Raw genomic sequence first — 230,686 nt, 5'->3', positions numbered from 1 at the left:
GGTCAGCGGCATGCCCGCCTCGTCGCGGCGGCCGGTGCCGGATGCGCGGGGCCGGTGACGGGGCTGGGCGTCGAGCGGCTCGCGGACGGGAAGGTACGCGCCCTGGTCGAGCGCGACGGCGGGCATCGCACCCCTGTCGGGCGGCTCGGCGACGGCGAGTTGAGGTATCTGGCACTGGCCCTGGTGCTGCTCACCGGCCCCGGGGTGCTGGCCATGGAGGCAGCGGGGGAGGTGCCGTCCGCCATGCAGACCCTCACCGTGCTGGCCGACGGACTCGACCGGGACCTGGACGGACGTCAGCTGCGCCGGCTGCTGGCCCTGGCGGCGTCGATCGGAGCCGCCGGGCATCTCCGGCTGGTGGGCACGATCACGGAGGCGGCCGCCTCCGAGGCCCGCGGGACGGCCGGTGTGACGGTGGTAGACCTGGACCCGTGACAGAACTTGATGTGCAGGCATTGCAGCGACGGCTCGCCGAGTTCGCGGCCGAACGGGACTGGGAGCAGTACCACAACCCGAAGAATCTGGCGGTGGCGCTGAGCGTCGAGGCGTCCGAACTGGTCGAGATCTTCCAGTGGTTGACGCCCGAGCAGTCGGCACGGGTGATGGAGAAGCCCGAGACGGCGCATCGGGTGGCGGACGAAGTCGCGGACGTGCTCGCGTATCTGCTGCAGTTCTGCGAGGTGCTGGGGATCGATGCGCTGGCGGCGCTGGCGGAGAAAATCGATCGGAACGAGGCGCGTTTTCCGGTTCCGGAGCAGCCCGATCCCCAAGATCGTCACTCTTCGGAGTAATCGACTTATCCACAATCGGCTTCCTGTCCACAGATTTCCGAAATCCCCTGGCCTTTCGGTGCCGCGCCCCTCACTGTGGGTAATGGATGAGGTGAGCGGGTTTTCGTACGGACGGGGGCACTGCATGGAAGCGGAGCGGCTCATAGGGGTAAGTCGGCGAACTCTGGCGCAGAGCCGGGGCACGCCGTCCATCATGGCGGAGGCCTGGCAGGCCCAGGCGCTGGCCCAGGCGATCGGGGACCGGCTGGCGGCGAGCGGGCCGAAGGAGCTGCGCGGTGAGGCGCGAGGGCTCAGTGAGATCGGGGGGAGGGGCAGCGGGGCGCCGGATCATCCGGTGGTGCGGACCGGTGTGGCACGGGCTGCCCAGCTCTCCGAGGTCGCCGATCCGCGCGCGACTTTGACCGGTCTCGGCGCGCTGCTCGGGGAAGTGGGGATGGCTCTCGTCGCGGTGGCCTGCGACACCGACGAGGAGGGTCTCTACTGGCAGTGCATAGAGGCGATCGACGCCGCGGACGAGTCGCTGGACCGGGTGCACGGGATGCTCCGGCGCCTCGCGGAGCAGGACCGGGAGCGGCAGCACGATCTGGAGCGGGGGAGAGGGCGGGACGGTCCGCGCGGCGCGGTCCGCGGACCGGCAGGCTCGGCGGCGGGCCAGCCGTGACCACCCTCACGGGCACGCCTGGCCGTAGCTGACCGACCGTGCCCGGATCCGCCGCCGGGCCGCACACGCACCGGGAGGAGGGACGAGCGGCGTTCGGAGGTGCAGGATGGATCCATGGATCTTCGAATCTTCACGGAGCCCCAGCAAGGGGCGAGCTACGACACTCTGCTCACTGTCGCCAAGGCTGCCGAGGACCTCGGCTTCAATGCCTTCTACCGTTCCGACCATTACCTCCACATGGGCGCGGGCAACGGGCTGCCCGGCCCGACCGACGCCTGGATCACCCTGGCCGGGCTGGCACGCGAGACCAAGCGGATCCGGCTCGGCACGCTGATGACCGCGGGGACCTTCCGGCTTCCCGGTGTCCTCGCGATCCAGGTCGCCCAGGTCGACCAGATGTCCGGGGGCCGGGTCGAACTCGGCCTGGGCGCGGGCTGGTTCGAGGAGGAGCACAAGGCGTACGGCATCCCGTTCCCCAAGGAGAAGTTCGGCCGACTGGAGGAGCAGCTGGCGATCGTCACCGGACTCTGGGCGACCGGGGTCGGTGAGAAGTTCAACTACGACGGCACCTACTACCAGCTCACCGACTCGCCCGCGCTGCCCAAGCCGGCCCAGGCCAAGGTGCCGATCCTGATCGGCGGTCACGGTGCGACGCGTACACCGCGGCTCGCCGCCCTGTACGCGGACGAGTTCAACATTCCGTTCGCCTCGCTGGAGGACAGTGAGAAGCAGTTCGGACGGGTCAGGGAAGCTGCGACGGCGGCCGGGCGCGGCGCGGACGACCTGGTGTACTCCAACGCCCTGGTGGTCTGTGTCGGCAAGGACGACGCCGAGGTGGCCCGCCGGGCGTCGGTGATCGGCCGCGATGTGGAGGAGCTGAAGGCGAACGGACTGGCGGGCTCGCCCGCCGAAGTGGTCGACAAGATCGGCCGGTACGGCGAGATCGGGTCGTCGCGGATCTACCTCCAGGTCCTCGACCTGGACGATCTGGAGCATCTGGAGCTGATCTCCGCGCAGGTCCAGCCCCAGCTGAACTGAGCCGCCCCCGACGGTGGTGGACACCGGACCGCGTGGACAGCACCGACGTGGACACCGGACCGGTGAACAGGAGCAGGTGAACACGAGTCGCTGAGAGGAGCGCCTGTGCAACCCGACCGCCCGCTGGCCACGGCGCTCGCCGAGTCCACGGTCCTGCTCGACGGAGGCCTCTCCAACCAGTTGGAGGCGCAGGGCTGCGATCTGTCCGACGAGCTGTGGTCGGCCCGGCTGCTGCTCGACGAGGACCGGCAGATCGAGGCCGCGCACCGGGCCTATGTGCGGGCGGGTGCGCAGGTGCTCATCACCTCGGGCTATCAGGCGACGTTCGAGGGGTTCGCGCGGCGGGGGATCGGCCGGGACCGGGCGGCGGAGCTCTTCGCCCGCAGCGTGGAGCTGGCCCGGCGGGCCGGTGGCGCGACGGACCGGGAGATCTGGGTCGCCGCCTCGGTCGGTCCGTACGGGGCGATGCTCGCGGACGGCAGTGAGTACCGCGGCCGGTACGGCCTCTCGGTCCGGGAGCTGGAGCGCTTCCACCGGCCCCGGATCGAGGCGCTGGCCGCCGCCGGACCCGATGCGCTGGCACTGGAGACGGTGCCGGACGTCGACGAGGCGGAGGCATTGCTGGGGGCGGTGGAGGGGTGCGGGCTGCCCGTCTGGCTCTCCTACAGCGTGGCGGGGGACCGGACCCGGGCCGGGCAGCCGCTGGACACGGCCTTCGCGCTCGCCACCGGGTACGAGCGCGTGGTGGCTGTGGGAGTGAACTGCTGCGATCCGGCCGATGCCGACCGTGCGGTGGAGACGGCGGCGGAGGTGACCGGGAAGCCGGTCGTCGTGTACCCGAACAGTGGTGAGCGGTGGGACGCCGAGGGCCGGGCGTGGACCGGTGGTGCCACCTTCGACCCGGGCCGGGTGCGGGGCTGGCAGGCCGCCGGCGCCCGGCTGGTCGGCGGCTGCTGCCGGGTCGGCCCCGGCCCGATCGCCGAACTGGCCGAGCTGCTGGAGGCGGAACGGACGGGACGGACAGGACGGTCCGGAGGGACAGCAGGCGAGGGAGGAACACCGGAACCGTAGACATCAACAAAATGCCTGGTGGGGGACGAGTGGACCGGACCATACTCGGACGTGTGTTCCTGACAATCAGTACGACCGGCACGCCGGAGCGACCCGCCACCGACCTAGGCTTTCTGCTGCACAAGCACCCCGAGAAGGCGCAGCAGTTCTCCACGTCCCACGGCACCGCGCACGTCTTCTACCCCGAGGCATCGGCCGAGCGCTGCACGGCCGCGCTGTTGCTGGAGGTGGATCCGGTGGCGCTGGTGCGGCGCGGCAAGGGAAAGGGCCGGGGCGGCGCCCCCGACGCGGCGCTCGCGCAGTACGTGAACGACCGCCCGTACGCGGCGTCCTCGCTGCTCTCCGTCGCGATGAGCGCTGTCTTCAAGTCCGCTCTGAACGGTGTGTGCCGGGCCCGGCCCGAGCGCGCGGCGGACCCCATGCCGCTGAGGATCGAGGTGCCCGTGCTCCCGGCGCGCGGCGGGCCCGAGCTCGTCTCGAAGCTCTTCGGTCCGCTCGGCTGGTCGAGCGTGGACGCCGTGGCCGTACCGCTGGACGAGCAGTTCCCGGAGTGGGGCGACTCTCGGTACGTACGGCTCGTGCTGGAGGGCGAGTTGCGGCTCGCCGACGCGCTGCGGCAGCTGTACGTCCTGCTGCCCGTGCTCGACGACGCCAAGCACTACTGGGTCGCGCCCGACGAGGTGGACAAGCTGCTGCGGGCCGGTGACGGCTGGCTGGCCGACCACCCCGAGCAGAAGCTGATCACCAGCCGGTATCTGTCCCGGCGCTGGGGGCTGACCCGGCAGGCGATGGAACGGCTGGAGCTGGTGCGCCTCGCCGAGCTGGACGACCTGGCGGTGGAGAGCGTCGACAACGCCGTGGACGAGACGACGGACACCGAGGAGAAGCCGGTGCCGCTCGCCGAGCAGCGGCGCACGGCGATCCTGGAGGCGCTCCGTGCCGCCGGGGCGAGCCGGGTGCTCGACCTGGGCTGCGGACAGGGCCAGTTGGTCCAGGCGCTGCTGAGGGACGTGCGCTTCACGGAGATCGTCGGCGTCGATGTCTCGATGCGCGCTCTCACCATCGCCTCGCGCCGTCTCAAGCTCGACCGGATGGGGGAGCGACAGGCCGGACGCGTCACACTGCGGCAGGGCTCGCTCACGTACACCGACAAGCGGCTGGCCGGCTACGACGCGGCGGTACTCAGCGAGGTCATAGAGCACCTCGACCTGCCGAGGCTGCCGGCGCTGGAGTACGCGGTGTTCGGTTCGGCCCGGCCGCAGACGGTGGTCGTGACGACACCGAACGTCGAGTACAACGTCCGCTGGGAGAGCCTCCCGGCCGGGCATGTGCGCCACGGCGACCACCGCTTCGAGTGGACCAGGGCGGAGTTCCGGAGCTGGGCCCGGGAAGTGGCGCAGCGGCACGGATACGGAGTCGACTTCGTGCCGGTCGGGCCGGACGACCCCGAGGTGGGGCCGCCCACGCAGCTGGCGGTCTTCACGAAGACCGCCGAGGACGACACCAAGAAGAAGGAGGCGAAGGCAGCATGACCGACAACGACACGGGCGACCACACCGAGAAGAGCACAGGCACGCACCGCACGCTGCCGGTGACCGACCTCTCCCTCGTCGTTCTCGTCGGGGCCAGTGGCTCCGGCAAGTCCACCTTCGCGCACAGGCACTTCAAGCCCACCGAGATCATCTCCTCGGACTTCTGCCGTGGCCTCGTCGCCGACGACGAGAACGACCAGAGCGCCAGCGGGGACGCCTTCGACGTGCTGCACTACATCGCGGGCAAGCGGCTCGCCGCCGGGCGGCTGACCGTCGTCGACGCCACCAACGTCCAGGCCGAGAGCCGCAAGCAGCTGGTGCAGCTGGCCCGCAGCCACGACGTGCTGCCGATCGCGATCGTTCTCGACCTGCCCGAAGAGGTCTGCCAGGCGCGCAACGCAGCCCGCCCCGACCGGGCCGGAATGCCCCGCCATGTCGTCCAGCGCCACCGCCGCGAGCTGCGCCGATCGCTGCGCGGCCTGGAGCGCGAGGGCTTCCGCAAGGTGCACGTCCTGCACACCGAGGAGGAGGCCGAGCACGCCGAAGTGGTGCTCGAGCGCCGCTACAACGACCTTCGTCATCTCACCGGACCGTTCGACATCATCGGTGACATCCACGGCTGCAGCTCCGAGCTGGAGTCCCTGCTCGGCAAGCTCGGTTACGTCGACGGCGCGCACCCCGAGGGGCGTACCGCGGTCTTCGTCGGCGACCTCGTCGACCGCGGTCCCGACAGCCCCGGTGTGCTGCGCCGCGTCATGTCCATGGTGTCCGCGGGCGACGCCCTGTGCGTGCCGGGGAACCACGAGAACAAGCTCGGGCGCTACCTCAAGTGCCGCAAGGTCCAGCACACCCATGGACTCGCCGAGACCATCGAGCAGTTGGACCGGGAGGACGCGCAGGACCCGGCCTTCCGCGAGCAGGTGCGGGAGTTCATCGACGGGCTGGTCAGCCACTACGTACTGGACGGCGGGAAGCTGGTCGTCTGCCACGCCGGGCTGCCCGAGAAGTACCACGGGCGCACCTCCGGACGGGTCCGCTCGCACGCGCTGTACGGTGACACCACCGGTGAGACCGACGAGTTCGGCCTGCCCGTGCGCTATCCGTGGGCGGAGGACTACCGCGGCCGCGCAGCCGTGGTCTATGGCCACACCCCCGTGCCCAGCACCTCCTGGGTCAACAACACCCTCTGCCTGGACACCGGTGCGGTCTTCGGCGGGAAGATGACCGCGCTGCGCTGGCCCGAGCGCGAACTCGTCGACGTACCGGCCGAGAAGGTCTGGTACGAGCCCACCAAGCCGCTGACCACCGAGGCACCCGGGGGCCGGGAGGGCCGCCCGCTGGACCTCGCCGATGTGCAGGGCCGCCGGATCGTGGAGACCCGGTACCTGGGCCGGATCTCGGTGCGTGAGGAGAACGCCGCGGCGGCGCTCGAAGTCATGAGCCGGTTCGCCGTCGACCCGCGGCTGCTCGGCTACCTGCCGCCGACCATGGCGCCGACCGCCACGTCCCACGAGGAAGGGTTCCTGGAGCACCCGGCCGAGGCGTTCGCCCAGTACCGGGCGGACGGTGTCGCCACCGTCGTGTGCGAGGAGAAGCACATGGGCTCGCGCGCGGTGGCCCTGGTCTGCCGCGACGCGGAAGCGGCCCGGGAGCGGTTCGGGGTCGAGGGTCCGACCGGGGCGCTGCACACCCGTACCGGACGGCCGTTCCTGGACGACCTGGCCCTGACCGAGGTCATCCTCGGCAGGCTGCGCACGGCCGTCACCGCCGCCGGACTCTGGGACGAGTGGGACACCGACTGGGTGCTGCTCGACGCCGAGTTGAGGCCCTGGTCCCTCAAGGCCGGAGGCCTGCTCCGCTCGCAGTACGCGGCGGTCGGCGCCGCGTCCGGTGCCGTCCTCCCCGGGGCCAACGCGGCGCTGGCGGCAGCGGCGGCCCGCGGTGTCGACGTCACCGACCTGGCTGCGCGTCAGCAGGACCGGACGGCCGACGCGGCGGCGTTCACCGACGCATACCGGCGCTACTGCTGGTCCACCGAGGGCCTCGACGGCGTGCGGATCGCCCCGTTCCAGATCCTCGCCGTGCGGGGCCGCTCGCTGGCCTCCGTACCGCATGACGAGCAGCTTGCCTGGCTCGACCGACTGGTGGAGCACGACCCCACCGGCCTTCTCCAGGTCACCCGGCGGCTCGTCGTCGACACCGGCGACGAGGCATCGGTCCGGGCCGGCGTCGACTGGTGGCTGGAGATGACCGGTCGCGGCGGTGAGGGCATGGTCGTAAAGCCGCTCGGGGCGCTCGTCCGGGACGAAAAGGGCAGGCTGGTCCAGCCGGGCATCAAGGTGCGCGGCCGGGAGTACCTGCGGATCATCTACGGCCCCGAGTACACGCGTCCGGAGAATCTGGAGCGGCTGCGCTCCCGATTCCTCGGCCATAAGCGGTCGTTGGCGCTCCGTGAGTACGCCCTGGGGCTGGAGGCGCTGGACCGGCTCGCCGACGGGGAGCCGCTGTGGCGGGTCCACGAGGCGGTGTTCGCGGTGCTCGCCCTGGAGTCGGAGCCCGTCGACCCGCGGCTCTGATCCCGAAGACGCAGAGGTAGGTGGCGATTCGCCGGGTGAACGGCGCTCCGCGCGGTGAGGATGGTGACATGGGATTCCATGTCGACTCCGAGGCCGGGCGGCTGCGCCGCGTCATACTGCACCGCCCCGATCTCGAACTGAAGCGGCTCACCCCCAGCAACAAGGACGCGCTCCTCTTCGACGACGTGCTGTGGGTGCGCCGCGCCCGGCAGGAGCACGACGGCTTCGCGGACGTCCTGCGCGACCGCGGAGTGGAGGTGCATCTCTTCGGCGATCTGCTCCGTGAGGCCCTGGACATTCCGGTGGCCAAACGGCTGGTGCTCGACCGGGTCTTCGACGAGAAGGAGTACGGTCCGCTCGCCACCGAACATCTGCGGGCCGCCTTCGAGGAGCTGTCCATCGATGAACTGGCGGAGGCGCTGGTCGGCGGGATGACGAAACGGGAGTTCCTGGAGCGGCACAGCGAGCCGACCTCCGTCCGCTTCCACGTCATGGAACTGGACGACTTCCTGCTCGGTCCGCTGCCCAACCACCTGTTCACCCGGGACACCTCGGCCTGGATCTACGACGGGGTGTCCATCAACGCGATGCGCTGGCCGGCCCGGCAGCGCGAGACGGTCCACTTCGAGGCGATCTACCGCCATCACCCCCTCTTCACCGGCGCCGAGGCCGGGGCCTTCCACCACTGGTCGGAGGGTCAGGACGACTATCCGTCGACCATCGAGGGCGGCGACGTCCTGGTCATCGGCCAGGGTGCCGTCCTCATCGGGATGAGTGAGCGCACCACCCCGCAGGCGGTCGAGATGCTGGCGCGCGGGCTGTTCGACGCCGGTTCCGCCCGGACGATCGTGGCGCTCGACATGCCCAAACGCCGGGCGTTCATGCACCTCGACACGGTGATGACGATGGTCGACGGCGATACGTTCACCCAGTACGCGGGGCTCGGCATGCTCCGCTCGTACACCATCGAGCCCGGCGGCGGACCGCGAGATCTGAAGGTCACCGACCATCCACCGGAGCACATGCACCGGGCCATCGCGGCGGCGCTCGGCCTGGACTCGATCCGGGTGCTCACGGCCACCCAGGACGTGCACGCGGCGGAGCGTGAGCAGTGGGACGACGGCTGCAATGTGCTGGCCGTCGAGCCGGGAGTCGTCATCGCGTACGAGCGCAACGCCACCACGAACACGTATCTGCGCAAGGAAGGCATCGAGGTCATAGAGATCCGCGGCAGCGAACTGGGCCGGGGTCGGGGCGGCCCCCGCTGTATGAGCTGCCCGGTGGTGCGTGACCCCGTGTAGCCGGGGGCGCGGCACCGTACGGAGACGCGGGGGCGTACAGATGCGTGCGCGGGGGCCGTACAGATGCATGGTGGATCGCGCGGACACGTAGCACGGGGGCTGTATAGCGATGCGTTGTTTCGTATAGACTTCCAGGACTTGTACGCGCGACCCTCGCCCGACCCAGGAGCAGCCACCATGGCGATAGACCTCGCAGGCCGCCACTTCCTCAAGGAGCTGGACTTCACGGCCGACGAGTTCCGCGGCCTGATCGACCTGGCCGCCGAGCTCAAGGCGGCCAAGAAGTCGGGCACCGAGGTGCAGCGGCTGCGCGGCCGGAACATCGCGCTGATCTTCGAGAAGACCTCGACCCGCACTCGCTGCGCCTTCGAGGTCGCCGCCGCCGACCAGGGTGCCTCCACGACCTATCTCGACCCCACGGGCTCCCAGATGGGCCACAAGGAGTCGGCGAAGGACACGGCCCGCGTACTCGGCCGGATGTTCGACGGCATCGAGTACCGCGGTGACAGTCAGGCGACCGTCGAGGAGCTGGCGGCGTACGGCGGGGTGCCCGTCTTCAACGGGCTCACCGACGACTGGCACCCGACCCAGATGCTCGCCGACGTCCTCACGATGACCGAGCACAGCGACAAGCCGCTGGAGCGGATCGCCTTCGCCTACCTCGGCGACGCCCGTTTCAACATGGGTAACTCGTACCTGGTCACGGGCGCGCTGCTGGGCATGGACGTCCGGATCGTCGCCCCGAAGGCCTACTGGCCGGCCGAGGAGATCGTCGCGCAGGCCCGCCGGCTCGCCGAGTCCAGCGGCGCGACCGTCACTCTCACCGAGGGCATCGCCGAAGGTGTCCGGGGCGCCGACTTCGTCGCCACCGACGTCTGGGTCTCCATGGGTGAGCCCAAGGAGGTCTGGGACGAGCGCATCGCGGCCCTTGCGCCGTACGCCGTCACCATGGATGTCCTGAAGGCCACGGGCAACGCCGACGTGAGGTTCCTGCACTGCCTCCCGGCCTTCCACGACCTCGGGACCAAGGTCGGCCGCGAGATCCACGAAAGCCACGGTCTGACCGAGCTGGAAGTCACCGACGAGGTGTTCGAGTCCGCGCACTCGGTCGTCTTCGACGAGGCCGAGAACCGGATGCACACGATCAAAGCCGTCCTGGTGGCGACCCTGGCCGGTGCCTGACGCGGCACGGCCGGGGTCGCCGAGTAACGCATGATCATGCGCCCGATTGGGTGAACATGCGAAGAAGTGGCTATCATGGTTCTACTTGGTGGGGTTCGAGCTCGCACGCTCGAGCCCCATTTTCGTGCCGTCCCCCTCGCAGGACCAGAGGCCCGGAGCTCCCCCACCCCGCTCCGTCCGCACGAGCCCCCCACATGCGCCACCAGAGAAGAGATCGTCCCGTGAGTCCGCTCCGCCCGCCGAGCCTGTCCCCCCGGCCCGGCCTGCGTATCAAGAGCCCCGACCAGCTGGTCGCCGAATCCGGCGCCGATCTGGAGGGGCACGGCCTCAAGCGCACCATGGGACTGTTCCAGCTCGTGTGCTTCGGCGTGGGAGCCATCGTCGGCACCGGCATCTTCGTCGGCCTCTCCGACACCGTCGCCGAGACCGGCCCCGCGGTCGTCCTCTCCTTCGTCCTCGCCGCGATCACCTGCATCTTCACCGCGTTCTCCTTCGCCGAGCTGGGCGGCGCGATCCCGGTCTCCGGCAGCTCGTACTCCTTCGCCTACGCCACTCTCGGCGAGCGCATCGCGTTCCTCGTCGGCTGGTGTCTGCTGCTGGAGTACGGCGTCTCGGTCTCCGCGGTCGCGGTCGGCTGGAGCCAGTACGTCAACGAGATGCTGAACAGCCTCGTCGGCTGGCACCTGCCCGACGCCCTGTCCGCCGGGCCCGGCGACGGCGGCGTGATCAACCTCCCCGCCATCGTGGTGATCATGATGGCGGCCACCCTGCTGGTCCGTGGCATCCGGGAGAGCGCCGGCGCCACGGCCGCTATGGCGGTCCTCAAGATCGGCATTCTGATCGCCTTCTGCGCCATCGCGTTCACCGCGTTCGAGGCCGGTCATCTCACGCCGTTCGCCACGCACGGCCCGGCCGGGGTCACCGCCGGCGCCTCGCTGGCGTTCTTCTCGTACATCGGCTTCGACGCGATCACCACCGCGGGCGAAGAGGTCAAGAACCCCCGGCGGAACATCCCGATCGCGATCCTGATCTGCATCGGGGTCGCCACCCTGCTCTACTGCGCGGTCGCCCTCACGGCCATCGGCGCACTCGGCGCGGACGCCGTCTCCGACAAGCCGGCCGCCCTCTCGCTGATCGTCGACCAGGTCACCGGCTCGACCGTCGGCGGCGGCATCATCGCGTTCGGCGCGGTCGTCGCCATCGCGTCGGTCGTGCTCGCGGTGATGTACGGGCAGACCCGCATCCTGATGTCGATGTCCCGCGACGGATTGGTCCCGCGGGTCTTCGAACGTGTCTCGCCGCGGACCGCGACGCCGGTCGCCAACACCTGGATCGTGGCAGCCGTCTTCGCCGTGCCGGCGGCCTTCGCGTCCCTCGACGTGGTGGTGAATCTGACGACCATCGGCACACTCGGCATCATGGTGGCGGTCAATGTCGCGGTGATCGCGTTGCGGCGCGGCAACCCGGGGCTGAAGCGCTCCTTCCGGGTGCCGCTCTACCCGGTCAGCCCGATCCTGGGCGTCATCTTCTGCCTGTATCTGATGTACGGGACGGGCTGGGCGACCTGGGTGCAGTTCGCGGTGTTCCTGGCGGCCGGCGCGGCGGTGTACGCCGGCTACAGCCGGAGCCGGTCGCGGCTGGCCGGCGCGGCTCAGGACTGAGAGGCGTCGAGGAAGCGCCTGGAGGCACCCGGGGGGCAATGCCGGGGAAGCGCCCACCGGCGCCGGGGTACCGGAGTAGCGCCGAGGGTTTCCCGGGTGTGCCGGGGAAACGGGGCGTGCACCGGCCGGCGCTGAAGGTCGGTGAGGAGCGCCGGGAAGCGCTTCTCACCGGCGGTGCTGGTGCGGCAGCGTGAACCACACGGCCTTGCCGTGCTCCGTCGTGCGATGACCGCAGGACGAGCTGAGCGTGCGGATCAGGAGCAGGCCGCGTCCGTGCTCCTGCCAGGGGTCCGGCTCGCTGCCGGGCCGGGGTCGGGAGAGGTCGCCCGGCGGGGCCGGGTCGTGGTCGTGGACCTCCACCTGGCAGGCGGTCTCCAGAAGCTCCACCACCAGTTCGACGGGCTCGTCGCCGTCGGTGTGCTTCACGGCGTTGGCGACCAGTTCCGCGGTGAGGAGCTCGGCCGTGTCGGTGGTGTCGGCCGGTGTGTCGATGTCCGCCAGCGCCGTACGGATCAAGGTGCGGGCGATCGGCACTGCGGCCGTGGAGTGCGGCAGCGCGATACGCCAGGAGGCGGGCATCGGTCCATCGGGCGGCAAGGCGGGGTTCCGTTCCGGAGGCACGGCTGTCCCGAGCTCGAGTTTCTGGAGCTCAAGACTTCTTCCTTTCAACCTTACGAAGCGCAACGACACAGACAAGGGGACTGCGGTCGGCCGGAAAGGGACGTTCGCCACATATTCCGGTCGACGTCTATCGCGTACTCGTGACGGCAGTCACGTAAGAGTGATAACTTCGAGAGCAGGTAGCAGCCCGACGGCTGAAGGGGACCACCCTCCATGAGCCCGTTTCCCAGCTCCGCCCGCCGTACCGATGACTGGAGCCATCTGCGGCTGACGACGGACGACGGCGTCGCCACCGTCACCCTGGCCCGCCCCGAGAAGCTCAACGCGCTGACCTTCGGCGCCTACGCCGATCTGCGCGACCTCCTTGCCGAGCTGTCCCGCGAACGCTCCGTGCGCGCTCTCGTGCTGGCCGGTGAGGGGCGCGGCTTCTGCTCCGGCGGTGATGTCGACGAGATCATCGGTGCCACGCTCGCGATGGACACCGCGCAGTTGCTCGACTTCAACCGGATGACGGGGCAGGTCGTGCGGGCGCTGCGCGAGTGCCCCTTCCCCGTCATCGCCGCGGTGCACGGCGTCGCGGCGGGCGCCGGTGCGGTCCTCGCGCTGGCCGCCGACTTCCGTGTCGCCGACCCGTCCGCCCGGTTCGCCTTCCTGTTCACCCGGGTCGGGCTCTCCGGCGGCGACATGGGAGCGGCCTATCTGCTGCCGCGCGTCGTCGGCCTGGGACACGCCACCCGGCTGCTGATGCTCGGCGAGCCGGTCCGCGCCCCCGAGGCCGAACGGATCGGGCTGATCAGCGAGCTGGCCGAGGAGGGACAGGCCGACGCCCGGGCCGCGGAGCTCGCCCGCCGCCTCGCCGAAGGCCCCGCCCTCGCCCTCGCCCAGACCAAGGCGCTGCTCACCGCCGAACTCGACATGCCGCTCGCCGCCGCCGTGGAGATGGACGCCGCCACCCAGGCCCTGCTGATGCACGGCGACGACTACGCCGAGTTCCACGCCGCGTTCACGGAGAAGCGCCCGCCGAAATGGCAAGGCAGGTAGCGCCATGGCTTCCGACACGAGGCGGATCGCGGTCATCGGCGGCGGCCCCGGCGGGCTGTACGCCGCGGCCCTCCTCAAGCGCCTCGACCCCGAGCGCTCCGTCACCGTCTGGGAGCGCAACGCCCCCGACGACACATTCGGTTTCGGCGTCGTCCTCTCGGACGAGACGCTCGGCGGCATCGAACACGCCGACCCCGTGGTGTACCGGGCGCTCCAGGCCGAATTCGTACGGTGGGACGACATCGACATCATCCACCGCGGCCGGACCCAGACGTCCGGCGGCCACGGCTTCGCGGCACTGGGCCGCCGCCGGCTCCTGGAGATCCTGCACCAGCGCTGTGCGTCCCTCGGGGTACGGCTCCGCTTCCGCGCCGAGGCCCCGTCCGTCACCGAGCTCGCGGCGACGCACGACCTGGTGATCGCGGCCGACGGGGTGCACAGCACCACCCGTGAGACGTACGCCGATACCTTCCGGCCCACCGTCACCACCCACCGCAACCGCTACATCTGGCTCGCCGCGGACTTCGCGTTCGACGCCTTCCGCTTCGAGATCGCCGAGACCGAGCACGGCGTGATGCAGCTGCACGCCTACCCCTTCTCGGCCGATGCCTCCACCGCCATCGTCGAGATGCGCGAGGATGTCTGGCGCGCGGCCGGCTTCGACGCCATGGACACCGCGGCATCGACGGAGCGCTGCGGCAAGATCTTCGCCGACGCCCTCGGCAGCCGCCCGCTGCGGTCCAACAACTCCTCCTGGCTCACGTTCCGTACCGTCGTCAACGCCCACTGGTCGCACGGCAACACGGTTCTCATCGGTGACGCGGCCCACACCGCCCACTTCTCCATCGGCTCCGGCACCAAGCTCGCCGTCGAGGACGCCCTGGCACTCGCCGCCTGCATCGAGGAGCAGCCGGACCTGCCCGCGGCCCTCGCCGCGTACGAGGCCGAGCGGCGGCCCGTCGTCGCCTCCACCCAGCGTGCCGCCGCAGCGAGCCTGCGCTGGTTCGAGGAGCTGGCCACGTACGTCGACCAGGCGCCCCGCCAGTTCGCGTTCAACCTGCTGACCCGCAGCCGCCGCGTCACCCACGACAACCTGCGGCTGCGCGACGCCGGCTTCACCGCTGCCGTCGAGGAGGAGTTCGGCTGCGCCCCCGGCACCCCGCCGATGTTCACCCCCCTGCGGCTGCGCGGCCTGGAGCTCCGCAACCGCGTCGTCGTCTCCCCGATGGACATGTACTCGGCCGTCGACGGCGTCCCCGGTGACCTCCACCTCGTCCACCTGGGCGCCCGCGCCCTCGGCGGCGCCGGGCTCGTCATGACAGAGATGGTGTGCGTCAGCGCCGAGGGCCGGATCACCCCCGGGTGCACCGGCCTCTACACCCCCGAACAGGCCGCCGCCTGGACCCGGATCACCGACTTCGTCCATACCTCCGCCCCCGGCACGGCGATCGGCATCCAGCTCGGCCACTCCGGTCGCAAGGGCTCCACCAAGCTGATGTGGGAGGGCATCGACCAGCCCCTCGACGAGGGCAACTGGCCGCTGTCCGCCGCCTCCCCGGTCCCGTACCGGGACGGCGTCAACCAGGTCCCGCACGCGCTGGACCGGGCCGGGCTCGACGTGATCCGCAACCAGTTCGCCGCAGCGGCCCGGCACGCCGCCACCTGCGACTTCGACCTGCTCGAACTCCACTGCGCCCACGGCTATCTGCTCTCCGGGTTCCTCTCCCCGCTCACCAACCGCCGCACCGACATCTACGGCGGACCGCTGTCGAACCGACTCCGCTTCCCCCTCGAAGTCTTCGACGCGGTCCGCGCCCGGTGGCCCGACGACCGGCCCATGACCGTCCGCATCTCCGCCACGGACTGGGTCGACGGCGGCACGACGGCCGAGGACGCCGTCGAGATCGCCCGCGCGTTCGTCGCGCACGGCGCCGACGCCATCGACGTCTCCACCGGCCAGGTCGTCCCGGACGAGGACCCCGAGTACGGCCGCTCGTACCAGACCCCGTTCGCCGACCGGATCCGTAACACCCTGGTCGTGCCCGTCATCGCGGTCGGTGCGATCTCCTCCTGGGACGACGTCAACTCACTTCTGCTGGCAGGCCGTGCCGACCTGTGCGCCCTGGCCCGCCCGCATCTGTACGACCCGCACTGGACCCTGCACGCGGCGGCCGAGCAGGGCTACGACGGGTCGGGCGCGCCCTGGCCGCTTCCGTATCGCGCGGGCAGCCGCACACCGCCGACCGGCCGCACGGACGCGCCGAAGCCACGGCTCACCCTGGGGTGAGCGCCCCGGCCGTCGAGCAGTCGTGGCAGCGGCAGGCGGTGGGGTGGGGCACACCGGCCCAGCGGGTACCGCGGCACTCGGCTGCCAGTGCCTCGAGCCGGGCGGCAGCCTCCTCCGCGTCCTCCCGGCAGCCCCAGGACCGGCCCACAGGGGACTCCGCGTCGCGCCGTAGCACCGCAGGACTGTGGACCCGCGTGGCCCGGAAGGTGTGCAGGTGACGTGTGGCCATGTCGAGGGTGATGTAGCGGCAGGTGTGCCGCCCGCGCCCCACGGTCGTCAGCACCTCGTGGTCGCCGGGGCGGGAGCCGATCACGTACACCTTGGCGCCTGCCCGGTACGACTTGGTGCCCGGACGCAGCTCCTGCCCTCCCACCCCGTACCGGCGCCACCGCACCATGTTCGCGGCGATGAGCCACAACGGTTCGAGCGGTGCCCCGTCGCCCGTCATCCCCGGGCCTCCCGGCTGATCAGCAGCCGGTCGGACAGGGCCTCGTAGCCGATGCGCCGGTACACACCGTTGCTCGTCGGGTTCGCGAGATCCGTGAACAGCAGCACCTCCTGCGCGCCCGCCTCCCGCGCCGCCCGGCTGACCTCGGCCGTCACCGCCGCCGCGTACCCGTGGCCCCGGTGCTCCGGCGGTGTGTACACGGCCGTCACCCGCACCGCGCCGGCGACCCGCGGGGAGACACCCGCCATCGACACCGGGACCCCGACGGTCTCCCAGAGCGTCAGATCGCCGGACGCCGTCCGCTCGTCGACCATCCGCTCGGCGTGGGTGTCCGGCTGGCCGACGTCCGCGGCGAACGCGCGATGCCAGGCCACCAGCAGGGCCCGGTCGGTGATGGTCGCGGACCTGGCCCGGCCCGGCGGCGCGGGAGATGGCGGAATCAACTCGCCCAGCCGGTACAGCCGTTGCTCCCCCTCGACGCGGTGGCCGGGCCACCCCGCGGCCAGCGCCTCAGCCGTGGTCCGGTCCGCGTTGACGGCGGTCAGGGGGAACTCGGCGGCCAGCGGACCGAGCGCCTCAGGGGCGACGACGCCGAGCAGCGGCGGGTACGGCGGGGTCTGGACCAGGGTCCCCGCCACCTCGCCGTCCGGCCCGCGCCACCAGCCCAGCACCGGGGCGGCGTCTCCGTACGCATGGGGGCCGCTGTTCCGCAGGGTCGCGGTGATGGTCAGTACGAGGGTGTTCTCGGCGGGCCGGGTGGCCAGCCAGGCACCGGCCGCGTCAAGGAACAGATCGACGTCGTCAGTGAAGGTCCAGGTCATGGTCCATGATGACCAGTCGGGACCGGGCCGTGCACACGCTTTACGAGCCGCTCGGCCCGCCGCGGACGAACTCCGCCCCCGCATCCCGCAACCGGGCGTGCAGCAGCCCGAACACCTCCGCCGCCCGGCCCCCGGGCCAGTCCTTCGGCAGCAGCTCCTCCGGCAGCCCCGGATCGGCGTACGGCAGCCGCCGCCAGGAGTCCAGGGCGGTCAGATAGTCCCGGTAGGCGGCTTCCGCGTCCGGCTCGCCGGTGCGCGACTCCCAGGCCCGCAGCACCGGTTCGTGCTGGGCCAGGAAGTCCAGGTGGAGCCGGGCGATGGCGTCCAGGTCCCACCAGCGCGCCACCGACTCCCGCGTCGCGGCGAAGCCGAGGTGTTCCCCGCGGAACAGGTCCACGTACGGGGCGAGTTCCAGCCGCTCCAGGGTGTGCCGGGTCTCGTCGTACAGTGCGGCGGGTGCGATCCAGACCCCTGGCGCGGCGGTGCCGAAGCCCAGCCGGGAGAGCCGGGAGCGCAGCAGGTGCCGCTTGTGCCGTTCCGCTTCCGGTACGGAGAAGACGGCGAGCACCCAGCCGTCCCGCAGCGGTGGTGACGGATGTGCGTAGATCCGCCGGTCGCCGTCGTCCAGCAGCTGGCGCGCGTCCTGCGACAGGGCGTATCCGGCCGCGCCGCTCGCGGTCCGCGCCGGTGCGAGCAGCCCGCGCCGCTTCAGCCGGGAGACGGAGGAGCGCACCGACGGGGCGTCGACGCCGACGGCGTTCAGCAACCGGATCAGCTCGGCCACCGGCAGCGGTGTGTTGCCGGTGGTGCGACCGTACGCACCGTAGAGGGTGACGATCAGGGATCGGGGGGTGTGCAGGTCGGCCACGTGATCACTCTAGGGCCTGGCTCCGGTCCGCCTCGCTACGCAGCCGGAACCGCTGCAGTTTGCCCGTGGCGGTCCGGGGGAGGGCGGGCAGGAACTCGATGACGCGCGGGCACTTGTGCGGCGCCAGTTCGCCCTTCATGTACGTGCGCAGGTCGTCGGCCGACGGCGCGGCGCCCTCGCGAGGCACCACGTACGCCACCACGACCTGGCCGCGCAGCTCGTCCGGCCGGCCGACCACCGCCACCTCCGCGACCTGGGGATGGCGCAGCAGGGCGTCCTCGACCTCAGGGCCCGCGATGTTGTAGCCGGAGGAGATGATCATGTCGTCGGCGCGTGCGACGTAGTGGAAGTAGCCGTCGCTGTCGCGCGTGTACGTGTCGCCGGTGAGGTTCCAGCCGTGCTGCACGTACTCCGTCTGCCGTGCGTCGCCGAGATAGCGGCACCCTGTCGGGCCGCGTACGGCGAGCAGCCCCGGCTCCCCGTCGGGCACCGCGCGGCCGTCCCGGTCCAGCACGCGCGCCTGCCAGCCGGGCACCGCAACGCCCGTGGTGCCGGGGCGGATCGCGTCGTCGGCGGCGGAGATGAAGATGTGCAGCAGTTCGGTGGCGCCTATGCCGTTGATGATGCGCAGACCGGTCCGCTCGTACCAGGAGTGCCAGGTCGCCGCGGGCAGGTTCTCGCCCGCCGAGACGCAGCGGCGCAGCGCGGACAGATCGTGCTCGCCGAGATGGTCGAGCATCACGCGATACGCGGTCGGGGCGGTGAACAGGACCGAGACGCGGTGGGTGGCCAGCGCGGGCAGCAGCTGCCGCGGACCGGCCTGTTCCAGCAGCAGCGCCGAACCGCCGGCCCGCAGCGGGAAGACCACCAGGCCGCCGAGCCCGAAGGTGAAGCCGAGCGGCGGACTGCCCGCGAACACGTCCTCGGGGCCCGGCCGCAGGACGTGGCGTGAGAAGGTGTCGGCGATGGCCAGCAGATCGCGGTGGAAATGCATACAGCCCTTGGGACGCCCGGTGGTTCCCGAGGTGAACGCGATCAGCGCGACATCGTCCGCGGCGGTGTCCACGGCCCGGTACGGACCCGGCCGGTGCTCGGCCAGCCGCAGCAGATCGTCAGCCTCGTCCCCTCCGTACGCAGTGATCTGCAACCCCGGCACCTGAGCCTTCACCAGATCGTCGACCGACCGGACATCGCACAGCGCATGGCCGACCCGGGCGATCGAACAGATGGTGGCGAGCTCCTGGGACCGCTGCTGCGCCAGGACGGTCACGGCGATCGCGCCCGCCTTCAGGACGGCGAGCCAGCAGGCGGCCAAATGGGGGGTGGTGGGGCCGCGCAGCAGGACCCGGTTGCCGGGGACGACCCCCAGATCGGAGGTCAGGACATGGGCGATCCGGTCGACCCGGTCCTGGAGCTCCCCGTAGCTCCACGTCGGGCCGTCGGGGGTACGGAAGGCGGGACGGTCGGGTCCGAGACGGGCGACGGTGGTGTCGAGGAGTTCGGCGGCGCAGTTCAGCCGGTCCGGATAGTCCAGCTCGGGGAGACCGAAGACCAGTTCCGGCCACTGGTCCTGGGGTGGCAGATGCTCTCTGGCAAAGCTGTCGATGTGCGCTGAGGTCTTCGGGTCCATAACGGATCGCCCCCTTGTCGCCCTTGGAGCGTATCGTTTGAATGACGGTAGTCAATACTTCGCGATACGATCCAGGAGAGGCGCCGGTATGTTGGCATTCTCGCTCGATCCGTCACAGACCGCCTGGTGCGAGGAGCTGCGCGCCCTCGCCGAGCAGCAGTTGCGCCCCCTCGCCGAGAAGGGCGAACCGGGCCACGTCAACCGTCCACTCGTCGCCGCCCTCGGCGAACTGGGCCTGCTCGACCGGCTGTTCTCCTCCGGGGCCCTCGACCTCTGTCTGCTGCGCGAGTCCCTGGCCCGCGGCTGCACGGAGGCCGAGACCGCACTGGCCCTCCAAGGACTCGGCTCGTACCCGTTGGTCCAGGCGGGTACCCCGGCCCACCGTGAACGCTGGCTCCCCGATGTCCGCGCGGGCCGCGCGGTCGCCGCCTTCGCGCTCAGCGAGCCCGGCGCCGGCTCCGACGCGGCGGCTCTCGCCCTCGGTGCGGCGCACACCCCGGGCGGCTGGCGGCTGACCGGCGAGAAATGCTGGATCTCCAACGCCCCCGAGGCCGACTTCTACACGGTCTTCGCCCGTACGACGCCCGGCGCCGGAGCCCGCGGCGTCACCGCGTTCCTGGTCCCCGCCGACCGCCCGGGGCTGGCCGGCGCAGCGCTCGACATGCTCTCCCCGCACCCCATCGGGGCGCTCACCTTCGACGGGGTGCCGGTCACCCCGGACGACGTACTGGGCGAACCCGACCGCGGCTTCCGGGTGGCCATGAACACCCTCAACCTGTTCCGGCCCAGCGTCGGCGCCTTCGCCGTCGGCATGGCCCGCGCCGCCCTCGACGCGACCCTGGACCACACCGCGGAGCGCACCGCGTTCGGCGGCCCGCTCAAGGATCTGCAGGCCGTCTCGCACCAGGTCGCCGAAATGGCCACCCGCACCGAGGCCGCCCGGCTCCTGGTGTACGCGGCCGCGGCGGCGTACGACGCGGGGGAACCGGGGGTACCGCGCAGAGCGGCGATGGCGAAGCTGTACGCCACGGAGGCGGCGCAGTACGTCGTCGACGCCGCCGTCCAGTTGCACGGCGCCCGCGCGCTGCGCCGCGGTCATCTGCTCGAGCACCTCTACCGGGAGGTGCGCGCCCCGCGGATCTACGAGGGCGCCAGCGAGGTCCAGCGCACGATCATCGCCAAGGAGCTGTACGCGACGGCGGCGCAGCAGGAGCCGTCCGGGAATCAGGAGCCGTCCGCATGAGCCCGATCCACCGAATCAATCCCGCCGAGCTGTCCCCGCCCACCGGCTTCTCGCACGCCGTCACGGCCACCGGCGGTCAACTGGTCTTCCTGGCCGGGCAGACCGCCCTCGACCGGAACGGCAAGGTCGTCGGCGACACGCTGCCCGAACAGTTCACGACGGCCCTCACCAATCTCCTCGTCGCACTGCGTGCGGCCGGTGGCTCCCCGGCCGATCTGGCCCGGGTCACCGTCTATGCCACCGATGTCGCCGACTACCGAGCCCATGCCTCCGAACTCGGCCGGATCTGGCGGCGGTTGGCGGGCCGCGACTACCCGGCGATGGCGGTCGTCGGGGCGGCCCGGCTCTGGGACGAACAGGCGCTCGTCGAGCTCGACGGGATCGCCGTACTGCCGTGAGGAGACCGGACGGGCGTGATCCCGCCGGACATACCGGTGCGTCGGTGATCGGGGTGAGCCACGCCCCGGCGATCTTGCCGGTGGCGCCCCTCACCGTCCCCGGCGCCTCGGGCTGACGCCTCACCGTCACCCGCCAGTTGGCGAACCCCGTGCACTCGGGACGTGACGGTCGCCGTCAGCCGCGTCCGCAGCGGTGTCCTGCAACTGCGCGGCGCGCCGTACGGGTGATAGGAGGTGGGGGATATATCTGTATTCAGTGCCCTATGCCCGTGATGCTTCGCCCAAGCCCCGGACGCCCCCCGCGGGCAGGCGCGGGACGCCCACCGGGGCCGTATGACAGCGCTCATCGTCTGCCACTTCGTCCTCGCCGCGTGCGCGGCCCCGCTGGTACGGCGCCTCGGCAGCCGCGCGTTCGTCGTGCTCGCGCTGCCGCCCACGGCCGCCACGGTCTGGGCGGCCACGCAGTGGAACACCGCGGCGTCCGGCGGATCCGTGACCTGGTCGTGGCCGTGGATGCCGGCGTACGACGTCTTCGCCGAACTGCGCCTCGACGCGCTCGCCGAACTCATGGTGCTGCTCGCCGCCGGTATCGGCGCGCTCGTCCTGCTCTACTGCGCCTCGTACTTCTCCGACGACGCCCCCGGACTGGCCGGCTTCGCCGGGAACCTGCTGGCCTTCGCGGGCGCCATGCTCGGCCTGGTCCTCGCCGACGACCTGATCACGCTCTATCTCTTCTGGGAACTGACCACGGTCTTCTCCTACCTGCTGATCGGGTACAGCAGCGAACAGAAGCACAGCCGGCGCTCCGCGCTCCAGGCGCTCACCGTGACCACGCTCGGTGGCCTCGCGATGCTCGTCGGTTTCCTGATCCTCGGTCAGGCGGCGGGCACGTACCGGATCTCCGCGATCGTCGCCGACCCGCCGGCCACGAGCCTCGCCATCTCGGTGGCCGTGGTGCTGATCCTGTGCGGAGCGCTGTCCAAGTCGGCGATCTGGCCGTTCAGCCTCTGGCTGCCGAACGCCATGGCCGCCCCCACCCCCGTCAGCGCCTATCTGCACGCCGCGGCCATGGTCAAGGCCGGTGTCTACCTGGTGGCCCGGCTCGCGCCCGGCTTCGCAGACGTCCCCGTCTGGCGGCCCGTCGTCCTGGTCCTCGGCGGAGCGACCATGCTGCTCGGCGGCTGGCGGGCGCTGCGGCTGAACGACCTGAAGCTCGTCCTCGCCTACGGCACCGTCAGCCAGCTCGGCTTCCTCACCCTGCTCGCCGGTATCGGCAACCGTGACGCCGCTCTCGCGGCCGCGGTCATGATCCTGAGTCACGCCCTCTTCAAGGCGCCGCTGTTCCTCGTCACCGGCATCGTCGACCATGCGGCAGGCACCCGCGATCTGCGCAGACTGTCGGGCGTCGGCCGGGCGCTGCCGTACGTCTGCGCGGTCGCCGTGCTCGCCGCCGCGTCCATGGCCGCACTGCCCCCGCTGCTCGGATTCGCCGCGAAGGAGGCCGCGTTCGAGGCGCTGCTGCACGGCGACGCCGCGGACCGCTGGGTGCTCGCCGTCACCGTGGCGGGCTCGACGCTGACCGTCGCCTACGCCGTGCGGTTCGTCTGGGGCGCGTTCTGCCGTAAACCCGGCGTCGCGGATACCCCGGTGCACCGCGTCGGCTGGGCGTTCCTCGGCCCGCCCGCCCTGCTGGCGCTCTGCGGCCTGGTGCTCGGGCCGGGCGTCGGCCTGGTCCAGCGGCTGCTCAGCACGTACGCCGACGAGTTCCCCGTGCCCGGTCATCCGTACCACCTGGCGCTCTGGCACGGATTCGGCACCGCCTTGCTGCTCTCGACCGTCGCCACGGTCGGGGGTGTGGTGCTCTTCGCCGGGCGCACCACCGTGACCCGGCTCTCGCGGCGGATCGCCTGGCCGACCGCCGACCGGGTCTTCGGCCGTCTGCTGCTGGGTCTGGAGCGCACTTCGCTGGAGATCACCGGTTTCGTCCAGCGCGGCTCGCTCTCCGGCTACCTCGCCACCACTCTGCTCGTCATGCTCGCCGGCCAGCTCGCCGTGCTGGTGGTGGACCGGCCGTGGCACGGGGCGTCGGCGCCGCGGCTCTGGGACGCTCCGCTGCAGGGCGCCGTGGCCGCCCTGACCTGCGCGGCCGCGCTTCTCTGTCTCACCGTCAGCCGTCGGATGAAGGCGGTGGTCCTGGCAGGACTGACGGGGTACGGGACCGGGTTGCTCTTCGTCGTCCAGGGCGGCCCCGATCTGGCGCTCACCCAGTTCTGCGTCGAGACGGTGTCCATGGTCGTGTTCGTGCTGGTGCTGCGGCGGATGCCGGTGCACTTCCAGGAGTCGGTCAGTACGCGGCGGCGCGCGGTGCGCATTCCTGTGGCGCTGGCCGCGGCCGCCACCCTGAGCGTGGTGGTGTGGGTCGCTGCGGCCGCACGTACCGCCGACCCCGCCGGGGCCGCCATGGTCGAGGAGACCGCGCACCACGGGCTCAAGGACGTCGTCGCCACCATCCTGGTCGACCTGCGGGCCTGGGACACGATGGGGGAGTCCGCCGTGCTCGCCGCCGCGGCGATCGGCGTGACCAGCCTGATCTATCTGCACCGCCGTGCGGACGGATCCGGGCTCCGCGAGGAGGTCCCCGGGCGTACGGCCTGGTCGCTGACGGAGCGTGGACTGACCGGCCTGCCGCACGGCGACGAGGGCGCGCCCGAGCGGAGCTGGCTCGCGGCCGGCGCCACGCTCGCACCCGAACACCGGTCGGTCGTCTTCGAGGTCGTGGCCCGGCTGCTGTTCCATCCGATCCTGGTGCTCTCCGTCTATCTGCTGTTCTGCGCCGAGAACATGCCGGGCGGCGGGTTCGTCGCCGGACTCGTCGCCGGTGTCGGGCTGATCACCCGCTATCTGGCGGGCGGTCGCTTCGAACTCGCCGAAGCCGCACCACTGCAGCCGGGGCTCTTCACCGGCCTCGGGCTGTTCCTCTCCACCGGAGTGGCGCTGCTCGGCCTCGCCGACGGAACCGTGCTGCACGCCTGGACGTATCACGGTCGGCTGCCCGTGTTCGGCCCGTACCACCTGGGCACGCCGGTCCTCTTCGACTTCGGTGTGTACCTGCTGGTACTGGGTGTGGTGCTGGACATCGTGCGCGCGCTGGGAGCCAGGATCGACCGCCAGATCGAGCGGGCCGCGATGGAGAAGGCCGCGGCGGAGGAAACGGCGCCCAGGAGGGAAGCGGGACCGGGACCCGAGCCCGGTCCGGAATCAGGACCGGGTACGGCACCCGAGGCCGGAGGCGCCCCCGGATGACGGTCAGCGCCTCGCTTCTGGCCACGGCCGCCGTGCTCTGTGCCGTCGGCGGCATCCTCATGCTCACCCGCCCTCTCACCCGCATCCTGCTCGGCGCGGTGATCGCGGGCAACGGCATCAACCTGCTCGTCCTGTCCGCCACCGGATCGGCGGGCAGGGCGCCCCTCCTGTACGGCGTCCCGCTGTGGCAGGTCACCGACCCGCTGCCGCAGGCCATCGCTCTGACCGCGATCGTCATCACGCTCGCCACCACGGCGTTCCTCCTCGCGATGGCGTACCGCAGCCACCAGTTGACCGGCACCGACGAGGTCCACGACGACCTGGAGGACCGGCGTATCGCGCTGCGCGCCGAGGTGCTGGGAGAGCGGGACGAACTGCGCGAGCAGTACCGGTCCGCGTCCGGACGCACAGCGGAGGAACGCGCCCGGTACCGGGAGGAACGCAAACGCCTGCGGGCCCGGCTCCGCGCCGACCGCGCCCTGCAGGCCCGCGGCCGGGACGCCACCGGAGACCTCTGGCACGACGTGCTGGGCGCCGACCCGCAGGACTACGCCGAAGCCCGTACCGAAGACCCCGCCACAGACGCGAACCGAGGAGACACCGGGTGAACGCACTCGTTCCGCTGCCGGTGCTGCTGCCGCTCTGCGCCACCGGCCTGAGCCTCGCCTTCGGCACCCGGCTCAAACAGTTCCAGCGCTTCATCAGCGTCGCCGTGCTCAGCGCCGTGCTCGCACTCTCCGTCGCCCTGATGATCGCCGCCGACTTCCGCGGCCCCCTCTCCGTCCACCTCGGCGACTTCGCCCCGCCGGTCGGCATCACCCTGGTCGCGGACCGGCTGTCCGGGCTGATGCTGACCGTCTCCTCGGCCGTCACCCTCTGCGTGCTGGTCTACTCCCTCGGCCAGGGCATGGCCGACCGCGACGAGGAGACGCCCGTGGCGGTCTTCCACCCCGCGTATCTGATCCTGGTCGCCGGGGTCTCCTGCACGTTCCTCGCCGGTGACCTCGTCAACCTCTACGTCGGCTTCGAGATCATGCTGGTGGCGAGCTTCGTGCTGCTCACCCTCGGCGGCACCGGCCCCCGGGTGCGGGCCGGCTCCACATACGTGATCATCTCGCTCTTCTCGTCGATGCTGTTCCTCACCGCGATCGCCATGACGTACGCGGCCGCCGGCACCGCCAACCTCGCCCAGCTGGCCCAGCGGCTGGGCGAACTCCCGCTCGGCGTACAGACCCTGATCCAGGCCATGCTGCTGACCGTCTTCGCCATCAAGGCCGCCGTGTTCCCGCTCGCCGCCTGGCTCCCCGACTCGTACCCCACCGCACCCGCCCCCGTCACCGCGGTCTTCGCCGGCCTGCTCACCAAGGTCGGCGTCTACTGCATGCTCCGTACGGAGACCCTGCTCTTCCCCGGCAACCGGCTCGGCGACCTGCTGATGGCGGCGGCGCTGGCCTCGATGGTGATCGGCATCCTCGGAGCCGTCGCCCAGACCGACCTGAAGCGGCTGCTCTCCTTCATCCTCATCAGCCACATCGGCTACATGGTCTTCGGTATCGGACTCGCCACCCGTGAGGCGTACGGCGGTGCGATCGTCTACGTCGCCCATCACATCACCGTCCAGACGACGCTGTTCCTCGTGGCCGGACTGATCGAGCGCCGCACCGGCACCACCGAACTCACCCGGATCGGCGGACTGGCCAGGGCCGCCCCGGTGCTCGCCGCCCTCTTCTTCGTGCCCGCCATGAACCTCGCCGGGATCCCGCCGCTGTCCGGCTTCATCGGCAAGCTGGGCCTCATGCGGGCGGGTGTCGCGGACGGCGGCGTCTGGGCCTGGATCCTCGTCGCCGGCTCGGTGGCGACCAGCCTGCTGACGCTGTACGTGATGGCCAAGGTCTGGAACCTGGCGTTCTGGCGGGCCGCTCCACCCGGGCAGGCCGCGGACGGCACCGTCCTGGAGTCCGACGACGAGAACGGCGGTGACGAGGACGCCGACGAGGGACCGGACCGCATGCCCGGCACCGGCGACGAACCGGTCCTCCACCGGCACCAGCCCGCCGGGCTCGCGGTCGCGGCGACCCTCCACGGCCATGCCGTCACCACCACGACGAAGCTGCCGACGCTCATGACCGTAGCCACCGCGGCAGCCGTCGCCCTCGGACTCTCCTTCACCGTGCTCGCCGGACCCCTGACCTCGTACACCGACCGCACGGCCGCCGAACTCCTCGCGCGCTCCCCCTACATCGAGGCGGTGCTCGGCCGGTGAAACGCTGGATCACCCTGTCCTACCGGAACGCGGAACTGCCGCCCTTCAGCTGCGAATTCGCCGGCCGCCGACGGCGCGTCCTCGACCTTCCGCTGATCGCCTGGCTCACCGTCATCTGGGTGCTGCTCTGGTCGAGTCTGAGCTGGGCCAATGTGGTGACCGGCGTCGTCGTAGCAGTGGCGGTCTGTCTGGCCTTCCCGCTGCCCCGCGTCGATCTCGGGCTCCGGCTCCACCCGTGGGGCATCGTGCTGCTCGCCGGCTATCTGCTCTACGACATGTACACCTCGGGCGTGAAGGTCACCCGGCAGATCTTCGTCGACCATCCGCACCGGGCCGCCGTCATCGCCGTACCGCTGCGCTGCCGCTCCGACCTGATGCTCGCGGCGACCGCCGTCGCCGTGTCGAACGTGCCCGGCGGGTCCGTCGTCGAGGTACGCCGTGCCACGGCCACCGTCTTCGTCCACGTGCTCGACGCGGACCGGCCCGCCGTGCTCGACGCGGCCCGGCGGTCCGTCTGGCGGCTGGAGGAACTGACGGTACGGGCCTTCGGAACCCCTGACGAGATCGTCCGGGTGGCCGGACCACCACCGTCGACGCCGCGGACGGACGGGTCGGGGGCCGCCTCATGAGTGCCCCGGAGACCGTCGACCGGGTCCTGCTCACCGCCGCCGTGGTGGTGCTCGTCATTGCCGGGGCGGGGCTGCTCGGCCGCATCTGGCGCGGGCCGTCGATGCTGGACCGGGCGATCTCGCTGGATGTGTGTGCCGCCCTCATCATCGCGGGCCTCGGCGCCAAGTCCGCCGTCGCCCGCGACCCGTTCTATTTCCCGATCATGCTGGTGCTGGCCTTTCTCGGCTTCACCGGCTCGGTCGGCATCGCCCGCTTCATCGCCGTGCGCGACCGGCCGAGGAAAGCCGTACGCGAACGGCCGAGGACCGAGGAGGAACCGGAGTGAAGGTCTGGCTCCAGATCGTCGACACGACCGGTGCGGTACTGGTCTTCATGGGCGCGGCCATCTGCCTGCTCGGGGTGATCGGCATGCTGCGGCTGCCGGACGTCCTGTCGCGCAGCCACGCCGCGACGAAGCCGCAGAGCCTCGGCCTGCTGCTGGTCCTCGCCGGAGTCGCGCTGCGGCTGCGCAGCGGCATGGACCTTGCCACGCTCGCGCTGATCGGGTTCTTCCAGCTGATGACCGGACCGGTCGCCGCGCATCTGGTCGCGCGATCGGCGTACCGGACCGGTCAGATCGACCACGGCGAGCTGCTTTTCGACGAACTGGACGCACAGCTGACCGAAGAGCGCTGAACCCGGGGCAGTCGACAGCAGCGGCCGGACCCACCGACGAGGCGAGCCGGACAGCACAGGTGTAAGCAGGAGATATGCGCGTCCGGCACGGTGCCACCCGTTTCACCTCTCTGTGGCGCCCGGTCCACGGACTGCTCATCGTGCCGCTCGCGATCATCGCGACGACCGCGCTGATCGACATCAACACCCCGGAGACCATCCACCTCGGTCCGTTCCTCATCGCGGCGCCCGCGCTCACCGCCGTGTTCGCCGGCCCCGGACTGACGGCGGCCGTCGGGGCACTGGCCGTCGTGGCACAGATCGTCATCGCCGCACTGCACGGCGGCGTCTCCACACCGAACCACGAGGCGCAGATCGCCGCCGTCCTGGTGATCTCCGTGTTCCTCGTGGTGTTCCGCCGATTGCTCGACCGGTACGAGCGACAGCTGGGCCGGGTGCGCTCGGTGGCCGTCGTCGCGCAGCAGGGACTGCTCCGCCCGCTGCCCCGCCGGATCGGCCCGCTCGGCATCGCGTCCGTGTACATCGCGGCCGAGGCGGGGGCCCAGATCGGCGGGGACCTGTACGCGGTGGTACCCGCCCCGGGCGTGACCCGCATGGTGGTCGGCGACGTCCGCGGCAGCGGTCTCCCGGCTTTCGGGCACGCCGCGGTGGTGCTGGGGGCGTTCCGTGGGTCGGCGTACCGGAACCTTTCGCTGCCCGGCGTCGTGTCACACATCGCCAACGCCTCGTACTGGAACATGGCACAGATCGCCGAGGCCGAACCGGACTGCAACGAGTCCTTCGTGACCGCGCTGGTGCTCGACGTCCGCGACGACGATCACAGCCTTCAGCTGGTGAACTGCGGGCATCCCCCGCCGATGCTCCTGCGGGCCGGACACGTACGGACACTGGAGGTCAGCGACCCCGCGCTCCCGCTGGGGCTCGGCGCCCCCTCGGAGAGCGAGTACCAGGTCGAGACATTCGACTTCGGACCCGGCGACCTCCTGCTCCTCTACACCGACGGAGTCATCGAGGCACGCGACCGCAAGGGCACCTTCTACCCGCTCGCCGACCGGCTCGGCGCCTGGACGGGGACCGGCCCCGAGTCCCTCGTACGCCACCTGCACGACGACCTGTTGCGCCACGTCGGTGGGCGCCTGAGCGACGACGCCGTCATGATCGCGGTCAAGAAGGCGTCCGGCGTCAGGGGAGCCGCAGCGAGTAGGTGATCCGCTCCAGGTGGTAGTAGTCGGCGACACAAAGGGCCGGCCAGACCCGTCGCCCGTGCTGACGGAACGGTTCCACCATTCCGGCGACCGACACGGGCGTGTACGGGAGAACCCGGTCACCGGCCGCCACCCGGGCCCGCATCCATCGGTCCTGCTGGTCCCACTTCACAGCCCGGACGCGCATGTCCGCTTCGAGCCGCCACAGTGGGACGGCGAGCGCGAGGCATACGGCGACGCACACTGCCGCACCGGCCGCCTGCACCGCACCGGTGTGCCGTGTCCGCCGCCCCAGGGCAAGTCCCAGCAGCGCACCGGCACCGACGAGTACCGCGATGTACAGCAGGAGGTAGTCGTTCCAGATCCGCGTGGAGGTTGTCACGCTCTCCCCGAAGACGGGATACGCGACGAGCGTGCAGAGGTACCCGGAGAGGAGAAAAGCAAGAACGGCCACGCAGGCCGTCCGCCACAGACGCACCGGCGACACCACCCGCCGCCCCTCCGCCCCCCTGATCAGGAGCCCCAGCAGTAGCCCGGCCGCGACCGCGCCCAGATAGGCCCACGTCGTGAGGACCGTTCCCAGAATGTGCCCGAAGCCGCGCAGGGACCCGAGGAGTGAGTCGGGTGCGAGGAAGGACACCCCGTCCGTGCCGAATCGCCCCCGCCGGATCCGGGCACCCGGCGATGTGTAGAGCACGAGCGTCCCGGTCACCGTCCCCGCCATCCCCGTCACGCACCAGCTCCGTGCATGGCCACGGCGTTGCCCCGCGATGACCAGCAGAACGGCCGAGAGGACGACGAGGACGACGACGGACGTCTCCTCCGAGAGCGTCCCGATGCAGAGACCGGCCACGAATACCGCGGCCAGCGCGCACCGCCGCCCCCGACGGGACCGGGCCCGGAGCAGCGGCAAGGCCGCGGCACAGGCGAGCACCGGCGCAATGGTGTGCGAGACGGAAGCGGCGGGCCAGTAGAACGTCTTGTACGTATTGGGCGTCGCGAACAGAAAGACGGCCGTCACCATCGAGGCCACGAGCAACGGGACGCCACGCGGCGCCGTGAGACCGGCCCTGCGCAGCGCCGATACGGTCACCGCCCACAGGACCCCCAGCATGACGCCGCCGCTGACCAGCGCGAACCACTGGTGTCCCGCGACACCGAACTTGGCGTACGCCCAGACCAGTACGGCATTCGCGACCCGGCCGTTGTCCCCGAGATAGAACTTGCCGACCATCCCGGAGAGGCCTTCGTCGCGCACGACGGGCAGGAAACACCACTCGTCGCCCCCGGGCCGGACCCACCTCCCGAACCACGCCGCCGCTCCGAGGAGCCCGAGCGGCAGAAGACAGAGCACCGCCGGCAAGCGAACGGTCCGGGGCCGTACGGCTTCCGGGCTCGCCGTCCCACCGGTGACGGGCCGTTCCCTTTCGCGTGACCGCAGCCCGGTCGGAGCCGGGCCGGCGGCCGTCATCGCGATTCCCTTGCCGTGATCATTACCGTCATCTGATACGGCGAGGCGGCCTGCCCGGGCCCCGTACACACCATTCGGGCCCAGCTCCATGCGAATGGCGGACGTCCGTGCACGCCGGTCCCCGGCACCGGCCACGGGCCTGTGAAGGGAGCGACTTCCCGTGGCTCACTCCCCTTCTGCGGGGACCGCCGGTCGCTGTGCATAGCGGTTGCGCATGGCCTCGCCGGCCGCGGGGCCCGCTGTGAAGACGTAGTCGTCGCTGTCGTCAAGTCGGCGGCCGGTCCTGGCGTCGACGACCACGGGCTCGACCTGCTCGCCGCTGTGCGCGTCGACGAGGACCATGCTGCGCTGCTCCGGCGCGAGGCGGGAGTTCCCCCACGCGGCCAGGGCGACGATCACCGGGCGCAGAGAGCGCCCCAGCCCGGTCAGCACGTACTCGTGGCGGACCGGGTTGGTCCTGTAGGGCCGACGCTCCAGCAGCCCCTCGGCGACAAGGCTCTTGAGGCGGGTGGTGAGCATGCTGGACGAGATGCCCAGGTTCTCCTGGAACTGGTCGAAGCGGGTGTAGCCGTCGAAGGCGTCATGGAGGATCAGCAGCGTCCACCATTCGCCGACGTGCTGCACCGTCGTGGACAGGGGGCACTCCCGGTCCTCCAGCCTGATCCGGCTCGCCAAGGCGACCATCCCCTCAGTTACTGCTAAAGTCGAAGTTAATAGCTTCTATTTTAGCAGTAACCGAGGGGGCGTCCGTGTACACGCACTTCGCCTTCTCGCTTCCGGCCGCGCCGAGCACGTCAGCGACGGCGGCGCCACCCCCATCGTCTGAAACCCTCACCACTCGGAGAACTGCCATGCAGGACAACCGGCCCCGCGCCATCGCCCCGGAGGCGCTGCCCGGGGTGATCACCCGCTATCTGAAGGCCCACCGCGTCCACGACACCGCCACCGCGGTCACCGCGTTCACCGGCGACGCCACAGTGATCGACGACGGCAAGACCTACGAGGGCATCGGTGAGATCGAGCGGTGGCTGGGTCGAGCCGCCACGGAGTTCACGTACACCACCGAACTCACCGGTGCTCAGCAGACCGATGCGACCCGTTACGTCGCCACGCACCACCTGGAAGGCAACTTTCCTGGCGGCACCGTTGATCTGCGCTATCGGTTCACACTCCGCGGTGACCTCATCGAGGGCCTCGTCATCGAACCCTGACCCCGCTCCCGCGCTCCTGTCATCCCTTGCGTGATGTGTTTCGCCGGCCTTGGTGCGCGTTCCTGAGCCCCGCCGGTCGCCCGGATCTCAGGCGGCCCGAGGGCAAGCGGCAGAGCCGGCTCCATCCCCGCTCGCGCGGCGAGCGGGGATGGAGCCGGCTCAGGGGGTCGTTCCGTCGCGGCCCGGAGTCCGCTACTCGATGACGAGCTCGACGGGGATGTTGCCGCGGGTCGCGTTGGAGTAGGGGCAGACCTGGTGGGCCTGCTCGACCAGCTTGCGGCCGGTGGTCTCGTCGACGGTCTCGGGCAGCTCCACGCGCAGCGTGACCGCGAGGGCGAAACCCTCACCCTGCTTGCCGATGCCGACCTCACCGGTCACGGCGGCGTCGCTGACGTCGACCTTGGCCTGACGCCCGACGAGTGCCAGGGCGCTGGCGAAGCAGGCGGCGTAACCGGCGGCGAACAGCTGCTCGGGGTTCGTGCCCTGGCCGCTGCCGCCCATCTCCACCGGGATGGCCAGCTCCAGATCCAGCTTGCCGTCGGAGGTGACAGCGCGGCCCTCGCGGCCGTGGGTGGCAGTGGCGACGGCGGTGTAGAGCGCTTCCATGGAAACCATTCCTCTCGAAATTCATGTCCCGGCGGGGCTGTCCGCCGCTCAACTCCAGGAAAGCACACAACTGAGTTGTGCACAACTCAATGGCATGCGGGGCTATGCTGGATTCATGACCTCCTCGCCCAGTCCGAGCCGCGAAGCCCAGTCCGAGGCCGACTACCTCCGCCTCGACCAGCAGATCTGCTTTTCCTTGAACGCAGCCTCGCGTGCCTTCGGCAGCGTGTACCGCGTGCTCCTCAAGGACCTCGGACTGACCTATCCCCAGTACCTGGTGATGCTGGCGCTGTGGGAGCACGGCGAGCTGCCGGTGAAGAAGCTGGGGGAGTACCTGCGACTCGACTCCGGCACGCTGTCGCCGCTGCTGAAGCGCTTGGAGACGGCGGGCCTGGTACGGCGCGAGCGCAGCACCCTGGACGAGCGCTCGGTGCACATCCATCTCACGGACGAGGGTATGGCTCTGCGCGAGCGGGCGCTGGTCGTGCCGCGCCGGATCGCCGCGGCGACCGGCTTCGACCTTGACGAGATCACCGAGCTGCAGGGCCGCCTCAACCGGCTCACGGCAGCGCTGAACGCGGCGGCACTGGACGAGGACCTGAGCTGCGCCGGCGGGGAGTTCGAGAAGTAGCCCCACCAGCCGGCTGCGAGCTGTCTTGGGATGGAACACCCGGCCGAGGGCGAAGGCGCGCCGCCCGTCCGCCGCGCCCGGGCCCGGGCGAGCGCGAGGTCGGGATCGGGGTCGGGGGTGGACGGCAACCTCGGCGAACTGGGCGCCGAAGGCCTTCATCCCGTAGTTGTCGGTCCGGGCCAGGGAGACCCGGCGCCGAAGCCGTCCCGGACGGGCGACCGGAGGAGGCTCATCACGACAAGGGTGATCAGCCGGCCGATGTGACCGGGGCGGCGTTCGGCAAGTGGCACTGCCCCGAACGTGCGGGGCCCGGCCGGCACCGGCTCGAAGGGTCGTCCGCGCGAGCCGGTGCGGACGCGCGGCAACGGCTCAGGACCGGCCCGTACGGCGGCGCAGAGTCCGGAAGGCGGCCACGACGAGCAGCGCCGCCAGCGCGACCACGAGCGTGCTCTCGGCCAGCTGGTAGGGCCAGTAGTCGCCCGTCTGGAGGGAGTTGACCAGGAAGGAGTCGGTCGGCAGCAGGTCGTAGAACTGGAGACCGAGCACGCCACCCCGGTGCATGCCGTCGACCCTGGGGAAGGCCGGGAAGTCGAGCAGCAGCGCGGCGCGGGAGCGCACCAGCACGGCTGTCAGCAGCCAGGTCAGGGCGGGCGCGGCGACGAAGGCCGGCCACATGCGACGCAGGGCGGTGCCGGTCAGCGCGCCGGCCGCGACGCCGAGCAGCACATAGGCCACGGTGACGGGACCGATCGTGAAGTACGCGGTCTGCCGCTCGATACCGTAGGTGAGCAGGTTGAGGTCGAAGGCGTGCACGACGGTGAACCGGTACAGCACCACCAGGGGCACCAGCAGCACGGCGAAGAGCACCGCCAGGCCCGTCCAGCGAGCGGCGAACCAGCGCCGGGCGGAGACCGACTGCGCGAGGGTGAGTGCGAAGCGGCGCGTCCCCCACTCCCCGCCGGTCAGCAGTCCGGTGATCGCCGCGGCGATCAGGGCCGGCATGAACGCGATGCGCTCTCCGTCCGTGAGCAGTTGCGTGGTCTTGTTGTGGGCGTCGTCCGGGTAGCGTCCGAAGTGGTAGGCGTAGCCGCCGACGTGGTCGCGCAGGGCGACGGCGTCCGCCCATCCCCGGTAGTGGACGATCAGCAGGGCGCCGACGGCCAGCGTGAACAGGAAGAGCACGAGGGCGAGGGGTGTCAGCTGTCGCACGACGATCCGTGCGAGCGGCCGATGATCACCGGCCGAGCGGGTCTTCGGCGAGGTCGTGGTGTCGGCGGTGGCGTTCATGCGGCGGATTCCTTGGCGTGCGGCACGGGGGAGAGGACGAGGTCGGAGACTCCTGGGGCGGCGAGGCCGGCGAGTACCAGCTCCTCCAGGGACGGACTGCGGACCTCCCAGTCGTCGGGTGTGGGGGCGGTCGTGCGGATCAGCGCGCTGGTGCCTCGTCCGGCCGGACGGGACTCGAGGACCGTGTGGCCGACGAGCCGGTCGGCACCGCCGGAGAAGGTGACCACGGCATGGTGGGCCAGGAGTTCCTCGATGTCGCCGCAGAGGCGAGCCCGGCCCTGGTCGAGCACCAGCAGGTGGTCGCAGACGTCGGAAAGCTCCGAGATGATGTGCGAGGACATGATCACGGTGCTGCCGGTGTCGGTGACATGGGCCATGAGCAGGCCCATCACCTCCTGACGGGAACGCACGTCCAGATCCGCCATCGGCTCGTCCAGCAGCAGCAGGTCGGCGCGTTTGCCGAGGGCCAGGGCGAGTGCGACACGGGTGCGTTGACCGCCGGACAGGTCGCCTATGCGCTCGCGCCTGTGGAAGCGCGGCAGGTCGGCGGCCCGCTCCGCCAGTTCCGCGTCCCAGTTGCCCTGGTTGGCCCGGGCCCCGTAGCGGAGTGTCTCGGCCACCGTGAGCCGAGGGAAGAGCGGGCGGTCCTGGGCCATGTAGGCGACCCGCGGATGACCGGCCCTGGCCGGTTCCCCGAACACCTCGACCGTTCCGCCGGTGGGCTGCTCCATGCCCACCGCCATCTCCAGCAGCGTGGACTTCCCCGCGCCGTTGGCTCCGACCAGTGCGCAGACCACGCCCGCGGGGATGGCGAAGGTGCAGTCGTCGAGGGCCGCCGGACCTCTGCGCCGATACCTCTTGGTGGCGGCCCGTGCAGTGAGAGCCGCATCAGAGCTGCTGGTGCTGGGTGGCATCGGTTTCCTTCGGTGGATAGAGGTCTTCGAGTACGGCGGTGAAGAGCGCGACCACGTCGTCGCGTTCGAGTCCGGCGGCACGGGCGCGTGCGGCCACTTCCGCGAATTCGGCTCGCCAGGGCGAGTCGGCGGAGGAGCTGCCGAGCGTGCCCACCACGAACGTCCCGTGCCTGCGTCGGGTCTCGACCAGGCCCTGGTGTTCCAGCTCGCGGTACGCCTTGAGCACGGTGTTGGGATTGAGCGCCGTCGCTTCCACCACCGCTCGGGCAGTGGGCAGGCGGTCGCCCGGCTCCAGCAGCCCGAGGCGAAGGGCCTGCTGTACCTGATGGACGATCTGGAGGTAGCTGGCGACCCCGCTCCGCCGGTCCATCCGGAAGGAGAACACCATGGCCGACCCCCATTGCTTCAATGAACTAATGGAATAATGCATTGGTGCCTCGATCACGTCAAACGCCTTGCCCAGGGCCGGCTTTACGGTGGGCGTTCTTCCCCGGTGCCGTGTGCGGGGCGGTTGGATGTGCGGTGACGTCCGTTCCGACCGCTGGAGGTGCGGTGGCCGTGCCTGTCCGTGTGCGCAGACTGACCGACGAGGAGGGGCAGCGGCAGCAGCGGATCGTGCGCCGGGGCAGCATCAGCTCGGTGCGATACCGGCGCGCGACGATGCTGCTCGCCTCGGTCGGCGGGAACCGCGTCCTGGTGATCGCCCAACTGGTGCAGGCCGACGAGGACACCGTCCGCGATGGGATCCACAGGTTCAACGAGATCGGCCTGGCCTGCCTGGACCCTCGATGGGCGGCTGGACGTCTCCGAGCAGTTCGTCCCCAGACCGCACAGATGAGTGGAGCATGACAGTGGCGAAGGATGCAAAGGATGCATCTGTGCGGCGGCTGATCGACCGGGCGAAGGACGGCACCATCCCGCCGCAGGAGGTGAAGCAGATCGCCCAATCCGTCACCGAGCGCCCGGCCGGCAGCGAGCTCTACCCGCGGCTGTACGCGGTGGCCCGAGCGGGCGGCCCGGCATACGAGCCGCTGATCGCCACGTATCTGATCCACCCCGAGGATCCCATGGTCTCGGCGCTCGCCGTGCAGGTGCTCACGGCGCACTGGAGAGTGGGAGCGAAGTACAGGAAGCAGATCCTCGAGTTGCTGGGATCCCCCGAGTGGGACCTGCATGACGACGTGTTCATGGCCGCGGTCTCGGGAGCGGGGGAGATCCTGCGCCACGGGTTCGACGCCGAACTCCTCAGCGCCCTGCTGAAGCTCGCCGAGGAAGGCCGCGCTGAGTACAACGACGATCTCATGCAGGGTTTCGCAGTGGAGGCGATCGCCCGCGCGCTGGGCGCCGGCTACGCCGAGTTGACGAGACTGCCCGAGGGAGTCACCCGTGCGGAGTGGTCGCAGGGCGTGCTGAGGGCCGCGCGTGAGCGACTGCACGAGGCGGCACGTCAGCCCTGAATCCGCTGACACGCGAGCAGGCGGGTCAAGGCCGATGGTGGGCCATCAGCTCGGGAATCACCCGGTACTGCGTAGGCTTGCCCGCCTCCGACCTGGGAAACGCGCCCCTGGAGGCGTACCGCGGTGGCTTCGTCCGGGCCTCTGCTGACCGCTGTTCACCGTCCTGGCTTGCACGTAGTGGCTCGCCCACCCTGCGTGGTCGGCTGCGAGCTCGGCGGACCGGCCGCGCCCGGTACGGCCGCAGAGCCCCGGTACGGCAGAAGGGCCCCGGTACGGCAGAAGGGCCCCGGACCGTGCGTCGCGGTCCGGGGCCCTGCCCCCTGCGGTGCCGCCCCGCGGCGGCGGTGCGTCAGCTCTGTGCGGTGTCGTCGCCCGTCTGCCCGGCGCCCTCGGCTGCGCCCGCCTTCTCGCGCATCTTGCGTACCAGGTCCGCCTTCCGGTCGGCGGCACCCTTGCGGTCGAGGTTGCGGTGCGGACCATTGTTCTGCCGTTCGGCGCGGGACAGCCTCTTGCGCTGGCCCCCGCCCATTCCCACGGGGTTGTTGATGTTCTTGCTCACGGTCATGGGTTCTCCCGGAATGATGTGAAGTGATCTACGGATTCATCGGTGGGGGACGGGCGCGGCGACGTCGAGGGACGTCAGCAGGGGCCCATCACGCTCTCACTCGTAAATCGGCGGCTGGAAGAACATGTCAAAGACGTTACCCGGTTCCGTCGGCCCCGCACACCAAGCCTTTCGCCGTCCCGGCCTCGGCCGGGCTTTCGGCGAGCGCCCGGGGGCAGCCGTTTCCTTCCGGGAATCCCAGCACCACCAGCACTCGCACGGCGATGTGGTGGCTGACCTGCAGTGCCGTCGACGCGGGTGACCGGACAGGTGCACACCTCGCCGCGTGTCAGCGGCGGCTGCTCCGGCGCCTGCCGCGAATGAGGCGCTGGGCTACGAGGTGCCCCGACCCGGCGCCGAGGCCCGGGCCGGGGTGGGTCGAGGCGCCGATGTGCCACAAGCCGGGTACAGGTGTGGCGTGCCGGGCCGCGCCCGGTAGGGGCGCCACAGCAGGGCCTGGTCGAGTTCGGCCGAGCCGCCCACATGCCGGCGCACACGGGGCGAGCGTGGTTCACCGCCCAGGATGCCGCCCAGTGCGTCGGCATTGTCGAGGAACCTCTGCAGCAGGGTGAGGTAGGCGGTTCGGTCCTCGGAGTGGCCGAACATCTCGGCGGTGGCCGCGGGGTCGCGGTGGGCGAGGACCACGCGCCCTTCGTCGGTGACGGTGCCCGTGATCAGTCCGTCGGTGTTGCGATACTCCAAACCGTGCCGGTGCAGGTCCGCACCGAGGGCGGCGTAGGCCCCGCCGGACACGAACAGCGGGTGCCACGAGGAGTACGTGTCGTGCAGGTAGCCAGGCAGAGTCCGCTCCTCGGTGGCGATGAAGCCGCCCAGCCGGTCGCTTCCTTCGATGAGGGCCACCGACCAGCCGCCCCTGGCCAGCTGGGCAGCGGCGACCAAGCCGTTCACGCCGGACCCGATCACGACCGCGTCGAAGGTAGGTGTCATCAGCACTCCTCTGACGTGAGGGGTGGGGTGCCACGGCTCCGCCGGAGCGAGCCACCTCCAGCGAGGACGAGGGCGCGGCCCTCGCCAATCCAGCCTTCCCCTCAGGAGCCGGGCTGTCCAACGCTTGCAGGCGCCGCCCCGGGCCCTGAGCATCGCGCCTTCGGCCACGGCGATCCGGGCTTCACCGTGCGGACCTATACCCACCTCGTGCCGAACACCAGGCGTGAGCGAGGCGGGCCGTCGACAGCGTCTTCCGCGAGGGCGGAGACACCGACGACGGCCCACAGACGGCCCAGGAGGAAGGAAAGGCATCCTGACCTGCGGCTGAATCAGATGTCGCGGAAGATCTCGATCTGTGCGCCCACCGAGTTGAGGCGCTCCGCCAGTTCCTCGTAACCGCGGTTGATCACGTACACGTTGCGCAGTACGGAGGTCCCCTCGGCGGCCATCATCGCGAGCAGCACCACCACGGCCGGCCGCAGCGCCGGCGGGCATATCATCTCGGCCGCGCGCCAGCGGGTCGGGCCCTCCACCAGGACCCGGTGCGGGTCGAGGAGCTGGAGCCGGCCGCCCAGTCGGTTGAGGTCCGTCAGATAGATGGCGCGGTTGTCGTAGACCCAGTCGTGTATGAGGGTCTTGCCGTGCGCCGAGGCGGCGATGGCCGCGAAGAACGGCACGTTGTCGATGTTGAGACCGGGGAACGGCATCGGGTGGATCTTGTCGATCGGGGCCTCCAGCTTGGAGGGCCGGACGGTCAGATCGACCAGCCGGGTACGGCCGTTGTCCGCCGCGTACTCCGTCGTGCGGTCGCAGTCGACACCCATCTCCTCCATCACCGCGAGCTCGATCTCCAGGAACTCGATCGGTACCCGGCGGATCGTCAGCTCGGACTCCGTCACCACGGCGGCGGCGAGCAGACTCATCGCCTCGACCGGGTCCTCGGAGGGGGAGTAGTCGACATCCACGTCTATGTTCGCCACACCGTGCACCGTCAGCGTCGTCGTACCGATGCCGTCGATGCGTATGCCCAGCGCCTCCAGGAAGAAGCACAGGTCCTGGACCATGTAGTTGGACGACGCGTTACGGATGACGGTCGTGCCGTCGTGACGGGCGGCCGCCAGCAGCGCGTTCTCCGTCACGGTGTCGCCGCGCTCGGTCAGCACGATGGGGCGTTCGGGGGTGACCGAGTGGTCGATCTGGGCGTGGTACAGGCCCTCGGTCGCGGCGATCTCCAGGCCGAACCGGCGCAGCGCGATCATGTGCGGCTCGATGGTCCGGGTGCCGAGGTCGCAGCCGCCCGCGTACGGGAGCTTGAACTGGTCCATGCGGTGCAGCAGCGGGCCGAGGAACATGATGATGGACCGGGTGCGGCGGGCCGCGTCCGCGTCGATGGCATCCATGTCGAGCCGGGCCGGCGGGACGATCTCCAGGTCGGTCCCGTCGTTGATCCACCGGGTCCGCACACCTATGGAGTTCAGAACTTCGAGGAGACGGTAGACCTCCTCGATGCGGGCGACGCGGCGCAGGACCGTACGTCCCTTGTTGAGCAGCGAGCCGCAGAGCAGCGCCACGCACGCGTTCTTGCTGGTCTTGACGTCGATCGAGCCGGAGAGCCGGCGCCCGCCGACCACCCGCAGGTGCATCGGTCCGGCATAGCCGAGCGACACGATCTCACTGTCGAGTGCTTCACCGATACGGGCGATCATCTCAAGGCTGATGTTCTGATTGCCGCGCTCGATGCGGTTGACGGCGCTCTGGCTGGTGCCGAGCGCCTCGGCGAGTTGGCTCTGTGTCCAGCCCCGGTGCTGACGGGCGTCACGTATGAGCTTGCCGATGCGTGCGAGGTAGTCGTCTGACATGGCGCCAGGTTATCTCAGATATGAGATGAGGACTCGGTGGGGCTGTGGTGTTCGGGTGACGGATGGGGCGACACGGCGACGGGCGTGGGGTTGATGCGGGGACGGAGTGATAGGGGCCGCGCGGTGCGGTGGCGTGACGGAGGCGCCCGATACGCGTGCGCCACCGCTCCCATCGTCCGCGCGGTGCGACGGTCGGGCATGCCGTGCGCGTCCATGCGGGTGGTCCGATGCGTGGGGCCGTCCCGTGTGAGTGTCAGGGGTGCACGGGGGTGCCAGGGCTGCATGGGGGTGCGGTTCAGGGTGTACCGCAGGATGCGCCGGGCTGCGCGGCGGGGGCCCGGCCGACAATTCCTGGGCGCTGTCGGGCGCTGTCGGGGCCGGTGCGGGCGTTGGTTCGTCGGGGAGGTTCCTCGGTCGCATGAGATGGACGGTGCTGCACGGGCAGCCGGGCATGACCCTTCAGCGGTGATGTACTAGAGTTATCTCGACATCGAGATATCTGCCGAAGGCGCACCGCAGCCGCCGTACGGTAAGGGTTACCTAACTAAGCCTTACCTTAGCGGATGGTCGAGAAGCCGTAGGCGGCACCACGCGGCGCCCGCCGTTATGAGGCGCGGTGCGGTGGTACGCGCACATTGATGAAGGAGACTGTCGTGTCGGCGAACAGCTTCGACGCCCGCAGCACGCTGCGCGTGGGCGACGAGTCGTACGAGATCTTCAGGCTGGACAAGGTCGAGGGCTCCGCGCGCCTCCCTTACAGCCTGAAGGTGCTGCTGGAGAACCTGCTCCGCACCGAGGACGGCGCGAACATCACCGCCGACCACATCCGGGCGCTCGGTGGCTGGGACTCCCAGGCCCAGCCCAGCCAGGAGATCCAGTTCACGCCGGCCCGCGTGATCATGCAGGACTTCACCGGCGTTCCGTGTGTCGTGGACCTCGCCACCATGCGTGAGGCCGTGAAGGAGCTCGGCGGCGACCCGGCGAAGATCAACCCGCTCGCGCCGGCCGAGCTGGTCATCGACCACTCCGTCATCGCGGACAAGTTCGGCACCAACGACGCGTTCGCGCAGAACGTCGAGCTGGAGTACGGCCGCAACAAGGAGCGCTACCAGTTCCTGCGCTGGGGCCAGACCGCCTTCGACGAGTTCAAGGTCGTCCCCCCGGGCACCGGCATCGTCCACCAGGTCAACATCGAGCACCTCGCCCGTACGGTCATGGTCCGTAACGGCCAGGCGTACCCCGACACCCTCGTCGGCACCGACTCGCACACCACCATGGTCAACGGCCTCGGCGTGCTGGGCTGGGGCGTCGGCGGCATCGAGGCCGAGGCCGCGATGCTCGGACAGCCCGTCTCCATGCTCATCCCGCGCGTCGTCGGCTTCAAGCTGACCGGCGAGCTGAAGCCCGGCACCACCGCCACCGACCTCGTGCTGACCATCACGGAGATGCTCCGCAAGCACGGCGTCGTCGGCAAGTTCGTCGAGTTCTACGGTGAGGGCGTCGCCGCCACCTCCCTCGCGAACCGCGCCACCATCGGCAACATGTCGCCGGAGTTCGGCTCCACCGCCGCGATCTTCCCGATCGACGACGAGACGCTGAAGTACCTGCGTCTGACCGGCCGTGACGAGCAGCAGGTCGCGCTCGTCGAGGCGTACGCCAAGGAGCAGGGTCTCTGGCTGGACCCGGCCGCCGAGCCGGACTTCTCCGAGAAGCTGGAGCTCGACCTCTCCACGGTCGTCCCCTCCATCGCTGGCCCGAAGCGTCCGCAGGACCGCATCGTCCTGGCCGACGCCAAGGAGCAGTTCGCGCAGGACGTCCGCAACTACGTCTCCGAGGACGAGGAGTCGGGCAAGGAGTCCTTCCCGGCTTCCGACGCCCCGGCCTCCGCCAACGGTGTGCCGTCGCGTCCGACCACGGTCACGGCCCCGGACGGGACGACGTACGAGATCGACCACGGCGCCGTCACCGTCGCCGCGATCACCTCCTGCACCAACACCTCGAACCCGTACGTCATGGTCGCCGCGGCGCTCGTGGCCAAGAAGGCGGTCGAGAAGGGCCTGACCCGCAAGCCGTGGGTCAAGACCACCCTCGCCCCGGGCTCCAAGGTCGTCACCGACTACTTCGACAAGGCGGGCCTGACCCCGTACCTCGACAAGGTCGGCTTCAACCTCGTCGGCTACGGCTGCACCACCTGCATCGGCAACTCCGGCCCGCTGCCGGAGGAGGTCTCCAAGGCGGTCAACGAGCACGACCTGGCTGTGACCTCGGTGCTCTCCGGCAACCGTAACTTCGAGGGCCGGATCAACCCCGACGTCAAGATGAACTACCTGGCGTCCCCGCCGCTGGTCGTCGCGTACGCCATCGCCGGTTCGATGAAGGTCGACATCACCAAGGACGCCCTGGGCATCGACCAGGACGGCAAGCCGGTCTACCTCGCGGACATCTGGCCCTCCGAGGCCGAGGTCAACGACGTCGTCGCCAACTCCATCGGCGAGGACATGTTCAACAAGTCCTACCAGGACGTCTTCGCCGGTGACGCCCAGTGGCAGGCGCTGTCGATCCCGACCGGCAACACCTTCGAGTGGGACCCGCAGTCCACCTACGTACGGAAGCCCCCGTACTTCGAGGGCATGACGATGGAGACGACCCCGGTCGCCGACATCGCCGGCGCCCGCGTGCTCGCCAAGCTGGGCGACTCGGTCACCACCGACCACATCTCCCCGGCCGGTGCGATCAAGGCCGACACCCCGGCCGGCACGTACCTGACGGAGCACGGCGTCGAGCGCCGCGACTTCAACTCGTACGGCTCGCGCCGTGGTAACCACGAGGTCATGATTCGCGGCACCTTCGCGAACATCCGCCTGCGCAACCAGATCGCTCCGGGCACCGAGGGTGGCTTCACCCGCGACTTCACCCAGGCCGACGCACCGGTGTCGTTCATCTACGACGCCTCGCAGAACTACCAGGTCGCCGGCACCCCGCTGGTCATCCTGGCCGGCAAGGAGTACGGCTCCGGCTCGTCCCGCGACTGGGCCGCCAAGGGCACCGCGCTCCTCGGCGTCAAGGCCGTCATCGCCGAGTCGTACGAGCGCATCCACCGCTCGAACCTCATCGGCATGGGCGTCCTCCCGCTCCAGTTCCCGGAGGGCGCGACCGCCGAGGCCCTCGGACTCACCGGCGAGGAGACCTTCTCCTTCACCGGCGTGACCGAGCTGAACAACGGCACGACGCCGCGCACGGTGAAGGTCTCGACCGACACCGGTGTGGAGTTCGACGCGGTCGTCCGCATCGACACCCCCGGTGAGGCGGACTACTACCGCAACGGCGGCATCATGCAGTACGTGCTCCGCAGCCTGATCCGCAAGTAGGCGGTCCGGTAGGTCGCGAAGGGCCGCACCCCCCGCCGGGGGTGCGGCCCTTCGGCGTGCCCGGGGCGACCGCGAGCGACGACGCGCCCGGACAGCCCGTGCGGATCGGCGCGAGGACCGGCCCGGCCTCCGGCGCGTCGAGGCCGACCGGGCTGCATCGGGACACAAACATGCCCGGGTGCGGATCCGACGGATCCGCACCCGGGCATGGCGGGGCAAGGGGCCGGGGGTCCGGGGCTCGCCGGCGGCGGACCATGGCCCCCGTGGGCTCAGCGGACGCCGAGCAGGTGTTCCATGGCGAGCTGGTCGAGGGCTTCGAAGGCCATCGAGCGTTCGGCGGCGGTGGTGACGTCGAACTCCTCGAACGCGGTGGTGTCGGCGAGGAGGCTCTTGAGGCCGTCCTCGGCGGTGGGCTGTGCGAGTTCGTCGAGGCGGGAGGCGGCCAGTGCCTCCTGGACGGCGGGGTCGGCGCGGAACGCGAGGGCGCGCTCCTTGAGGATGAGGTAGTTGCGCATGCAGTTCTTCGCGGACTCCCATACGCCGTCGATGCCGTCGGTGCGCACCGGCTTGAAGTCGAAGTGGCGCGGGCCGTCGTAGTCGGAGGTCTCGAGGAGGTCGACGAGCCAGAAGGCCTGGCGCAGGTCGCCGGCGCCGAAGCGGAGGTCCTGGTCGTACTTGATGCCGGACTGGCCGTTGAGGTCGATGTGGTAGAGCTTGCCGGCCCACAGGGCCTGCGCGATGCCGTGCGGGAAGTTCAGCCCGGCCATCTGCTCGTGGCCGACCTCGGGGTTGACGCCGTACATCTGCGGGCGTTCCAGGCGCTCGATGAACGCGAGGGCGTGGCCGACGGTGGGCAGCAGGATGTCACCGCGCGGCTCGTTCGGCTTGGGCTCGATCGCGAACCGCAGGTCGTAGCCCTGCTCGACGACGTACTCACCGAGCAGGTCGAAGGCCTCCTTCATCCGGTCCAGCGCGACCCGTACGTCCTTGGCGCCGCCGGACTCCGCGCCCTCGCGGCCGCCCCAGGCCACGTACGTGGTGGCGCCGAGCTCGACGGCGAGGTCGATGTTGCGGATGACCTTGCGCAGCGCGTAGCGGCGCACGTCGCGGTCGTTGGAGGTGAAGCCGCCGTCCTTGAACACCGGGTGGGTGAACAGGTTCGTCGTCGCCATCGGGACCTTGAGACCGGTGCGGTCCAGGGCGTCCTTGAACCGGGTGATGATCGCGGCCCGCTCGCTGTCCGAGGAGCCGAACGGGATCAGGTCGTCGTCGTGGAAGGTCACACCGTGCGCACCGAGCTCCGCGAGCCGCTCGACGGACTCGACCGGGTCGAGCGCGGGACGGGTGGCGTCACCGAAGGGGTCGTTGCCGCGCCAGCCGACGGTCCAGAGACCGAAGGTGAACTTGTCCGCGGAGGTGGGAGTGAAGCGGTCCGACATGAATCTGCCTCTTGTCGACAAGGGACCGGACGGCTGCACCGCCGACCGACCGATTTGTTTACTGACAGTACTAATACTGCATCGCGGCGCTCGTCGCCAGCCCGTCTCCGTGACACATCAGTCACATAGGGGCAACGTGGCGGCCTCATCCTGTTCCTGGGGGCACCTAAACAGGGCAAACCGACGTACTGCTCCGTTCATGTCCTGATAATTCCGCCAGATTTGTTTTGCGTATGACCAAAATCAAGATGCACGGCCGACGAGGCCTCCTGGAACCACTGACGGGACCATGAAGTCCACCGGCGGCTTCCGGTGGACGCGGCAGGGTGCGCCACGTCGCCACCGAAACGGGTCGCACACCCGTCCGAGAGCTCCAACTGGCTTGACGCTGCGCGTACATGGGTAGGCGCTGTGCGCCCGGGAACCCGCATCGGACGGTCTATCGTGGGCGACATGTCCGCGCCTGAACTCATCCGCATCGTGTCCCGAGACTCGCCCATGGCTCTTGCCCAGGTGGGGCGCGTCCGTGCCGAGCTGGCCGCCCTCCATCCCGGCACCGCCACCGAAGTCGTGGCCGTCAAGACCACCGGTGACAAGTGGATGGGTGATCTCGCCCAGGTCGAAGGGAAGGGCGCGTTCACCAAGGAGGTCGACGCCGCCCTCCTCTCGGGCCAGGCGGACCTGGCAGTGCACTGCGTCAAGGACATCCCGGCCGACCGGCCGCTGCCCGCCGGAACCACCTTCGCGGCCTTCCTCCGCCGGGACGACATCCGCGACGCCCTCGTACACCCCGGAGGTCTCACCCTCGACCGGCTCCCCGACGGAGCCAGGATCGGCACCTCCTCCGTACGGCGCAGCGCCCAGCTCGCCGCCTCCCATCCGCACCTCCAGTGCGTGCCGATGCGGGGCAACGCCAACCGCCGACTGGACAAGCTCGCCGCAGGAGAAGCGGACGCGCTGCTTCTGGCCGTCGCCGGACTGGAACGCATCGACCGCACGGATGTGATCACCGAAGTCCTCCCGGTCGAGGTGATGTGCCCGCCGATCGGAGCCGGGATCCTCGCCCTCCAGTGCCGTGAGGGCGACAGGGAGCTGATCGACGCGATCAGCCTCCTCGGCGACCCCGCCACCCACCGCGAGGCCACCGCCGAGCGCATGTTCCTGCACGTGCTGCAGGGCCACTGCAACAGCCCCATCGCCGGATACGCCCGCACCGACGGCAGCGGCGAACTGTCGCTACGGGCGAAGGTGTTCACGCCCGACGGGAAGGTGGTCCTCAACGCCCACGAGTGGGCGGGTCGCCTGGACCCGGCCACACTCGGCACGTCCGTCGCCGTCGCCCTGCTGCGCCAGGGCGCCCGCGAACTCATCGACGGAATCCCGCACTGAACCGGCCCGGCGCACCATCCGGGGCCCCCTGAGTCGGCTGCCCCGGGCCGAGGAGCTGTTCGATCAGGTCCGTGAAGGCACGATGCAGACCCGATCGTCGGCGATGTCCTTGCCGGAGGCGTACGGGTCGACGACAGGCCACGGCCGGTCGGCCCGCGCCGCCTCCCTGGAGAAGTACGGGTGGACGAAGCCGTCGGCCGTGCGGCAGTCATGGTTGGCGAGCAGTCGCCGGTACTCGACCGGAACCAGTTTTCCCGGTGCCGCTCGCTCGTCGAGGTCCAGGACCAGTTGCCGTCGCACGACTGTGCGCGCCACCTCCTCCGTACCCTTCCACGGCCCGGGTTCGGCACCCGGGGCCGCACGTCGCAGCGCGTACACGAAGGTGTAGTCGGCTCGGACACGCAACCGCCCCGGCTCGCCACCTGCCTCGAAGACCATGCGGCCGTGCACTCTGATGCCGTCCTCGGCCACCCGGAGCTCTGTCGGATCGAAGCGGGTGAACAGCTCGGTGGGATCACCGCCCTGCGTACCCGGTTTGCGTAGATGGCGGATCAGACGGGCGCGGGAGGAGTCCTGCGCGTCAAGCATGTTCAGGGCCTTGGTGGGCCACTCGCCGTGAAGCACGGCCGGATCCAGATTGGTCGCGATCAAGAAGTCCTTGGTCCGGTTCAGCGCGTCGAAGACCCGCTCCTCCGGTATCCCGTTCACGGCCTTGACATCCGGCACCTGGATACCGGTGTCGTCGGGCGCCCAGCCGTCGGCGTGCGAACCCCGAAACGGCAGATTGGTCGTTGCCGGCCATGTGTCGGGCCACAAGCGCTCAGGCCTCGTGCCGGCGGCGAACGGCTCGTCGGCAGGCCGCTCCCCGGACGTGCTGTTGATCAGCCACACTGCGAATCCGACCAGCACCGCGGCCGCCGCGCCTCCGGCCAGCCCCCGCTTGAGCCGGCGCCGGGACCGGTCCCTCCGCAACGTCTCCTCCCGGCCCGCGTCCTCGCGCTCCGCGCGCAGCCGCGCGACATAGTCCACCGGATCCGGCATGCCCGCCCCATTCTCGTCTCACTGTCGTAGACATCTGACGAGCCAAGCCCCTGTAGCACAAGGCATCCCATCACACGTGATGATCACGTAATCAGCACACGGCGGGACTCCGGGCCGCCGCGCCGCGAAATGACCCACCCGCCCCCCTTTGCACGGGGCCCGGAATGCGATCGTGGGTCAGGGAGTTTCGAAGCTACGCAGCAGGCGGCGCGAACAGCGCGGCGAACAGAGAGCGGACGGCACCCATGGGCGAGTTGATTCTGATCCGGCACGGCGAGACCGAGTGGTCCCGGTCCGGGCGGCACACGAGCCATACCGACCTCCCGCTGACCGCCCTCGGCGAGCGGCAGGCCCGTGCTCTCGTGCCGCTGATCGCCGACCGGAAGATCGGGCTCACCCTGGTGAGCCCGGCCCTGCGGGCCCGGCTCACCGCCGAACTTGCCGGGCTCACCTCGCCCCGTATCACCCCTGACCTGCGTGAATGGGACTACGGCGGCTATGAGGGTGTGACCACCGTCGAGATCCACCGCACCCGGCCGTCCTGGAACCTGTGGACCGACGGGGTCGCGCCGGGCTCGGAGGACCATCCCGGGGAGACGCCGGCTCAGGTGGGGGAGCGGGCCGACCGCGTGCTCGCCGAGATCCGGACGGCCGCCGAATCACTGGGGGACGCGGACATCGCCCTCGTTGCACACTCCCACTTCCTTCGCGTGCTCACCGCTCGCTATCTCGGGCTGACGACGTCCGGCGGCACACTGTTCCAGCTCGCCACGGGGGCCGTCTCCCGGCTCGGCACCGAGCACGGGAATCCGGTCATCACAGCCTGGAACCTGGCCCTTCCCGAGAGTCTCCTCCAAGCGGCAGCGCCGGATCCGGTGCAGTCGCCGGAGTGAGACGGGGCCGGTAGGCGCCGTTCCTGACGGCGGGGCGCAGTCGCGCACACCACGCCGCGAACGAATCCGTCCGCACCGTGGAATGAACGAACGGCCGGTACCTCACCCGAGGTACCGGCCGTTCACAGGAGCGCAGAGGTCAGGAGATCAGCTCCACCTCCGCCAGCGTTCCCTCACCATCGGGCACGAGGCGGTAGTGCTCGTACGTTCCCGTCCTGCTCACCGAGAAGACCCGCGTCTGCTTGTCCCACGCGAACGACTGCGCGGACCGCTTGTCCAGGTCCTTCCAGGTCGTGCTGTCCGACGAGCCCTGCAGGACCCAGCCCTTCGGGGCCTTCGTCGCATCGCCCGATGTCAGCGTGTACTGGACCGCCTTCGTCGATGCGGGCACCGGCAGCTCCACCGGACCGCTCACGGTCGCCGTCGTGGCCGACGTGTTGTCGTACAGAGCACCCTCGCCCTTCAGTACGTCCTTCTTCGGCGACGGCACCTGGTCGTCCTTGGTAATCGACGTCGGGGCAGCGTCCTTGCCCGTCCCCCACGCCGACGGCTTGGCGCCCATGTCGAACTCCAGGACACCGCCCTTGGCGAGCAGGTCGTGCGGCAGCGACGTGGACGTCCACTTCTTGCCGTTGACCTTCAGGCCCTGCACATAGATGTTCTTCGCGCTGTTCTTCGGAGCCTTGACGACCAGGTCGTGGCCGTTCTCCAGGTGGACGGTCGTCTTCGTGAAGAGCGGCGAGCCGATCGCGTACTCGCCACTGCCCATCACCAGCGGGTAGAAGCCGAGCGAGGAGAAGAGGTACCAGGCCGACTGCTCGCCGTTGTCCTCGTCACCGTGGTAGCCCTGGCCGATCTCGCTGCCGGTGTAGAGACGGCTGAGGACCTCGCGGACCTTCTCCTGCGTCTTCCAGGGCTGCGACGCCGCGTCGTACATGTACGTGACGTGGTGCGCGACCTGGTTGCTGTGGCCGTACATGCCCATCCGTACGTCACGCGCCTCCGTCATCTCGTGGATGACACCGCCGTACGAGCCGACGAACTCCGGGCCCGCCGTCTCGGGAGTGGAGAAGTACGTGTCGAGCTTCTTGGCCAGGCCGTCGCGGCCGCCGTACAGGTTCGCCAGGCCGCGGCTGTCCTGCGGGGCCGTGAACGCGTAGCCCCAGCCGTTCGTCTCCGTGTAGTCGTAGCCCCAGATGCGCGGGTCGTACTTGTCGGAGGCGACCCGCCAGTCACCCTTGGCGTCCTTGCCCTGGAAGAAGCCCGCCTTGGAGTCGAACAGCTCGACGTAGTTGCGGGCCCGGTTCAGGAAGTACTCCGACTCCTCCTTGTACCGCTCCTTCTTCGTCTTCTTGTAGAGCGCCTGGCCCATCTGCGCGAGGCCGTAGTCGTTGAGGTAGCCCTCCAGCGACCAGGACAGACCCTCGTGCGTCGACGTGTTCGCGTAACCCGCGAACGGGGACGTCTCCATGCCCTTGCGGCCGACACCCGACGACGGCGGAACCACCGTGGCGTTCTTCAGCGCCGCCTCGTAGGCCGCCTCGCCGTCGAACTTCACGCCCTTGACGTAGGCGTCCGCGAACGCGACGTCCGACGAGGTGCCGGTCATCAGGTCGGCATAGCCGGGGGAGGACCAGCGGGAGATCCAGCCGCCGTCCTTGTACTGCTGGACGAAGCCGTCGACCATCTCGCCGGCCTTCTTCGGCGTGAGGAACGAGTACGCGGGCCAGGTCGTCCGGTACGTGTCCCAGAAGCCGTTGTTGACGTACACCTTGCCGTCGACGATCTTCGCACCCGTGTGGGTGGGGGTGTCGGAGCCGATCTGCGGCGAGAACGGGCTGGCGTACTTGTCCTTGCCGCCGACCTGCTCGAAGCCCGAGTTCGGGTAGAGATACAGGCGGTACATGCTGGAGTAGAGACTCGTCAGCTGGTCGGCGTCGGCGCCCTCGACCTCCACCTTGCCCAGGATGTCGTCCCAGGCGTGCTGCGCCTGGTCCTCGACGCGGCCGAAGGAACGGGACGCGGGGATCTCCGCGGCGAGGTTCTGCTTCGCCTGGTCGATGCTGATCAGCGAGGTGGCCAGACGGAGGTTGACCGTACGGTCCTTGCCGGCGTCGAAGCGGAGGTAGCCCGTCACGTCGTCACCGCCGCCGCCCTTGAGCTTGCCGCTCGCGGTGACCGGTGCGTCGAAGACGCCGTAGACGAAGAGCCGGGTGGCACCGGTGGAGAGGCCGCTCTTCACGTCGGAGAAGCCGGTGAAGGAGCTGGTCCCGGGGTCGAGGGTGAGCCCGCCGTCGTTGGAGATGTTGTCGAAGACGACGGAGGCGTCGTCACCGGGGTAGGTGAACCGCATCCGCGCCGCGTGGTCGGTCGGCGTCATCTCGGCCTTGAGGCCGTTCTCGAACGTCACACCGTAGTAGTGCGGCTTCGCCGTCTCGTTCTCGTGCTTGAACGGCAGCGCGCGCGCCGTGCGGGAGGCGTCCGGCTCGTCCTTGGCCACCGACGGCATCAGCTGGAACGTCTGCCGGTCGCCCATCCAGGGGCTCGGCTCATGGCTCGCGCTGAACGCCTGGAGCGTAGGCAGGTTGTCGTCGTTGTTGGCACGCTGGTAGTCGTACAGCCAGCTCGTCGAGCCTGCGTTGGTGACCGGCGTCCAGAAGTTGAAGCCGTTCGGGACCGCGGTGGCGGGGAAGTTGTTGCCGCGCGAGAAGCCGCCGCTGGAGTTGGTGCCGCGGACCGTCGACGCGTAGTCGGACAGGTGCGCCCGGCGCTTCTCCGGGGCCTTCGGGGCAAGCTTGATGTCGTCGAGCCAGCCCTGGAACTTCGCCGGGCCCTTGGGGGAGTCGTACGCCACCAGGATCCGGTCGACGGTCTTGCCCGCCGCGACCGTGCCGATGCGCGAGGCGACCTTGTTCCACTGGTTGACGTACAGCCGCTTGGCGTCGGCCTGGCCCTGCGGGGTCAGCAGACCGCCGTGGCTGTCGGTGGCGCCCAGGTCGCTCAGATACGTACCGTCGGTGAAGGCCAGGTCGACCGAGACATGGGTGGCGGGGTACGAGAGGTCTGTCTCGCCCATCTGCGGGTAGACGAGGTAGGAGAGCTCGGTGTCCCGGGTGACGGCCGTGTCGACGTCGAAGATCTTGTTGTACGAGTACGCGTGGCCGTCCGGCTTGTGCGTACCCGCGTACCGCAGGGCCTTCTTACCGGTGAAGCCCGCGCCGGCCTTGGCGGTGGGCGAGCCGGACGGTCCGCGGTCGATCTGGCTGCGCATCTCCTCGGGGGCGGGGGTGCTGGTGTCGCCGTCGGAGAACTGGACGTCGGCGAGCTGGGTCGCGTCCGATGCCCCGTTGTTCTTGGTGACGTTCAGGCGGTAGTGCTGGTAGGCCGTGTCGCTCGAGAAGTCGTACGACTTCGTCTGGAAGCGCTCGGAGAAGGACTGCCCGGTCCGGGAGTCGAGGTCCTTCCAGGTCTTGCCGTCGGCGGAGCCCTGAAGGGTCCAGTCCTTCGGGTCGCGCTCGTCGTGGTCATTAGCCGAAGTGAGCGCGTATGTCACGACCTTGACCGGTTCGACGAGGTCGAACTCGATCCAGCCGGTGGGCTCGAAGGTCAGCCACTTCGAGGAGGACTCCCCGTCGACGAGGTTCTCCTTGACCTCGCCACCGCCGGTGTTCTCACCGCTGGCGCGCAGATCCGTCACCTTGTCGGTGACATTGCCCGGTATTCCGGCGGAGAAGCCGCCGTCGATACCCGATGCCCGCTTCTTCCCGTCCGGGCCCTCTTCCACGGTATTGCGCCAGTCCGGCTGCTTTTCGTTCGCTTCGAACGATGAGCTGAATGTCTGGTCGCCCGTGGGCTTTTCACCCTTTTCGGCAAACCTCGCCGACTGTGCGGCGGCCGTGGTGGGGGCAGTCACCACCAGGACCAGTGAAGCCGCGATGAGTGCGGCCGTGCGGTTTTGTCTCTTACGAGAACCATGTCGGGGCTGCATGCCGAGCCATTCCTCCCGAGGAAGCGCACTGGACAACGTTGTCAGGGCGATGTGCAGGATCCAGTAGGGAGGCAAGTGGCGTGATGTGTCAAGGGTGTTGGACGAGGGCGCGCGGGTGAATCGACCGGATTGCGGAAATCGTTACACCCGGACGAGGGTGTGCGGTGCCCATGTATCCGCGAGGTCTCAACTCGGGAAAGACTGCCGCTCAAACCTGCATTCGATCTTGCTCAGTTGGCTGCAAGTGGACTATACCTGTCGGCGTCTGCCCCGCCGTTTTCTACGCGGACGCGGACAAGGGGGCCGGGGGGAACGGCCGGGGGGCGCCATCGCTGCATCCATCGGTTCGATCTCCGGAATCCCCCGCAGCATCTGGCTAGCCTGCAAATCAGCACGACCCAAGCGCAACTGACCGCGGTGGCGGGGCCCTTCGCCTGAGGCGAATTTCGACGGGCGACCGGTACACACCGCCTGAGTCCTGGAGAAGGCGAGGACTTGAGCATGGGATCCACCTCCGCCCACAAGAATGAGGGCCTTGGCCGTCGCGACGTGATCAAGCGGTCTGCCGCACTCGGTCTGATCACCGTTCCGACAATGAGCTTCCTGTCGGCGTGTGCGAGTAGCGACAGCGGCACTGACGACTCGGTCAAGAAGGGCAAGACGAGCGCCAAGAACCCGCTCGGCGTCAACGAGACCGCTGCCCTCGATGTCGTCATCTTCGATGGCGGTTTCGGTCAGCAGTACGCGATCGACGCGGAGAAGAAGTACAACGCGGCCTTCCCGAAGGCTCCGAAGGTCAAGCACACCGCGACCCAGAAGATCCAGTCGCAGCTGCAGCCGCGCTTCAACGGTGGCACCCCGCCGGACCTGATCGACAACTCGGGCGCCGAGCAGATGGACATGGGTGTCCTCGTCGGCAAGAAGCAGCTGCTCGACCTGACGCCGCTGATGGACGCCCCGTCCATCGACGACCCGAGCAAGAAGGTCCGCGACACGCTGCGCCCGGGTGTCCTGGAGATGGGCCAGTTCGACGGCGACCCGGTCTGGATCATGTACTACGCGTACACGGTCTACGGCGTCTGGTACTCGCAGACCGCGCTCGAGAACCTCGACGCGCAGTACCCCGAGAACTGGGACGACATGCTCGCCCTCTGCGCGAAGGCGAAGAAGAAGGGCATCGCCGGCTGGACGTACGCCGGTAAGTACCCCTACTACCTGCCGTTCTCGCTCTACCCGTTCATCGGCAAGATCGGCGGCCGGGAGGTTCTCGACAAGATCGACAACCTGGAGCCGAACGCCTGGAAGGACCCCGCGGTCAAGGCGGCGTTCGAGGCGTACTACGAGCTGTACAAGAAGGGGTACGTCCTCAAGGGCACCCCGGGTATGACGCACATCCAGTCGCAGACCGCGTGGACCAAGGGCAAGGCGCTCTTCATCCCGAACGGTTCGTGGGTGGAGAACGAGGCGGCGCCGACCACGCCCAAGGACTTCAAGATGATGGTCTCGGCGCCGTCCAGCCTGGACTCGTCGGACAAGATGCCGTTCGGCACCATCTGGGCCTCCGGCGGCGAGCCCTTCGTCGTCCCGGCCAAGGCGAAGAACCCCGAGGGCGGCATGGAGCAGCTGCGCATCATGCTCTCCGAGGAGTCCTCGAAGAACTTCACCAAGCAGGTCAAGTCCCTCAGCGCCTTCAACGGTGGCACCGACGGTCTGACTCTGTCCACGGCTATGCAGGCCGGCGTCGACGCGCTGAAGAAGGCCGGCGACAACGTGGTGAACCCGCGTCTGCAGGACTGGTACGTGAAGCTCCAGAAGGAGCAGATCGGCGTCGCCGGCATCGGCGAGATGATGGCGGGCCGCGCGACCCCGGCGGAAGCCATCAAGAAGATCCAGGCCTTCGCGGACGCGGCGGCCAAGGATCAGTCCATCAAGCACTACAAGCACCAGTGAGCAACCGTCACCAGCGGCGGCACCCGCGGAAAGATCGGGGTCGGTAAACGATGCAGCACGGCAAGTACCGCTTCATTGTGGGGTTCTTGATCGCCCCACTGGCGTTGTACGCGGTCTTCGTCATTTGGCCGTTCATCCAGTCCATCTACTATTCGTTCACGGACTGGACGGGTCTGAGCCCGGACTTCAAGATGGTCGGCTTCGACAACTACACCAGGATGCTGAAGGACGACATCTTCTGGAAGTCGTTGCAGCACAGCGTGTTGCTTGTGCTGCTGCTGCCGCTGGTGACGCTGGGCCTCGCGCTTTTCTTCGCCTTCATGCTCAATGTCGGCGGCCGTCGGCGTAAGAACGCCACGGTCGCCGGCGTGCGGGGCTCGGGCTTCTACAAGATCGCTTATTTCTTCCCGCAGGTGCTTTCGATCGTGATCGTCGCCCTGCTCTTCCAATTCGCGTTCAACCCCAGCGACGGGATGCTGAACTCGACCCTGAAGGGGATCGGTCTCGGCTCCGTCCAGCCGGACTGGCTGGGCGATCCGAGCCTCGCGCTCATCTGCGTCATGTCGGTGCTGATCTGGTCGACGGTCGGATTCTTCGTCGTCCTCTTCTCCGCCGGCATGGCATCCATCCCGAAGGACTTCTACGAGGCGGCGCTCCTCGACGGCGCCAACCGCATCACGACGTTCTTCCGGATCACCCTGCCGCTGCTCTGGGACACGGTGCAGTCGGGCTGGGTCTACATGGGAATCCTGGCGCTCGGCGTGGAGGCGTTCACTGCCGTACAGGTCATGACCGTGGGTCCCGGTGGTCCCGACTACTCGACCACGGTTCTGCCGCTGTACGTGTACCAGACGGCCTTCCGTGACGGCCAGGCTGGATACGCAACGACGATCGGTGTCGGACTGCTCATCGTCACCATGGCCTTCGCGGCCATCGTGATGCGACTGGGCCGGCGCGAGCGGCTGGAGTTCTGATGAAGACCACTGACACCCCTCCCGCGCCTGCGGCGGACCGTGTGCCCGTGTCCACGGTGACCGTGCCCGGCAGCAAGAAGGAGAAGAGCAGTGAGGGCTCCGTCCTCAATGTCTTCTCGCACGGCGTGCTGATCATCTGGGCGATCCTGGTCGTCATGCCGCTCCTCTGGGCGGTGATGGCGTCCTTCAAGACGGACGACTCGATCCTGTCGACGCCGTGGGCACTGCCCGACAAGCTTCACTTCGAGAACTGGTCGCGCGCCTGGAGCCAGGCGCACATGAGCGACTACTTCTTCAACACGATCGTCGTGGTGGGCGGTTCGCTCATCGGCACGCTGCTGCTCGGTTCCATGGCGGCGTACGTACTGGCGCGGTTCGACTTCCCGGGGAACCGTTTCCTGTACTTCCTGTTCATCGGTGGGATGAGCTTCCCGATCATCCTGGCGCTGGTCCCGTTGTTCTTCGTGATGAACAACATGGGCCTGCTGAACACGGTGCACGGACTGATCCTGGTCTATATCGCGTACTCGCTGCCGTTCACCGTCTTCTTCCTCACCTCGTTCTTCCGGACGCTGCCGACCTCGGTGGCGGAAGCGGCGATGCTCGACGGGGCCTCGCACACCCGGACGTTCTTCCAGGTGATGCTGCCGATGGCGAAGCCCGGCCTGATCAGCGTCGGCATCTTCAACTTCCTGGGGCAGTGGAACCAGTACATGCTGCCGACGGTGCTGAACACCGAACCGGATCACCGGGTGCTCTCCCAGGGTTTGGTCGAACTGGCCACCAGTCAGGGGTACAAGGGTGACTGGTCCGGCCTCTTCGCCGGTCTGGTGATGGCGATGCTGCCGGTCCTTGCGGCCTACATCGTCTTCCAGCGTCAGGTCGTCGCGGGCCTGACCGCGGGAGCGGTGAAGTAGTCCCCCGCCCCCGTACGCGAACGAAACCGCCCGCCGGCCTTGTGCCGGCGGGCGGTTTCGTCTGTTTTCCGCGGTCGTCCGGTTCGTGGCGGCCCGCTCATCCGAGGCTCCCACTGCTCAAGGTCTTGACGGGGAGTGCCCCAAAACGTTCAGCTTAGAGTTCACATGTTGGAGAGAATGGCAGGAGTGAGAGAGTCGATGGAGACTCCGGGGTCGCAGACATCTCTGCATCGCGCCAACCTTGAGCGGGTCGTGCGTGCCGTGCGTATGGCGGGTTCGCTCACCCAGGCGGAGATCGCCAGAGGGACGGGCCTCTCCGCGGCCACGGTCTCCAATATCGTTCGCGAACTGAAGGACGGCGGCACCGTAGAGGTGACCCCCACCTCGGCGGGCGGCCGGCGGGCCCGCAGCGTCTCGCTCAGCGGTGACGCGGGCATCGTGATCGGGGTCGATTTCGGCCATACGCATCTGCGGGTGGCGGTCGGCAACCTCGCCCACCAGGTGCTTGCCGAGGAGTCCGAGCCGCTGGATGTCGACGCCTCGTCGGCGCAGGGCTTCGGACGGGCGGAACAGCTGGTCAAGCGGCTGATCGAGACGACCGGGATCAGTCCGGGCAAGGTGATCGGCGTGGGCCTCGGCGTTCCCGGCCCGATCGATGTGGAGTCCGGCACGCTGGGCTCCACGTCGATCCTGCCGGGCTGGACGGGCATCAACCCGAGCGAGGAGCTCGCCGCGCGGCTCGGCGTGCCGGTCTACGTCGACAACGACGCCAATCTGGGGGCGCTGGGCGAGCTCGTCTGGGGGAGCGGACGGGGCGTCAAGGATCTGGCGTACATCAAGGTCGCGAGCGGTGTCGGCGCCGGTCTGGTGATCGACGGGCACATCTACCGGGGGCCGGGCGGCACGGCAGGCGAGATCGGGCACATCACGCTCGACGAATCGGGCCCGGTGTGCCGCTGCGGCAACCGGGGCTGCCTGGAGACCTTCACGGCCGCGCGGTACGTCCTGCCCCTGCTCAGGCCCAGCCACGGGCCTGATCTCACGATGGAACGGGTGGTGCAGCTGGCCCGGGAGGGCGATCCGGGCTGCCGCCGGGTGATCGGGGACGTCGGACGGCACATCGGCAGCGGTGTCGCCAACCTGTGCAACCTGCTCAACCCGAGCCGAGTGGTCCTCGGCGGGTCCCTCGCCGAGGCCGGCGAGCTGGTGCTCGCACCGATCCGCGACTCGGTGTCGCGCTACGCCATTCCCAGTGCCGGAAGGCAGCTCTCGGTCCTTCCCGGAGCGCTGGGAGCCCGGGCGGAGGTGCTGGGTGCGCTGGCTCTCGTACTGAGCGAGATGGGCGATTCGACCCTTTTGGAGAGCACTCTCCCGACGGCCACCCCTGCCTTCACTTAGATAACGAATGGCACCGTTGTCATCTCGTTAAGGATTTACTCCTTGACGTCTGCTTCGCGGCCGAGTTGACTTCCAGCCACCTCGGCCGCAACGCTGCGGCCTCGTCAGGGAGGCACACCCGCAATGAACGCAATGACGCGACGCATCGTCATAGGCACGGCCGCAGTTTCGATGGCCGTCTCCCTCGCAGCCTGTGGCAAGGCGGGCGACGACAAGAAGGGCTCGGCGGACTCGGGCAGCAAGACCAAGATCGGTCTGCTGCTCCCGGAGAACAAGACCGCTCGCTACGAGACGCTGGACAAGCCGCTGTTCATCGAAGCGGTCAAGAAGGACTGCGCGGACTGCGAGGTTGTCTACAACAACGCGGGCGGTGATGTCGGCCAGCAGAAGCAGCAGTTCGAGCAGCAGATAGCCGACGGCATCAAGGTCATCGCGATCTCCTCGGTCGACGCCGAGAAGTCCGCCGCGTGGGTTGCCGACGCACACAAGAAGGGCGTCAAGGTCGTCGCGTACGACCGCGCCATCGTCGGTGCCGACGCCTACGTCAGCCACGACAACGAGAAGATCGGCAAGCTCCAGGGCCAGGCCGTCCTCGACGCCCTCGGCTCCAAGGCGGCCGGCTCCAACCTCGTCATGATCAACGGTGATGAGAAGGACCCGAACGCCGGCCTGTTCAAGAAGGGTGCTCACGAGGCCCTCGACGGCAAGATCAAGATTGCCTACGAGGCGTCCGGCGAGTGGGACCCGAAGATCGCCGGCGAGAAGATGACCGCCGCGATCTCCTCGGTCGGCAAGGGCAAGATCAACGCGGTCTACTCCGCCAACGACGGCATGGCGGGCGGCATCATCACGTCCCTGAGCAACGCCGGCATCAAGGACATCCCGGTGGGTGGCCAGGACGCCGAGCTCCCCGGTATCCAGCGGATCATCGCCGGTACGCAGACCTTCACGATCTACAAGTCGCCGAAGCAGCTCGCCCCGACGGCCGCCCAGTTCGCTGTCAACCTGCTCCAGGGCAAGGACATCGGCGCCTCGGGCAAGACGGACGGCGTTCCCTCCACGCTGCTCGAGCCGACCGTGGTGAACAAGGACAACATCGAGTCCACCGTGGTCAAGGACGGCATCTACCAGGCCTCCGCGATCTGCGTCAAGGACATCGCCGCCAAGTGCACCGCACTGGGCATCAAGTAGTCCCTCCTGGCGCCAGGGCCAGCAGGCCCTGGCGCGTCCGGGTTTGATCCCCGCCGCACGGCGGAGTCCGCCCACCCCATGACTGTCCGGCCCCGGCCGGCCCACACCCCGCTGTCGGCCGGGTGCCGGACATTCTTCCCCCAAGTACTTCCAGTACATCGACGCTGCCCCTCGTGGCGCGGCGTCTCCGCCGGTCAGGCGGCACATCCCCGCCGGTCAGGCGGCGAAGGAGATGGTTCACGTGTCACAGACGCCCGTGCTGGCGTTGCGTGGAGTCTTCAAGCGATTCGGAGCGGTCCAGGTCCTCTCCGGTGTCGATCTCGAAGTCCACGCCGGAGAAGTGGTCGCCCTGGTCGGCGACAACGGTGCAGGAAAGTCCACACTGGTCAAGACGATCGCCGGCGTGCACCCCATCGATGAGGGCGTCATCGAGTGGGAGGGCGCGAAGGTGGACATCAACCGTCCGCACGACGCCCAGAACCTCGGCGTCGCCACCGTGTACCAGGACCTTGCGCTCTGCGACAACCTGGATGTCGTCGCCAACCTCTTCCTCGGTCGCGAGATCAAGACGGGTGGCGTCCTCGACGAGGTCGCCATGGAGAAGCGGGCACAGGACCTCCTGTCCACGCTCTCCATCCGTATCCCCAGCGTCCGTATCCCGGTTGCCGCGCTCTCCGGCGGCCAGCGCCAGGTCGTGGCCATCGCCCGTGCCCTGGTCGGCAACCCCAAGATCGTGATCCTGGACGAGCCCACCGCGGCCCTCGGCGTCGAGCAGACCGCACAGGTCCTCGACCTGGTGGAGCGGCTGCGCGAGCAGAACCTCGGCGTCATCCTCATCAGCCACAACATGGCCGATGTGAAGGCTGTCGCCGACAAGGTCGCCGTGCTGCGACTCGGCCACAACAACGGCATCTTCCCTGTGGCGACGACCAGCCACGAAGAAATCATCGCCGCGATCACGGGCGCCACGGACAACGCCGTGACCCGTCGCTCGTCCCGCAGCGCGGAGGCATCCAAGTGAGCAAGATCAGCAAGACTTCGGCCGAGGTCCCGGCCCAGGCAAAGGCCACCGAGGCTCCCCCAGCAGCGGCCGGCGCAGTCAAGGTCGTCGACCCCCGCCTGCTCATCCGTGAGCAGGGCTTCAAGGGCTACTGGACCGAGTTCAAGCGCAAGGTGCGCTCGGGCGAGATCGGCTCGCTGCCTGTCGTGGTGGGCCTGATCGTCATCGGGATCGTCTTCCAGCTCGAGACCGGCAACTTCCTCACCTCGTACAACCTCGACCAGATCACGCTGTACGCCGCGGGCCCCGGCATCATGGCCGTGGGCATCGTCTTCGTACTGCTGCTCGGCGAGATCGACCTCGCGGTCGGTTCCGTCGCGGGTCTCGCGGGTTCGATGTGGGCCGTGCTCGGCACGGACATGCCCGACTCCCTCGCCATCGTGGTCGGCATCCTGACCGGCACGGTCATCGGCGCCTTCCACGGCATCGTCTTCGCCAAGATCGGCGTGCCCGCGTTCGTCGTGACGCTGGCAGGCTTCCTGGGCTGGGCCGGTCTGCAGACCTGGGTGATGGGCGACAAGTCCACCATCACCACCCCGCTCGGCAGCTTCGTCCGCGACCTGACCAGCTACTACTTCTCCGACGTCGCCGCCGCCTACGGTCTCGCCGTGGTCGTGATCGTCGCCTTCTACCTCGCGCAGCTGCGCGACTCGAGGCGCCGCAAGGCCGCAGAGCTGCCGCACCGCCCGCAGAGCGAGATCATCCTGCGCACCGCGCTGATCGCCGTCCTGTGCCTCCTCGCCGCGTACGCGTTCAACCAGGAGCAGGGCCTCCCGCTCTCCCTGGTGATCTTCCTCGCGATCCTGGTCATCACCGACTTCGTTCTGCGCCGCACCACCTACGGCCGTCAGATCTTCGCGGTCGGCGGTGGCATCGAGGCAGCGCGTCGTGCCGGTATCAACGTGTCCTGGATCCGCATCTCGGTGTTCATGATCTCCGGCACGCTCGGTGCGGTCGGCGGTCTCTTCCTGGCCTCCGCGACCGGCGGCGCCGACCGTTCGCTCGGTGGCGGCAACCAGCTCATGATGTGCATCGCCGCAGCCGTCATCGGCGGTACGTCCCTGTTCGGCGGACGCGGCAAGGTCTGGTCCGCACTGCTGGGCATCCTGGTCATCCAGTCGATCGTCCAGGGCCTCAACCAGATGAACCTGTCGTCGAACGCGATCCAGTACATGATCACCGGTGGCGTACTCCTCATCGCCGTGATCATCGACTCGGTCTCGCGCAAGACCCAGAAGACCGCGGGCCGCGCCTGACCGCGGATCCCGCGCCTGTGCCCGGCACCCTTCGTGGTGCCGGGCACCTGCGTGTTCGCATGTACGCACGCACCGATCCGCACCGGAAAGCACCGCCCGATGACCCAGGCCCCGGACGGAACATTAGACTCAGCGGATCGGCATGCTCGACCAGCTCAAACGCAAGGAGGCACGGGTGGCCCTGCTGACCCGCATCGGGGGACCGCGCGACCTGGACCGGCTCAGCCCTGAGCAGCTGGAACAGCTCGCCGAGGAGATCCGGACCTTTCTCGTCGACGCAGTCTCCAAGACCGGCGGCCACCTCGGCCCCAACCTGGGTGTGGTCGAGCTGACCATCGCCCTGCACCGAGTCTTCGATTCGCCGAAGGACAAGGTGCTCTTCGACACCGGCCACCAGAGCTACGTGCACAAGCTCCTCACCGGTCGCCAGGACTTCTCGAAGCTCAAGAGCAAGGGCGGCCTGTCCGGCTACCCCTCGCGCGCCGAGTCCGACCACGACATCATCGAGAACTCGCACGCCTCCACCGTCCTCGGCTGGGCCGACGGCCTCGCCAAGGCCAACGAGGTGCTGAAGAAGGACGACCATGTCGTCGCGGTCATCGGTGACGGCGCTCTCACCGGCGGTATGGCCTGGGAGGCGCTGAACAACATCGCCGCCGCCAAGGACCGCCCGCTCGTCATCGTCGTCAACGACAACGAGCGCTCCTACGCACCGACCATCGGCGGCCTCGCCAACCACCTCGCGACCCTGCGCACCACCGACGGCTACGAGCGCTTCCTGGCCCGCGGCAAGGACATCCTGGAGCGCACCCCCGTCGTCGGGAGGCCGCTCTACGAGACGCTGCACGGCGCCAAGAAGGGGCTGAAGGACTTCATCGCCCCGCAGGGCATGTTCGAGGACCTCGGCCTGAAGTACGTCGGCCCGATCGACGGCCACGACATCGAGGCTCTGGAGTCCGCGCTGCAGCGGGCCAAGCGCTTCGGCGGGCCGGTCATCGTGCACTGCCTCACCGAGAAGGGCCGCGGCTACACCCCCGCGCTCCTCGACGAGGCCGACCGCTTCCATGCCGTCGGCAAGATCCACCCCGACACCGGCCTCCCCGTCGCCACCTCCGGCCTCGACTGGACCTCGGTCTTCGGCGAGGAGATGGTCAAGCTCGGCAAGGAGCGCAAGGACATCGTCGCGATCACCGCGGCCATGCTCCAGCCGGTCGGCCTGACCCAGTTCGAGAAGGAATTCCCGGACCGGATCTACGACGTCGGTATCGCCGAGCAGCACGGCGCGGTCTCCGCGGCGGGCCTCGCCACCGGCGGACTGCACCCCGTCTTCGCGGTGTACGCCACGTTCCTCAACCGGGCCTTCGACCAGGTCCTGATGGATGTCGCCCTGCACAAGTGCGGTGTCACGTTCGTCCTGGACCGGGCGGGGATCACCGGCACCGACGGCGCCTCGCACAACGGCATGTGGGACATGTCGATCCTGCAGTGCGTGCCGGAGCTGCGGATCGCCGCGCCGCGCGACGCCGACCAGGTCCGCGCCCAACTGCGCGAGGCCGTCGAGGTCGACGACGCCCCGACCGTGGTCCGCTTCTCCAAGGGTGCGGTCGGCCCGTCCGTCAAGGCCGTCGGCAGGGTCGGTGGCATGGACGTGCTCCGCAGGGCCGACACCGCCCGCCCCGACGTCCTCCTGGTCTCCGTCGGCGCGCTCGCCCCGATGTGCCTGGAGATCGCCGATCTGCTGGACGCCCAGGGCATCACGACGACGGTCGTGGACCCGCGCTGGGTCAAGCCGGTCGACGAGGCCATGGCCCCGCTCGCCGAACAGCACCGTGTCGTCGTCACCGTCGAGGACAACAGCCGGGCCGGCGGTGTCGGCTCCGCCGTCGCCCAGGCGCTGCGCGACGAAGGAGTCGACGTACCGCTGCGCGACTTCGGTATCCCGCCGCGCTTCCTCGACCACGCCTCCCGCAAGGAGGTCATGGCGGAGATCGGCCTGACCGCGCCGGACATCGCCCGGCAGGTCACCGGTCTCGTCGCCAAGCTGGACGGCCGCTACGACAGCGACGCCGGCACGCCGTCCGTGATCGAGCCCGCCCGGGACTGACCCGAGCGACACGGCCCCGTGTCCGCACGGGGCCGAACGAGCGACGAGCTGTACGGCCGATGGGCCGGTCGGACCACCCTGTACGAGTGGTCCGACCGGCCCATTCGCGTGAAATCGCTCGACGTGGAGCGCCGCTCCGCCGGTGATGTCCCAATCATGGCGTTCACGACGAGTGCGTGGAGGTACGCCGGTGACTGCGCAGCAGGACACACCACCCACCAATGGCGGGCTGTTCCGGACCAAGACGGTGGAACAGTCCATCCGTGACACCGAGGAGCCGGAGCACGCTCTCAAGAAGTCCCTCTCCGCCCTGGACCTCACGGTCTTCGGAGTGGGCGTCATCATCGGCACCGGCATCTTCGTCCTCACCGGCAAAGTGGCGAAGGAATCGGCGGGGCCCGCCACCGCACTCGCCTTCGTGGCCGCCGCCATCGTCTGCGCCCTCGCCGCACTCTGTTACGCCGAGTTCGCCTCCACCGTCCCGGTCGCGGGGTCCGCGTACACCTTCGCGTACGCCTCGCTGGGTGAACTGATCGCCTGGATCATCGGCTGGGACCTCGTGCTGGAATTCGCCCTGGGCACGGCGGTGGTGGCCGTCGGCTGGTCCGGCTACGTCCGCTCGCTGATGGACAACGTGGGCTGGCACATGCCCGACGTGATCGCCGGGCCGGATGCGGGGACCGGATTCGGCTTCGACGTCCTGGCCTTCGTCCTGGTGCTCGTCCTGACCGTCATCCTGGTGCTCGGCATGAAGCTGTCCGCCCGGGTCACGACCGTCGTGGTCGCCATCAAGGTGGCGGTCGTCCTGATCGTGATCATCGCGGGGCTCTTCTTCATCAAGGCTGCCAACTACTCACCCTTCATCCCGCCCGCTGAGCCGCAGACGTCCAGCTCAGGGCTGAACGCGCCGCTGATCCAGCTGATGTTCGGCTACGCACCGACCAACTTCGGCGTCCTGGGCATCTTCACCGCCGCCTCCATCGTCTTCTTCGCCTTCATCGGCTTCGATGTCGTGGCCACCGCCGCCGAGGAGACCAAGCTCCCGCAGCGCGACATGCCGCGGGGCATCCTCGCCTCGCTCTTCATCTGCACGGTGCTCTACGTCGCCGTGTCGCTGGTGGTCACCGGCATGGAGCACTACACCGAACTGTCCGTGAGCGCCCCGCTGGCCGACGCCTTCAAGGCCGTCGGGCATCCCTTCTACGCGGGCGTGATCAGCTTCGGAGCCGCGGTCGGCCTCACGACGGTGTGCATGATCCTGCTGCTGGGCCAGACCCGGGTGTTCTTCGCGATGAGCCGTGACGGGCTGCTTCCGCGGTTCTTCTCCAAGACGCATCCGAAGTTCGGCACCCCGTACCGCCCGACCATCCTGCTCGGCGTGATCATCGCGATCGTGGCCGGCTTCACCAGCATCAACGAGCTGGCGACGCTGGTGAACATCGGCACGCTCTTCGCGTTCGTGGTGGTCGCCCTGGGCGTTCTCGTGCTGCGCCGCACCCGTCCTGATCTGCATCGCGCGTTCCGCACCCCGTGGGTGCCGCTGATCCCGGTCCTGTCCGTGGCCGCCTCGGTGTGGCTGATGCTCAACCTCCCGGCGGAGACGTGGCTCCGGTTCGCCATCTGGATGGCCATCGGGGCGATCATCTACTTCTCGTACGGGCGCCGGCACAGCCGTATCAACGACGCCGCCGGGCGGCCGTAGGTCAGTCCCTGTGCGGCGGCAGCGGCCGTACGGCACGGGGGCCGGTGCACTGCGCCCCGTACGCCTCGACCCGCTGCCGCAGCTCCCGGTCGGCTGTCACCACGACACAGTCGCGGCCCGTGGGCGGAGCCGCCTCGGCGGCGACGAGGTCGACGATCCGGTCGTCCCCACAGCCGGGCGCGGACTCCACCCGTACCCCCGGCACCGATGCGATGCCACGGGCGGCGCCCTCGACGACCAGCACCAGCTCGACGGGGCCGGGGTGTCCGGGCAGACCGGCCGCGGCGAACGGGACCAGGGAATCCCGCAGCCGTTCGGTCGCCCCGAGCCTGTCCCGCCACCAGCCGTCCGGCACCGACCCGACCACATTGGCCGCGTCCACGATCACCAGGGTCCGTTCGGTCAGCATCCCAAAAGGGTGTCACGCACCGGCCGCCGCACTGCTCGTCAGCCGCCGGTGGCGGGGGACTTCTTCGCCGACTCCGGGATCGTGCCGTCCTTACGGATCGCCTTCCAGAGGTCACCGGCCTGCGGCTGGGCCGCCACCACCCGGTTGGGGTCCTGCTTGTCGCACGCGACCGAAGTGTGATCGTTCAAGGAGACGGGTGGCGATTCCGTGTCGTTCGAACGGTGATTCTATGATGGGTTCTCCCGGCTTCCACATGTCGGCTACGCAACAGGCCGCACAACGGGAGCGGACAATCATGGGAAGGATGACCTCACGACATGCGAGTCAGGTCGGGACGTGCCGCCCAGGGGAGGGCTTCGGCAAAGGGAGCCCCTCGAATCGTCGACAGCGAGCAGCGAGAGGCGGAGGCCACGGTCGGCGGACGCTGGCTCGTTCGGGGTAAGGACGACAGGCTCACGGCCTATGCCCGCAATCGGGACGGGCTCCTGCGCTGGACCGAGGAGCGTCCGGGCGGCCCTCGGTGGCATGGTCCGGACTTCATACCGGTTCCGCACCTGACACATCTCAGCATTGCTCAGGGCGCGGACTCCTATGTGCACTTCGTCGGGCGCCGGTCGCGGCAGAAGGGCGACGGCTCGCCGACTGTCGACATCGTGCACGCCATCCAGTACCAGACCGGTCGCCCCCTCAGCCAGTGGCGGTCACTGGGCAACCCGTACAAGGACCCCGACAGGGCCGCGCGGATCGGTGCCCCGGTACCTGCGGTGGCCGGGTCCGGCGCGGCACACGTCTTCGTCCGGAACTCCGGCGGCGGCATCATGCTGCGCCGCGAGGGCAAGGGTGCCAAGTGGGAGGCGTGGACGGACCTGAAGGGCAGTCTGGCGCAGGACGCCATGGCCGCGTCGGTCGCCGAATCGGGGCGGATCGAGCTCCTGGTTCCTGGGAGCGGCCAGGCGATGAGGTGGACCCAGGCGGAGAGCGACGGTGCCTTCGAACAGGCACAGAGCATTCCTGTCGCGATCGCTCCAGGCGGCGTGGCCGCGCTGGAGACGGCACCGGGTCGGAACACCTTCTACTGGACCGACCCGACGACGGGCGGAATCGTCGCACACCGCTTGGGCGCCTGGGTCGTCCCGATCGGCGGCACTCCTGCCGAGGGACCGATCACCGTACTGCGCGCGATGCTGGACGGCTACGACTGCACGATCCTCGCGCACCGGGATCTTGACGGACACGTCATGCTCGCAGCCTGCGGAACGGAGAACGAGGGCGGTGGCCTCTGGTGGTCGCCGACGGGCGAACGGACCGCTGCGACACCGGCGTTGGCAATCGATGTGTACGGGCGAGTGGTCCTCGCCATGATCGGGGCGGACGGAGGGCTCTACGTGGCCCGGCAGAATCGCGAACCGGGTCTGGCGATGGATCCGGCCGAGCGGGTGTGAGCGCGCCGGAGACGGGCTCGGACGGCGCTTCGTAGGGGTCTGAGCCCGGAGCTTGCAGGGGCTCCGCCCCGAGCGAGCGGTCGGAGCACCACGTCGGTCATGGGCCCAGCGGGTGTCGTAGCCAGCGCGCCAGGCTCGTACGCTGCCCGGCACGGTCGGAGTGCGGGGTCCCCCTGATATCGGCCGGTCGGCCCTCGAACGCGTTCAGAACGAACCACTGGCGCGGGTCGTGCGCGTCACCGACGACAACAGGGGCGCACAGTAGGGCACTTGCTCGCTCACCCCCGGGCCTGTCGAATTTCCGCGCGAACCACGCAAAATGCCGGCTCGGGAGATCCGGACGAGCGCCTGCCCGAGGCCATGGCCACCGTCGGACGGCCGGGAGTCCCTCACCGATCCCAGGAATTCGCCCGGGATCGGTGAGGGACCTGCTGAGCGCGGAGGCGAACGCCTCAGGAAGCAGAACCGCCCGTCGCGGGGGACTTCTTCGCGGACTCCGGGATCGTGCCGTCCTTGCGGATCGCCTTCCAGAGGTCACCGGCCTGCGGCTGGGCCGCCACGACCCGGTTGGGGTCCTGCTCGTCGTACGCGACCGGAAGCATGATCGTTTCCATGGTGCTCGGATCCACGCCGTTCATCGACCGGGCGAACTCCGCGAGGGACTTGAGCGAGGCGAGCCCGGAGTCGGTGGTCAGCGACTTGGTGGCCGAGTTGGCGATCTTGTACGAGTTCGTCGGACTGCCCAGCAGATCCTGCGACTTGACCTCGCTCAGCAGCGCGAGGAGGAACTGCTGCTGGAGCCCGATCCGGCCCAGGTCGCTGCCGTCGCCGATGCCGTGCCGGGTACGGACGTACGCGAGGGACTGGGTGCCGTCGAGCTTGTGCGGGCCGGCTGTGAGGTCGAGACCGGACGACGTGTCCCGGATGTCCTGCGGGACATCGACCGTGACTCCGCCGATGGCGTCCACCAGGTCCTTGAACCCGGCGAAATTGATCTCCAGGTAGTGGTCGATCCGGACCCCGGACATCTTCTCGACGGTCTTGACCACGCAGGCGGGACCGATCTGCGAGTAGACGGAGTTGAACATCACGCGGTTCGCGGACGGCGTCGTCGAGCCGTCGGCCTTGGTGCACTCGGGCCGGGTGACGAGGGTGTCGCGCGGAATGGACACGGCGACGGCCTGCTGTCGGCCCTCAGGTATGTGCACCACCATCGCGGTGTCGGACCGGGCGCCGCTGACGCTGCCGCCGCCCCCCAGCTCCTTGTTCTCGGCCCCGGCCCGCGAGTCGGAGCCGAGCACCAGCAGATTCTGACCGCTGGTGGGCAGCTTCTCCGGACGGTCGTCCCCGAGCGCCTTGTTGATGTCGACGCCCTTGATGTTCCCGTCGAGGTGGTTGTACATCCACCAGGCGGTTCCGCCGGCAGCGACAAGGACGACAACCAGGGAGAGCACGATCCAGCGCCATACCCGGCGACGGCGTGCGGGCTTCTTGCGGCGACGTGTCGAAGGCTGCTCGGACCGTGGCACGTTGGAGGTTGCGACGGCTGGGCTCATTCTCTGGGTCCTCTCTCGATGCCGGGTTCGAACATGGGGAGGGCTCGAGTGGGGGGAGTTGGCCCGCCGGTGCGTAGATGATGTGGATGAACTATAGACATATTTTCGAACGGATCGTGAAGCCTTCGTGACCTTGGCGTGGATCGTGCGTCGACGGTGAATGTCATGACTTGTCGTGCGTTGTGACGCGAAAATCGCAAACAGTTCGCGCATTCAGCCTTGAGGCTCCGTCCGTGCTGCATGGGAGTGCGGGGTGCGGGGTGCGGACGTGCGGCGTGCGGCGTGCGGCGTGCGGAGGCCTGTCGTCGCTCGGATCGGGCAGCCGGCCGCTCGGTTCGGGCCGTCTCTGGTGATGGGTTGCCGGCCCTGACGCTGCGGCGGTGTGGTGATCGCCACATGATCGAAATTTGGCACAACCTTCCCAGCCCGCGAAGGATCCATGAAGAGCGATCGCATGCAAACGGAGCGCGGTTTGACGGTAGTTAACCGAATGTTTCGCTTCTGTCGCTCTCTGTTGTCGTTCCGGAACCGATTGCACCATCGTTTAAGGTTCATTTAAGCTGCCTCAGCGCCAGATGTGTGCAGCCAGTGAACAGACTGCGGACATTTTTCGCCCCCTACGATCGCGAGATCTGCTCAGGCCGTCGGGGCTGTGTTGGACGTCGTCCACGGCTGAGGGGTTATGAGGAAGAGGAAGCTGTCTCTGCGGGCTGTCCAAAAGCTCACGTGCAAGAAGCGTGACGCCTGGTGGACCGTGCTCCTGGTAGATCCGGTCGCCACGCGCGTGCTCATCCGGATCGCACGCTTCGGATTCATCACCCCCAACGGCGTGACCTGGGGCGCCCTGTTCGTAGGCCTTGGCTCGGCAGGGTTCTTCCTCCGCGGCGACACCCAGTCGTTGATCATCGGAGCCGGCCTCTACCACGTCAGCTTCATCCTCGACTGCATCGACGGAAAGCTGGCCCGCCTGAAGGGCAACGGCACTGTCTTCGGCGGCTGGCTCGACTACGTCTTCGACCGCATCCGGGTGCTCTTCTGCGCGCTCGCCCTGATGGGCGGCCAGTACCTCCGTACGGATAGCGCCTGGTACCTGATCGCGGCGCTTGTCGTGGTTTTCCTCGACATGCTCCGGTATGTCGACGCCCTGCAGATCTACAAGATGCGCATGTCGATGCGTACGAAGATCGAGAAGCTGAAGGACGCCCGGCACGCTGCCGAGGCCGCGCAGACCGCCGAGACGCCGGCCGAGGAGCCGAAGGTCGTCTTCATGGAGGACCTGCTGAGGGAGAACCCCGGCGTCGAGGCGGAGATCCTCAAGCAGCAGGCCGACAACGTCGTGGATCTGCATGCCCAGTTCCGCGACCGATTCCCCTGGTACACCCGGCTGCGTCAGGCCATGCTGCGCAGCCGTGTGCGGCCGCACCTCATCAGCGGCATCGAGTTCCAGATGTTCATCTTCATCATCGGCCCGCTGGTCGGACAGATCCTGTGGACCACTGCTGTCTCCGCGGTCCTGCTCGGTCTCTTCGAGCTGGTGATCATGTACAAGTTCTGGCTCTCCACCCGCGACTTCACCCGGGTGGTCGAGGAACTGGCCCCCGAGCCCGTCGTCGCCGGCGGAAGCGTCGCGGACCATCTGCACGCCGGTCGCCACCGCCGCGCCGGCCTCGACCAGACGTCCGTCGGAGGCATTCCGGTGGATCAGCGCTTCCCCGCCCCCGAACCGCACGAGGACCCCGGCTTCCAGCCGTACCCCGAACCCCGTTACGACGCCGGCTTCCTTTACGGCGGACACGACGGGAGCGCTCCCGCCCAGACGGGCTACGCCGGTGCGGCTCCGATCCTCCATGCACCGGTTGCACACACTGATGGGCGCTGGCCGGGGGCCGAGGAGCACCTGCGATGAGCACTCCGACGGACCCGGGGCAGTTCCGGATCTCGATAGTCATCGGCGCGTTCAACGCGAGTGCCACGCTCGGCCGGGCGCTGGAGTCCGCGGTACGCCAGACCCACCCCCACATCGAAGTGATCGTCGTCGACGACGCCTCCACGGACGGCACGCTCGCGGTCGCCCAGGAGTACGCCGCGCGCGACCCCCGGGTGCGCATCGTCGAGCGGCGGCGCAACAGCGGTGGTGTCGGCGCACCCCGGAACAACGGCATAGCCGTGGCCACCGGCCACTACCTGATGTTTCTCGACGCGGATGACGAACTGCCGCACAAGGCCTGCGAGTCACTCCTCGAGTCGGCACTCGCGACCGGCGCCGACATCACGGCGGGCCGCGCCCTGCGCGTCAACCTCGCCAAGGACGAGATCACGATCTGGCAGCCGCAGCTGTACGGCACGGACCGGACCGTCACGGGCGGTCTGCGGGCCATGCCCGAACTCTTCGAGGACCCGATCACCGCGGCCAAGCTCTACCGCCTCGACTTCCTCCTCGACCAGGGCATCCGCTTCCCCGAAGAGGTCTTCTTCGAGGACACCTACTTCTCGACCGTGGCCTGGTACTGCGCACGGTCCGTCACCCTGCTGGCCACTCCGGTCTACCGGTGGATCTGGGAACGGGAGACCGACGCCCCCTCCATCACCAACCGCCGGGGCGAGCTCCGCAGTATCCGCGACCGGGTACTGGTGCATCAGTACGCGGACGCCTTCCTCGTCCGCAACGGCGCCCAGGACCTCCTGGCGCACAAGGCGGCGAAGTTCCTCTCGCACGATTTGCGGCTGTACACGCCTGAGCTCCGGGCGGGCGACGAAGCGTTCCGCAAGGGGTTCGCCGCCCTCGTGGCACCGTATCTGCGCACCCTGCCGCTCGACGTCTACGACCTGTGCGGACCGCTGGAGCGGGTCCGTGCCTTCAGCCTCATGCATGGCCGGGTCGACCTCGCGCTGACCGTCTCCGACTACACCCAGCGCCGCAGTGTGCTCAGCTCCGACCTGGTGGAGCGCAACGGGAAGGTCTACTGGTCGGCTGCGCTGCTGGGCCGGCCGGACGCCGAGCGCTTCCTCGATGTCACCGACCTGGACCTCAGCGGCAACAGTCTGGCCGACTCCAGGCTGTTCAACCAGGCCACCCTGGTCGAGATCCAGGGCAGCACCCTCCACGTGACCGGCTATATCCGGAACCAGTTCGGTCGGGTGGGCCCGAAGGACAAGCTGGAGCTGACCGCGGTGCTGCGCCGCCGCAGCACCAAGGCGGACTACACCTTCGACGTCACGGGAATCGATGTCGACGAGGAGTTCATCCGGTACCACACCGCCGTGGATCTGGACTCCACATTGGGGGCCCCAGGCGCCGCCGGCAACTGGAATCTCTTCGTACAGATTCGGCACGGCGGTGAGCGCGCCACCACCACCGTGGGGGTGACCGGGCTCGACATCGAGCAGCAGCGCTACCGTGGCCGCGACGAGACGTTCGAGATGTACCGGACCATCAGCGGCAATCTCGCGCTGCGCCCGGAGACGGCGGCGAGCCAGACCACCGACCACCCGCGCGGCACCCCATGGCTGTGGTGGCAGGACAAGCCGGCTGCAGAGAGCACGTTCGAACGCGCGGAGGAGTACGCGGCCGCGCTTGTGGTGCACTGCCGCAACGACGAGTACAACCTGTACGAGTTCCTCAGTTCGCTGCTGGCACAGCGGGAGTTCGCGGCCACCCAGGTGATCTTCGTGGACGACGGTTCCACGGATGCCACCGCCGCCCAGCTCGCCGACTTTGCCGCGTTCCACGCGAATGTCGAGGTCGTCAGCCAGATAGCGTTGGGCGCACGCTCCAGTTTCGACAATGGGCTGCGCCATGTCCGGGCGCCGTACGTGACGTTCGCCCGCGCCCAGGACATCCTGGGCGAGAACTGCATGGGCCGTCTGGTCGCCGCCGCCCGTCGGGCCAAGGCCGACGTGGTTGTGGGGGACCGCGACAATTTCCCCGGGCCGCGCAGATACAGCGACGAACCCTGGAAGCGCTACTTCGAGAAGGGCGCCCCCCGGGCGGAGCGGCTCGACGACGCCCCCTACGTGATCTTCTCCAGTGAGCTCGGCGGCAAGCTGTTCAGGACCTCGCTGCTGCGCAGGCACGGGCTGCGCAGCGGCCAGGGCCCAGGCTTCGAGGGAGCGTGGCTCGCCGTGCCCGCGCTGCTGCACGCCCGCAGTGTGACCACCGCGCCGACGGCCGAGTTCTTCGAGCGCGACCCGGAGCGCCGGGACTCGCTCTTCGATCTCACGTGGAACGACCCGGTCAAGACCCAGGAGCTGATCCGGCTCTGCCGCCACATCATCCGGCTGACGGAGCGGCTGAACGTGCGCACCGGCCGGCTCGCGCTGCGCTTCGTGGTCCGCTCGATGCAGCCGCATCTGCGCAATATCCACCGGATCATGAGTCGCACCGAGATCGCCGGCATCTTTCCGGCCCTCTGCGACATCTACGCGCAGGTCCCGGACGATTTGATCCTCCAGTACGCGACGACCCCGATGGCTCGGCTGCAGCACCACGCCGTGCGGACCGGGGACTACGAGCTGTTCTGCGACCCGTATGCCAAGCCCGAATACCGGCCGGACCTGCTGATCGACAACGCGGGCATGCACCGCAGACTGCTCCAGGATCGGGTCGAGACCACACTGCTGCGGGTGGACCGTCAGAAGGCGGTGCTCGAAACCCTGGTCGTCGAGGGGGAGTATGTCCGCTTCGAAGGGCTGCTGGTCTTCGGCGGCGTCGACATCAGCCAGCTCTTCAGTAACCGGCTGGAGCTGGTGCTGAGCGATGGCACCGAAGAAGTTCCTCTCACGGTGGAACAGGTGTACCGGCGCGACCGCTGGCGGGCTCGCAAGGAGCAGGACTGGTTCGCGGGCTGGCGTGCTGTGTCCCGTCCTGGTGACCTGGCTCGTCTCTCGAACCGTGATCTGACGCTTCGGTTGCGTGTACACGAGGGCGAGCGACGCCATGACATCCAGGTCGAGGCCCGGCAGATGCTGCACCGGTTCAAGGGCGTGCACCGTTCCGGCCACGCCCGGATACGGTTGACCATCGCCCCCGACGAGACCGTGACGCTGCGCCGGGTCAGCGGTGTGCTCCGCAAGACTCGCTTCGCCCTGAGCCGCATGGGCGAGGAGCTGCGCAACTCCCTGCCCGGCCGGCAGGGCTGGCGTACCCGGCTGTTGTACTGGCTGATGTATCCGAAGCTGCACGGCAAGGACATCTGGATCATCGGCGAGCGTGAGGACACCGCGCAGGACAACTCGTACCACCTGTTCAAGTGGATCAGGGAGAACGAGCCCAAGCGCAGGGTGTACTACGCCATCAACGGCGACGCCCCGGACCGGGAGAAGATCGACCATCTGGGCCGGGTCGTCGACCGGCTCTCCTGGAAGTACCGGGCCTATCTGCTGCATGCCACCCGGCTCATCAACGCCTATGACCTGGAGGCATACCTCGGTTTCCCGGGTCTGTCCAAGCGGGCGTTCCTGCGCGGATACGGTGATCTGCTGCGTTACAAGCGGGTATTCCTGCAGCACGGCGTCGTCTACAACGACGTGGTGCAGTCCATCCACGCACAGGTCACCAACGTGGACATGGTGCTCACCACCGGACGTAGCGAGCGCGCGTACTACGCCGAGCACTGCGGCTACGGATACGACCGGGTGGCGGCCACCGGGCTGCCGCGATACGACGCTCTTACGCCGGTCCCCGGACCACGCAAGATCCTGGTCATGCCCACCTGGCGGCGCGACATCGTGGCCCCTTCGTACAACAAGGCGGCCAAGCCTGAGATCCCCTTCGCGGCCTCCGAGTACTACCGTTTCTTCTCCGCTCTGCTGCGTGACGAAAGGCTGCTGAAGGCTCTTCAGCACTATGGCGTCGAGCTGGAGTTCATGCCGCACTACGAGATCCGGCCGTACCTCAAGCACTTCCGGATCGACCACCCGTCCATCACGGTCTCGTCCACCGGCCGGGACGTGCAGCTGGCGATGCGCGAGTGTTCGATGCTCGTCACCGACTACTCGTCGGTGTTCTTCGATGTCGCTTACATGGGCAAGCCGATCGTCTACACGAACTTCGACGACGAGGCGTTCTACAGCAAGCACTACAAGCGCGGTTACTTCGACCTGGCACGGGACGGCTTCGGGCCGGCGTGCGGCAGGGTCGACCAGGCGGTGGACGAGATCATTGCCTCGATCACCCGCGACTTCCAGGTCGAGCCCCAGTACCGCCGCCGCGCGGAGGAGTTCTTCGTCCTGAGGGACACCAACAACTGTGAGCGGGCCTTTGACGTGATCGACTCCATGGACGCCGCCGCAGGCGGTGACCCGGGGCGCATGTCTGCCCCGCTGATCATGGGCCGGCCCACGGAGCACCAGAGGGAGGGTGTGTAGAGCATGCGGCATGTGAGGGTCTTTCTGGCGGGCGACTCCAGTGTGACCAGCCGCCCGCGCAGCATGGCGCCGATGACCGGCTGGGGCCAGGTGCTCCAGATCTTCATCCAGAACGCCGAGGTGGTGAACGCCGCCCGCGCGGGTGCGAGCTCGCGCAGCTTCGTGGAACGCGGTCGCCTCGACTGGATTCTGGAGAACATCGCCCCCGGTGATCTTCTGCTGGTCTCGTTCGGACTGATCGACATGAAGCCCGGTGACGGACGCTTCACGGAGCCGTTCGGCGACTACCAGTGGTACCTGCGCAAGTATGTGCTGGGCGCCCGGGCGCGAGGGGCGCATCCGGTGCTGGTGACCAGCCACGAACGCCGGGTCTTCGACGACCACGGGAACATGCGGCGTCCGCTCGGGCTCTACCCGACCGCCATGCGTGAACTCGCCGCGGGCATGTCCGTACCACTCATCGATCTCAACGAGTGGAGCGTCAACTGGTGGCGCCAGGCGGGTGCAGAGGGGACCAAGCAGCTGTTCCTGTACACGGAACCTGGCGAGGAACCCAACTTCCCCGAAGGCATCGCCGACAACACCCATCTCCGTGGTCACGGTGCCATGGAGTGCGCCCGGTTCGTGGCGAGCGAGATGTGTGCCAATGGCGTACTGACCCCCAACCACTTCAGGAACCTGGAAGCGAAGATCCCTGAGTCGGTCGTGGAGTTCCTCGACGACGACGTCTTCGAGAAGTTGACCAAATCCCGGGTGGGCGGTCGCGTCGCATCCGCAGAGATGAGTGAGGCGTTGCTGTGAACGACTGGTACCCGCTCGCTCGTGCCTGGGTGACGCATCCTCGGATGCCGCATGTCGGAGGCACTCTCGAACTGTTCGCCGATGTCGACCCGGCTCTGCCGGTCGCCCCCGGCCAGGAGATCGGCCTCGCCCTGTCCGTCCTGCCGGTCGGTGGCGCGTACCGCACCTACGGCTATCTGCTCGACGACATGTTGGGCGACCACGCAACGATGGTCCGCCACCAGGGCCTGAGCCATCTTACGAACGGGCGGTACGCCACGTACGCGAGTGGCACCGACCCGCGCACCGTGAACTGCCGGATCCGTATCAATGAGGACGCGGCCGAGGGGGCGGTCCTGCTGCCGCGGGTGATCATCGGCCTGATGACGGCCCAGGGCGACAAGCTCATACCCTCGACAGCGGTCTCGGACATCGGGTTCCGGGTACGCCGTCACTGGTTGCCCGGCCAGCACATGGCGCTGCGGCAGGGTGGCCGTGCGATGCTGCCGGCCGGCCACAGTCCGGCAGTTGGCCTGCGCTTCATCGGTGTCGGCATCGCCGGCCACGGACTGCTGACCTGTCGCGCCGACGGGGGCGTCACCTACGAGGCCGACCCGGAGCACCTGGGATACGACCGGTTCGAATTGTGCTACGAGGACGACCGAGGCCACCGGGTGTGGTCGGAAGTGACAGTGCATATCGGGGACTTCGGAGTGTCACCCGGGGCTGTAGCCGTTCAGCCGTGAAGCTGAACGGCTCTAATTTTCCGTTCAGTTCAGCGTCACGTGCCCGGCGGGCGCGGAGAAGAGGGAACCTCCGGTACTCATGGAGATATACACCTCGTAATCGCCCGGTGCCGCATTCTTCAGCGTGATGCCCTTGTATCCCGATGTGGCGAAGTAGGCGAAGTCATAGTTTCCGAAATCGCCGCGCCGGATGTGTCCGCGTACAGCCGCCGGCTTGCGTGACATGCCAAGCCGGAACGAATAGATGGCCCGCTCGCTGCGCAATACCAGGTAGTAGTTCGCGTGACCGTGTTCTGCCGCTTCAATTCCATGGATGAAGAACGTCCCCTCGACATGGAATGTGCGCTCCTTGAGCCAGGTGTTCTCCAGAGAGAAAGCCGTCTCCTGGGAGTGCTGGCCAAGGATGGGGCGCCGAAACAGTCGCACCCTTTTTGTGTCACCGATGAGCGATATCTCCGTCCCACCGAAAGGCCGTCGCAGATCGAAGGGGCGGCGCGCCGCCAGGGGAGTGCGCCGGTCTATTCCGTCGGTGGGGCTGGTCACTCGTACCGAGAGTTCATAAGAGCCGGCCGGGAGCTCATTCACCAGAATGCCCGAGGGATTCTCCGGTTCGAATCCACCGTTCGGATAGTCGCAGGCAAATCGATCGAAGTAGAGGCTGTAAAGATGTTTGGCCTCGGTGATCTTCAGCGGGAACTCCCAATGGCGGCCGCCGGTGCCCTCCGCGATCAGGCTCTTCGTCATGAATCCTTGTGGGTACGGAGATTCCCCGGCGATGAAGGCGTGCCCGGACACAAGGAGTCCTGCGCCGCGGATGTCCTGCTTGTTGAGCACTGCGATCAACTGGTCCGACTTGCGTAGCTCCGCCAGGTAGCCACTCCGTTCCACCTCGTTGACCTGTGGATTCCCGTTCTCCAGAAACCCGAGTCGCGGCTCTGCTCCCTCGGTGAGTGCAGCCAGGACGCCGGTGACGAGCGGCAGGTTGTATCCCGACACCTCCCCGTGTTGGCGCACCATCGATGAATTCGTGCGAATGAAATTGAAGTTGGCGCAGCCCCAGAACAGCTGGAGATGTGGATTGATCTCCTTCTCGTACTGTTCGTCCGCCTCGGAAGTGAACAGGTAGATGTTGTGCCCCTGTCCGCCGTACGCGTTGAGCAGGCTGGGGACGGCACTGTTCAGCGAGTCGACATTCTGCTCCGGCATCATGTCGCCGAGCATGTAACGACCCGTTTCCGCACGGTCGTACACGTAGTCCCCGATGAGGAACTGAGGCACGACCGTGACAATGTTTCTGTACCCGTACTTCAACCCGAAATAGAGGGCCGCACTTCCGCCCTTCGATACACCCAGCAGGCTGACTTGTTCGTGTGTCAGGCCGAGCCCCGACATTGTTCTCTCGATCAGTCCGGCGACCGAACTCTCGATTCCGAAATTCATGTCCCGGCACAGGTAGTAGCTGTAGTGCCCGTCGAAGTCGTCACGGATCCAGAGGATGTTGGCGCGCAGATCGTTGAGTGATTTTCCGGCGAAGTGATAGCCGTTGGGCGCCGCGAAGCCCGAAAAAATGACGATCAAATGGCGCGCGTCACCCTCTGCCGGGCGAAAGCGGTACTCCACGGGGAACGGGCCCGAAGTGTCCGTGGATGTCACCACGCTCCGTCGGTCGATTGCAGCAAGATTCGGCACGAGAGGAGGTAGTGCTGTGGTCATCGAGATACTCTTGCCTGCTCTGATGTGATTCCGGACACGGCTTCCCGCGGAAGTGTGTTCGAGTGTATCCGTCCACCGCTGTCTCAGTCGACCCTGAATTCAAGTCGGTCGGCGCTGCTCTGTCGATGCGCCGGTTGATAACATCCGCACCGTCATAACGAAGATTTCTTACGGTGAATCGCCGCGCACACGCAGGGACCCGGCCCCGCTCGCTGCCCGGAACCGAGGGGGCGTCATGAACGGACGGTGGTCCGTACGAGCCGCGGCACTGGCTATCGCGTCACTGCTGGTCGCATGCAGCGTCCAGTCGGGCTCCGATGCGGAAAGCAGTGACCGGGACGGAGACGTACCCGCGCATACCCCGTCCCCGTCCGCCACGGCCCCGTCCACCCAACCCCTGCCCGACGGCGTCTCGTTCACCCAGGCCATCCGGACGCTGAAAGACGGAAGTCCGGTACGGACGAGTGTGCTGACGGTGGCTCGGAGCGCACCCGTGGACCTTGAGGCGGTGCACGGCGGCTCGGTCGCGTCGACCGACACCGTCCGCGACCTCGCACGCCGAGCGGGTGCGGTCGCGGCTGTCAACGGCACGTTCTTCGACTCGGACGCCGAGCGCTACAAGGGCGATCCTCTCGGCCTCTACGTATCCCGCGGCACCCTGTTGAGCGAGGCCACGGGCGGCCGCACCGCGCTGATCCTTCCGGGCGCCGGAGGACGTCCCCGCATCACCGAGCTGCGCTCCGCCACCCGGGTCGCCTCCTCCGACGGCGCACGCGCCGTCGTGGACGGTATCGACCGGGTTCCGGGTCGGATCGTCGGCTGTGGGGGAGTGGGTGGCGACCGGCTTACCGACACCGGCGCGCCGACAACGGCATCGCTCCCGGGGCGGATCTGCGAGGACCCCGACGAGATCGTCGAATTCACCGCGGGGTGGGGGACGACGACACCGTACGCGGGCCCGGGCGGCGTCGAGGTGATCCTCGACGCGCGGTCGACGGTGACCGACGTACGCAGCCCCGCGGGGGGCGCCGTGCCGGATGGCGGACGGACGCTCGTGGGCACCGGCTCAGGGGCCGACTGGCTGCGCGCGCACGCACGGCCGGGGCGGACTCTCACCATGTCGTCCGTGCTGACCGATGTGCACGGAGTACGGGTCCGCGGGGACGGGGCGTCAGTCTTCGGGGCCGGCCCGGCGCTGGTCCGATCCGGCCGTGCCTGGATCAATGCCGCAGCAAACGGCGTCTCCGAAGGGGCTGTGCGCAGCCGCGCACCCCGCACGGTCGCCGGAGTCCGTGCGGATGGCACGCTGCTGCTCGTCGTGTTCGACGGGCGAAGGCCGGGCGTCAGCGAGGGTGTGACCCTGCCGGAGGCAGCGGGGGTGCTGCTTTCCCTCGGCGCGGTCGACGCGATGAATCTCGACGGGGGCGGCTCGAGCACGATGGTGGTCCGGGACCGGGTGCGCAACAGTCCTTCGGACCCGGGCCGTACCGACGACCGGCGTCAGCGGAAGGTGTCCAACGCCATCGCGGTCGTCCCCCGAAAGGGCCGCTGAGCATCGCGCCGCACGACGAACGGGCCGTACGGAGAGATCTCCGTACGGCCCGCTGTCGTCGTTCTCGACCGGTCGTTACGCCGGAACGCTCGCCACGCCCTGCGCCAGGAACTTCTTGCCGTTGACCCGCTCCGAGACGCCCTCACGGTCCAGGTACGGCGTGATGCCGCCCAGGTGGAAGGGCCAGCCCGCACCGGTGATCAGGCAGAGGTCGATGTCCTGGGCCTCGGCGACGACGCCCTCGTCCAGCATCAGACCGATCTCCTGCGCCACCGCGTCCAGGACGCGGTCGCGGACCTGCTCCTCGGACAGGACGACGTCGCCCTGCTTGAGGAGAGCCGCGACCTCCGGGTCGAGCTCCGGCTTGCCGGAGTCGTACACGTAGAAGCCGCGCTTGCCGGCCTTGACGACCGCCGCGAGGTTCTCGGAGACGGTGAAACGCTCCGGGAAGGCGCGGTTCAGGGTCTCGGAGACATGCAGGCCGATGGCCGGGCCGACCAGCTCGAGGAGGACCAGCGGGGACATCGGCAGACCGAGGGGCTCGATGGCCTTCTCGGCGACCTCGACCGGGGTGCCCTCGTCGATGACGTTCTGGATCTCGCCCATGAAGCGGGTGAGGATGCGGTTGACGACGAACGCCGGGGCGTCCTTCACCAGCACCGCGGTCTTCTTCAGCTTCCGCGCCACGCCGAACGCCGTGGCCAGCGAGGCGTCGTCGGTCTTCTCGCCGCGCACGATCTCCAGCAGCGGGAGGATCGCGACCGGGTTGAAGAAGTGGAAGCCGACGACCCGCTCGGGGTGCTGCAGCTTCGACGCCATCTCGGTGACCGAGAGGGACGAGGTGTTGGTGGCGAGGATCGCGTGCGCCGGGGCGACCGCCTCGACCTCCGCGAACACCTGCTGCTTGACGCCGATCTCCTCGAAGACGGCCTCGATGATGAAGTCGGCGTCGGAGAAGCCCTCGGCCTTGTCCAGCACACCGGAGACCAGAGCCTTGAGGCGGTTGGCCTTGTCCTGGTTGATCCGGCCCTTGCCCAGCAGCTTCTCGATCTCGGCGTGGACGTAGCCCACGCCCTTGTCGACGCGCTCCTGGTCGATGTCGGTCAGGACGACCGGCACCTCCAGGCGGCGCAGGAAGAGCAGCGCCAGCTGCGAGGCCATCAGACCGGCGCCGACGACGCCGACCTTGGTGACCGGGCGGGCCAGGCTCTTGTCCGGGGCACCGGCCGGGCGCTTGGCGCGCTTCTGGACCAGGTTGAAGGCGTAGATCCCGGAGCGCAGCTCGCCGCCCATGATCAGGTCCGCGAGGGCCTGGTCCTCGGCGTCGAAACCGGCGCTCAGGTCGCCGTCCTTCGCCGCGGCGATGATCTCCAGCGCGCGGTACGCGGCCGGGGCGGCGCCGTGCACCTTGGAGTCGGCGATGGCCTTGCCACGGGCGACGGCCTGGTCCCAGGCGTCACCGCGGTCGACGTCGGGGCGCTCCACCGTGACCGTGCCGTTCAGCACGTCGGCGGTCCAGATCAGCGACTGCTCCAGGAAGTCGGCGCCTTCGAAGAGGGCATCGGCGATCCCGAGCTCGAAGACCTGCTTGCCCTTGAGCTGACGGTTCTGGTTCAGCGAGTTCTCGATGATCACCGAGACCGCGCGGTCGGCGCCGATCAGGTTCGGCAGCAGGGCGCAGCCGCCCCAGCCCGGGACCAGACCGAGGAAGACCTCGGGCAGCGAGAACGCGGGCAGTGCCTTGGAGACGGTGCGGTACGAGCAGTGCAGACCGACCTCGACACCGCCGCCCATCGCCGCGCCGTTGTAGTACGCGAACGTCGGGACCGCGAGGCCGGAGAGGCGCCGGAAGACGTCGTGGCCGCCCTTGCCGATGGCGAGCGCGTCGTCGTGCTTCTTCAGCAGCTCGACGCCCTTGAGGTCGGCGCCGACGGCGAAGATGAACGGCTTGCCGGTGATGCCGATACCGGCGATCGCGCCCTCGGCGGCCTCCTTCTCGACCTGGTCGATGGCGGCGTTCAGGTTTGCCAGCGACTGCGGTCCGAAGGTGGTCGGCTTGGTGTGGTCCAGGCCGTTGTCCAGCGTGATGAGGGCGAACCTGCCCGCGCCCGCCGGCAGGTCGAGGTGGCGTACGTGCGCCTGCGTGACGACCTCGCCCGGGAACAGCTCGGCTGCGCCCTTCAGAAGCTCAGTGGTGGAGCTCATGCCTGACCCTCGCTTCGCTCGGCCCAGCATTCGCTCAGGCTGCAGCCCATCTCTGTTCGCTCGCTGCGCTCGCTCACGCGTTGCCTCCGTCGAAGTTCGGGTTCTCCCAGATGACCGTCGCGCCCATGCCGAAGCCGACGCACATGGTGGTCAGGCCGTAGCGCACCTGCGGCTGCTCCTCGAACTGACGGGCCAGCTGCGTCATCAGACGCACACCCGACGAGGCCAGCGGGTGACCGTACGCGATGGCGCCGCCGTACTGGTTGACGCGCGCGTCGTCGTCGGCGATGCCGTAGTGGTCGAGGAAGGCGAGCACCTGGACGGCGAACGCCTCGTTGATCTCGAACAGGCCGATGTCACCGATCGACAGACCGGCCTTGGCGAGGGCCTTCTCCGTCGCGGGGATCGGGCCGTAGCCCATGACCTCGGGCTCGACACCTGCGAAGGCGTACGAGACGAGGCGCATCTTCACCGGGAGGCCGAGCTCGCGCGCGACGTCCTCGGCGGCGAGCAGGGAGGCCGTGGCGCCGTCGTTGAGACCCGCGGCGTTACCGGCGGTGACGCGGCCGTGGGGGCGGAACGGGGTCTTCAGACCGGCAAGGGACTCCAGCGTGGTGCCCGGACGCATCGGCTCGTCGGCGGTGACCAGGCCCCAGCCCGTCTCGCCGGCCTCGGCGTTGGTGCGGCGCACGGAGACCGGCACCAGGTCCTGCTGGATCTTGCCGTTGGCGTACGCCTTGGCGGCCTTCTCCTGCGAGCGGACCGCGTACTCGTCGGCGCGGAGCTTGGTGATCTGCGGGTACCGGTCGTGCAGGTTCTCCGCGGTCATGCCCATGAACAGGGCGGACTCGTCGACCAGCTTCTCCGAGACGAAGCGCGGGTTCGGGTCCACGCCCTCGCCCATCGGGTGGCGGCCCATGTGCTCGACACCGCCGGCGACGACGACGTCGTACGCGCCGAAGGCGATGGAACCGGCCGTCGACGTGACGGCGGTCAGGGCGCCCGCACACATGCGGTCGATGGAGTAACCGGGGACGGACTGCGGCAGACCGGCCAGGATTCCGGCGGTCCGGCCCAGCGTCAGACCCTGGTCGCCGATCTGGGTGGTCGCGGCGATGGCGACCTCGTCGATACGGGCCGGGTCCAGGTCCGGGTTGCGGCGCAGCAGCTCCCGGATGGCCTTCACGACGAGATCGTCGGCGCGGGTCTCGTGGTAGATGCCCTTCGGGCCCGCTTTGCCGAACGGGGTGCGGACGCCGTCGACGAAGACGACGTCCCGGATGGTACGAGGCACGATGGCTCTCCTCCAGGGTGCGGGATGGCACTGCTGCGCGGCACGGCCGGAAGCGCGCCGCCACCATCATGCTACTTGCGGGTAACCAGACTGCCCACCCCCTACGGTGGGAGCGGCGAACGTCACACGCCGGGGCGGGGACAAGCTGGCGCGATTCCGATCGTCCCCGACCGCCCCGAGGGTGCGTTCCGACAGACGAAAACGCCCTCGGCCGGTCGGCCGGGGGCGTTTTCGTCGCACGAGGTCGTGGAGCGTCGTCCAGGCGAATTCGTGCGGAAAGGGGAGGTGTGAGAGGTCAGGCCGTCGCCGTCGTCAGGGCGCGCAGCAGGAGCGGCGCGACCTGTTCGATCTGCCAGCGCCGGGCCCCGTACGTGGTGAGTGCGTCCTCGACCGCGCTCGGCGTCGGGTTCTTCGGCGGCTCCCAGCAGACCCGGCGCACGGTGTCCGGCGTGATCAGGTTCTCCTGCGGCATGTGCAGCCGCTCGGCCAGCTCCGACACCGCGGCGCGGGCCGCCGAGAGCCGGGCCGCGGCCGCCGGGTCCTTGTCCGCCCAGGAGCGCGGCGGCGGCGGGCCCAGAAGGGGCTGGCCGGGCTGCGGGAGCTCGGACTCGGGGAGTGCCTTGGCCCGGTCGATGGCCGCCTGCCACTGCTCCAGCTGACGCCGGCCCATGCGGTGGCCGAAGCCCGGCAGGGCGGTCAGCGCCTGGGTGTTCGGCGGGAGGGAGAGGGCCGCCTCGATGATCGCGCCGTCCCCGAGGACCTTGCCGGGCGAGATGTCCCGGCGCTGCGCGACCTGGTCACGGGCGTTCCACAGCTCCCGTACGACCGCCATCTGACGACGGCGGCGCACCTTGTGCATACCGGACGTGCGGCGCCACGGGTCCTTGCGCGGGGGAGCGGGCGGTGCCGAGGCGATCGCGTCGAACTCCTCCTGCGCCCACTCCAGCTTGCCCTGCCGGTCGAGCTCCTCCTCCAGGGCGTTGCGCAGGTCGATCAGCAGCTCGACATCGAGTGCGGCGTAGCGCAGCCAGGGGTCGGGCAGCGGGCGGGTGGACCAGTCGACCGCGGAGTGCCCCTTCTCCAGTGCGTAGCCGAGCACGTTCTCGACGATCGCGCCGAGGCCGACCCGCGGGAAGCCCGCCAGCCGTCCGGCGAGCTCCGTGTCGAAGAGTTCGGTGGGAGACATCCCTATTTCGCGCAGGCAGGGCAGGTCCTGGGTCGCGGCGTGCAGGATCCACTCGCTGCCGCGCAGCGCCTCGCCGAGCGACGTCAGGTCGGGGCAGCCGACCGGGTCGATGAGGGCGCTGCCCGCGCCGTTGCGCCGCAGCTGTACGAGATAGGCGCGCTGGCCGTAGCGGTAGCCGGATGCACGCTCGGCATCGACGGCGACGGGGCCGGTGCCCGCGGCGAAAGCCGCGACCACCCGGGCGAGGGCGTCGTCGGAGGCCACCACCGGGGGAATGCCCTCGCGAGGTTCGAGCAAGGGGATCGGCGCCGGGGCGACGTCGTCCGGGGGAGCGCCCCCGGTGGTTCGCAGTGAAGTGTCTGCTGCGGTCTCTTGGGCGTCGGTCACGTGTCAAGGGTATCTGTGTATGCACGGCGCCCGTCGACGGAACGTTCCGTCGACGGGCGCCGATGAATGTAAACCAGCCGGTCCGCAACGTTCTGTCGGCGGGCCGGGGTGTGCGGATCAGTGGATGATGCCCGTGCGCAGGGCCACGGCGACCATTCCGGCGCGGTCTCCGGTGCCGAGCTTGCGGGCGATGCGGGCGAGGTGGCTCTTGACGGTGAGGGCGGACAGCCCCATGGAGACGCCGATGGCCTTGTTGGACTGCCCTTCGGCGACCAGCCGGAGGACCTCCACCTCGCGGCCGGACAGTTCGCGGTAGCCGCCCGGGTGGCTCGGGGTGCCGGGGGGCCGGCGGTGCATACGGGCGGCATTGGCGCCGATGGGAGCGACGCCGGGGCGGGTGGGGTGGCCGATATTGGTACGTGTGCCGGTGACGACATAGCCCTTCACGCCGCCCGCGAGGGCATTGCGTACGGCGCCGATGTCATCGGCGGCGGAGAGGGCGAGGCCGTTCGGCCAGCCGGCGGCTCGGGTTTCGGACAGCAGGGTCAGCCCGGAACCGTCGGGCAGATGGACGTCGGCAACACAGATGTCGCGCGGGTTGCCGACGCGGGGACGGGCCTCCGCGATGGACGACGCCTCGATGACGTCACGTACTCCGAGTGCCCACAGATGGCGGGTGACGGTGGAACGGACGCGCGGGTCGGCCACGACGACCATGGCCGTCGGCTTGTTCGGGCGGTAGGCGACCAGGCTTGCGGGCTGCTCGAGGAGAACGGACACCAGGCCTCCTGGGGAGTGGCGGGACGGGCCGGCTCGGGGATGAAGCCGGGGCGAACCGTGCTTGAAGGGTCATTGACCTCTTCGGCAGCAGACCCGTCCTCCTTTAGAGGAAGATCACGATTTAGTGAGTAACAATTCGGGCAAATCGGACGGGCGATCGATTGTACGAAAAGAATCTCGGTAGTCGAGTGAAGCGTGTGACGGATTGTTACCGATATGTTTCGGCCTGCACCAAAAGGTGTAGTGGCGGAACGGCCGGTTACGGGACCTGTGGGCCGCGCCGCTGAGGCAGCGTCACCACCGCCGCGTCGGCCGGACCCGACGGCGGCAGACCGGCGATCTGGCACAGCAGATCCCCCCACGCCACCAGATGTGCCGCCGTGTCCGGTGCTCCACCTCGCCCCTCGCGGGGGGTCCAGGACGCCCGGATCTCGATCTGCGTCGCCGGGCGCCGCTCGGACAGCGCACCGAAGTAGTGCGACCCCGCGCGGGTGACCGTGCCGCCCGCCTCCCCGTACGACAGACCGCGCGCCTCCAGCGCACCGGTCAGCCAGGACCAGCACACCTCCGGCAGCAGCGGGTCGGAAGCCATCTCCGGCTCCAGCTCGGCGCGGACCAGCGTCACCAGACGGAACGTGCCGTGCCACGCTTCGTGCCCGGCAGGATCGTGGAGCAGCACGAGGCGGCCGTCCGCGAGATCGTCCTCGCCGTCGACGACCGCCGCCTCCACGGCGTACGCGTACGGAGCGAGACGCTGAGGCGGCCGAGTCGGCTCCACTTCCAGCTCGGGGCGGAGCCGCGCCGAGCGCAACGCCTCCACCGCCGACCGGAACGCGGGCGGGACGGAACTGCCCTCCGCACTGTCCTTGCTGTCAGCGCCATCGGATTGTTCGGAAAATTGTCCCTGAGCCGGAGCCATGCGGGGAAGAGTAGGCGGAACCGGAGCCTCGTGCAGGGAGGGACACCCGGCGCGGACCCGGCTCCTTACCGCTTCGTGCGAAGATTCTGTGCGTGAGCTCCAACGATCGCCCCTCGGGCCAGCAGACGAAGACCTCCGCCACCCATGAGTCGGCGTTCCTGAAGGCGTGCCGCCGCGAGCCGGTGCCCCACACGCCGGTCTGGTTCATGCGTCAGGCAGGGCGGTCGCTGCCCGAATACCTGAAGGTGCGCGAGGGCATCGCCATGCTCGACTCCTGCATGATGCCGGAGCTGGTCACCGAGATCACGCTGCAGCCCGTCCGCCGCCACAAGGTCGACGCGGCGATCTACTTCAGCGACATCGTCGTCCCGCTCAAGGCCATCGGGATCGACCTCGACATCAAGCCCGGTGTCGGCCCGGTCATCGCCGACCCGATCCGGACCCGCGCCGATCTCGCCCGGCTGCGCGACCTCACGCCGGAGGACGTCCACTACGTCACCGAAGCCATCGGCATGCTCACCGCCGAGCTCGGCCCGACGCCGCTCATCGGATTCGCCGGAGCGCCGTTCACTCTCGCGAGCTACCTCGTGGAGGGCGGCCCGTCCCGCAACCACGAGCGCACCAAGGCCATGATGTACGGCGAGCCTGAGCTCTGGGCCGACCTCCTCGACCGGCTGGCGGAGATCACCGGCGCGTTCCTGAAGGTGCAGATCGAGGCGGGCGCCTCGGCCGTGCAGCTCTTCGACTCGTGGGTCGGTGCGCTCGCCCCCGCCGACTACCGCCGCTCCGTGATGCCCGCCTCCGCGAAGGTCTTCGACGCCGTCGCCCCGTACGGTGTCCCGCGCATCCACTTCGGTGTCGGCACCGGCGAACTGCTCGGGCTGATGGGCGAGGCGGGCGCGGATGTCGTCGGCGTCGACTGGCGGGTCCCGATGGACGAGGGCGCGCGCCGGGTCGGACCTGGCAAGGCACTTCAGGGCAACCTCGACCCGGCGGTGCTGTTCGCGCCGACGGCGACGGTGGAGGCGAAGGCACGCGAGGTGCTGGACGCGGCCGCCGGTCTGGAAGGCCATGTCTTCAACCTGGGCCACGGTGTGATGCCGACGACCGACCCGGACGCGCTGACGCGGCTCGTCGAGTACGTACACACGCAGACCGCTCGCTGAGGGCTGTCCCGTACGGTCCTTCCGTCGCCGGGCGCCCGTGCGGTCCGGGCTCAGCCCCCGGCGGCGTTCGGGGACCAGACGCAGTGACAGGCGCGGCACTCCAGCATGCCGTTCAGTCGGTTGCCGGAGCCGACGGTCCGTATCCGCAGGTCCCCGCAGTCCGGGCAGGTCCGCCCGGTCCGGTCGGACCTGCGGGGGCGCGGGCGCCAGTCCTGCAGGGCGATGCCGATGGCCAGCGCGCCGACCGCCACCACGGCCGACAGCAGGATCCCGGCCATGGACATGACGCCTCCCCGTTCTACGATCCGGGCATCGTAGAACGGGGAGGCGTGGGCGTTGCCACCGGTGCGGATGAACGTCAGGAGGTGCCCGCCCGCCGTACCGCCTGCACCGCCTTCCGCGCCGCCACCAGGACGGGGTCCCAGACCGGCGAGAACGGCGGGGCGTACCCGAGGTCGAGCGCCGTCAGCTGCTCCACCGTCATGCCCGCGGTGAGCGCGACCGCGGCGATGTCCACCCGCTTCGCCGCCCCGTCCCGTCCCACGATCTGCACCCCGAGCAGTCGGCCCGTGCGGTACTCCGCGAGCATCTTGACCGTCATCAGCTGGGCGCCCGGGTAGTAACCCGCCCGGCCCGTCGACTCGATCGTCGCCGTGACGAACCGCAGCCCCACCGCGTGGGCGTCCTTCTCGCGCAGCCCCGTGCGGGCGATCTCCAGATCGCAGACCTTGCTGACCGCGGTGCCCACCACCCCCGGGAACGTTCCGTAGCCGCCGCCGACATTGGCCCCGATGATCTGGCCGTGCTTGTTGGCATGGGTGCCCAGCGCGATATGCCGGGTGCGGCCCGCCACCAGGTCGAGGACCTCGACACAGTCGCCGCCTGCCCAGATGTTGTCGTGTCCGACGACCCGCATCGACAGATCGGTGAGCAGACCGCCGTGCGGGCCGACCGGCAGGCCTGCCGCGCGGGCGAGTGTCGTCTCCGGTTCGACACCGATGCCGAGCACCACCACATCCGCCGGGTGGCTCGCGTCGTCCGTGGCGACCGCGGTCACGCGGCCGTCCGCTCCGGTGAGGATCTTGGTGACCTCGGCCCGGTTCACCGTCGTGATGCCCAGCCCGTCCATCGCGTCGTGGACCAGGCGCCCCATGTCGGGGTCGAGCGTCGCCATGGGCTGCTCGCCGCGGTTGAGCACGGTCACCTGGAAGCCGTGCTTCAGCAGCGCCTCCGCCATCTCGACACCGATGTATCCGGCGCCGACGACGACCGCGCGCCGCCCCGGCGCCCGGTCCAGGGAGTTCAGCAGGGCCTGGCCGTCGTCCAGGGTCTGCACGCCGTGCACTCCCGCCGCGTCCATGCCGGGCAGTGCCGGACGCACCGGCCGGGCCCCCGTCGCGATCACCAGCTTGTCGAAGCCGGTCCAGTAGGTCTCCCCGCTCTCCCGGTCGAGCGCCCGGACCCGCTGCCCGGCGACATCGATCTCCGTCACCTCGGTGCGCATCCGCAGGTCGATGTCGCGGGCCCGGTGCTCCTCGGGCGAACGGGCGATGAGGTCGTCCCGTTCCGCCACGTCGCCGCTGACCCAGTACGGGATGCCGCAGGCGGAGTACGAGCTGAAGTGACCCCGCTCGAAGGCGACGATGCTCAGCTCCTCCGGTCCCTTGAGCCTGCGGGCCTGGGACGCGGCGGACATGCCGGCCGCGTCCCCACCGATGACCACCAGTCGCTCCGCTGTCATGCCGGGTCCCTTCGAGCGTCAACTCCGAAGGTCCACGCTACGACGCTCAAGGGGTGGTCGGAGCCTCCGGTGCTGCGGGAGCCTGCTCGTCCGGCTGGGACGCCTGAGGCTCCCGCGTCACCCGGCGTCGGGCGAGCCAGGTGCGCAGCAGCCGTCCGAGCAGCAGCAGCCCCGCCGCCGCGGCCAGGAACGGCGCCGCCGCACCCACGGCCATCGCGATCCACCGGACCGTCGTCACGAACGCGTGCCAGCCGCCGCCGAGCGCGTCCAGGAACCCCGGATCGTCGTCCTTGCTGTTCGACGCGGACTCCGGCTCGGAAAGGCTGAGCGTGATCGTCGCCAGGGTGGTGCGGTCCTTCAGTGACTCCTGCTGGGCGAGGAGCGACTCCAGCTCGGCCTGACGGTTGCTCAGTTCTCCTTCCAGAGTGACCACATCGGCGAGCTTGTCGGCCTGGTCCATCAGCTTCCGTACCCGGGTGACGCTCGCCCGCTGGGTGGCGATCCGGCTCTCCACGTCGACGACCTGATCGGTGACGTCCTTCGCCGTCGTCGTCCGGGACAGCAGCTTTCCGCCACCCGCCAGCTCCTGCAGCACGGCGTCGTACTCACCCTGCGGCACCCGCAGCACGATGTGCGACACCTCATGAGTGCCGTCGAGCCGGTCGGTGGACTCGCTCGACACCAGACCGCCGGCGCTCTCCACCGCCGCTCGGGCGGCCGCGACCGCCTTCGGCACACTCTTCACCTCCACGGAGAGCTCGGCCTTGCGGATGATTTGGGGGGTGGAGAGCGTGGAGGGCTTCTTCTTCGCCGCCGAGCCGTTCTCTGCGGACCCCTGGTCCGCAGCCCCGGCGGCGCCGCGTTCCGCGCGGGGGGCCGCGTACTTGGCGCTGTCTCCCGCCGCGCTCTTGTTGTCCGCGCTGTCACCCGCCCCGCAGCCGCTCAGCACGAGGAGCGCGGCGAGCGTCCCGGCGGCGAGGACCGTTCGCGAACGGTGGGTGGACGAGCGGTCCGGATGGCGTCCTGGCTGCATAACTGCTCCCCCTGGGCGGGTGGTTGATGGTGCCGGTTCGACGTTCGGGACCGGGGTTCGGGTTGCCCTCCACCGGTTTCGAAGCGGTCACGTTCGGGACTCGGAAGAGATTTGAGAGAGTGGAGGCATGCAGCGTTCTACAAACCGCGTGGACACAGGTACGGGTCATGTCGTCGTCATCGGCGGCGGCGTCGCCGGACTCGCAGCCGCCCACCGGCTCCTGGCCACGGGGCTGCGGGTCACCCTCCTGGAGGCGACCGACCGGCTCGGCGGCAAGCTCATGACCGGTGAGATCGCGGGCACCCAGGTCGATCTGGGTGCGGAGTCGATGCTGGCCAGACGGCCGGAGGCGGTCGACCTGGCGCGAGCCGTCGGGCTCGGCGACCGGTTGCAGCCGCCCGCCACGGCCACGGCGGCGGTCTGGACACGCGGTGAACTGCGGCCGATGCCCAAGGGCCATGTGATGGGCGTGCCGGGCGACCCGGCCGCGCTCGGCGGGGTGCTGTCGCCGGAGGGTCTCGCCCGCATCGCGCAGGAGCGGGACCTCACCCCGACCGCCGTCGGCGACGACGTCGCGGTCGGTGCGTACGTCGCCGACCGGCTGGGCCGCGAGGTCGTCGACCGGCTCGTGGAACCGCTGCTCGGCGGGGTGTACGCGGGCGACGCCTACCGGCTCTCGATGCGTGCCGCCGTACCGCAGCTCTTCGAGCTGGCCCGGGAGGGCGGCTCGCTGCTCGACGGCGTACAGCGCATCCAGCAGCAGGCGGCGGCCCGTCGGCAGACCGGGCCGGTCTTCCAGGGCATCGACGGAGGCATCGGCACCCTGCCGGACGCGGTCGCCGACGCCGTGCGCGCGGCGGGCGGCGAGATCCTCACCGCCACGCCCGTGCTGGGTCTGACCCGCACCACCGAGGGCTGGGACATCCGCACGGAAACGCGGGTGATCACCGCCGACGGCATCGTCCTCGCCACCCCCGCCTGGTCCGCTTCCACGCTGCTGGCCGCCGAGTCCCCGGCCGCCTCCGTCGAGCTGGCAGGCGTCGAGTACGCGTCGATGGCGCTGGTCACCCTGGCGTTCCGGCGCTCCGACGTGGCTGCCACGGGCGCCCTCGACGGGCGCTCCGGTTTCCTCGTACCGCCGGTCGACGGGCGCACCATCAAGGCCTCCACCTTCTCCACCCACAAGTGGCAGTGGGTCGCCGACGCCGCCCCCGACCTGTTCGTCCTGCGCACCTCCGTCGGCCGGTACGGCGAGGAGGACCATCTGCACCGCGAGGACACCGAACTCGTCGACGTCTCGCTGCGCGACCTCGCCGAGGCGACCGGACTTGCCGCGAAGCCGGTGGACACCGAGGTCACCCGGTGGATCGGCGGCCTGCCCCAGTACCCCGTCGGTCATCTGACGCGGGTCGCCCGGATCCGCGACGAGGTCGCCAAGCTGCCGGCGCTGCGGGTCTGCGGAGCGGTGTACGACGGCGTCGGCATCCCCGCCTGCATCGCCAGTGCCCACCGGGCCGCGGACGAGATCGCCGCCGATCTCACGGGAGAGATCATTGCCACTCCCACCCTGGTTCAGGGCACACGGAGCGAGGCGGGACAATAGCCGTATGAGTGCGCCTGAGAAGATCCCCAACGCCGGCAAGAAGGCCAAGGACCTCAACGAGGTCATCCGCTACACGCTGTGGTCCGTCTTCAAGCTTCGTGATGTGCTCCCCGCCGACCGCGCCGGTTACGCCGACGAGGTCCAGGAGCTGTTCGACCAGCTCGCAGCCAAGGACATCACCGTCCGCGGCACCTATGACGTATCCGGCCTGCGTGCCGACGCCGACGTCATGATCTGGTGGCACGCCGAGACGGCGGACGAGCTGCAGGAGGCGTACAACCTCTTCCGGCGCACCAAGCTGGGCCTGGCGCTGGAGCCGGTCTGGTCGAACATGGCGCTGCACCGCCCCGCCGAGTTCAACAAGTCGCACATCCCGGCGTTCCTGGCCGACGAGACGCCGCGCAACTACATCAGCGTCTACCCCTTCGTGCGCAGCTACGACTGGTACCTGCTGCCCGACGAGGACCGCCGCCGGATGCTCGCGGACCACGGCAAGATGGCCCGTGGCTACCCCGACGTCCGGGCCAACACCGTCGCCTCCTTCTCGCTCGGCGACTACGAGTGGATCCTCGCCTTCGAGGCCGACGAGCTCTACCGCATCGTCGACCTCATGCGTCACCTGCGGGCCTCCGAGGCGCGGATGCACGTCCGCGAGGAGGTCCCCTTCTACACGGGCCGCAGGCGGTCCGTCGCAGACCTGGTGGCCGGGCTCGCGTAGCGAGCGGGCTCCGACCACCCCAACCCGGAAGATCAGACGGCGGGCGCCGGCGCACGGCTGTGTGCTGCCCGCCGCTCCAGCGACACCGGGTTCGGCTCCGGGCACGCCGCAGGTTCCGACCTGCAGCGTTCCCGGGACGGGCGGGGGAGTGACACGTCCTTCCCCGCTCGTCTTCGGCCCCGCTCCGGCGCGGGCCGTCACCTGCTCCCGTGGGAGCACGGCAGGCCTGGCCTCTCGAAGGCCGGCTCACTCATCCGCCCGGCGCCGGCCCGGCGGGAGATCGATCCCTGTCGCGCGGTATTCAACGGCCCCGGTGCGACAGATGTGCCGGGTGGCCGCCGGTCGCGAGCGCGGCGCGCAGTGCCGGATCGTCGACGGCACGGACACCTCGCACGGCGACCGCCGCCAGGACGTCGTGATCGGCGCCGCCCGCCGGGGCGGCGACCGAGTCCAGCAGCCGCTGCCCGGTGGGCGAGGCCCAGGAGCTGTACGGATGGATCTCCATCCGTGCGATGGCCAGAGCGCCGAGCGTCAGGAGGAGCGGCAGCCCGAACCAGACGAGTTCGGCCGCCGTCGGACTGCCTAGCCCCCGCCCCTGTCCGGGAAGCAGCAGCGCGGCGCCTGTCATCACGGCAGCCAGCACGGCCGATCCGCGTACCGCGCGCACCGCCGACGCGATGTCGGTCCGGGCACCGCCGGGCAGGGCCAGCCCCGCCCGGACGAGGCGGTCGGCGAGGACGCGTACGGCTTCGGCGGCGGCGGTCGCCGAACGGATCGGAGGTATCGGCGACTGCCCCTCCGGGCCGATGGCACGGATCACCGTGCGCTCGACCTCGTCCCGGCCCTCGGGGTCGACGACAGTGGCCCAGCCGGTGTGGGCGAGCAGCAGTCGACGGCGCAGATGCATGGTGACGAGGGCGAGGTCCGCGACCCGGTGCGGGCCGCCCGTCAGGAACGCGGTCTCGTACAGGGTCAGTTCGACCTCTCCGGGGTCCCGCGCCCGGTCGACGGACGCGGCGGCCAGACAGAGCCGGAGACAGGAGAGAGCCGCAGCGCCCCATGCGACCAGCAGAAACAGAACCCAGAGCATGTCGGGATTTCTATGCGAGGCGGACGGCGGAGCGCCACGGCTTTCCAACATGCGGACGTGCAGCGAGGAGACCGAGGCGGCAGTGGTGGTCGCGGAGCGGCCCGTTCAGGAACTGCTGCCGCAGCTCGAACCACTGCTGCTGGAACAACTGGAGCTGGAACAACTGGAGCTGGAACAACTGCTGCTGGAGCAGCTGGAGCCGGAACTGCAACTGCTTCCCGAACTGCAGCTGCTCCCCGAACCACACGCTCCGCCGCCTGCGCCGCAACCGCTGCCTCCGCCGCCAGGGGTTCCGCTGGAACTTCCGCAGCCGGAGTCGGCCGGGCCCGAACCGGCGCACCACGCCGTCGCCATGAGGTAGTCCCCGCTGCCGGTGGAGGACGTGGAGGCGTGCGAGGGCGACATCGGCCGCCGCCCGGTGGTCGTCCGCATCCGTGCCGCCGTCACCAGCTGCGTCCGCAGTACGGGATCGGGCAACGCACGCAGCCCGAGCGTCGCCACCAGATGGGCCGGCTCAGCCGTGCCGACGTGGGCGGCGTGGTACTGCCGGGCCGCCTGCCTGCCCGCCCCGGTGATCCGGGCACGGGCGATGCCCGCGCAGACGAGTCCGATCGGGATGCCGACGAGCAGGGCGGGGAGCACCTTGACGACGAAGGGGACATGGAAGCCGGTCTGGTCGTCGTCCGTCACGAACTGAGCCACCGTCACCGCGAAGGACGCAGGAACGGCCAGCAGGCAGCCCAGACCCTGGAACAAGCCCCAGCGGCGCCACTTCCGGGTGGCCTCCGGCGCGGCCAGCAGACCGCGGGCCGCGAGTCCGTCGCCGACCTCCTGCACGGCCGGGTGCCGCATCGCCGTGTCCCGCAGGGTGTGCAGCGCGCCGCTGGGGGCGGCGGCGTGCGCCTGCAGTACGGCCCTCTCCACCGGGTCGTCGGCGATCGGCCGTGTGATGGCGACGATGCCGGGGCCGCCGACCACCAGGCGTCCGTCGGCCTGGAGCGTGGTGAGCGCGGTGTCCACGACCCTGCCGGGCCCTCCGTTCAGGAAGGCCACTTCGTAGAGGTCGTGCACAGGGCCACCCGGTCCGCGCCGGGCCTTCGAGAGCCCCACGATCAGGAGCGTGGAGGAGGCGACGACGCCGAGCGTCACGAGCAGAGCGACGACGTTCATTCCGGTCACCTTCCGCCGATCGCGGCGCGGGCGGCCCGTACCAGCCGGGTCGTGCGACGGGGCGGCCTGGCGGCCGCACGGTCCTGCCACCAGTGGGTCAGCCGGCGCCGGGCGATGTCGTCCGCGGGCCGGCCGGCGATCAGCAGCTGCTCGGCGAAGTCCAGCGCGTCGCGCCGGTATCCGGCGGACATGGGGCGCGTCCTCGCGTAGGAGAGGAAGGCCTCTCGGTAGCCGTCGCCGAGGATCCCGGGCAGCTCGGGCGCCACCTTGGCGACGACGTCGGCCCGCTTGGCGGCCAGGGCACGGCTCTGGACGCCCAGGCGACGGTGGTCGAAGCCTTCGGGCGCCGGGGTGCCGGCCACGAGGGCGGAGAGCAACGCGGTCTGGGCGACGGCGACGCGGTCGCGCGCTCCGTCGACGGCGACACCGGTTTCGGTGGCGCGGGTGCCGGTGGCGGTCGTGGTGGTGTCGTCCGCGGTCGTGGTGGTGTCATCCGCGGACCGGACCGGGGAGGCGGCCGGGGCGACGTCGCCGTGGCCGGACGCCTCCGTCTCGGACGTGGAGCGCGACCGGGCCTTCCCCGCCGCTTCCAACGTGGTGCGGACAGCGGTCAGTTCGCCCGCCAGTTCCTCCGCGGGCGGGAAGTCGTCGTCACGCTCGAGCAGAACACCGGGCGGCGCGATCCGGGCGCGGAGCTCGGCGAGTACGTCCAGGACGGGCCGGGTCACCGGGTGGGCGTGCGTGTCGTGCCAGACGCCGTCCTTCTCGATGCCGCCCGCCACATGTACGTACGCGATCGCCTCCACCGGCATTTCGTCGAGCGCCTTTGCGGGGTCCTCGCCACGGTTGACGTGGTTGGTGTGCAGGTTGGCGACATCGATCAGCAGCCGGACGCCGGTGCGCTCGACCAGTTCTGCCAGGAACTGGCCCTCTGTCAGCTCCTCGCCGGGCCAGGAGATCAGCGCCGCGATGTTCTCCAGCGCCAGCGGCACCGGCAGCGAGTCCTGGGCGATCCGCACGTTCTCGCACAGGACGTCCAGCGCTTCCCAGGTCCTCGGTACGGGCAGCAGGTGGCCCGCTTCGAGCCTCGGTGACGCGGTGCGCGGACCCCCGGCCCGCACGAACGCGATGTGCTCCGTGACCAGTGGCGTGCCCAGCAGCACGGCCCGGGCGGCGAGGTCGGCGAGTCGGGCGGGGTCGGGGCGGTCGGCGCCGCCGAGGCCCAGCGAGACGCCGTGCGGGACGACGGTCACGCCGCGCGTGCGGAGCCGTACCAGGGAGTCGGGCAGATGGTCGGTGCAGAGGTTCTCCGCGACCGCTTCCACCCAGTCGATCCCCGGCAGTGCTTCCACCGCGTCCGCGATCTCCGGCCGCCAGCCGATACCGATGCCCAGCTCCATGGTGTCCCCCTCCTCCACTCCGTGCAGGGGTAATGGCCCCGCAGGGCGGGGGCCAATCCGAAGAGGGGGACGTTCAGAGCAGGATTTGAGGTTCCGGCCCCGGGGAGGGCCGGATCAGGGCATCGGCATCGGCATGGTGGACGGACGCGAAGTGAACGACTGGTCCCCGGTCGGCTCCGCGGGCACCGGCTGGCCCGGCACCGTCCCACCGGTCGGTGCGGGCGGCCCGGTCGGACTGGCCGTCGCCGTGGCGGCCGCGTCGCGTGCGATCGCGTCGTAGTCGACGAAGCCGGTGCCCTCCAGCATGGTGATGTGGTCCAGCACGGTCTGGTTGGCGTCGGTGGCCAGCTGACGGATGAGCGAATTGCGGGTGGTGTTCCGGACCTGGCCGATCAGACCGAAGACCTTGCCGTGTGCGGCCCGCAGCAGATTGGCGAACTTGCGCTCGTAGTCCTCACCGCTCGCCGCAGTCAGCTCGCGCAGCCAGCCCTGCTGCTGCTCGGTCGGCTGGTTCGGCAGTTCCACCCCGAGCTTGGCGGCCACGTCCCGGGCCCGGCGGTCCAGATCCGTGTGCCCGACCACCAGATGGTCCCCGGCGGCCTTGACCGCCTCGCTGGGGGCACGCTCGATGGCCTGCTGCCCGGCGGGGAGCTCCCAGAGCCCGGCCAGGCGCACCTTCACCAGGAAGTCCCGGTCGGTCGCGGAGAGCGGACCCCACTGCGTGGCGACGGTGGACGCGTTGAGATTGGCCTGACCGGTGCCGGAACGGTCGGCATAGGACCAGACGGGATAGGCGAGCGCGCCGATCGTGGCGACAAGTGCCGCGATGATGAGTGCCGTTCCGTTGATGCGTCGCAACAAGGTTTCTCCCGGGCCGAGGTGTGACGGCGTCGAATCAACTGCCGGTTCCAACGACCGGCGCCTGACTGGTCGCTCAAGATACTGGTCAGTAGTGCCGGTCGGGCAGTATCGGGAGATACGCAGCGGCGCACCGGAGTGTTCAACGGCGCACGCCGGACGCCCGGCGACGCGGCGCCGGACGCTCAGCGACGCAGCGCTCGACGCTCAGCGACGCAGCGCTCGACGCTCAGCGACGCAGCGCCGGATGGTCGGCGACCACCGTGCAGGACCCAGGGGCGATCTCCGTGAAGCCGGCGTCGCGCACCACCGGAAGTCCGCTCACAGTGAGTTCCGCCCAGCGGGCGGCGTCCGGGGTGGCGACGGAGAGCGGGAACCCGGCCTCGCGCCAGGCCTTGCGCTCCGTCTCCGACAACTCCCACCAGGCGAGCTGTGCGCCGTGCCCGGCCTGGGCCATCTCCTTGCCCGCGGACATGCCGAGCTCCGGGTTCAGCCACAGCACCGGGCCGGACGGGTCGGGTGCGGCAGGCGGCTCGGGGTCGTCCAGATCCGTGCCGGACACCTGGAGCTTGGCCAGTTCCTTCGGCCAGCCGTCCAGCGGTACCGGCGGGAACACCCGCACCTCGGCGCTCTCGCCCGTGACCGTGATGCCGGGAAGGGCGGACGCCTTGCGCCACTCCGCGCCGCGCGCCCGGCGCACCACCTTGCGGATCCGGGCGTCCTGCCAGTCGTGGATGGCCTGCGCCCACTCGCCCTCACCGACGGACCGCTCGTCGGAGAGCATCACGAGGACCGCGCGGGCGGCGGTGCGCAGCGCGTCGGTGCGGGCCGGGGGGGCGGTCTTCTCGATGTGCACGACCAGCGGCAGCACGTACTGCGGGGCCTCGTCCCGGCTGTTCCGCTCGGACTGGAAGGGGGAGACGGACGTGGACGTGGCGCCCTGCCGGGCCGGGGAGTCCGGCTGGGACAGGGGAGGGGAGATGTCGTTGCTGCTCACTCGTCCAAGTCTGCCAGCCGTCCCCTCGCCCGGGTTTCCCGGCTCCTTGGCGGAATGAATCGCTCCGGGTGAGGATGCACCGCATGAAGAGCGATCTCTTTTCCAGCGAGAACATGGTCAAGCCGGCAACCGCCCCGGGAATGACCCTGCAGAACACCAAGTCCATCAAGTACGCCGTGAACGGCGAGATGCACGCACGGCAGGGATCGATGGTCGCCTTCCGCGGCGATCTGCAGTTCGAGCGCAAGGGGCAGGGCCTCGGCGGCATGCTCAAGCGCGCCGTCACCGGAGAGGGCCTGCCGCTGATGGCGGTCCGCGGTCAGGGCGAGGCGTGGTTCGCCCACGAGGCCGCCAACTGCTTCATCGTGGAGATGGAGCAGGGCGACGTGCTCACCATCAACGGTCGCAACGTCCTGTGTTTCGACGCCACGCTCTCGTACGAGATCAAGACGGTGAAGGGTGCCGGAATGACCGGCGGCGGAATCTTCAACAGCGTCTTCAGCGGTTACGGCAAGCTCGGCCTGATGTGTGAGGGGCATCCCATAGTGATCCCGGTCACGGCCCAGCAGCCGGTGTGCGTCGACACGGACGCCGTGGTCGGCTGGAGTAGTCAACTGGCCACGTCGCTGCACCGCTCGCAGAGCTTCGGCTCGATGATCCGCGGCGGCTCCGGGGAGGCCGTCCAACTGCGGCTGGACGGCGAGGGGTTCGTGATCGTACGGCCCAGTGAGCTCAAGCCCGAGAAGGCATCGGCCAACTGAACCTGACCGGGGTGGGCCGTCGCTACGGCCTCGGCGGACCGTGGGTGCTGCGCGGGGTCGACCTCGACCTGCCCGCGCACGCCCTGATCCGGATCGAGGGCGCCAACGGTTCGGGCAAATCAACCCTGCTGAGGCTGGTCACGGGGATCGATGCCCCGACCGAGGGGCGGATCACCGGCCGCAGGCCGCGTACGGCCTACGTACCCGAGCGCTTCCCGGCGGCGCTGCCCTTCACCGCGGCCGGGTACCTCGTCCACCTGGGCCGGATCCACGGCCTGCGCACCGCCGAGGCGACCGCACGGGCGCAGGCATGGCTGGCCCGGTTCGGGGCCGCCGACCACGCCCGTACACCGATGTCGGAACTCTCCAAGGGCACCAGCCAGAAGGTCGCCGTGGCCCAGGCACTCCTCGCCGAACCGGAACTCCTCGTCCTGGACGAGGCCTGGACCGGCCTGGACACGGCGGCCCGTGACGAGCTGGACCGCGCCGTCGCGGAACGGGTCACGGCCGGGGCCACCGTCGTCTTCGTCGACCACGATCCGCGCCGGCTGGCGGGCGTGATCGACACCACGCACCGGGTCGAGGGGCTCGGGCTCGTCCCCGTAGCGGCGCGGGAAGTGGCGTACGACACCGGGCCGCGGGTACGGATCGACGTCACCGGCGCGTCCGGGGCCATCCTTCCGACCGGGCTGCCGGGCGCCCCCGCGCAGGAACCCGGGCCCGACGGCACACTGCGGCTGACGGTCGCGGCCGTGCACTCGGACGCACTCCTGCGCGCCCTGCTGACGGCCCGCCCGCCGTGGCACATCCGGCAGCTGTCGGAATCGGCAGCACCGGAACCGACACCCCGAACCGAACCGTCCCGGACCCCATGACCGCGCTGATCCGCTACCAGGCCGCCCTGCTGCTGCGCTCCCAGCGCTGGCTCGCCCCCGTCCTGCTGTACGCGGTCTTCCTCGCCGTGGGAGTCCGGTCGGGGCAGCCCGTGCTCGACTCGCTCGGTTACGCCGCCGCCGCGCTCCTGCCCGTCACCGCCTGGCTCGTACAGCTCTGCGCCACCCAGGAACCGCCCGCCGCCCGGACCGTCGCCGCCGCCGTGACCGGGCAGCCGAAGGTCCATCTGGCATCGCTGCTCACCGCCACGGGCTGCGCCGGAGTGCTGGGTACGGCGGTCACCACGATCGTGCTGCTGATCAGCGATCCGTCCAATGCCGACCACACCGTCCGCGTTCCGCTGCTGCCCGCCGGAATCGCCGGGCTGCTCGCCGCCGCCTGCTGCGCGTTGCTCGGGGCGGCGGTCGGCGCGCTGTGCACACGCCCGGTACTGCACCGCCGCGGCTGGTCGATCGCGACCACCGCGCTCGCCGCCCTGCTGTCCCTGGTGACCAGCGGCTCGCCCGCGAGATACGCGGTCACGGGGCTGGTCACCGGATCGCTGACCGGGGCGGTCCACATCCCTGTCGTACCGCTGATCTGCGCCGCTGCCGTGGCCGCCGCGGTGGGGACGGTCGTCTGCCGGCTCACCTCGCTGCGCGGGTGACTACGGGACACCCCTTAGGCTCGTGAGCATGGACGAGTCGTACTGCGAGACGCCCGGCGCGAGGCCGGTGCCGGTGCCGGTAGCTTCCGGCGCAGCGGAATCGGGACCTCCGTACGCCGAGTGCGTGCTGTGCCGGGAGCCGACCGAGTATCCGGAGTCCGTCAAGGGGATCACACTCTGCCCGGTCTGCGAGTGGCAGGAGGCGCAGCGCACGGCCTGCTCGGGCTGACGAAGCACCGGACGCGCACGGAGGACGCCCGAGGCATCAGCTGCTGCCCTTCCTGGAGTTGATGTGGCCCCGGCCGCGTTCGTCGGCCCACGGCGGTTCCGACCACGGTGGTCACCTCGCCCGGCGGACCGGGCCTTGACCAACTGGTGGGTGCCACGGACCGATCCGGTACGGGGCGGCGGGCGGTGCCGCCGCCCCGTACCCGCTCAGCGCATCAGCGCCAAGGGCCCGTCACGGCGAACGTGGTCCCGGGCGTGTAGCAGTTGACGAACATCGTTCCGCCGTCCGGCGCGAACGTGACCCCGGCGAACTCGCCCCACTCGGGCTCCTGGGGCGTACCGATGTTCTGCCGGCCGCGCGCCATCGCGTACACCTCGCCGCTCCGCGTCACACCGAACACATGCTGGGCGCCGTTGCCGTCCTCGCACACCATCAGCCCGCCGTCGGACGACAGACAGATGTTGTCGGGGGACTCGCCGGGCAGCTGGACATCGGTACCCGGGCCGAAGACGACGACCAGGGTGAGGCGGCGGTGCTTCGGTTCGTACCGCCACACCTGGCCGAAGTGGTCGGCGGCCGACCCCGCCGCACTCTGCGCGAAGCTGGAGACGAAGTAGACCGACGAGCCGCCCCAGTAGCAGCCCTCCAGCTTCTGGGCGTGTGTGATGCCCTTCGGACCGAAGTCCTGCAGCCGGATGGGCGTCGCCGCGGCCTGTGGATCCGGTACGGGGACCCACTCGATCCGGTCGAAGCTCGCACCGGTCTCCTGGATGACGGAGAGGTCGGGGACGCCGGGCACCCGCATGGCCTGCAGCTCGCCGCCGGCCCGCAAGGAGCCCGTGCCGCCCAGTGGTTTCTCCGGCAGGAAGCGGTAGAAGAGCCCGAACGGCTTCTCGAACGCGTCCTCCGTCTCGTAGACGATCCCGTTGTTCGGGTCGATCGCGATCGCCTCGTGCTGGAACCGGCCCATCGCGGTGAGCGGCACGGCTCCGGTGCGGCGCGGGTCGGCGCCGTCCACCTCGAAGATGAAACCGTGGTCCTTGGTGTAGCCGTTCGTGCCGGCCCGGTCCTCGGTCTCCTCGCAGGTGAGCCAGGTGTCCCAAGGGGTGCGGCCGCCCGCGCAGTTCACCGCGGTGCCGGCGATGGCCACGCGTTCGCCGAGGACGGCGCCGCGGCTGTCGAGCTCCAGTGCCGTGCAGCCGCCCTTGCCCATCGGGTCGTAGGTGAGGCCGTCGACGGCCGGGACCGCGATCTTCGCGGTGACCCGGTTCTCGTGGTTGCGGACGAGGTGGACGCGGCCCCGGCGGCCGGCGAAGGCGGCCATGCCGTCGTGGTTGCTGGGCACCTGGCCCTCGCCGGAGCGGAGCCGGTCGCCCTCCCGGGACAGCACCCGGTAGCGGAACCCCTTCGGTAGATCGAGCAGGCCGTCCGGGTCGGGGACCAGCGGCCCGTAGCCGCTGTGGCCACGGGCGGCGGCGGTGCCCGCGAAGAGTTCGGAGAAGGCCCCGGCGAAGGCGATCGAGACAGCGGTCGCGCCGCTGCCGGCCAGAACCTGTCGTCGTGTTGCGAATCGTCGCGATGGTGCAGATGACATGAGGCAACTCCCTGCTGGCGGACAGGAGAAGTGACCCGCATGTGTGTACCACGCGTATCGCTGCGCGGGAACCATGCGGGTCACTGCGCCTGGTGGCGCGTCGCGGGTCTGCCGTGGCCCGTGGGATCAGACGAGCGAAGCGGTCAGCGTGATCGTCGTGCCCGTGAGTGCCTGGCTAACCGGGCAGTTCGCCTTGGCGTCCTCGGCCGCCTTGACGAAGCCCGCCTCGTCGAGACCGGGTACCTCGCCCTGCACGGTGAGGTGGATGCCGGTGATGCCGGTGCCGGGCTGGAAGGTGACCTCGGCCTGGGTGTTCAGCCGGGTCGGCGCGTTGCCGGCCGTGGTCAGGCCGTTGGACAGCGCCATCGAGAAGCAGCTGGAGTGCGCCGCCGCGATGAGCTCCTCCGGGCTGGTCTTGCCGTTCGCCTTTTCCGCGCGGGACGGCCATGACACCGCGTAGTCCCCGATGCCGGAGGAGTCGAAGGTGACGACGCCCTTGCCCTCGATCAGGTTGCCTTCCCAGACCGTGTGCGCCTGACGCGTGGTTGCCATGCTGGTTCCCTTCGGATGATGGAGTTACCGCATCCGAACCTACTGCGCCACCAGTCCCTTTGCGTCGCGCGCCAGCGCCGTCAGCCGGGAGATCGCCCGGAAGTACTTCTTCCGGTATCCCCCGTTCAACATCTCGTCACTGAACAGCCGGTCGAACGGCAGTCCGGAGGCGAGCACCGGTATCTCCCGGTCGTACAGCCGGTCTGCGAGCACCACGAGCCGCAGGGCCGTCGACTGGTCCGGCACCGGCTGCACGTCGGTGAGGCAGACCGCCCGGACGCCGTCCGTCAGCGCGCCGTACCGGCTCGGATGGACACGGGCCAGATGGTCGAGCAGCGACGGGAAGTCGTCCAGGCTCGCGCCCGCGGTGGCGTACGCCGCCCTGGTGACCTGCTCGTCGGAGTACGGGGCGGGGGCCTCGGGCAGCCCACGGTGCCGGTAGTCCTCGCCGTCGATCCGCAGCGGGCGGAAGTGCGAGGACAGGCCCTGGATCTCCCGCAGGAAGTCGGCGGCGGCGAAGCGCCCCTCGCCGAGCTTGCCGGGCAGCGTGTTGGAGGTGGCGGCCAGCGCGACCCCCGCCTCGACCAGCCTGCTGAGCAGCGACGACACGAGGACGGTGTCGCCCGGGTCGTCGAGTTCGAATTCGTCGATGCAGAGCAGCCGGTGCCCGCTGAGTGTCTGTACGGTCTGCTGGAAGCCCAGGGCGCCGACGAGATTTGTCAGCTCCACGAAGGTGCCGAACGCCTTGAGTGACGGGGCGGCCGGCGTGGCGTGCCAGAGCGAGGCCAGCAGGTGCGTCTTGCCGACGCCGTAGCCGCCGTCGAGATACACGCCGAGCGGTCCGGCCACCGGCGCCGGCTTCCTGCCGATGAACCGCCCACCCGTCGCCCGCCACCACCCCTCGACGGATGCGCTTCGCGCCCCACCCTTCTTGCCCGCACCTGTGGGGTGCGCACCGCCGAGCCCGGTCGCGAACCCGCTGAGGACCTTGACCGCCTCGACCTGACTGGGCTGGTCGGGGTCGGGGACGTACGTGTCGAAGCGCACCGTGTCGAAGCGCGGCGGCGGCACCATCTCGGCGACCAGACGGTCGGCAGGGACGTGCGGCTCAAGGGCGCACAGGGACAGCGGGGCCGTTTCGGCTATGGGACTCTGCCCAGGCACGGCGGGGGAGGACGACACAGCTGTCAAGCTTAAGCGCCGTGCGAGACTGCACGAATGCGACGCCTCTTCCCTGTGACCGACCAGACACCGGCTGCCGAAGTGGGGGAGTGGAGTCTGGACGAGCTGGCCGACGCCTATGCGTACCCCGAAGGGGACGGCCTGTGGCTGCGCGCCAACATGGTCTCCACACTCGACGGCGCCGCCCAGCACGACGGCCGCTCGCAGCCGATCTCCTGCGAGACGGACATGCGGATCTTCGGTACGTTGCGCGGGCTGGCGGATGTCGTCGTGGTGGGTGCGGAGACCGTACGCATGGAGGGTTACCGGCCGGCCCGGGCCCGGGAGGCCTTCGCCGCGCGGCGGACGGCGGCCGGGCAGGGACCCGCACCGGCGATCGCCGTGGTCAGCGGCAGCCTGGACCTGGACTTCTCGCTTCCGCTGTTCGTCTCGCCGCTCGTCCCGACCCTCGTGCTCACCGGCAACGGCGCGCCGCCGGCTCGGATCGAAGCGGCCCGGAAGGCGGGCGCCGAGGTGGTGACCGCGGGGGAGGGCTCCCGGGTGGACCCCGCCAGGGCCGTACGGGAACTCGCGGACCGCGGGCTCCACCGGCAGCTGGCGGAGGGCGGACCCCGGCTGCTCGGTCAGTTCATCGCTGCCGGGGTGCTGGACGAGCTGTGTCTGACCCTCTCGCCGATGCTGACCGCCGGGGACGCCCAGCGGATCGCGGGAGGTCCGGCGGTGGCGGTGCCGGAACGATTCACCCTGGCGTCGCTGTTGGAGGAGGCCGGGTTCCTCTTCACTCGGTACCGTCGGATCTGACAATCATCGGAGTGTCCCGTTCCGGTTAGCTTCCGGTGGGCACAATAGCTCTCGCAGTCCCCGTGCCCGCACGGGGAAGGACGGTTTCGGCAGCGGCCTGCGACGGTCGATGGAACAGAAGGGCGCCTGTGGTGTTCACCAGCGTTTTGATGATCGAGAAGCCCCTCACTTCCGAGGACGTCGAGTTCGTCACCACCCTCCACGGGGACGAGGGGACCTCGTTCGTCGTACTGATGCAGCCACGCGGTGACCAGGCGGACGTACTCCTGCGCGCCATCGACGACGTGGCGATCGGCGAGCTGAAGGAAGCGGCCCGCGAGCTCGGGGAGCCCGAGGGCAAGGACGCCAGGCAGTCCGCCGAGCTGGCCCTCGAGGTCTCGCTCGCCGCGCTGCGCAAGGCGGGCTCCGAAGCGGTCGGACAGGTGGTCGAGGACCACCCGCTGGACAAGCTGAAATCCGTGGTCGACGAGGCGGAGGCCGACGAGGTCATCGTGCTGACCGCCCCGCACTACGTGGAGGAGTTCTTCCACCGCGACTGGGCGTCCAGGGCCCGGCACAAGGTCGGCGTACCTGTGCTCAAACTCTTCGCGCACAGCGAATAGGCTGGGGGCGTCGCACCACAACTTTTGGGAGATACGCGCATGGCACCCGGTATTCCTGCCGCCATGGAACGACCGCACTTCATCGGCATCGGCGGCGCCGGAATGTCGGGCATCGCGAAGATCCTCGCCCGGCGTGGCGCGAAGGTCGCCGGCAGTGACGCCAAGGAGTCCGGTACGGCCGAGGCCCTGCGGGCACTGGGCGCGACCGTCCACATCGGGCACGCCGCCGGTCATCTGGCGGACGACGCGTCCTGCGTGGTCGTCTCCAGTGCCATCCGCGCCGACAACCCGGAGCTGCTGCGCGCCGCCGAGCTGTCGATCCCCGTCGTGCACCGATCGGACGCGCTCGCCTCACTGATGCAGGGCCTGCGCGCCATCGCCGTCGCCGGTACCCACGGCAAGACGACCACCACGTCGATGCTGGCCGTCGCCCTCTCCGAGCTGGGCCTCGACCCGTCGTACGCCATCGGCGGCGACCTGGCCGGCCCCGGCACCAACGCGACGCACGGCGAGGGCGACATCTTCGTCGCCGAGGCCGACGAGAGCGACCGCAGCTTCCAGAAGTACGACCCCGAGGTCGCGATCGTTCTCAACGTGGAGCTGGACCACCACGCGAATTACGCCTCGATGGACGAGATCTACGACTCCTTCGAGACGTTCGTCGGGAAGATCGTTCCCGGTGGCACCCTGGTCGTCTCCGCGGACCAGTCCGGCGCGGTCGAGCTGACGAGGCGCGTGCGCGACCTCTCCTCCCTGAACATCGTCACGTACGGCGAGTCCGAGACCGCCGACGTACGTGTCCACAAGATCACCCCGCGTGGTCTGACCAGCGAAGTCACGGTCGTCCTGAACGGCAAGTTCCTCACCTTCACGGTCTCCGTCCCGGGCAGCCACTATGCCCACAACGCGGTCGCCGCCCTGGCCGCCGGTGTCGCACTGGGCATCCCCGCCCACAACCTGGCCTCCGCGCTCGGCAAGTACACCGGGGTCAAGCGCCGCCTCCAGCTCAAGGGCGAGGCGGCGGGCGTCCAGGTCATCGACTCGTACGCGCACCACCCGACGGAGATGACCGCCGACCTCGAAGCGATGCGCGGCGCCGCTGCCGGCTCGCGCCTCCTCGTCGTCTTCCAGCCGCATCTCTTCTCCCGCACCCAGGAGCTCGGTACGGAGATGGGACAGGCGCTCGCCCTCGCCGACGCCTCCGTGGTCCTGGACATCTACCCGGCCCGTGAGGACCCGATCCCCGGCGTCACCAGCACCCTGATCATCGACGCCGCGAAGGCGGCCGGCGCCGACGTCACCGCCGTCCACGACAAGGCGGCGGTTCCCGAGGCCATCGCGGGAATGGCGAAGCCCGGCGACCTCGTTCTCACCATGGGGGCGGGCGACGTCACGGACCTCGGCCCGCAGATCCTGGACCACCTGTCGAGCTGAGGGAGCCACCGTGTCGTACGACATCGAGAAGCCGGACGAGGAATGGCGGGCGGAGCTGACGCCCGCGGAGTACGCGGTCCTGCGCCAGGCCGGCACCGAACCCGCCTTCGTCGGTGAGTACACCGACACCAAGACGGCCGGCGTCTACTCCTGCCGGGCCTGTGGCGCCGAGCTGTTCCGCTCGGACACGAAGTTCGAGTCGCACTGCGGCTGGCCGTCCTTCTACGACCCGAAGGACACGGACGCGGTCGAGCTGATCCAGGACCGCAGCCTCGGCATGGTCCGCACCGAGGTGCGGTGCGCGCGCTGCGGCTCGCACCTGGGGCATGTCTTCGAGGGCGAGGGGTACCCCACGCCGACCGACCAGCGGTACTGCATCAACTCGATCTCGCTGCGCCTGGCACCGGACGAGAGCTGACGCGACGCCCGGCTGCGGGGCGCATCCGCCCCCAGCCGGTCAGTCGTCCTCGGGGGTCTCGGGGCGCAGCAGCGGGTGGGCGACGCCGGGGAAGACCCGCGCCCTGACCACCGGCTCCGCCGCCCCGCCCTGAACCACTGTCTCGGCGACGCCCCAGGGGCGGCCGCGCAGGACGACGGTCAGCGTGTACGAGGACGAGCAGCCCAGGCAGTCGTACCGGTCCACCCACGTCTCCACGTCGGTGACGCTGCCGGGGTAGCGCGCCACGTGCCGCTGCCGGGCGTGGCAGCGCTCGCACGTCTCACCCGGCTCGCACGTCCCGCCGCAGGGGCACGGCACATCGAGCGAGTCCGCCGGGTGCCAGCGCTGAGTCAGGACGGCGTCACGGGTGGCGCCCATGTCCTTCATCGCCTTGAGATTGCGGGCGGCGACGTTGTACGACTCGCCGGTGGCGGCCATCCGGTCGCGGATGACGTCCTTGCGTCCGCGGTTCGTCGTCATGAGTGCCTCCTGGGTGTACGCAGCCCGCCAGGAGGCCCACGAAATCGTTCTCCTACGGTACCTGCCGCCCGCACCGCCGCGCCCCACCTGCCCCGGCTCCGGCGGAATGGAAGGCGGCGCGCCGTCATCGAGCCCATTCGGCTTGTTTCCCTCCCAGGTGCCGACCTTCCTGTGAAGCGGTCGTGAATTCAATCTTCATATTCCGCCGGTGAAATGCTCTGACCACGCCAAATCATCCGCAGTCGAATTCTCTGACAGTCATCGCCGGATGGCCTATTCACTCCCTTGACCTGCCCTTGGGGCGCGTAACAGACTCCCCTGAGGAACTCATGCATCAGGAGCCACCGGCGCATGCGCATGCAGATGGCCCTGCGAGACCGATATTGCACGGGGTGAACGACGGGGGAAACAAAAGGGGATCGTGTGTGCGGCTCGATGCCCGCGCGCACATTTCCTTCACTTCCTCGCGTCCTTGCTCGGTGCGCGAAGGGAATGGAGGGGGAATGCCGACGCACATGGGCTATCCCGGCGTTTACATCGAGGAACTTCCCAGCAGCATCCGCACCATCGCATCGGTCACCACTTCGGTGACCGCGTTCGTGGGGCACACCCGCCGGGGTCCGCTCAATCAGCCGGTGCGGGTCAGCAGCTTCGCGGACTTCGAGCGCCGCTTCGGCGGACTCACCTCGCAGAGCGCGGTCAGCTACGCGGTGCATCAGTTCTTCGGCAACGGCGGCACGGTCGCGGTCGTCGTGCGGGTGGCCAAGAGCGGAACCGGAGAGGAAGCCTGCGTCACCCTCCACTCCACCGAGGGACACAGCGAGTGCCCGGTGCTGGAGGTGCACGCCAAGGAACCCGGTGTCTGGGGCTCCGGCCTGCGGGTGGCCGTCGACCACGACACCCAGGATCCGGACAGGACGTTCAATCTCCAGATACTCGACGCGCGCGGCGGAGCCCGCGAGTCCTTCACCGGGCTCTCGATGGACGCCGGCCACGGCCGCTACGTCGAGACAGTCGTCGACGCGGGTTCCTCCCTCGTCCGGGTGAAGGTCCTCGACGAGGGCAGGCCCGACCCGTCCGGCACCGTATCCAAGCCCTTCGCGGCGGAACTGCCTGACCTGGGCGTGGAGCTGAAAGTCAAGTTCGGAGATGTGGAGCGGGAGTTCACGCTCCACGAACCCGACCGCGACGGTGAGCCGCCGAGCAACGTGACCGAGCTGGCACTGCTGCTGGAGCGCAAGCTGCGCGCACTGCCGGACGCTCCGGGGAAGCACGCCTTCGCGGGGGCCGAGGTCACCGCCTTCGGCCGGCGTCTCCAGGTCGTCGCCGGGTCCGTCGATCCGGACGACGTGGTGCGCTTCATCGGCGAGTGCGCCAACGACCTGGGCCTCGAAGCCTCGGTCAACCCGCCCGTCTTCCCCCTGCAGGGCGGCAAGGACGGTGACCCACCCGGGCCGCGCGACCTGATCGGCAGCGAGGTGCGCAAGACCGGCGTGCAGGCGCTGCGTGACGTGGACGACGTCAACCTGCTGGCCCTGCCGGAGCTTGCGGCGTACGGATCCACCGAGGACATGGTCACCGTGCTGTCCGCGGCCGAGCAGCTCTGTCAGGAGCGGCGGATCTTCCTGCTCGTCGACTCCCCCTCGACCTGGGGCAGTGTGGATGCCGCGCGGGCCGGGATCGGCGCCCTCGACGCCGTACGCAGCAATCACGCGGGGCTGTACTTCCCGCACCTGCAGTTCACCGACCCGCTGACCGGCCGGTTGCGTTCCTTCCCGGCGTCGGGTGCCGTCGCGGGTGTCATCGCCCGTACGGACGGCGAGCGTGGTGTGTGGAAGGCGGCGGCCGGGACCGAGGCACGGCTCGCCGGAGTGCGCTCGTTGACGGTCAAGCTGACCGACCGGGAGAACGGGCTGCTCAACCCGCTGGGCATCAACTGCCTGCGCACCTTCCCCGTGGTGGGCCCGCTGGTGTGGGGCGCACGCACGCTCGAGGGGGCCGACGCCCTCGACAGTGCGTGGAAATACGTGCCGGTGCGCCGACTCGCGCTGCATGTCGAGGAGAGCCTGCACCGCGGACTGCAGTGGGTCGTCTTCGAGCCCAACGAGGAGCAGCTCTGGCAGCAGATCCGGCTGAAGGCGTCGGCGTATCTCAACGACCTGTTCCGGCAGGGTGCGTTCAAGGGCGGGACTCCGCGCGAGGCGTACTTCGTCAAGTGCGACAAGGACACCACGACGGACGCCGATATCGACGCCGGTGTCGTCAACGTTGTCATCGGCATCGCACCGGTGAAGCCCGCGGAGTTCGTCATCGTGAAGATTCAGCAGATGGCCGGGCAGTTCGACCTCCCGTAACCAAGAAAAAGGAACACGAAGGAAACCGATGGCTGAGTTCCAGATAAACGCCCATCGCTTCGACCCCTACAAGAATTTCAAGTTCCTGGTCCTCTGGGACGGTCGAACGGTCGCGGGCATCAGCAAGATCAGTCCCCTGAAGCGCACCACCGAGGTGGTCAAGCACCGCCACGGCGGTGACCCGAGTTCACCGCGCAAGTCGCCGGGCCGTTCCGAGTTCGAGGGCGTCACGCTCGAACGCGGTGTCACCCACGACCCCGAATTCGACCGGTGGGCGAACAAGGTCTGGCAGGTCGGCGCCGGGCTCGGCTCGGAGGTGTCGCTCCGGGACTTCCGCAAGGACATCATCATCCAGGTCCTCAACGAGGCCGGGCAGGTGGCCGTCTCGCACAAGCTCTACCGGGCCTGGGTGAGCGAGTACCAGGTGCTCGGCGAGCTGGACGCCAACGCCAACGCCGTCGCCATCCAGAGCGTGAAGCTCGAATGCGAAGGCTGGGAGCGGGACTACGAGGTGGAGGAGCCGGTCGAGCCCTCGTTCACCCATCCCGCCTGAGCGACGTCTGTGCACCGGAGGAATGAGGGATGACGCCGACGGGACCGGCCGAGCTGCTCGCCACCTGGGAGGCCGGGCTTGCGCAGCACGACTCGGGAAGGTCCCTGCTGCTGCACCGGGCGGCCCGCCCGGGGGCCGGAACCGACGTGTTGCTGTCGATGCCGGTCGGCGAGCGGGAGGCGGATCTGTTCGCGCTGCGCCGGGCGCTGTTCGGCGAACGCATGCAGGTGCGGGTCGAGTGCGCGGAGTGCGGCGAGGCCATGGAGTTCGACCTCGACGCGACGCTGTTCGGCACCCGGACGCGGACACCGGGCGGCCCGCTGCGAGTGGAGGAGGACGGGTGGACGATCGAGTTCCGGCTGCCCACCGTCGCCGACCTCGCGGCGGCCGGCGCCGTGCCCGATCCGGACGAGGCACGTCGGCTGCTGATGGCGCGCTGCACCGTGTCGGCCGTACGGGACGGCGAGGCGGTGCCGCCGGAGCGGCTGGGCGCCCTGCTGCCCGAGCGGGTACAGCGACAGCTCGCGGAGACGGCGGCTTCGGTGGACCCGACGTCCGACGTGACGCTGAACGTCGCCTGCCCCGAGTGCGGTGAGGCCACCCCGGCCGAGCTGGACATCACCTCCTACCTGTGGACCGAACTGGACACCTGGGCGCGGGACTTGATGCTCGACGTCCACCTGCTCGCGACCGCCTACGGGTGGAGCGAGCCGGAGATCCTGGCGCTCAGCCCGCTGCGGCGTCGCTACTACCTGGAGCTGTGCGCAGATGCCTGACTACTTCGACCGGCTGCTCGCCCGGTACACACCGGTGCCCGCGGCGGGTGCCGGCGCGGCACGGGTCCGGCCGCGGCTGCCCGGCCCGTTCGAACGGGTCGAGGCGCTTCGGAGCGGGCCGCCGGAGCCGGACGAGCCGGCGGCGCTGATCCCGTCGGCGTCCCGGCCCGCCTTGGGACCGGCCGAGTCGGTACGGCACGAGCGCGAGGTACGGACGGATCGGGAGACCGTCGTACGGACCGAGGCGGCGGGCGTTCCGGGTGACCCCGAGCGGCGGGCGGCGCCGGCCGGGCCGGTCACCGGTCCGCTGCTGCGACCGGCCTCGGCGGCCGCGCCCTCGGCGACCCGCCCGGTCGCCTCGGATGCTCCGCGGGCGGCACGGCGGGGTGCCACCGCACCGGTGGCCGATGCGCCGCGGACGCCGGCCGCTGCCGCGCCGCGCGCGGCGGACAGGGCTGCCCCGGCCGCCTCCGCAGCTGCCCGGCCGCGCGGCGCCGATACAGCCGCGGCACGGGGTGCGGCACCGAGCGGAATCGGGCGGCGCCCGCCGCGGCCCGCCGAACGCGTCGTACACGTACAGATCGGCCGCCTGGAGGTGAGCGCGGCCCCACCGCCCGGCGCGAGCCGCCCCGCCGGCGGCGGACACCCCGACCGCACCGGACGGCGCGCGCCCGCGCTGACGCTGGACGACTACCTGTCACGCGGCGAGAGGAGGGACTGAGGTCATGAGCAACGCACTCGCCATCGCGACGGTCACTCAGGCACTGGCCCTGCTGATCGAGAACAACCTGAGCCCCGAGATGGACATCGCGGTCAAGGTCGAGACCCGTAAGCCACCGGCCGAGCCGCCGGTCGAGCCGACCATCAACGTCTTCCTCTACCAGGTCACTCCGAACCCCTCGATGCGCCACACCGACCTGCCGACGCGCGCATCGGACGGCACGCTGCTCAAGCGGCCCGTCGCCGCGCTGGATCTGCACTTTCTGATCAGTGCGTACGGGGAGGAGGCGGAGCTGGTCGGGCAGCGGCTGATCGGCTGTGTGGTGCGGACGCTGCACGAAATCCCGGTGATGCCGGCGGAGTTGATCGAACTCGCGGCGGAGCGGCCGTATCTCGCGGGCAGTGATCTGGTGGACTCGCCGCAGCGGCTGCGGTTCACGCCGACAGTGATGGACATCGACGAGACGTCGAAGCTGTGGGGGATGCTCCACCAGACCCCGTACGCCTTGTCGGTGGCGTACCAGGCGTCGCTGGTCCTGATCGAGGGCCGCGAGCGGCCGGTCCCGGCGAAGCAGGTGGACCGTCGGACGGTGACGGTGCTGCCGTTCGCAGCCCCCGGGGCACCGGTGCCGCCGGGGCGGCAGGAGTCCGCGGAACCCGAACCCGAGCCCGCGCCCGCGCCCGCGCCGGATGTGGCGCCGAAGGCGGTCGCCCCCGCGCGAAAGCGCGCCGCGGTGAAGACCGCGAAGGCTGCCGCGAAGCCCGTCACGAAACGGGCCGCGCCGGCTCGTGCCCGCAAGGGCACCGAAGCGGGCGCGGACGACAAGGAGAGCTGAGACACGGTGCGTGACACGGGGGTGGGTGAGGGTATGGGGACGTACGAGGCAACCGGTGCGTCGGCGAACGCCGGTGCGGACGGTCGGGCGCTGTTCGCGGCCGTACGGTCCGTGCTCACCCGCGTGGACGCCCACGCGGCCCGGGCGCAGCGCCGTCCCGGCTCCGGACAGGACGCCGCGGACCAGCCGCACGCGGGGGCCGCACCCACGGACGGTGCCGTTCCGGGCACCGGTGCGGACCACCCCTCCGCCAAGGGTGCGGCCGAGCCCGTCCGGCGAGACGTCGACGCGGGCGCCGCAGCGCACCCTCGGCAGAGTGAACTCACTGCCGGAGGCAGCACCCCCACCCCCTCGGCCGGAGGCGAACCGGCCGCCCCCGGTGTATGCGCGCCCGCCACGCTCGACGCGCTCGTCGCCTGTTTCGGGCTCAGCCCCTTCGAGCGCGACGTCGTCGTGCTCGCCGCCGCCGCCGAGCTCGACCCCACCACCGGTGGGCGGTGCGCCGCCGCCGGCGGGGACCCAGAGCGAACCCACCCCACGTTCTCGCTCGCCCTCGCGGCCTTCGACGGTGCGCACTGGAGCGCCCTCACCCCCGTCGCCCCCCTGCGCCGCTGGCGGCTCGTCGAGCTCGACGACGAGACCCGGCTGACCAGCTCACGGCTGCGCCTCGACGAGCGCATCCTGCACTTCCTCGTCGGCTCGGCCTATCTGGACACCCGGCTGCACGGACTGCTGCGCCGTGCGCCCGTTCCGGAGTCGTTGCCCGCCTCGTACGACCTGGCGGCGAGCCAGGTCGCCGCGGGCTGGGCGAGTGCCGGGCAGCACGCGCCGCTCCGGGTCGAGCTGGTCGGCGGCGATCTGCGGACCCGTACCGACATCGCGGCGGCGGCGGCAAGCCGTTCGGGGCTCGGTCTGTACACCATGGCCGCCGACGACATGCCCACCGATCCCGCCGAGCGGGACCGGCTGGCGCGGCTGTGGCAGCGCGAGGCCATCATGCTGCCCGCCGCGCTGCTCGTCGAGGTCGGCGAGCTCGACCGCGACCAGGCGGCGGCCACGGACGCGTTCATCGAGAGCGCGGCCGTTCCGCTCGTCGTCTCCAGCCTCGATCCCCGGCAGACCGCCCGGCCGCGCGGCGAGCGAGTGACCGTTCCGCCGCTGGACACGGAGGAGCAACTCGGCGTGTGGGCAGCCGCGTTCGCGGACGTGCCGGAGGTGGGCGAGGAGGATCTGCGGGATCTCGTCGCGCAGTTCTCGCTGCCGCCGCATCTGATCCGGTCCGCCGGAGCGACGGTCGTACGGGATCTGCCCGGCGAGGACGAGCTGGACGCGACCGGTCTGGCCTGGCGTGCCGGGCTCACCGAGGCCCGGATGGGCATGGACGAGCTGGGCCGGCGGATCGAGCCGCAGGCGGCGTGGAGCGATCTGGTGCTGGCCGAGCGGCAGCTGCGGATTCTGCGCGAGATCGTCGCGCATGTGCGTCAGCGCTCGACCGTGTACCAGGAGTGGGGCTTCGCCGAGACGCTGCGCCGCGGACTCGGCGTCACCGCGCTCTTCGCCGGCGGCTCCGGCACCGGAAAGACCCTGGCCGCCGAGGTGATGGCCAAGGAGCTCGGCCTGGATCTGTTCATCATCGATCTCTCGCAGGTGGTCAGCAAGTACATCGGCGAGACCGAGAAGAATCTGCGCAAGGTCTTCGACGCGGCCGAACGAGGCGGCGCGCTGCTGCTGTTCGACGAGGCCGACGCCCTGTTCGGCAAGCGCAGTGAGGTCAAGGACAGCCACGACCGGTACGCCAATCTCGAGGTCAGCTATCTGCTCATGCGGATGGAGGCGTACCGCGGACTCGCGATCCTCACGACGAACATGAAGCAGGCGCTGGACACGGCGTTCATGCGGCGTATCCGTTTCGTCGTCGACTTCCCCTTCCCCGGCGAGAGCGAGCGCGCCGAGATCTGGCGGCGGGTGCTGCCGGTGCGGGCCCCGATGAAGGGCATCGACCCCGAGCAGCTGGCCCGGCTGACCGTGGCGGGCGGCTCGATCCGCAACATCGCGCTGTCGGGCGCCTTCCTCGCGGCGGAGGAGGGCGACCGCCTCCAGATGCGGCACATGCTGGAGGCCGCGCGTACCGAATACCTCAAGCTGGACCGCTCCTTGACGCCCTCGGAGGTCCACGGATGGGTCTGAACGAGGCACGGCGTGAGGCCACGCGCGAGGCACCGCGCCTCACGGAGCGCACGATCCGCGTGGACATCGGCGAACTGGTGCTCGACGGTTTCGAGCGGCTCGACCCCGACCGGGTCTCGGCCGCTTTCGAAGCGGAGCTGTCCCGGCTCGTACGGGAGCGTGGTGTGCCGCTGGCAGCCGACGGGGGACGGGCTCTGGACGCCCTGTCCGGACTGCCCCCGCTGCCCCCGACCACCTCGCCGGGGCGGCTCGGCGAGGCGCTGGCGCGTGCGGTGCACGCGGGACTCTCGGGGCGGGGTGAGTCTCGATGAGTACGTCACATGCCCAGGACGCGCAGGCGGCCCAGGCCGAACGGCGACGCAAGCGCAAGGAGCGCGCCACGTCCCGGACACCGGAGCCGAAGAACATCGTCAGCGGAGCCGGACAGCCGCTCGATCTCAGCGTACGGCGGGAGCTGGAGGAGCAGCTCGGCCACGACTTCAGCCGGGTGCGCCTGCACACCGACCGGGACGCGGGCACACTGACGGAACTGCTGGGCGCGGACGCGGTCGCGGTCGGCCAGGACATCTTCTTCCGCGAGGGCGCCTATCGCCCGGGCACGGCGGACGGGCAGCGGCTGCTCGCCCATGAGCTGCTGCACACGGTGCAGAACCCGGACGGTCTGGGCGCGTTGCGCGTGGGCCGCGATCTGGGTGCGGTGAGCCTTCCGCAGCAGGCGCTGGAGCGCGAGGCCGAGTCGGCGGCGCGGGCCCTCGTACGGGACGAGGAGCAGGTCCCTGAGGTGGAGGCGGAGCAGTCCACGCCCGGCTGGCTGCGGTACGCCACGGTCGACGCCGACCGGTCCCGTACGGAACAGCTGGACCCCGCCACGCTGGTGGACCGTCTCGCGAACGGCGTGCTGCGCTCGCTTCGCGGCGACCCGGCGGACCTGTCAGGCCGTGTACGCCTCCAACTGGCGCGGATGTCAACACAGTTGCAGGACTCGGTGCTGGACCGGCTGGAAGTGCGACTGCTCTCCGACGAGTACGACCGGCTCCTCGAACTCGCCGAGGAGTCCGAGACCGGGCCCGTCGACCTCCAGCCCGCCGAGGTGCCCGAGCCGGAGACCGACCTCTTCGAGCTGCTGGGTGTCGAGCGCGCCCGGTGGCAACGGCAGGAAGAGGGCGGGCGCAGCTCGAAGGACAAGCGGGCCGAGGACTCCCGCGAGGAGCGGAAGGACGCCGAGGCGCGGGACGAGAAGCGCGGCGGCGACAGGAGCAGGGCGCGCTCCGACGCGGCGGCCGAGGACCAGGAGACCGCCCGGCGCAAGGAGCAGGAGGACGAACGGGCACAGTCCCGGCAGCAGGCCGCGCAGGAGCAGCGGCAGGAGGAGGAGAAGCAGGGCCAGGACCGTCAGCGGGCCGACGACGCCGCGGACGAGCGCGCGCAGGGCCAGGCGGACGGCGCCGAGCAGACCAAGGAGGAGCGCAAGGAGCAGCGCGACCGGGAGGAGCGGGACCCGGAGCAGGCGAACGCCCCCGGCGCCGACAAGCGCAAGCGCAAGGACGACGCGAAGAAGCCGGCGGACGGCTCGAAGCAGGAGAACCTCGATCCGAAGGCGAAGGACCGGCCCGGCCCCGTACGCCCGGAGAAGGTGGACGAGCGGGCGGAGCAGCGGGACAGCGCGCTGTCCGAGCACGGGCTGCATGAGAAGGACGAGGATGAGGACGATCCGCGCGAGGAGGAGAAGCCGCTCGGGCTGGAGGCGGGCGCGGACCGTGACATCGGCGGCGAGCAGGACGATGACCGGGCCTCAGGCGACGGCGCGGCCGACCCGGAACTGAAGCCCGACGACTATCTGCCGGACACCGATCTGGACGTGTCGTCGGTCCCGACCGCGGACAACCCGTCCGCTGCAGTGCCCACCTTCCCCACGCCCCCTCCCACCAGGGCCGAACAGGTCCAGGAACAGCGGGAGAACGACGCGGAGGAGGAAGAGGACGAGGACGCCCCGGAGACCGAGGCCAAGCCACCGGGCGCCGAGATGGGCCCCGTCGAGGGCGAGGCTCCTCAGCCCGAGGGAGGACCGGCAGCCGAGGCCGGGGACCGTACCGAGAAGGACCTCCAGCCGGAGAAGCCGGTGGACCAGGAGGTCGGCCCTGATCCCGGGACCGACGGCAGACGGGAGCCGGAGCCCGAGGCGGAGAAGCAGGACCCGGAGCAACAACAGGACACGGAGGAGGCGGACTCGGGCTCCTCCGACGGCGAGGAGCAACCGGACGCCGCGAGCGCCGAGGATCAGCAGGAGGAGCGCAAGGAGCAACAGGAGCGGGACCGCAGGCCTCGACCCGGGTCTGCCGGATCCTCGGCGGCCGCGTCGGGCACAGGTGCTGCCACCGGTACGGCGGCGTCCGCGACCCCTCCCGCCGGTGCGCACACGGTACGGACCTCGCCGGAGGACGCCAGGCCTTCCCCTGCCGCACGGCGGGTCGCCGACTCCACGAAGAGCGACCATGAGGCATCCGCGCCCAAGAGCGTGGTGCCGAAGGAGAGCGGTCCGGGAGCGGCGACACCGAGGGGTGTGGTCGGCGGCAGCAGTGCGACAGGGCCGAGCGCCGCGACGGGCCCAGGCGGGGCGCCGTCGGTGGCGCAGGCCGCGGTGAGTCCCGCGGCCGAACAGGTCGAGAATCCTGGGAAGTCGAGCCCTCCCGCGCCGGAGGCTTCGCTGGAGAAGGACGGCGGCGGTTGCGCCCCGCCGGAGCCCGCGGCGGAGAAGGAAGAGGGCGGCGGCAGCTGCGGCGGCGGTGGGGCGTCTCCCGAGGAGAAGCAGGAGGAGCCGCCGGACGTCTCGGGCCAGGACCCGAAGGCCGCCATCGGTACGGTCAGCAAGCTGGCGCCGGACCAGGCGGCTGCCGCCATGCCCGGTGTGGACGCCGCGGCGGACAAGAAGGTCGGCGAGGAGCAGCGGCGGCTGGACGCCAACCCGCCGAAGCGTGAGCGTCCTTCCGGCGCACCGCGCACCCGGTCGGCACAGCCCGAGGCGGCCCCGCCCGCCGCCCGGGTGACGGGCAAGGTCGAGAAGCTCGGCCCCGAGGACCGGGTCGAGAAACAGAAGGCCAAGGGCAGCGACAAGGCGGAGGGCGCGAAGCCCACCGACAACACTCCGCCACCACCGGCCCCGGTGGCCGAAAAGTTGACCGCGGAAGAGGCCAAGAACGTCGACGCCGCGGCGGACGCGGTCCCGACCGTCGACCCGGAACTGCGGAACAAGACGGTGGGCCCCGCCCCAAAGATCAGGTTGGAGGGCGAGAGCGACCCCAAGCGCACGGATGACCAGGCCAAGGCGCTCAAGAAGAAGCAGTCCGACATCCGGAGCACGGGCCGTGAGGACGCGGCCAAGCCGATGGGCGAGGACCAGATCTTCCCGAACGCGCCCCAGGAGCAGCTGGTCGGCAAGGCCACGGGCGCCGGAAACAGGGGCGCCGGGGGCGAGTTGAAGGCCGGATCCAGGCCTGAGCCCGGTGTCGGAGCGGTCGCCAAGCAGGAGCGTGGCAGCGAGATCCAGGGGGCCGCGGGCCAGGCTCAGGGCGACCTGGTCGCCAAGGAGAAGGACCAGCAGCAGGGCGAGCAGCAGGCCAAACAGGAGAAACAGACCGAGATCGACCGTGAGGTCACTCGGAACGCGGAGAAGCAGACGGCCGAGCGCGGGCGCGCGGCCGAAGATGCTCGGCGCGAGCGCGAGAGCTGGCGCAACGAGCAGGACCAGAAGATCGAGGACGCGGACGAGAAGTCCGAGAAGGAACACACCGACAAGAACAAGGAAATCGTCAAGGCCCGCGACGACAAGGACAAGGAGGTCAGCGACAGGAAGGACAAGGACAACGCGCAGATCGACACCGAGCGCGAGAAGGCGGAGAAGGAGGCCGAGAAGAAAAAGGAGGAGGAGAAGCCCTCGGGAGGCTTCTTCGGCTGGGTCGCGGACAAGGTCAAGAGTGCGTTCAATGCGATGCTCGACGCGGTCACCAAGGTCTTCGACGCCGCCCGCAAGGCTGTCAACGGCATCATCGACACGTTCAAGGACTGGGCCAACAAGGCCATCGACTTCGTACGGGACCTCGCCATCAAGGCGATCGACGTCCTGGCGGATGCGCTGATCGCCATCGGTGACGTGCTGTTGGCGGCCTTCCCCGAGCTGCGGGACAAGTTCCGCAAGGCGATCGAGGGGCTGCGGGACAAGGCGATCGCGGCGGTCAACGCGCTGGCGGACGGTCTGAAGAAGGCCGTGAACGCCCTGCTCGACGCCCTGGCGGCGGGCCTGAACGCGCTGCTCGACGTGCTGGAAGCGGGTATCAAGGCCGTCATCAAGATGTACCAGGCCGTGATTCTGGGCGCGATCAAGTTCGCCCAGGCGGCGATCGAGGCGCTGGGCAAGTTCGCGGCACTGGTCGCGGACATCGCCCCGGACCCGGGCGGCTGGTTGAGCAAGGCGGGCAGCTCGGCGAAGTCCGGTGTCCAGGACCATCTCTGGGGCGCGATCAAGACCGGCGTGAAGCGGTGGTTCGACACGAAGGTCGAGGGCATCCTCGGTCTCGGCAAGGCCGTGATCGACGTGCTGGTGAAGGGCTGCGTGTCGATCAAGCAGATCGGCAAGATGGCATGGGACGCGATCATCGCGTCGCTGCCGATGATGATCGCCTCGATCGTGATCGAGAAGGTCGTCTCGATGCTGGTGCCGGCCGCGGGGGCGATCCTCACGATCGTGCAGGGCCTGATGGCGGCCTGGCAGAGCCTGAGCTCGATCCTGAACGCCTTCAGCAAGTTCTGGGCCTACCTGAAGGCGGTCAAGGCGGGCCCGGCGGCCTGCCTGTTCGCGGAGGCGGTGGCTGCCGGGATCGTCGCCCTGCTGGACTTCATCGCCAACTTCCTGATGATCCGCCTCTCTTCGGCGACGAAGGGCGTCGGAAAACGCCTCAAGGCGATGTCCGAGAAGATCATGAAGGGCCTGAAGAAGACGGGCAAGGGCGCCAAGGAAGCGGCGGGCAACGCGGTGAACAAGGCGCGGGGCGCGGTGCGCAACGCGCTGGAGTCCTTGAGGAAGCCGGCGGGACCGTCGAGGCCGAAGGGCCCGCGGGTGCCGAAGAACCGGTCGACGTCGACGGACCGGGGGCCGGGGCGTGGCGCCCCGAAGGACACGGCGCATGACCGGCCGACGAGCAAGACGCCGGACAAGGAGCGCAATCGGAGCCGGGACGAGTACCAGGACAAGCTGCACAAGGACAAGGAGTCGACGAGAACACAGCAGGAGGGCGGCCACGACTCCGCTCCCGCCAAGGACCGCACACCTGACCGGAAGCCGGACCTGACCAAGGACAAGACACCCGCCCCGTCCAGGAAGAAGAAGGAAACCGAGGCTCCGAAGCGGGCGAAGCCGCGCAAGCCGAAGTCCCCGATGGGCAAGGCGCTCCAGAAAATAAAGGGCAAGGTCAAGTCGGCGCTGAAGAAGGTGCGCAACGCGGGCAGGACGCTTGGCAAGAAGCTGCGCAAGAGCAAGATCGGCCAGGCTCTCGAGAACAGCGGCAAGAAGATGCGCGACTTCTTCAAGAAGAAGCGCGATCGCATGCGCGACGACAAGAAGCGGCGTGTGAACCACAGGAAGCGAAGCCGCGACGAGCGCAGGAAGAAGGAGAATTCTCCCGAGGCGAAGCAGGCACGCCTGGCGAAGGCGGTTGCCAGGATCCGTCCCATCGAGGAGAGAAAACTGAGGCCGGGTATGCACCGCATGACGCACCTCGGACTCCTTGCGGGGCTGCGCAGCTGGTTCCGGCTCAGCGAGCTCTCAAGGCTGCATCCACCGCATTTCCAGGTGATGGCCAAACTGAACCCGACACTGCCCGTCATTCCGGGAGAGTTCGACCAGGGAGACGGTGTCGACTACCTCGACACCGAGCAGCCGGACAAGAGGCTCCCACCGGTCAAGGCTCCGAACTTCAGGGACAACAAGCTGATCTCCAGCTTTACAGCGGAGTACCTGAACAAGGAGTTCGGGCGGAAAGGGCAGGAGGCGAGGCAACGTACTCCCGACGCCATTGGATTCAGGTACATCAACGACCACATCGACAACACGGGCAACGACAACGAGCGATGGAGCCGTACGCATCTGCTGCCACGCGAGTTGGGCGGAACCATCGAGAACGAGAATCTTGTGCCCGCCAGGCAGTACAAGAACATGGCGCTTCGGCCGGTCGAGGCCCCAGCTGCTGCGGAGATCGGCAGCGGCAAGGACATCGCCTGGTACTCGATGAACATCCGGTACTGGAGCGAGAAGGGCGGAGACAGCCGTTATCCCGGCGACACGCGTCCGCCGGGATTCCCGAGTTCGATAGACGCGAGTTGGGGCCGGTACAAGCGCAAGCCCGGGAAGCGGGGCGACAGTCGCAGCGACTGGAACAAGGTCGACACCCCGGTGAACTCTGTTTCGATCGGCCCGCTGGAGGAGCCACCTGTCCCCGACGAGGTGTCGGAGATCGACATCAACAGCGAGACCGACCTCTACCGCATGCGGCTCGTCCTGCAGGTGGACGAACCCTACGTGAACGCCATCGTGGCGCTGCGCGAGGAGGCGGACTTCACCGACATCAACGGCGTGATCAGCAGGCTGAAGGCATCACGCAGAGGGAAGCCGGGCCGACCGTTCGCCAATCTCGAAAGACTCCGCAAACGGCTGGAGCAGTTGAAACGAGAAGGTCGACTGGAGTTCTAGCATTGCGGCGGAATCGACGGTTCGACACCGGGAAAGAGAACATACGTGAAGCCTTTGACGCCGAACGAGGAACTACATCAGGAGTCCCTCGACGAGCTACGCCGAAGCGAAGCATTCGATGTGTTGTTCGAAGAGCAACAGAAGCTGTGGTTCGCCCTGGGCGAGTTTCTTCCACTGTCCGAGACGAAGGCGGAGTGGGCGGACCTGACACTGAGCCCGGAGCTGCTGAGATGCTCTCTGCGCTTCAAGCGCATCTCAGGCCAATGGCGACTGGCCGGGTCCCCTAGCGAGCTCGCAGGAGAATTCAGCCTCCCGCATTTCTACAAAGCCTTGATCGGTGCGGCACCACGTCCTACGTCCGACGCTTCGGAGAGTGATCGCCAACTGTTCTCGGAGCTGCGCATCATCGATTCCACACCGCGCGACGCAACCGGTCAGGCCGCCTTTGTGCGCATTCAGTCGGGCAAGGATCACTTGGAGATCTGGTATCAGGACAGAGACCTGTACGATCCCGTCACCAACTCCCAGGCGTGCGTGAGGACCTGTCTCAGCTACTGCGACTATCTGGATGCGCTGCGGCTGACCAAAGGAACCTTCGGCTGGCAACTGCTGTTCGCCGATGTGACTCTCCAAGACGCGCTTCAGCACCGCGCAGAAAAGCTCTCCGAAATGATCGATACTTTTCCCGCCGCGTTTCCCGCCCATGACTACACCGCGCTCACCGAGCGTTTGGAGGCCCGGCTGTGAGCCGCTACGCAGACATACCCAAGCCCATCCGCTCCGGCATCGTCGTCGTCGACCCCGAACGCGGAACCCCCCAGCGCATCATCGTCCTGCAGTTCAACCCCGACACCCTCGAACGCTCCCTCGCCCCCCAATCCGCCGGCGGAAGCGGGGACGCCGGCGGGGGCGGAAGTGGAGGGGACCGTAACGAGGCACTCAGGCTCAAGGGCCCCGCCGAGGAGAGTTGGAAGTTCACCGCTGAGATCGATGCCACCGATCAGTTCGAGGTCGCCGCGCCCGACGGGGTCCATCCACAGCTCGCGACGCTGGAGATGCTGGTGCATCCCACCAGCGCCCAGTTACGCGAGGCCTCCCGGAAGACCCGGAAGGGCACCATCGAGATCAGCCCGATCGAGATGCCGCTGACCCTCTTCACCTGGGGGAGCAGGCGTGTCATGCCCGTCCGGCTCACCGAACTGTCCATCAGCGAGTCGGCGTTCGACGTCAATCTCAATCCCATACGGGCAAGCCTCGGCATCGGCATGAAGGTGCTCAGCGTGAGCGACCTGCCGGCCGGGCACCGCGGGGCCGACCTGTATCTCGCACATCTGGCGCAGAAGGAACGGCTGGCCGCCGCCGCGCGAGGCGGTCGGCCGGCCGAGCTCGGGCTGGGACGGGGGCTGTAAGACGTGATCGATCCTTACGAGAGTGCGCTGGACGCGATTCCGGGGGCGCATCCCTACCCCCGTACCAGCCGGTACCACGACGCGGAGATCGGCGTGCACCGTCTGCCCGACGGCACCGAGGTGCGTTACACCAAGCGGCGTCTGCTGCCCCCGCTCAGCCGGGCCGCCGACGGGACCGCGCCGCACACGGTCAGCAGTGGCGAGCGGCCCGACCATCTCGGGCAGCGCTATTTCGGTGACCCCGGACAGTGGTGGCAGATCGCGGACGCCAATCCCGTACTCGACCCTGAGGAGCTGACCGCAGAACCGGGGCGGACGGTCGACATACCTCTGCCGGGTGGGCTCCATGGCTGACGAGCCCATCGGGAGCGGGCCCGTTCATCTCACCCTGCACATGGGCCCGAAGCTCACCCGCCCGGTGCCGGCCGAGGTGGCCGAGGCCCTGTTGTCCGCGCAGATCACCATGACCGCCGGGGAGCGGAGCGGGTTCCAGCTCGCCTTCGACCTGAGCAAGCGGGGGCTGATCACACAACGGCTGCTGCCCGAAGGGTTCTTCGATCCGAAGACCAGGGTCATCGTCGCGACCTCGGTCAAGGGGACGCCGACCGTGATCCTGGACGGGCTCATCGTGCGGCAGGAGGTCGGTGCCAGCAATCAGCCGGGGCAGAGCACACTCACCGTCACCGGTGAGGATCTGACGCTGCTGATGGACCTCGAGGAGCGCACCGACCGCTATCCGAATCTCGGCCCCGCCCAGCGGGTCGAGCGGATTCTGGGGCGGTACGCCGACTACGGAATCAGTCCCTGGATCATCCGTGAGCAGATCCATCAGCCCCCGCGCGAGCAACTGCGCGTGGACTACCAGACCGGCACCGACCTGCAGTATCTGAACGAGCTCGCGCGGGCGAACGGATACACCTTCTATCTGGAGCCGGGCCCGGGCCTCGGCCGGTCCATCGCCTTCTGGGGACCCGAGCAGCGGCTCGGTCGGCGTCAGCACGCGCTGAACGTCAACATGGACAACAACTCCACCGTCGACCAGCTGACTTTCGCGTACGACGGGACAGCCAGGGAGGAGCCGCAGGCGCGCGTCCAGGACCCGCGGACCCGCGACGTCCGGTTGCTGGCGCAGCCCGACATCGGCCCGCTGCGGCCGCCCCTCGGCCTGCGGGCCTCGCCCGCCCTCAAGCGCAGGACGCTGTCCGGTACCGCGAAGAAGGAGCTCGGGCAGGCCGAGGCCGAGACCCTGGCCAGGGCCGCGACCTCCGCGGACGCGATTTCCGGGTCGGGGTCGCTGGATGTCCATCGGCATGGATACGTCCTGCGGCCCAGGGAGTTGGTGGGGGTTCGCGGCTCGGGCGTGACGTACGACGGCGACTACTACGTCAAGAGCGTGACGCACAACCTCAGGCCCGGCTCGTACCAGCAGAACTTCACGCTCTCCCGCGAGGGCCTCATCGCCCGCAGCGGGACGGTGCGTCCGTAGAGACGTCAGGACCAGGAGAACTTCGCATGGCTGCAGGACCGAACAACCGGTTTCTCGGCAAGTTCAGGGGCCGGGTGATCGACAACAGGGATCCGCTCAAGCTGGGCCGGATCACGGCCCAGGTGCCGGACGTGCTGGGCGACGAGGCCTCCACGTGGGCGCTGCCCTGTCTGCCGTTCACCGGCCGGCACGCCGGGCAGTACGTCGTCCCGCAGATCGGCGCCGGAGTGTGGATGGAGTTCGAGCAGGGCGATCCGAGCTTCCCGGTCTGGACCGGGAGTTGGTACGGGGACGCCTCCGAGCTGCCTCCCCGGGCAAGCGCGGAGCTGCCCGGATCGCAGCCGGTGGTGATCCAGACGCCGGGTGGGCACAAGGTGGTGATGTCGGACGTGCCCGGTGGTACCGGGATTCTGCTGGAGGCCAAGGGCGGCGCCTACATCCAGATTGATGAGAAGGGCGTGACCATCGGCACCGGCAAGGGCGCGTCGATCGTGCTGACCGGCGACGAGGTCACTATCAACGAGGGCCGGCTGATCGTGCCGAAGAAGCGATGACCACAGCGACGAGTACGACAAGAACGGGGAGATACGTGGTGTCCGGGAATCTCGTGAGCAGCGGCTCGGCGATCAGCTGCCCGCACGGCGGCCGTGTCACGCCCGCCTCCGCCCCGTCGTCCGGGGTCCGGATCGACGGGCTGTCCGTGCCCGCCGCGACGGATGTCTTCGCGGTGAGCGGCTGCCGGCACACGGTCGACGGCGTACCGCATCCGTGCGTGACGGTCCGCTGGACGCCGGAGCGCGCCGGTGTGCTGATCGACGGCCGGCCCGTGCTGCTGGAGAGCTCGTCCGCGCTCTGCTTCAGCGCCGCGCTCGTGCCGCAGGGCCCGCCGGTCGTGACCGCATCCGCACGGGGGGTGTCCTCCCGATGACGCGAACGAGGAGCGATATCGCCTTCCCCTTCCGGACCGACCGGCGAGGACGCACCGCGCACGCGGCTCACGACGAGCACGTACGCGACCTGATCGAGCAGTTGCTGTTCACCAGTCCCGGCGAGCGTGTGATGCGCCCCGACTTCGGCTGCGGGCTGCTCGACCTGGTCTTCACGCCCAACAGCCCCGAGCTGGCCTCCGCGCTGGAGCTGTCGGTGCAGGCGTCCCTGCAGCGCCGGCTGGGTGAGCTGATCGAGGTGGAGTCCCTGGACGTGGTCAGCGAGGAGAACGTGGTCCGGGTCCATCTGCGCTACGTGGTGCGCTCCACCGCGAGCCGGCGCGACGACGTGTTCGAGGGGAGCGGCCCGGCATGAACGGTACGAGCGAGAAGTCGGCCTGCCGTACGGACGGCAGGCGCGTCACGGTACGGGCTGCGCAGCTCGGGGGCGTGGACGCCGTCGAGGTCGGTGACGACGGGCTGACCCTCACCGTCACCTTCCTCGGCAAGGCGCCCCACGGGCTGTGCCCGGAGAACATACGCATCGACGGCGGCCGGCGGATCACCGGCATCGAGGCCGTGGAGGTGTCTGTCGAGCGCGAGGAGGACCCGGAGCTCGACGACCGGCTGTTCGTCACGCTGGACCGCACCGGCGACACGTCCCGGTACACGCTCTCGGTCGTGGACACCGATCCGTACGGACGGCCCGGCACCGAGCCCTTTCCCGGCTTCGACCAGCGGTACTTCTCCGCCGGGTTCGACTTCCGGCCCGACTGTCCGACCCCCTTCGACTGCAAGGACGAGCAGTCCGACTGCCCGCCCGCCTTCCCGGCCGCCCCGGTCATCGACTACACCGCGCGCGACTACGACACGATCCGCCGCCTGATCCTGGACCGGCTGGCGCTGACCACTCCGGACTGGGTGGAGCGCAACGCCGCCGACCTCGGCACGACGCTGGTCGAGCTGCTCGCCCACACCGCCGACCGGATCAGTTATCAGCAGGATGCGGTGGCCACGGAGGCGTATCTCGACACGGCCCGCCGCCGCGTCTCCGTACGCCGCCATGTCCGGCTCATCGACTACCCGATGCACGACGGCGTCAACGCACGGGCCTTCGTCGCGGTCGAGACCGTACGGGAACTGACGCTGGGGCCCGGCACCTACAGCTTCGCCGCCGTCGACGTCCGCGGCCTGGGGCCGCGGGACCGGCCCGCGATCGGCACCGTCATCGACGACCGGGACCTGGCCGTGCTGGACGAGCGAGGATCGGTCGAGGTGTTCGAGCCGGTCGTTACCGACGAGCCGCTGGCGCTGCGCCCCGAGCACAACACCATCCGCTTCTGGACATGGGGCGACGAGGTGTGCTCGCTGCCCGAGGGCGCCACATCAGCGACGCTGCGGGACGCGTGGTCGGACGAGGCGTGCTCGGTCAGGTCGCTGGAGCTCGCTCCCGGCGATCTGCTGCTGATCGAGGAGGTGCTGGGGGCACGCTCCGGTACGCCGGGCGACGCCGACCCCGCCCACCGTCAGGCCGTACGCCTCACCTCGGTCACGCCGGGCGTGGACCGGCTGGTCGACCGGCCGGTGGTGGAGGTCACCTGGGCGCAGGAGGACGCACTGGCCTTCCCTGTCCGTCTCTCGACGCGGGGCGGCACCGACTGCGAGCCGGTCGAGGATGTGAGCGTGGCGCGCGGGAATGTGGTGCTCGTCGATCACGGGCGCTCGCAGACGTTCTGCGGCGGGACGCCGGAGACGGCCACCGTGCCTCCCGCTCCCGCCGTCCTCGGGTCCTGCGATCCGTCCGGCTTCGGCTGCTGGGATCGCAAGGAGGGGAACGCCACGGCGGATCTCGTCAACGCCCTTCGCGAACAGACCCGTTGTGGCCGGCTTCTGACTGCTGACCAGATACGGGAGCTGTTCACCGTCGTCGGCGAGGACCCGACAGGGCGCGCCGGTCTCGGCCTGGAACTCGCGGGCCGCCGACGGGAGAAGGTCGTCCCCGGCACCGCCTACGAACAGGCCGAGGCGCTTGAGACCCTGCTGGCTCAGGTCGTCTACCCCGGTATCCCGGCGCGTTTCAGGCCGGTGCTGCAGCGTTCCCCTGTCGTCCAGTCGGTGCCGTTCCCCGACCCGCGTCATGTCTCGGCGGGACAGTCCAACCGGTTGGCCGCCATCCCTGGACGCGTCCGGCAGCGGCTGGTGGAGCTGTGGCGTGGCGCCCGTGACTGCGACGGGCTCACGGAGTCCGAAGTCGCAGAACTCACCGTGCTGTTCGGGCTGCGCGTGCTGGAGCGTTTCGAGCTGCGCCGTCATCCGGTGAGCGCGCTACGGGAGTTGCTGCACCGCAGCGAACGGTTGCTGGCTGCGAAGCTGCGTCGGCTGGAGGTGCTGACGGCCCGGGCGCGGGCCGGTGCGGTGCTGGACGGTTCCATCGCCTGGGAGATCACCCACACCTGGGGCGCCGAGTACGCGGCCGGGATCGATCCGGACGAGCCGGTGCTGCGCGGTCCCGCGGCCGCGCTCGTACAGGATCCGCGGGCCGCGCTGCCCGCCGTGACGGTCGCGGAGGGCGAGAAGTGGTGGACCGCCGAGCGGGATCTGCTCCGCAGCGGTCCGCGCGGCCGGCACTTCGTCGGTGAGCTGGAGGACGACGGCCGGATCGCACTGCGGTTCGGGGACGGGCGCCACGGTGCCCGCCCGCAGCCGGGCGCCCGGCTGGAGCTGCACTACCGGCTCGGCGGCGGCACCGCCGGCAACGTCGGCGCGGAGGCCATCAACCATCTGGTGCTGTGCCGTGATCCCGAGGACGCGGACGCCGGTGACCCGATACCCGTCATGGGGGTACGCAATCCGCTGCCCGCCGTCGGCGGCACGGAGCCCGAGCCGGTCGAGCAGGTGCGCCAGCTCGCCCCGCTCGACCTGAAGCGCACGCGGCTGCGGGCCGTCACCGCCAAGGACTATGCGGCACTGGCATCTCAGCTGCCCGGAGTGCAGCGCGCGGCCGCCGAGATCCGCTGGACCGGCAGTGTGCAGGAGGCGCATGTCGCCGTCGACGCGCTGGGCAGCGGGGACGCGTCCTCGGAGCTGCTCGACTCGGTGGCGTACGCACTGGAGAGCTACCGCCGCATCGGGCACGACCTGGTGGTGGGGCCCGCGCGGTCCGTGCCGCTGGACATCACGCTGGCGGTGTGCGCGGCGCCAGGCCATCAGCACGGCCAGATTCTCACCGAGCTGTACGGACTCCTCGGCAACCGCCCGCTGACCGGCGGACGTCTCGGCTTCTTCCATCCGGACGCGTTGACCTTCGGTGAACCGGTGCGGCTCAGCCGTCTGGTGGCGGTGGCCGCGGCGGTGCACGGCGTGGAGAGCGTGCGGGTGACCAGGCTGCGCCGGCTGTTCCACGAAGACCCACTCGATGACACGGCACTGGAGGCAGGCGTGCTGCGGCTCGGCCCGCTGGAGATCGCGCGTTGCGACAACGACCCCGACCGGCCCGAGCTGGGCCGGCTTTCGATCGACCTCGGTGGAGGTACGCGATGAGCGGCTCCTGCGATTGCGGCCGCGGCGGGCACGACGAACGCCACGCGCCCAAGGTCCTGTACACCGCGCCCGGCCGCACCGCCCTCGACTACCGGGTCGGCGACTACGGCTCGTTCCGGGCGGCCATGCTCGACCGGCTCGCGTCCCCCGCCTATCCGGCGCTGCGCGGGCTGACCGTCCGCACCCCGGACGATCCGTCGATCGGACTGCTCGACGCGTGGGCGGTCGTGGGCGATCTGCTCACCTTCCACTCGGAGCGCATCGCCGACGAGGGATATCTGCGCACGGCCGACGATCACCGCTCGCTGGCTCTGCTGGGACGCCTCGTGGGACACCGGCCGCGGCCGGGCATCGCCGCCGACACCCATCTCGCGTACACGCTGGACAGGGATCCGCGGGCCGAGGACGTTCCGGTGCTGATCCCGCGCGGTGCGCGCGCCAACAGCGTGCCCAGTACCTCCGACGAGGAGTCTCAGGCCTTCGAGACCAGCGACGACCTCGTCGCGCGCTGGGCGTGGAACGAACTGGCGGTGCGCCGGCGCCGGCCCGCGCTGCTCACCCCGGACGATCTGCGCAAGCGCCCGGAGATCTTCGTCTCCGGGACCGACACCTCCCTGCAGACCGGGGACAGGCTGCTCTTCGTCTTCGGCGGGGACGCGGAGAGCCCCGGGCAGCGGCTGCTGCTTCCGGTGGCGCGTATCCGCATCGACCGGGGCGAGGAGATCACGGCGATCGGGCTGCCGCAGTCCGCCCCGGCCTCCTTCACCGAGCTGGTCGCCGAACTCCGTGAGTGGATCACCGAGGACGAGCGGGAGGCCGAGGAGGGTGAGCCGACCCCCGACAACCCCGACCCGCGTCCGGTCAGCCGGATCATCGAGGACTTCGACGCCCAGGTACTCGCTCCGTTACGCGCCGATCTGGGCGGGATCAAGACGCCCGCGCAGTTCGCGGCACGGCTCGTCGAACCGCACGACCGGCTCGCCGAGGCCCGGACGATAGCCGCCCCGTACGGGGAGGTCGCCGCCTGGTTCGAGCAGTTGCAGGCCGTGGTCGGCGAACTGATCGAGCGTGCGGCCGATCTGGAGCCCTCCCGCCCTGACCCGACCGTGGCCGCTTCCGGCTCGCCGGCCATGCAGGCGCTGGGGGCCGTACTTCCCGCGCTGCGCACCCGTGTGGTGCGTCCGCCGTCGGGGGCGCGCACGCTCTCCCACGACCCGGGCCGTTACTTCGCGCCGGGTTCCGACCTCGGGGCTCAGCTGCTGTCGGCGCTCGATCCGCGGGTGGCCGACGGGATGTACGCGGCATGGCGGCAGGCCGCCCCGGCCGCGCCCCCGTCGCTGCGCGATCTCCAGGCGATGCGGGTCACCGCCGCCCCGTTCGGGGCGACGGCGCCTCTCAAGCCCGTTCAGGACGAGCGCGGGCGAGTCGTCCGGCAGACGGACTGGCCGCTCACCGGCGGTGCTCTGACCACCATGCGGGTCGTGTTCGACACAGCGGGCCGGGTGCCGGTGGGCGCCGAGTTCCAGCACATCGAGACCGGGGCGTCGGTGCAGGTCTCGGAGAATCTGCCCGCCGAGAAGACCTTCCCGCTGGGGCCGGGCCGGATCTCGCTGATGACGCGGTCCGCGCAGGACCACGATCTGAGCTGGCTGAGCCGGCGCCCGGCCGACTCGCAGGAGCCCGGTGTGACGGCCCGGCTGATGTCGGGGCTGCCCGAACGGACGCTGTTCGTCTCCCGGCCGGGCGACGACGGCCGGGTCCATGTGGCCGTCCACAACGGCGAGCCGCTGGAGCGGTTCCTGGCTCCCGGCGAGCACCAGCAGATCAGGCACGGCGAGTACGAGGTGACCCTGCGGTACACGGTCGGCGGTGAGCCGGCCAATGTCGAGGTCGGCATCGCGACCGTGCCGAAGCAGGCGAACCGTCATGTCGTCGCGCTGGACTCCGTGTACGACGAGATCACCGTCGGCAGCTGGGTCGCGATCGAGCGTCCTCGCAAGGGCGCCGGCGAACCCGACGGGATCCCGGGCGACGAGAACCTCAAGTTCGTGACCAGCCGGGTCACCGCCCTACGCACCGCCGCGTACACCGACTACGGGATCACCGGCCGTGGCACCGAGCTGACGCTCGCCGAACCGTGGCTGGACGAGCACGACGTGCTGCTCTCGGCGATCCGGGACGCGACCGTCCACGCGGGCGGCGAGGCGCTGCGCCCGGCCGACGAGCCGCTGGGCGAGGACGTTCACGGCAATGAAATCGAACTGGCCGAGCTGTACGACGGGTTGCGGCCCGGCCGTCATCTGGTGGTGTCGGGCGAGCGCACCGACATCCCCGACACGGCCGGGGTCCGCGGTACCGAACTGGTGGTGATCGCGGCGGTGGAGCAGCAGCTCGACCCGCAGCGGCCCGGCGACCACGTCCACACGAAGCTCACGCTCACCACGGACCTGGCCTTCAGCTACCGCCGTGACACGCTACGCATCCAGGGCAATGTAGTGCCCGCGACGCACGGCGAGAGCCGCGACGAGCCGATCGGCAGCGGCGACGCCGGCCGGACCGACCAGACGTTCACGCTCTGGCAGTCACCGCTGACATGGCTGCCCGCCGGCAACCCTCTGGGGGCCACCCCGACGCTGGAGGTGCGCGTGGACGGGCTGTTGTGGCAGGAGGTGGACAGCCTGGCGGGACGCGGTCCGCGAGAGCGGGTCTACGTCTCGGGCACGGCCGGGGACGGACGCACGACCGTGACGTTCGGCGACGGGGTGCACGGTGCGCGGCTGCCCACGGGACACGAGAACGTCCGGGCCCGGTACCGCTTCGGTACCGGCCGGGCCGCCAACGTCGGGGCGGACCGCATCACCCAGGCCATCACCCGGCCGCTGGGGGTCACCGCCGTCACCAATCCACAGCCCGCCACGGGCGGCGCCGAGGCCGACGGTCCTGGCCTGACCCGACGGACGATCCCGCTCGCGGTCTCCGCGCTGGACCGACTCGTCTCCCTCAAGGACTACGAGGACTTCGCCCGCTCACGGGCCGGCATCGGCCGCGCCGCGGCACGCGAGATCTTCGACGGGCGGCGGCGGATCCTGCACGTGACGGTCGCCGGGGTCGACGACATCGCGATCGCGGACGACTCCGAGGTGCTGCGGGCTCTGCGTTCCTCGCTCGCCGAGTACGGCGACTCACGCCTTCCCGTCCGGGTGGAGGTACGCGAACTGGTGCTGCTGCTCCTCGCGGCGAAGGTGAAGGTCGCCCCCGACCACACCTGGACCGTCGTCGAACCGCGCCTGCGCCAGGCGCTGCTGACCCGGTTCGGCAGCGGCCGACGCGAGTTGGGTCGCCCCGCGCGACTGTCCGAGGTGCTGGCGACGGCCCACTCGGTGCCCGGCGTCGACTACGTCGACGTGGATGTCTTCACCGGTGTGCCCGCGTCCGTGACGCCCGAGGAGCTGGCCCGACTCGAGGATTCGCTCGCCCAGCCGCGCACCGCCGTCGGGGCCCGGCTCGCGGCGTACGACGAGGACGTGTACCGCGTCACCGCCGACGACGGCGAGACGCTCACCGAGGTCGCAGCGCGGTACGGCATCTCGCTCGCCGAACTGCTGCGGCTGAACCCGGACATCACCGATACCCGGCGTCTCGAGAAGGACCGGACCGTGTTCGTCTTCCGCGGCATCAGGCCCGCACAGCTCGCCCTGCTCTCCCCGCGCGTCGCGGACACGCTGATTCTGACGGAGGTCACCGCATGACCAGGGAACCGGACGGCCTCGCGGATCTGCTCCCGCAGTGGCACCGCCGGCGGGACATCGAGGACGGTGAGCCGCTGCGCGCGCTGCTCGCGGTGATGGCCGAGCAGGTGGACCGGGTGCGGGACGGAGTCGAGCAGGGGTACGAGGACTGGTTCGTCGAGACGGCCGCACCCTGGGTGCTCCCGTACCTGGGCGATCTGGTCGGCTACACACCCCTGCCGGGCTATGAACGCGTACAGGCGAAGGGACTTGAGGGCGAGGGTGGGGACGATTCGCGCCTGCGTCTCGCCGAGGCCCTGGCGCCGCGCCGCGACGTGGCCGCCACGGTGGCCAACCGGCGGCGCAAAGGCACTCTCGCACTCATCGAGGAGCTGGCGGAGGACGTCGCCGGATGGCCTTCGCGGGCCGTGGAATTCTCCCGTCTCGTCTCCCACCAGCAGCCGGTGAAACTGTACGGATCGGGCACGGAGGCCGCCGACGGACGCCGCCTGGAGCGCGGCAGGCTCGTGGACGTACGGGAAGGGACCGCGCTGGACCTGGCGGGCGGGCCGTTCGGCACGGTCGCGCAGTCGGTGAACGTGCGCCGGGCCGGCTCCGCACGCACCCAGGGCGGTTACTCCCCGGCCGGAGTAGGTCTCTTCGTGTGGCGGTTGAAGCCCTACCACCTGACCGGCTCGCCCGCGTACTGCATCGACCGGGCCCGCAACCTCTACACCTTCTCGATCCTCGGCAATGACGCTCCGCTGGTGACCAAGCCGGTGCCGGAGCCGTCGGCGACCCATATCGCGACGATCGACAACGTTCCCGCGTACATCCGCCGCCGGCAGCTCGCCGACCGGCTCGCCGACTACTACGGGCCGGGCAAGAGCTTCACGATCTGGCGCGACGGCCAGGACGAGCCGGTGCCGATGTCGGACATCGTGGTGGCTGATCTGACCCACTGGCGCTACCGGCCCAAGCGCGGCCAGGTGGCGGTCGATCCGGCCCTCGGCAGGATCGCCTTCGGCTCGCGGTCCGCTCCACGGCAGGGCGTGTGGGTCACCTACCACTCCGCGTTCGCGGACGACATGGGCGGCGGAGAGTACCCGCGCGATCGGGAGACACCGACGGCCGCCAGGGTCTACCGCGTCGGCCCCGGCCAGAGCTACCAGCGGATCATGGACGCGTACAACGACTGGCAGCGCGACCGGCGCTCCGGGCACTGCGGCCCCGACGGCATCATCGAGATCACGCACAGCGGCGCCTACCAGGAGCAGCTGGACTTCGATCTGGATCCGGGCGACCGCCTCGAAGTGCGGGCGGCCGAGGGCACACGGCCGGTGATCCGGCTGCTCGACTGGTACAGCAACCGGCCCGACGCCCTCAACATCCGCGCCCAGGAGGACTGCGAGGGCGAGGCCCCGCGGATCGTGCTCGACGGTCTGCTGATCACCGGGCGCGGGCTCAATGTCACCGGTCCGGTCGGCGCGGTCGTGCTGCGGCACTGCACGCTCGTACCGGGCTGGTCGCTGGAGCCGGAGTGCGACCCGCACTCGCCCGAGGAACCGAGCCTGGTCCTGGACCGGACCACCGCGTGCGTGTCCATCGAGCGCAGCATCCTGGGCACCATCGAGGTCATCGGCGACGAGGTGCGCCACGACCCGCTTCCCATCCACATCCGGGACAGCATCCTCGATGCCACAGCGCACGACCGGGCGGCGCTCTCGGCGCCGGACTGCCGTCATGCGCATGCCGTTCTGTACGCGCACCGCACCACCGTCATCGGCGAGATCCACACCCATGCGGTGGAGATCGCCGAGAACAGCGTCTTCACCGGGCCGATGCGGGTGGCCCGGCGGGGTATCGGCTGCCTGCGCTTCTCGTACCTGCCGCCCGGGTCCCGGACGCCACGCCGGCACCGCTGCCAACCGGACCTGGCAGGCCAGGAGGAGGCTCAGCGGGTACGGCCGCTGTTCACCAGCGAGCGGTACGGAACCCCCGCGTACGGACAGCCTGCCGTGGGCTGCGCCGACGAGATCAGGCGCGGTGCCGAGGACGGCTCCGAGATGGGCGCCTTCCACGACCTCTACCAGCCGCAGCGCGAGGACAGCCTGCGGGCCCGCCTCGCCGAGTACACCCCGGCCGGTACCGACGCCGGGATCTTCACCGTCACCTGATCCCCGTCAGCCGCACGATTTCTCACCGAACTGCCGAACTTCCGAGGGGGACCCCTTCCCATGCACGCAGACATCTCCCGCATCACCTTCCGGCCGGACCGGCACTACTCGGCGGTGATCGCGCAGCAGGGCCGGGTACAGCTCGACGCGGACGCCAATGAGCAGGCCGCCATCCAGCTGCTGCAGGCTCGTACGACCGCAGCCGATCTGATCGGGCAGCACGGCGGCCCGCACGGCGCCACCGGCTTCGCGCTGGGTTTCGTGAGCGGCGGCCGGGAACTGGACGATCTGTCCATCGGCGGCGGCCGTTACTACGTGGACGGCATCCTGGTGGACGCGACGCGTCCGCAGGCCGGCGTCCCGGTCGTCGACGAAGGACACGCCACGGAGGACGGCGACAAGGACGCCCCGGTGGACGAGCAGCCTGCGGCGACCTGGACGTACTGGGACCAGCCGGACGGATACCGGGACGCGGAGCGCCCCGGTGACCGACTGCCCGGTCAATTCCCTTATCTGGCCTACCTCAAGGTGTGGGAGCGCTCGGTGACCGCGGCCGAGGACCCGCTGCTGCGCGAGGTGGCGCTGGGCTCGGCGATGCCCGACACCGCGGCCCGGCTCAAGACCGTCTGGCAGGTGCTGCCGCTGCCCGGCGCACAGCTGGACCTGGCGGACGGGGCGAGCAAGGACGAGGTCCGCGCGGCGTTTGCGCGGTGGGCGGCGGCGCAGGCGTCGACTGCGCGGATGGCGGCGCGCAGCGAACGTCCCGAGCACGCCGACGAGGACCCCTGCCTGGTGAAGCCGGACGCCCGGTACCGGGGCCAGGAGAACCAGATGTACCGCGTGGAGATCCACGAGGGCGGAACGGCCGAGGACGCGACCTTCAAGTGGTCGCGGGAGAACGGCTCGGTGACCTTCCCGGTCGACGGACTCGACGGTACGTGGGCGGAGCTGGCCTCCCTCGGCAGCGACGACAAGCTCGACCTGAACGTGGGCGACTGGGTGGAGCTCGTGGACACCGCTTACACCAGCCGGGGCGAGCCGCTGCCGTTGCTGCGCGTCGAGGAGGTCGACCTGCCGGGGCGGCGGGTTCGGCTGTCCGGTGAGCCGGATCCTTCGGTCGGACGACGACCCGAACTGCACCCGTTCCTGCGGCGCTGGGACCAGCGGTCCGCCTCCCGGCACGGGGCGGGACCGGGCCGTACGAAGCGGTCCGCAGCCAAGTCGCGGGCCGGCGCGCTCCGTATCGAGGAAGGCGGATGGCTGCCGCTGGAGGACGGAGTGCTCGTGTACTTCGAGCCGGGCAGGACGTATCGGGCCGGTGACTTCTGGACCGTCCCGGCCCGTACCGCAACGGGGAATGTCGAATGGCCCACGGACGCGGCCCGCCGGCCGCTGCTGCAGTCCCCGATGGGGATCCAGGACCACTACGCACCTCTGGCCTGGGTACTGGGGGAGGGATCGGTCCCGGATCTGCGGATGACGTTCGGACCACTGGCTGCCGTCATCCCCGCCGCGAACGAGGAGGAGCTGGCGGCGGAGGCTGCGGCCGAGGAGGAGGCCAAGGCGGCGGAGGCTGCTTCCGCGACCGGTCCGGGTACGCCGGCGACGCCGCAGGACGACGAGGTACAGCGCGAGAACTGACGCATCACCAGAGAAGAGGAGCACCACGATGGCAACGCCTCTGACCGCCACCCAACTGGTCAAGGCTCTGCGCGACGAAGGTCTTCAGGTCGTCGAGGAGCGGAGCTGGCGCACGCACAACCGCAACCACAAGGGCCCGTGGGGGCCCATGCACGGTGTGATGATCCATCACACCGTGACCTCGGGCACCCAGAGCTCCGTGGACATCTGCTACAACGGCCACTCCAGCCTGCCGGGGCCGCTGTGCCACGGGGTGATAGCCAAGGACGGCACGGTCCACCTGGTCGGCAACGGCCGCGCCAACCATGCCGGGCTCGGTGACGACGACGTCCTGCGTGCGGTGATCAACGAGTCGGCCCTGCCCTCCGACAACGAGGCGAACACCGACGGCAACCGGTACTTCTACGGCTTCGAGTGCGTCAACCTCGGCAACGGCTCGGACCCTTGGCCCGCTGTCCAGCTGGAGGCGATCGAGAAGGCCGCGGCAGCGATCTGCCGGGCCCACGGCTGGACCCACCGCTCGGTGATCGGCCACAAGGAGTGGCAGCCGGGGAAGATCGACCCGCGCGGGTTCACCATGGACTCGATGCGCAGCCGGATCAGGGCACGTCTCGGTGGTACGCCGGACGGCCCGTCGAAGCCGCCGTCGAAGCCCGCGGCCAAGCTCGAGCCGTTCCCCGGAGCCACGTTCTTCCGGGCGGGCCGGCACAGCGCCGTCATCACAGCGATGGGAAAGAGACTGGTGGCCGAGGGCTGCGGAAGGTACGAGGTCGGCCCGGGTCCGGACTGGTCGGAGGCGGACCGCAAGTCGTACGCCGCGTGGCAGCGCAAGCTGGGCTACTCGGGGACCGCCGCGGACGGCATCCCGGGCAAGGCGAGCTGGGACCGGCTCAAGGTGCCCAATGTCTGATCCGCACCCGACGCCGACCGGGCGGACCCCTCCTCGACAAGGGCCGCCCGGACGGTGATCTCAGTCCACCGGCCCGCCCGCCACATAGATGACCTGGCCGGAGACGAACCCCGCGCCGGGGCTCACGAGGTAGGACGCCGTATGGGCGATGTCCTCGGGCTGACCCACCCGCCCGACCGGAATGGATTGCGCCGCGCTGCGCTGGAACTCCTCGAAGGCGAGGCCCAGCCGGCGCGCCGAAGTCCTGGTCATGTCGCTCACCACGAAGCCCGGGGCGATGGCGTTGGCCGTGATGCCGTGCCGGCCGAGCTGCAGGGCGAGCGACTTGGTGAAGCCGACCAGGCCCGCTTTCGCACTGGCGTAGTCGACACGGGCGGCGTCGCCGACCGCGGAGATGCTCGACATGGTGACGATCCGCCCCCAGCCGGCCGCGATCATGTGTGGGGTGACGGCCCGGGTGGCGAAGAACGGGCCGCGCAGATTGATCCCCAGGACCGTGTCCCACTGCTCCGTGGTCATCTCCACGAGGTCGGCACGGGGACCGACACCGGCGTTGTTGACCAGCACCGTCGGCGGACCCAGCTCTGCGGTGACCCGGGATACGGCGGCGGTCACCGCGGCCTCGTCCGCGACATCGGCGGCGACCGCCAGAGCCGACCCGCCGTCGCTCCTGATGGCATCCACCGTGCCCGCGCAGTCCGCCTCGTCCAGGTCGATCACGCCGACCGCCAGGCCGTCGTGGGCCAGTTGCCTGGCCACCGCGGCTCCGATACCGCGGGCCGCGCCGGTGACAATTGCCGTACGTCGCGTCTTAGTTGTGTATGTCATGGGCTGAAGTTCACGGCATGGGCGCGCTGCTGCCAACCGAATTGGACCCGGGCTCCACCCTCCGTCCACCGGGTCGGGCCCGCTCCGCCGACGACGAGTGGGGCGAGTGACGAGCCCGCGTCGCGCGGCAAGCGGTCGTTCACGGCGTCTTCCGCACGAACGGTGACACCAGGGCAGAGCAACTTTCCGTTCTTCGGCTGTACGACGGGGCGCCGCACGAAGAACCTCCTGCTGTACCCCGGGGCCGCTTCCTTGGGGGTCTTCCTCGACTCCCCCTCACCCGCAGAGGTCATCACTCCATGACAGAACTCAATCGCCGCAGGTTCCTGCAGATCGCGGGCGGCACGGCGGCTGCCACGATGCTGAACGAGAGCATTGCGCGTGCCGCTGCGATCCAGGCACAGGTGAGCACCGGCACGATCCAGGACATCGAGCACATCGTGGTCCTCATGCAGGAGAACCGGTCCTTCGACCAGTACTTCGGGACGATGAAGGGCGTCCGCGGCTTCGGCGACCCGCGGCCGGTCCTCCAGGACAACGGCAAGTCGGTCTTCCACCAGTCCAACGGTACGAAGGACATCCTCCCCTTCAACCCGCAGGTCGGCAATCTGGGCATGCAGTTCGTCGCGGGCTTGGAGCATGCCTGGGCCGGCGGCCAGCAGGCGTACAACAAGGGCAAGTACAACAAGTGGGTGCCTGCCAAGACCGACGCCACCATGGCGTACATGACCCGGAACAACATTCCGTTCCACTACGCCCTCGCCGACGCCTTCACCGTGTGCGACGCCTATCACTGCTCCTTCATCGGCGCCACGGACCCGAACCGCTACTACATGTGGTCCGGCCACACCGGCAACGACGGCACCGGCGGCGGCCCGGTCCTCGACAACAAGGAGGCCGGATACGGCTGGACGACGTACCCCGAGCGTCTTCAGGCCGCCGGGGTGTCGTGGAAGGTCTACCAGGACATCGGCGATGGCCTGAACGCCGCGGGCTCCTGGGGCTGGATCGGCGACGCCTTCCGGGGCAACTACGGCGACAACTCCCTGCTGTACTTCAACACCTATCGCAATGCCCGGCCCGGCAGCCCTTTGTACGAGAAGGCTCGCACCGGCACCGACGTCAAGGCGGGCGACGGCTACTTCGACCTGCTGCGCGCCGACGTGGCGAACGGAACGCTTCCGCAGGTCTCGTGGATCGCCGCACCGGAAGCCTTCAGCGAGCACCCGAACTTCCCCTCGAACTACGGCGCCTGGTACATCTCACAAATCCTGAACGCGCTCACCTCGAACCCGGCGGTGTGGGCGAAGACGGCACTGTTCATCACCTACGACGAGAACGACGGCTACTTCGACCACGTCGTTCCCCCGTACCCGCCCGCCTCCGCCTCATGGGGCCTGTCCACCGCGGACGTCTCGAAGGACCTGTACCCCGGTAGCAGCAGCTTCGCGGCCGGACCGTACGGCCTCGGTCCCCGCGTCCCGATGATCGTGGTCTCCCCCTGGAGCAAGGGCGGCTACGTCTGCTCCGAGACCTTCGACCACACCTCGATCATCCGTTTCATGGAGAAGCGCTTCGGCGTGCAGGAACCCAACATCTCCGCCTGGCGCCGCGCGGTCTGCGGCGACCTGACCTCGGCCTTCGACTTCACCCGGGCCGATGCCGCCCCGGCGGCCCTTCCGTCGACAGCCGGCTACATACCCCCGAACCACGACGAGCCCGCGGCATACCGCCCGGTGCCTCCGGCCACGGGGACCCTGCCAAAGCAGGAGGCCGGCTCCAAGCCGACCCGCCCCCTCGGCTACAGCGCCTACGTCGACGGTGTGCGGACCCTCGGCACGGGCAAGTTCACCCTGACCTTCTCCAGCGGCCCCACCCTCGGCGCCCACTTCCACATCACCTCCGGCAACCGCACCGACGGCCCCTGGCCCTACACCGTCGAAGCGGGCAAAACCCTCTCCGACACATGGAGCACCAGCGCCGACACCAGCAACCAGATCAACCTCACCGTATGGGGCCCCAACGGCTTCCTGCGCACTTGGAAAGGCCCGACCAAGCAGGCCGGGCCCGAGGTCACGGCCCGCCACGTCGGCTCCACCGGCAACCTGACCCTCGCCCTCACCAACTCCGGCGCGGCCTCGGTCGTCCTCACCGTGTCCAGCGCCTACGGCAGCACCACCCAGGCCGTCACGGTCGACCCGGGCGCCACCGTCTCCCACACCGTCAACCTGCAGACCACCGGCCGCTGGTATGACGTCACGGTCACCTCCAACGCGGACACCACCTTCCTGCGGCGCTTCGCCGGCCACGTGGAAACAGGTGCCCCAGGCGTCTCCGACCCGGCGATCAAGTCCGTCTGACCACCTCCACGCCGATGCGTCGTTGTGCGGGCGAGCTCCTCCCGGGGCTCGCCCGCTCTGCCTGAACGGCCGACCGACGACGGGTGCGATCCCCGCTGCCCATGCATCATGTGGGTCTTCAGGCGCGTGGTGCCGGCGCCGAAGCTGAAGCCTCGTTGAGCACCGTACGGTCGTTCGAGCGCCTTCGCCCCCGCCGCGGGAAGGCCGGCAACGGCCGGACGAACTCCCGGTCAACGTTCGCCCAGTTCACGGGGATGCATCACCGACCGTCATCCAATACGCATGATCATTTGTAGACGTCGCTCAAGACCGTCGCACCCGTGCCGCCAGCCGGCTTCCCAGCCGCCTGCCGAAGGTGCCCGGCCGACGGCGCCAGGTCCGGAACGCCTCCGCCGTGCGGCTGCTTCCCGTCTGTTCGGCGGCCTTCTCCACCACCGCGATCTCGCTGCCGGACAGGTCACGCACCACGGGACGCAGCACCTCCTCCAGCAGAGCGGCCCGGGTCTCGCTCCAGGCCCTTCCGGCGTGCGGGTGGGAGGTCCAGACGGTGAAACAGTCGGCCACGTACGCCGGTTCCGCCCGCAACCGGGCCAGGACGGTGTCGTGGCGGGCCGCCCTGTCGTAGGCCGCGATCAGATCGGGGTCGTCGCTGTGCACGAATGCGTACAGCTCCGCCTCAGGGCGCTCCGGCGCGAGCAGGATCCGCGCAAGGGTTCCGTAGGCGTGCTCCAGCACAGTGGGCTCCACCGGCTCGGCGCGGGCGCGCAGAGCCATTGCGCGGTCGGGCCAGCCGGGCGGCGACTCGCCGGACCTGACGTCGCGGGCGAACTCCAGCAGCCGCAGCGCACCGCGGGCCCGCGCGTCGATCTCCTGGGGGAAGCAGCGCAGCAGATCGTGGGCGAGTTCCGCGGCCTCCGCGTCGTCGGAAGGCGCGGAGAGTGCGGCGGCGAGGAGGTGCGACCACGTACCGGCCGTCCGGTGGGAGTCGGAGCCGGACTCGCCGAGCAGGAGCCGCGCCTCGCCCGCCGTCGGGGTGGCATCGCCCCAGATCAGCTCGATGGCGGTACGCAGTACCAGTGGCTCGGCGAAGGGCGAGAACCCGGCGGCGCGCAGCACCGTGTGCAGCGCCATGATGCGGTCGGATCCCTGCTCCTTCGCGCGGGGCGCCTCGGCGCACATCCGCAGATGCGGCAGGGCCTGCGCGCCGGTGAAGGGAAGGGCGACGCGGGTGAGGAGTTCCTCGGCGGCGGAAGGAGCGGTCAGGGCGCGTCGGTCGAGTTCGCCCAGGAGCGCCGTACGGACGTCGAACTGCTCGTCCAGGAGGTCGAGCAGCGCGGGGCCGCTGTCCGGTGCCGGAGCCGCGAGCAGAGTCCGGGCCATGTGCCTTGCGACGGAGGGAAGCTGTTCCGTCAGATCCATGTCGAGCAGCCGGGCGATCCGGAGCAGCTGCACCTGGCGTCCGATGGTCTCCCCGACCGTCGTCTCCGCGGTGAGCTCCGCGAGCAGGTCCGGAGCGAGCTCCTCGGCGAGCTCCTTCACGACGGCGGGTTCGGCGAACGCCGACCGGGGCGGGAGGGCGAGCACCGCGTCGCTGCGCCGCACCGCCTCCGTCACCAGCAGTGCGGCGAGCGGTGCCGTGGCGGTGGCGGGGACACGTCCTTCGAGCGCCGACAGCAGCCGGGCCACCGACTCCGACTCGGCGGCGGTACGGTCGTCGGCCGGTGCCGTGAGTGCGGTGGTCAGCCGGTGCACCTGCTGTTCGTCCAGCGCGTACGGCCTCTCGGCAGCCCAATCGGCGGCTGCGGCACGCCCGTTGGGGCCGAGCGCGATGCCCGCGTGCAGTGCGGTGAAGGCGAGTGGTCCGGCGGCGAAGGGTTCGCCGGGCAGCTCGGAAGCTGCCCGGAACAGTTCAGGCGCACGGCCGCGCCAGATCCGGGCCACCGTCTCCGCCCAGGCATCCACCGGACCCTCCGGAGCGCGGCCGGCGCACGTGTGCACCCGGAAGGCCGGGTCGGTCAGCTCGTGTGCGTCGTCCGGCAGTACGCCGATCACCTGGTGCGGTGAGTGCGCAGGGCGGCGGGTGTACGTGGTGAACGTCAGCCGCTGAGCGTCCTCCGGGGGCAGCACGGCTCCGGCCAGAGCGATCCACCGGGCCACGTCCGCACTCTGCCGCTCCACGAGCACGATCTGCGCCGACGACGGTTTCTCGCTCACCCTGCGCAGATCGGCGAAGACCGTCGCGAGCCAGGGGCTACGGGAGACCGCGAAGTCGTTGAGAGCCTCCTGCCCGAAGGCGGCAGAGGCGGGGAGGGCCGATATACGGTCCGGGGTTCCGCCGTCGGGCGTGGTCGATGCCCAGCTCGGCGACCGCCACGCCGTGATCGGGAGCGCGCCGCCCGGCAGGCGCGTTCCGGCCGGGAGATGCACCGCATGCGCGTGGAAGTGACAGGCGCCGGACCCCCCGAGTGCCACGGTGCGGCTCAGCAGATGACTGCCGTCGGAGAGCGCGCTGAAACTGAACGTCTCCGGAAACGAACGGAGTTCAGCGGTGGTCGGATGGTACGGCGCCCCGGCCGGAGGCTCGTAACCGAGCAGTTGCTCCGCCTCGGTCAGCACCGGCGTGGGTATGCCGCCACCGACCGCCGTGAACCGTGCGCCGACCCCGTCCTCCCCCGCGGAGGCCGAGGTGTAGTGCAACTGCGCGAGGCTCATGCGTCGGCCCTCTTCGTCCTTGCCACGTACGTCCCCGTGCGCCAGCACGCCCCGCCCTCGTCGGCCGTCCGTCATGGACCGGCCGTACGGGCGCGGCGACGACCCCGGCGGGGAACGGTCCGCAATCGCGGGAGCGACGCTATCAAGGTGCGGCGGGCCCGCAGGCACGCTCCCGAAACGTGATCTGCGCAACTGTCCCGGGCCGGGCGGTCAGGCGGGACGAGGTACCTGTCGTACGTGGCCTCAGGCTTGGGCGGCGTAGGCGACGAAGCCGGTCCAGGAGGCGGGGGAGAGGGTGAGCTGAGGTCCTTCTTCGACCTTGGAATCCCGGACGTGGACGGCGTCGGGGCAGGTGGCGACCTCTACGCAGGAGTCGCCCGAACCACTGCTGTGGCTACTCTTGAACCATGCCAAGTCTGTGGTGCTCATGCCGCTCCTCGCATCCGCTGCAACAGGCTCATCGAGTCCTCCAGGGAGAGAGCCTGTGAACGCATCCTGGCATAACGCATCTGGAGCGTGCTGACGACTGCAGGGTCGGTATGGAAGTGGCCGCTCTCCTGCCCTTCGCCATAGCCGAACCACTTGTGTTCCGGGGTCTCCAAGAGTTGCATGGGCCCGTGGAGACCCGCGTGATTTTCCTGCACGAGAGGCATGATCTGCACTTCGACGTTGCGGAGTTGCGCCAGCAGGAGAATGTGATCGATCAGCTTGCGTGACACCTCGGCTCCGCCTGTTCGGCGCAGGAACAGGTGCTCTTCGAGGATGAAGCTGTACGCGGTGTTCGGCCGCTCCGTCAACAACGCCATCCGTGCGACCCGGGCGGCCATCCGAGCCTCGATCTGTTCGTCCCCCAGTGGGGGAGCTGGTCGACGAACACTGCTCGCGCATACGCCTCGGTCTGCAACAGGCCGGGAATCAAACGACATTCGTACGTGTACAGAGTCGTTGCGTCTGCCTCGAGCTGCGCCCAATGCCGGAACCACTTCGCCAGCCCCCGCTGCCGCGACAAGTGCTTCGCCGCAGCCTTGATGACCCCGAACGCATCCAGTAACTCATCCGCCCGGTCGACGAACGCGGGTGGTGGGAACCGGCGCCCCTGTTCGATCGAGGCGACCGTCGGAACCGAGTACCGCACCCTCGGGGCGAACTCCTCCTGGGTGAGCCGCGACCGCTTACGGAAGGTCTTGACCACCTCGCCGAAAGCTTTCAGACCGTCGGAGGTCTCCGGCTCCCCGTCCGTACCCGTCGTACCGCCCGTGCCACCCGCGCCGTCCGTCATGCCCGGCCACCTCCCGTGCCCGCCTGTCCCGGTCCACAACTCACCTATCGTCACGAACCGTTACCCGTACTGTCGACCCGCTGCACTCGTACGGTGACTCGGCGTACGAGTTCGTGAGCTGGTGAAACCGACCTGGCGGCCGTCACGGTAAGCACATGGAAGCACCGCCCGTCTCTCAACCGCCCCTCACCGTGCGTGTGTTCGTGCAGCGATTCAGTTCCACGCCCCGCGGCGCCCGGCTCGCCCGACGGCTTGCCCTGCACCAACTGAACGACTGGGGCGTCCCGTACGGCGCCGACGCGTCCGAGACCGCCGCGCTGATCGTCGCCGAGCTGGCGTCGAACGCGGTGACGCACGGCCGGGTGCCGGGGCGGGACTTCGAGTTGCGGATCTCCCATGCATCGGGCGACGGGCGCACGCCCGGAGTACTGAGGATCGAGGTCACGGATACCCGGGGCGAGCGGCGCCCGCCGAGGCCGGGGGAGGTGGTGGCGCCACCGCCCGGTTCCGGGAGCGGGCACGGGCTGGTCCTGGTCGAGGCGCTGGCCGACCGGTGGGCGGTGCTGGACCGCGTACAGCCGGGCAAGACGGTCCGCGCCGAGCTGGACCTCATCGGAACGGCGGCCAAGTGAAAATCGGTCGGACCAATCTGTGCGAGCAGATCACCGATGCAGAAGCGCTGCCCAACCGGGTCGCCGTCACTTGGGACCACGACGGCTTCCGTCCTCTGACTCAGACCGAACGCATCCTGTCGGCAGAGTCCCCGCAAGGCACCGTCGACGAGCGCTTCTTCGCCATCGTCACCGACCTCATCGGCACCCCGACCGAACTCATCGACGAGTCGGGCGCCGTCGCCTGGCACACACGCAGCACACTGTGGGGCAACAACATGGTCCACGGCCAGCACGGCGTATACCCCACTCCGCTTCCCCGGCCAGTACTTCGACCCTGAGACTGGCCTTCATTGCAACTACTGCCGCTCCTACGACCCCGAGACAGCTCGTTACCTCACTTCTGACCGCTGGGCATCACGCCCGCCCCCAACCCGGCCGCTTATTTCCACAACCCTCACACCTGGATGAAACTCCTCGGGCTAACGCCTTGCCCGCCGAGGGGAGAGAAGGGCAACCCGTTCTGGAACAGGGCAGACGCAGAGCAAGCCGCATTCAGAGCAGCCGGGGTGCCTTAGACGGTGTCTCACGTGGCGATCTCGCCCGTTGCAGGACCATAGGCGCTCAGGGTGGCGACAGCCTGTCAGGCTGCCCAGCTGAGCTGGCCGTCCACGATGACCGGCAGAGACGCGGGCATCTCGTCGGTAACCCAGGCGAACTCCAGGGCTGCGAGCGTGGCTCCCCGGTCCGTCCACACGAGTATCTCCCCGACGTAGGCGCCGGACGGGTCATGGACTTGTGCGTCTACGGGCACGAGCGCTTCCGGCAGTGCTGCATGCTCGCAAGGTTCCCGGACCTGCAGGTCGACGCTGACGGAGTCGGGCCCCCAGGCGGCGATCACCTCGGTGCGGTTCAGCTGATTCCGTAGTTGCGACGCGCCGTCGAACTCCGCCGACAGGATGTGTTCAAGCACTGCGCGCTCGTCGGCGTTCAACGGGCGCGGGTCGATGGAAAGAGGAGCCATGCGCCCATTCTGAGGTGGCGGTGGCAAACAGCCCAACTCCTAAATCGACCGTCGCCGGGGGCCGCCCGGCAGCGGCATCATGATCGTTCATGGGTGGGGATCTGTCGCAGCGACTCGTGTCGGATGATCCATGGGCAATGGTCGAGCCGGATCTGCCGTCCTTCCGCTCGCGCCGGCAGGGCGGTGGCACCGCGCCGATTAGCGAAAGGACGAAATTGAATGCCTGACAGTGGGGTCCGGGATTGGAGAACAACTCTGCAATCGTGCGGTCTTGTGATCCTTGAAGGGGATGCCCCTTCATCCGCGCCTACTCCTCTGGTGGCCATCCGTGCCGTAGCGGGCGTCGATGTGCAGCCGAAAGTCACGATCCGGGAGGCACGATCCGACGCCATCGAAGAGATCGACCGTCAGTGGCAGGCGCAGACGTCCAAGACACTCCTCGCCGCAGAGGACGGCGAGTTCCTCATCCTTCCGCCTGGGAGCGGCGGCAGCGCTGTGGGTTGGGTGCGCGTGAGAGACTCCATCGGGGGCAACCTCCCTTCCCGCATCGCGGCGGCAACAGGTTCACCTGAATTCCTGACACTGTCAGCTGACGGGCACCATCTGTGCGCTGTTTCGGTGGAAGAGGATGAGTATTGGATTGTCATCCGCACATTCGCCTGACGGCTAGTGTTTTGTTCAAAACTCTGAACAAACATGAAACCGCTCGTCGGGCAGGCATCGTTGCGCAGCTGTCCGATGGGCGGGAGTAATGAGGGCTACGTGCCCGACTCTTCGTCATGGGCATCCCAGTTCGCCCGTGCTCGTACCCATCAGGGAGCCGTGCAGGCGCATGCGGGCCGCGCTGCCGTCCGGGAAGACGGCCAGGCGGATGTAGGGGCTATCGCCTGAGCGCGACCTCGAACTGGATTGGGTCCGCACATCCTGCGCCCGGCCGGCGACGAGCCCGGCTGCCGCGACAGACCAAGGTGCAGGCCAACCTTCAGGAGGGCCGCCAGTCCTCGCGCGGAAGGTCTCCGGCGGCAGGAACAGGCAGTTGTGCCAGCGATATCAGGACGGCATGGAGGACTGGATGGGCGTCCTCGGCCTGGTTCTCAACGCCCTCTTACTCTTCAACACCAGGTCCATGGGCGCCGCGTTCGCGTAGTTGTTGAACGGTTTCGACGTCCGGAAATCGGGTGTGGCCCCGTCTCTCGCCGTACGCACCGCATCACTTGTCGGCCGGCACTCGTACCTCCCCGGTCTGCCCGGTGGGCTGGGCACCTTGGGCGATCCGGCGACGCAGAGCACGGCTCTGCCCGGGACCAGGCCGGCGTCGGCGGAGGGGTCAGCCGAGACGGAACCGGTGCTGACCGCTGTTCTCCTCCGCCGGCGACCGAAGTGTCATCCGCGCTCGCGGAGGTACGCCTCCAGCTCTGCGGCCCCGGTCAGCATCGCCCGCCCGCGGGCGGACAGCCGACCGTGCCAGTCGTGCAGTGCGGCCCCCAGCGGTTCCAGCCCGCCGGCCGTCCGCACCTGGGCGATCAGCGGGGCGATCTGCTCCAGCAGGTAGCCGCCCCGCCGGAGTTGGTGGGTCAGCCGGGCGTCCCGTACGTCGGCCTCGCCGTAGACGCGGTACCCGGTCTGCGGGTCGCGGTGCGGGCGCATCAGCCCGGCGCGCTCCCATTTACGTAGCGTCGCGGGCCGGATTCCCAGCTGGTCTGCCAGCGGCCCGATGAACGTGCCGCCCGGCCCGGACACCGCGGACGGCTCCGGCCCCGCACCGGGCCCGGGCACCGTGGCCGGCTCCAGGTCGCGGAGGGCGTTCTCCACGGCCTGGAGGGTCTGCCGGTCGTCGAGGAGTTGGGCGTGGCTCTCGTCGATGAGGCGGAACGCCCCATCGACCGCGCCCTGGTTCACGGCCCGCATGATCGACGTCGCCGTCCGGTGACCGTGGCCGGGCACGAGGGCAAGAAACGCACGCAGCGCCCCCGCGTGCAGCGAGGTATAGGTGCGGTAGCCGTGGGGGGTGCGGCCGGCGGCCGGAAGGATGCCGGCCTCCTCGTAGTTCCTGACCGCCTGCGTGGACAGACCGTGCCCGCGCGCGAGATCGACCGGCCTGAGCCGATCACCGCTTTGAAGGTTTCTCCCCATGGGGCCGACGATATCGCGCGGAAGTTTCAACCAACGGTTCAACGATAGCGTTGAAGGCATGGCTACTGACATCAAGGACACCGTCCATGCCGTCGAGGCTGCCGCCGTGATGAGGCTGCTCCCGGACCGGCCTCGGCTGCTCGCCCTGGGCGAGCCCACCCACGGCGAGGACGCTCTGCTCGACCTGCGCAACGAGCTCTTCCGGCAGCTTGTCGAGCAGGAGGGCTACCGGACGATCACGATCGAGAGCGACTGCATGAGGGGCCTGGTCGTGGACGACTACGTCACCTCGGGCACGGGCTCTCTCGACGAGGTCATGGAGCAGGGAATCAGCCACGGTTGGGGCTCCTCCGCGGCCAACCGCGAACTCGTGCGCTGGATGCGCGCCTACAACGTCCGCGCCGACGACGACGGCCGGCCCGTGTCCGAGCGGCTCCGCTTCGCCGGTTTCGACGGCCCGCTGGAGATCACCCACGCCGCGAGCCCCCGGCAGGCCCTCACCGCGCTCCACGGCTATCTCGCGACCCGGGTGGACGCGAACCTGCTCCCCTGCACCGCGGACACACTCGACCGCCTGCTCGGCTCCGACGACCGGTGGACCGATCCCGCCGCGATGATGGACCCGTCCCGGTCCACGGGGCAGTCGGCCGAGGCCGGCCGACTGCGGCTGCTCGCCGACGATCTGGTGGCGCTGCTCGACGCGCAGACGCCGCACCTGATCACGGAGACCTCGCGGGACGACTGGGACCGGGCGCGACTGTACGGGCGCACCGCCCTCGGTCTGCTGCGCTACCACTACTGGATGGCCGACACCTCACCGGCCCGTATGACCCGGCTGGTGGGTGTGCGGGACCAGATGATGGCCCACAACCTCCTCGCCGTCGCCGCTCGGGGCCCGGCACTCGTCCACGCCCACAACTCCCATCTCCAGCGGGGGAGGAGCACGATGCGGATGGGCGGGATCCCGTTGGAGTGGTGGGGCGCCGGCGCGTTGGTGAGTGCCCGACTGGGCGACGGGTACGCCTTCGTGGCCACGGCCCTCGGCACGATCCGGCACCAGGGAGTGGACACGCCGCCGCCGGACACCGTCGAAGGACTCCTGTACGCGCTCCCGGAGGACCGCTGTGTCATCGACGCCCCGCGGCTGGCCACGGCCCTCGGCGACACGCGGCCCGTGCCCCGCGTGTCACCCTGGTTCGGCTACGCCCCGCTCGACCCGGCGCACCTGGCGGACAGCGACGGCATCGTGTTCGTCAAGGACGTCCCCCAGAGCTGAGGGCTTGAGTTTTTCCCGGCCTTGAGCCCAGTCGGCCGGTCCTGTCCATCGCCGACGGGAGCCGGCCCCAGGGCGGGGCGGCGATACGCAGGGCCGTGTGCGGAGCGCGTCCTGACCGTCCGGGTACCGACGCGCTCCCGGCCCGCATCTGCCGGACACGCTCGAGTCAGCGAGTGGCGAGGAGCTCGAGTGTGTCGATCACACGGTTCGAGAAGCCCCACTCGTTGTCGTACCAGGCGACCACCTTGATGTGCCGGCCGTCGACCCGGGTGAGAGCCGAGTCGAAGATCGACGAAGCCGGATTGCCCGTGATGTCGGAGGACACGAGCGGGAAGTCCGAGTACTCCAGGACGCCGGCGAGCGGCCCGTCCGCCGCTGCGCGGTACGCCGCCAGCACGTCGTCGCGCGTCACGTCGCGGGCGACGGTCGTGTTGAGTTCGACGATCGAGCCCACCGGAACCGGAACGCGGATCGAGTCGCCCGACAGCTTGCCTTCCAGGTTCGGCAGCACGAGACCGATCGCCTTGGCGGCGCCCGTCGTGGTCGGCACGATGTTGACGGCGGCAGCCCTGGCGCGGCGGGCGTCGCGGTGCGGACCGTCCTGCAGGTTCTGCTCCTGCGTGTACGCGTGCACCGTCGTCATGAAGCCGTGCTCGATGCCGGCGAGCTCGTCGAGTACCGCGGCCAGCGGTGCGAGCGCGTTGGTCGTGCACGAGGCGTTCGAGACGATCGTGTGCACGGCCGGGTCGTACGTGTCGCTGTTGACCCCGAAGGCCAGCGTGACGTCAGCGCCGTCCGACGGTGCGCTGACCAGGACCTTCTTCGCGCCCGCATCGAGGTGGGCGCGGGCGGCCTTGGCCGACGTGAAGCGACCGGTCGCTTCCAGGACGACGTCGACACCGAGTTCGGCCCACGGCAGCTGCGCCGGCTCACGCTCGGCGAGCACCTTGATGCGACGGCCGTCGACAACGAGGGCGTCCCCGTCGGCGGTCACCGGGCGACCGAGCCGGCCCGCAGTCGTGTCGTAGGCGAGCAGCCGTGCGAGGGTGGCAGGCTCCGTGAGGTCGTTGACGGCGACGACCTCGAGCTTGCTGTCACGTTCGAGCAGCGCGCGCAGCACGTTGCGTCCGATGCGGCCGAATCCGTTGATGGCGATGCGAGTCATGAGTGGTGTCCCTTCGGTTCGCCACCAGGCTCGCTCGCGGCACCCGCCGGTGACAGTGGCGGGATCGCCACGGTTCAAAAGGATCGCGCCAAGCGGCGGGACTACTCGCCTTGGGCGAAGGTGCGCCGGTACTCGCTCGGTGTGGTGTCGAGGATGTGCTGGAAGTGCAGCCGCAGATTCGCACCGGTGCCGAGACCGACGTCGGCGGCGATCTGCTCGACACTGCGCTGTGAACGCTCGAGCAGCTCGCGGGCCATGTCGACGCGGGCTCGCATGACCCACTGCATCGGTGTGTACCCGGTCTCCTCCACGAAGCGCCGCGAGAACGTGCGCGGCGAGACCGCTGCCTGCCGCGCCAGTACCTCGAGGGTGAGGGGCTCATCGAGCCGGTGCAGCGCCCACTCGCGGGTGTCGGCGAACCGCTCACCGAGCGGCTCGGGCACGCTGCGCGGCACGTACTGCGCCTGACCGCCACTGCGGTACGGGGCCGCGACCAGTCGCCGCGCCGCGTGGTTCGATGCGGCGACCCCGAGGTCGCGGCGCAGGATGTGCAGGCACAGGTCGATGCCCGAGGCGGCACCGGCCGACGTCAGCACGCTGCCCTCGTCGACGAACAGGACGTTCTCGTCGACCTGGATGAGTGGATGCTTCGCCATGAGCGCCCGTGTGTAGTGCCAGTGAGTCGTGGCGCGCTTGCCGTCGAGCAGGCCCGTCGCAGCGAGTGCGAAGGCGCCCGTCGAGATGGCGGCGAGCCGCGCGCCCCGGTCGTGGGCAGCGATCAGCGCGTCGACGACGGCTTGCGGCGGATCGTCGCGGTCCGGGAACCGGTAGCCGGGGATGAAGACGATGTCGGCCCACGCAAGTGCGTCGAGGCCATGGGCGACGTGGTACGAGAGGCCGTCGCCACCGGTCACGAGACCAGGTGCCGCGCCGCACAACCGCACCTCGTACGGCATGCTCGCGCGCGTCGTGAACACCTGCGCGGGGATTCCGACATCGAGCGGTTTCGCACCCTCGAGCACAAGAACGGCGACGCGACGCAGGCGGGAGGCTGACACGGAGACAGGGTACGCAGGGGTGCGGGCCCGGTCAGGGGCAGCGCGTCGGCGGCTTCGCTCCCTGCCCGGTGGGCGACCGCCCGAGTGACGCACTCCGACTTGCCGAAGACCGCTGCGCCCCTCGCCGACCGGATGCGCGCCGCGCGACTGTCCGGCCGCCGGGAGAAGCGGCCAGGACTACGGCCACGGGCCCGGTCCGGTGTTGGGGTACGCCTCTCCCCCGCGTGGGTCCGGGCACTTCGGGACGGTCCGCACGCCACGAGGTGCGCGGGGTACGCGAGCGGCGCCTCGAGAGTCAGCGAGAGCGCGGTGCGGCCGCGGGGGAGCCGGACGGCAAGCGTGCGCCGGCTCGTGCGGGGTGAACCCGGCGCAGCTGAACCGGATCACCCGGTAGGCGTCCACCGGATGGCCCAAGCCGTATCCGGGGGACGACCGGGCCCTCACGCCCGATGGGGTACCGGGCCACGGCAATCCGCCGCAGGAGATCGGCGACTGATCGCCACGCGCGGTTCCAGGGGGCCGGCCGCCCGTTCCGCAGGACGGTCGGCCCCTCCGTCCGGTGCGGCATGAAGCGGAGCTGCGGCTGTGCTTAAGAAAACCTCGATGGACCTGGGGCGCGGGGTACGGCAGATTTCTCCGTGACGGCAGAGGATGGTGCGCGGCAGCCGATCACCGCGCGCGCTGCCCATGCCGTCCCTCCTTCTTCCCCGGGCCGCAGGCTGTCTCAGGCATGCCCCCGGCCCGGGGCAATCACCACGTACCACGTACAGGGAGCCGCAGCCGTGAAGGCACTCGTGAAGCAGAAGGCCGAGCCCGGGCTCTGGCTGATGGACGTTCCCGAGCCGGAGATCGGCCCCTCGGACGTGCTGATCAAGGTGCTCCGTACCGGCATCTGCGGGACCGACCTGCACATCCGCAACTACGACGGCTGGGCCCAGCAGGCCGTGAAGACGCCGCTCGTCCTCGGCCACGAGTTCGTCGGCGAGGTCGCCGCGATCGGCGCCGACGTCGTCGACATCACCGTCGGTGAACTGGTCAGCGGCGAAGGCCACCTGGTCTGTGGAAAGTGCCGCAACTGTCTGGCCGGACGCCGCCACCTGTGCCGCTCCACCCTGGGACTCGGCGTCGGCCGCGACGGGGCATTCGCCGAGTACGTCGCGCTCCCCGCCTCCAACGTGTGGGTGCACCGGGTCCCCGTCGACCTCGACGTCGCCGCGATCTTCGACCCGTTCGGCAACGCCGTGCACACCGCGCTGTCGTTCCCGCTGGTCGGCGAGGACGTCCTGATCACCGGCGCCGGACCGATCGGCATCATGGCCGCGGCCGTCGCCAAGCACGCGGGTGCCCGCAACGTCGTGATCACCGACGTCAGCGAGGCCCGGCTCGACCTGGCCCGGAAGGTCGGCGTCAGTCTCGCCCTCAACGTCGGCGAGCAGACCATCGCCGACGGTCAGCAGAAGCTCGGCCTGCGCGAGGGCTTCGACATCGGCCTGGAGATGTCCGGCCGCCCCGAGGCCATGCGCGACATGATCGCGAACATGACGCACGGCGGACGGATCGCCATGCTCGGACTGCCTTCCGAGGAGTTCGCCGTCGACTGGTCGCGCATCGTCACCTCGATGATCACGATCAAGGGGATCTACGGGCGCGAGATGTACGAGACCTGGTACGCCATGTCCGTACTGCTGGAGGGCGGCCTCGACCTCGCCCCGGTGATCACCGGACGGTACGGCTACCGCGACTTCGAGGCGGCCTTCGACGACGCGGCGAGCGGACGCGGCGGCAAGGTCATCCTCGACTGGACCTCCTGACCACCCGTATCCAGCTATCGAGCCGGGAGAGACCCCTCATGTTCGACTCCGTACGCGACGACATGCGCACCACCCTCGACGAGATCAAGGCCGCCGGACTCCACAAGCCCGAGCGCGTGATCGGCACCCCGCAGTCGGCGACCGTCGCCGTCACCGCGGGTGGCCGCCCCGGTGAGGTGCTCAACTTCTGCGCCAACAACTACCTGGGCCTCGCCGACCACCCCGAGGTGATCGCCGCCGCCCACGAGGCGCTGGACCGCTGGGGCTACGGGATGGCCTCGGTCCGCTTCATCTGCGGCACCCAGGAGGTGCACAAGGAGCTGGAGCAGCGGCTCTCGTCGTTCCTGGGCCAGGAGGACACGATCCTCTACTCCTCCTGCTTCGACGCCAACGGCGGCGTCTTCGAGACCGTCCTCGGCCCGGAGGACGCGGTCATCTCCGACGCCCTCAACCACGCCTCCATCATCGACGGCATCCGCCTCTCCAAGGCCAAGCGGTTCCGCTACGCCAACCGCGACATGGCCGACCTGGAGAAGCAGCTCAAGGAGGCGTCGGACGCCCGGCGCCGGCTCATCGTCACCGACGGCGTGTTCTCCATGGACGGCTACGTCGCCCCGCTGCGCGAGATCTGCGACCTGGCCGACCGTTACGACGCCATGGTCATGGTCGACGACTCGCACGCCGTCGGCTTCGTCGGCCCCGGCGGCCGCGGCACCCCCGAGCTGCACGACGTCATGGACCGTGTCGACATCATCACCGGCACCCTCGGCAAGGCGCTCGGCGGTGCTTCCGGCGGTTACGTCGCGGCCCGCGCCGAGATCGTCGCGCTGCTGCGCCAGCGGTCCCGCCCGTACCTCTTCTCCAACTCGCTCGCCCCGGTCATCGCGGCGGCCTCGCTGAAGGTCATCGACCTGCTGGAGTCCGCCGGTGACCTGCGCGAGCGGCTCAACGCCAACACCGCGCTCTTCCGCACCCGGATGACCGAGGAGGGCTTCGACATCCTGCCCGGCGACCACGCCATCGCCCCCGTCATGATCGGGGACGCGGCGAAGGCAGGCCGGATGGCGGAGCTGCTCCTGGAGCGCGGTGTGTACGTGATCGGGTTCTCGTACCCGGTGGTCCCGCAGGGCGCGGCGCGCATCCGCGTGCAGCTGTCCGCCGCGCACTCCACGGACGACGTGAACCGTGCGGTGGACGCGTTCGTCGACGCGCGGGCCGCGCTGAGCGAGTAGAACCCCGCGGGAGGCCCGGGACCGTCCGGTCCCGGGCCTCCCGCCATCCCGGGCTTCCCCGCCCGCTCCCAGGACCGGGACATCCCACGGGACCTGGGACAATGGATCGCATGATCGATGCACGGCGGCTGCGTATTCTCCGTGCGGTGGCCGACCACCGCACCGTGACCGCGGCAGCCGCCGCGCTGTATCTGACCCCGTCCGCCGTGTCCCAGCAGCTCGCCGCGCTGGAACAGGAGACGGGCCACCGGCTGGTCGACCGCAGCGCCCGGGGCGTCCGGCTCACCGCCGCCGGCGAGATCCTGCTGACCCACACCAACGCGGTCCTCGCCCAACTGGAGCGGGCGGAGGCCGAGCTCGCCGCGTACAGCGCGGGGGACGCCGGTACGGTCACGGTCGCCGCGTTCGCCACGGGCATCGGCCTGGTGCTCGCCCCCGCGATCGCCGAGCTGACGCTCACCGCCCCCGGCATCCGGGTCCGGGTCCAGGACGCGGAGGGCGACGCGAGCGTGCCGATGGTGCTCGACCGGCAGGTGGATGTGGCGGTCGCCGTCGAATACCGGGGCGCGCCCGACGAGGACGACCGGCGGCTGACCCGGGTACCGCTGTACTCCGAGCCGTTCGACGCGGTGCTGCCGGTGAGCCACCGGCTGGCCGATCAGGACCAGGTGACGATCGCGGACCTGGAGAAGGACCCGTGGATCGGTCAGTATCCCGGCAACCCGTGCCATGACGTGGTGGTGCTGGCCTGTGAGTTCGCCGGCTTCCAGCCGAGATTCGAGCACTCCTCGGACGACTTCAGGGCGGTGGTGGCGCTGGCCGGGGCGGGGGCCGGAGTGGCGCTGGTGCCGAGGTGGGCGCTGCGCGGGATGGACCTTGCGGGCGTGGTGGTGCGGCCGGTGGAAGGCAGCGCTCCGACCCGACGGGTGTTCGCAGCGGTACGGCACGGGGCGGAGGGCCACCCACTGATCAGGCCGGTGCTCGATGCCTTGCGGGGCGCGGCAGTGCGGTTGCCCGCGGGCTGAGTGCGCGTGCGCCCGAGGCGGGCTCCGTCCTCGAGTGCCGGACGGGCTTGCATCGCGTCGTCCGCGTCGGCCGGCGGCTTGTCGGCCCGTAACCTCGCGCCTCATGAAGGTCTTCGCCTCGGCGCGTAGGACTCGGGCCAAGTCCTTCGAAGCCTCAGGGGGTCAGGACGCCGGCAGCGGAAACAGCATGCAGGTACTGGTGGCGTGGGCGAGGAGGCGGTCCTTCTCGTCGAGGAGCCGGGCCTCGGCGAGAGCGGTGCGGCGGCCGCTGCTGACGACCGTGCCGACGGCGCGGATCCTGCCGGTGTCGACGGTGACGGGGCGCAGGAACTTCACGGTCAGGTCGAGCGAGGTGTACCCCATGCCCTGCGGCAGGGTGGACTGGACCGCGCAGCCGGCGGCCGAGTCCAGCAGTGTGGCGTAGACCCCGCCGTGCACGCTGCCGATGGGGTTGTAGTGCTCCTCGCCCGGGACCAGCGAGAACACCACCCGTCCGTGCTCGGCTTCGTCGAGAGTGAAGTCCAGGGTGGCGGCGATCGGCGGGCCGGGCAGCCGTCCGGTGGCGATCTCGCGCACGAACTCCAGACCCGTGGTCCGTCCGACGGTGGCCGCCGAGATCGCCGGATCTTCCCATTCGTATGTACGTGAGCGTCCCATGCGGCTGATCCTCCTCGTCTGACTTTGTTCGACGAAGTTAGCTGTGTACGCAGCTGACTGTCAATATCGAAGCCAGGAGGGCTACCATGACGGGATGAAGTGGCTGGAGATGAGCACGGAGAACTGCACGGTCCAGCGCACCCTCGACGTGGTCGGCGAGAAGTGGACGCTGCTGATCCTGCGTGACGCCTTCAACGGGGTGCGCCGCTTCGACGACTTCCGCCGGCATGTGGGGCTCTCGGAGGCGGTCCTGGCCGGCCGGCTCCGCAAGCTGGTCGCGGCCGGGGTCCTGGCGACGGTCCCGTACCAGGAGCAGGGCAGCCGGACCCGGCACGAATATCGACTGACCCGCAAGGGCCGGGATCTGTGGCCCGTTCTCGTGGCGCTCAGGCAGTGGGGCGAGGCCTACGTCGCCGATGCCGACGGGCCGGTCCTGGACATCCGGCACAGCGATTGCGGCGCCCCGGTGCAGGTCGTGGTCGAGTGTTCCGGTGAACATGCCGCGCTCACCCCGGCCGAGGTCACGGTCCTGCCCGGACCCGCGGCCAGGCCGCACGGCTGAGTGCCCGCGCGCGAGTTGATCCCTTCGCGACGGTCGGAGGCACCCGCATTCCGGGGCCCGGTCGCGCTACGGGTCTGATCCCGTCGCGCCGGAGTCCTCGGCAGCGGGAGCGTCTCGGGGCGGCTCACGCGGGCTGCAGCAGGTCCCAGCGATTGCCGTACAGGTCCTCGAAGACCGCGACCGAGCCGTACGGTTCGTGGCGCGGCTCCTCCAGGAAGTGCACTCCGGCCGCCTGCATCCGCGCATGGTCGGCCGCGAAGTCCTCGGTGTGCAGGAAGAAGCCGACCCGGCCGCCGGTCTGTGCGCCGACACGGCTTCCCTGGTCGTCGCCCTTCGCGCGGGCCAGCAGGAGCCCCGTTCCCTCTCCCGCGCCGCGCGGCCGGACGACGACCCAGCGGGAGCCGTCCCCGCGGTCGGTGTCCTCCAGGAGCTCGAAGCCGAGCGCGTCCGTGTAGAACGAGATGGCCTCGTCGTAGTCGCGGACGACCAGGGTGACCAGGGCGATGTGTGACATGGCGGTTCCTCGAGGGTACTGAGTTCGGTTATACGTAACACTACCCACGGTGCCGCTCGTGCAGGAACAATGCGCCGCATGCAGACGAGTGACGTCGGTGAACTGTCGGCCCGCGCACGCCGGCTCGCCGTCCCCGGCCGCCGCCGCATCCTCGGCATCGCGGGGCCGCCCGGCGCCGGGAAGTCCACGCTCGCCGAACGGCTGGTCGACGGGCTCGGCGGGCTGGCCGTCCTGGTCCCGATGGACGGCTTCCATCTCGCGCAGGCCGAACTGGACCGCCTCGGCCGCGCCGGCCGCAAGGGCGCCCCCGACACCTTCGACGCGGGCGGATACGCCGCCCTGCTCCGACGCCTGCGCACGCCCGGGGAGCAGGGACCGGTCTACGCCCCGGTTTTCGACCGAGCCCTGGAGGAGCCGATCGCCGGGGCCGTTCCCGTACCCCCGGACACCCCGCTCGTCGTGACCGAAGGCAACTACCTCCTCCATGACGACGGGCCGTGGGCTCCGGTGCGCCGGCTGCTCGACGAGGTCTGGTTCCTGGATCTCGACCCGGACGTCAGGGTCCGCCGACTCGTCGACCGCCATGTGCGGTTCGGCAAGTCCCGGCCGTACGCCGAGCGCTGGGTCGCCGAGTCGGACGAGACCAACGCCCGGCTCGTCGACCGTGGCCGGGACCGGGCCGACCTCGTCGTACGTCTGCGACCCGCCGTCTGAACCGCACTCGCGCCCGTCCCCGCCGCCGGGCAGGATGCTGTGTGCCGTATCGCTTCGCCAGGAGGTTCCGCATGTCCAGCCCGAACCAGCCCGTGCCGTTCATCGCCGACGACTACCGGGCGAGGATGGCGCGGGCCGCCGAGTCCGCCGCCGAAGCCGGGCTCGCAGGCGTCCTCGTCGCACCGGGCCCGGACCTCGTCCACCTCACCGGCTACCGGCCCGTGAACACCGAACGCCTCACGCTCCTCGTCCTCAGGGCGGGCGAGGACCCGGTGCTCGTCGTCCCCACCCTGGAGGCGCCGGACGCCGAGCAGGCCGTCGGTTCCCCGGCCCTGACCCTGCGCGACTGGACCGACGGCAAGGACCCGTACTCCGTGGCCGCCCCGCTGCTCGACGCGGACGGCCGGTTCGGGATCAGCGACAACGCCTGGGCGATGCATCTGCTCGGGCTGCAGCAGTTCCTCCCCGGCACCTCGTACGTCTCCCTCACCGAGGCGCTGCCGATGCTGCGGGCGGTCAAGGACGCGGCCGAGCTGGAACGCCTCGCCGCGGCCGGGGCCGCCGCCGACGCCACGTACGAGGAGATCCTGAAGGTCCGCTTCTCCGGCCGCAAGGAGACCGACGTCGCCGCCGATCTCGCCGCACTGCTGAAGCAGTTCGGGCAGTCGCAGGTCGACTTCACCGTCGTCGGCTCCGGCCCGAACGGCGCCAACCCCCACCACGAGGCGGGCGACCGCACCATCGAGCGCGGCGACATGGTGGTGCTCGACTTCGGCGGCCTCAAGCACGGCTACGGCTCCGACACCTCCCGCACGGTCCATGTCGGCGAACCCACCGCCGAGGAGCAGCGGGTGCACGACATCGTGCGGGAGGCGCAGGAGGCCGGCTGCCGCGCCGTCCGGCCAGGTATCGCCTGCCAGGAGATCGACCGGGCGGCGCGCGCCGTCATCACCGAATTCGGTTACGGCGAGCGCTTCATCCACCGCACCGGCCACGGCATCGGCGTCACCACCCATGAACCCCCGTACATGATCGAGGGCGAGGAGCAGCTGCTGGTGCCCGGGATGTGCTTCTCCGTGGAGCCCGGGATCTATCTGCCGGGCCGGTTCGGCGTGCGCATCGAGGACATCGTGACCGTCACCGACGAGGGCGGGCGGCGGCTGAACACCACCGCGCGCGAGCTGGCGGTCGTCGAGTAGTTCACGAACCGCCGCGGTTGCTGAGGCGCTCCAGGGTCGCGTACGGATACGGCAGCGGCCGCGCGCTCGCCCCGTCGAGCCGCGCCGCCTGCTCGGCCGTCAGTTCCCAGCCCACGGCGCCGAGATTGTCGGTCAGCTGTTCGACCGTACGGGCCCCGATGATGGGGGCGGTGATCCCCGGCCGTCCGAGCAGCCAGCGCAGCGCGACCTGGGCGGGTGTGCGGCCGGCCTCCTCGGCGACGGCGACGACGGCGTCCACGACGCCCCAGGTCTCCTCGTTGTCCCGGAGCCGCCAGTCGTCGCTCCCGTTCTCCTGCCGGACGGCCGCGCGGGAGCCGGCGGGCGCCTCGGTCATGCCGCGCCGGTACTTGCCGGAGAGCCAGCCGCCGTCCAGCGGGGACCACGGGATGATTCCGACGCCCTCCTGGACGCTCAGCGGGGCCAGCTCCCACTCCACCTCGCGGTGCAGCAGGTTGTAGAGCGGCTGGAGGCACACGTACGGCGTCCAGTCGCGCCGGCTCGCGAGGTCCAGGGACTTCTGGAGCTGGGAGGGGGCGAGATTGCTCGCGCCGAGATAGCGGACCTTGCCGGACTTCACCAGTGTGTCGAGCGTGGCGAGGGTCTCCTCGATCGGCGTCGTCGCGTCCCACAGATGGGTCTGGTACAGGTCGATGTACTCCGTGTTCAGGCGGCGCAGACTCGCCTCGACGGCGGAGAGGATGTGCTTGCGGCTCAGCCCCCCGTCGTTCGCGCCGTCGCCCATCTGACCCCACACCTTGGTCGCGATGACGAGATCGTCGCGATCGCGGCCCTTCAGCCAGCGGCCGAGCACCTCCTCCGAGCCGCCGCGGTCGTACATGTCCGCGGTGTCGATGAAGGTGCCGCCCGCCTCGGTGAACGTGTCGAGAACGCGGTGGGCGGCCGCTTCGTCGCCCGCCCTGGTGAACGTCATGGTGCCCAGGCACAGTTCGCTGACCTGGAGTCCGGTCCTGCCGAGAAATCGCTGCTTCATGGCACCGACCGTACGAGGTGAAGCGCACACGAAGGCAAGAGGCCTCGACGGCCCACGTGTCTCGTTCCGTGTCCCGTGGTGCGCGCGGTGTCAGTCGTCGGCGAGTACCACGCTCGACTCCGGCGGCAGGTGCAGCAGGCCGTCCGCGTCCGGCGCGGCCACCGGTTCCCAGGCGGCCAGCACCCTGCCCATGCCGGTCCGGTTCCGTCCACCGCCGAGCGGGATCGTGGCGGGCTTCTCGTCGAGGTTGACCGCGATCCGCAGGTCGCCCCTGCGGTACGCCAGCCAGCGTCCCTGCTCGTCGTGGGCGGTCTTCACCGCGGCCAGATCCGGATCCGACAGGTCGGGCACGGTGCGGCGCAGCGCGATCAGTTCGCGGTACCAGGCGTGGAGGCGGGCATGCGGTTCGCGTTCCGGTTCGGTCCAGTCCAGGCAGGAGCGGTCGCGGGTGGCCGGGTCCTGCGGGTCCGGGATGTCGTCCGCCGCCCAGCCGTGCGCCGCGAACTCCCGACGCCTGCCGTTGCGTACCGCCTCGGCGAGCGCCGCATCGGTGTGGTCGGTGAAGAACTGCCAGGGGGTGCGGGCACCCCACTCCTCTCCCATGAACAGCATCGGGGTGAACGGGCCGGTCAGAACCAGTGCCGCCGCGCAGGCCAGCAGACCGGGGGAGAGCGTGGCGGAGAGCCGGTCGCCGAGTGCCCGGTTGCCGATCTGGTCATGGGTCTGTGCGTAGCCGACGAATCGGGTGGCCGGTGTGCGGACGGTGTCGACGGGGCGGCCGTGCGTGCGGCCGCGGAAGGCGGAGTACGTGCCGTTGTGGAAGAAGGCGCTGGTCACGGTCTTGGCGACGGCGGCCATCGGGGCGGTTGCGAAGTCGGCGTAGTAACCCTGGGACTCGCCGGTCAGGGCCGTGTGCAGGGCGTGGTGGAAGTCGTCGTTCCATTGGGCGTGCAGTCCGATCCCGCCCTCCGCGCGCGGCGTCGTGGTGCGCGGGTCGCAGAGATCGGACTCGGCGATCAGGGCCAGTGGACGGCCGAGTTCCGCGGCGAGTGCGTCGACCGCCGTGGACAGCTCCTCCAGGAAGGTGAGGGCCCGGGTGTCGGCGAGGGCGTGGACGGCGTCGAGCCGCAGCCCGTCGAGCCGGTAGTCGCGCAGCCAGCCGAGCGCGCTGCCGAGCAGATACCCGCGGACCTCGTCCGAGCCGGCGGCGTCGAGGTTGACCGCGGCGCCCCACGGTGTGTGGTGGGTCTCGGTGAAGTACGGGCCGAACGCCGGGAGGTAGTTGCCGGACGGGCCCAGGTGGTTGTGGACCACGTCGAGGAGCACCGCGAGGCCGAGCCCGTGCGCCGTGTCGACAAAGCGCTTCAGCCCGTCCGGGCCGCCGTACGGTTCGTGCACGGCCCACAGCGACACCCCTTCGTACCCCCACCCGTGAGTGCCGGGGAACGGGCAGACGGGCATCAGAGACACATGCGTGATGCCCAGCTCGGCGAGGTGCGGCAGGCGCGCCGCGGCAGCGTCGAAGGTGCCCTCCTCGGTGTACGTACCGATGTGCAGCTCGTACAGGACGGCGCCCGGCAGCCCGCGTCCCGTCCACCCGGCGCGCCAGGGATACGCCTCCTGGTCGACGACGGCGCTCTCGCCGTCCGGGCCGTCGGGCTGGCGGCGCGAACGCGGGTCGGGCAGCACGGGGCCGTCGTCGAGGACGAAGCCGTACCGGTCGCCGTCCGTGGCCTCCGCATCGGCCGTCCACCAGCCCGTTCGTACCTCGTCACGCGTCATCGGCAGCAGTGCGCCCGCCAGTCGCAGGCCGACCGAGTCCGCCTCAGGTGCCCATACCTCGAACAGCATGCATCGCTCCTCGTCTCGTCGCCTCGGCCCCATGGTCGGCAGAAGTCGCGATCACCGGCCCACGACACTGGATCGAGCCCATTACCGGCGATTAAGGTCTGGTTCTGATCATTGCCCTGCCAGGTTCTGGCTCATACGTACGGCTGCTGGAGGCCGAGATGACTGTGCCGACGTTCCCGCCGGGATTCCTCTGGGGAGCCTCCGCCTCCGCCTTCCAGACCGAAGGAGCGGCCGACGCCGACGGCAAGGGCCCGTCCGGATGGGACGCCTTCGCCGCCCAGCCGGGACGGATCAAGGACGGCACCGACACCAGCCGCGGCACCGGTTTCCACGAGCGCTACCGCGAGGACGTCGCCCTGCTGGCCGGCCTCGGGGCCGACGCCTTCCGGTTCTCCGTCAGCTGGCCGCGCGTGGTGCCGGGCGGCAGCGGCGCCGTCAACCCGGCAGGGCTCGACTTCTACGACCGGCTCGTCGACGAACTCTGTGCCCACGGCATCACCCCGGCCCCCACCCTCTACCACTGGGACACCCCGCTGCCGCTCGACGAGGCGGGCGGCTGGCTCAACCGGGACACCGCCTACCGCTTCGCCGAGTACGCGGGCATCGTCGCCGAGCGGCTCGCCGACCGCGTACCCATGTGGATCACCATCAACGAACCCGCCGAAGTGACCATGCTCGGCTATGCGTTGGGTGAGCACGCCCCGGGCCGGACCCTCCTCTTCGACGCGCTGCCCGCCGCCCACCACCAGCTCCTCGCCCACGGTCTGGGCGTCCGTGCGCTGCGGGCGGCCGGCGCCGCCCAGATCGGCGTCGCCGTTTCGCACGCCCCCGTCTGGACCGCGGGGGAGTCGGAGGAGGACCGGTTCGGTGCCGAGCTGTACGACACGCTCACCAACTGGATGTTCGCCGACCCGATCCTCACCGGCCGCTACCCCGACGAGAACTTCGCCGCGCTGATGCCCGGACCGGTCGAGGACGACCTCAGGACGATCTCCACCCCGCTCGACTGGTACGGGGTCAACTACTACAACCCCACCCTCGTCGGCGCCCCCAGGGCGGACGCCCTCGAAACGTTCTCCGGTTTCGGGATGCCCGCCGAACTCCCCTTCGGCATCCGCGAGATCGAGGGATACGAGAAGACCGACTTCGGCTGGCCCGTCGTCCCCGACGGACTGCGTGAAACCCTCGTCCAGCTGCAGGCCCGCTACGGCGACCGGCTCCCTCCCCTCTACATCACCGAGAACGGCTGCGCCGTCGACGAGGCCGTCACCGACACCCGCCGGATCGCCTTCCTCGAAGGCCACCTGGGCGCGCTGCGCACCGCGATCGACGCGGGCGTCGACGTCCGCGGCTACTTCACCTGGTCGCTGACCGACAACGTCGAGTGGATCGAGGGCGCCAGCAAGCGATTCGGCCTCGTCCACATCGACTACGAGACGCTGCGCCGGACCCCCAAGGAGTCGTACGCCTGGTACCGCGACGTCATCCGCAGCCAGAAGGCCGCACGGGCCGCGGAGTCAGCGGACTGACCTGATCCGCCACACCAGCACTCCGCCCACCACAGTCACCACGGTGGACGCCAGGTACAGCCCCGCGTAGCCACCCGCGTACGCCACGATCGGCGCGGCCAGCGCCGGACCGAGCACCTGGGGCGCGGAGTTGGCGACATTGATCACCCCCAGGTCCTTCGCCCGGTCCTCGGCCGTCGGCAGGACCTGGGTGATCAGCGCCTGGTCGACCGCCACGTAGATCCCGTAGCCGAGCCCGAGCAGCACCGCCGCGCCCATCGCCGCCGGCCAGGTGTGCCAGAACGTCAGCAGCAGCGAACCCACCGCCATCACCATCGAACAGACGCTGACCATCATCTTCCGCTTGCCCAGCCGGTCCGAGACGATGCCGCCCGCCACCGCGGTCACCACCACACCGCCGGTGTAGAGCAGCGTCAGATACAGCACACCCATGTCCGGGTCCGGGTAGTGCACCGCATCCTTGAGGAAATACAGCAGATACAGCGTGCCGATCGCATTGCCCAGCTGGACGAGGAACCGGGTCAGCCACGCCCAGCCGAAGTCCGGATGCAGCCGCGGACTCACCCAGAAGTCCTTCAGCCGCACCGCCGACGCCGGAATCCCGGGCACCGCCGGATCACGTGTCAGCAGCACGAACGGCACCGCACACAGCACCACCAGACCCGCCAGCATCAGATACCCCGAGGCGATCCCGGTCACCACCACCGACACCAGCAGCACGCCGAGGACCAGCCCCAGCGTCTGCGGTATCCCGATGAATCCGGACACCGCCGCCCGCTGTCGCACCGGCACCTGGTCCGGAACCACCGCATTCGTGCCCGCCAGCATCGCGTTCAGCCCCAGCTGCGCGAGACACCAGCCCAGCGCCACCCCGACCACGGTCGTCTGCGCCGCCGTCACCACCAGACCGACCGCACCCACCAGCGCGCCGCCCACGATCCATGGATGACGTCGCCCGAATCTCCCGACCGTCCGGTCCGACAGCGCACCGGCGACCGGGTTGGCGACCACCGCGACCAACGCCCCGACACCGGTCGCCCAGCCGAGCGCCACCTCCTTGCCGGACGTCGTCAGATCGTCGATCTGCTCGGCCAGCAGGACCTGGATCGGGGTGAGGAAAGCCATGTACAGGCCCAGGTTGGCCAGCACCAGACCACCGATCCAGCCGCCGCCGACGCGGGACTGCGGTTCCGTTCGGGTGTCGTCCACGGTCATCGGCCGCTCGCCATCAGCTCGGTGGTGCGCGTAGCCATCACGGTCGGAGGTGCCCCGGAGGTGCCCGGATCCTACGAACGACCCCCTGAGCGATCAATACTTCGTGCCATGGTCGCTTCGTGGTGGTCCCGGGACCGGCCGGGGATCTTCGTTCACCGGGCACCCGCGTACGTACCGGCCGCACCGCGCCGACACCGGCGGGGACCGGAACGGCGGCCGTGGGCGGCAACCTGCAAGCTCGACGTGGGGCCGCGCGGCGAGGATGCGACCATCCCCGTCGCGCAGCAGCTCCGCCTCGACCGGCCGGCGGAACTCACCTCGAACCTCACACCAGATGGATGCGTTCCTGTACGACCCGGTGGCCGGCCCGGGCGAACGCGGCCGCCATCGGCGCATTGCCCCGGTCGGTGGCGCCCGCGATGAACTCGGCGCCCTCGGCCGCCAGGAAGTGCGTGCACTCGACGAGCAGGTCGTACCCGTAGCCGTGGCCACGCTGTTCGGGCACGACGCCGATGAAGCCGATGCACGGACCGCCCGGGTTACGGGCCGGCACCTGGATGCCGGCCACCTCGCCGCCGGGGGTGCACGCCAGCTGCCACCAGGAGCGCGGGGAGGGGCACCAGTGGAAGAAGTCGAGCTCCTCCTGCGCCGCCTGCTCCAGTCCGCCGGGGCCCTCGATGGCCCGCCGGGCGTGCGCGTCCAGCGTGACGGAGTGGACCCGGCGCAACACATCGAGGATCACCGCGTCGTCCGGCTCCGGGCGGAACACGAGCCGGCCGGGCCGCTCGGGCAGCCCGCACTCCGGCGTCCACTCGTACCGGTATCGCTCCACCAGCGGCTCCATACCGGCCGCGCGGGCGGCGGCGATCCTGGACTCGGCGGCGGCCGTGACATCGGGCCGCTCCCGCCAGTCGGCGGGCAGCATCAGCTCGTACTCGGCGTGCAGCGTTGCGCGGCGCAGCAGTTCGCTGCCCGCCTCGTCCTCGCCGTCGGCGAAGTCGAACCAGTTGAGCAGCACCGGCTCGGTGTCATCGGGCCCCGACCACCAGGCGGCCCTGGCCACGACGACACCGTCGCGCAGAGCGACCCAGGTCCACTCGGGGCGGTACTCGCCGCCCTCGCGCACCGTGGCATAGCTGTGGCCGAAGGGGGCGCGGCCGACGAGACCGGGGTCCTGCAGGGTGCGGAAAAGATGTGCGTCGCTCTCGGTGAGCGCGCGAACGACCAGATCGGTCATGGAAGAAGTCCTCCGGAAGAAGCGATGCGCTCCCGGTCAGACCGAAACCGAAACCGCCCGGCGAACGGGACGGGAGCGCGGGAATGAAGTGGTACTGGTACGCACTGTTCTCGCCTCCTTCCTCGATCCTCGGGCGGGTGACCACCGTAACCGGCCCCACGCTCACGGTCCACCGATTTATGCCGGGTCCCAGACCATGTTGAACGCGCGCTCGAAGTTGACGTACCCCAGGCGCTCGAACGACTTCGCCATCGGCACGTTGCCGAGGTCCGTCGCGGCCCGGATCCGCTCCACGCCGTCCTGCGCGGCGAGCACCCGCGTGCCCTCGGCGAGCAACTCGTCGATGTGGCCGCGACCGCGCTGTGCCGGCAGCACACCGATGTACGCGATGATCGGGTTGTAGCTGTTGCGGGCCGGGATCACGAACCCGACCGGCTCACCGCCGGGGAGTTCGGCGATCCGCCACCACTCCCGCGGGGTGGTGTACTCCGCGAGCTCCTCGTCGTAGTGCTTCTCCGCCGCCTTGCGCGCGGACAGGCCCGACGCGAGGTCCTCCTGGCCGTGCGCGTCGAGGGTGCCTTCCATCACCGGAGTCATCAGCGCGAGCAGATCCTCGCGCCCGGCCACGGGACGGAAGCGCAGCCGGCCGGTGTCGGCCGGGACCGGTGTACCCGCCCGCCACTCCAGGCGCAGCCGCTCGACCAGCATGCGCGCACCGGTGCGCTCCATCACCCGGATCCGGGCCTCGACGACGTCGCGGGCCACCGGGTCCTCACGCCAGTCCGGCGGTACGAAACGTCCGTACTCCGGCCGCGGGACCCCGGCGGGAACGACGGCCGCCGTCGCCGCCTCCAGCAGCCGCACACCTGTCTCGGTGCGCTCGGGCTCCGGCAGCGTGTCGTCGACGTCGAAGAAGTCGAGCGCCAGCGGTACGTCCCCGCCCTGGCTCCACCAGCCGGCCCGCGCCACCACCCGGTCGCCGCGCAGCGCCACCCACAGCCACTCCGGGCGGCGGCGCCCGGCGGCGAGGTCGTCGGCCAGTTCGTGGTCGAGGACGTACAACAGGCGGCGGAAGAGCCCGAGTTCGTCGGGCCCGGCGAGCGGACGGACAGTCAGCTCCAGTGGTTCAGGGGTCACCAAGTCTCCACATCTCATCGAGGCGTGCCGGTCGACCGGTACTCACCGCACGGCATGCGGCGGCAGACAGTAGCAACGTTCCCCGGACGCCGCCCCCGACTTTCGGCACGAGCGTTCTGCGCAACCGTGCCGCGCAGGTCAGGCGGGCGGAAAGCAGGCTTGTTCTGGACACTCCGGGGCGGTCGGCCCGACAATCGCTCCTGTGACGTCCTCCTTCGAGTTCCACACGTATCCCGCGCGGGTCTCCGACGCCCAGCGCGACCGTGTTCTCGGTGTGCTCAGGGAAGGCGCGGCCCAGGGCAAGCTGTCCCACGACACGTTCATGCGGCGCATGGAACTGGCCTTGTCCGCCCACCGCCCGGAGGAGCTGGCGGCACTCACCGCCGACCTGCGGACCGACGGCCGCTGGACACGCGGGCTGTTCCAGGTGGTGGGCGCGATCTCCGGGTTCCCCGCCCGGGTACGCAGGGCCTGGCAGGCCGAGCGACTGCCGAAGCTGCTGCTGCCGGCGCCCACCCCCTACCCCGTGCTCATCGGCCGCGACCCGGCGAACGGACTGCGGCTCACCCACGAGACCGTCTCGCGGATGCACGCCGAACTCACGGTGCAGGGCGGCCGCTGGATCCTGCGCGATCTCGGTTCGACCAACGGCACGTGCGTGAACGGGCAGCGGGTGACCGGGGCGGTGTCGGTGCGCGACGGGGATCAGGTGAGCTTCGGCAGGATCACCTTCCGGCTCTCCGCGCCCGTACTCAAGCCGCCCGAGTCCCCCGGGATTCCCGGGCGTCCGGTCTGACGCCGACGGGGCAACCCCGGATCGCACGGTCGGTAGCCGCTCCCCACCCCCTCCCTCACCCGAATGGCCGCACCGCCAGCGCAGTGACTGCGCCGCGATGGTCCCCTGGATTCATCCGCGCCGTACCGCGGCGCACCGATCCAGGGGGTACGGATGCCGGCTGATGAGCCCGACGGCATACCCGTGCCCACGTCTGTCCCCGCGTTCCTGCCCGCAGTCGGTCCCGGCCGCCGCGCCGCCCGGCCCGGCACCGGCCCGAGCCTTCTCGCCCCCGGCGCCGCGCACGACCCGTACCGGCTCTACCGCGTGCTGCGCGAGGAGTACCCGCTCAGCTACGACGCACTCCTCGGTGCCTGGCTGCTCAGCCGGTACGCCGATGTGACCACCGCCCTCACCGACCCGCGGTTCGCCGGCTTCCCGCACGACGGGGCGCCCCGCGGCGGGCCCGCGCCGCGCGGGCTCTGCCACGGCAGCTTGCTCTGCCAGCCCCGGCCGCAGGACATCGCGCGTGCGGCAGCGACCGCGCCCCGTCACCTCACCGAGCGCGTCGAAAGGACCGCCTACGTCCTCGCCCGCCGTATCGCCGGGCGTCAACAGGCGGACCTCGTCAAGGAGTTCTGCCACTGGCTGCCCGTCGGCGCCGGAGCGTACCCGGAGCTGTACCCGCTGCCCCGCAACGCCCCCTGCACCCGGCAGACCGGCCTCCGGGAAACAGCGCTCGCCTCCTTCCTCGCCAATGTGCTGGACGACCCGGACCTCCTGGCCGCCCTGCGCGTCGAACCCGCCCTCGCCCACCGCGCCTGGACCGAATCGCTGCGCCGTGACCCTCCCGTGCAGTTCGTGCTGCGCCGCACCGTCGCCGAGGTCCGGGTCAGCGGCGGCACGCTCCCCGCCGGTGCGCCCGTCGCGTGTCTGATCGGCGCGGCGGGCCGCGATCCGGAGCGCTACGCCTCACCGGACCTGTTCGACCCCTTCCGCCGTGACCAGGGCACGTCCACGGCCGGACCGGAGTCCTGCCCGGCCGTCCTGCTCGGCCGGCTGGAGGCCGAGCAGGGAGTGGGCGCGCTGCTCGACGCCATGCCCCGGCTCCGCTGGGCGGACGGGTTCCGACCGGCCGGCACCGGTCTGATCACCCGTGGTCCGCGGACCCTCCTCGTCCGACCCGGCTGAGCAGCGCCACCGGCCGCTCGGCGAACAGCTCGGCGACCGCGACCGTGCCTCCGGAGAACTCCCGGCCCGACGTCAGCAGATCGGTCCACGTTCCGTCGTCCGGCAGCGTCAGCTCCGTGCCGCGCCAGCCGCCGGCCCCGGCCAGCCGCAGCGACAGCCTGGTCACCGCCGTGACCACCTCGCCCGAGCGGCAGAAGGCCAGACAGTGCGCGGCCGCCGGACCCTTCGCGGTCAGCGGGGTGTACGTTCCCGATTCGCCGAAAAGCTCCGGCCGCTCGCGCCGCAACCGGAGTGCCGCCGCGGTGAGAGCGGCCTTCTCGCCGACGGGCCCGTCCTCGGGTGGGCGCCGGAACGGCTGCCGGTTGTCCGGGTCGACGAGAGCGGCGTACTCCTGCTCCGTCCCCTGGTACAGGTCCGGCACCCCCGGCATCGTCAGCTGCACCAGCGCCGCGCCGACGATGTTGGCCTGCGCGAACGGTTCGAGCGCGGCCGCGAACCGCTCCAGTACCTCCCGCGCCGGGCCGGTGCCTGCGGCCGGTCCCGCCGCGACGAAATCCGTCACCGCTCGCTCGTACACCGGATCGGGCTCGGTCCAGCTGGTGAAAAGACCCGCCTCCCGAACCGCCTTCAGCAGTGCGGATTCGAACCGCCGCGCTCTCTCCGCGGCCGGCACCCCCGCACAGCCGAACGCCGTCTGCCAGGCCTGCCAGGCCAGCTGGGGATCGGGTGCGGTCGCCGTCGGCGCCGCCCGCCCCAGCTCCACCAGCAGTTCCGACCACCGATCCGGGCACTCCGACAGCACCGCGATCCGGGCCCGCACATCCGCACTGCGCTTGGTGTCATGGGTCGTCAGCGCCGTGCCGGTGGCGGGCCAGTCGCGTGCCAGCCGGGCACAGAACGCATGGAACTCCTCCGGAGCCACCGCCGGGGCCCCGGGGTCACCGCCCACCTCGGCCGCCGAGATCAGCGGCGTGTACCGGTAGAACGCCGTGTCCTCGACCGACTTGGCCCGCAGGGCGGACGCGGTCTGCGCGAACCGCGCGCAGAACGCCGCCCGGTCCGGCCCGTCACCGAGCCGCCCGAGCGCCAGATCCCGCACCACATCGACGGCTGCCGCCTCCTGCGGCACGGAGAACACCGCGCCGGCCTCCCGTACGGTCGTGTCCGGGAGCGTCGCCTCCGCCTCCGCCGTGCAGGGCCCGCCGGCCGTGACGTACGGACGGTAGACCGGAACCCGGACGAGCAGTTCGCGCACGGCGGTGTGCAGCGCCCAGGGGGCGTGGTCCCGCAGCGAGGGGTCCTCGGCGCAGATGCGTACGGCGAGTCTGGTCAGGTGTTCGGTCTCGGCGGCCAGCTCATGCGTCACCACCCGGTACGCAGCCCGGCGGACCGTCGCCGCCCAGTAGCCGCCGCGGTCTCCTGCCGGACTCGCGAACTTCCGGTACCCGCCGGCCAGCTCGGCGGCGCCCACCGGGTCGATGAACAGCCCGTCGACCCGGTGCAGGGCGTCGTACCCGGTCGTACCGGCGACGGCCCAGCCCGCCGGTAGCGGCTCGGTGCCGGTGAGGATCTTCTCCACGACCGTCCACCGGCCGCCGGTCGCCTCGTCGAGCCGTTCCAGATAGGAGACGGGATCGGCGAGTCCGTCCGGATGGTCGATGCGCAGCCCGTCGACCACACCGTCCCGGACCAGTTCGAGGATCTTGTCATGGGTGGCGGCGAATACCTCTGGATCCTCGACCCGCACCCCGATGAGGTCGGAGATGGTGAAGAACCGCCGGTAGTTCAGCTCGGTACGGGCAAGTCGCCACCAGCCGAGCCGGTAGTGCTGCGCATCCAGCAGCTTCGTCAGCGGCAGACCGGCGGTGCCGGCCCGCAGCGGGAACTCCTGTTCGCCGTAGTGCAGCACCTCCCCGTCGACCCGGAACCGGTCCCTCTCGTCGCCGATCCGGCCGCCGAGCACCGGCAGCAGCACCTTGCCGTCGCCCGCAGCCCAGTCGATGTCGAACCAACGGGCGTACGGGGACCCGGGGCCCTCGCGCAGGACCTCCCACAGCGCGCGGTTGTGCCGGGGGACAGCGGCCATATGGTTCGGCACGATGTCCACCACCAGCCCGAGTCCGTGCTCCCGCGCCGTGCGTGCCAGCTGCCGCAGCCCCTCCTCACCGCCGAGCTCGGCCCGGACACGGCTGTGGTCGACGACGTCATAGCCGTGTGTGGAGCCGGGCACGGCTTCGAGGACCGGGGACAGATGCAGATGGGATACGCCGAGCGCGGCGAGATACGGCACCGCGCGCCCGGCGGCCGAGAACGGGAAGTCGGGCTGGAGCTGAAGCCGGTACGTGGCGGTGGGCGTCATACGAACGTACGTACCCAGCCTGACGCCGACTGTGACACCGCGGCCGCCCTATCCATCCGGACGAGCGGTCACCACGGAGCAGCGCGGGTGCTTCCGTCGCCGCGCTCATCCCCGGGGTCCCTCTTGCGGATCATGCCTCATCCTGAAGAGAGAGACCCTGAGGGCCGTCCCGTAATCCCTGGTGGGCGCGCGATGACAGCTACGACACCTCACTGCGTTGTCGGAACGCCCGAATGCGACCGGTATGAGGACGCCCTTCCGCCTTGCGATGCACCGCATCTGACGCCGCGCGCTGATCCACCAGGGAATACGGGACAGTCCTCAGGCCGGCCGCTGCAGCACCGCCATGCTCCGTCCCACCAACGTCACCCGCTCACCCGCCGCCACCTTCGGACCCGCTCCGGGCCGTACCCCGTCCGGGCTGGCCGTGTCGACCACGATCGACCACTGCCGCCCATGGTTGACCGGAACGGCGAACTCCAGCGTGTCGGCGCTCGCGTTGAACATCAGCAGGAACGAGTCGTCGGAGATCCGCTCACCGCGCGGCCCCGGCTCCGAGATCGCGTGCCCGTTCAGAAAGACCGTCAGCGCCTTGGCGTGCGCGGCCTGCCAGTCCCGCTGGGTCATCTCACCGCCCTCGGGCGTGAACCAGGCGATGTCGGAGAGTTCGTCGTGCGTGCCCTCCACCGGCCGTCCGTGGAAGAACCGGCGACGCCGGAAGACCGGGTGGTCGCGACGGAGCCAGACCATCGCCCGGGTGAACTCCAGCAGAGTGCTGGCGGGGACGGAGCCCGCCGCGCCGTCGTCATCGGCCTCGGTCCCGTCCTGGGCGCCGGCCTTGCGCGGCTCCGGCCAGTGCACCCACGACAGCTCGTTGTCCTGGCAGTACGCGTTGTTGTTGCCGCGCTGCGTGCGGGCGAACTCGTCGCCGTGACTCAGCATCGGCACTCCCTGCGACACCATCAGCGTGGCGATGAAGTTCCGCATCTGCCGCTCGCGCAGCTCCAGCACCTCCGGCTGGTCCGTCCCGCCCTCCACGCCGCAGTTCCACGACCGGTTGTGGCTCTCGCCGTCCCGGTTGGCCTCGCCGTTCGCGTCGTTGTGCTTGTCGTTGTACGAGACCAGGTCGTGCAGTGTGAACCCGTCGTGGCAGGTGGTGAAGTTGATCGAGGCGAGCGGCCGTCGGCCGTCGTCCTGGTAGAGGTCCGAGGAGCCGGTCAGCCGCCCCGCGAACTCGGCGAGGGTCCGCGGCTCGCCGCGCCACAGGTCACGCACGGTGTCCCGGTACTTGCCGTTCCACTCGGTCCACAGCGGCGGGAAGTTCCCCACCTGGTAGCCGCCCTCACCCACGTCCCACGGCTCGGCGATCAGCTTCACCTGGCTGACCACCGGGTCCTGCTGCACCAGGTCGAAGAACGACGACAGCCGGTCCACCTCGTGGAACTGCCGGGCCAGCGTGGCCGCCAGATCGAAGCGGAAACCGTCCACGTGCATCTCGGTCACCCAGTACCGCAGCGAGTCCATGATCAGCTGGAGCACGTGCGGCGACCGCATCAGCAGCGAGTTGCCGGTGCCCGTGGTGTCCATGTAGTACCGCTGGTCGTCCGCGAGCCGGTAGTACGAGGCGTTGTCCAGTCCCCGGAAGGACAGCGTCGGCCCCAGATGGTTGCCCTCCGCGGTGTGGTTGTAGACGACGTCGAGGATGACCTCGATGCCCGCCTGATGCAGCGCCCGTACCGCCTGCTTGAACTCGCTCACCTGTTCACCGCGGTCGCCGCGGGAGGCGTACGCGTTGTGCGGGGCGAAGAAGCCGATGGTGTTGTAGCCCCAGTAGTTGGCGAGCCCGGCGTCCGCCAGCCGGTGGTCCTGGACGAACTGGTGCACCGGCATCAGCTCGATCGCCGTGACACCGAGCTCCGTCAGATGGGCGATGACCTCCGGGTGGGCCAGCGCCGCGTAGGTGCCGCGCAACTCCTTCGGCAGTCCCGGATGGAGCATGGTCAGGCCCTTCACATGGGCCTCGTAGATCACCGTGCGGTGGTAGTCCGTACGGGGCCGCCGGTCGTCGCCCCAGTCGAAGTACGGGTTGACCACCACCGACGTCATGGTGTGCGGCGCGGAGTCGAGGTCGTTGCGCGCGTCGGGGCGGCCGAAGGGATACCCGTACACCGCCTCGCCCCACCGGATCTGTCCGGAGACCGCCCGCGCGTACGGATCGAGCAGCAGCTTGGCCGAGTTGCAGCGGGTTCCGCGCTGCGGCTCGTACGGTCCGTGCACCCGGAACCCGTACCGCTGCCCGGGCATCACCCCGGGCAGATAGGCATGGCGGACGAAGGCATCGGTCTCTCTCAGCTCCACCGCCGTCTCCGAACCGTCGTCGTGCAGCAGGCACAACTCGATTCTGTTGGCGGCCTCCGAGAAGACCGCGAAGTTGGTGCCGACGCCGTCGTACGTGGCACCGAGGGGATACGCCTGTCCCGGCCAGACCTGCATAGATATGACTCTTCCACTTCTGATCCGGGTGCTGTGGGCACTTGGGACCGACCCGGCCAGATCTTCCCCGAAAGAGTGCCCCGTACCTAGGACGTCGCCCGGTGCTGTCAACATCGGTCCCCTCCGTGTCGCCCGGAACCGGAATCCGAGGACCTGACCGGGGCGCACGTCCGGTATGCGGCACCTGACGGGGTACCCAATCACCGTGAATCCGCTCACTACGGCAGATCTTGCCGCCGGGAACAGGCTTTACTCATGGGGGAGTTGAGAAAGGAGCCTGTGCATCCGGCTGCACCGGCTCCCGCTCCCGGAGTACCCTTCCTTGATCATTGGTGGGGGAGCGGAAGGCGGTGCACGGGTGAGCTCGGGAGGGTTCGAGCTGCCCCCAGGTGACGCAGGTCACGAGGGGGAATCCGTCGACGCCCCGCCAGGGGCGGTATCGCTTGCGCAGCCCATGGAGATCGGCGCCGAACTGGACTGGGGCGCCGATGCCTGGAGCGAGGTCCGGACCCGGGCCCAGCGCGCCGGGCGGGCCTACATCTGGCTGAATCTCGTGGAACAACGGCTGCGCGCCGTCGTCGCCGCGGTGCTGCGGCCCATCTACGAACCGGTGCACGGCGACGACTGGGTGGTCGCCGCCGCGGGGCCCGCCGGGCAGGAATGGGTGCAGCGCGCCGTCGCCGTGCGCGAGGTCTCCCGCCGCAAGGGGTACCTGCTCGACCCGGCCGACGACAATGTGCTCAGTTTCCTCACGCTCCCACAGCTTCGGGAGCTGATGATTCAGCACTGGCCCTGCTTCGAGCCGTACTTCGACGACCGCCGCGATGTCGAGCTGGCGCTCGACGAGCTGGAGGTCGCCCGCAATGTGGTCTCCCGCAACCGGGCTCTGAACGAGGCGGTCCTCGCCCAGGCCGAGCGTGCCTCGGCGCGGCTCCTGGAGATCCTCGGCAGCGGCGCCGCGGTCCCGTCCGCCGACCGGCTGCCGGTCGACGCCGTCGAGGAACTGGTCGGCGACCGCTACGCCGATGTGGTCTCCGTGCACCCCGACCGGGTCCGGCTGCAGCGCCAGCTCCCCGCCGAGGACCTCTTCGGCGGCTCGCGCCGACTCGACGCGATCGGCATAGGCCTCAATCTGCTGGTGCAGAACTTCTCCGGCCGCAGGCTCGTCCGACTGGCCGAATCGGGCTGCCGGATCCGGCTGCTCTTCATCAACCCGGCGAGCAGTGCGGTCAAGCGTCGCGAGCGCGAACTGGGCCTCAAGAAGGGCGAGCTGAGCCGGTCCGTGGAGATGAACATCCTCCATATGCGCCGGGTCCGCTCCAAGCTCCGTGATCCGGGTGCCTTCGAGATCCATGTCTTCGACGAGACACCGCGCTTCACGGCCTATCTGGTGGACGGCGACGGAGCGGACGCGGTGGGCGTCGTCCAGCCGTATCTGCGGCGCGCACGCGGCATGGAGGCGCCGGTGCTGGTGCTGCGGGGCGGCGGCCGGGCGGTGGTCCGTGCGGGACAGGACAACGAGCACGGGCTGTTCGAGACATACCGCGAGGAGTTCGAGTCCGTGTGGACGGACTCCCGCCCGGTCTCCTGAGCCGACCGCCTGCGACCGTTGTCAGTGGTGCATGGCAGGGTGGTCGTCACCTGGGGGAGAGCACCACGAAGGAGGTACGGGATGAGCTGGCACCGGGAGCCGCTGGTCGGCTTCGACCTGGAGACGACGGGCACGGAGCCGCTGGAGGCCCGGATCGTGACGGCTGCGGTCGTCGGCCTGGCCGGCAGGGACGGGGAGCCGGTGCGGCAGCGCACCTGGCTGGCGGATCCGGGGATCCGCATCCCGGCACAGGCCTCGGCGATCCACGGCATCAGCAGCGAGCGAGCGGCGGCGGACGGGCGGCCGGCGCGCGAGGTGGCGGACGAGATCGCCGAGACGCTCGTGGGTTACTGGCGGCAGGGAGTGCCGATCGTCGCGTACAACGCGGCCTTCGATCTGACGCTGCTGACGGCGGAGTTGCGCCGGCACGGGCTGCCGTCACTCAGCGACCGGCTCGACGGCGGCGGGATCGGTCCGGTCGTCGACCCGTACACGATCGACCGGGCGGTCGACCGCTACCGCAAGGGCAAGCGGACGCTGGAGGCGGTCTGCGTCGAGTACGGGGTGGTGCACGGCGGCGCCCATGACGCGGGCGCGGACGCGCTGGCCGCGGTGCGCGTGGCGTACGCGATAGCCGAACGGCACGGCTCGGTGGCCGCGCTGACGGCGGCCGAACTGCACGAGCGCCAGATCACCTGGTACGCGGACTGGGCGTCCGGCTTTCAGTCGTTCCTGCGCCGCAAGGGCACTCCGGACGCAGTGATCGACCCCCACTGGCCCGTACGGGAACCAGCGCAGATCACCACCTGAAACCCATCCGCGAGCCCGGTCCTGCCCGCGGATCCGAGTCAGGGGTCTCCCATCTCCTGGAGGTCATGGGGCAGATCCGGGACGAACCGGATGCCGGGAGAGACCCTGGCGGCAACCGTCAGAACGGATACCAGCGCACCTCGGGGTCGCCGTCGCGCAAGGACGCAACCCTGCGCCGGAACTCCGCGAGCGCCTTCGGGTTGGCCGGCGCATGCTGCGAGACCCATGCACAGCTGGCCGTCTCCCGGGCGCCCCGCAGCACCGCGCAGCCGTCCCACTCCCGGACGTCCCAGCCGTACGCGGCGGTGAACGCGTCGTAGGCCTCCGCCGCCAGCCCGTACCGGTCGCGGGACAGCGCGAGGACCACCAGATCGTGCTCGCGCAGATCCGCGGAGAACGTCTCGAGGTCCACCAGCACCGGCCCGTCCGGACCGACATGGACGTTGCGCGGCAGTGCGTCACCGTGGATCGGCCCCGGCGGCAGATGCGGTACCAACGCCGCGGCGGCCGCGGCGAACCCGTCCCGCCGCTCCCGCAGATATGCGGCGTCGGCCGGATCGATCGCGTCGCCCGCGATCCGCAGCCATCGCTCCACCCCACCCAGCAGCTCCCGCCGTGGCAGCGCCAGTCCGTCCGGGGCCGGCAGCGCGTGGACCTGGGTGAGCAGCGGCGCCAGATCCCGCGGCTCGGCGGGGCGCACCGCGTCGGGGAGCCGGTGCCAGAGTGTCACCGGGTGCCCTTCGACAAGTCGCGCCGCCGGCTCCGCCGCCCGCACGGCGGGGATGCCCGAAGCGGCGAGCCACTGCGCGACGGCCACCTCGCGCTCGGCCCGGTTGTGCAGTTCCGGGTTCCGTACGGCGTCCCGGCCGACCTTGACGACCACCTCGCCGACGGCGAACACCGCGTTCTCGCCCAGCGCGATCAGCTCGGCGTCGCCGGACAGCCCGGCAGCGGTCAGCACCTCGCGCGCACGCATCTCGTTCATGGTCCGATTTTCGCATCCGTGCACACCACCTTGACGAACCGACGGCCCGTCAGCACCATGGCGGGGGCCACCTGAGCGGCCAGAACTGGATGAAAGCGATCCAACGACGCAAGGGGGTCGAATTCATGACGTTGGCGAATGCAACCGTACAGTCCGGACAGCACGGTCCGCCCGGCAGTCCGCGGTCCCGACAGGGCAGACAGACACCGCGGATCAACCGGAACGCCGGCACCTGGTTCCTGGTGCTTCCCGCCCTGATCCCGATCCTGATCCTCAGCGTCGGCCCCCTGCTCTACGGCGTCGCCCTGGCGTTCACCGATGCCCAGTCCGGCCGCACCCGCTCCACCCAGTGGGTCGGCGGGCTGAACTTCCAGGACCTGCTCCACGACACCCTGTTCTGGGACTCGTTCCGGATCGGCCTGGTCTGGGCGGTCGGCGTCACCGTCCCGCAATTCCTGCTCGCGCTGGGCCTCGCACTCCTGCTCAACCAGAACCTGCGGATGCGCTGGCTGGCGCGTGCCCTCGCGATCATTCCCTGGGCCATGCCCGAAGTCGTCGTCGGCATCATGTGGCGGCTCGTCTACAACCCGGACGCCGGCGTCCTCAACGAGACCATCCGCGATCTCGGGCTCGGTGACGGCCGGGACTGGCTGACCGGACTGGCCACCGCACTGCCCGCCGTGATCGTCGTCGGTGTCTGGGCGGGCATGCCCCAGACCACGGTCGCACTCCTGGCCGGGCTCCAGAACACCCCGCACGAACTCCACGAAGCGGCCGCCCTGGACGGCGCGGGCGCCTGGCGCCGGTTCCGTACCGTCACCTGGCCGGCTCTCCGGCCGGTCGCGCTCGCCATCACAGCCCTCAACTTCATCTGGAACTTCAACTCGTTCGCCCTGGTCTACGTCCTGACCAACGGCGGCCCCGGAGGCCGAACCCGGCTTCCGATGCTCTTCGCGTACGAGGAGGCCTTCCGCTACGGCCAGTTCGGCTACGCCGCGGCGATGGGCTGTGTGATGGTCGCGGTGATCTCCGTCGTCCTCGCCTTCCATCTCGTCGGCCGACTCAGGGGAGGCGAGGACCAGTGAGTCTCCGTACCAGCAGATCCGCCCGCACCGGACAGTACGTCGCGCTCCTGGGCTACCTCGTCTTCCTGGCGTTCCCGTTCCTCTGGCTGATCTCCACAGCCTTCAAACCGGCCCGCGAACTGGGTTCCCTGCACCCCACCTGGATCCCCGAGCACCCGACCCTGGACAACTTCCGGCAGGCCTTCGACGAGCAGCCGCTGCTCCAGGCCGCAGCGAACTCGCTGATCGCCGCGCTGTCCGCCGCGCTGATCGCCGTCGTCATCGCGACGCCCATGGCCTACGTGATGGCCCGGAACCGCACCAGGCTCTCGGCGGCCGCCACCGGCTGGGTCGTGGTCAGCCAGGCGTTCCCCTTCGTGCTGCTGATCATTCCGCTCTTCCTGATCCTCAAGAATCTGCATCTGATCAACTCCCTGTGGGGGCTGATCATGGTGTACGTCGTCTGGGCGCTGCCGTTCGCGCTGTGGATGCTGGTCGGCTACGTCCGCGCCGTACCGGCCGAACTCGAAGAGGCCGCCTCGGTCGACGGTGCGAGCCGGCTGCGGACGCTCGTCTCGGTCACCGCCCCGCTGCTGGCCCCAGGAATCGTGGCCACCGCGCTCTTCGCGTTCATCACCGCATGGAACGAGTTCTTCTTCGCGCTCGTCCTGCTCAAGACACCGGAGAAGCAGACCTTGCCGGTCGTACTCACCCACTTCCTCGGCGCGGAGGGGGCGGCCGAACTCGGGCCGCTCGCCGCCGCCGCATTCCTTGCGACCCTGCCCTCCCTCGTCATCTTCGCGGTCATCCAACGCCGGATCACCGGTGGCATGCTCGCCGGGGCGGTGAAGAGCTGATGCGCGCACCGGTACGGGCGGCGGCCGCCGCGGCCACCGCGCTGGCCCTCCTGCTCACCGGCTGCAGCGGTGACGGAGGCGGAACGGACACCGATGGGAAGATCGAACTGCGCTTCCAGTCGCTGGCCTGGCAGAAGGAGTCCGTCGACGCCAACAAGCAACTGGTCAAGGAGTGGAACGCCACCCACCCCGACATCCAGGTCGAGTACGTCCAGGGCAGCTGGGACAGCGTCCACGACCAACTGCTCACCTCCTTCGAGGGCGACGAGGCGCCGGACGTCATCCACGACGCCTCCGACGACCTCGCCGACTTCGCGTACGGCGGGTATCTCGCCGATCTGCGCGACCTGCTGCCCGACCGGCTGACCGCCGACATCCCCGAGCAGAGCTGGCGGACCACGACCTTCGGTGACGGCGTCTACGGGGTGCCGTTCCTCCAGGAACCCCGGGTCCTGATCGCCAACACCAAGATCCTCAAGGCCTCGGGGGTCCGCATTCCGACCCCCGCGAACCCCTGGAGCTGGGACGAATTCCGGCAGGTCACCAAGGAGCTGACGGGCAAGGGGGAGGGGAAGGCGACGTACGGCGTCGCCTGGCCGCTGAAGGAGCCCGTTTCCGTCACCCTCAACCTCGGCCTCTCCAGCGGCGGACAGCTCTTCCACCGCGGCGCGGACGGCAGGGTGACCATCCGCCTCGACGAAGGTGACCAAGTGGTCCCCGGCACCATCCGCGACCAGGTCGACACCGACCACAGCGCCGCCCGCACCGCGCTCGGCATGGGGGGTTCCGACACCTTGCCCGGGCTGTTCGGCGGGCGGTACGCGATGGTCCCGCTGGGCTTCTCGTACCGTCAGCAGGTCGTCGAACAGGCGCCCGAGGGCTTCGACTGGACGGTGCTGCCCGCCCCGGCCGGCAGCGACGGGCTCGCCCAGGGTGTGAGCCCGCAGACCCTGTCCGTCGCCGAGTCCAGCCCGCACAAGAAGGCGGCCGTGCAGTTCATCGACTTCCTGCTGCGTCCACCGAACATGGTGCGCCTGGCGAAGGGCGACTGGATGCTGCCGACCGGCACGGCGGCGCTCGCGGATCCGGCTCTGCACACCACCGAGAACGGCTGGGCGACCGGCGCGGACCTGGCGAAGGGGCTGCGCTCGGCTCCCGCCCAGTCGGTGCGCGGCTACCCCGAGTGGAAGGACAAGGTCGCCACGCCCGCGCTGCAGGAGTACTACAGCGGGGCGATCGGCCGGGACGAGCTGAGCAGGCGCCTGGTCGACGACGGGAACCGGGTACTGGCCCGCTACCAGCGCTGAAGCCCGGCGAACCGGACGGTCCCCTTCCACGCTGAACCCACCCCCGCGCACGTGCAAGATCCCTACGCGCGCGGGGTGTTGGGGCCGGCCGTCCGACTTGACCACAGCTGGCCGATTTCTTATTACGAAACCTTGTTGAGTAAGTCACAGCTGTATGAAGGGGTTGATCTGAGCGTGTCAATCGGTAAGGGTTTCGAGCCAGCCCCCGGAGATCTTCCGGCCGAGGGCCAATCCCCCCACAAACAATGCCGAGGAGACCCCTCTTCATGGCCATGCACAAGCGCACACCCCGGACCAAGCTGACCGCTGCGATCACCGCGGTGGCCGCGGTCGCCGGCGTCACCCTGCTGGGCACCTCCTACGCCGGAGCCGCACCCGCTCCCGCGATGGGGACGGTCTACGGTGCGGACGCGGCGACCGCCGTCTCGGGCAGCTACATCGTGATGCTGGACCAGAAGGCCGACAAGGCGAAGCTCGCCAAGGAGTACGGCGGCAAGCTGAAGCGCGCCTACAACTCCGCCATCAACGGCTTCTCCGCCAACGGACTTTCGCAGACCGAGGCCAAGCAGCTCGCGGCCGACCCGGCCGTCTCCAAGGTCGTCCAGAACAAGAAGTTCCACATGGACGCCACCCAGGACAACCCGCCGTCGTGGGGCCTCGACCGGATCGACCAGACCGAGACCGCCGGCGACCATGCGTACACCTACCCGGACAGCGCGGGCGAAGGCGTGACGGCGTATGTCATCGACACCGGTATCCGTGTCACGCACAAGGAGTTCGAGGACCGGGCGAGCTCGGGCTTCGACGCGGTGGACAACGACGACAGTGCGGATGACGGCAACGGCCACGGCACCCACGTGGCCGGCACCATAGCCGGTGCGACGTTCGGCGTCGCCAAGAAGACGAAGATCGTCGCCGTCCGGGTCCTCGACGACTCCGGTTCGGGCACCACCGAGCAGGTCGTCGCCGGCATCGACTGGGTCACCGCGCACCACGAGGGCCCGTCCGTCGCCAACATGAGCCTCGGCGGCGGTGCCGACCCGGCTCTCGACGCCGCGGTCCAGAAGGCCATCGCCTCCGGAGTCACCTTCGCGGTGGCCGCAGGGAACGAATCCGCCGACGCGGGCGAGGGCTCCCCGGCCCGCGTCCCGGAGGCCATCACGGTCGCCTCGTCCACGGTGGACGACGAGCAGTCGTCGTTCTCCAACTACGGCCCGGTCGTGGACATCTACGCCCCGGGTTCGGACATCACCTCGTCCTGGAACGACAGCGACGACGCGACGAACACCATCTCCGGTACGTCCATGGCGACTCCGCACGTCGTCGGTGCCGCCGCCGTCTACCTCGCCGGACACCCGGACGCCACCCCGGCGGAGGTCGCCACGGCCCTCACCGACGGCGCCACCCCCGACGCGATCTCCAACGCCACCGAGGGGACGCCGAACAAGCTGCTGAAGATCGTCGAGTAACAGGCACCACCGAGACGGCGGCCGTCGCGCTCTCCCCCACGGGGCGCGGCGGCCGCGCACCTCCGGCGGATCGTCCTATGGTGTGCCCATGACCACCAGGTACGCGGCGCTGTTGCGCGGCATCAATGTGAGCGGCCACAAGAAGGTCCCGATGGCCGAACTCCGCACGCTGCTCGCGGAGCTGGGCCATGCGGACGTCCGCACGTACCTGCAGAGCGGCAACGCCGTATTCAGCAGCGCGTCGAGCGACGAGGACGGGCTCACCACACAGCTCGAGCAGGCCATCGAGGAACGCTTCGGCTTCGCCGTCCCGTGTCTGATCCGGAACGGCCCCTATCTCGCATCGGTCGCCGACGCCTGCCCGTTCCCGGCCGCCACCCTCGAGGGCAAGCAGCTGCACGTCACCTACTTCGACCGGCCGGTGGACGCCGCACGCTTCGCCGCGATCGACGCCGGCGCCTTCCGCCCCGAGGAGTTCCGCATCGGCGACCGCGCGCTCTACCTCTATGCCCCCGACGGCCTGGGCCGTTCCAAGCTCGCCGAGGCGCTCCACCGACCCTCCCTCACCAAGGGCCTCACCGCCACCACACGTAACTGGAACACCGTTGCCAAACTCGTGGAGATGACGCGTGACTGAGCCACAGCCCGCCGTGGCCGCAGCCGTCGAGGGCGAGCTCAGACTCCTCGACCCGCGGGTGCGCTGCTCCGCCGATCTCCTCGTCCAGGTGCTGCACCCGGAATTCTGCGAGATCGACACCGCGGGCCGCTTCTGGGACCGCGACGCGACCATCGCCTCGCTGACCGCGGACGAGGCTCCACGGCCCGGACAGCTCACCGCGTCACGGATGCGCGGAGTCCAGCTCGACGACGAAGTCGTCCATCTGACCTTCGACTCCGAGTCCAAGGGGCTGCGGGCCCACCGCAGTTCACTGTGGCGGCTGACCGAGCGCGGCTGGCTCCTCTACTTCCACCAGGCCACGCCGTTCATCGCCGAACCGTCCGACGGCTGACGGCGCCCGACGTCGATCGACCGCTGTCAGCCGCGTGTGACGCGCTGCGCCCGCGCCGTCCACCGGCCGTCCGTACGGGCGATCCGCACCGGATGTCCGAAGCAGTCGCTGACCTGATCCGTGGTCAGCACGTCGTCGGCCGGACCCGAGGCCACACACCGTCCCGCCCGAAGCAGCATGGCATGTGTGGTCGAGGCGGGCAGTTCCTCGAGATGGTGCGTGACCAGGACCGTCGCCAGCTCGGGGTGTTCCTGGCGCAATGTGTCCAGGGCGTCCAGCAGCTGCTCGCGGGCGGCGAGATCCAGACCGGTGGCCGGCTCGTCGAGGAGCAGCAGCCGTGGCTGAGGCATGAGCGCGCGGGCGATGAGCGTACGGCCCCGCTCGCCCTGGGAGAGCGACGGCCAGCGCGATCCGGTCTTGCCCTGCATGCCCAGCATCTTCAGCAGCCGGCCGGCCTGTTCCTGCTGTTCGGCACTGGCGGACCAACGCGGCACCGGCTCGACCGAGTTGGTCAGGCCGGTGAGCACCACCTCGCGCACCGACAGCGGGGAACGCAGCGGATGACGCGGGTTGACGTGGCCCAGCAAGGTCCGCAGCTCCCGCAGGTCGACCCGTCCGATCGTGCGTCCCAGGACCTCCACGGATCCGTGGCTGGGGTGGGTGACAGCGCCGAGCAGCCCGAGCAGCGTGCTCTTTCCGGCGCCGTTGGCGCCGAGCAGGGCCCAGTGTTCACCGCTGCGCACGGTCAGCGAGACCGAGTCGAGCAGGACGTTGCCATCCCGGACGAGCCTGACGCCGTCGGCCCGGATCACCGGCACCGGGTTCGTGGAGACAGAAGTGGAGACAGAGGTGGAGACAGAGGTGGTGAGGGCGGCGGTGGTGGTCACGGGCGGATGCTCCTTCATGCGGGTGCGAACGCTTTCAGGCGACTCATGTCTGGGTGGACAGCCGGATCTCCGCAGCCCCGAGGTCCTCACCCGGTGGACGGGCGACCAGTGTCCGGTGTCGGGCGCGGTACGGGGGAGCGGTGCGGCAGCCAGGCGAGGGCGACCTGTCCGCGCGTGGCACCGTGCCGTTCGGCGATACCGGCGAGCGCCTCGGCGGCGCCACCGGTCAGGGCGGCCGTCGGCCGGCGGGAACCGGAGCAGAAGGGAGGCCATGGGCCTCGCAGAGCTTCGTCACCGGGTCCGACGCACGGTCTTGAAGCGGTTCTGCACCGAGGCGATCCCGGTCGGGGAGAGAGCCTGCTCCAGCTGGTCGGTGGTGAGGGTGTGTCCAGACCGTTGAACCGGATCTTACCTTTCCGGCTCAGCGCTTCAGGAGCGCCGGCCGGTCTCGGCCATGGGTACGTCCGGGTCCGGCCGGTGCAGTCGGTGGAGACCGGTCCGGTCCGTCCGCAGCCGCCGCGGACCGGCTTCGCACATCGCCCGTAACAGCTCGAGGCCCTGGCCACCGGGTTCCCGGCCCCGGTGGGTGGCCTTCGGCAGGTCCGCCTGCCCGCGTAGGATCTGATCGCCCTATATGACGAACGGCCGCACCGGACGGAGCCGACATGCGCTACATCATCGTGGGAGCGGGCGCCGTCGGCGGCGCCATAGGGGGGCGGCTGGCCGAGGCCGGCCACGAGGTCGTCCTGGTGGCGCGCGGCGCGCAGTACGAGGCGCTGCGCACGGGTGGACTCCGGCTCACGACGCCGGACGGCCCCCGTACCCACGCCCTCCCCGTCGTCGACCGGCCCGACGCACTGGACCTGACCGCTGACGACGTACTCGTACTTGCCGTGAAGACGCAGGACAGCACCGCCGCGCTCGACGCCTGGAGCGTCAGGCCGGTGGCGGGCGGCGGTACCGCGGGCGAGCGGCTGCCCCTGATCTGCGCGCAGAACGGCGTGGAGAGCGAACGTCTCGCACTGCGCCGCTTCCGTCTTGTGTACGGCATGTGCGTCTGGCTGCCCGCCACCTTCGTCGAACCCGGAGAGGTGTCCGCGGCCGGAACGCCGCTGACCGGCATCCTGCACCTGGGGCGCTACCCCACCGGGACCGACGAGACGGCCCGGTTGATCGCCGCCGACCTCGAGAAGTCGAAGCTGCTCGCCCCGGTCGTGCCGGACGTGATGCGCTGGAAGTACGGCAAGCTGCTCTCCAACCTCGCCAACGCGATCGAGGCCGTCACCGGCCTGCTCACCGGAGACGACGCCGTCGCCCTGTTCAAGCGGGCGCTCGCCGAGGGCCGAGCCGTGCTGGCGGCCGCCGGTATCGAAGCGGTCGGCCAGGAGGAACAGACGAAGGCGCGCGGCGACCGGATCCGCTTCGAGCCGTTCGACGGCTCCCCCCGCGGCGCCGGTTCGTCCTGGCAGAGCCTCAGCCGTGGTACGGGCACGATCGAGGCCGACTATCTCAACGGTGAGATCGTGCTGCTCGGCCGGGAGCACGGGGTGCCCACACCGGTCAACGACGTGCTGCAGCGCACCGCGAATGCCTTCGCGCGGGAGCGGCGGGAGCCTGGATCGATGTCGGTGGCCGAACTCACCGCACTGATCGACGCGGCCTCCTGACCGGTCCGAGGCGGCCGCTGTCGCTTTTCTTCAATACCGCTCGGCAGCGGCTGCTCTAGCGTGCTGTACATGAAGAACGAGCACGCTCACCTGACCGAATGTGCCGCCGAGGCGGCCCGTATCGCCCGCGCCGTCCGAACCGAACAGCTGGACGCCTCCGCCACGCCCTGCGGTGACTGGGACGTGCGCGGGCTGATCAACCACTGGGTGCTCTACACCTCGTACGGCCTGGAGCACCGCGCCCTGCGCAAGGATCTTCCGGACGAGCTCTCCACCCGTGACTTCACCGCGGATGCCGACTGGGCGGAGAAGTACGCGGCGCAACTGGACCGCGCCGTCGCGGCCTGGTCGGACCCGGCGGTCTGGGAGGGGGAGATCGACCTCGGGGGTTCGACGTCCCCGGCGTCCGAGATCGCCGCCATGCTCATCGAGGAGACGGCCCTGCACGGCTGGGACGTGGCCCGGGCAACCGGGCAGGAGTTCCGGCTCTCCGACGCGGCGGCAGGCTTCGTCCTCGAGGTCGTCGACGGTTCCGCGGCGCTCTACCGGCAGTACGACGGCTTCGCCGACGAGGTTCCGGTGTCCGCTTCGGCGCCGGTGTTCGAACGGGCGCTGGCCCACAGCGGACGCGACCCGCATTGGACCGCCGCCTGAAAGTGGCCCAGTCGATCGAGTGGTGAATGGCTCGGAGTCATACGCCAATGCCTGGATAGGGTCGGTGTATGACCACTCACTCCACCCCTGCTACGGGCAGGACCGCCGTCGACTTCTACTTCGACCCGGCCTGCCCGTTCGCCTGGATCACCTCCCGCTGGATGCTGGAGGTGGAGCTGCAGCGCGACATCGAGCTCCGTTTCCACGTCATGAGCCTCTTCCTGCACAACGTCGGCAATGAACTCCCCGACTGGTACCGGGAACTGGTCGACAGGTCGATCGGCCCGGTGCGGGTCGCGGTCGCCGCGGCCGCCGACCATGGCGACGGTGTGCTGCGGGATCTCTACACCGCCTTGGGAACCCGGATCCACGTGCAGAAGAACGAGGACTTCGACGACGTGGTCGCCCAGGCGCTCGCCGAAGTGGGTCTGCCCGACGGGCTTGCCGGAGCCGCCCACTCCACGGCGTACGACGAGGCGCTGCGCCGCAGCCACGACGCGGGCAAGGACCCGGAGGCCGATGCCTATGTCGGCACTCCCACCGTCCATGTCGACGGCGGCGTCTGGTTCGGCCCGGTCCTCAACTCCGTCCCGCGCGGCGAGGAGGCGGCCAGGCTGTTCGACAGCCTCCGGGTGATGGCCGGCTACCCGGACTTCTTCGAGCTCAAGCGCACCCGCACGGGCAGCCTCGACTTCAGCTGACAGTCACATGCGCTCTCGGGGCGCTTGCCGTGATTGATCCGATGATTCCTGTGAAGGCGAGGGCGTCAGGGCGGCAATCCTGCAAGTTTCATTGACCGTTACATGTAAACCCTCCTACCTTTCTCGTGCTGACGAGACTGATTTCCAAGGGAGGGAAGATGCTCGCACCCCGAAGAGCCGCGCTTGTCGCGGCTCTCTCCGCGGCCCTGGCGCTCGGCGTCCCCGGCAGTTCCACCGCGGCCGGAGCCGACGCGGCCGACGCGCACTCCGCAGATGTGTACGTGTCCCCGACGGGCGACGACCACGCGCAGGGCAGCGCCCGTCACCCCGTCAAGACCCTTCAGCGGGCGCGCGATCTGGCGCGTGCGAGGGCCGCGCATGCGGACGGCGATCTCACCGTCCATCTCGCCTCCGGTACGTACCGGACGGAGAAGCCGCTCGTCCTCGACGCCCGGGACTCGGGCCGCGACGGCCACAGGATCATCTGGCAGGGGACCGGATCCACGGTCATCAGCGGCGGCCGCAAGGTCGGAGGCTGGGGGCCGGTCCACGGGCGTCCCGGGCTCTATTCCGCCCCTGCTCCCCAAGGTCTCACCGACACCAGGCAGTTGTACGTGGACGGAGTGCGCGCCCAGCGCGCACGTGGTGAGGTTCCCGTCGGGCTGACGGTCACGCCGACCGGGTACACCACGACGACGGACACCCTCGCGCACTGGCGCCACCCGTCCGACGCCGAATTCGTCTACTCCAGCGGCGAGGAACTCTGGAACGTCGAACGCAACGGCCTCGGCCAGTGGACCGAACCGCGCTGCCGGATCGCCGAGGCCGAGGGCACCACTCTCACCATGGTCCAGCCGTGCTGGGACAACTCCAACAAGCGCGTGGAGTTCCCCGACATACCGGGCCGCTCCGTCTCCATGGTCGGACCCGGCCATCTCACCAACGACGGCAAGGCTTCGTACATCGAGAACGCCTACGAGCTCCTGGACCAGCCGGGCGAGTGGTACCTCGACCGCTCGGCCCGCACCGTCTATTACATGCCGCGCAAGGGCGAGGACCTGCACCGTGCGGACGTCGAGGCGGCCTCGGCCGAGAAGCTCGTCGACGGCCGTGGCACCGCTGAGGCTCCCGTCCACGATGTCGCCTTCCGCGGGCTCCAGTTCAGCTACGCGACCTGGCTGACCCCCTCACAGCCCGAGGGCTTCTCCGAGATCCAGGCCGGCTACACCATCACCGGACCGACCGGCTGGGCCACTCAAGGGCTGTGCGGGTTCGTCGAAGGGGGCACCTGCCCGTTCGCCTCCTGGACCAAGATGCCGGGCAATGTCTCCTTCACGTACGGCAAGCGCATCGAATTCAGCGACAGTGTCTTCACCCATCTCGGTGCCGCCGGGCTCGAACTCGGTACGGGAACGGCCGACACCCGGGTCAGTGGCAGTATCTTCACCGACATCTCGGGCAACGGCCTTGAGATCGGTGGTGTGGACGGCCGAACCCCGGCCACCGGGGTCGAGGTGACCAACAATCACCTCTACGGACTGCCCCGTGAGTACCACGGTACGGTCGGCATCCTCAACGGGTACACCCAGCACAACACCATCGCGCACAACCAGCTCGACCATCTCGGCTACAGCGCGATATCCATGGGCTGGGGAGGCTGGCCCGACAAGATCGGCTCGCCCGCGACGCCCAACCCCAGCCACGACAACGCCGTGAGCGACAACCTCATCTTCGACTACATGCAGATGTTCGACGACGGTGGTGGCATCTACACCCAGGGCATGACCGGCACATCGCTCGCCGACGGTGAGAAGGTCACCGGCAACGTCATCCACGACCAGTGGGGTCTGGGCAAGAGCGTCTACACCGACAACGGCTGCACCTACGAGACCGTCGAGGGCAATGTGCTGTACGGAGCTTCGTACGCCAATGTCGCCAGCCGCCACACCGACTACCGTGACACGCTCGGCAACAACGACCCGACGCTCGTCAAGGACAACTGGTGGGAGGAGGGCACGAGCGACGGTGACAACAAGGGGCTGGTGACCACCGGCAACCGCATCATGACGTCCCCGGCCGACGTTCCCGCATCGATCATCGAGAACGCCGGACTGGAGCCCGCGTACGAGGGGATTCTCGAGCGCGGCACCGGGGCGCTCTCCGTACCCGAGGCGCCGTCCCGGGTCGGCACCAGCACGGCGGGGCCGGACGCCCTGTACGCCACCTTCAACCCCAGCTTCGTGGACGGTGGTTCACCGGTTCTCGGTTACACCGCGCACGCCCTGCGGCCGGACGGGACGGAGGCAGCTTCGGCGACCGCCTCGGCCGCCGACTACAAGCGGCTGGCCTACATCCGGATCGGCGGGCTCCCGGAGGACGACGGCCCCTTCACGGTCACCGTCACCGCCGCCAACGCGCAGGGTCGCAGTGCCGCGTCCCTCCCCTCCGCCGCGCTCCGGCCGACCGCGGCCACGGTGCTGTCCGACGCACCCTCCGCGCCGAAGCTGCGTACCGCCGCCACAGCCGCGACCGTCGCCTGGACGCCGCCCGAGAACATGGGTGACGCCAAGGTCATCGGCTACCGGCTGACGCTCTCCGACGGCCGGACCGTCGAGGTCACCGGGCGGGACGCCCTGGTCGGTCAGCCCTCGGCCAAGGGCATGTTCCGGGTGATCGGCGGGCTGACCCCCAGCACCGCGTACACGGTCACGGTCGCCGCGGTCACCGCGGCGGGCGCCGGGCCGGCGGTGACGGTCAAGGCGACGACCAAGGCCGGGTAGACCGAACCGGCCGGGCGCCGCGCGGCCGGCGCAGCGCCCGGCCGCAGCCGGTCGGAAGCAAGGGGCAGGTCAGGCGGTGAGCGCCGCCACGCGCGGCACAGCCGCCTCGTCGTAGCGCCGAAGCAGCAACCGCGCCAACTCCGGCGAAGGGCCGAGCACGTCGGCCAGCACGTCCGCTTCCGCCTCCCGGGCACCCGTAGCGATACGGTCCGGGAGGCGGCCGGGTGCGATGACGTACGGCGCCACCGCCACCCGGCGTACGCCCTCGGTCCGCAGGTCCCGTACCGCGTCCTCGGTGCGGGGGAACCCTGTAGGAGATGCCGCGGAGGCGAACGCAGGCCGCACGGAACACCAACCGGTGTGCCGCAGCTCCCGCGCGATTTCAGCGATCACTGCGATCGCCTCCGGGTCTGTGGAGCCCGCCGAGGCCAGGACGAGCCCGGTCGAGCTTCTGTCGCCGGGACGGATCCCGGCTTCGTACAGCCGCTGTTCCAGGGCGGAGTTCAGCAGCGGTGACGGCCCGAGGACTTCGGCCTGTCGGATGCGCAGCCGCGGCAGTCCGGTCCGGGCTCTGTGCAGCACCGTGGGGATGTCGGACTTGGCGTGGAAGGCCCGGGTGAGGAGCAGGGGGAGCGCGATGACGTCCCTCGCTCCGTCCGTGGCCAGCCGCTGAAGGACCTGCGGCACCGATGGGGCGTTGAAGTCCAGGAAACCGGTCTCCACCCGCAGCCCCGGCCGCAGCGACCGGACCCGCGCGGTGAGCGCGTGCACGGTCGCCGCGTGCCGCGGATCGCGGCTGCCGTGGGCGATGACAAGGAGAACGGGGGAAGCCATGACAGTACTCAGTTCTTGACGAGGAGGCCGCGGCTGCGCAGCACCCACCGCTCCAGCGGGCTGAAGATCAGCAGGTCGATGGCGATGCCGACGATCAGGATCAGGAAGATGGCCAGGAACACCATGGACATGCTGCTGGTCTCCCGGCCCTGCTCCAGCAACTGCCCCAGGCCCACGCCCAGATCGGGTGACGAGGCGATGATCTCGGCGGCCATCAGCGAGCGCCAGGAGAACGCCCAGCCCTGCTTCAGCCCCGCGAGATAGCCAGGCAGCGAGGCGGGCAGCACGATGTGCCAGGTACCGCGCAGCCCGGTGGCGCCCAGCGTCTGCCCGGCCCGCAGATGGAGGGGCGGGATCTGGTCGACACCGGCGACGAGTCCGTTGGCGATCGACGGGACGGCGCCCAGCAGGATCACCGCGTACATCATCCTGTCGTCGAGCCCCAGCCAGAGCACCGCGGGCGGCACCCAGGCCACCGACGGCAGCGACTGGAGACCCGAGAGCACCGGTCCGATCGCCGCGCGCACCACCTTCACGCGCGCCACCAGCAGCCCGAGCGGGGTACCGATGACGAGCGCCAGCAGGAAGCCGAACAGGCCGCGCGAGATGCTCGTCCAGATGTAGCCGAGCAGGGTGCCCTGTGCCCAGGCGTTGCTCACCTCGTCCCAGACCTGGGACGGCGAAGGCAACTTGTAGTCGTCGGTGACCTTCGCCCAGATCAGGATCTGCCAGACGATCAGTACGAGCGCGATGGCCGTGACCGGCGGCAGGACCTTCTGCACCAGCACCTGGCGCACCGGGGTGCGGCTCACCCGCACCGCGTCGAGTGCGTCCAGACCCGCCTCGAGGCCTGCCAGATCCTGGGCGGCGTCCTCGGTGGTGGTCTCAGTGCTGGCCATGTCGGCGGATCTCCCCACGCAGTTGTTCCGTGATCTCGACGGACAGCTCCGCCACCGCGGTGTCCTCGATGCGGCGCGGCTGATCGATGTCGACCGTCCACTCACGGGCGATCCGGCCCGGTCGCGACGACAGCAGGACGACCCGCTCGGCGAGTCGGACCGCCTCCCGCACGTTGTGCGTGACGAAGAGGACCGAGACGTTCGTCTCGCGCCAGATCCGGGTCAGCTCGTCGTGCAGCACATCCCGGGTGATGGCGTCGAGCGCGGCGAACGGTTCGTCCATCAGCAGCAGTTGACTGTCCTGGGCGAGCGCGCGGGCCATCGCCACCCGCTGGCGCATGCCGCCCGAGAGTTCGTGCACGCGCTTCCCGTACGCCCCGCCGAGGCGTACGAGTTCGAGCAGCCGCTCCGCCTCCGCACGGCGGTCGGCCTTGGGCACGCCACGCAGCCGCAGCGCGAGTTCGATGTTCTTGCCCGCGGTCAGCCACGGGAAGAGGGCGTGCTCCTGGAACATCAGGGCCGGCCGCCCGCCGGGGGTCTCGATGGACCCCGCGGTCGGGCGGTCGAGTCCGGCCACCAGGTTGAGCAGCGTCGATTTGCCGCACCCGGAAGCTCCCAGGAGGGTGACGAACTCGCCGGGAGCGACATCGAGCGTGATGTCGTCCAGGACGAGCTGCGTCCCTTCCGGCCCGCCGAAGGACTTCGAGACGTGCGCGATACGGGCGGCGTGCCCGGCCGACACACGGTCCTCGGCCTTGGTGAGCGTGGTCGTCGCCATGGTCGTCACCTCCTGGGAGATCCTGGATCGGTCGGGGGGTTACTTGACGCCGAGACCGGCGTCGGCGACCTCGGGCTTGCCCGCGGCCTTGAGGATCTTGTTCAGCGGCTTCAGGTCGTAGATGCCGCTCAGGTCCGTCTGCTCCAGCAGACCGGCCTGCACCGCGTGCTTGGCCTCCGTGTCGAGGGTGGCGGCCAGCGGGTCATCGGTGAACTGGACGGACTTCCACGCCGGGTCGATGACCTCGGGCGGCAGCGCCTTGCCGGACAGCTCCTTGAGCGCGGCGTTGGCGGAGGCCTTCGCCTTGTCCGGGTTGGCGTTGATCCACGCGTTGGTGTTGACCGAGCCGCGCAGCACCGCCTCGACGACGTCCGGGTGCTCGCTGAGGAACTTCTGCGACACGATGATGTTCGTGATCACGAACTTCTTGTCCGGCCAGAGCGTCGACTCGTCCAGGAGCACCTTGGCACCCTGCGCGACCAGCTTGGACGCGGTCGGCTCCGGGACCCAGGCACCGTCGATGGAACCGGCCTTGTAGGCGTCCGGAGTCACCTTGTTGTCCGTACGGACCACGGAGACGTCGCCCTTGCCGCTCTGGGCGTCGACCTTCCAGCCCTTCTCGGAGATCCAGTTGAGGAACGCCACGTCCTGGGTGTTGCCGAGCTGCGGGGTGGCGATCTTCTTGCCCTTGAGGTCGTCCAGGGTCTTGATCTTCTTGGGGTCGACGACCAGCTTCACACCGCCGGACGCCGAACCGCCGATGATCCGCAGGCTCTTGCCCTTGGACTTGGCGAATCCGTTGATGGCGGGGGAGGGGCCGATGAAGCCGATGTCGATCGACCCCGCGTTGAGCGCCTCGATCTCGGACGGCCCGGCGTTGAACGTCGACGGCTTGACCGTCGTGCCGCCGAGCTCCTTGGCGATCAGGCCTTCCTGGATGCCGACCAGGGCGGTGGCGTGCGTGAGGTTCGGGAAGTAGCCGATCTTCACGGTGTCCGCCGAGAGCTTCTTGCCGCCGGAGGAGACGTTCGCCTTCTTGGTGTCGTCCTTCGCCTCGGAGCCGTAGCCGCAGGCGGTGAGCGCCACGGCGAGCAGCGGCAGAGCGGCGGCAGCGGCGAGGCTGCGGCGCAGGGTGGTACGGGTGGCAGGCACGGGAGGCTTTCCTCTCGTTGGCCCGGTACTCGCGTCCCTCGTCGGTTTCGGTTACGGGGGCGCGGCCGGGAAGTCGGCATGTCTTCGTCTGAACTGGCGGTACAGGCGGTGCGGTTGGTGCAGGCGGGCGCGCAGGCAGTGCGCGTACGTCATCGCGCACATCGCGCAACCCCGCCCTGGCCGCTGCCGAGGGTGCCGCTGCCGACGCGACCACCCTCCTTCGCGAACGTCGCGAAGACATCGATACTCATCAGAAGTCCCATTCGGTGTCGTCGGCGGCGGCTTCCTCGCCCGCGGCCGCGGCCGCGGCGGCGAACGCCTCGCCCGCCATGCCGGCCGTGAGCGTGGTGCCGTCCGCCGGGTCGATCAGCAGGAACGAACCGGTGCGGCGCGAGTCCGCGTAGGTGTCGAGCGCGAGCGGTTCGGCGGTACGGACGACGACCCGGCCGATGTCGTTGGCGACGAGCCGGCCGGGCGCCGGGTGCTGCGAGAGGTCGTCCAGCGTCAGCCGGGACGGGATGTCCTTGACGATCGCCTTGACCGTGCGGGTGGTGTGCTTGAGCAGCACCCGCTGGCCGACGGCGAGCGGCTGGTCCGCGACGTGGCAGACGGTCGCCTCGACGTCCTGGGTGACTGCCGGTGCGTCGTCGGCCGGTGCGATCAGGTCACCGCGCGAGACGTCGATGTCGTCGGCCAGCCGGATGGTCACCGACTGGGGCGCCCAGGCGATGTCGACGCTCTCGCCGAGCGCGTCGATCCCGGCGATCGTCGACGTACGGCCGGACGGAAGGACGGTGACGGCCTCGCCCACGCGGAACGCGCCGGCGGCGATCTGGCCCGCGTAGCCCCGGTAGTCGGGGTGTTCGGCGGTCTGCGGCCGGATCACGTACTGGACGGGGAAGCGCGCGTGGCAGGCGGTGAGGTCGTGGCTGACCGGCACCGTCTCCAGGTGCTCCAGCACCGTCGGACCGCCGTACCAGTCCATGTGCGCGGACGGCTCCACGACGTTGTCACCGGCCAGTGCGGAGATCGGGATCGCGGTGATCTCCGGGACGCCGAGCGACGCCGCGTACGCCGTGAACTCCTCGGCGATGGCGGCGAATACGGGCTCCGCGTAGTCGACCAGGTCCATCTTGTTGACGGCGAGGACCACATGCGGCACCCGCAGCAGCGCGGCGACGGCGGCGTGCCGACGGGTCTGCTCGACGACACCGTTGCGGGCGTCGACCAGGACGACGGCGAGCTCGGCGGTCGAGGCACCCGTCACCATGTTCCGGGTGTACTGCACATGCCCCGGGGTGTCGGCCAGGATGAACCGGCGGCGCGGCGTGGCGAAGTAGCGGTAGGCCACATCGATGGTGATGCCCTGCTCGCGCTCGGCCCGCAGCCCGTCGGTCAGCAGCGCCAGGTCCGGCGCCTCCTGGCCCCGGTTGCGCGAGGCGTGCTCGACGGCCTCCAGCTGGTCGGTGAGGACCGACTTGGAGTCGTGCAGCAGGCGTCCGACGAGGGTGGACTTGCCGTCGTCGACGGACCCCGCGGTGGCGAACCGCAGCAGGGTCGTGGTCGACAACTGCTCTGCGTGCTGGGCGAATGTGGTCATTTTAGAAGTACCCCTCGCGCTTGCGGTCTTCCATCGCGGCCTCGGACATCTTGTCGTCGGCGCGTGTCGCGCCCCGCTCGGTGAGCCGGGAGGCGGCGATCTCGGTGATCACTGCGTCCAGCGTCGTGGCGTCGGAGTCGACGGCGCCGGTGCAGGACATGTCGCCGACGGTGCGGTAGCGCACCTGCCGGGTCTCGACCCGCTCGCCCTCCTTGGGGCCGCCCCAGTCACCGGCGGTCAGCCACATCCCGGAGCGGTTGAAGACCTCCCGCTCGTGGGCGAAGTAGATCTCCGGGAGCTCGATGCCCTCGCGCTCGATGTACTGCCAGACGTCGAGCTCGGTCCAGTTGGAGATCGGGAAGACCCGGACGTGCTCGCCGGGGGCGTGCCGGCCGTTGTACAGCTGCCACAGTTCGGGGCGCTGGCGGCGCGGGTCCCACTGGGAGAACTCGTCACGCAGCGAGAAGACCCGCTCCTTGGCGCGCGCCTTCTCCTCGTCGCGGCGGCCGCCGCCGAACACGGCGTCGAAGCGGTGCTGCTGGATCGCCTCGGTCAGCGGCACGGTCTGCAGCGGGTTGCGGGTGCCGTCCGGCCGCTCGCGCAGCTTCCCGGCATCGATGTACTCCTGCACGGAGGCCACATGCAGCCGCAGCCCGTGCTCGGCGACCGTGCGGTCGCGGTACTCCAGGACCTCGGGGAAGTTGTGCCCCGTGTCGACGTGCAGCAGTGCGAACGGCACCGGCGCGGGCGCGAACGCCTTGAGCGCCAGATGCAGCATCAGGATGGAGTCCTTGCCGCCGGAGAACAGGATCACCGGCCGCTCGAACTCCCCTGCCACCTCACGGAAGATGTGCACCGCCTCGGACTCCAGGGAGTCCAGGTGGCTGAGTGCGTACGGATTGTCGGTGCCTTCCGACACAGTCGCGACGGTCGTCACGCTGCACCCCTCTCGCTCAGCAGCGCATACAGCTCCGCCGCGGACTCCTGCACGGTCTGCTGGTGCGACTCGATCCGCAGGTCGGGCGACTCGGGCGCCTCGTACGGGTCGTCGACCCCGGTGAGTCCGCTGATCTCGCCTGCCGCCTGCTTGGCGTAGAGGCCCTTCACATCGCGTACGGAGCACACCTCGACCGGAGTCGCGACATGCACCTCCAGATACGCGGTGCCCTCCGCCTGGTGGCGCTTGCGTACGGCGTCACGGCTGTCCGCGTACGGGGCGATGACCGGGACGAGCACCTTCACGCCGTTGGCGGCCAGGAGTTCGGCGACGAAGCCGATCCGCTGGACGTTGGTGTGCCGGTCCTCGCGGGAGAAGCCGAGCCCCGCGGAGAGGAACTCCCGGATCTCGTCGCCGTCGAGCACCTCCACCCGGTGGCCCTCGCCGCGCAGCCGACCGGCCAGTTCGTACGCGATGGTGGTCTTGCCCGCGCTCGGCAGACCGGTCAGCCAGATGGTGGCTCCCGTCTCCGTCACGCTCATCGAAGTCTCCTGATCAGTCGTCATCAGTCGTGCAGCCCGCACTCGGTCTTGCCCCGTCCGGCCCAGCGGCCGGCGCGCGCGTCCTCGCCCTCCAGCACCCGGCGGGTGCAGGGCGCGCAGCCCACGGAGGCGTAACCGTCCATCAGCAGCGGGTTGGTCAGGACCCCGTGCTCCGCGACGTACGCGTCCACGTCGTCCTGCGTCCAGCGGGCGATCGGCGAGATCTTGACCTTCCGCCGCTTCTCGTCCCAGCCGACCACGGGGGTGTTCGCCCGGGTCGGGGACTCGTCGCGACGCAGCCCGGTGGCCCAGGCCGCGTACGCAGTCAGGCCCTCCTCGAGGGGCTGGACCTTCCGCAGCTTGCAGCACAGGTCGGGGTCGCGGTCGTGCAGCTTCGGCCCGTACTCGGCGTCCTGCTCGGCGACGCTTTGACGTGGGGTCAGCGTGATGACGTTGACGTCCATCACGGCATCCACCGCGTCGCGGGTCCCGATCGTCTCCTCGAAGTGGTACCCGGTGTCGAGGAAGACCACGTCGACGCCGGGGAAGGCACGGGAGGCGAGGTGCGCCACGACGGCGTCCTCCATCGAGGAAGTGACGCAGAACCGCTTGCCGAAGGTGTCGGCGGCCCACTTCAGGATCTCCAGCGGGGAGGCGTCCTCGAGTTCCCGGCCCGCGCGCTCGGCCAGGCTCCTGAGGTCATCGGTCGTCAGAGTGTCCGTCATATCCCGTCCCCTTCGACGTCGTTGCGCTGCAGTCCCCGGGTCAGCAGACCCAGGAACTTGAGCTGGAACGCGCGGTTGCAGGAAGCACATTCCCAGGCGCCGTGCCCGGTCTCGTGCGGGCGCAGGTCCTCGTCCCCGCAGTACGGGCAGTAGAACGGTGCGGCGCGGCCGCTCATGACAGCGACTCCGCACTGGCCCGCGCCGCCCACGTCGCGAACCGCTCGCCGTCCTCGCGCTCCTTCTGGAACCGGCCGAGCACCCGCTCGACATAGTCCGGCAGCTCGGCCGAAGTGACCTTCAGGCCACGGACCTTGCGGCCGAAGCCGGCCTCGAGGCCCAGTGCGCCGCCCAGGTGCACCTGGAAGCCCTCGACCTGGTTGCCGTCGGCGTCCAGGACGAGCTGGCCCTTGAGGCCGATGTCCGCGGTCTGGATGCGGGCGCAGGCGTTGGGGCATCCGTTGACGTTGATGGTCAGCGGCTCGTCGAAGTCCGGCAGGCGGCGCTCCAGTTCGTCGATCAGCGCGGCGCCGCGCGCCTTCGTCTCGACGATCGCCAGCTTGCAGAACTCGATGCCGGTGCAGGCCATCGTGCCGCGCCGGAACGGCGAGGGCTTCACCTGGAAGTCGAGCGCCTCGAGACCGGCAACCAGGGAGTCCACCTGGCCTCGCTCCACGTCGAGGATGAGCATCTTCTGCTCGACGGTGGTGCGCAGCCGGTCCGAGCCGTGCGCGGCCGCCAGGTCGGCGATCTTGGCCAGCGTGGCGCCGTCCACGCGGCCGACCCGGGGTGCGAACCCGACGTAGAAGCGGCCGTCCTGCTGCTCGTGGACACCCACGTGGTCGCGCCAGCGGTTGCTCGGCTGCTCGGGGGCCGGGCCGTCGAGCAGCGGACGCTCCAGGTACTCGTCCTCCAGCACCTGGCGGAACTTCGCGGGACCCCAGTCGGCCATCAGGAACTTCAGCCTCGCGCGGGTGCGCAGCCGGCGGTAGCCGTAGTCGCGGAAGATGCCGACGACTCCGGCCCAGACGTCCGGCACCTCGTCGAGCGGCACCCATGCGCCCAGCCGCTCCGCGAGCCGCGGGTTGGTGGAGAGCCCGCCACCGACCCAGACGTCGAAGCCCGGCCCGTGCTCGGGGTGGACCACGCCGACGAACGCGATGTCGTTGATCTCGTGCACCACGTCCTGCACCGGCGAACCGGAGATCGCGGTCTTGAACTTGCGCGGCAGGTTGGAGAATTCCTTGCTGCCGATGTAGCGGTCGTGGATCTCGTCCACGGCGGGCGTGCCGTCGATGATCTCGTCGGCCGCGATGCCCGCCACCGGGGAGCCGATGATCACGCGGGGGCAGTCGCCGCACGCCTCGGTGGTGGAGAGCCCGACAGCCTCCAGCTTCTCCCAGATCGCCGGGACGTCCTCGATGCGGATCCAGTGCAGCTGGATGTTCTGCCGGTCGGTGATGTCCGCGGTGCCGCGCGCGTACTCCTGCGAGATCTCGCCGATGACGCGCAGCTGCGCGGTGGTCAGCCGGCCGCCGTCGATCCGCACCCGCAGCATGAAGTACTTGTCGTCCAGCTCCTCCGGCTCCAGGACCGCAGTCTTTCCGCCATCGATCCCGGGCTTGCGCTGGGTGTACAGACCCCACCAACGCATGCGTCCGCGCAGGTCGTTCGGGTCGATCGAGTCGAAACCCCGCTTGGAGTAGATCGTCTCAATGCGTGTCCGCACATTGAGACCGTCGTCGTCCTTCTTGAACTGCTCATTGCCGTTGAGCGGAGTGTGGTGCCCCACGGCCCACTGGCCTTCGCCACGGTGGCGTCCGGCCTTGCGGCGAGGCGTGGTGGTCGCAGGCTGTTCCGGGGTAGCGGCCATGACAGTACGTCCTTCGGGACTGCAGGAGGGCGGCTCTGAACTGCACACTCGCGCTGAGGCGCGGCGGTGCGCAGGTGTTGCAGAGAAAGGGGGATCGCGGCGGTGCTGGGACTCTCAGCCCGCCGGACAGATGGCGCTGGACATGCGGCCGAAGTCGACGTGGCGTCGACTCACCAAGGCAATTCCAGTTCCAGACATGACGGAAGCCTGTCACGCGCCTCTCGGGACAGTCCACCGTTATCCATGATGTGGACGGGACTGTCTCGAGAAGTGAGATGATGTGGCGACCGTCACCTCGCGCGTCTGCGTTTCCGCGTCCGTAATGGAGGTAATGGCCGAAACGTACCGCTCTACCGGGCGGCGCCGGGCCACGGCCCCGGCGTCGCCACGTCCGCCTCCAGTTCGACCTTGGTGTCGAAGAGCCTGAACCCGCGGCGCAGATAGTTGTCCATGGCGTGCGGGCCGTCCTTGGAGCAGGTGTGCAGCCATACCCGCTTCGTCGGCGGCCGCTCCGGCCAGCGCTCCGCCAGGTCCCAGGCGCGCGCGGCCCCGTACGCGAGCAGGTGACCGCCGATCCGACGCCCCCGGAAAGCCGGGATCAGGCCGAAGTACATGATCTCGACCACGCCGTCGTCCTGCGGGTCCAGCTCGATGTAGCCGGCCGGGGTCCCGTTCTCGTACGCCACCCAGGTCTCCGCCCCGGGCCGGTCCAGGGCCTCCTGCCACTCGGCGTACGTCATCGAGAGCCGGTCGGTCCACTGGATGTCGCCGCCGACCGCCGTGTACAGGAAGCGGCTGAACTCCGGCAGCGGCACCGCCGACCGTACGATCCTGACGCCGTCCCCGGGGGCCGCCGCGGGCCGCAGATCGTCGGGGGAGGTCTGTTCCAGGGACCAGGTGGTCACCTCGGCGGCGGCAGGTGCGGGCTCAGGGTTGCTCATGCCTGCCAGGGAATCATGCTGGACAGCTCTGGCCAAAGCCTGTCCCGCTGCCCGGACTGCGACTCCCGTCACGGCCCGGCCGCCGTCCGGCTCCGGTCGTGCCGGGCCGACCGGCCCGGCCGGGTGCCGCCTGCCCCGCCCCGGTGCCGACCTGCTCCCTCACGCCGTCGTACGGGCCCTGACCACCACCGGCGCCATCGAGCGCGGCAGCAGATCGCCCGGATGTTCCGGATGGACCACCTCCACCGCGACGCCCTCACCGAAGCGGTACGGCCGGTGCGCCAGCACCTCGGCCAGATGGCGTCGCAGCCGTGAGATCTCCGCCCGCACCGTCACCGTCCGGGTCGCATCGCCGAAGATGTCCTCCGCCAGCTCCGACGCCGTACGCCCCTCGGGGTGCAGCGCCAGCGCGTACAGCAGCTCGGCATGGCGCGGCGAGAGCCGCTGGGTCGACGAGCCGACGGGGCCCGTCACCGTGACCGTGAGCCCGGGCGGCCGGCTCAGATCGAGGACCACCCGGCGCGGCGGCGCATCCGACGGCTCGTCCGTCACCTGCACCAGCCACCCGCCGGCCAGCGACTCCACCCGGCACATACCGAGCGACGGCAGCCACACCCGGCCGGCCTGCAGCGACTTCGGCAACGGCAGCCGGTCGACCGGCGGCATTCCGGTGACGGCGGCCAGCCAGCCGTGCGGGTCCACGGCCAGCGCCCGGCCGCCCAGCCGGGCGAGGAGCGGGGCTGCGACCGAACGCAGCCGGTCGACCGCGACCAGATGCCGGGTCCGGATCTCGTTCTCGGCGAGACGGGCCACCGAACCGACCAGGGCCAGCGTCATCGGATGGAACGTGGTCGCGGGGCCGCTGATGTCGACGATGCCGATCAGCCGGCCGTCGCGCGGATCACGGACCGGGGTCGCCGCACACGTCCAGGAGTGCAGACTGCGGACGAAATGCTCCGACGAGTGGACCTGGACCGGCGCGCGCGAGGCGAGCGCCGTACCGATCGCGTTCGTGCCCGTGATCGCCTCGGCCCAGGACGCACCCTCCTCCAGACAGATGCCGTCGGCCCGGCGCAGCACCCCCGGGTTGCCCTGCCGCCACAGCACCCGGCCCTCGGTATCGGTGACGACCATGATCTGCTGCGCGCTGTCGGCGATGGAGACCAGACCTTCGCTGAGCAGTGGCATCACCTCACCCAGCGCGGAACTGCGGCGCCGGTGCTCGATCTCGTCCGTCTCCAGCAGCACGCTCTGGGTGGACTGCTCGGGGTCGACGCCGCTGCGCAGCACCCGATCCCAGGAGGCACCGATCTCGGCCCGTGGTGCGACGGGCAGTCGGTCGCCGGCGAGCCTCGCCTCCCGGGCCTTGTGGAGTAAGCGCGTGGCCCGGTCCGAACCCAGGGCGGCCAGCCGTGTCACCTCGACCGGACTTGTCTCCACCGTCGATCCCCCCAGCTGCCGGAGCCGTCCACGACCCGTCGCTTCCATCCTGTCGTTGTGGGGTTCCCGATACTGCGCACTCCACACACTCGTTGCAACCCTTTGCAACTCTGGCGGTCGCGTGTCGATACGTACGAGAGTGGCGTAATACCGCGCGGCGGAGCCTGTGCCCCGTTGTTCGGTGTGCACAGCATGAAGGGTGGTGCCGTGTCGGCGCAGCACCACCCTTCGTCGCTGTTCCTCCTCAGGGCGCGACGGGCCGGGCCCGCTCCACGATCGAGGCCAGGTCCAGACTGTGCGGCAGCGTCCCGAATGCCGAACCCCAGTCCCCGCCCAGCCGTGACGCGCAGAACGCGTCGGCCACCTCCGGCGGCGCCCAGCGCACCAGCAGCGAACCCTGCAGCACCAGCGCCATCCGCTCGACGAGCCGCCGGGCCCGCGCCTCGATCCCGTTGAGATCGGCCAGCTCGGTCAGCAGGTCCTTGATCGCCCCGTCCAGCCGGTGATCCGCGCCGCGCGCCCTGCCGACCTCCTGCAGGAACGCGTTCAGCGCCTGCGGCTCGCGTTGCAGCGCCCGCAGCACGTCCAGCGCCTGTACGTTCCCCGAGCCCTCCCAGATCGAGTTGAGCGGCGCCTCGCGCAGCAGTCGTGGCATGCCGGACTCCTCGACGTAACCATTGCCGCCCAGACACTCCAGTGCCTCGCCGGCCAGCGGTGTGCACCGCTTCGTCACCCAGTACTTCGCCGTCGGCACCGCGATCCGCAGGAAGGCCCGCTCCGTCTCCGTGTCGGCGTCGTACGCGGCGGCCAGCCGCAGCGCCAGCACCGTCGCCGCCTCCGACTCCAGCGCCAGATCGGCCAGCACGTTGCGCATCAGCGGTTTCTCGATCAGCACCCCGCCGAACGCGCTGCGGTACGTGCAGTGGTGGATGGCCTGCGCCACCGCCTGCCGCATCAGCGCCGCCGAGCCGAGCACACAGTCCAGCCGGGTCGCGGCGACCATCTCGATGATGGTGCGCACCCCGCGCCCCTCGTCACCGACCCGGCGCGCCCACGTCCCGTCGAACTCGACCTCGCTCGACGCGTTGGACCGGTTGCCCAGTTTGTCCTTGAGGCGCTGGATCGCGAACGCGTTGCGTGTGCCGTCCGGCAGCACCCGCGGCAGCAGGAAGCACGTCAGCCCGCCGGGCGCCTGCGCCAGCACCAGGAAGCCGTCGGACATCGGCGCCGAACAGAACCACTTGTGCCCGGTCAGCAGATACTCGCCGTCGGCCGACAGCGGCTCCGCCCGCGTCGTGTTGGCCCGCACGTCGGAGCCGCCCTGCTTCTCCGTCATGCCCATTCCGAAGAGCACGCCGGCCTTCTGCGCGGGAGGCCGCAGCCCCTCGTCGTACACCCACGACGTCAGGCGCGGCTCCCACTCGGCGGCCAGCACCGGATCCGTCCGCAGCGCGGGCACCGCCGCATGCGTCATCGACAGCGGACAGCCTTGCCCGCCCTCGGGCTGGGTCCACACCAGGAACCCGGCCGCGCGCCGCACGTGACCGCCCGGTCGGCCCCAGGCATCGGTCAGCCCGGCGGTGACCGCGTGTCCCAGCAGCCGGTGCCAGGCCGGATGGAACTCCACTTCGTCGATGCGGTGCCCGTAGCGGTCATGGGTACGCAGTTTCGGCGGGTGCTCGTTCGCCTGTGCACCCCACCGCTGGACCTGTGCGGAACCGGCGGACCGGCCCAGCTCGCCGAGCTCGTCGCGTGCGCCGGCGAGAAGCTCGGGTGCGAGGTGCCGCTCGACGGCCTCGGTCAGCGCGCGGTCGGCGGCGAAGACGTCGTAGTCGACCAGGGGCGGGACCTGGTTGGACACTGTGTGGGTGGTGGCTGCCATGCCGATACGGTAAGGACGTGCAGGCAGCAAATGAAACACCCGAGCGGCCATCGGGGCGGCTCCACCGGGCCCGAGTCCTCTACCGCAACGTATCCAAGCGGCAGATGGTCTGGCAGTTGCTCAAGGACACCGTCAATTCGTGCATGGAGTACCGCATTCTGGGACTCGCCGCCGAGGCGGCGTTCTTCACCCTGCTGTCGCTTCCGCCGCTGCTCCTCGGACTGATCGGACTGCTCGGTTACGTCGACGAGTGGACGAACACCACCACGGTCGCGTCCATCGAGCGCAACATCCTCAACGCGGCGCAGACGGTCCTGTCCGAGCGGGGTGTCAACGACTTCGCCAAACCGCTCCTGGCGGACGTCACGACCGGCGCCCGCCCCGATGTCATCTCCATCGGCTTCGCGATCGCGCTCTGGTCGGGATCCCGCGCGGTGAACGTCTTCATCGACACGATCACCGTGATGTACGGCCTCGACGGCCATCGCGGCATCGTCAAGACACGGCTGCTCTCCTTCCTGCTGTACATCGTGGCACTGCTGCTCGGCGCGGTCGTGCTGCCGCTGCTCGTGGTCGGCCCCGACCGGGTCGTGGAGTTCATCCCGTGGGGCACGGAGGTCATAAGCGTCTTCTACTGGCCCCTGGTGATCCTTCTGTCGGTCGCGTTCCTGACGACGCTGTACCACGTGTCCGTGCCGGTCCGCTCGCCGTGGATCGAGGACGTGCCGGGTGCGCTCGTGGCGTTCGTGATGTGGGTGGTCGGGAGCTTCCTGCTGCGGATCTATCTGACCAGTACGGTCGAGGGGCCGACGATCTACGGCTCGCTCGCCGCCCCGATCGCCGTGTTGCTGTGGATCGGCATCTCCGCGTTCGCGGTGCTGGTGGGGGCGGCGGTCAACGCCGCCATCGACCGGGTGTGGCCCTCGCTGGCGACGGCGGCGGCGCGTGCGGCCAACGACCGGGCACGGGCCGTCCAGGCCGCGGAGCTCCTGGCGCGGGCGCAGGCGGAGAACGCCGAGGCGGACTGGGACGACATCGACGAAGGCGACACCCCCTATATGCCGTCCGAGTTCCCTGAGCGGTGGTCGAGGTTCCTGCCGCCGGACGATGTGAGGTCCAGGCTGCGGCAGCCCAGCCGCGACAAGGAGACGACGAAGCACACGTCCAAGGATGCGGAGCGGGAGGGGAAGGGGACCCCGAAGTCGCGGCCGTAGTGCCGTAGGTTTCGCACCGGGCGACGGGGGGAGTCGAACCGACTGCCCGGGACAGCCCTTAGCGTGTGAGGTATGGGCGAGAGGTACGCGGAGCGGGAGTCCCGGTTCGACGGGGCGATCGTCTGGACGCGGCACGTGCCGCAGGGGCCGGTCCGGCCCGTGCTGCCCGACGGCTGCATGGACCTGCTCTGGATCGACGGCCGGCTGGTCGTGGCGGGGCCCGACACCCATGCGTACGAACCCTCCGAGGGGACCGGCGGCCGGTTCACCGGCATCAGGTTCGCCCCCGGCACCGCCCCGGCGCTCCTCGGCGTACCGGCGTACGAACTGCGTGACCTGCGGGTCGACCTCGCCGATCTGTGGCCGGGCGTCCAGGTGCGGATACTCACCGAGCGCATTGCCGACGCCGCCGACCCCGCTGTCGCACTGGAGTCCCTGGCGCTGCGGCGGGCTGCCGACACCGGGCCGCCCGACCCGCTGATGCGGTCCGTCGCCGGGCAGCTCGCGCAGGGGCGGTCGGTCGCCGCCACCGCGCACACGGCCGGTCTCGGCGCCCGGCAGTTGCACCGCCGATCGCTGGCGGCCTTCGGCTACGGGCCCAAGACCCTGGCCCGGGTCCTGCGACTGCAGCGCGCACTGGCCCTCGTACGGACCGGCCTGCCCTACGCCGACGCGGCGCTCGCGGCGGGCTGCACCGACCAGGCGCACCTCGCGCGGGAGATGCGCGAGCTGGCCGGTACGACCCTGAGCGCCTACTGCGAGGCGCTGGCGAACAGCGACACCGCGCAGCCGTCCGGGTCGAGGACGACCGCGTAACGCTGCCCCCACACGGCGTCCCACGGCTTCAGATGGCCTTGGTAGCCGGCGCCGGTCAGGTCGTCGTACACCGCGTCCACCTCCGCAGGGCTGTCGCAGAGGAACGCGAGCCCGACCCGGTCACCTCCTTGCGAACCGGCCCACCCGGGTTCGAAGGAGCGGATGACCTCCTCGGTGTCCCACAGGATGCGCTGTCCGTTCGGCAGGGTCACTTCGACATGGGGTGCGGAGTCCGCTCCGGCGGGGATGTCGAGCCCGAGCCGGCGGTAGAAGGCGAGCGATGCGGCCAGATCCGCGGTGGTGATGCCGATCGCGTCGAGTCGTGGAGTCATGGTCCGAACGTAGAGCGTGGCCGCGTCGCGGGTCTTGTACGAATCGGTCATGTACTGCCCCGGCGTGATGGGCCGGTGAAGGGGCGGTTGAACCGGCGGTGTCTGCCGCGTTGGGATGAAGGGCAGGCTTCGGCGTCGTCCACGACCGGGGGACAGCGCATGTCCACAGGTGGTTCGGACGATCCGTCGATCGACACGGGGGGGGCGACGGCTGCTCGTGGAACAGTTCGCGCAATGGGCGGATCTGCCGCTCACGTCCGTTCCGGTCCCGTCGATCTGCTGCCCGCGTGGCTGTTCCTGCCCGCCGGGGCGCGAAACGTCTTCCGGGCGGCGCTCGACGTCGACGACGCGACCTGGCGCGGGGCCGGGGCTGGGCCCTGGCGAGTTCCCTGCCCGTGCCCGACGACCCGTACGTCGACGACCCGGCGCGGGTGAGCGCCGCCCTGAGCCGCCTCGACGAACTCGTCGCCGACCTCCAGACCGTTCGGATCGGGCCCACGCGGGCCCGATCCGAACGGGACAGCCGTCAGCCCAGGCAGTCGCCGGGGGAAGTCCCCGGGTCCGTCAGCGCCAGGCCCAGCTGGGCGCGCTCGGTGATCCAGCGGGCCGGGCGGTGGCGTGGGTCGCCGGTCGTCGTGTGCAGCGCCCGGTGCAGTTCCAGCATCCGGTCCGCGCCGATCCGGTCGCCCCAGGCCAGCGGCCCCACCGGATAGCCGAGCCCGGTCGTGACGGCCAGATCGATGTCGGCCGGGGTGGCGAGGGAGCGTTCGGCGATCGACGCGGCGACGGACACGATCGAGGCCAGCAGCCGCTGCGCGACGGAACCAGCGGTGTCCCGTACCACCGACACCGCGTACGGCTCGCCGTCGTCCTCCGATGCCCGCGCCAGCACCGCGCGGGCGTCCCGAGCGGCAGCCGGGTCCGCCGCCGCCGTCACGGCGAGTACCCGGCGGCGGCCGGCCGGAGGCAGCGGGTCCACTCCGAAGGTGCGCCCGGCGGGCAACCGGTACGCGGCGACCGCGGCGGCCACGGTCGTGCCCCAGACCGGGACCAGCACCAGGGCGTCGGCGGACGGATCGGCGCCGGTCTCGACGGTGGCGCCCGCAGCGGCCAGTCCCGCCCGCAGCTCGGCCGCGCCGGAGTCCGCGGCGTCCCCGACGACGTACACCGGACGGTCCGCATCGCCGCTGACCGGCGGCTCCGGAGCGGCGGCGGGCGCGTCGGATCCGTACGTGAACCAGCCGTGCCCGGTCTTGCGGCCGTGCAGCCCCGCGGCCACCCGGTTCGGGGTGAGGTACGAGGGCCGGAGCCGGTCCGCGTACCGGAAGCCCTCCCAGATCGAGTCGATGACGGCGGCCGTCACATCCAGACCTGTGAGGTCCATCAACTCGAACGGGCCCATCCGCAGACCGAGCACGTCACGCGCGATCCGGTCGATGCCCGCCGGGTCGGCGACCGACTCCTCCAGCAGTGCGAGCGCCTCGGTCACCAGACCGCGACCGGCGTGGTTGACGAGGAAACCGGGGGTGTCGGCGACCGTCACCGCCCGGTGCCCGCAGCCCTCGACGAGCGCGGTGAGGGCCGGCGGGATCTCCGGGCGGGTGGCCGCGCCCGGCACGATCTCGACGATCTTCATCAGGGGCACCGGGTTGAAGAAGTGCAGCCCGGCCAGGCGAGTCGGGTCCTTCAGCGCCGCGGCGATCCGGGTGACCGACAGGGAGGAGGTGTTGGTCGCGAACACGGCCGAGGCGGGCAGCGCCTGCTCCAGCCGGCCGAAGACCTCCGCCTTGGTGCCGAGGTCCTCCCGCACCGCCTCGATGACCAGCTCGACGTCCGGTCCGTCCGCCCACGGATCATCGAGCGGAACCAGTCGTTCCAGGGTGGCGGCGCAGTCCTCGGCGGACAGCCGGCCCTTCTGTACGGCGCGGTCCAGCATGGACCGTACGAAGTCGAGGGCCGCGGTCACCGCCTCGGTGCGTACGTCGCACAGCTCGACGGTGTGTCCGGCGGCCGCGGCCCACTGGGCGATGCCACGGCCCATGGCTCCGGCGCCGACGATCCTGATACGCATGGCAGTTGGGGTCCTCTCGGGTGCGGGTGGGTGGGTGCAGTCGTCTCAGCGAAGATAGACGCGTCCGGGGTCGACGTCCTCGCGCAGCAGCCGCAGCTCCTCGGCGGTGGGCGGCGGCACGGTCTCCACCGTGTCGGCGACCGACAGGTCCCAGCCCGTGGCCGCCCGTACCTGCTCGACCGTGACACCCGGCTGGACGGCGACCAGCCGCAGCTCCTCGCCGATGCCCGCGCGGGCCAGGATGCCCAGTTCGGTGATGACCCGGGTGACGCCGACGCCCAGCGGCCGGATGCCCTCGGCGAGCGCCCGGTCGGGTCCGGGCGTGGTGCAGAAGTCGAGGGCCGCGGTGAAGGAGCGCGGGGTGTGACGGCGCATCACCACGAAGACCTCGCGGGAGTTGGCCATCACCTCGACGCCGCCGCCCGAGCCGGGCAGCCGGACCGTCGGGCTGTCCCATTCGCCGATCACGGACGTGTTGAGATTGCCGTGGCGGTCGATCTGCGCGGCCCCCAGGAACCCGACGTCGATATGACCACCCTGCAGTACACAGCCGAACAGCGCCGGCATGGAGAGGACCGCCTCGGCGCCCGTGATGAGGACGGCGTCGGCGATGGTCTCCGGCAGATGGGAGGGGTGCGCGCCGCAGACCCCGGACTCGTACACGACCTCGATGTCCGGGGCGACCGTCAGATGGGCCAGCTCAGTGGCGAGCGTCGGCAGGCCGATGCCGGCGAACACGGTGCGGCGCGCGACCAGTTCGCGCGAGGCGACGACGGAGAGCAGCTCCGACGAGGTCACGGTGGTCATGCCCTGCTCCTTCTCGTGTTGCGTACTCACAGTCGCCGCCCGTAGTTCACCGGTTCACTGAGCGCTTCGCCGACCGCCAGGCCCGCCCAGAACTCGTCGCCGAGCCTGTCGACGTACTCGGCGTGGTCGGCCGTCCCGCGTACCCACTCGTCCAGCCACTCCTGCAGCCGCTGCGGATCCTTGCTGATCTGCGACCAGGCCCGGTAGAAGGCGTTGTCCCGGTCGTAGTACCCCTGCGCGAACGAGGGGTGCGCGCCGCGTGGGCAGGCGACGACGGCGTCGACCGCATGGGCCGGCACGAGCGTACGGTTCGGGTCCGAGCGGATCACCTCGTCGTCGACCACCTCCTCCACGACGACGATCGCCTTGTCCGCCGCGTACACGGCCTCCGCCTGGATGCCGGTCAGGCCCCATATCTGGGTGTTGCCGCGGCGGTCCGCCCGCTGTGCGTGGATGATCGTGACATCCGGGTTCACGGGCGGCACCACATAGATCTGCTCGGGTTCGCCGTCCGGGCCCGGATAGGGCGAAGTGACTTTCCGCAGATCGCTGTTGACGGACGGCAGATCGCTGCCGCCGTACGAGCGCAGCGGATAGAACGGCAGCCGCTGGGAGCCGGCGAGATAGCGGCAGATCATGCCGTAGTGGCTGTACTCCTCGAAGACGAGCGGCGCGGGATCGCCGGTCTCGACGCGCCGCCGCAGCTCGCCGAGCGAACCGGCCGAGGAGTTGCCGACGAAGGAGGAGACCAGCCGTGAGACACACCCCGCGGCGATCATCTGGTCGACGACGATGTCGGCGGTCATCCGGACGACGGTGAGGTCGCGACGGCCCTGGCGGATGATCTCGTGGCCCGCGGCGGTCGGGATGAGATGCGTGAAACCTTCGAGGCAGACGGTGTCGCCGTCGTGGACGAAGGAGGCGATGGCCTCCCTCATCGACAGCGTCTTGTCCGCCCTGTCCGTTGTGGCCACGGTGCTCCTCTGCGTGTGCGTGCGCGTCGCCCCACCGTGTCAGCGGCCATTGATTGCTGTCCAATACCAAATTAAGGTCGAATCAAGACTCCTGATTTATGAATGAGGTGGGGAATGGAGCTGCGTCATCTGTCCGCGTTCATCGCAGTGGCCGAGGAGCTGCACTTCGGCCGGGCCGCCAAGCGCCTGCAGATGGCCCAGCCGCCCCTGAGCCAGCAGATCAGGCAGCTCGAGAAGGAGCTCGGCGTCCAGCTCTTCGAGCGCAACACCCGATCGGTGCGGCTCACCAGCGCGGGGGAGTCGTTCCTCCAGCCGGTGCGGACCGTGCTCGACGATCTCGACACGGCGGTACGGGCCGCCAAGGCGGCCGGCCGCGGCGAGTACGGGCGGGTCACCATCGGCTTCGCCGGCGCCTCGAGCCACGAGACGCTGCCCCTGCTGACCAGGGCGGTGCGTGCCGCCCATCCCGCCCTGGAGCTGGTCATGAAGGGCCAGACGTACGCGGATGTCGCCCTCGCCGGAGTGGCGGACGGCTCGCTCGACCTCGGATTCGTCCGGCTGCCCGTGACCCGGCCGGGCGTGCAGTACCGGGTGATCGACGAGGAGGAGCTGGTCTGTGCCCTGCCCTCCGACCACCCGCTCGCCAGGCTGGAGCAGGTCCCGCTCGAGGTGCTCGCGCAGGCACCCTTCGTCTCCTTCCCCGCCAACACCGGCTCGACCGTGCGGGACGCGACCGTCGGGGCGTGCGAGGCGGCCGGATTCGACCCGCGCGTGGTGCAGGAGGCTCCCGACTCGTACACCATCCTGGCCCTGGTCGCCGCGGGCGTCGGCGTGACGCTCACCGTCACCTCCTGCCAGCACATCCAGCAGAACGGACTGGTCTACCGACCGCTCGCCGGGCCGCCGATCCGGCTTCAGGCGGCGCTGGCCTGGCGGACCGACAACCCGTCCGCCGCCCTGCGCGCGGTACTCGCTGTCGCGGAGAGCGCGCTGCCGACCCCTGTCGGTCATTGAGACGCGTGGCGTCTTGAACCAGGGTGAACTGGATATTGGACCGACTCAGTCACCGAGTGCGAGGGTCGGTGGACATCCACCAGTGCAGCTACAACCGCCCCGTCACCCGCCCGTGCCACCGGAAGGTTCCGCCGTGCCCGACCAGCAGCCCGACATCGTCATCTGTGAACCGCTGCGCACCCCCATAGGCCGCTTCGGCGGGGCCTTCGCCCAGCAGACACCGGCCGCGCTCGCCGCACGTGTGATCGCCGAGATCGTCGCCCGTACCGGCATCGACCCGGCGAAGGTCGACGAAGTGATCCTCGGCCACGCCTACCCGTCCTCCGACGCCCCGGCCATCGGCCGGGTCGCCGCACTCGACGCCGGACTCCCCGAGTCCGTGACCGGCTCCCAGATCGACCGCCGCTGCGGCTCGGGCCTGCAGGCCGTCCTCGACGCGGCGATGCAGATCCGGACGGGCTTCAGTGACGTCGTGATCGCGGGCGGTGTCGACGTGATGAGCGCCGCCCCCTACTACACGCACGACGGCCGCTGGGGCATCAAGGGACCCGGCCTCCAGCTGCACGACTCCCTGGCCCGCGGCCGGGTCACGGCGGGCGGCGTCAACCATCCGGTCCCCGGCGGCATGATCGAGACCGCGGAGAACCTGCGGCGGGACTACGCCGTCAGCCGCGCCGACCAGGACGCGCTCGCCCTGCGCTCGCAGCAGCGTGCCGCCCGCGCCGCGGCCGACGGGCGCTACGACGCGGAGACCGTCCCCGTCACCGTACGCACCCGCAAGGGCGAGACGACCGTCACCGCCGACGAGCACCCGCGCCCCGACACCACCGCCGAACAACTCGCCGCGCTGCGTCCGATCATGCTGAAGTCCGACCCGGACGCCACCGTCACCGCGGGCAACGCCAGCGGACAGAACGACGCGGCAGCCGCCTGCCTGGTGACGAGCGCGACGACCGCCGAACGCCTCGGCCTGACCCCGCTGGTACGCCTGGTCTCCTTCGCCCGCGCCGGAGTTCCGGCCGCGACCATGGGGATCGGCCCCGTCCCGGCCACCCGTGCGGCACTCGCCCGCGCCGGACTGGGTCTCGCCGACCTCGACCTGATCGAGCTCAACGAGGCATTCGCCGCCCAGGTCCTGGCCTGCACCCGCGAGCTGGGTCTCGGCGACACCGACCACGAGCAGCGGATCAACGTCAACGGCTCCGGTATCTCCCTCGGCCACCCGGTCGGCGCCACCGGCGCCCGCATCCTGGCCACGCTGACCCGGGAGATGCACCGTCGCGAGGTGCGCTACGGCCTGGAGACCATGTGCATCGGTGGCGGCCAGGGTCTCGCCGCGATCTTCGAACGCATAGCGGCCTGACGGGCACCTCGCTCGTCGCACGAACGGCAGCTGACCGGCGGTGGGACGCCCGGCGTCCCATCGCACCAGCAATTCGATATCGGACCCGAGGTCCCGGCCGGCACCGTAACCGCCACCACACCCGGCAGCCGTCCCCAGATCCCTCGCTGCACTGCCCCCCACAGGCGTCTCGGGCGACGCCCCCACCACCATCCGCTTGATCGACGACGTTCACGGGAGCCATGCATGAGTGCGTCCACCACCACCCCACGAGAGCGCACCAGAGCCGCCAACCGCGCCGGATTCGGCGCCTTCATCGGCTCGACCATCGAATGGTTCGACTTCTACATCTACGGCACCGCGGCAGCGCTGGTCTTCGACAAGGTGTTCTTCCCCGAACTCGACGGCGCCATAGGCACCCTGGTCGCCTTCGCGACCTTCTGGGTCGGCTTCCTCGCCCGCCCCATCGGCGGCGTCATCTTCGGCCACTACGGCGACCGCCTCGGCCGCAAGAAGACGCTCGTCATCACCTTGCTGATGATGGGCATCTCGACCACCGCGATCGGCCTGCTGCCGGGCTACGCCTCCATCGGCATCGCTGCCCCGATCCTGCTGGTCGCCATCCGCATGGTGCAGGGCATCGGCCTCGGCGGCGAGTGGGGCGGCTCGGTCCTGATCGCCTCCGAGCACGCCCCGAAGGGCAAGTCGGTGCTGTACGGGGCGTTCGCCCAGCAGGGCTCGCCCGTCGGCAACACCCTTTCCACGCTGAGCTTCCTGGCGATCAGTCAGCTGCCCGACGAGGCGTTCGTCTCCTGGGGCTGGCGCCTGCCGTTCCTCTTCTCGGCCGCCCTCGTCATCGTCGGACTGTTCGTGCGGCTGAAGGTCGCCGAGTCGCCGGCGATGGCGAACCTCATCCAGAAGAAGGAGGTCGTCAAGGTTCCGCTGACCGAAGTCCTGCGTACCCAGCCCATGCTGATCGTCCTCGGCATCGGCGCCTGCACCATCGGCCTGTCGGCAACGTACTTCAAGTCGACGTTCGCCCTGTCTTGGGCCACCTCGTCGCTCGACTTCGACCGCAGCTCGTTCCTGACGATCATCCTGGTCGCCAACGTCACGCAGATCGTCGTCCAGCCGTTCGGCGCCCTCATCGCCACCCGGATGAAGAGCTGGTCCCGGGCGGTGACGGTGATGCTGCTGCCTGAACTGGTTCTGATGCCGCTGATGTTCGTCCTGATCGGCACCGAGAACTACGGTCTGGCGATGGTCGGCGTCGCCGTCGCGACCATCCCGCACTGCCTCTACTACGCGGCTCTCGCCGGCATGCTCGCCAGCCGCTTCCCGGCCCACCTGCGGTACACCGGCATCTCGCTCTGCTACCAGCTCTGCGGCACGCTCCTCGGCGGAACGACCCCGATCATCGGCCAGTTCCTGCTGAACCGCACCGGCTCGATCACCGCCGTCATCGCCTACGCGGTCCTCCAGGTGGTGCTGACCCTGGGCTGCATGCTGCTCCTGCTCAAGCGCCCCAACCACGACGAACAGGCGGCGGAGCCGCTTGCCGCACCGCGCACCGTCCCCGTCACCGCCTGACTTCCACTGCGAGCAAGAACGGAGCGCGGACCATGCCGCTGACCGTGCACGGCATCCCGGAGATCCTCACCCTGAGCGGGCGCGACCTGGGGCGCTCCGGCTGGAAGGAGATCACCCAGGAGCTCATCGACGCCTACGCGTACGTCTCCGGGGACCACCAGTGGATCCACACCGACACCGAACGCGCCGCAACGGGCCCGTACGGACGCACCATCGCCCACGGATACATGGTCCTCAGCTGGGGGATCCCGATGTTCGGTGAACTGCTCCGGGTGCAAGGCGTGGGCCGGGCGCTCAACTACGGGGTGAACAAAGTCCGTTATCCCGCGCCGGTACCGGTCGGCAGCCGCGTGCGGCTGCATGCGTCGGTCGTCGGGGTGACGGAGGTAGCGCGGGGCGGCGTACAGATGACCCGCGCCTTCACCTTCGAACTCGAAGGGTCCGAGAAGTCGGCCTGTGTCGCCGAGTCGCTGACGCACTTCTATCCGTAGGGGCGCGGTCCTGTACGTACCGGCTGCCGGGTGACGCACGGCGAGACGCCCGCTTCACACGAGGCCGGCGGAACGCGACAGGTCCGGCAGGACAGCTGAGGCTGTCCTGCCGGACCTGTCTATTTCCCGGTCACGCCAATTCTGCGGATGCGTCAGTTCCGCGAGGCGCGGGCGCGGCGCATCAGCAAGGTGCCACCGAGCAGAAGAGCGGCGCTGCCGGCGGCTGCCACCCCGAGGTCGGCGGAGCCGGTGCGGGCCAGCTGAGAGCCGGGCGTGTTCACGCCGGCGGGGATCACGGTGGGGGGCTCCACGACGGGGGGCTCCACGACGGGCGGTTCGACGACGGGGGGCTCCACGACCGGCGGTTCGACGACGGGCGGTTCGACGACGGGGGGCTCCACGACCGGCGGTTCGACGACGGGCGGCTCCACGACGGGGGGTTCCACGACCGGCGGTTCGACGACGGGCGGCTCCACGACGGGCGGCTCGACGACGGGGGGCTCGACGGGCGGCTCGCCCGTCGACGGCCGACCGCCGTTGGAGCAGCGGTTGCCCGCCGCGGGGTTCAGTGCGCCGACCACATTGACGGTGTTGCCGCAGGCGTTGACCGGGACGTCGACAGGAACCTGGATCAGGTTGCCCGACAGAACCCCGGGGGAGTTGCTGGTGCTACCGACGGCACTCGCGCCCTGGGCGCCGTCGTCGTCGGAGTCGTCGCTCACGTTCTCGCACGTGTTACCGAATGCCGGGTTCAGTGCGCCCACCACATTGACGGTGTTGCCGCAGACATTGACGGGAACGTGCACCGGCACCTGTACGGCGTTGCCCGAGCCGACGCCCGGCGAGCCGGCAGCGGAGCCGTCGGCAGAAGAATCCGCCTGTGCATATCCGCCTGCCGCGGTCAGGATGCCTGACGCCGCCGCCATGACGAGCATGCTCTTACTCAAAGCTTTTCGCATTGGTTGCCCTTCCTTAGGACATTTCGCGCGGGCGGATCGCCCGCAGTTCATTCATCAGGCGGTGCAGCTACCACCGGGGATACCGACCCGGCGTTCGCCATACGCGATTCGGCAAGCGGCGGTCACGGCTCAGCGGAACTCGTACGGACTCCTCTGACACGCGTCCCGAAGTCGCGCTTGACGACAGCCATAACGACAAAGATTTGGTGGGGGAAACTCAGAATTTCGTGGAAATTATGTAACCACCCGGACGGATTACGTACGCGTGTTCGCTGCCCTGTGACGCGGGGGTGCGGCGTGCTCCGCGATGCACACCGGTGCGCGTGCCCGTGTCGACCCGGCATTCGGGTGAATGGAGAGAACCAAACGCCCGGCGGTGAGTTGGTCAGGGCGCTCCGACACGGGGCAACAAGCACGAGAAAGGTTAATCGTGATCAAGAAGGTCCTGGCTGCGGGCGCCGTCGCCGCCTCCATCGCCGGTATCTCGGCGACGCTTGCTCCGCAGGCGATGGCGATCGGCAACGGCACCGGCACCACCTCGGTCAACGGCAGCGGATCTTCGCAGTCGTTCGGCAACTCCGAGACCCGTGGTGACTGGAGCCCGCAGTTCGGCCTGGTTCAGGGCAGCCTGAACAAGCCTTGCGTCGGCATGCCGGCCAAGGTCGACGCCGGTTCGCTCGTCGGCGTGGTTCCGGTGGCGGTCCAGGACGTGGACGTCCTGTCCTCGCCGCGGAACCAGCAGTGCACCGACAACTCCACCCAGGCCAAGGGTGACGAGCAGCTGTCGCACATCCTGGACAGCATTCCGGTGCTCTCGGGCAACGGCACCGGCAACAGCTGAGTCCGCCGAACCGAGGGTCCGGGCCCACCGGGGTTCTTCCCTCCGTGTGGCTCGGGCCTGCTGTTGCCGGTCGGTCTCTCGGCGCGACGGGAAATCCAATGATCCCCGCGGTTGCGCCGAGCAGCGAAAGTTGCATCATTCGGGCGGATTCTCAAGAATCTTCTTCTTGGGGAGTTTCGCGCAAGGTCTTAAGTCGTTACGAATTGTAGTGGCGGAGTTACGAGCCTTCAGGACTGCGCTCGTGCGGCACGAAAGTCGTGGCCGCTCCGGACTCCGTCAAAGAAAGGGATGAAAGTGAAGTACACCAAGGTTGCCGCCATCGCCGCCGGAACCCTGATGGCGATCGGTGCCGCAACTCCCGCCTTCGCCGACTCCGGTGCCGAGGGCGCGGCCAACAACTCCCCGGGTGTTCTTTCCGGTAACGTCATTCAGGTTCCGATTCACGTCCCGGTCAACGTCTGCGGCAACACGCTGAGCGTGATCGGTCTGCTGAACCCCGCGTTCGGCAACGCCTGCTCCAACGGCTGACTGCGGGTCGGCTGAGCCCAGGGCTCACCGCCCGTTCGCCCCGGATCGCGCCTCGTGCGCGATCCGGGGCTTTCCTCTTTCCGCGTGCTCCGTTCCGCGCGTTCGCCGTGCTTCCGGATGCGGTGGAACGGCCGAAGCCGCTCCGCATCGCCCGAGGCGCGGTGCGCCGGCGGCTGGAGGCGGACACCCGGACAGCTGCGCGGAACGGAGCACCTGACAGTGCACCACTCATTCCGGCCGCGGAACCCCCGCAACACTCGTGCCGGTGAATAGTCATGCGATCGATCGAGCGGTCCATCAGAAAGAGCGGGCCACGCAGTTGCCCGACCGGGTCCGATTCGTTATCCAGGTCGAAAGCGGCAGAGGTCACAGGTAAAGAAGGCTTGTGCGGCGCGGGGACGCGACCGGAACAGATGCCGCTGCAGAAGGGAACCTGAAAGTGAAGTACGCGAAGACCGCTGCGTTTGTCGCCGGTTCCGTGGTTGCTCTCGGAACGGCTGCTCCCGCCTTCGCCGTTACCACCGCCCCGGCCCCCGGCTTCGGCCTCGACAGCGGCGTCGACCAGGTGTTGGCCGCACCCCCCAAGGGCGTCGACCCGATCGTCGACACCGTCGGTGGTGCCACGAATTCGGTGCAGAAGAAGGTCGCCGTCGCCAAGGTCGCCGGTCAGGCCACCGGTGCGGCCAAGAGCGCGGCTCCGCTGCTCGGTGGAGTGTCCCTCGGTGGCTGATCCGTCGAAAGCGGCAGCTCCCGATGTGTTCGCGGTGACGGCAATTCTCCGGTGTCGCGACCGCGCATTCGGCAACATCCTGACGGCAGCGACATCGTTCGGGTGAAGCGTCACATCCGAACCCGCCGTGGCCAGCTGATCAAGGCGCCCCGGGTCACGGCCCAGGACGTCGACGTCCTGTCCTCGCCGCAGAACCAGCAGTGCACGAAGAGTTCCACCCAGGCCAAGGGCGACGAGACCCTGTCGCACATCCTGGACGACATCACGGTCCCGTCCGGCAACGGCAACGGCAACGGCAACGGCTGGAGCCTCGCCGCTCCGGACGGCGGCGCTTCCCCGACACCTTTGTGGGGCCGGTTCATCCGCGCGGCAGTCATTCCTCGGCGGCCCGGACGGACCGGCCCCTCAAGGGCGATCCGCCAGGGGGTGCGGGACGGCCCTCGGCGCGCCGAAAACCCTCGTTGGAGGGGCGCACTGGGCCGGTTGCCGTAGTGCCGGCTGCGGTCGGCCGCCGCACCGGGTAAAGGCCGGTCATGGACCACTACGACAGTGAGCGCCCGTGTGGCCGGCACCGGCACACGGAGGACGTCACACCCATCTACGACCGGCTGCTCGCCGAATGGGAGGCGGCCCGGCGGGCAAGGCAGCAGGGCGTGCCGCGCCCCGAGTCCGATCCGCCCTACGTGGGTCGTCTCGTTCCCGCGGCGCGCACGTCCGACGAGACACTCGGTGAGTGACCGGGCCGCGCCGAACTCACGCTGGGTCCGACCCATTTGAGTGCTGCGGCGGAACCGACGACGCCCACCGCTCGACGGGGGGCGGTGGACATCGGACGGGGCCGGCCGGGCGGATCAGCCCAGCGGGCGCATCGGCAGAAGACAGTGGGCGGAGGCCATGACGACCTGCTCGTCCGCAGCGAAGGATGGCAGCAGCTCCTCGCCGACCGGCCGGCCCGGCACCATGACGGCCACGGAACGGACGTTGTCCGCCTGTTTCACCTGATCGAACGAGACTTCGTGACAACTCCGGTGAACGCCCCGGACAGATGCGCCCGCGAGGACCTGGGGCGAAAAATGCGTTGACGGGGTCGGGCGGCCCCCGGCTATCGTGTGCAGCGTTGCGGCCGGCGGACATACCGCCGGTGTCGGCCCGTGCTGTGAACCAGGAGGTGAGGACATTGATGACTGTCGTTGCGATGGGCGCTGCCCACAACCGGAAGAGCATCGTTCTCACCCCCGTGGTCGCCGGCTGACCTTCTTTCGTACTTCTCCGCGCCCGAGTGCGCGTTGCCGGGGCCACCCTCCGAAGGGTTTCCCTTGTCTTTCTCCTCGCTTTCCCCGCTCTCCCCCGACGCCGGCCCGTCCTCGTCGCATCCGCTGTCGCCGTACGGCTGGGACGACGCCTGGGCTGCCGAGTTCGCCCCGCACGCCGCAAAGGGGCTGCTGCCCGGACGGGTGGTTCGGGTGGACCGTGGCCAGTGCGATGTCGTCACGCCCGACGGCACCGTCCGCGCGGACACCGCGTTCGTCGTCCCCCGCGATCCCATGCGGATCGTCTGCACGGGCGACTGGGTCGCCGTCGACCCCGACGGTGATCCGCGGTTCGTACGGACGCTGCTGCCACGGCGCACCGCCTTCGTGCGCTCGACGTCGTCGCAGCGCTCCGAAGGTCAGGTGCTCGCCACCAACGTCGACCACATCGCCATCTGTGTCTCGCTCGCCGTGGAGCTCGACCTGGGGCGGGTGGAGCGCTTCCTCGCGCTCGCCATGTCCAGCTCCAGCGGTGACGCGCTGCTGCGGGACGATGCGTCCGCCACGGACGGTGCGGCGCAGCCGATCGTGGTGCTCACCAAGGCCGATCTGGTGCCGGACGCCGGCACGTTGTCGTATCTCGTCCAGGACATCGAAGCGGTCGCACCCGGCGTGCAGGTGCTGCCCGTCAGCTCCGCCACCGGGGAGGGGCTCGACGTCTTCGGCGCGATCGTCTCGGGCGGCACGAGCGTGCTGCTCGGAGCGTCCGGTGCGGGCAAGTCGACCCTTGCCAACACGCTGCTCGGCGACGACGTGATGGACGTGCAGGCCGCCCGTGACGTCGACGGCAAGGGCCGGCACACCACCACGACCCGCAATCTGCTGGTTCTGCCCTCCGGGGGTGTACTGATCGACACACCCGGACTGCGCGGGGTCGGCCTCTGGGACGCGGAGACCGGCGTCGGCCAGGTCTTCTCGGAGATCGAGGACCTGGCCACGCGATGCCGGTTCCAGGACTGCGCCCATCAGGCCGAGCCCGGTTGCGCGGTGCTCGCCGCGATCGACGACGGTTCGCTCTCCGAGCGGCGCCTCGACAGCTTCCGCAAGCTGCTGCGCGAGAACCAGCGCATCGTGGCCAAGACCGATGCCCGGGTGCGGTCCGAGATGCTGCGCGAATGGAAGCGCAGAGGAGCCGCGGGCCGGGCCGCCATGGACGCGAAGCGGGGCCGGGTGCGGTAACGCCGCGCTCCGATCGGGGGGCCGGGTCGACGTCCGAAAACCGCGAGTGCGCCACCGCCCGGTGGCGCACACTGGACGGTGTGATGGACGAACGGACCAGGTACGAGGCGGTGAGCAGCCGCGACGCGCGGTTCGACGGGGAGTTCTTCTTCGCCGTCGAGACCACCGGCATCTACTGCCGGCCGAGCTGCCCCGCCGTCACCCCGAAGCGGAAGAACGTCCGGTTCTTCCCGACCGCCGCCGCTGCCCAGGGCAACGGCTTCCGGGCGTGCAGGCGCTGCCGCCCGGACGCCGTCCCGGGGTCCGCGGAGTGGAACGTACGGGCCGATGTCGTCGGCCGTGCCATGCGGATGATCGGTGACGGCGTGGTCGACCGGGAGGGCGTGCCCGGGCTGGCGCACCGGCTCGGCTACAGCTCGCGCCAGGTGCAGCGGCAGCTCAACGCCGAGCTGGGGGCGGGACCGGTCGCGCTGGCCCGCGCCCAGCGGGCACACACCGCGCGGGTGCTGCTCCAGACGACGGAGCTGCCCGTCACCGAGATCGCGTTCGCGTCCGGGCACGCCAGCGTGCGTCAGTTCAACGACACGATCCGGCAGATCTACGCCCGCACGCCGAGCGCGCTGCGGACCGAGGCCGGGACCGGTCTGGGGGCGGGGGCGCGGGAGACGCGCACGGCCGGAATCCCGCTCCGGCTCGCCCACCGGGGACCGTACGCCGCCCGGGAGGTCTTCGATCTGCTGGCCGGCGAGGCGGTCGCCAGGGTCGAGGAGGTCAGCGGCGAGCGCGGTGCCCGCACCTACCGGCGCACCCTGCGATTGCCGTACGGCTCGGGCGTCGTCGCCGTCGACGAGCGGTCCGCCGGGGCATGGCTGGACGCCAGGATCAACCTCACGGATCTGCGCGATCTGACCACGGCCGTGCAGCGGCTGCGGCGCCTCTTCGACCTGGACGCCGATCCGTACGCCGTCGACGAGAGGCTCGGCGCCGACCCCGGGCTGGCACCGCGCGTCGCAGCCCGCCCCGGGCTGAGGTCGCCCGGCGCCGCGGACCCCGAGGAGTTCGCCGTACGGACGCTCGTCGGCCGGGAAGCGGCGGAGCGGCTCGTGGAGACGTACGGGAAGGTCCTCGATGTGCCGTGCGGCAGTCTGACTCATGTGTTCCCGGAGCCGGGAGTGCTGGCCGGCGTGGCGGACGATCCGGCGCTGCGGGCACTGGCGGCGGCGCTCGCGGACGGGACCGTGCGTCTCGACGCCGGCGCCGACCGCGACGAGGCCGAGCGGGCGCTGTTGCGGCTGCCGGGGATCGGTCCGGCAGCCGCGGCGCTGATCAGGATGCGGGCGCTGGGCGATCCCGATGTGGACCCGGACGGGACGCCCGGGGCGGAGCGGTGGCGGCCCTGGCGCTCGTACGCCGTGCGCCATCTGGACTGCCGGTGACTTCGGCCTCGTCGAGGGCCACATTCCCTTCACCGGCCGGCATCCGGGACCGGCCTCCCGGCACGTCGGCCGGCCCCGCACGCCGGCCCCACCGCCCCGTCGGCCGTCGCACCGGACTGTGGTCCTACGACGACGTGCGACCGGAGTGGCTCAGACCGGCAGACCCCAACGCGGCGCCGCCGCGTTCGGGGCGACCGGACGGATCGTCAGGTCCGGGCGGTCGCCCTCGGCCGTGATCAGCGCCGAGTCGCCCTTGCGGAGGCCGATCCGCACCGTGCCGTCCGCCAGCTCCTCGTACTTCACCGGACGTCCGTGGCGGTCCCGGATCTCGATCGGGCCGTCTATGCCGTGGCGTACCACGCAGGGGGCGCCGGCCTCGCTGGTCACCCGCACCCAGCGGGTCCGGCCTTCTTCCCGTACCGCGCTGAGCAGGAACGCGCCCTGGGTACGGAAGTCGTGGACGGTCAGTTCCCGCCAGGCGGCGGGCAGCGCAGGGAAGACCCTGATCGTGCCGCCCCAGGACTGGCACACCATGTCGTGCAGCGACTGGGCCGCCGAGAGCGGGGTCTCGATGACCGGGCCCGACTCCTTGTACATGGTGTTCGCCTGGATGAAGCGGCTCATCAGCTGGCCGAGGTACTTCAGTGCGTCCTCGCCCTTGCCGAGCAGCGCGGACATCGAGGCCGCACCGGTGAAGGTGTAGCCCTGCAGGGCGCCTTCGAACCCCACCCAGTGGGCGAGGGACTTCTCGATCAGGGCGCGCTCGTCGGGCGTCGCGCCCGTCAGCTCGTACAGCGGGTACACCGCGAGCATGTGCGAGTAGTGGCGGTGCGACTTCGCGAACGGAACCCCGGCCCCGATCATGAACCCGTTGGCGTCGACCGGGTAGGGCGCGAGCTTGGCCAGCACCTCCTGCCAGCGCGCCGTCAGCGGGTCGTGGACGCCGAGCTGCTGGGCCGAGTCGAGCAGGGTGCGGCAGCCCCAACGCAGCAGCATCAGGTCGTAGTTGCAGTCGGGGGCGTTGACGCCGTACTCGGGGGAGAAGGTCGCAGGGAGGTGCAGCTTGCCGTCCGTACCGGGTGCCAGGAAGTGCAGGTAGTAGTTGACCGCCTTGCGCAGCAACGGGAACAGCGTGTCGCGCAGGATCGACTCGTCCATGGTGTGCCGGTAGGAGAGCCATACGTTGTGTAGCGCCCAGGTGAGGTTGCCGACCTCGGGGGTGGGCGGGTCCTGGCCGGGGATGCCGACGCCGTAGCCGCCGTCGGTCACGGACGCGCCGTTGACCAGCTGAGGGTCGGTGGTGCGCGGGATGCCGGCCGAGTCCGCCCGGTAGGGGGCCGCGACCTCGCGGGAGAGCTGGTCCCGGAACTCGCTCAGGGCGCGGGTGACGGCATCCAGCTCCAGATGGTTGGAGCCGTGGATCAGCCAGTACTCCAGCTGGACGTTGAGGTTCCACCAGGTGTTCGGCCACGGGGTGGGCTCCAGCCAGGGGCCCGAGGTCGCCATCACGGGCGCGTCCTTGCGGGCCGCCGACGCCGTCTTGTAGAGCTGGATCCAGTAGAAGCGCTGCAGCCGGGCGTCCGGAAGAGACAGGAAACTCTTCCGGTAGAACCGGTCCCACCAGGAGCGATGCGGGGTGGCGAGCAGCGCGTACGGGAGGGCGGAGGCGGTCTTGACCGTACGCAGCGCGCGGTCACGTGCGGTCGTCTTCGGGTGGGAATGCGTGACGGTGACGTACAGCGTGCGGCTGTCACCCCTGGTGCGCTCCCGCCAGGCGGTGACGTGCTGGCCGCCCGCCAGCAGTGGCTGGACGGCGGCGGTCACCTCGCCGTGCTGCTCGACGACGGGGGGCGGGTTGCCCGTGTAACCGTCCGGCAGAGGCTTGAAGTCGGCCCGTGGGCTGATGGCGTCGGCGGGGTGGAAGACCCAGCGGAAGCCCTGCTCACCCTCGCTCGGGGTGATCTCGACGGCCAGGAGATCGCTGGATGAGTGGACGAGGGCGCGGAGCTTCAGGGTGCCCGCGGTGGTGGTGATCGTGCCTTCGAGCTCGGCCGCGCGCAGTCGCATCCACCACTCGATCCCGGTGATGGTGCCGGCCGGTTCCAGGGTGAAGTGGCCGATCGGCAGGCGGGCGAGACCGAAGAGGGAACCGAACTCGGGGCGGTGGTCCTGGACCTCGGAGTGCTGGACGTTGAAACGGACGGCCGTGGCCGTGGCACCCGGCTCGGCGTAGATGCCGGAGCCGAGGCGGCCGTTGCCCAGGTACGGGCCCTCGTACCAGGTCGTCGGCAGCTTCTGCCAGAGCAGATCGGCGTCGTCGAGGACGGTGCGCCAGCTGTCGTCGGGGGAGTGCACGACGGGCGCGGCGGAGGTGGCGGGTGCGGTGGCCGGGGCTGCTGCCTGGGCGGGGACGGCCGGGCCGCCCACCACCAGGGCGCCGCCGAGCGCGGTGCCTGTGGCGAGAACAGTTCTTCGGGAGGGGGACGGCGACGCGAAGGCCGTCCGGGGAGTCGGGGGCGTGCAGGAAGGGTCCGGTGCTGTGGGCAAGGCGTCTCCTGGCGACTCGTACGCAGGCGCATCAATTCATCCGAGCTATTCCTTCACGGAAGGTAGGTAAGGGTGCTTCTGACGTCAATAGAGCGGGAGAGATCCGATGTGTTACTGCCTACCTGGACAGCGTCCAGCATGATGTCCATCGCGGGAGGAGTGAGCGGTCAGCTCCGGATCACCGCGACCAGCCACGTCCCCGTCACCAGCAGACATGCGAACAGCTCGACGAGCACGGAGTAGCCGGTGGCCCGCATCACCGATCGGAGCGACGCCCGGGCCGCCCCGCCGCTGCCGAGCCGCAGTCGCTCCGCACCGTAGATCGCCCCGACGTACCCGACGATTCCGCCCACCACGGGCAGCACGAAGAAGCCCACGATCCCGGCGATCCCGCCCAGCATCAGCGTCTTGCGCGGGGCGCCGGACTCGCGCGGGCGGCGCGGCCGCAGCAGCGGCTTCAGCGCCTGGTTCAGCAGCAGGAGGGCGGTGGCGCCGATCAGTACGCCCCAGGCCGCCGGGGTCCTGTCGGTGAGTGCCCACCACAGCACGGCCGCCCAGACGATCGCCTGCCCCGGCACTCCGGGCACCAGCACGCCGACCAGGCCGAGCAGAATGACCAGGCCCACGGCGATGAGCTGCCACACACCCATCTCACAAGCCTGCCGGAGTCCGGCAGGTCCCGCCCGTCAGCAAGGTGCCGGGCGGGAGCCGTCGATGCAGCTCAGAGGTGCTATCGGACGATGGTGAGACCCTGCCGGACAGGCTCTCAGGCTCGTGGGGTGCGGGAGACCCAGCCCCGTTCGTAGGCATGCCAGCCCAGCTGGAGCCGCGTCGAAACGCCGGTCAGCTCCATCAGGCCCTTCACCCGCCGCTGGACGGTCCGCAGCCCCAGCTCCAGCTGTTTCGCCACGCTCGCGTCCGTCAGCCCGGCCAGCAGCAACGACAGAATCTCCAGGTCGGTCGGATCGGGTCCGACGGCGGTCTCCTGGGCCCAGCCGCTCTCGCCGAGCCGCAGCGGCATGGCCTCGCGCCAGACCGCCTCGAAGAGCCCCATCAGCGACTCCAGCAGCCCGGAGGCATGGACGACCAGTGCCGCCGGCTCCGCGCCGCGGCCGGTCAGCGGCACCATGGCCAGCGAGGCGTCCGCTACGACCAGCTTGGTCGGCACCCGGTCGACGACCCGGCACTGCTCGTCCCGGCTCAGCGCCGCCGACAGTTCCAGGATCCCGCTGGGCAGCGCGAGCACCTCGCGTTCGATCACCACCCGGAACGACACCCCACGGGTGGCGGCCCGCTCCTCCGACTCGTTCTCCAGACCGCTGACCGCGATCGGGTTCCCGGTGACCAGGGCGCACACCTCGCTCGCCGCCCCCAGCTGCAACTGGTGGAAGCGGTGCGCCACCGCGCTCGCGCCCGTGACCACCTCGACCAGGTCGTGCACGGCGGGCTCGGCGGCATCCGCCCGGTACTCCTCGGCGAGCAGGGCCGCCGCCAGCTCCGCCTGTTCCAGCTCATGGCGCTGCTGGGTGAGCAGCGCACCCAGGGCGACCCCGGGCGGCGCCGCCACCCACCGGCCGGTGCGGGCGGACGACTGGGCGGCCAGGCCCTGCTGCTCCAGCCGGCGCAGCGACCGCTCGGTCTCCGACTCGGGGAGCCCCAGCCGGTGCGCGAGGTCGTTGACCTCCGCCGCCCCCATTGCGACGAGCGCGCGGTAGGCGGACTCCTGTCTCTCGTCGAGACCTATGGCTCCCAGCACCCTCGGACCCCTCCCCGGACGTGTCATTTCCGCATCGTCGCGCACTCTTCGGCCGGTCGGCCGTGGCGGAAAGCGGCCACGGCGTAAACCCGCCGTGCACATCATCCCTGTATCGCATGTACCTCTGCCAATGTGGCGCCACCGCAGTACCAACAACCTCCGGAAACAAGGCCTTTGTGCGCCCTTGTTCCGGAATCACCTGGGGAGTGCGATGCGCCCGATATCGCGTACGGCGCTGGGAGCGGCGACAGCCGCCGTCCTGGCCGCCACCGTGGTAGCGCCGTCCGTGGCCGTGCCACAGGACGCGCCCGCCGCGACAAGACCGCTCACCGGCAGTGCGGCAGCCACCGCTGCCGCTGCCGGGAAGGGTGGCAAGCCGGTCACCGTCACCCTGGTCACCGGGGACAAGGTTCTGGTGACCACGGACCGTTCGGGGGCGGCGTCCGCCACCGCGCTGCCACGCGAGGACGGCACCGTGCCGCTCATCCAGACCCGGCAGTCCGGCAAGGACCTGTACGTCTACCCCGAAACCGCGACCGGGGCGCTCGCCGCGGGCAAGGTCGACGAGGAACTCTTCAACGTCAGCGGGCTGATCCGCCAGGGCTACGACGACGCGAGCACCAAGTCGCTGCCGCTGATCGCGGTGTACGGCCAGGACCTGGCGCGCTCGGCACCCGTCACCCCGCGCGGCGCGAAGCGCGGACTCGCACTCGACGCCATCGACGGCGTCGCGCTCAAGGCGGACAAGGACAAGGCCGCCGACTTCTGGTCGGACGTCACCGGCACCCGCTCCCGCTCGGCCTCCGGTCTGAAGAAGCTCTGGCTCGACCGCAAGGTTCAGGCCACCCTCGACAAGTCGACCAAGCAGATCGGCGCCGACCTCGCCTGGGCCGCCGGTTACGACGGCAAGGGCACCAAGGTCGCCGTGCTCGACACCGGTGTCGACGCCGAACACCCCGACCTCAAGGGCCGGATCGCCGCCTCGGAGAACTTCACCGACTCCGACACCACCGACGACCGTCAGGGCCACGGCACCCACACCATCTCCACCGTGGGCGGCACCGGCGCGGCCAGCGACGGCAAGAAGAAGGGCGTAGCCCCGGGCGCCGATCTGCTCGCGGGCAAGGTCCTCAACGACAGCGGCTCCGGCGCCGAGTCCTGGATCATCGCCGGCATGCAGTGGGCCGTCGACCAGAAGGCCGACGTGGTCTCGATGAGTCTCGGCAGCCCGACGCCGACCGACTGCACCGACCCGATGAGTGTCGCCGCCGAGGAACTCGCCCGCAGCAAGGACACCCTGTTCGTGATCGCGGCGGGCAACTCCGGCCCGACGCTGAACACGGTCTCCTCGCCAGGCTGCGCCCCCAGCGTGCTGACCGTAGGCGCCGTCGACCGCGACGACTCCACGGCCCAGTTCTCCAGCCGCGGACCCGTGATCGGCTCGCACACCCTCAAGCCCGAGATCTCCGCCCCCGGCGTCGACATCTCGGCCGCAGCGGCCGGTGGCCGCGGACTGTACGCGTACCGGACGATGTCCGGCACGTCGATGGCCACCCCGCATGTCGCGGGCGCCGCGGCCATCGTGAAGCAGCGTCACCCGGACTGGACCGCACAACAGATCAAGGCCGCTCTCGTGTCCTCCGCGAAGAGCGACATCCCCGGTGACGTGCGGGAGACCGGCGGCGGCCGCCTCGATGTCAAGGCTGCCATCGACACCACCGTCGTCGGCGCCCCCGCCGTCCAGGGCGGCACGTTCAACTGGCCGCAGGACAGGAGCGACCGCACCACGGTCGACGTCCCGTACACCAACTCCGGCACCAAGCCGGTGAAGCTGTCGCTGAAGGTCCAGGGCGTCACCGGCAACGACGGCTCGGCGGTCCGCTCCTCCGTCGCCAGGCTCGACGCGAGCGGTGTCACCGTCCCGGCCGGGGCGACCGTCAAGGTCCCGCTGCACATCGACCCGACCGCGCAGCTGAAGGCCGCCCAGTACGGCGATGTCACCGGGCGGGTACTGGCCACCGGCGCCGACGGCGCCAGGGTCTCCACCCCGTTCTCGCTGTACGTCGGCGCCGAGACCGTCACCCTGCGCGTCAAGCTCATCGACCGCACCGGCAAGCCCGCCGCGGGCTCCTCCTCACTGGACGTCATCGGCACCGACACCGCCAGCGGTGAGCGCCGCTTCAACGACGGCGCGGCCGACCAGGTGTACCAGGTGCGCCCCGGCGCGTACTTCGTCTCCAGCTTCGTCATGTCGCCGGACCTGAAGGACGCCACCGGCAGGATGGTCGAGTCCGTCGGCTACCTCGCCAGGCCGCAGCTGAACGTCACCAAGGACACCACCCTGGTACTGGATGCCCGCAAGGCCCATCGGCTCCACGTCAAGACCGAGGACCGCAGGTCCGAGAACCGCTCCACGACCCTGACCTTCGGCCGCAGCTGGGACGACACCTGGCTGCACTCGGGTTCCGTCACCGGCAGCCGTATCGTCAAGAACTACTTCGCCGACATCGAGGGCCGGGCGAGTGACGGCGACTTCGAGTTCGGCAGCTTCTGGCGTGCGTACGCCCCACAGATCGACAAGCTCGCGGTCGTCGGCGGTGCCGAGCTGCACCCGCAGACGGCGAGCACCGGCGCCGTCAACCTCGACGGTACGGGCGAGGCCGCGCTGGTCGACGCGGGCACCGGCACTCCGGACGAGCTGAAGGCCGCCGGTGTCGAGGGCAAGATCGCTCTGGTGAAGGTCGCCGACGACGGGTACATGACCGTCCAGGCGCGGAACGCCAAGGCCGCCGGCGCCAAGGCGATCATCGTGTACCGGCCGTCCGCGGGCATATGGCTGCCGTCCCTCGGCTTCGGTTCGGCGCCCTTGCCCTCCCTCGCGATCGAGACGAGTGAGGCCGCCGGCCTGACCGCCGCCCTTGCCGACGGGCCCGTGACGCTGCGCTGGAAGGCCACCGCGGCCAGCCCGTTCGTCTACAACCTCGGCTTCCCCGAGACCGGCCCGGTCACTTCGGACCGTACGTACAAGGTCCGTGACAGCAAGCTCGGCAGGTCCACCGCCACGTACGAGGCGATGGGCGTGGCAGCAGACTACGTCGACTCGTTGGTCATCGACCGGCCGTACGGCGGGCGCTTCTCCGCCGTGTTCGACACCGTGGCCGTCCCGGGCAAGCGCACCGAGTACTACTCGGCGGGCGACAACACCTGGGAGCGCTTCGTCTCCTCCAGCTTCCCCTGGGGCGAGTCCATGGTCGACCCGGCCCACACCTACAAGTCCGGCTCGCAGCGCACGGAGAACTGGTATCGGGGCATCGTCGGCCCGTCCACTCCGCGCGACCTCCAAGGCAAGGAGGTGCTCGCCGCAGAGCGGCAGGACAACCTGATCGGCGTCGCCCCGGGCTTCTGGGCGGACAGCGAACACGGCGGTATCCAGGGCTCGTTCGGCGACCTGGGCAACATGACGCTGACCAGCGGCGACAAGAACTTCGGCAGCTCCGGATACCCGTCCGGTGTGTTCGAGGTGCCGGCCGCGGACGCACCGTACGAACTGACCATGGTCACCATGAAGGTCGGTTCGCCCGCGGCAGTGTGGAAGCGGTCCACCCAGACCGAGACCACCTGGAAATTCCGTTCGAAGCGTGACGAGAACGCGTACTCTCAGGGCATCCCGCTCCTCTTCCCGGGCTACGACCTGGCGACGGACGGGATGAAGACCCTGGCGGCGCAGGACGGTCAGAAGATCGGCCTGAGCGTCACCGGCCACGCGGGCTACACACCCGGCAAGCTGACCGCGGCCAAGGTCTCGTACTCGTACGACGGTGGCACGACCTGGACCCAGGCCACCACCGCACAGCGGAACGGGCGTTGGACCGCGACCGTGAACCACGCGGGCGCGGCCGGCAAGCCGGTCACGCTGAAGACGGAACTGACGGACGCCAACGGCAACTCCGTCGTCCAGACCATCGTCGACGCATACGTGGTGCGCTGACCGGGGTCACACCGGAACCGGTCCGCCGGGCGTCCTTCCCGTGGGGGGTGGGGTCGCCCGGCGGACCTCTTTTTCCCGATGACCCGTTTTCGTACGGCCCGTGCGGTGGACAATAAGGGCATGAGTCAGCAGGGGGAGAGGCCCGCCGCCCACGAGGACGACTGGTGGCGCAGGCTGTACGACGAAACCGCCGCGGACACCGGGTCGACCGACGCGGCCGACAGTCTCGACGACCGCTTCGACTCGGCCTCGGACGCGGTGGGTCCGTCGGGGCAGGGCGAGCCCGGTCGTGATGACGGGGACGGAGGGACGGGCGCGGCCGTGCCCGATCCTCGGACACCGCCCGCGCCACCTGTACAGGCACGTGCGCCGTGGGAGCCACCGGCGGAGGCCGGGCGTGCCCCGTGGGAGCCACCGCGCGGCGCCGCACAGCCACGTGCCTTCGCCGCGCCGTCGAATCCCGAGCCGCCGCCCGTCGATGAGCCGCCCCCGGTCCCGCCGCCCGGACACGACCGGCCGGGGATCGTCGATGGACCACCACCCGTCCCGGTGTCGCCTCCGGTCCCGGCTCCGGCCGAGCACGTGCCGCCTCTGCCGAGGCGGCCGGTCGCCGAGCGTGCCGAGTCCCCGGAGGAGCCCGCACCCGGCGGGGCGACCGGTTCCGGCGCCGGGGCCACCCCGGGCGGCCCCGACCCGGTGGCTCCCGGACCCACATCCCGCCCCGGAGTCATGTACGTAGGGGACCGGCCGCCCACCTACGACGCCGAGCCCACCGCCCTGCCCGCCACCACCCCCCAGGAACTCGACGG

190 protein-coding genes and 6 pseudogenes (2 of these 196 only partly in view) are annotated in these 230,686 nt (G+C 70.0%); 117 read left to right on the top strand and 79 right to left on the bottom strand.

The genetic code is table 11. The features are described 5' to 3' along the window. The 10 genes from OG963_RS12815 to OG963_RS12770 all read left to right on the top strand — a co-directional run. Positions 1 to 435 carry the 3' portion of an AAA family ATPase gene (locus OG963_RS12815; RefSeq protein ID WP_371798916.1) on the top strand. 774 nt of this gene lie to the left of the window's left edge, so the window shows 435 of its 1,209 coding nt (coding positions 775-1,209); its start codon lies off the left edge, out of view; the stop codon is at positions 433 to 435. Next, complete coding sequence (locus OG963_RS12810; RefSeq protein ID WP_093777388.1) at positions 432 to 791, top strand: nucleotide pyrophosphohydrolase; 360 nt, start codon at positions 432 to 434, stop codon at positions 789 to 791. The genes OG963_RS12815 and OG963_RS12810 overlap by 4 nt, the downstream gene beginning before the upstream one ends. A 124-nt stretch (positions 792 to 915) precedes the next feature. After that, a complete protein-coding gene (locus OG963_RS12805) occupies positions 916 to 1,452 on the top strand; it encodes a DUF6099 family protein (RefSeq protein WP_093777113.1) in 537 nt (178 codons plus the stop codon). Between the two features lie 114 nt (positions 1,453 to 1,566). Then, on the top strand, positions 1,567 to 2,490 hold the full coding sequence (locus tag OG963_RS12800) for an LLM class F420-dependent oxidoreductase (protein WP_030927396.1): 924 nt from the start codon (positions 1,567 to 1,569) through the stop codon (positions 2,488 to 2,490). A 105-nt stretch (positions 2,491 to 2,595) separates the two neighbouring features. Further along, on the top strand, positions 2,596 to 3,561 hold the full coding sequence (gene mmuM / locus OG963_RS12795; RefSeq protein WP_371798915.1) for a homocysteine S-methyltransferase: 966 nt from the start codon (positions 2,596 to 2,598) through the stop codon (positions 3,559 to 3,561). Between the two features lie 53 nt (positions 3,562 to 3,614). Next, on the top strand, positions 3,615 to 5,093 hold the full coding sequence (locus OG963_RS12790) for a 3' terminal RNA ribose 2'-O-methyltransferase Hen1 (RefSeq protein WP_093777386.1): 1,479 nt from the start codon (positions 3,615 to 3,617) through the stop codon (positions 5,091 to 5,093). Continuing rightward, the gene (locus OG963_RS12785; protein WP_371798914.1) at positions 5,090 to 7,669 is read left to right on the top strand and encodes a polynucleotide kinase-phosphatase; all 2,580 of its coding nucleotides are present in this window, start codon (positions 5,090 to 5,092) and stop codon (positions 7,667 to 7,669) included. The genes OG963_RS12790 and OG963_RS12785 overlap by 4 nt, the downstream gene beginning before the upstream one ends. A gap of 68 nt (positions 7,670 to 7,737) precedes the next feature. Next, positions 7,738 to 8,970: an arginine deiminase gene (locus OG963_RS12780; RefSeq protein WP_030927401.1), complete on the top strand. Its 1,233-nt coding sequence runs from the start codon at positions 7,738 to 7,740 to the stop codon at positions 8,968 to 8,970. Between the two features lie 177 nt (positions 8,971 to 9,147). After that, positions 9,148 to 10,152: an ornithine carbamoyltransferase gene (gene argF, locus OG963_RS12775; protein WP_319739548.1), complete on the top strand. Its 1,005-nt coding sequence runs from the start codon at positions 9,148 to 9,150 to the stop codon at positions 10,150 to 10,152. A gap of 194 nt (positions 10,153 to 10,346) precedes the next feature. Then, positions 10,347 to 11,813 (top strand): amino acid permease, encoded by a 1,467-nt coding sequence (locus OG963_RS12770; protein WP_371798913.1) that lies wholly within the window; start codon positions 10,347 to 10,349, stop codon positions 11,811 to 11,813. A 165-nt stretch (positions 11,814 to 11,978) separates the two neighbouring features. Here OG963_RS12770 and OG963_RS12765 read toward each other — a convergent pair whose 3' ends face one another. After that, positions 11,979 to 12,410 (bottom strand): ATP-binding protein, encoded by a 432-nt coding sequence (locus OG963_RS12765; protein WP_093777101.1) that lies wholly within the window; start codon positions 12,408 to 12,410, stop codon positions 11,979 to 11,981. Positions 12,411 to 12,647: 237 nt separating this feature from the next. On the opposite strand from OG963_RS12765, the gene OG963_RS12760 reads away from it, so the two are divergent. Both OG963_RS12760 and OG963_RS12755 read left to right on the top strand, forming a co-directional pair. Next, the gene (locus OG963_RS12760; protein ID WP_093777099.1) at positions 12,648 to 13,475 is read left to right on the top strand and encodes an enoyl-CoA hydratase family protein; all 828 of its coding nucleotides are present in this window, start codon (positions 12,648 to 12,650) and stop codon (positions 13,473 to 13,475) included. Between the two features lie 4 nt (positions 13,476 to 13,479). Further along, a complete protein-coding gene (locus OG963_RS12755; RefSeq protein WP_371798912.1) occupies positions 13,480 to 15,762 on the top strand; it encodes a bifunctional salicylyl-CoA 5-hydroxylase/oxidoreductase in 2,283 nt (760 codons plus the stop codon). Here OG963_RS12755 and OG963_RS12750 read toward each other — a convergent pair. Genes OG963_RS12750 through OG963_RS12735 form a run of 4 tightly spaced genes read right to left on the bottom strand, consistent with a single transcriptional unit; the run spans position 15,749 to position 19,529 of the window. Then, the gene (locus OG963_RS12750) at positions 15,749 to 16,210 is read right to left on the bottom strand and encodes a hypothetical protein (RefSeq protein ID WP_371798911.1); all 462 of its coding nucleotides are present in this window, start codon (positions 16,208 to 16,210) and stop codon (positions 15,749 to 15,751) included. The genes OG963_RS12755 and OG963_RS12750 overlap by 14 nt on opposite strands. After that, positions 16,207 to 17,031 (bottom strand): GNAT family N-acetyltransferase, encoded by an 825-nt coding sequence (locus tag OG963_RS12745; RefSeq protein WP_093777093.1) that lies wholly within the window; start codon positions 17,029 to 17,031, stop codon positions 16,207 to 16,209. Before OG963_RS12745 ends, OG963_RS12750 begins: the two co-directional genes overlap by 4 nt. Positions 17,032 to 17,071: 40 nt before the next feature. Beyond that, positions 17,072 to 17,899 carry a PaaX family transcriptional regulator C-terminal domain-containing protein gene (locus OG963_RS12740; RefSeq protein WP_093777091.1) on the bottom strand — a complete coding sequence of 276 codons (828 nt, stop codon included), beginning with the start codon at positions 17,897 to 17,899 and terminating at the stop codon, positions 17,072 to 17,074. Positions 17,900 to 17,903: 4 nt separating this feature from the next. Then, the gene (locus OG963_RS12735) at positions 17,904 to 19,529 is read right to left on the bottom strand and encodes an AMP-binding protein (protein WP_093777089.1); all 1,626 of its coding nucleotides are present in this window, start codon (positions 19,527 to 19,529) and stop codon (positions 17,904 to 17,906) included. An 88-nt stretch (positions 19,530 to 19,617) separates the two neighbouring features. Between OG963_RS12735 and OG963_RS12730 the strand changes: the two genes are divergently transcribed. The 9 genes from OG963_RS12730 to OG963_RS12690 all read left to right on the top strand — a co-directional run bounded on the left by OG963_RS12730 (position 19,618) and on the right by OG963_RS12690 (position 29,249). Then, entirely contained in the window at positions 19,618 to 20,772 is a 1,155-nt protein-coding gene (locus tag OG963_RS12730) for an acyl-CoA dehydrogenase family protein (protein WP_371798910.1), read from the top strand. Further along, positions 20,769 to 21,170 (top strand): RidA family protein, encoded by a 402-nt coding sequence (locus OG963_RS12725; protein ID WP_093777085.1) that lies wholly within the window; start codon positions 20,769 to 20,771, stop codon positions 21,168 to 21,170. The genes OG963_RS12730 and OG963_RS12725 overlap by 4 nt, the downstream gene beginning before the upstream one ends. A 333-nt stretch (positions 21,171 to 21,503) precedes the next feature. After that, positions 21,504 to 24,473: a Na+/H+ antiporter subunit A gene (locus OG963_RS12720; RefSeq protein ID WP_371798909.1), complete on the top strand. Its 2,970-nt coding sequence runs from the start codon at positions 21,504 to 21,506 to the stop codon at positions 24,471 to 24,473. Then, positions 24,470 to 25,081: a Na(+)/H(+) antiporter subunit C gene (locus OG963_RS12715; RefSeq protein WP_093777081.1), complete on the top strand. Its 612-nt coding sequence runs from the start codon at positions 24,470 to 24,472 to the stop codon at positions 25,079 to 25,081. Before OG963_RS12720 ends, OG963_RS12715 begins: the two co-directional genes overlap by 4 nt. Continuing rightward, a complete protein-coding gene (locus OG963_RS12710) occupies positions 25,078 to 26,736 on the top strand; it encodes a Na+/H+ antiporter subunit D (protein WP_093930878.1) in 1,659 nt (552 codons plus the stop codon). Before OG963_RS12715 ends, OG963_RS12710 begins: the two co-directional genes overlap by 4 nt. After that, a complete protein-coding gene (locus OG963_RS12705) occupies positions 26,733 to 27,365 on the top strand; it encodes a Na+/H+ antiporter subunit E (RefSeq protein WP_093777077.1) in 633 nt (210 codons plus the stop codon). Before OG963_RS12710 ends, OG963_RS12705 begins: the two co-directional genes overlap by 4 nt. Further along, complete coding sequence (locus tag OG963_RS12700; protein ID WP_093777075.1) at positions 27,362 to 27,691, top strand: monovalent cation/H+ antiporter complex subunit F; 330 nt, start codon at positions 27,362 to 27,364, stop codon at positions 27,689 to 27,691. The genes OG963_RS12705 and OG963_RS12700 overlap by 4 nt, the downstream gene beginning before the upstream one ends. Next, positions 27,688 to 28,041: a monovalent cation/H(+) antiporter subunit G gene (gene mnhG, locus OG963_RS12695; protein WP_093777073.1), complete on the top strand. Its 354-nt coding sequence runs from the start codon at positions 27,688 to 27,690 to the stop codon at positions 28,039 to 28,041. The genes OG963_RS12700 and mnhG overlap by 4 nt, the downstream gene beginning before the upstream one ends. A 74-nt stretch (positions 28,042 to 28,115) precedes the next feature. Further along, a complete protein-coding gene (locus OG963_RS12690; RefSeq protein ID WP_093777071.1) occupies positions 28,116 to 29,249 on the top strand; it encodes a PP2C family protein-serine/threonine phosphatase in 1,134 nt (377 codons plus the stop codon). Here OG963_RS12690 and OG963_RS12685 read toward each other — a convergent pair. After that, on the bottom strand, positions 29,224 to 30,504 hold the full coding sequence (locus OG963_RS12685) for a DUF6056 family protein (protein WP_371798908.1): 1,281 nt from the start codon (positions 30,502 to 30,504) through the stop codon (positions 29,224 to 29,226). The genes OG963_RS12690 and OG963_RS12685 overlap by 26 nt on opposite strands. Positions 30,505 to 30,882: 378 nt before the next feature. Continuing rightward, positions 30,883 to 31,401 (bottom strand): helix-turn-helix domain-containing protein, encoded by a 519-nt coding sequence (locus OG963_RS12680; protein ID WP_030927435.1) that lies wholly within the window; start codon positions 31,399 to 31,401, stop codon positions 30,883 to 30,885. Positions 31,402 to 31,568: 167 nt separating this feature from the next. Here OG963_RS12680 and OG963_RS12675 point away from each other — a divergent pair, with 167 nt between their 5' ends. Beyond that, positions 31,569 to 31,928: a nuclear transport factor 2 family protein gene (locus OG963_RS12675; RefSeq protein WP_371798907.1), complete on the top strand. Its 360-nt coding sequence runs from the start codon at positions 31,569 to 31,571 to the stop codon at positions 31,926 to 31,928. A 192-nt stretch (positions 31,929 to 32,120) separates the two neighbouring features. Here the strand turns inward: OG963_RS12675 and OG963_RS12670 are convergent, their stop codons facing one another. Beyond that, entirely contained in the window at positions 32,121 to 32,534 is a 414-nt protein-coding gene (locus OG963_RS12670; RefSeq protein WP_030927439.1) for an organic hydroperoxide resistance protein, read from the bottom strand. A 115-nt stretch (positions 32,535 to 32,649) separates the two neighbouring features. Here OG963_RS12670 and OG963_RS12665 point away from each other — a divergent pair, with 115 nt between their 5' ends. Further along, positions 32,650 to 33,165 (top strand): MarR family winged helix-turn-helix transcriptional regulator, encoded by a 516-nt coding sequence (locus OG963_RS12665; protein ID WP_093777065.1) that lies wholly within the window; start codon positions 32,650 to 32,652, stop codon positions 33,163 to 33,165. 369 nt (positions 33,166 to 33,534) lie between these two features. Here the strand turns inward: OG963_RS12665 and OG963_RS12660 are convergent, their stop codons facing one another. The 3 genes from OG963_RS12660 to OG963_RS12650 are packed head-to-tail and all read right to left on the bottom strand — an operon-like array spanning position 33,535 to position 35,754. Then, positions 33,535 to 34,452 carry a hypothetical protein gene (locus OG963_RS12660; RefSeq protein ID WP_093777063.1) on the bottom strand — a complete coding sequence of 306 codons (918 nt, stop codon included), beginning with the start codon at positions 34,450 to 34,452 and terminating at the stop codon, positions 33,535 to 33,537. Continuing rightward, positions 34,449 to 35,366, bottom strand: coding sequence for an ABC transporter ATP-binding protein (locus OG963_RS12655; protein WP_093777061.1), 918 nt, complete (start codon positions 35,364 to 35,366; stop codon positions 34,449 to 34,451). The genes OG963_RS12660 and OG963_RS12655 overlap by 4 nt, the downstream gene beginning before the upstream one ends. Beyond that, positions 35,341 to 35,754 (bottom strand): GntR family transcriptional regulator, encoded by a 414-nt coding sequence (locus tag OG963_RS12650; protein ID WP_093777059.1) that lies wholly within the window; start codon positions 35,752 to 35,754, stop codon positions 35,341 to 35,343. Before OG963_RS12650 ends, OG963_RS12655 begins: the two co-directional genes overlap by 26 nt. A 164-nt stretch (positions 35,755 to 35,918) precedes the next feature. On the opposite strand from OG963_RS12650, the pseudogene OG963_RS12645 reads away from it, so the two are divergent. Further along, positions 35,919 to 36,188, top strand: a pseudogene (locus tag OG963_RS12645) (helix-turn-helix domain-containing protein); the annotation flags it as partial. Positions 36,189 to 36,244: 56 nt separating this feature from the next. Then, complete coding sequence (locus OG963_RS12640; RefSeq protein ID WP_371798906.1) at positions 36,245 to 36,823, top strand: hypothetical protein; 579 nt, start codon at positions 36,245 to 36,247, stop codon at positions 36,821 to 36,823. A gap of 349 nt (positions 36,824 to 37,172) precedes the next feature. Here the strand turns inward: OG963_RS12640 and OG963_RS12635 are convergent, their stop codons facing one another. From OG963_RS12635 to OG963_RS12625, 3 genes are all read right to left on the bottom strand, one after another. Continuing rightward, entirely contained in the window at positions 37,173 to 37,388 is a 216-nt protein-coding gene (locus OG963_RS12635) for a DUF6243 family protein (protein ID WP_093777055.1), read from the bottom strand. 372 nt (positions 37,389 to 37,760) lie between these two features. Further along, a complete protein-coding gene (locus OG963_RS12630) occupies positions 37,761 to 38,375 on the bottom strand; it encodes an NAD(P)/FAD-dependent oxidoreductase (protein WP_256223888.1) in 615 nt (204 codons plus the stop codon). A 329-nt stretch (positions 38,376 to 38,704) separates the two neighbouring features. Next, on the bottom strand, positions 38,705 to 40,234 hold the full coding sequence (locus OG963_RS12625; protein ID WP_030927455.1) for a UDP-N-acetylglucosamine 1-carboxyvinyltransferase: 1,530 nt from the start codon (positions 40,232 to 40,234) through the stop codon (positions 38,705 to 38,707). A 653-nt stretch (positions 40,235 to 40,887) separates the two neighbouring features. Here OG963_RS12625 and acnA point away from each other — a divergent pair. Continuing rightward, positions 40,888 to 43,602 carry an aconitate hydratase AcnA gene (acnA, locus tag OG963_RS12620; RefSeq protein WP_371798905.1) on the top strand — a complete coding sequence of 905 codons (2,715 nt, stop codon included), beginning with the start codon at positions 40,888 to 40,890 and terminating at the stop codon, positions 43,600 to 43,602. Between the two features lie 269 nt (positions 43,603 to 43,871). On the opposite strand, the gene xylA is transcribed toward acnA, so the two are convergent. Next, on the bottom strand, positions 43,872 to 45,041 hold the full coding sequence (xylA, locus tag OG963_RS12615) for a xylose isomerase (RefSeq protein WP_319787735.1): 1,170 nt from the start codon (positions 45,039 to 45,041) through the stop codon (positions 43,872 to 43,874). 453 nt (positions 45,042 to 45,494) lie between these two features. Here xylA and hemC point away from each other — a divergent pair, with 453 nt between their 5' ends. After that, positions 45,495 to 46,430 (top strand): hydroxymethylbilane synthase, encoded by a 936-nt coding sequence (gene hemC / locus OG963_RS12610; RefSeq protein WP_371798904.1) that lies wholly within the window; start codon positions 45,495 to 45,497, stop codon positions 46,428 to 46,430. A gap of 63 nt (positions 46,431 to 46,493) precedes the next feature. Here hemC and OG963_RS12605 read toward each other — a convergent pair whose 3' ends face one another. Continuing rightward, a complete protein-coding gene (locus tag OG963_RS12605; protein WP_093775538.1) occupies positions 46,494 to 47,471 on the bottom strand; it encodes a hypothetical protein in 978 nt (325 codons plus the stop codon). Between the two features lie 245 nt (positions 47,472 to 47,716). Between OG963_RS12605 and OG963_RS12600 the strand changes: the two genes are divergently transcribed. Beyond that, positions 47,717 to 48,364, top strand: coding sequence for a histidine phosphatase family protein (locus tag OG963_RS12600; RefSeq protein WP_093775540.1), 648 nt, complete (start codon positions 47,717 to 47,719; stop codon positions 48,362 to 48,364). A 139-nt stretch (positions 48,365 to 48,503) separates the two neighbouring features. Here OG963_RS12600 and OG963_RS12595 read toward each other — a convergent pair whose 3' ends face one another. Then, complete coding sequence (locus tag OG963_RS12595) at positions 48,504 to 52,352, bottom strand: GH92 family glycosyl hydrolase (RefSeq protein ID WP_371798903.1); 3,849 nt, start codon at positions 52,350 to 52,352, stop codon at positions 48,504 to 48,506. Positions 52,353 to 52,853: 501 nt separating this feature from the next. Here OG963_RS12595 and ngcE point away from each other — a divergent pair. The 9 genes from ngcE (at position 52,854) to OG963_RS12550 (ending at position 64,904) form a co-directional block, all read left to right on the top strand. After that, a complete protein-coding gene (gene ngcE / locus OG963_RS12590; RefSeq protein WP_093775543.1) occupies positions 52,854 to 54,302 on the top strand; it encodes an N-acetylglucosamine/diacetylchitobiose ABC transporter substrate-binding protein in 1,449 nt (482 codons plus the stop codon). Positions 54,303 to 54,352: 50 nt separating this feature from the next. Then, the gene (locus OG963_RS12585) at positions 54,353 to 55,276 is read left to right on the top strand and encodes a carbohydrate ABC transporter permease (RefSeq protein ID WP_093775545.1); all 924 of its coding nucleotides are present in this window, start codon (positions 54,353 to 54,355) and stop codon (positions 55,274 to 55,276) included. Next, entirely contained in the window at positions 55,276 to 56,193 is a 918-nt protein-coding gene (locus OG963_RS12580; protein ID WP_093775547.1) for a carbohydrate ABC transporter permease, read from the top strand. The genes OG963_RS12585 and OG963_RS12580 overlap by 1 nt, the downstream gene beginning before the upstream one ends. Before the next feature lie 198 nt (positions 56,194 to 56,391). Then, positions 56,392 to 57,591: an ROK family transcriptional regulator gene (locus OG963_RS12575; protein WP_093775549.1), complete on the top strand. Its 1,200-nt coding sequence runs from the start codon at positions 56,392 to 56,394 to the stop codon at positions 57,589 to 57,591. A 123-nt stretch (positions 57,592 to 57,714) separates the two neighbouring features. Beyond that, the gene (locus OG963_RS12570) at positions 57,715 to 58,782 is read left to right on the top strand and encodes a sugar ABC transporter substrate-binding protein (RefSeq protein WP_030917795.1); all 1,068 of its coding nucleotides are present in this window, start codon (positions 57,715 to 57,717) and stop codon (positions 58,780 to 58,782) included. Between the two features lie 232 nt (positions 58,783 to 59,014). Further along, positions 59,015 to 59,803 (top strand): ATP-binding cassette domain-containing protein, encoded by a 789-nt coding sequence (locus OG963_RS12565; protein ID WP_362269531.1) that lies wholly within the window; start codon positions 59,015 to 59,017, stop codon positions 59,801 to 59,803. Then, on the top strand, positions 59,800 to 61,098 hold the full coding sequence (locus OG963_RS12560; RefSeq protein ID WP_030917790.1) for a sugar ABC transporter permease: 1,299 nt from the start codon (positions 59,800 to 59,802) through the stop codon (positions 61,096 to 61,098). Before OG963_RS12565 ends, OG963_RS12560 begins: the two co-directional genes overlap by 4 nt. Positions 61,099 to 61,273: 175 nt before the next feature. Then, complete coding sequence (gene dxs / locus OG963_RS12555) at positions 61,274 to 63,202, top strand: 1-deoxy-D-xylulose-5-phosphate synthase (RefSeq protein WP_371800287.1); 1,929 nt, start codon at positions 61,274 to 61,276, stop codon at positions 63,200 to 63,202. 190 nt (positions 63,203 to 63,392) lie between these two features. After that, positions 63,393 to 64,904, top strand: coding sequence for an amino acid permease (locus OG963_RS12550; protein WP_093775558.1), 1,512 nt, complete (start codon positions 63,393 to 63,395; stop codon positions 64,902 to 64,904). Between the two features lies 1 nt (position 64,905). On the opposite strand, the gene OG963_RS12545 is transcribed toward OG963_RS12550, so the two are convergent. After that, positions 64,906 to 65,313: an NTP pyrophosphohydrolase gene (locus OG963_RS12545; RefSeq protein ID WP_093775560.1), complete on the bottom strand. Its 408-nt coding sequence runs from the start codon at positions 65,311 to 65,313 to the stop codon at positions 64,906 to 64,908. A gap of 38 nt (positions 65,314 to 65,351) precedes the next feature. After that, positions 65,352 to 65,483 (bottom strand): annotated as a pseudogene (locus OG963_RS12540) (LytR family transcriptional regulator); the annotation flags it as partial. Positions 65,484 to 65,630: 147 nt separating this feature from the next. Between OG963_RS12540 and OG963_RS12535 the strand changes: the two are divergent. After that, on the top strand, positions 65,631 to 66,755 hold the full coding sequence (locus OG963_RS12535) for a hypothetical protein (RefSeq protein WP_093930094.1): 1,125 nt from the start codon (positions 65,631 to 65,633) through the stop codon (positions 66,753 to 66,755). 452 nt (positions 66,756 to 67,207) lie between these two features. Here OG963_RS12535 and OG963_RS12530 read toward each other — a convergent pair whose 3' ends face one another. After that, the gene (locus OG963_RS12530; RefSeq protein ID WP_371798902.1) at positions 67,208 to 68,311 is read right to left on the bottom strand and encodes an LCP family protein; all 1,104 of its coding nucleotides are present in this window, start codon (positions 68,309 to 68,311) and stop codon (positions 67,208 to 67,210) included. Positions 68,312 to 68,993: 682 nt separating this feature from the next. Between OG963_RS12530 and OG963_RS12525 the strand changes: the two genes are divergently transcribed. Genes OG963_RS12525 through OG963_RS12510 form a run of 4 tightly spaced genes read left to right on the top strand, consistent with a single transcriptional unit; the run spans position 68,994 to position 76,203 of the window. Continuing rightward, positions 68,994 to 70,217 (top strand): CDP-alcohol phosphatidyltransferase family protein, encoded by a 1,224-nt coding sequence (locus tag OG963_RS12525; RefSeq protein ID WP_093775566.1) that lies wholly within the window; start codon positions 68,994 to 68,996, stop codon positions 70,215 to 70,217. Further along, complete coding sequence (locus tag OG963_RS12520; protein ID WP_093775568.1) at positions 70,214 to 74,677, top strand: glycosyltransferase; 4,464 nt, start codon at positions 70,214 to 70,216, stop codon at positions 74,675 to 74,677. Before OG963_RS12525 ends, OG963_RS12520 begins: the two co-directional genes overlap by 4 nt. Positions 74,678 to 74,680: 3 nt before the next feature. Next, positions 74,681 to 75,478 carry a rhamnogalacturonan acetylesterase gene (locus OG963_RS12515; RefSeq protein WP_030917766.1) on the top strand — a complete coding sequence of 266 codons (798 nt, stop codon included), beginning with the start codon at positions 74,681 to 74,683 and terminating at the stop codon, positions 75,476 to 75,478. A 44-nt stretch (positions 75,479 to 75,522) separates the two neighbouring features. Continuing rightward, on the top strand, positions 75,523 to 76,203 hold the full coding sequence (locus OG963_RS12510) for a hypothetical protein (protein ID WP_362269524.1): 681 nt from the start codon (positions 75,523 to 75,525) through the stop codon (positions 76,201 to 76,203). A 24-nt stretch (positions 76,204 to 76,227) separates the two neighbouring features. Here OG963_RS12510 and OG963_RS12505 read toward each other — a convergent pair whose 3' ends face one another. Beyond that, entirely contained in the window at positions 76,228 to 77,916 is a 1,689-nt protein-coding gene (locus OG963_RS12505; RefSeq protein ID WP_371798901.1) for a hypothetical protein, read from the bottom strand. 235 nt (positions 77,917 to 78,151) lie between these two features. On the opposite strand from OG963_RS12505, the gene OG963_RS12500 reads away from it, so the two are divergent. Then, positions 78,152 to 79,468: a phosphodiester glycosidase family protein gene (locus OG963_RS12500; RefSeq protein ID WP_371798900.1), complete on the top strand. Its 1,317-nt coding sequence runs from the start codon at positions 78,152 to 78,154 to the stop codon at positions 79,466 to 79,468. 75 nt (positions 79,469 to 79,543) lie between these two features. Here OG963_RS12500 and OG963_RS12495 read toward each other — a convergent pair whose 3' ends face one another. The 5 genes from OG963_RS12495 to OG963_RS12475 all read right to left on the bottom strand — a co-directional run bounded on the left by OG963_RS12495 (position 79,544) and on the right by OG963_RS12475 (position 86,239). Further along, positions 79,544 to 81,673, bottom strand: a complete 2,130-nt coding sequence (locus OG963_RS12495) for a 3-hydroxyacyl-CoA dehydrogenase NAD-binding domain-containing protein (RefSeq protein WP_093775576.1) — start codon at positions 81,671 to 81,673, stop codon at positions 79,544 to 79,546. 73 nt (positions 81,674 to 81,746) lie between these two features. Then, the gene (locus tag OG963_RS12490) at positions 81,747 to 82,967 is read right to left on the bottom strand and encodes an acetyl-CoA C-acyltransferase (RefSeq protein ID WP_093930098.1); all 1,221 of its coding nucleotides are present in this window, start codon (positions 82,965 to 82,967) and stop codon (positions 81,747 to 81,749) included. Between the two features lie 295 nt (positions 82,968 to 83,262). Further along, positions 83,263 to 84,540 (bottom strand): ribonuclease D, encoded by a 1,278-nt coding sequence (locus tag OG963_RS12485; protein ID WP_093775580.1) that lies wholly within the window; start codon positions 84,538 to 84,540, stop codon positions 83,263 to 83,265. 117 nt (positions 84,541 to 84,657) lie between these two features. Further along, a complete protein-coding gene (locus OG963_RS12480) occupies positions 84,658 to 85,320 on the bottom strand; it encodes a response regulator transcription factor (RefSeq protein ID WP_024488613.1) in 663 nt (220 codons plus the stop codon). A 259-nt stretch (positions 85,321 to 85,579) separates the two neighbouring features. Beyond that, on the bottom strand, positions 85,580 to 86,239 hold the full coding sequence (locus tag OG963_RS12475) for a DUF3000 domain-containing protein (RefSeq protein ID WP_030917737.1): 660 nt from the start codon (positions 86,237 to 86,239) through the stop codon (positions 85,580 to 85,582). A gap of 92 nt (positions 86,240 to 86,331) precedes the next feature. On the opposite strand from OG963_RS12475, the gene hemE reads away from it, so the two are divergent. Continuing rightward, positions 86,332 to 87,405, top strand: a complete 1,074-nt coding sequence (gene hemE, locus OG963_RS12470) for a uroporphyrinogen decarboxylase (protein ID WP_093775582.1) — start codon at positions 86,332 to 86,334, stop codon at positions 87,403 to 87,405. A gap of 50 nt (positions 87,406 to 87,455) precedes the next feature. Here the strand turns inward: hemE and OG963_RS12465 are convergent, their stop codons facing one another. The 3 genes from OG963_RS12465 to OG963_RS12455 all read right to left on the bottom strand — a co-directional run bounded on the left by OG963_RS12465 (position 87,456) and on the right by OG963_RS12455 (position 90,179). Continuing rightward, positions 87,456 to 87,689: a hypothetical protein gene (locus OG963_RS12465; RefSeq protein ID WP_093775584.1), complete on the bottom strand. Its 234-nt coding sequence runs from the start codon at positions 87,687 to 87,689 to the stop codon at positions 87,456 to 87,458. 74 nt (positions 87,690 to 87,763) lie between these two features. After that, positions 87,764 to 89,146 (bottom strand): FAD-dependent oxidoreductase, encoded by a 1,383-nt coding sequence (locus OG963_RS12460; protein ID WP_371798899.1) that lies wholly within the window; start codon positions 89,144 to 89,146, stop codon positions 87,764 to 87,766. A 46-nt stretch (positions 89,147 to 89,192) separates the two neighbouring features. Continuing rightward, the gene (locus tag OG963_RS12455) at positions 89,193 to 90,179 is read right to left on the bottom strand and encodes a DUF4349 domain-containing protein (protein ID WP_093775588.1); all 987 of its coding nucleotides are present in this window, start codon (positions 90,177 to 90,179) and stop codon (positions 89,193 to 89,195) included. 127 nt (positions 90,180 to 90,306) lie between these two features. On the opposite strand from OG963_RS12455, the gene hemG reads away from it, so the two are divergent. Both hemG and hemQ read left to right on the top strand, forming a co-directional pair. Then, positions 90,307 to 91,782: a protoporphyrinogen oxidase gene (gene hemG, locus OG963_RS12450; RefSeq protein WP_093775590.1), complete on the top strand. Its 1,476-nt coding sequence runs from the start codon at positions 90,307 to 90,309 to the stop codon at positions 91,780 to 91,782. Between the two features lie 4 nt (positions 91,783 to 91,786). Continuing rightward, positions 91,787 to 92,500, top strand: a complete 714-nt coding sequence (hemQ, locus tag OG963_RS12445) for a hydrogen peroxide-dependent heme synthase (protein ID WP_030917728.1) — start codon at positions 91,787 to 91,789, stop codon at positions 92,498 to 92,500. 301 nt (positions 92,501 to 92,801) lie between these two features. On the opposite strand, the gene OG963_RS12440 is transcribed toward hemQ, so the two are convergent. The 5 genes from OG963_RS12440 to OG963_RS12420 all read right to left on the bottom strand — a co-directional run bounded on the left by OG963_RS12440 (position 92,802) and on the right by OG963_RS12420 (position 98,015). After that, positions 92,802 to 93,590 carry a TIGR04222 domain-containing membrane protein gene (locus OG963_RS12440; protein ID WP_093930102.1) on the bottom strand — a complete coding sequence of 263 codons (789 nt, stop codon included), beginning with the start codon at positions 93,588 to 93,590 and terminating at the stop codon, positions 92,802 to 92,804. A gap of 105 nt (positions 93,591 to 93,695) precedes the next feature. Next, positions 93,696 to 94,760, bottom strand: coding sequence for a TIGR04222 domain-containing membrane protein (locus OG963_RS12435; protein WP_371798898.1), 1,065 nt, complete (start codon positions 94,758 to 94,760; stop codon positions 93,696 to 93,698). 5 nt (positions 94,761 to 94,765) lie between these two features. Further along, the gene (locus OG963_RS12430) at positions 94,766 to 96,160 is read right to left on the bottom strand and encodes a DUF692 domain-containing protein (RefSeq protein ID WP_371798897.1); all 1,395 of its coding nucleotides are present in this window, start codon (positions 96,158 to 96,160) and stop codon (positions 94,766 to 94,768) included. Between the two features lie 114 nt (positions 96,161 to 96,274). Then, entirely contained in the window at positions 96,275 to 97,018 is a 744-nt protein-coding gene (locus OG963_RS12425) for a DUF4142 domain-containing protein (protein WP_030917720.1), read from the bottom strand. Between the two features lie 229 nt (positions 97,019 to 97,247). Then, positions 97,248 to 98,015, bottom strand: coding sequence for a peptidyl-tRNA hydrolase (locus tag OG963_RS12420; RefSeq protein ID WP_371798896.1), 768 nt, complete (start codon positions 98,013 to 98,015; stop codon positions 97,248 to 97,250). An 83-nt stretch (positions 98,016 to 98,098) separates the two neighbouring features. On the opposite strand from OG963_RS12420, the gene OG963_RS12415 reads away from it, so the two are divergent. From OG963_RS12415 to OG963_RS12400, 4 genes are read left to right on the top strand one after another with little or no spacing between them, the layout of a single operon-like run. Beyond that, positions 98,099 to 98,776, top strand: a complete 678-nt coding sequence (locus OG963_RS12415) for an AIM24 family protein (protein ID WP_030917714.1) — start codon at positions 98,099 to 98,101, stop codon at positions 98,774 to 98,776. Further along, positions 98,773 to 99,651, top strand: a complete 879-nt coding sequence (locus OG963_RS12410; protein WP_176902269.1) for an ATP-binding cassette domain-containing protein — start codon at positions 98,773 to 98,775, stop codon at positions 99,649 to 99,651. The genes OG963_RS12415 and OG963_RS12410 overlap by 4 nt, the downstream gene beginning before the upstream one ends. After that, the gene (locus OG963_RS12405) at positions 99,648 to 100,316 is read left to right on the top strand and encodes a hypothetical protein (RefSeq protein ID WP_030917708.1); all 669 of its coding nucleotides are present in this window, start codon (positions 99,648 to 99,650) and stop codon (positions 100,314 to 100,316) included. Before OG963_RS12410 ends, OG963_RS12405 begins: the two co-directional genes overlap by 4 nt. 28 nt (positions 100,317 to 100,344) lie before the next feature. After that, a complete protein-coding gene (locus tag OG963_RS12400; protein WP_319740874.1) occupies positions 100,345 to 100,545 on the top strand; it encodes a hypothetical protein in 201 nt (66 codons plus the stop codon). 214 nt (positions 100,546 to 100,759) lie between these two features. Here the strand turns inward: OG963_RS12400 and OG963_RS12395 are convergent, their stop codons facing one another. The 3 genes from OG963_RS12395 to zapE form a co-directional block, all read right to left on the bottom strand. Beyond that, on the bottom strand, positions 100,760 to 102,139 hold the full coding sequence (locus OG963_RS12395; protein ID WP_093775599.1) for an alkaline phosphatase PhoX: 1,380 nt from the start codon (positions 102,137 to 102,139) through the stop codon (positions 100,760 to 100,762). Positions 102,140 to 102,265: 126 nt separating this feature from the next. Then, positions 102,266 to 102,691 carry an OsmC family protein gene (locus OG963_RS12390; protein ID WP_030917699.1) on the bottom strand — a complete coding sequence of 142 codons (426 nt, stop codon included), beginning with the start codon at positions 102,689 to 102,691 and terminating at the stop codon, positions 102,266 to 102,268. 39 nt (positions 102,692 to 102,730) lie between these two features. Further along, positions 102,731 to 103,873: a cell division protein ZapE gene (gene zapE / locus OG963_RS12385; protein WP_030917696.1), complete on the bottom strand. Its 1,143-nt coding sequence runs from the start codon at positions 103,871 to 103,873 to the stop codon at positions 102,731 to 102,733. A gap of 36 nt (positions 103,874 to 103,909) precedes the next feature. On the opposite strand from zapE, the gene OG963_RS12380 reads away from it, so the two are divergent. The 4 genes from OG963_RS12380 to msrB all read left to right on the top strand — a co-directional run bounded on the left by OG963_RS12380 (position 103,910) and on the right by msrB (position 107,128). Then, positions 103,910 to 104,674 carry a pyrimidine reductase family protein gene (locus tag OG963_RS12380; protein WP_030917693.1) on the top strand — a complete coding sequence of 255 codons (765 nt, stop codon included), beginning with the start codon at positions 103,910 to 103,912 and terminating at the stop codon, positions 104,672 to 104,674. Positions 104,675 to 104,823: 149 nt separating this feature from the next. Beyond that, complete coding sequence (locus OG963_RS12375) at positions 104,824 to 105,276, top strand: hypothetical protein (RefSeq protein ID WP_030917690.1); 453 nt, start codon at positions 104,824 to 104,826, stop codon at positions 105,274 to 105,276. 39 nt (positions 105,277 to 105,315) lie between these two features. Further along, positions 105,316 to 106,710 carry a UDP-N-acetylmuramate--L-alanine ligase gene (gene murC / locus OG963_RS12370; RefSeq protein ID WP_093775601.1) on the top strand — a complete coding sequence of 465 codons (1,395 nt, stop codon included), beginning with the start codon at positions 105,316 to 105,318 and terminating at the stop codon, positions 106,708 to 106,710. A 10-nt stretch (positions 106,711 to 106,720) separates the two neighbouring features. Beyond that, positions 106,721 to 107,128, top strand: coding sequence for a peptide-methionine (R)-S-oxide reductase MsrB (gene msrB / locus OG963_RS12365; RefSeq protein ID WP_030979272.1), 408 nt, complete (start codon positions 106,721 to 106,723; stop codon positions 107,126 to 107,128). Positions 107,129 to 107,167: 39 nt separating this feature from the next. Here msrB and OG963_RS12360 read toward each other — a convergent pair whose 3' ends face one another. Further along, positions 107,168 to 107,629, bottom strand: coding sequence for a hypothetical protein (locus OG963_RS12360; RefSeq protein ID WP_371798895.1), 462 nt, complete (start codon positions 107,627 to 107,629; stop codon positions 107,168 to 107,170). Between the two features lie 503 nt (positions 107,630 to 108,132). Here OG963_RS12360 and OG963_RS12355 point away from each other — a divergent pair. From OG963_RS12355 to OG963_RS12260, 20 genes are read left to right on the top strand one after another with little or no spacing between them, the layout of a single operon-like run. Further along, positions 108,133 to 109,983, top strand: a complete 1,851-nt coding sequence (locus OG963_RS12355) for a phage tail sheath family protein (protein ID WP_371798894.1) — start codon at positions 108,133 to 108,135, stop codon at positions 109,981 to 109,983. A 28-nt stretch (positions 109,984 to 110,011) separates the two neighbouring features. Next, the gene (locus OG963_RS12350; RefSeq protein WP_030352235.1) at positions 110,012 to 110,536 is read left to right on the top strand and encodes a phage tail protein; all 525 of its coding nucleotides are present in this window, start codon (positions 110,012 to 110,014) and stop codon (positions 110,534 to 110,536) included. Between the two features lie 29 nt (positions 110,537 to 110,565). Continuing rightward, positions 110,566 to 111,312, top strand: a complete 747-nt coding sequence (locus OG963_RS12345; RefSeq protein ID WP_093775605.1) for a hypothetical protein — start codon at positions 110,566 to 110,568, stop codon at positions 111,310 to 111,312. Beyond that, positions 111,305 to 112,033: a hypothetical protein gene (locus OG963_RS12340; protein ID WP_093775607.1), complete on the top strand. Its 729-nt coding sequence runs from the start codon at positions 111,305 to 111,307 to the stop codon at positions 112,031 to 112,033. Before OG963_RS12345 ends, OG963_RS12340 begins: the two co-directional genes overlap by 8 nt. 4 nt (positions 112,034 to 112,037) lie before the next feature. Next, a complete protein-coding gene (locus OG963_RS12335; RefSeq protein WP_371798893.1) occupies positions 112,038 to 112,868 on the top strand; it encodes a DUF4255 domain-containing protein in 831 nt (276 codons plus the stop codon). 33 nt (positions 112,869 to 112,901) lie between these two features. Beyond that, positions 112,902 to 115,055 carry an AAA family ATPase gene (locus OG963_RS12330; RefSeq protein WP_371800286.1) on the top strand — a complete coding sequence of 718 codons (2,154 nt, stop codon included), beginning with the start codon at positions 112,902 to 112,904 and terminating at the stop codon, positions 115,053 to 115,055. Further along, positions 115,046 to 115,366: a hypothetical protein gene (locus tag OG963_RS12325; RefSeq protein ID WP_256223605.1), complete on the top strand. Its 321-nt coding sequence runs from the start codon at positions 115,046 to 115,048 to the stop codon at positions 115,364 to 115,366. Before OG963_RS12330 ends, OG963_RS12325 begins: the two co-directional genes overlap by 10 nt. Next, entirely contained in the window at positions 115,363 to 121,794 is a 6,432-nt protein-coding gene (locus tag OG963_RS12320) for a DUF4157 domain-containing protein (RefSeq protein WP_371798892.1), read from the top strand. The genes OG963_RS12325 and OG963_RS12320 overlap by 4 nt, the downstream gene beginning before the upstream one ends. 45 nt (positions 121,795 to 121,839) lie before the next feature. Further along, positions 121,840 to 122,541 (top strand): hypothetical protein, encoded by a 702-nt coding sequence (locus OG963_RS12315; RefSeq protein WP_371798891.1) that lies wholly within the window; start codon positions 121,840 to 121,842, stop codon positions 122,539 to 122,541. Next, a complete protein-coding gene (locus OG963_RS12310) occupies positions 122,538 to 123,203 on the top strand; it encodes a hypothetical protein (protein ID WP_371798890.1) in 666 nt (221 codons plus the stop codon). The genes OG963_RS12315 and OG963_RS12310 overlap by 4 nt, the downstream gene beginning before the upstream one ends. Positions 123,204 to 123,206: 3 nt before the next feature. Next, positions 123,207 to 123,557, top strand: a complete 351-nt coding sequence (locus OG963_RS12305; RefSeq protein ID WP_093775621.1) for a hypothetical protein — start codon at positions 123,207 to 123,209, stop codon at positions 123,555 to 123,557. After that, a complete protein-coding gene (locus OG963_RS12300; RefSeq protein WP_093775623.1) occupies positions 123,550 to 124,689 on the top strand; it encodes a hypothetical protein in 1,140 nt (379 codons plus the stop codon). Before OG963_RS12305 ends, OG963_RS12300 begins: the two co-directional genes overlap by 8 nt. Positions 124,690 to 124,715: 26 nt before the next feature. Further along, the gene (locus tag OG963_RS12295) at positions 124,716 to 125,243 is read left to right on the top strand and encodes a phage baseplate assembly protein V (RefSeq protein WP_371798889.1); all 528 of its coding nucleotides are present in this window, start codon (positions 124,716 to 124,718) and stop codon (positions 125,241 to 125,243) included. A gap of 38 nt (positions 125,244 to 125,281) precedes the next feature. Further along, positions 125,282 to 125,617 (top strand): hypothetical protein, encoded by a 336-nt coding sequence (locus OG963_RS12290; RefSeq protein WP_093930109.1) that lies wholly within the window; start codon positions 125,282 to 125,284, stop codon positions 125,615 to 125,617. Next, positions 125,614 to 125,991 (top strand): GPW/gp25 family protein, encoded by a 378-nt coding sequence (locus OG963_RS12285; RefSeq protein WP_030917625.1) that lies wholly within the window; start codon positions 125,614 to 125,616, stop codon positions 125,989 to 125,991. Before OG963_RS12290 ends, OG963_RS12285 begins: the two co-directional genes overlap by 4 nt. After that, a complete protein-coding gene (locus OG963_RS12280; RefSeq protein ID WP_371798888.1) occupies positions 125,988 to 129,155 on the top strand; it encodes a putative baseplate assembly protein in 3,168 nt (1,055 codons plus the stop codon). The genes OG963_RS12285 and OG963_RS12280 overlap by 4 nt, the downstream gene beginning before the upstream one ends. Next, on the top strand, positions 129,152 to 132,904 hold the full coding sequence (locus OG963_RS12275; RefSeq protein WP_093930111.1) for a putative baseplate assembly protein: 3,753 nt from the start codon (positions 129,152 to 129,154) through the stop codon (positions 132,902 to 132,904). Before OG963_RS12280 ends, OG963_RS12275 begins: the two co-directional genes overlap by 4 nt. Continuing rightward, on the top strand, positions 132,901 to 135,060 hold the full coding sequence (locus tag OG963_RS12270; protein ID WP_319739284.1) for a hypothetical protein: 2,160 nt from the start codon (positions 132,901 to 132,903) through the stop codon (positions 135,058 to 135,060). Before OG963_RS12275 ends, OG963_RS12270 begins: the two co-directional genes overlap by 4 nt. A gap of 60 nt (positions 135,061 to 135,120) precedes the next feature. Then, complete coding sequence (locus OG963_RS12265; RefSeq protein ID WP_093775633.1) at positions 135,121 to 136,701, top strand: DUF6519 domain-containing protein; 1,581 nt, start codon at positions 135,121 to 135,123, stop codon at positions 136,699 to 136,701. A gap of 28 nt (positions 136,702 to 136,729) precedes the next feature. Continuing rightward, entirely contained in the window at positions 136,730 to 137,611 is an 882-nt protein-coding gene (locus OG963_RS12260) for a peptidoglycan-binding protein (protein WP_319328487.1), read from the top strand. Between the two features lie 60 nt (positions 137,612 to 137,671). Here OG963_RS12260 and OG963_RS12255 read toward each other — a convergent pair whose 3' ends face one another. Further along, entirely contained in the window at positions 137,672 to 138,439 is a 768-nt protein-coding gene (locus OG963_RS12255; protein ID WP_371798887.1) for an SDR family NAD(P)-dependent oxidoreductase, read from the bottom strand. Between the two features lie 299 nt (positions 138,440 to 138,738). Between OG963_RS12255 and OG963_RS12250 the strand changes: the two genes are divergently transcribed. Then, positions 138,739 to 140,799, top strand: coding sequence for a phosphocholine-specific phospholipase C (locus tag OG963_RS12250; RefSeq protein ID WP_093930114.1), 2,061 nt, complete (start codon positions 138,739 to 138,741; stop codon positions 140,797 to 140,799). 303 nt (positions 140,800 to 141,102) lie between these two features. Here OG963_RS12250 and OG963_RS12245 read toward each other — a convergent pair whose 3' ends face one another. The 3 genes and pseudogenes from OG963_RS12245 to OG963_RS12235 form a co-directional block, all read right to left on the bottom strand. Further along, entirely contained in the window at positions 141,103 to 143,511 is a 2,409-nt protein-coding gene (locus OG963_RS12245) for a GTPase-associated protein 1-related protein (RefSeq protein WP_093930224.1), read from the bottom strand. Between the two features lie 243 nt (positions 143,512 to 143,754). After that, positions 143,755 to 143,940 carry a DUF397 domain-containing protein gene (locus OG963_RS12240; protein ID WP_030917600.1) on the bottom strand — a complete coding sequence of 62 codons (186 nt, stop codon included), beginning with the start codon at positions 143,938 to 143,940 and terminating at the stop codon, positions 143,755 to 143,757. Then, positions 143,937 to 144,790, bottom strand: a pseudogene (locus tag OG963_RS12235) (helix-turn-helix domain-containing protein). The gene OG963_RS12240 and the pseudogene OG963_RS12235 overlap by 4 nt, the downstream one beginning before the upstream one ends. A gap of 155 nt (positions 144,791 to 144,945) precedes the next feature. On the opposite strand from OG963_RS12235, the gene OG963_RS12230 reads away from it, so the two are divergent. After that, on the top strand, positions 144,946 to 145,422 hold the full coding sequence (locus tag OG963_RS12230; RefSeq protein WP_093775643.1) for an ATP-binding protein: 477 nt from the start codon (positions 144,946 to 144,948) through the stop codon (positions 145,420 to 145,422). 11 nt (positions 145,423 to 145,433) lie between these two features. Then, positions 145,434 to 145,931 (top strand): annotated as a pseudogene (locus tag OG963_RS12225) (RHS repeat domain-containing protein); the annotation flags it as partial. A 113-nt stretch (positions 145,932 to 146,044) separates the two neighbouring features. Here OG963_RS12225 and OG963_RS12220 read toward each other — a convergent pair. Then, entirely contained in the window at positions 146,045 to 146,425 is a 381-nt protein-coding gene (locus OG963_RS12220; RefSeq protein ID WP_143020001.1) for a hypothetical protein, read from the bottom strand. 318 nt (positions 146,426 to 146,743) lie between these two features. On the opposite strand from OG963_RS12220, the gene OG963_RS12215 reads away from it, so the two are divergent. Beyond that, positions 146,744 to 147,088, top strand: coding sequence for a hypothetical protein (locus tag OG963_RS12215; protein ID WP_371798886.1), 345 nt, complete (start codon positions 146,744 to 146,746; stop codon positions 147,086 to 147,088). Positions 147,089 to 147,343: 255 nt separating this feature from the next. Further along, positions 147,344 to 147,698, top strand: a pseudogene (locus OG963_RS12210) (Tn3 family transposase); the annotation flags it as partial. Positions 147,699 to 147,808: 110 nt separating this feature from the next. On the opposite strand, the gene OG963_RS12205 reads toward OG963_RS12210, so the two are convergent. Beyond that, entirely contained in the window at positions 147,809 to 148,558 is a 750-nt protein-coding gene (locus OG963_RS12205; RefSeq protein ID WP_093775647.1) for a TioE family transcriptional regulator, read from the bottom strand. A gap of 58 nt (positions 148,559 to 148,616) precedes the next feature. On the opposite strand from OG963_RS12205, the gene OG963_RS12200 reads away from it, so the two are divergent. Beyond that, positions 148,617 to 149,834, top strand: a complete 1,218-nt coding sequence (locus tag OG963_RS12200; protein WP_093930119.1) for an erythromycin esterase family protein — start codon at positions 148,617 to 148,619, stop codon at positions 149,832 to 149,834. Positions 149,835 to 150,000: 166 nt separating this feature from the next. Here OG963_RS12200 and gap read toward each other — a convergent pair whose 3' ends face one another. Further along, positions 150,001 to 150,999 (bottom strand): type I glyceraldehyde-3-phosphate dehydrogenase, encoded by a 999-nt coding sequence (gene gap, locus OG963_RS12195; protein WP_030917573.1) that lies wholly within the window; start codon positions 150,997 to 150,999, stop codon positions 150,001 to 150,003. Positions 151,000 to 151,100: 101 nt separating this feature from the next. Beyond that, complete coding sequence (locus OG963_RS12190; protein WP_093930120.1) at positions 151,101 to 152,057, bottom strand: GlxA family transcriptional regulator; 957 nt, start codon at positions 152,055 to 152,057, stop codon at positions 151,101 to 151,103. A gap of 782 nt (positions 152,058 to 152,839) precedes the next feature. On the opposite strand from OG963_RS12190, the gene tdh reads away from it, so the two are divergent. The 3 genes from tdh to OG963_RS12175 all read left to right on the top strand — a co-directional run bounded on the left by tdh (position 152,840) and on the right by OG963_RS12175 (position 156,125). Then, positions 152,840 to 153,868, top strand: coding sequence for an L-threonine 3-dehydrogenase (gene tdh, locus OG963_RS12185; protein WP_030917568.1), 1,029 nt, complete (start codon positions 152,840 to 152,842; stop codon positions 153,866 to 153,868). Between the two features lie 38 nt (positions 153,869 to 153,906). After that, complete coding sequence (locus tag OG963_RS12180; protein ID WP_030917565.1) at positions 153,907 to 155,100, top strand: glycine C-acetyltransferase; 1,194 nt, start codon at positions 153,907 to 153,909, stop codon at positions 155,098 to 155,100. Positions 155,101 to 155,210: 110 nt separating this feature from the next. Continuing rightward, complete coding sequence (locus tag OG963_RS12175) at positions 155,211 to 156,125, top strand: LysR family transcriptional regulator (protein ID WP_093775653.1); 915 nt, start codon at positions 155,211 to 155,213, stop codon at positions 156,123 to 156,125. A 162-nt stretch (positions 156,126 to 156,287) separates the two neighbouring features. On the opposite strand, the gene OG963_RS12170 is transcribed toward OG963_RS12175, so the two are convergent. Continuing rightward, a complete protein-coding gene (locus tag OG963_RS12170) occupies positions 156,288 to 156,782 on the bottom strand; it encodes a PaaI family thioesterase (RefSeq protein WP_093775655.1) in 495 nt (164 codons plus the stop codon). 94 nt (positions 156,783 to 156,876) lie between these two features. Between OG963_RS12170 and OG963_RS12165 the strand changes: the two genes are divergently transcribed. Further along, on the top strand, positions 156,877 to 157,344 hold the full coding sequence (locus OG963_RS12165) for a helix-turn-helix domain-containing protein (protein ID WP_093775657.1): 468 nt from the start codon (positions 156,877 to 156,879) through the stop codon (positions 157,342 to 157,344). 124 nt (positions 157,345 to 157,468) lie between these two features. Here OG963_RS12165 and OG963_RS12160 read toward each other — a convergent pair whose 3' ends face one another. After that, positions 157,469 to 157,858 carry a VOC family protein gene (locus OG963_RS12160; protein ID WP_030917554.1) on the bottom strand — a complete coding sequence of 130 codons (390 nt, stop codon included), beginning with the start codon at positions 157,856 to 157,858 and terminating at the stop codon, positions 157,469 to 157,471. Between the two features lie 78 nt (positions 157,859 to 157,936). On the opposite strand from OG963_RS12160, the gene OG963_RS12155 reads away from it, so the two are divergent. Beyond that, positions 157,937 to 158,572: a nucleoside/nucleotide kinase family protein gene (locus tag OG963_RS12155; RefSeq protein WP_093930121.1), complete on the top strand. Its 636-nt coding sequence runs from the start codon at positions 157,937 to 157,939 to the stop codon at positions 158,570 to 158,572. Between the two features lie 71 nt (positions 158,573 to 158,643). Continuing rightward, positions 158,644 to 159,771, top strand: a complete 1,128-nt coding sequence (locus OG963_RS12150; RefSeq protein ID WP_371798885.1) for an aminopeptidase P family protein — start codon at positions 158,644 to 158,646, stop codon at positions 159,769 to 159,771. 1 nt (position 159,772) lies between these two features. Here OG963_RS12150 and OG963_RS12145 read toward each other — a convergent pair whose 3' ends face one another. After that, a complete protein-coding gene (locus OG963_RS12145) occupies positions 159,773 to 160,783 on the bottom strand; it encodes an aldo/keto reductase (protein WP_093775663.1) in 1,011 nt (336 codons plus the stop codon). A 90-nt stretch (positions 160,784 to 160,873) separates the two neighbouring features. Next, complete coding sequence (gene treZ, locus OG963_RS12140) at positions 160,874 to 162,634, bottom strand: malto-oligosyltrehalose trehalohydrolase (protein ID WP_093775665.1); 1,761 nt, start codon at positions 162,632 to 162,634, stop codon at positions 160,874 to 160,876. Positions 162,635 to 162,792: 158 nt separating this feature from the next. On the opposite strand from treZ, the gene OG963_RS12135 reads away from it, so the two are divergent. Beyond that, positions 162,793 to 164,163: a GH1 family beta-glucosidase gene (locus OG963_RS12135; RefSeq protein ID WP_371798884.1), complete on the top strand. Its 1,371-nt coding sequence runs from the start codon at positions 162,793 to 162,795 to the stop codon at positions 164,161 to 164,163. Here the strand turns inward: OG963_RS12135 and OG963_RS12130 are convergent. The 3 genes from OG963_RS12130 to OG963_RS12120 form a co-directional block, all read right to left on the bottom strand. Next, positions 164,152 to 165,378 (bottom strand): MFS transporter, encoded by a 1,227-nt coding sequence (locus OG963_RS12130; RefSeq protein ID WP_319328453.1) that lies wholly within the window; start codon positions 165,376 to 165,378, stop codon positions 164,152 to 164,154. The two genes, OG963_RS12135 and OG963_RS12130, sit on opposite strands and share 12 nt — an antisense overlap. A gap of 325 nt (positions 165,379 to 165,703) precedes the next feature. Further along, positions 165,704 to 166,615 (bottom strand): GNAT family N-acetyltransferase, encoded by a 912-nt coding sequence (locus OG963_RS12125; protein ID WP_371798883.1) that lies wholly within the window; start codon positions 166,613 to 166,615, stop codon positions 165,704 to 165,706. Between the two features lie 177 nt (positions 166,616 to 166,792). Beyond that, positions 166,793 to 167,752: a GNAT family N-acetyltransferase gene (locus tag OG963_RS12120; protein ID WP_093775673.1), complete on the bottom strand. Its 960-nt coding sequence runs from the start codon at positions 167,750 to 167,752 to the stop codon at positions 166,793 to 166,795. Positions 167,753 to 167,954: 202 nt separating this feature from the next. Between OG963_RS12120 and OG963_RS12115 the strand changes: the two genes are divergently transcribed. Together OG963_RS12115 and OG963_RS12110 are read left to right on the top strand one after the other, a co-directional pair. Beyond that, complete coding sequence (locus tag OG963_RS12115; RefSeq protein ID WP_093930124.1) at positions 167,955 to 168,548, top strand: DUF1707 and FHA domain-containing protein; 594 nt, start codon at positions 167,955 to 167,957, stop codon at positions 168,546 to 168,548. A gap of 153 nt (positions 168,549 to 168,701) precedes the next feature. Then, complete coding sequence (locus OG963_RS12110; protein ID WP_362269464.1) at positions 168,702 to 169,718, top strand: cytochrome P450; 1,017 nt, start codon at positions 168,702 to 168,704, stop codon at positions 169,716 to 169,718. Here the strand turns inward: OG963_RS12110 and treY are convergent. Next, positions 169,678 to 172,077, bottom strand: coding sequence for a malto-oligosyltrehalose synthase (gene treY / locus OG963_RS12105; RefSeq protein WP_093930126.1), 2,400 nt, complete (start codon positions 172,075 to 172,077; stop codon positions 169,678 to 169,680). The genes OG963_RS12110 and treY overlap by 41 nt on opposite strands. Before the next feature lie 321 nt (positions 172,078 to 172,398). Beyond that, positions 172,399 to 174,570, bottom strand: a complete 2,172-nt coding sequence (glgX, locus tag OG963_RS12100; RefSeq protein ID WP_093930127.1) for a glycogen debranching protein GlgX — start codon at positions 174,568 to 174,570, stop codon at positions 172,399 to 172,401. Between the two features lie 358 nt (positions 174,571 to 174,928). Here glgX and OG963_RS12095 point away from each other — a divergent pair, with 358 nt between their 5' ends. Beyond that, a complete protein-coding gene (locus OG963_RS12095) occupies positions 174,929 to 176,161 on the top strand; it encodes an SAV2148 family HEPN domain-containing protein (protein WP_037821892.1) in 1,233 nt (410 codons plus the stop codon). A gap of 81 nt (positions 176,162 to 176,242) precedes the next feature. Continuing rightward, on the top strand, positions 176,243 to 176,971 hold the full coding sequence (locus OG963_RS12090) for a 3'-5' exonuclease (RefSeq protein ID WP_030917511.1): 729 nt from the start codon (positions 176,243 to 176,245) through the stop codon (positions 176,969 to 176,971). 118 nt (positions 176,972 to 177,089) lie between these two features. On the opposite strand, the gene OG963_RS12085 is transcribed toward OG963_RS12090, so the two are convergent. After that, entirely contained in the window at positions 177,090 to 177,956 is an 867-nt protein-coding gene (locus OG963_RS12085) for a phosphotransferase enzyme family protein (protein ID WP_093775685.1), read from the bottom strand. A gap of 125 nt (positions 177,957 to 178,081) precedes the next feature. Between OG963_RS12085 and OG963_RS12080 the strand changes: the two genes are divergently transcribed. The 6 genes from OG963_RS12080 (at position 178,082) to OG963_RS12055 (ending at position 183,663) form a co-directional block, all read left to right on the top strand. After that, the gene (locus OG963_RS12080) at positions 178,082 to 179,041 is read left to right on the top strand and encodes a carbohydrate ABC transporter permease (protein WP_093775687.1); all 960 of its coding nucleotides are present in this window, start codon (positions 178,082 to 178,084) and stop codon (positions 179,039 to 179,041) included. Beyond that, a complete protein-coding gene (locus OG963_RS12075) occupies positions 179,038 to 179,877 on the top strand; it encodes a carbohydrate ABC transporter permease (RefSeq protein WP_093775689.1) in 840 nt (279 codons plus the stop codon). Before OG963_RS12080 ends, OG963_RS12075 begins: the two co-directional genes overlap by 4 nt. Next, positions 179,877 to 181,184 carry a sugar ABC transporter substrate-binding protein gene (locus OG963_RS12070; RefSeq protein WP_371798882.1) on the top strand — a complete coding sequence of 436 codons (1,308 nt, stop codon included), beginning with the start codon at positions 179,877 to 179,879 and terminating at the stop codon, positions 181,182 to 181,184. Before OG963_RS12075 ends, OG963_RS12070 begins: the two co-directional genes overlap by 1 nt. Positions 181,185 to 181,450: 266 nt before the next feature. After that, on the top strand, positions 181,451 to 182,653 hold the full coding sequence (locus OG963_RS12065; RefSeq protein ID WP_371798881.1) for a S8 family serine peptidase: 1,203 nt from the start codon (positions 181,451 to 181,453) through the stop codon (positions 182,651 to 182,653). An 88-nt stretch (positions 182,654 to 182,741) separates the two neighbouring features. After that, complete coding sequence (locus tag OG963_RS12060; protein WP_093775695.1) at positions 182,742 to 183,290, top strand: DUF1697 domain-containing protein; 549 nt, start codon at positions 182,742 to 182,744, stop codon at positions 183,288 to 183,290. Further along, the gene (locus tag OG963_RS12055) at positions 183,283 to 183,663 is read left to right on the top strand and encodes a DUF4440 domain-containing protein (RefSeq protein WP_093775697.1); all 381 of its coding nucleotides are present in this window, start codon (positions 183,283 to 183,285) and stop codon (positions 183,661 to 183,663) included. Before OG963_RS12060 ends, OG963_RS12055 begins: the two co-directional genes overlap by 8 nt. 26 nt (positions 183,664 to 183,689) lie before the next feature. Here OG963_RS12055 and OG963_RS12050 read toward each other — a convergent pair whose 3' ends face one another. Then, on the bottom strand, positions 183,690 to 184,550 hold the full coding sequence (locus OG963_RS12050; RefSeq protein ID WP_371126439.1) for an ABC transporter ATP-binding protein: 861 nt from the start codon (positions 184,548 to 184,550) through the stop codon (positions 183,690 to 183,692). A 665-nt stretch (positions 184,551 to 185,215) separates the two neighbouring features. Between OG963_RS12050 and OG963_RS12045 the strand changes: the two genes are divergently transcribed. The 4 genes from OG963_RS12045 to OG963_RS12030 all read left to right on the top strand — a co-directional run bounded on the left by OG963_RS12045 (position 185,216) and on the right by OG963_RS12030 (position 190,352). Beyond that, positions 185,216 to 186,217 carry a ketopantoate reductase family protein gene (locus OG963_RS12045; RefSeq protein WP_093775703.1) on the top strand — a complete coding sequence of 334 codons (1,002 nt, stop codon included), beginning with the start codon at positions 185,216 to 185,218 and terminating at the stop codon, positions 186,215 to 186,217. A 69-nt stretch (positions 186,218 to 186,286) separates the two neighbouring features. Beyond that, complete coding sequence (locus tag OG963_RS12040; RefSeq protein WP_371798880.1) at positions 186,287 to 186,871, top strand: TIGR03086 family metal-binding protein; 585 nt, start codon at positions 186,287 to 186,289, stop codon at positions 186,869 to 186,871. 68 nt (positions 186,872 to 186,939) lie between these two features. Next, complete coding sequence (locus OG963_RS12035) at positions 186,940 to 187,572, top strand: DsbA family protein (protein WP_371798879.1); 633 nt, start codon at positions 186,940 to 186,942, stop codon at positions 187,570 to 187,572. A 158-nt stretch (positions 187,573 to 187,730) separates the two neighbouring features. Further along, positions 187,731 to 190,352 (top strand): right-handed parallel beta-helix repeat-containing protein, encoded by a 2,622-nt coding sequence (locus tag OG963_RS12030; RefSeq protein WP_371798878.1) that lies wholly within the window; start codon positions 187,731 to 187,733, stop codon positions 190,350 to 190,352. 69 nt (positions 190,353 to 190,421) lie between these two features. Here the strand turns inward: OG963_RS12030 and OG963_RS12025 are convergent, their stop codons facing one another. From OG963_RS12025 to OG963_RS11965, 13 genes are all read right to left on the bottom strand, one after another. Then, positions 190,422 to 191,186, bottom strand: a complete 765-nt coding sequence (locus OG963_RS12025; protein WP_093775709.1) for a sirohydrochlorin chelatase — start codon at positions 191,184 to 191,186, stop codon at positions 190,422 to 190,424. Positions 191,187 to 191,194: 8 nt separating this feature from the next. Continuing rightward, complete coding sequence (locus OG963_RS12020) at positions 191,195 to 192,085, bottom strand: ABC transporter permease (protein ID WP_371798877.1); 891 nt, start codon at positions 192,083 to 192,085, stop codon at positions 191,195 to 191,197. Continuing rightward, positions 192,072 to 192,863, bottom strand: coding sequence for an ABC transporter ATP-binding protein (locus OG963_RS12015; RefSeq protein ID WP_093775713.1), 792 nt, complete (start codon positions 192,861 to 192,863; stop codon positions 192,072 to 192,074). The genes OG963_RS12020 and OG963_RS12015 overlap by 14 nt, the downstream gene beginning before the upstream one ends. A gap of 39 nt (positions 192,864 to 192,902) precedes the next feature. Then, positions 192,903 to 194,015 carry an ABC transporter substrate-binding protein gene (locus tag OG963_RS12010; protein ID WP_093775715.1) on the bottom strand — a complete coding sequence of 371 codons (1,113 nt, stop codon included), beginning with the start codon at positions 194,013 to 194,015 and terminating at the stop codon, positions 192,903 to 192,905. 250 nt (positions 194,016 to 194,265) lie between these two features. Next, positions 194,266 to 195,615: a sulfate adenylyltransferase subunit 1 gene (locus OG963_RS12005; protein WP_093775717.1), complete on the bottom strand. Its 1,350-nt coding sequence runs from the start codon at positions 195,613 to 195,615 to the stop codon at positions 194,266 to 194,268. 1 nt (position 195,616) lies between these two features. Next, positions 195,617 to 196,552 carry a sulfate adenylyltransferase subunit CysD gene (cysD, locus tag OG963_RS12000; RefSeq protein ID WP_093775719.1) on the bottom strand — a complete coding sequence of 312 codons (936 nt, stop codon included), beginning with the start codon at positions 196,550 to 196,552 and terminating at the stop codon, positions 195,617 to 195,619. Beyond that, complete coding sequence (gene cysC / locus OG963_RS11995) at positions 196,549 to 197,094, bottom strand: adenylyl-sulfate kinase (protein ID WP_030917145.1); 546 nt, start codon at positions 197,092 to 197,094, stop codon at positions 196,549 to 196,551. Before cysC ends, cysD begins: the two co-directional genes overlap by 4 nt. Before the next feature lie 23 nt (positions 197,095 to 197,117). After that, positions 197,118 to 197,819: a phosphoadenylyl-sulfate reductase gene (locus OG963_RS11990; RefSeq protein ID WP_030917141.1), complete on the bottom strand. Its 702-nt coding sequence runs from the start codon at positions 197,817 to 197,819 to the stop codon at positions 197,118 to 197,120. Further along, positions 197,816 to 197,995: a hypothetical protein gene (locus tag OG963_RS11985; protein ID WP_030917138.1), complete on the bottom strand. Its 180-nt coding sequence runs from the start codon at positions 197,993 to 197,995 to the stop codon at positions 197,816 to 197,818. The genes OG963_RS11990 and OG963_RS11985 overlap by 4 nt, the downstream gene beginning before the upstream one ends. After that, entirely contained in the window at positions 197,992 to 199,689 is a 1,698-nt protein-coding gene (locus OG963_RS11980; RefSeq protein ID WP_093775721.1) for a nitrite/sulfite reductase, read from the bottom strand. Before OG963_RS11980 ends, OG963_RS11985 begins: the two co-directional genes overlap by 4 nt. A 350-nt stretch (positions 199,690 to 200,039) precedes the next feature. Next, positions 200,040 to 200,630 carry a GNAT family N-acetyltransferase gene (locus OG963_RS11975; RefSeq protein ID WP_030917131.1) on the bottom strand — a complete coding sequence of 197 codons (591 nt, stop codon included), beginning with the start codon at positions 200,628 to 200,630 and terminating at the stop codon, positions 200,040 to 200,042. A 159-nt stretch (positions 200,631 to 200,789) separates the two neighbouring features. Then, on the bottom strand, positions 200,790 to 202,070 hold the full coding sequence (locus OG963_RS11970) for a GAF domain-containing protein (protein WP_371798876.1): 1,281 nt from the start codon (positions 202,068 to 202,070) through the stop codon (positions 200,790 to 200,792). Positions 202,071 to 202,314: 244 nt separating this feature from the next. After that, entirely contained in the window at positions 202,315 to 203,952 is a 1,638-nt protein-coding gene (locus tag OG963_RS11965) for an acyl-CoA dehydrogenase family protein (protein WP_371798875.1), read from the bottom strand. A gap of 17 nt (positions 203,953 to 203,969) precedes the next feature. On the opposite strand from OG963_RS11965, the gene OG963_RS11960 reads away from it, so the two are divergent. Then, positions 203,970 to 205,166, top strand: coding sequence for a YihY/virulence factor BrkB family protein (locus OG963_RS11960; RefSeq protein WP_030917125.1), 1,197 nt, complete (start codon positions 203,970 to 203,972; stop codon positions 205,164 to 205,166). A gap of 72 nt (positions 205,167 to 205,238) precedes the next feature. After that, positions 205,239 to 205,982, top strand: a complete 744-nt coding sequence (locus OG963_RS11955; protein WP_093775729.1) for a helix-turn-helix domain-containing protein — start codon at positions 205,239 to 205,241, stop codon at positions 205,980 to 205,982. On the opposite strand, the gene OG963_RS11950 is transcribed toward OG963_RS11955, so the two are convergent. Continuing rightward, entirely contained in the window at positions 205,919 to 206,365 is a 447-nt protein-coding gene (locus OG963_RS11950) for a VOC family protein (protein WP_371798874.1), read from the bottom strand. The two genes, OG963_RS11955 and OG963_RS11950, sit on opposite strands and share 64 nt — an antisense overlap. A 183-nt stretch (positions 206,366 to 206,548) precedes the next feature. Between OG963_RS11950 and OG963_RS11945 the strand changes: the two genes are divergently transcribed. Continuing rightward, complete coding sequence (locus OG963_RS11945; RefSeq protein WP_371798873.1) at positions 206,549 to 206,749, top strand: hypothetical protein; 201 nt, start codon at positions 206,549 to 206,551, stop codon at positions 206,747 to 206,749. 91 nt (positions 206,750 to 206,840) lie between these two features. On the opposite strand, the gene OG963_RS11940 is transcribed toward OG963_RS11945, so the two are convergent. From OG963_RS11940 to OG963_RS11930, 3 genes are read right to left on the bottom strand one after another with little or no spacing between them, the layout of a single operon-like run. Then, a complete protein-coding gene (locus OG963_RS11940; protein WP_093775733.1) occupies positions 206,841 to 208,385 on the bottom strand; it encodes a 3-hydroxyacyl-CoA dehydrogenase in 1,545 nt (514 codons plus the stop codon). A 45-nt stretch (positions 208,386 to 208,430) separates the two neighbouring features. Continuing rightward, positions 208,431 to 209,192 (bottom strand): CoA-transferase subunit beta, encoded by a 762-nt coding sequence (locus OG963_RS11935; RefSeq protein ID WP_093775735.1) that lies wholly within the window; start codon positions 209,190 to 209,192, stop codon positions 208,431 to 208,433. Positions 209,193 to 209,218: 26 nt separating this feature from the next. Continuing rightward, positions 209,219 to 210,130: a CoA transferase subunit A gene (locus OG963_RS11930; RefSeq protein ID WP_093930225.1), complete on the bottom strand. Its 912-nt coding sequence runs from the start codon at positions 210,128 to 210,130 to the stop codon at positions 209,219 to 209,221. Positions 210,131 to 210,280: 150 nt separating this feature from the next. On the opposite strand from OG963_RS11930, the gene OG963_RS11925 reads away from it, so the two are divergent. From OG963_RS11925 to OG963_RS11910, 4 genes are all read left to right on the top strand, one after another. Beyond that, positions 210,281 to 211,180, top strand: a complete 900-nt coding sequence (locus OG963_RS11925) for a LysR family transcriptional regulator (RefSeq protein ID WP_093775737.1) — start codon at positions 210,281 to 210,283, stop codon at positions 211,178 to 211,180. A 133-nt stretch (positions 211,181 to 211,313) separates the two neighbouring features. Continuing rightward, positions 211,314 to 212,543, top strand: a complete 1,230-nt coding sequence (locus tag OG963_RS11920) for an acetyl-CoA C-acetyltransferase (protein WP_371798872.1) — start codon at positions 211,314 to 211,316, stop codon at positions 212,541 to 212,543. Between the two features lie 225 nt (positions 212,544 to 212,768). Continuing rightward, positions 212,769 to 214,112 carry an MFS transporter gene (locus OG963_RS11915; protein ID WP_030917101.1) on the top strand — a complete coding sequence of 448 codons (1,344 nt, stop codon included), beginning with the start codon at positions 212,769 to 212,771 and terminating at the stop codon, positions 214,110 to 214,112. A gap of 32 nt (positions 214,113 to 214,144) precedes the next feature. Then, positions 214,145 to 214,603, top strand: coding sequence for a MaoC family dehydratase (locus OG963_RS11910; protein ID WP_371798871.1), 459 nt, complete (start codon positions 214,145 to 214,147; stop codon positions 214,601 to 214,603). A 152-nt stretch (positions 214,604 to 214,755) separates the two neighbouring features. Here OG963_RS11910 and OG963_RS11905 read toward each other — a convergent pair whose 3' ends face one another. After that, entirely contained in the window at positions 214,756 to 215,538 is a 783-nt protein-coding gene (locus OG963_RS11905) for a chaplin (protein WP_319328512.1), read from the bottom strand. Positions 215,539 to 215,992: 454 nt separating this feature from the next. Between OG963_RS11905 and OG963_RS11900 the strand changes: the two genes are divergently transcribed. The 5 genes and pseudogenes from OG963_RS11900 (at position 215,993) to OG963_RS11880 (ending at position 218,398) form a co-directional block, all read left to right on the top strand. Continuing rightward, positions 215,993 to 216,403 (top strand): rodlin, encoded by a 411-nt coding sequence (locus OG963_RS11900; RefSeq protein WP_093775745.1) that lies wholly within the window; start codon positions 215,993 to 215,995, stop codon positions 216,401 to 216,403. Between the two features lie 294 nt (positions 216,404 to 216,697). Further along, complete coding sequence (locus OG963_RS11895; RefSeq protein ID WP_030917090.1) at positions 216,698 to 216,931, top strand: chaplin; 234 nt, start codon at positions 216,698 to 216,700, stop codon at positions 216,929 to 216,931. Between the two features lie 439 nt (positions 216,932 to 217,370). Next, positions 217,371 to 217,661 (top strand): hypothetical protein, encoded by a 291-nt coding sequence (locus OG963_RS11890; RefSeq protein WP_093775747.1) that lies wholly within the window; start codon positions 217,371 to 217,373, stop codon positions 217,659 to 217,661. A 159-nt stretch (positions 217,662 to 217,820) separates the two neighbouring features. Further along, positions 217,821 to 217,958 (top strand): annotated as a pseudogene (locus OG963_RS11885) (RdlA protein); the annotation flags it as partial. Positions 217,959 to 218,194: 236 nt separating this feature from the next. Further along, on the top strand, positions 218,195 to 218,398 hold the full coding sequence (locus OG963_RS11880) for a hypothetical protein (protein WP_030917081.1): 204 nt from the start codon (positions 218,195 to 218,197) through the stop codon (positions 218,396 to 218,398). Between the two features lie 114 nt (positions 218,399 to 218,512). On the opposite strand, the gene OG963_RS11875 is transcribed toward OG963_RS11880, so the two are convergent. Continuing rightward, on the bottom strand, positions 218,513 to 218,659 hold the full coding sequence (locus tag OG963_RS11875) for a DUF5949 family protein (RefSeq protein ID WP_218160176.1): 147 nt from the start codon (positions 218,657 to 218,659) through the stop codon (positions 218,513 to 218,515). Between the two features lie 318 nt (positions 218,660 to 218,977). On the opposite strand from OG963_RS11875, the gene rsgA reads away from it, so the two are divergent. Then, positions 218,978 to 220,150, top strand: coding sequence for a ribosome small subunit-dependent GTPase A (rsgA, locus tag OG963_RS11870; RefSeq protein WP_093775749.1), 1,173 nt, complete (start codon positions 218,978 to 218,980; stop codon positions 220,148 to 220,150). A gap of 83 nt (positions 220,151 to 220,233) precedes the next feature. Next, the gene (locus tag OG963_RS11865) at positions 220,234 to 221,586 is read left to right on the top strand and encodes a DNA-3-methyladenine glycosylase 2 family protein (RefSeq protein WP_093775751.1); all 1,353 of its coding nucleotides are present in this window, start codon (positions 220,234 to 220,236) and stop codon (positions 221,584 to 221,586) included. Between the two features lie 150 nt (positions 221,587 to 221,736). Here the strand turns inward: OG963_RS11865 and OG963_RS11860 are convergent, their stop codons facing one another. From OG963_RS11860 to OG963_RS11850, 3 genes are all read right to left on the bottom strand, one after another. Further along, the gene (locus OG963_RS11860; RefSeq protein ID WP_093775753.1) at positions 221,737 to 224,133 is read right to left on the bottom strand and encodes a glycoside hydrolase family 95-like protein; all 2,397 of its coding nucleotides are present in this window, start codon (positions 224,131 to 224,133) and stop codon (positions 221,737 to 221,739) included. A gap of 167 nt (positions 224,134 to 224,300) precedes the next feature. After that, on the bottom strand, positions 224,301 to 224,783 hold the full coding sequence (locus OG963_RS11855) for a DUF456 domain-containing protein (protein WP_093775755.1): 483 nt from the start codon (positions 224,781 to 224,783) through the stop codon (positions 224,301 to 224,303). A 116-nt stretch (positions 224,784 to 224,899) separates the two neighbouring features. After that, complete coding sequence (locus OG963_RS11850) at positions 224,900 to 225,889, bottom strand: LuxR family transcriptional regulator (protein ID WP_030917068.1); 990 nt, start codon at positions 225,887 to 225,889, stop codon at positions 224,900 to 224,902. 211 nt (positions 225,890 to 226,100) lie between these two features. On the opposite strand from OG963_RS11850, the gene OG963_RS11845 reads away from it, so the two are divergent. Continuing rightward, a complete protein-coding gene (locus OG963_RS11845) occupies positions 226,101 to 229,877 on the top strand; it encodes a S8 family serine peptidase (RefSeq protein WP_371798870.1) in 3,777 nt (1,258 codons plus the stop codon). Positions 229,878 to 229,997: 120 nt separating this feature from the next. Then, on the top strand, positions 229,998 to 230,686 hold the 5' end (the start) of the coding sequence (locus OG963_RS11840; RefSeq protein ID WP_371798869.1) for a protein phosphatase 2C domain-containing protein. 892 nt of this gene lie beyond the right edge of the window; only the first 689 of its 1,581 coding nucleotides appear in the window; its start codon is at positions 229,998 to 230,000; its stop codon lies off the right edge, out of view.

Origin of the sequence: Streptomyces sp. NBC_01707 (genome assembly GCF_041438805.1) — a bacterium.
GTDB lineage: Bacteria > Actinomycetota > Actinomycetes > Streptomycetales > Streptomycetaceae > Streptomyces.
Note: the sequence above shows the minus strand (reverse complement) of the source record. Positions and strands in the feature narration are given on the sequence as shown.

Bases quoted from the DNA above. Each gene is read 5' to 3' on its own strand.
- OG963_RS11965 (WP_371798875.1), bottom strand. From the start codon at position 203,952: ATGGCAGCCACCACCCACACAGTGTCCAACCAGGTCCCGCCCCTGGTC.
- OG963_RS11945 (WP_371798873.1), top strand. From the start codon at position 206,549: ATGGGCGGATCTGCCGCTCACGTCCGTTCCGGTCCCGTCGATCTGCTG.
- OG963_RS12200 (WP_093930119.1), top strand. From the start codon at position 148,617: ATGGCTACTGACATCAAGGACACCGTCCATGCCGTCGAGGCTGCCGCC.
- OG963_RS12240 (WP_030917600.1), bottom strand. From the start codon at position 143,940: ATGAGCACCACAGACTTGGCATGGTTCAAGAGTAGCCACAGCAGTGGT.
- OG963_RS12430 (WP_371798897.1), bottom strand. From the start codon at position 96,160: ATGGAGCTGGGCATCGGTATCGGCTGGCGGCCGGAGATCGCGGACGCG.
- OG963_RS12465 (WP_093775584.1), bottom strand. From the start codon at position 87,689: ATGTCCATGGCCGGGATCCTGCTGTCGGCCGTGGTGGCGGTCGGCGCG.
- OG963_RS12475 (WP_030917737.1), bottom strand. From the start codon at position 86,239: ATGGCTCCGGCTCAGGGACAATTTTCCGAACAATCCGATGGCGCTGAC.
- OG963_RS12605 (WP_093775538.1), bottom strand. From the start codon at position 47,471: ATGCCGGATCCGGTGGACTATGTCGCGCGGCTGCGCGCGGAGCGCGAG.
- OG963_RS12260 (WP_319328487.1), top strand. From the start codon at position 136,730: ATGGCAACGCCTCTGACCGCCACCCAACTGGTCAAGGCTCTGCGCGAC.
- OG963_RS12435 (WP_371798898.1), bottom strand. From the start codon at position 94,760: ATGAACGTCGTCGCTCTGCTCGTGACGCTCGGCGTCGTCGCCTCCTCC.
- OG963_RS11985 (WP_030917138.1), bottom strand. From the start codon at position 197,995: ATGAGCGGCCGCGCCGCACCGTTCTACTGCCCGTACTGCGGGGACGAG.
- OG963_RS12345 (WP_093775605.1), top strand. From the start codon at position 110,566: ATGACGCCGACGGGACCGGCCGAGCTGCTCGCCACCTGGGAGGCCGGG.
- OG963_RS12655 (WP_093777061.1), bottom strand. From the start codon at position 35,366: ATGCCACCCAGCACCAGCAGCTCTGATGCGGCTCTCACTGCACGGGCC.
- OG963_RS11880 (WP_030917081.1), top strand. From the start codon at position 218,195: ATGGACCACTACGACAGTGAGCGCCCGTGTGGCCGGCACCGGCACACG.
- OG963_RS11980 (WP_093775721.1), bottom strand. From the start codon at position 199,689: ATGGCCGCTACCCCGGAACAGCCTGCGACCACCACGCCTCGCCGCAAG.
- OG963_RS11855 (WP_093775755.1), bottom strand. From the start codon at position 224,783: ATGGGTGTGTGGCAGCTCATCGCCGTGGGCCTGGTCATTCTGCTCGGC.
- OG963_RS12220 (WP_143020001.1), bottom strand. From the start codon at position 146,425: ATGGCTCCTCTTTCCATCGACCCGCGCCCGTTGAACGCCGACGAGCGC.
- OG963_RS12595 (WP_371798903.1), bottom strand. From the start codon at position 52,352: ATGCAGCCCCGACATGGTTCTCGTAAGAGACAAAACCGCACGGCCGCA.
- OG963_RS12145 (WP_093775663.1), bottom strand. From the start codon at position 160,783: ATGAAGCAGCGATTTCTCGGCAGGACCGGACTCCAGGTCAGCGAACTG.
- OG963_RS12085 (WP_093775685.1), bottom strand. From the start codon at position 177,956: ATGAACGAGATGCGTGCGCGCGAGGTGCTGACCGCTGCCGGGCTGTCC.
- ngcE (WP_093775543.1), top strand. From the start codon at position 52,854: ATGGGATCCACCTCCGCCCACAAGAATGAGGGCCTTGGCCGTCGCGAC.
- OG963_RS12635 (WP_093777055.1), bottom strand. From the start codon at position 37,388: ATGACCGTGAGCAAGAACATCAACAACCCCGTGGGAATGGGCGGGGGC.
- OG963_RS12495 (WP_093775576.1), bottom strand. From the start codon at position 81,673: ATGAGCTCCACCACTGAGCTTCTGAAGGGCGCAGCCGAGCTGTTCCCG.
- OG963_RS12585 (WP_093775545.1), top strand. From the start codon at position 54,353: ATGCAGCACGGCAAGTACCGCTTCATTGTGGGGTTCTTGATCGCCCCA.
- OG963_RS11990 (WP_030917141.1), bottom strand. From the start codon at position 197,819: ATGACGGACACTCTGACGACCGATGACCTCAGGAGCCTGGCCGAGCGC.
- murC (WP_093775601.1), top strand. From the start codon at position 105,316: ATGGCACCCGGTATTCCTGCCGCCATGGAACGACCGCACTTCATCGGC.
- OG963_RS12135 (WP_371798884.1), top strand. From the start codon at position 162,793: ATGACTGTGCCGACGTTCCCGCCGGGATTCCTCTGGGGAGCCTCCGCC.
- treY (WP_093930126.1), bottom strand. From the start codon at position 172,077: ATGACGCCCACCGCCACGTACCGGCTTCAGCTCCAGCCCGACTTCCCG.
- OG963_RS12015 (WP_093775713.1), bottom strand. From the start codon at position 192,863: ATGGCGACGACCACGCTCACCAAGGCCGAGGACCGTGTGTCGGCCGGG.
- OG963_RS12735 (WP_093777089.1), bottom strand. From the start codon at position 19,529: ATGGACCCGAAGACCTCAGCGCACATCGACAGCTTTGCCAGAGAGCAT.
- OG963_RS12255 (WP_371798887.1), bottom strand. From the start codon at position 138,439: ATGACATACACAACTAAGACGCGACGTACGGCAATTGTCACCGGCGCG.
- OG963_RS12175 (WP_093775653.1), top strand. From the start codon at position 155,211: ATGATCGATGCACGGCGGCTGCGTATTCTCCGTGCGGTGGCCGACCAC.
- hemQ (WP_030917728.1), top strand. From the start codon at position 91,787: ATGAGTGCGCCTGAGAAGATCCCCAACGCCGGCAAGAAGGCCAAGGAC.
- OG963_RS11930 (WP_093930225.1), bottom strand. From the start codon at position 210,130: ATGAGGGAGGCCATCGCCTCCTTCGTCCACGACGGCGACACCGTCTGC.
- OG963_RS12665 (WP_093777065.1), top strand. From the start codon at position 32,650: ATGACCTCCTCGCCCAGTCCGAGCCGCGAAGCCCAGTCCGAGGCCGAC.
- OG963_RS12090 (WP_030917511.1), top strand. From the start codon at position 176,243: ATGAGCTGGCACCGGGAGCCGCTGGTCGGCTTCGACCTGGAGACGACG.
- OG963_RS11940 (WP_093775733.1), bottom strand. From the start codon at position 208,385: ATGCGTATCAGGATCGTCGGCGCCGGAGCCATGGGCCGTGGCATCGCC.
- OG963_RS12415 (WP_030917714.1), top strand. From the start codon at position 98,099: ATGAAGAGCGATCTCTTTTCCAGCGAGAACATGGTCAAGCCGGCAACC.
- OG963_RS12770 (WP_371798913.1), top strand. From the start codon at position 10,347: ATGCGCCACCAGAGAAGAGATCGTCCCGTGAGTCCGCTCCGCCCGCCG.
- OG963_RS11865 (WP_093775751.1), top strand. From the start codon at position 220,234: ATGGACGAACGGACCAGGTACGAGGCGGTGAGCAGCCGCGACGCGCGG.
- OG963_RS12670 (WP_030927439.1), bottom strand. From the start codon at position 32,534: ATGGAAGCGCTCTACACCGCCGTCGCCACTGCCACCCACGGCCGCGAG.
- OG963_RS12505 (WP_371798901.1), bottom strand. From the start codon at position 77,916: ATGACCACAGCACTACCTCCTCTCGTGCCGAATCTTGCTGCAATCGAC.
- OG963_RS12755 (WP_371798912.1), top strand. From the start codon at position 13,480: ATGGCTTCCGACACGAGGCGGATCGCGGTCATCGGCGGCGGCCCCGGC.
- OG963_RS12110 (WP_362269464.1), top strand. From the start codon at position 168,702: ATGCCGGCTGATGAGCCCGACGGCATACCCGTGCCCACGTCTGTCCCC.
- OG963_RS11955 (WP_093775729.1), top strand. From the start codon at position 205,239: ATGGGCGAGAGGTACGCGGAGCGGGAGTCCCGGTTCGACGGGGCGATC.
- OG963_RS11935 (WP_093775735.1), bottom strand. From the start codon at position 209,192: ATGACCACCGTGACCTCGTCGGAGCTGCTCTCCGTCGTCGCCTCGCGC.
- OG963_RS12510 (WP_362269524.1), top strand. From the start codon at position 75,523: ATGCCGCATGTCGGAGGCACTCTCGAACTGTTCGCCGATGTCGACCCG.
- OG963_RS12680 (WP_030927435.1), bottom strand. From the start codon at position 31,401: ATGGTCGCCTTGGCGAGCCGGATCAGGCTGGAGGACCGGGAGTGCCCC.
- OG963_RS12180 (WP_030917565.1), top strand. From the start codon at position 153,907: ATGTTCGACTCCGTACGCGACGACATGCGCACCACCCTCGACGAGATC.
- OG963_RS12395 (WP_093775599.1), bottom strand. From the start codon at position 102,139: ATGTCATCTGCACCATCGCGACGATTCGCAACACGACGACAGGTTCTG.
- OG963_RS12440 (WP_093930102.1), bottom strand. From the start codon at position 93,590: ATGCTCTGGGTTCTGTTTCTGCTGGTCGCATGGGGCGCTGCGGCTCTC.
- OG963_RS12650 (WP_093777059.1), bottom strand. From the start codon at position 35,754: ATGGTGTTCTCCTTCCGGATGGACCGGCGGAGCGGGGTCGCCAGCTAC.
- OG963_RS12160 (WP_030917554.1), bottom strand. From the start codon at position 157,858: ATGTCACACATCGCCCTGGTCACCCTGGTCGTCCGCGACTACGACGAG.
- OG963_RS12335 (WP_371798893.1), top strand. From the start codon at position 112,038: ATGAGCAACGCACTCGCCATCGCGACGGTCACTCAGGCACTGGCCCTG.
- OG963_RS12390 (WP_030917699.1), bottom strand. From the start codon at position 102,691: ATGGCAACCACGCGTCAGGCGCACACGGTCTGGGAAGGCAACCTGATC.
- OG963_RS12265 (WP_093775633.1), top strand. From the start codon at position 135,121: ATGCACGCAGACATCTCCCGCATCACCTTCCGGCCGGACCGGCACTAC.
- OG963_RS12350 (WP_030352235.1), top strand. From the start codon at position 110,012: ATGGCTGAGTTCCAGATAAACGCCCATCGCTTCGACCCCTACAAGAAT.
- OG963_RS12625 (WP_030927455.1), bottom strand. From the start codon at position 40,234: ATGTCAGACGACTACCTCGCACGCATCGGCAAGCTCATACGTGACGCC.
- OG963_RS12280 (WP_371798888.1), top strand. From the start codon at position 125,988: ATGAACGGTACGAGCGAGAAGTCGGCCTGCCGTACGGACGGCAGGCGC.
- OG963_RS12455 (WP_093775588.1), bottom strand. From the start codon at position 90,179: ATGCAGCCAGGACGCCATCCGGACCGCTCGTCCACCCACCGTTCGCGA.
- OG963_RS12230 (WP_093775643.1), top strand. From the start codon at position 144,946: ATGGAAGCACCGCCCGTCTCTCAACCGCCCCTCACCGTGCGTGTGTTC.
- OG963_RS12285 (WP_030917625.1), top strand. From the start codon at position 125,614: ATGACGCGAACGAGGAGCGATATCGCCTTCCCCTTCCGGACCGACCGG.
- OG963_RS12040 (WP_371798880.1), top strand. From the start codon at position 186,287: ATGAAGAACGAGCACGCTCACCTGACCGAATGTGCCGCCGAGGCGGCC.
- OG963_RS12660 (WP_093777063.1), bottom strand. From the start codon at position 34,452: ATGAACGCCACCGCCGACACCACGACCTCGCCGAAGACCCGCTCGGCC.
- OG963_RS12460 (WP_371798899.1), bottom strand. From the start codon at position 89,146: ATGACAGCGGAGCGACTGGTGGTCATCGGTGGGGACGCGGCCGGCATG.
- OG963_RS12295 (WP_371798889.1), top strand. From the start codon at position 124,716: ATGGCTGCAGGACCGAACAACCGGTTTCTCGGCAAGTTCAGGGGCCGG.
- OG963_RS12150 (WP_371798885.1), top strand. From the start codon at position 158,644: ATGTCCAGCCCGAACCAGCCCGTGCCGTTCATCGCCGACGACTACCGG.
- OG963_RS12805 (WP_093777113.1), top strand. From the start codon at position 916: ATGGAAGCGGAGCGGCTCATAGGGGTAAGTCGGCGAACTCTGGCGCAG.
- hemC (WP_371798904.1), top strand. From the start codon at position 45,495: ATGTCCGCGCCTGAACTCATCCGCATCGTGTCCCGAGACTCGCCCATG.
- OG963_RS12360 (WP_371798895.1), bottom strand. From the start codon at position 107,629: ATGACGACGAACCGCGGACGCAAGGACGTCATCCGCGACCGGATGGCC.
- OG963_RS12545 (WP_093775560.1), bottom strand. From the start codon at position 65,313: ATGCTGACCGAACGGACCCTGGTGATCGTGGACGCGGCCAATGTGGTC.
- OG963_RS12250 (WP_093930114.1), top strand. From the start codon at position 138,739: ATGACAGAACTCAATCGCCGCAGGTTCCTGCAGATCGCGGGCGGCACG.
- OG963_RS12030 (WP_371798878.1), top strand. From the start codon at position 187,731: ATGCTCGCACCCCGAAGAGCCGCGCTTGTCGCGGCTCTCTCCGCGGCC.
- OG963_RS12005 (WP_093775717.1), bottom strand. From the start codon at position 195,615: ATGACCACATTCGCCCAGCACGCAGAGCAGTTGTCGACCACGACCCTG.
- OG963_RS12170 (WP_093775655.1), bottom strand. From the start codon at position 156,782: ATGGGACGCTCACGTACATACGAATGGGAAGATCCGGCGATCTCGGCG.
- OG963_RS12565 (WP_362269531.1), top strand. From the start codon at position 59,015: ATGGTTCACGTGTCACAGACGCCCGTGCTGGCGTTGCGTGGAGTCTTC.
- OG963_RS12800 (WP_030927396.1), top strand. From the start codon at position 1,567: ATGGATCTTCGAATCTTCACGGAGCCCCAGCAAGGGGCGAGCTACGAC.
- OG963_RS12325 (WP_256223605.1), top strand. From the start codon at position 115,046: ATGGGTCTGAACGAGGCACGGCGTGAGGCCACGCGCGAGGCACCGCGC.
- OG963_RS12340 (WP_093775607.1), top strand. From the start codon at position 111,305: ATGCCTGACTACTTCGACCGGCTGCTCGCCCGGTACACACCGGTGCCC.
- gap (WP_030917573.1), bottom strand. From the start codon at position 150,999: ATGACTCGCATCGCCATCAACGGATTCGGCCGCATCGGACGCAACGTG.
- OG963_RS12525 (WP_093775566.1), top strand. From the start codon at position 68,994: ATGAGGAAGAGGAAGCTGTCTCTGCGGGCTGTCCAAAAGCTCACGTGC.
- OG963_RS12500 (WP_371798900.1), top strand. From the start codon at position 78,152: ATGAACGGACGGTGGTCCGTACGAGCCGCGGCACTGGCTATCGCGTCA.
- OG963_RS12700 (WP_093777075.1), top strand. From the start codon at position 27,362: ATGAGTGCCCCGGAGACCGTCGACCGGGTCCTGCTCACCGCCGCCGTG.
- OG963_RS12060 (WP_093775695.1), top strand. From the start codon at position 182,742: ATGACCACCAGGTACGCGGCGCTGTTGCGCGGCATCAATGTGAGCGGC.
- OG963_RS11925 (WP_093775737.1), top strand. From the start codon at position 210,281: ATGGAGCTGCGTCATCTGTCCGCGTTCATCGCAGTGGCCGAGGAGCTG.
- OG963_RS12745 (WP_093777093.1), bottom strand. From the start codon at position 17,031: ATGACCTGGACCTTCACTGACGACGTCGATCTGTTCCTTGACGCGGCC.
- OG963_RS12675 (WP_371798907.1), top strand. From the start codon at position 31,569: ATGCAGGACAACCGGCCCCGCGCCATCGCCCCGGAGGCGCTGCCCGGG.
- OG963_RS12725 (WP_093777085.1), top strand. From the start codon at position 20,769: ATGAGCCCGATCCACCGAATCAATCCCGCCGAGCTGTCCCCGCCCACC.
- treZ (WP_093775665.1), bottom strand. From the start codon at position 162,634: ATGCTGTTCGAGGTATGGGCACCTGAGGCGGACTCGGTCGGCCTGCGA.
- OG963_RS12575 (WP_093775549.1), top strand. From the start codon at position 56,392: ATGGAGACTCCGGGGTCGCAGACATCTCTGCATCGCGCCAACCTTGAG.
- OG963_RS12515 (WP_030917766.1), top strand. From the start codon at position 74,681: ATGCGGCATGTGAGGGTCTTTCTGGCGGGCGACTCCAGTGTGACCAGC.
- OG963_RS12035 (WP_371798879.1), top strand. From the start codon at position 186,940: ATGACCACTCACTCCACCCCTGCTACGGGCAGGACCGCCGTCGACTTC.
- OG963_RS12375 (WP_030917690.1), top strand. From the start codon at position 104,824: ATGATCGAGAAGCCCCTCACTTCCGAGGACGTCGAGTTCGTCACCACC.
- argF (WP_319739548.1), top strand. From the start codon at position 9,148: ATGGCGATAGACCTCGCAGGCCGCCACTTCCTCAAGGAGCTGGACTTC.
- OG963_RS12580 (WP_093775547.1), top strand. From the start codon at position 55,276: ATGAAGACCACTGACACCCCTCCCGCGCCTGCGGCGGACCGTGTGCCC.
- xylA (WP_319787735.1), bottom strand. From the start codon at position 45,041: ATGTCGGACCGCTTCACTCCCACCTCCGCGGACAAGTTCACCTTCGGT.
- OG963_RS12530 (WP_371798902.1), bottom strand. From the start codon at position 68,311: ATGAGCCCAGCCGTCGCAACCTCCAACGTGCCACGGTCCGAGCAGCCT.
- OG963_RS12380 (WP_030917693.1), top strand. From the start codon at position 103,910: ATGCGACGCCTCTTCCCTGTGACCGACCAGACACCGGCTGCCGAAGTG.
- OG963_RS12730 (WP_371798910.1), top strand. From the start codon at position 19,618: ATGTTGGCATTCTCGCTCGATCCGTCACAGACCGCCTGGTGCGAGGAG.
- hemG (WP_093775590.1), top strand. From the start codon at position 90,307: ATGCAGCGTTCTACAAACCGCGTGGACACAGGTACGGGTCATGTCGTC.
- OG963_RS12025 (WP_093775709.1), bottom strand. From the start codon at position 191,186: ATGGCTTCCCCCGTTCTCCTTGTCATCGCCCACGGCAGCCGCGATCCG.
- OG963_RS12690 (WP_093777071.1), top strand. From the start codon at position 28,116: ATGCGCGTCCGGCACGGTGCCACCCGTTTCACCTCTCTGTGGCGCCCG.
- cysC (WP_030917145.1), bottom strand. From the start codon at position 197,094: ATGAGCGTGACGGAGACGGGAGCCACCATCTGGCTGACCGGTCTGCCG.
- OG963_RS12065 (WP_371798881.1), top strand. From the start codon at position 181,451: ATGGCCATGCACAAGCGCACACCCCGGACCAAGCTGACCGCTGCGATC.
- OG963_RS12715 (WP_093777081.1), top strand. From the start codon at position 24,470: ATGACGGTCAGCGCCTCGCTTCTGGCCACGGCCGCCGTGCTCTGTGCC.
- OG963_RS12780 (WP_030927401.1), top strand. From the start codon at position 7,738: ATGGGATTCCATGTCGACTCCGAGGCCGGGCGGCTGCGCCGCGTCATA.
- OG963_RS12320 (WP_371798892.1), top strand. From the start codon at position 115,363: ATGAGTACGTCACATGCCCAGGACGCGCAGGCGGCCCAGGCCGAACGG.
- OG963_RS11950 (WP_371798874.1), bottom strand. From the start codon at position 206,365: ATGACCGATTCGTACAAGACCCGCGACGCGGCCACGCTCTACGTTCGG.
- OG963_RS12245 (WP_093930224.1), bottom strand. From the start codon at position 143,511: ATGAGCCTCGCGCAGTTGCACTACACCTCGGCCTCCGCGGGGGAGGAC.
- OG963_RS12570 (WP_030917795.1), top strand. From the start codon at position 57,715: ATGAACGCAATGACGCGACGCATCGTCATAGGCACGGCCGCAGTTTCG.
- OG963_RS12155 (WP_093930121.1), top strand. From the start codon at position 157,937: ATGCAGACGAGTGACGTCGGTGAACTGTCGGCCCGCGCACGCCGGCTC.
- OG963_RS12720 (WP_371798909.1), top strand. From the start codon at position 21,504: ATGACAGCGCTCATCGTCTGCCACTTCGTCCTCGCCGCGTGCGCGGCC.
- OG963_RS12330 (WP_371800286.1), top strand. From the start codon at position 112,902: ATGGGGACGTACGAGGCAACCGGTGCGTCGGCGAACGCCGGTGCGGAC.
- OG963_RS12630 (WP_256223888.1), bottom strand. From the start codon at position 38,375: ATGACACCTACCTTCGACGCGGTCGTGATCGGGTCCGGCGTGAACGGC.
- OG963_RS12785 (WP_371798914.1), top strand. From the start codon at position 5,090: ATGACCGACAACGACACGGGCGACCACACCGAGAAGAGCACAGGCACG.
- glgX (WP_093930127.1), bottom strand. From the start codon at position 174,570: ATGCAGGTCTGGCCGGGACAGGCGTATCCCCTCGGTGCCACGTACGAC.
- OG963_RS12130 (WP_319328453.1), bottom strand. From the start codon at position 165,378: ATGACCGTGGACGACACCCGAACGGAACCGCAGTCCCGCGTCGGCGGC.
- OG963_RS12045 (WP_093775703.1), top strand. From the start codon at position 185,216: ATGCGCTACATCATCGTGGGAGCGGGCGCCGTCGGCGGCGCCATAGGG.
- OG963_RS12020 (WP_371798877.1), bottom strand. From the start codon at position 192,085: ATGGCCAGCACTGAGACCACCACCGAGGACGCCGCCCAGGATCTGGCA.
- OG963_RS12355 (WP_371798894.1), top strand. From the start codon at position 108,133: ATGCCGACGCACATGGGCTATCCCGGCGTTTACATCGAGGAACTTCCC.
- OG963_RS12275 (WP_093930111.1), top strand. From the start codon at position 129,152: ATGAGCGGCTCCTGCGATTGCGGCCGCGGCGGGCACGACGAACGCCAC.
- OG963_RS12760 (WP_093777099.1), top strand. From the start codon at position 12,648: ATGAGCCCGTTTCCCAGCTCCGCCCGCCGTACCGATGACTGGAGCCAT.
- OG963_RS12080 (WP_093775687.1), top strand. From the start codon at position 178,082: ATGACGTTGGCGAATGCAACCGTACAGTCCGGACAGCACGGTCCGCCC.
- OG963_RS11975 (WP_030917131.1), bottom strand. From the start codon at position 200,630: ATGAGCAACCCTGAGCCCGCACCTGCCGCCGCCGAGGTGACCACCTGG.
- OG963_RS12520 (WP_093775568.1), top strand. From the start codon at position 70,214: ATGAGCACTCCGACGGACCCGGGGCAGTTCCGGATCTCGATAGTCATC.
- OG963_RS12405 (WP_030917708.1), top strand. From the start codon at position 99,648: ATGACCGCGCTGATCCGCTACCAGGCCGCCCTGCTGCTGCGCTCCCAG.
- OG963_RS12125 (WP_371798883.1), bottom strand. From the start codon at position 166,615: ATGACCGATCTGGTCGTTCGCGCGCTCACCGAGAGCGACGCACATCTT.
- OG963_RS12750 (WP_371798911.1), bottom strand. From the start codon at position 16,210: ATGACGGGCGACGGGGCACCGCTCGAACCGTTGTGGCTCATCGCCGCG.
- OG963_RS12300 (WP_093775623.1), top strand. From the start codon at position 123,550: ATGGCTGACGAGCCCATCGGGAGCGGGCCCGTTCATCTCACCCTGCAC.
- OG963_RS12070 (WP_371798882.1), top strand. From the start codon at position 179,877: ATGCGCGCACCGGTACGGGCGGCGGCCGCCGCGGCCACCGCGCTGGCC.
- OG963_RS12270 (WP_319739284.1), top strand. From the start codon at position 132,901: ATGACCAGGGAACCGGACGGCCTCGCGGATCTGCTCCCGCAGTGGCAC.
- OG963_RS11910 (WP_371798871.1), top strand. From the start codon at position 214,145: ATGCCGCTGACCGTGCACGGCATCCCGGAGATCCTCACCCTGAGCGGG.
- OG963_RS12165 (WP_093775657.1), top strand. From the start codon at position 156,877: ATGAAGTGGCTGGAGATGAGCACGGAGAACTGCACGGTCCAGCGCACC.
- OG963_RS12600 (WP_093775540.1), top strand. From the start codon at position 47,717: ATGGGCGAGTTGATTCTGATCCGGCACGGCGAGACCGAGTGGTCCCGG.
- OG963_RS12205 (WP_093775647.1), bottom strand. From the start codon at position 148,558: ATGGGGAGAAACCTTCAAAGCGGTGATCGGCTCAGGCCGGTCGATCTC.
- OG963_RS11915 (WP_030917101.1), top strand. From the start codon at position 212,769: ATGAGTGCGTCCACCACCACCCCACGAGAGCGCACCAGAGCCGCCAAC.
- OG963_RS11905 (WP_319328512.1), bottom strand. From the start codon at position 215,538: ATGCTCGTCATGGCGGCGGCGTCAGGCATCCTGACCGCGGCAGGCGGA.
- OG963_RS11845 (WP_371798870.1), top strand. From the start codon at position 226,101: ATGCGCCCGATATCGCGTACGGCGCTGGGAGCGGCGACAGCCGCCGTC.
- OG963_RS12400 (WP_319740874.1), top strand. From the start codon at position 100,345: ATGGACGAGTCGTACTGCGAGACGCCCGGCGCGAGGCCGGTGCCGGTG.
- OG963_RS12535 (WP_093930094.1), top strand. From the start codon at position 65,631: ATGCGAGTCAGGTCGGGACGTGCCGCCCAGGGGAGGGCTTCGGCAAAG.